Source organism: Streptomyces sp. TLI_55, from assembly GCF_900206255.1.
Classification (GTDB): Bacteria; Actinomycetota; Actinomycetes; order Streptomycetales; family Streptomycetaceae; genus Streptomyces; species Streptomyces aquilus.
Genome location: NZ_OAOJ01000001.1, coordinates 6,036,564 through 6,261,884, shown reverse-complemented (window position 1 = coordinate 6,261,884; position 225,321 = coordinate 6,036,564). Strand labels below are relative to the sequence as shown.

The 225,321-nt window shown below is 70.7% G+C and carries 214 protein-coding genes, 2 tRNA genes and 1 riboswitch (1 of these 217 cut by a window edge); of the genes, 84 read left to right on the top strand and 132 right to left on the bottom strand.

All coding sequences use genetic code 11. The annotated features are described in order from the left end of the window. Window positions 1-26 precede the first annotated feature (26 nt). Window positions 27-209: a DUF6104 family protein gene (locus tag CRP56_RS29070; protein WP_097268932.1), complete on the top strand. Its 183-nt coding sequence runs from the start codon at window positions 27-29 to the stop codon at window positions 207-209. A gap of 107 nt (window positions 210-316) precedes the next feature. Here the strand turns inward: CRP56_RS29070 and CRP56_RS29065 are convergent, their stop codons facing one another. Beyond that, entirely contained in the window at window positions 317-1,150 is an 834-nt protein-coding gene (locus CRP56_RS29065) for a hypothetical protein (protein ID WP_097268930.1), read from the bottom strand. A 201-nt stretch (window positions 1,151-1,351) separates the two neighbouring features. On the opposite strand from CRP56_RS29065, the gene CRP56_RS29060 reads away from it, so the two are divergent. Together CRP56_RS29060 and CRP56_RS29055 are read left to right on the top strand one after the other, a co-directional pair. Beyond that, entirely contained in the window at window positions 1,352-2,464 is a 1,113-nt protein-coding gene (locus tag CRP56_RS29060; RefSeq protein ID WP_097268928.1) for a DUF4097 family beta strand repeat-containing protein, read from the top strand. 1 nt (window position 2,465) lies between these two features. Beyond that, window positions 2,466-3,527, top strand: a complete 1,062-nt coding sequence (locus CRP56_RS29055) for a PadR family transcriptional regulator (protein WP_097268925.1) — start codon at window positions 2,466-2,468, stop codon at window positions 3,525-3,527. Window positions 3,528-3,616: 89 nt separating this feature from the next. Here the strand turns inward: CRP56_RS29055 and CRP56_RS29050 are convergent, their stop codons facing one another. The 4 genes from CRP56_RS29050 to CRP56_RS29035 form a co-directional block, all read right to left on the bottom strand. Continuing rightward, the gene (locus CRP56_RS29050) at window positions 3,617-4,189 is read right to left on the bottom strand and encodes a Clp protease N-terminal domain-containing protein (RefSeq protein ID WP_097268923.1); all 573 of its coding nucleotides are present in this window, start codon (window positions 4,187-4,189) and stop codon (window positions 3,617-3,619) included. Beyond that, window positions 4,189-4,398 carry an HTH domain-containing protein gene (locus tag CRP56_RS29045; protein ID WP_059192380.1) on the bottom strand — a complete coding sequence of 70 codons (210 nt, stop codon included), beginning with the start codon at window positions 4,396-4,398 and terminating at the stop codon, window positions 4,189-4,191. The genes CRP56_RS29050 and CRP56_RS29045 overlap by 1 nt, the downstream gene beginning before the upstream one ends. Before the next feature lie 108 nt (window positions 4,399-4,506). Further along, complete coding sequence (locus tag CRP56_RS29040) at window positions 4,507-5,472, bottom strand: zinc-binding dehydrogenase (RefSeq protein WP_097268921.1); 966 nt, start codon at window positions 5,470-5,472, stop codon at window positions 4,507-4,509. Between the two features lie 164 nt (window positions 5,473-5,636). Beyond that, on the bottom strand, window positions 5,637-6,860 hold the full coding sequence (locus tag CRP56_RS29035; protein WP_097268919.1) for an NAD(P)-dependent malic enzyme: 1,224 nt from the start codon (window positions 6,858-6,860) through the stop codon (window positions 5,637-5,639). A 617-nt stretch (window positions 6,861-7,477) separates the two neighbouring features. On the opposite strand from CRP56_RS29035, the gene CRP56_RS29025 reads away from it, so the two are divergent. The 4 genes from CRP56_RS29025 (at window position 7,478) to CRP56_RS29010 (ending at window position 10,739) form a co-directional block, all read left to right on the top strand. Further along, window positions 7,478-8,440 carry an ABC transporter substrate-binding protein gene (locus CRP56_RS29025; RefSeq protein ID WP_097268916.1) on the top strand — a complete coding sequence of 321 codons (963 nt, stop codon included), beginning with the start codon at window positions 7,478-7,480 and terminating at the stop codon, window positions 8,438-8,440. A 32-nt stretch (window positions 8,441-8,472) separates the two neighbouring features. Beyond that, window positions 8,473-9,417, top strand: a complete 945-nt coding sequence (locus CRP56_RS29020) for an amino acid ABC transporter permease (protein WP_097268914.1) — start codon at window positions 8,473-8,475, stop codon at window positions 9,415-9,417. After that, entirely contained in the window at window positions 9,414-10,175 is a 762-nt protein-coding gene (locus CRP56_RS29015) for an amino acid ABC transporter ATP-binding protein (RefSeq protein ID WP_097268912.1), read from the top strand. Before CRP56_RS29020 ends, CRP56_RS29015 begins: the two co-directional genes overlap by 4 nt. Window positions 10,176-10,340: 165 nt before the next feature. After that, window positions 10,341-10,739 (top strand): hypothetical protein, encoded by a 399-nt coding sequence (locus CRP56_RS29010; RefSeq protein ID WP_143664954.1) that lies wholly within the window; start codon window positions 10,341-10,343, stop codon window positions 10,737-10,739. Window positions 10,740-10,901: 162 nt separating this feature from the next. On the opposite strand, the gene CRP56_RS29005 is transcribed toward CRP56_RS29010, so the two are convergent. Further along, window positions 10,902-11,660: a class I SAM-dependent methyltransferase gene (locus CRP56_RS29005; protein ID WP_097268908.1), complete on the bottom strand. Its 759-nt coding sequence runs from the start codon at window positions 11,658-11,660 to the stop codon at window positions 10,902-10,904. Window positions 11,661-11,762: 102 nt separating this feature from the next. On the opposite strand from CRP56_RS29005, the gene CRP56_RS29000 reads away from it, so the two are divergent. Then, complete coding sequence (locus CRP56_RS29000) at window positions 11,763-12,392, top strand: CGNR zinc finger domain-containing protein (protein WP_097268906.1); 630 nt, start codon at window positions 11,763-11,765, stop codon at window positions 12,390-12,392. Here CRP56_RS29000 and sodX read toward each other — a convergent pair. Then, window positions 12,296-12,733, bottom strand: coding sequence for a nickel-type superoxide dismutase maturation protease (sodX, locus tag CRP56_RS28995; protein WP_097268904.1), 438 nt, complete (start codon window positions 12,731-12,733; stop codon window positions 12,296-12,298). The two genes, CRP56_RS29000 and sodX, sit on opposite strands and share 97 nt — an antisense overlap. Window positions 12,734-12,878: 145 nt before the next feature. On the opposite strand from sodX, the gene sodN reads away from it, so the two are divergent. Then, a complete protein-coding gene (gene sodN / locus CRP56_RS28990) occupies window positions 12,879-13,274 on the top strand; it encodes a superoxide dismutase, Ni (protein WP_004983535.1) in 396 nt (131 codons plus the stop codon). A gap of 68 nt (window positions 13,275-13,342) precedes the next feature. On the opposite strand, the gene CRP56_RS28985 is transcribed toward sodN, so the two are convergent. Further along, window positions 13,343-13,576: a hypothetical protein gene (locus tag CRP56_RS28985; RefSeq protein ID WP_097268902.1), complete on the bottom strand. Its 234-nt coding sequence runs from the start codon at window positions 13,574-13,576 to the stop codon at window positions 13,343-13,345. A gap of 14 nt (window positions 13,577-13,590) precedes the next feature. Then, entirely contained in the window at window positions 13,591-14,745 is a 1,155-nt protein-coding gene (locus CRP56_RS28980; RefSeq protein WP_097268900.1) for an inorganic phosphate transporter, read from the bottom strand. Window positions 14,746-14,835: 90 nt separating this feature from the next. Here CRP56_RS28980 and CRP56_RS28975 point away from each other — a divergent pair, with 90 nt between their 5' ends. From CRP56_RS28975 to CRP56_RS28965, 3 genes are read left to right on the top strand one after another with little or no spacing between them, the layout of a single operon-like run. Then, a complete protein-coding gene (locus CRP56_RS28975; protein ID WP_059192390.1) occupies window positions 14,836-15,228 on the top strand; it encodes a helix-turn-helix transcriptional regulator in 393 nt (130 codons plus the stop codon). Window positions 15,229-15,255: 27 nt separating this feature from the next. Next, on the top strand, window positions 15,256-15,666 hold the full coding sequence (locus CRP56_RS28970) for a VOC family protein (protein WP_097268898.1): 411 nt from the start codon (window positions 15,256-15,258) through the stop codon (window positions 15,664-15,666). A gap of 15 nt (window positions 15,667-15,681) precedes the next feature. After that, window positions 15,682-16,413, top strand: coding sequence for a VOC family protein (locus tag CRP56_RS28965; protein WP_097268895.1), 732 nt, complete (start codon window positions 15,682-15,684; stop codon window positions 16,411-16,413). On the opposite strand, the gene CRP56_RS28960 is transcribed toward CRP56_RS28965, so the two are convergent. The 5 genes from CRP56_RS28960 to CRP56_RS28940 all read right to left on the bottom strand — a co-directional run bounded on the left by CRP56_RS28960 (window position 16,400) and on the right by CRP56_RS28940 (window position 19,267). Then, window positions 16,400-16,729, bottom strand: coding sequence for a DUF952 domain-containing protein (locus tag CRP56_RS28960; RefSeq protein WP_097268893.1), 330 nt, complete (start codon window positions 16,727-16,729; stop codon window positions 16,400-16,402). The genes CRP56_RS28965 and CRP56_RS28960 overlap by 14 nt on opposite strands. Before the next feature lie 9 nt (window positions 16,730-16,738). Continuing rightward, complete coding sequence (locus CRP56_RS28955) at window positions 16,739-17,956, bottom strand: RNA polymerase sigma factor (RefSeq protein ID WP_097268890.1); 1,218 nt, start codon at window positions 17,954-17,956, stop codon at window positions 16,739-16,741. A gap of 2 nt (window positions 17,957-17,958) precedes the next feature. Next, window positions 17,959-18,372, bottom strand: coding sequence for a YciI family protein (locus CRP56_RS28950; protein ID WP_097268888.1), 414 nt, complete (start codon window positions 18,370-18,372; stop codon window positions 17,959-17,961). 86 nt (window positions 18,373-18,458) lie between these two features. Next, window positions 18,459-18,656: a hypothetical protein gene (locus tag CRP56_RS28945; RefSeq protein ID WP_097268885.1), complete on the bottom strand. Its 198-nt coding sequence runs from the start codon at window positions 18,654-18,656 to the stop codon at window positions 18,459-18,461. Between the two features lie 26 nt (window positions 18,657-18,682). After that, the gene (locus CRP56_RS28940; RefSeq protein ID WP_097268883.1) at window positions 18,683-19,267 is read right to left on the bottom strand and encodes a dihydrofolate reductase family protein; all 585 of its coding nucleotides are present in this window, start codon (window positions 19,265-19,267) and stop codon (window positions 18,683-18,685) included. 118 nt (window positions 19,268-19,385) lie between these two features. Here CRP56_RS28940 and CRP56_RS28935 point away from each other — a divergent pair, with 118 nt between their 5' ends. Next, the gene (locus tag CRP56_RS28935) at window positions 19,386-19,976 is read left to right on the top strand and encodes a TetR/AcrR family transcriptional regulator (protein ID WP_097268881.1); all 591 of its coding nucleotides are present in this window, start codon (window positions 19,386-19,388) and stop codon (window positions 19,974-19,976) included. Between the two features lie 25 nt (window positions 19,977-20,001). On the opposite strand, the gene CRP56_RS28930 is transcribed toward CRP56_RS28935, so the two are convergent. Together CRP56_RS28930 and CRP56_RS28925 are read right to left on the bottom strand one after the other, a co-directional pair. Further along, complete coding sequence (locus CRP56_RS28930; RefSeq protein WP_097268878.1) at window positions 20,002-20,619, bottom strand: GNAT family N-acetyltransferase; 618 nt, start codon at window positions 20,617-20,619, stop codon at window positions 20,002-20,004. Between the two features lie 235 nt (window positions 20,620-20,854). After that, complete coding sequence (locus CRP56_RS28925) at window positions 20,855-22,261, bottom strand: family 2B encapsulin nanocompartment shell protein (RefSeq protein WP_097268876.1); 1,407 nt, start codon at window positions 22,259-22,261, stop codon at window positions 20,855-20,857. 301 nt (window positions 22,262-22,562) lie between these two features. Here CRP56_RS28925 and CRP56_RS28920 point away from each other — a divergent pair, with 301 nt between their 5' ends. Together CRP56_RS28920 and CRP56_RS28915 are read left to right on the top strand one after the other, a co-directional pair. Continuing rightward, a complete protein-coding gene (locus CRP56_RS28920; protein ID WP_179851150.1) occupies window positions 22,563-23,153 on the top strand; it encodes an N-acetylmuramoyl-L-alanine amidase in 591 nt (196 codons plus the stop codon). A gap of 68 nt (window positions 23,154-23,221) precedes the next feature. Beyond that, window positions 23,222-24,124: a 1-aminocyclopropane-1-carboxylate deaminase/D-cysteine desulfhydrase gene (locus CRP56_RS28915; RefSeq protein ID WP_097268871.1), complete on the top strand. Its 903-nt coding sequence runs from the start codon at window positions 23,222-23,224 to the stop codon at window positions 24,122-24,124. A gap of 12 nt (window positions 24,125-24,136) precedes the next feature. On the opposite strand, the gene CRP56_RS28910 is transcribed toward CRP56_RS28915, so the two are convergent. After that, window positions 24,137-25,732: a Na+/H+ antiporter gene (locus tag CRP56_RS28910; RefSeq protein ID WP_097268869.1), complete on the bottom strand. Its 1,596-nt coding sequence runs from the start codon at window positions 25,730-25,732 to the stop codon at window positions 24,137-24,139. 88 nt (window positions 25,733-25,820) lie between these two features. On the opposite strand from CRP56_RS28910, the gene CRP56_RS28905 reads away from it, so the two are divergent. The 3 genes from CRP56_RS28905 (at window position 25,821) to CRP56_RS28895 (ending at window position 27,908) form a co-directional block, all read left to right on the top strand. Further along, window positions 25,821-26,081 carry a UBP-type zinc finger domain-containing protein gene (locus CRP56_RS28905; protein ID WP_079309610.1) on the top strand — a complete coding sequence of 87 codons (261 nt, stop codon included), beginning with the start codon at window positions 25,821-25,823 and terminating at the stop codon, window positions 26,079-26,081. Window positions 26,082-26,364: 283 nt separating this feature from the next. Continuing rightward, the gene (locus CRP56_RS28900) at window positions 26,365-26,778 is read left to right on the top strand and encodes an anti-sigma regulatory factor (RefSeq protein ID WP_004925829.1); all 414 of its coding nucleotides are present in this window, start codon (window positions 26,365-26,367) and stop codon (window positions 26,776-26,778) included. Window positions 26,779-26,795: 17 nt separating this feature from the next. Continuing rightward, window positions 26,796-27,908, top strand: coding sequence for an RNA polymerase sigma factor SigF (locus CRP56_RS28895; RefSeq protein ID WP_373559692.1), 1,113 nt, complete (start codon window positions 26,796-26,798; stop codon window positions 27,906-27,908). A 79-nt stretch (window positions 27,909-27,987) separates the two neighbouring features. Here the strand turns inward: CRP56_RS28895 and CRP56_RS28890 are convergent, their stop codons facing one another. Next, a complete protein-coding gene (locus CRP56_RS28890) occupies window positions 27,988-28,440 on the bottom strand; it encodes a hypothetical protein (protein ID WP_097268865.1) in 453 nt (150 codons plus the stop codon). Between the two features lie 169 nt (window positions 28,441-28,609). Here CRP56_RS28890 and CRP56_RS28885 point away from each other — a divergent pair, with 169 nt between their 5' ends. Together CRP56_RS28885 and CRP56_RS28880 are read left to right on the top strand one after the other, a co-directional pair. Beyond that, complete coding sequence (locus CRP56_RS28885; protein WP_097268863.1) at window positions 28,610-29,578, top strand: diacylglycerol/lipid kinase family protein; 969 nt, start codon at window positions 28,610-28,612, stop codon at window positions 29,576-29,578. 319 nt (window positions 29,579-29,897) lie between these two features. Continuing rightward, window positions 29,898-30,155 carry a WhiB family transcriptional regulator gene (locus CRP56_RS28880; protein WP_006142322.1) on the top strand — a complete coding sequence of 86 codons (258 nt, stop codon included), beginning with the start codon at window positions 29,898-29,900 and terminating at the stop codon, window positions 30,153-30,155. A 238-nt stretch (window positions 30,156-30,393) separates the two neighbouring features. Here the strand turns inward: CRP56_RS28880 and CRP56_RS28875 are convergent, their stop codons facing one another. After that, a complete protein-coding gene (locus tag CRP56_RS28875) occupies window positions 30,394-31,860 on the bottom strand; it encodes a sensor histidine kinase (protein ID WP_059192407.1) in 1,467 nt (488 codons plus the stop codon). 447 nt (window positions 31,861-32,307) lie between these two features. Next, on the bottom strand, window positions 32,308-32,937 hold the full coding sequence (locus CRP56_RS28870; protein WP_097268861.1) for a TetR/AcrR family transcriptional regulator: 630 nt from the start codon (window positions 32,935-32,937) through the stop codon (window positions 32,308-32,310). 96 nt (window positions 32,938-33,033) lie between these two features. On the opposite strand from CRP56_RS28870, the gene CRP56_RS28865 reads away from it, so the two are divergent. Then, window positions 33,034-33,786 carry an SDR family oxidoreductase gene (locus tag CRP56_RS28865; RefSeq protein WP_097268859.1) on the top strand — a complete coding sequence of 251 codons (753 nt, stop codon included), beginning with the start codon at window positions 33,034-33,036 and terminating at the stop codon, window positions 33,784-33,786. A gap of 77 nt (window positions 33,787-33,863) precedes the next feature. Here the strand turns inward: CRP56_RS28865 and CRP56_RS28860 are convergent, their stop codons facing one another. After that, window positions 33,864-34,940 carry an SIS domain-containing protein gene (locus CRP56_RS28860; protein ID WP_097268857.1) on the bottom strand — a complete coding sequence of 359 codons (1,077 nt, stop codon included), beginning with the start codon at window positions 34,938-34,940 and terminating at the stop codon, window positions 33,864-33,866. Window positions 34,941-35,339: 399 nt separating this feature from the next. Between CRP56_RS28860 and nagB the strand changes: the two genes are divergently transcribed. Continuing rightward, entirely contained in the window at window positions 35,340-36,125 is a 786-nt protein-coding gene (nagB, locus tag CRP56_RS28855) for a glucosamine-6-phosphate deaminase (RefSeq protein ID WP_097268855.1), read from the top strand. A 72-nt stretch (window positions 36,126-36,197) separates the two neighbouring features. On the opposite strand, the gene CRP56_RS28850 is transcribed toward nagB, so the two are convergent. The 4 genes from CRP56_RS28850 to CRP56_RS28835 all read right to left on the bottom strand — a co-directional run bounded on the left by CRP56_RS28850 (window position 36,198) and on the right by CRP56_RS28835 (window position 40,851). Then, window positions 36,198-37,685, bottom strand: coding sequence for a glycoside hydrolase family 3 protein (locus tag CRP56_RS28850; RefSeq protein WP_097268853.1), 1,488 nt, complete (start codon window positions 37,683-37,685; stop codon window positions 36,198-36,200). A gap of 9 nt (window positions 37,686-37,694) precedes the next feature. Next, complete coding sequence (locus tag CRP56_RS28845; RefSeq protein WP_097268851.1) at window positions 37,695-38,525, bottom strand: carbohydrate ABC transporter permease; 831 nt, start codon at window positions 38,523-38,525, stop codon at window positions 37,695-37,697. Continuing rightward, window positions 38,522-39,502: a carbohydrate ABC transporter permease gene (locus CRP56_RS28840; RefSeq protein ID WP_097268849.1), complete on the bottom strand. Its 981-nt coding sequence runs from the start codon at window positions 39,500-39,502 to the stop codon at window positions 38,522-38,524. The genes CRP56_RS28845 and CRP56_RS28840 overlap by 4 nt, the downstream gene beginning before the upstream one ends. Window positions 39,503-39,573: 71 nt before the next feature. Next, the gene (locus CRP56_RS28835) at window positions 39,574-40,851 is read right to left on the bottom strand and encodes an extracellular solute-binding protein (RefSeq protein ID WP_097268846.1); all 1,278 of its coding nucleotides are present in this window, start codon (window positions 40,849-40,851) and stop codon (window positions 39,574-39,576) included. Window positions 40,852-41,159: 308 nt separating this feature from the next. Between CRP56_RS28835 and CRP56_RS28830 the strand changes: the two genes are divergently transcribed. From CRP56_RS28830 to CRP56_RS28805, 6 genes are all read left to right on the top strand, one after another. After that, the gene (locus CRP56_RS28830) at window positions 41,160-41,924 is read left to right on the top strand and encodes a GntR family transcriptional regulator (RefSeq protein WP_079309601.1); all 765 of its coding nucleotides are present in this window, start codon (window positions 41,160-41,162) and stop codon (window positions 41,922-41,924) included. Window positions 41,925-41,998: 74 nt separating this feature from the next. Then, the gene (locus CRP56_RS28825; protein WP_097268844.1) at window positions 41,999-44,137 is read left to right on the top strand and encodes a carbon starvation CstA family protein; all 2,139 of its coding nucleotides are present in this window, start codon (window positions 41,999-42,001) and stop codon (window positions 44,135-44,137) included. Then, complete coding sequence (locus tag CRP56_RS28820; protein ID WP_097268842.1) at window positions 44,109-44,309, top strand: CstA-like transporter-associated (seleno)protein; 201 nt, start codon at window positions 44,109-44,111, stop codon at window positions 44,307-44,309. The genes CRP56_RS28825 and CRP56_RS28820 overlap by 29 nt, the downstream gene beginning before the upstream one ends. A 154-nt stretch (window positions 44,310-44,463) precedes the next feature. Then, entirely contained in the window at window positions 44,464-44,718 is a 255-nt protein-coding gene (locus CRP56_RS28815; protein WP_097268840.1) for a DUF3311 domain-containing protein, read from the top strand. Next, window positions 44,715-46,343 carry a monocarboxylate uptake permease MctP gene (gene mctP / locus CRP56_RS28810; RefSeq protein ID WP_097268838.1) on the top strand — a complete coding sequence of 543 codons (1,629 nt, stop codon included), beginning with the start codon at window positions 44,715-44,717 and terminating at the stop codon, window positions 46,341-46,343. The genes CRP56_RS28815 and mctP overlap by 4 nt, the downstream gene beginning before the upstream one ends. Window positions 46,344-46,449: 106 nt before the next feature. Continuing rightward, entirely contained in the window at window positions 46,450-46,968 is a 519-nt protein-coding gene (locus CRP56_RS28805; RefSeq protein WP_097268836.1) for a GNAT family N-acetyltransferase, read from the top strand. A gap of 95 nt (window positions 46,969-47,063) precedes the next feature. On the opposite strand, the gene CRP56_RS28800 is transcribed toward CRP56_RS28805, so the two are convergent. Continuing rightward, window positions 47,064-48,212, bottom strand: a complete 1,149-nt coding sequence (locus CRP56_RS28800) for an RNA-guided endonuclease InsQ/TnpB family protein (protein WP_097274567.1) — start codon at window positions 48,210-48,212, stop codon at window positions 47,064-47,066. A gap of 161 nt (window positions 48,213-48,373) precedes the next feature. Next, window positions 48,374-48,503, top strand: a riboswitch (cobalamin riboswitch). A gap of 123 nt (window positions 48,504-48,626) precedes the next feature. Here CRP56_RS28800 and CRP56_RS28795 point away from each other — a divergent pair. From CRP56_RS28795 to CRP56_RS28785, 3 genes are all read left to right on the top strand, one after another. After that, window positions 48,627-50,978 carry a ribonucleoside-diphosphate reductase subunit alpha gene (locus tag CRP56_RS28795; protein WP_097268834.1) on the top strand — a complete coding sequence of 784 codons (2,352 nt, stop codon included), beginning with the start codon at window positions 48,627-48,629 and terminating at the stop codon, window positions 50,976-50,978. Beyond that, window positions 50,978-51,991 carry a ribonucleotide-diphosphate reductase subunit beta gene (locus CRP56_RS28790; RefSeq protein ID WP_059192423.1) on the top strand — a complete coding sequence of 338 codons (1,014 nt, stop codon included), beginning with the start codon at window positions 50,978-50,980 and terminating at the stop codon, window positions 51,989-51,991. Before CRP56_RS28795 ends, CRP56_RS28790 begins: the two co-directional genes overlap by 1 nt. Window positions 51,992-52,060: 69 nt before the next feature. Next, window positions 52,061-52,474 carry a hypothetical protein gene (locus tag CRP56_RS28785; protein WP_097268832.1) on the top strand — a complete coding sequence of 138 codons (414 nt, stop codon included), beginning with the start codon at window positions 52,061-52,063 and terminating at the stop codon, window positions 52,472-52,474. On the opposite strand, the gene CRP56_RS28780 is transcribed toward CRP56_RS28785, so the two are convergent. Beyond that, window positions 52,441-52,656, bottom strand: a complete 216-nt coding sequence (locus CRP56_RS28780) for a hypothetical protein (protein WP_097268830.1) — start codon at window positions 52,654-52,656, stop codon at window positions 52,441-52,443. The two genes, CRP56_RS28785 and CRP56_RS28780, sit on opposite strands and share 34 nt — an antisense overlap. Window positions 52,657-52,748: 92 nt before the next feature. Here CRP56_RS28780 and CRP56_RS28775 point away from each other — a divergent pair, with 92 nt between their 5' ends. Beyond that, window positions 52,749-53,717, top strand: coding sequence for a helix-turn-helix domain-containing protein (locus CRP56_RS28775; RefSeq protein ID WP_097268827.1), 969 nt, complete (start codon window positions 52,749-52,751; stop codon window positions 53,715-53,717). Here CRP56_RS28775 and CRP56_RS28770 read toward each other — a convergent pair whose 3' ends face one another. From CRP56_RS28770 to CRP56_RS28725, 10 genes are all read right to left on the bottom strand, one after another. Beyond that, window positions 53,718-55,094, bottom strand: a complete 1,377-nt coding sequence (locus CRP56_RS28770; protein WP_097268825.1) for a bifunctional albaflavenone monooxygenase/terpene synthase — start codon at window positions 55,092-55,094, stop codon at window positions 53,718-53,720. It lies immediately after the preceding gene. Continuing rightward, on the bottom strand, window positions 55,091-56,176 hold the full coding sequence (gene cyc1, locus CRP56_RS28765) for an epi-isozizaene synthase (RefSeq protein WP_097268823.1): 1,086 nt from the start codon (window positions 56,174-56,176) through the stop codon (window positions 55,091-55,093). The genes CRP56_RS28770 and cyc1 overlap by 4 nt, the downstream gene beginning before the upstream one ends. A 290-nt stretch (window positions 56,177-56,466) precedes the next feature. Beyond that, on the bottom strand, window positions 56,467-57,117 hold the full coding sequence (gene def, locus CRP56_RS28760; protein WP_097268821.1) for a peptide deformylase: 651 nt from the start codon (window positions 57,115-57,117) through the stop codon (window positions 56,467-56,469). A gap of 126 nt (window positions 57,118-57,243) precedes the next feature. Next, entirely contained in the window at window positions 57,244-58,224 is a 981-nt protein-coding gene (locus CRP56_RS28755) for a tetratricopeptide repeat protein (protein ID WP_097268819.1), read from the bottom strand. 105 nt (window positions 58,225-58,329) lie between these two features. After that, window positions 58,330-59,628: an HD domain-containing protein gene (locus CRP56_RS28750; RefSeq protein WP_107484049.1), complete on the bottom strand. Its 1,299-nt coding sequence runs from the start codon at window positions 59,626-59,628 to the stop codon at window positions 58,330-58,332. Next, complete coding sequence (locus tag CRP56_RS28745; protein ID WP_097268817.1) at window positions 59,625-60,917, bottom strand: HD-GYP domain-containing protein; 1,293 nt, start codon at window positions 60,915-60,917, stop codon at window positions 59,625-59,627. Before CRP56_RS28745 ends, CRP56_RS28750 begins: the two co-directional genes overlap by 4 nt. Before the next feature lie 105 nt (window positions 60,918-61,022). Further along, window positions 61,023-61,334 carry a mycothiol system anti-sigma-R factor gene (gene rsrA / locus CRP56_RS28740; RefSeq protein WP_097268815.1) on the bottom strand — a complete coding sequence of 104 codons (312 nt, stop codon included), beginning with the start codon at window positions 61,332-61,334 and terminating at the stop codon, window positions 61,023-61,025. After that, window positions 61,331-62,026 (bottom strand): RNA polymerase sigma factor SigR, encoded by a 696-nt coding sequence (gene sigR, locus CRP56_RS28735; protein ID WP_218877993.1) that lies wholly within the window; start codon window positions 62,024-62,026, stop codon window positions 61,331-61,333. Before sigR ends, rsrA begins: the two co-directional genes overlap by 4 nt. A gap of 245 nt (window positions 62,027-62,271) precedes the next feature. Continuing rightward, window positions 62,272-62,910, bottom strand: coding sequence for an alpha/beta hydrolase family protein (locus tag CRP56_RS28730; protein WP_097268811.1), 639 nt, complete (start codon window positions 62,908-62,910; stop codon window positions 62,272-62,274). Window position 62,911: 1 nt separating this feature from the next. Further along, the gene (locus CRP56_RS28725; protein WP_097268809.1) at window positions 62,912-63,727 is read right to left on the bottom strand and encodes an SOS response-associated peptidase; all 816 of its coding nucleotides are present in this window, start codon (window positions 63,725-63,727) and stop codon (window positions 62,912-62,914) included. Between the two features lie 50 nt (window positions 63,728-63,777). On the opposite strand from CRP56_RS28725, the gene CRP56_RS28720 reads away from it, so the two are divergent. The 4 genes from CRP56_RS28720 to CRP56_RS28705 all read left to right on the top strand — a co-directional run bounded on the left by CRP56_RS28720 (window position 63,778) and on the right by CRP56_RS28705 (window position 67,349). After that, window positions 63,778-64,491, top strand: a complete 714-nt coding sequence (locus CRP56_RS28720; protein WP_097268807.1) for a M50 family metallopeptidase — start codon at window positions 63,778-63,780, stop codon at window positions 64,489-64,491. A 110-nt stretch (window positions 64,492-64,601) separates the two neighbouring features. After that, window positions 64,602-65,918, top strand: coding sequence for a 3-phosphoshikimate 1-carboxyvinyltransferase (aroA, locus tag CRP56_RS28715; protein WP_097268805.1), 1,317 nt, complete (start codon window positions 64,602-64,604; stop codon window positions 65,916-65,918). 11 nt (window positions 65,919-65,929) lie between these two features. After that, window positions 65,930-66,940 carry a ribosome small subunit-dependent GTPase A gene (rsgA, locus tag CRP56_RS28710; protein WP_097268803.1) on the top strand — a complete coding sequence of 337 codons (1,011 nt, stop codon included), beginning with the start codon at window positions 65,930-65,932 and terminating at the stop codon, window positions 66,938-66,940. Window positions 66,941-67,025: 85 nt separating this feature from the next. Next, window positions 67,026-67,349: a DMT family transporter gene (locus CRP56_RS28705; protein WP_097268801.1), complete on the top strand. Its 324-nt coding sequence runs from the start codon at window positions 67,026-67,028 to the stop codon at window positions 67,347-67,349. On the opposite strand, the gene CRP56_RS28700 is transcribed toward CRP56_RS28705, so the two are convergent. Then, window positions 67,350-67,958, bottom strand: coding sequence for a TetR/AcrR family transcriptional regulator (locus CRP56_RS28700; protein ID WP_179851149.1), 609 nt, complete (start codon window positions 67,956-67,958; stop codon window positions 67,350-67,352). 167 nt (window positions 67,959-68,125) lie between these two features. Here CRP56_RS28700 and hisN point away from each other — a divergent pair, with 167 nt between their 5' ends. The 3 genes from hisN (at window position 68,126) to CRP56_RS28685 (ending at window position 69,983) form a co-directional block, all read left to right on the top strand. Further along, complete coding sequence (hisN, locus tag CRP56_RS28695; RefSeq protein WP_097268799.1) at window positions 68,126-68,926, top strand: histidinol-phosphatase; 801 nt, start codon at window positions 68,126-68,128, stop codon at window positions 68,924-68,926. A gap of 172 nt (window positions 68,927-69,098) precedes the next feature. Continuing rightward, the gene (locus CRP56_RS28690; protein ID WP_097268797.1) at window positions 69,099-69,497 is read left to right on the top strand and encodes a CBS domain-containing protein; all 399 of its coding nucleotides are present in this window, start codon (window positions 69,099-69,101) and stop codon (window positions 69,495-69,497) included. A 69-nt stretch (window positions 69,498-69,566) separates the two neighbouring features. Beyond that, window positions 69,567-69,983 (top strand): Fur family transcriptional regulator, encoded by a 417-nt coding sequence (locus tag CRP56_RS28685; RefSeq protein WP_097268795.1) that lies wholly within the window; start codon window positions 69,567-69,569, stop codon window positions 69,981-69,983. 109 nt (window positions 69,984-70,092) lie between these two features. Here the strand turns inward: CRP56_RS28685 and CRP56_RS28680 are convergent. The 4 genes from CRP56_RS28680 to CRP56_RS28665 all read right to left on the bottom strand — a co-directional run bounded on the left by CRP56_RS28680 (window position 70,093) and on the right by CRP56_RS28665 (window position 75,393). Beyond that, window positions 70,093-70,166 (bottom strand) — tRNA-Met (locus tag CRP56_RS28680). 110 nt (window positions 70,167-70,276) lie between these two features. Continuing rightward, window positions 70,277-72,091: a tetratricopeptide repeat protein gene (locus tag CRP56_RS28675; RefSeq protein ID WP_097268792.1), complete on the bottom strand. Its 1,815-nt coding sequence runs from the start codon at window positions 72,089-72,091 to the stop codon at window positions 70,277-70,279. Window positions 72,092-72,308: 217 nt separating this feature from the next. Next, a tRNA-Met gene (locus CRP56_RS28670) sits at window positions 72,309-72,382 on the bottom strand. Between the two features lie 56 nt (window positions 72,383-72,438). Further along, a complete protein-coding gene (locus CRP56_RS28665) occupies window positions 72,439-75,393 on the bottom strand; it encodes a UPF0182 family membrane protein (protein ID WP_097268790.1) in 2,955 nt (984 codons plus the stop codon). Between the two features lie 163 nt (window positions 75,394-75,556). On the opposite strand from CRP56_RS28665, the gene CRP56_RS28660 reads away from it, so the two are divergent. Then, on the top strand, window positions 75,557-76,099 hold the full coding sequence (locus CRP56_RS28660) for a PPA1309 family protein (RefSeq protein ID WP_097268788.1): 543 nt from the start codon (window positions 75,557-75,559) through the stop codon (window positions 76,097-76,099). A gap of 85 nt (window positions 76,100-76,184) precedes the next feature. On the opposite strand, the gene CRP56_RS28655 is transcribed toward CRP56_RS28660, so the two are convergent. From CRP56_RS28655 to CRP56_RS28645, 4 genes are all read right to left on the bottom strand, one after another. Beyond that, entirely contained in the window at window positions 76,185-77,282 is a 1,098-nt protein-coding gene (locus CRP56_RS28655) for a YlbL family protein (protein ID WP_097268786.1), read from the bottom strand. Window positions 77,283-77,318: 36 nt separating this feature from the next. Beyond that, the gene (locus CRP56_RS47740; protein ID WP_179851148.1) at window positions 77,319-77,474 is read right to left on the bottom strand and encodes a hypothetical protein; all 156 of its coding nucleotides are present in this window, start codon (window positions 77,472-77,474) and stop codon (window positions 77,319-77,321) included. A 129-nt stretch (window positions 77,475-77,603) separates the two neighbouring features. Then, a complete protein-coding gene (locus CRP56_RS28650) occupies window positions 77,604-78,065 on the bottom strand; it encodes a molybdenum cofactor biosynthesis protein MoaE (RefSeq protein ID WP_097268784.1) in 462 nt (153 codons plus the stop codon). Window positions 78,066-78,159: 94 nt separating this feature from the next. Then, window positions 78,160-79,272 (bottom strand): SDR family oxidoreductase, encoded by a 1,113-nt coding sequence (locus CRP56_RS28645; RefSeq protein WP_097268782.1) that lies wholly within the window; start codon window positions 79,270-79,272, stop codon window positions 78,160-78,162. 190 nt (window positions 79,273-79,462) lie between these two features. On the opposite strand from CRP56_RS28645, the gene CRP56_RS28640 reads away from it, so the two are divergent. Then, window positions 79,463-80,899 (top strand): zinc-dependent metalloprotease, encoded by a 1,437-nt coding sequence (locus CRP56_RS28640; RefSeq protein ID WP_097268780.1) that lies wholly within the window; start codon window positions 79,463-79,465, stop codon window positions 80,897-80,899. After that, a complete protein-coding gene (locus CRP56_RS28635; protein ID WP_097268778.1) occupies window positions 80,896-81,411 on the top strand; it encodes an NUDIX hydrolase in 516 nt (171 codons plus the stop codon). Before CRP56_RS28640 ends, CRP56_RS28635 begins: the two co-directional genes overlap by 4 nt. A 64-nt stretch (window positions 81,412-81,475) precedes the next feature. On the opposite strand, the gene CRP56_RS28630 is transcribed toward CRP56_RS28635, so the two are convergent. From CRP56_RS28630 to CRP56_RS28615, 4 genes are all read right to left on the bottom strand, one after another. Beyond that, on the bottom strand, window positions 81,476-82,231 hold the full coding sequence (locus CRP56_RS28630; RefSeq protein WP_097268776.1) for an AIM24 family protein: 756 nt from the start codon (window positions 82,229-82,231) through the stop codon (window positions 81,476-81,478). Window positions 82,232-82,249: 18 nt separating this feature from the next. Beyond that, on the bottom strand, window positions 82,250-82,930 hold the full coding sequence (locus CRP56_RS28625) for an AIM24 family protein (protein WP_059192454.1): 681 nt from the start codon (window positions 82,928-82,930) through the stop codon (window positions 82,250-82,252). A gap of 11 nt (window positions 82,931-82,941) precedes the next feature. After that, window positions 82,942-84,672 carry a TerD family protein gene (locus CRP56_RS28620; protein WP_097268774.1) on the bottom strand — a complete coding sequence of 577 codons (1,731 nt, stop codon included), beginning with the start codon at window positions 84,670-84,672 and terminating at the stop codon, window positions 82,942-82,944. Window positions 84,673-84,799: 127 nt separating this feature from the next. Further along, on the bottom strand, window positions 84,800-85,396 hold the full coding sequence (locus CRP56_RS28615) for a M48 metallopeptidase family protein (RefSeq protein ID WP_097268772.1): 597 nt from the start codon (window positions 85,394-85,396) through the stop codon (window positions 84,800-84,802). A gap of 403 nt (window positions 85,397-85,799) precedes the next feature. On the opposite strand from CRP56_RS28615, the gene CRP56_RS28610 reads away from it, so the two are divergent. Together CRP56_RS28610 and CRP56_RS28605 are read left to right on the top strand one after the other, a co-directional pair. Continuing rightward, window positions 85,800-87,014: a TOMM precursor leader peptide-binding protein gene (locus tag CRP56_RS28610; protein ID WP_097274561.1), complete on the top strand. Its 1,215-nt coding sequence runs from the start codon at window positions 85,800-85,802 to the stop codon at window positions 87,012-87,014. Beyond that, complete coding sequence (locus CRP56_RS28605; RefSeq protein WP_097268770.1) at window positions 87,007-88,374, top strand: ABC1 kinase family protein; 1,368 nt, start codon at window positions 87,007-87,009, stop codon at window positions 88,372-88,374. The genes CRP56_RS28610 and CRP56_RS28605 overlap by 8 nt, the downstream gene beginning before the upstream one ends. Window positions 88,375-88,380: 6 nt before the next feature. Here CRP56_RS28605 and CRP56_RS28600 read toward each other — a convergent pair whose 3' ends face one another. The 5 genes from CRP56_RS28600 to CRP56_RS28580 all read right to left on the bottom strand — a co-directional run bounded on the left by CRP56_RS28600 (window position 88,381) and on the right by CRP56_RS28580 (window position 92,327). Continuing rightward, entirely contained in the window at window positions 88,381-88,590 is a 210-nt protein-coding gene (locus tag CRP56_RS28600; RefSeq protein ID WP_097268768.1) for a hypothetical protein, read from the bottom strand. A gap of 181 nt (window positions 88,591-88,771) precedes the next feature. Further along, window positions 88,772-89,095 (bottom strand): hypothetical protein, encoded by a 324-nt coding sequence (locus tag CRP56_RS28595; protein ID WP_097268766.1) that lies wholly within the window; start codon window positions 89,093-89,095, stop codon window positions 88,772-88,774. Beyond that, complete coding sequence (locus tag CRP56_RS28590; protein WP_059192459.1) at window positions 89,092-89,460, bottom strand: WhiB family transcriptional regulator; 369 nt, start codon at window positions 89,458-89,460, stop codon at window positions 89,092-89,094. Before CRP56_RS28590 ends, CRP56_RS28595 begins: the two co-directional genes overlap by 4 nt. 178 nt (window positions 89,461-89,638) lie before the next feature. After that, the gene (locus tag CRP56_RS28585) at window positions 89,639-89,959 is read right to left on the bottom strand and encodes a hypothetical protein (protein WP_179851147.1); all 321 of its coding nucleotides are present in this window, start codon (window positions 89,957-89,959) and stop codon (window positions 89,639-89,641) included. 166 nt (window positions 89,960-90,125) lie between these two features. Beyond that, on the bottom strand, window positions 90,126-92,327 hold the full coding sequence (locus tag CRP56_RS28580) for an ATP-dependent DNA helicase UvrD2 (protein ID WP_179851146.1): 2,202 nt from the start codon (window positions 92,325-92,327) through the stop codon (window positions 90,126-90,128). Between the two features lie 183 nt (window positions 92,328-92,510). Here CRP56_RS28580 and CRP56_RS28575 point away from each other — a divergent pair, with 183 nt between their 5' ends. Continuing rightward, a complete protein-coding gene (locus CRP56_RS28575; protein WP_059192461.1) occupies window positions 92,511-92,753 on the top strand; it encodes a mycoredoxin in 243 nt (80 codons plus the stop codon). Window positions 92,754-92,810: 57 nt separating this feature from the next. Here the strand turns inward: CRP56_RS28575 and nudC are convergent, their stop codons facing one another. From nudC to CRP56_RS28550, 5 genes are all read right to left on the bottom strand, one after another. Then, window positions 92,811-93,752, bottom strand: coding sequence for an NAD(+) diphosphatase (gene nudC / locus CRP56_RS28570; protein ID WP_097268761.1), 942 nt, complete (start codon window positions 93,750-93,752; stop codon window positions 92,811-92,813). 66 nt (window positions 93,753-93,818) lie between these two features. Further along, window positions 93,819-95,231, bottom strand: coding sequence for a dipeptidase (locus tag CRP56_RS28565; RefSeq protein ID WP_097274557.1), 1,413 nt, complete (start codon window positions 95,229-95,231; stop codon window positions 93,819-93,821). Window positions 95,232-95,241: 10 nt separating this feature from the next. Then, entirely contained in the window at window positions 95,242-98,754 is a 3,513-nt protein-coding gene (locus CRP56_RS28560) for an ATP-dependent helicase (RefSeq protein ID WP_097268759.1), read from the bottom strand. Between the two features lie 110 nt (window positions 98,755-98,864). Next, the gene (locus CRP56_RS28555) at window positions 98,865-102,413 is read right to left on the bottom strand and encodes an ATP-dependent helicase (RefSeq protein ID WP_097268757.1); all 3,549 of its coding nucleotides are present in this window, start codon (window positions 102,411-102,413) and stop codon (window positions 98,865-98,867) included. A 266-nt stretch (window positions 102,414-102,679) separates the two neighbouring features. After that, complete coding sequence (locus tag CRP56_RS28550) at window positions 102,680-103,057, bottom strand: MGMT family protein (protein WP_097268755.1); 378 nt, start codon at window positions 103,055-103,057, stop codon at window positions 102,680-102,682. 185 nt (window positions 103,058-103,242) lie between these two features. Here CRP56_RS28550 and CRP56_RS28545 point away from each other — a divergent pair, with 185 nt between their 5' ends. The 3 genes from CRP56_RS28545 to CRP56_RS28535 all read left to right on the top strand — a co-directional run bounded on the left by CRP56_RS28545 (window position 103,243) and on the right by CRP56_RS28535 (window position 109,311). Beyond that, window positions 103,243-105,957, top strand: coding sequence for a lysylphosphatidylglycerol synthase domain-containing protein (locus CRP56_RS28545; RefSeq protein ID WP_097268753.1), 2,715 nt, complete (start codon window positions 103,243-103,245; stop codon window positions 105,955-105,957). A 94-nt stretch (window positions 105,958-106,051) separates the two neighbouring features. Beyond that, window positions 106,052-107,596: an alpha/beta hydrolase gene (locus tag CRP56_RS28540; protein ID WP_097268751.1), complete on the top strand. Its 1,545-nt coding sequence runs from the start codon at window positions 106,052-106,054 to the stop codon at window positions 107,594-107,596. 161 nt (window positions 107,597-107,757) lie between these two features. Continuing rightward, window positions 107,758-109,311: an alpha/beta hydrolase gene (locus CRP56_RS28535; protein WP_097268749.1), complete on the top strand. Its 1,554-nt coding sequence runs from the start codon at window positions 107,758-107,760 to the stop codon at window positions 109,309-109,311. A 62-nt stretch (window positions 109,312-109,373) separates the two neighbouring features. On the opposite strand, the gene moeZ is transcribed toward CRP56_RS28535, so the two are convergent. The 12 genes from moeZ to CRP56_RS28475 all read right to left on the bottom strand — a co-directional run bounded on the left by moeZ (window position 109,374) and on the right by CRP56_RS28475 (window position 124,155). After that, window positions 109,374-110,552 (bottom strand): adenylyltransferase/sulfurtransferase MoeZ, encoded by a 1,179-nt coding sequence (gene moeZ / locus CRP56_RS28530; RefSeq protein WP_097268747.1) that lies wholly within the window; start codon window positions 110,550-110,552, stop codon window positions 109,374-109,376. A gap of 63 nt (window positions 110,553-110,615) precedes the next feature. Next, window positions 110,616-111,368 (bottom strand): spherulation-specific family 4 protein, encoded by a 753-nt coding sequence (locus CRP56_RS28525; protein WP_097268745.1) that lies wholly within the window; start codon window positions 111,366-111,368, stop codon window positions 110,616-110,618. Then, on the bottom strand, window positions 111,356-112,318 hold the full coding sequence (locus CRP56_RS28520) for an NAD-dependent epimerase/dehydratase family protein (protein ID WP_097268743.1): 963 nt from the start codon (window positions 112,316-112,318) through the stop codon (window positions 111,356-111,358). Before CRP56_RS28520 ends, CRP56_RS28525 begins: the two co-directional genes overlap by 13 nt. Before the next feature lie 449 nt (window positions 112,319-112,767). Next, window positions 112,768-114,147 (bottom strand): hypothetical protein, encoded by a 1,380-nt coding sequence (locus tag CRP56_RS28510; RefSeq protein WP_097268741.1) that lies wholly within the window; start codon window positions 114,145-114,147, stop codon window positions 112,768-112,770. After that, window positions 114,144-115,826 (bottom strand): DUF3492 domain-containing protein, encoded by a 1,683-nt coding sequence (locus CRP56_RS28505; protein ID WP_097268739.1) that lies wholly within the window; start codon window positions 115,824-115,826, stop codon window positions 114,144-114,146. The genes CRP56_RS28510 and CRP56_RS28505 overlap by 4 nt, the downstream gene beginning before the upstream one ends. A 190-nt stretch (window positions 115,827-116,016) precedes the next feature. Beyond that, on the bottom strand, window positions 116,017-117,606 hold the full coding sequence (locus tag CRP56_RS28500; RefSeq protein WP_097268737.1) for a dipeptide ABC transporter ATP-binding protein: 1,590 nt from the start codon (window positions 117,604-117,606) through the stop codon (window positions 116,017-116,019). Beyond that, entirely contained in the window at window positions 117,603-118,592 is a 990-nt protein-coding gene (locus CRP56_RS28495) for an ABC transporter permease (RefSeq protein ID WP_097268734.1), read from the bottom strand. Before CRP56_RS28495 ends, CRP56_RS28500 begins: the two co-directional genes overlap by 4 nt. Next, entirely contained in the window at window positions 118,589-119,575 is a 987-nt protein-coding gene (locus tag CRP56_RS28490) for an ABC transporter permease (RefSeq protein ID WP_097268732.1), read from the bottom strand. Before CRP56_RS28490 ends, CRP56_RS28495 begins: the two co-directional genes overlap by 4 nt. Window positions 119,576-119,579: 4 nt before the next feature. Further along, window positions 119,580-121,298 (bottom strand): ABC transporter substrate-binding protein, encoded by a 1,719-nt coding sequence (locus tag CRP56_RS28485; protein WP_097268730.1) that lies wholly within the window; start codon window positions 121,296-121,298, stop codon window positions 119,580-119,582. 173 nt (window positions 121,299-121,471) lie between these two features. Continuing rightward, complete coding sequence (locus CRP56_RS49325; RefSeq protein ID WP_341870679.1) at window positions 121,472-121,564, bottom strand: Ms4533A family Cys-rich leader peptide; 93 nt, start codon at window positions 121,562-121,564, stop codon at window positions 121,472-121,474. 57 nt (window positions 121,565-121,621) lie between these two features. Beyond that, entirely contained in the window at window positions 121,622-123,097 is a 1,476-nt protein-coding gene (locus CRP56_RS28480) for a DUF3152 domain-containing protein (protein ID WP_097268728.1), read from the bottom strand. 8 nt (window positions 123,098-123,105) lie between these two features. Beyond that, window positions 123,106-124,155: an alpha/beta fold hydrolase gene (locus tag CRP56_RS28475; RefSeq protein WP_097268726.1), complete on the bottom strand. Its 1,050-nt coding sequence runs from the start codon at window positions 124,153-124,155 to the stop codon at window positions 123,106-123,108. Window positions 124,156-124,375: 220 nt separating this feature from the next. On the opposite strand from CRP56_RS28475, the gene CRP56_RS28470 reads away from it, so the two are divergent. The 4 genes from CRP56_RS28470 to CRP56_RS28455 all read left to right on the top strand — a co-directional run bounded on the left by CRP56_RS28470 (window position 124,376) and on the right by CRP56_RS28455 (window position 126,273). Then, window positions 124,376-124,591, top strand: coding sequence for a hypothetical protein (locus CRP56_RS28470; protein ID WP_097268724.1), 216 nt, complete (start codon window positions 124,376-124,378; stop codon window positions 124,589-124,591). Window positions 124,592-124,784: 193 nt separating this feature from the next. Then, a complete protein-coding gene (locus CRP56_RS28465; RefSeq protein WP_059193157.1) occupies window positions 124,785-125,426 on the top strand; it encodes a TetR/AcrR family transcriptional regulator in 642 nt (213 codons plus the stop codon). Between the two features lie 143 nt (window positions 125,427-125,569). Further along, window positions 125,570-125,797 (top strand): DUF3107 domain-containing protein, encoded by a 228-nt coding sequence (locus tag CRP56_RS28460; protein WP_059192479.1) that lies wholly within the window; start codon window positions 125,570-125,572, stop codon window positions 125,795-125,797. 203 nt (window positions 125,798-126,000) lie between these two features. Further along, the gene (locus tag CRP56_RS28455) at window positions 126,001-126,273 is read left to right on the top strand and encodes a hypothetical protein (RefSeq protein ID WP_179851145.1); all 273 of its coding nucleotides are present in this window, start codon (window positions 126,001-126,003) and stop codon (window positions 126,271-126,273) included. A gap of 106 nt (window positions 126,274-126,379) precedes the next feature. Here CRP56_RS28455 and CRP56_RS28450 read toward each other — a convergent pair whose 3' ends face one another. Continuing rightward, entirely contained in the window at window positions 126,380-127,117 is a 738-nt protein-coding gene (locus tag CRP56_RS28450) for a ferritin-like fold-containing protein (RefSeq protein WP_179851144.1), read from the bottom strand. Window positions 127,118-127,609: 492 nt separating this feature from the next. On the opposite strand from CRP56_RS28450, the gene CRP56_RS28440 reads away from it, so the two are divergent. Both CRP56_RS28440 and CRP56_RS28435 read left to right on the top strand, forming a co-directional pair. Next, window positions 127,610-130,231: a DEAD/DEAH box helicase gene (locus tag CRP56_RS28440; protein ID WP_097268720.1), complete on the top strand. Its 2,622-nt coding sequence runs from the start codon at window positions 127,610-127,612 to the stop codon at window positions 130,229-130,231. A gap of 133 nt (window positions 130,232-130,364) precedes the next feature. Beyond that, the gene (locus CRP56_RS28435; RefSeq protein ID WP_179851143.1) at window positions 130,365-131,249 is read left to right on the top strand and encodes an alpha/beta fold hydrolase; all 885 of its coding nucleotides are present in this window, start codon (window positions 130,365-130,367) and stop codon (window positions 131,247-131,249) included. 37 nt (window positions 131,250-131,286) lie between these two features. Here CRP56_RS28435 and CRP56_RS28430 read toward each other — a convergent pair whose 3' ends face one another. Continuing rightward, on the bottom strand, window positions 131,287-132,180 hold the full coding sequence (locus CRP56_RS28430) for an NYN domain-containing protein (RefSeq protein WP_097274551.1): 894 nt from the start codon (window positions 132,178-132,180) through the stop codon (window positions 131,287-131,289). 195 nt (window positions 132,181-132,375) lie between these two features. On the opposite strand from CRP56_RS28430, the gene CRP56_RS28425 reads away from it, so the two are divergent. Then, complete coding sequence (locus tag CRP56_RS28425) at window positions 132,376-132,528, top strand: hypothetical protein (RefSeq protein ID WP_007384531.1); 153 nt, start codon at window positions 132,376-132,378, stop codon at window positions 132,526-132,528. Window positions 132,529-132,613: 85 nt separating this feature from the next. Here the strand turns inward: CRP56_RS28425 and CRP56_RS28420 are convergent, their stop codons facing one another. The 3 genes from CRP56_RS28420 to CRP56_RS28410 all read right to left on the bottom strand — a co-directional run bounded on the left by CRP56_RS28420 (window position 132,614) and on the right by CRP56_RS28410 (window position 134,897). Continuing rightward, on the bottom strand, window positions 132,614-133,219 hold the full coding sequence (locus tag CRP56_RS28420) for a MarC family protein (RefSeq protein WP_097268717.1): 606 nt from the start codon (window positions 133,217-133,219) through the stop codon (window positions 132,614-132,616). Between the two features lie 48 nt (window positions 133,220-133,267). Beyond that, window positions 133,268-134,125, bottom strand: a complete 858-nt coding sequence (locus tag CRP56_RS28415) for a PHP domain-containing protein (protein WP_097268715.1) — start codon at window positions 134,123-134,125, stop codon at window positions 133,268-133,270. A gap of 130 nt (window positions 134,126-134,255) precedes the next feature. Continuing rightward, the gene (locus CRP56_RS28410; RefSeq protein ID WP_097268713.1) at window positions 134,256-134,897 is read right to left on the bottom strand and encodes a DUF6758 family protein; all 642 of its coding nucleotides are present in this window, start codon (window positions 134,895-134,897) and stop codon (window positions 134,256-134,258) included. A 170-nt stretch (window positions 134,898-135,067) separates the two neighbouring features. Between CRP56_RS28410 and CRP56_RS28405 the strand changes: the two genes are divergently transcribed. Next, a complete protein-coding gene (locus CRP56_RS28405) occupies window positions 135,068-136,291 on the top strand; it encodes an MFS transporter (protein ID WP_097268711.1) in 1,224 nt (407 codons plus the stop codon). A 62-nt stretch (window positions 136,292-136,353) separates the two neighbouring features. On the opposite strand, the gene CRP56_RS28400 is transcribed toward CRP56_RS28405, so the two are convergent. Next, on the bottom strand, window positions 136,354-136,938 hold the full coding sequence (locus CRP56_RS28400) for a suppressor of fused domain protein (RefSeq protein WP_097268709.1): 585 nt from the start codon (window positions 136,936-136,938) through the stop codon (window positions 136,354-136,356). A 517-nt stretch (window positions 136,939-137,455) separates the two neighbouring features. Here CRP56_RS28400 and CRP56_RS28395 point away from each other — a divergent pair. Both CRP56_RS28395 and CRP56_RS28390 read left to right on the top strand, forming a co-directional pair. Then, window positions 137,456-138,583 (top strand): magnesium and cobalt transport protein CorA, encoded by a 1,128-nt coding sequence (locus CRP56_RS28395; RefSeq protein ID WP_097268707.1) that lies wholly within the window; start codon window positions 137,456-137,458, stop codon window positions 138,581-138,583. 33 nt (window positions 138,584-138,616) lie between these two features. Continuing rightward, window positions 138,617-139,129 (top strand): hypothetical protein, encoded by a 513-nt coding sequence (locus CRP56_RS28390; protein WP_097268705.1) that lies wholly within the window; start codon window positions 138,617-138,619, stop codon window positions 139,127-139,129. 5 nt (window positions 139,130-139,134) lie between these two features. Here the strand turns inward: CRP56_RS28390 and CRP56_RS28385 are convergent, their stop codons facing one another. Further along, complete coding sequence (locus tag CRP56_RS28385) at window positions 139,135-139,893, bottom strand: hypothetical protein (protein ID WP_097268703.1); 759 nt, start codon at window positions 139,891-139,893, stop codon at window positions 139,135-139,137. A 182-nt stretch (window positions 139,894-140,075) separates the two neighbouring features. Between CRP56_RS28385 and CRP56_RS28380 the strand changes: the two genes are divergently transcribed. From CRP56_RS28380 to CRP56_RS28370, 3 genes are read left to right on the top strand one after another with little or no spacing between them, the layout of a single operon-like run. Beyond that, window positions 140,076-141,368 (top strand): magnesium transporter MgtE N-terminal domain-containing protein, encoded by a 1,293-nt coding sequence (locus CRP56_RS28380; protein ID WP_097268701.1) that lies wholly within the window; start codon window positions 140,076-140,078, stop codon window positions 141,366-141,368. Then, window positions 141,358-141,942, top strand: coding sequence for a DUF1003 domain-containing protein (locus CRP56_RS28375; RefSeq protein ID WP_097268699.1), 585 nt, complete (start codon window positions 141,358-141,360; stop codon window positions 141,940-141,942). The genes CRP56_RS28380 and CRP56_RS28375 overlap by 11 nt, the downstream gene beginning before the upstream one ends. A 41-nt stretch (window positions 141,943-141,983) precedes the next feature. Then, on the top strand, window positions 141,984-143,117 hold the full coding sequence (locus CRP56_RS28370) for an Mrp/NBP35 family ATP-binding protein (protein ID WP_097274549.1): 1,134 nt from the start codon (window positions 141,984-141,986) through the stop codon (window positions 143,115-143,117). A 61-nt stretch (window positions 143,118-143,178) separates the two neighbouring features. Here CRP56_RS28370 and CRP56_RS28365 read toward each other — a convergent pair whose 3' ends face one another. The 5 genes from CRP56_RS28365 to sigE all read right to left on the bottom strand — a co-directional run bounded on the left by CRP56_RS28365 (window position 143,179) and on the right by sigE (window position 148,271). Next, window positions 143,179-143,835 carry a hypothetical protein gene (locus CRP56_RS28365; protein WP_179851142.1) on the bottom strand — a complete coding sequence of 219 codons (657 nt, stop codon included), beginning with the start codon at window positions 143,833-143,835 and terminating at the stop codon, window positions 143,179-143,181. A gap of 186 nt (window positions 143,836-144,021) precedes the next feature. Next, the gene (locus CRP56_RS28360; protein WP_097268695.1) at window positions 144,022-144,468 is read right to left on the bottom strand and encodes a sec-independent translocase; all 447 of its coding nucleotides are present in this window, start codon (window positions 144,466-144,468) and stop codon (window positions 144,022-144,024) included. A gap of 166 nt (window positions 144,469-144,634) precedes the next feature. Further along, window positions 144,635-146,452, bottom strand: a complete 1,818-nt coding sequence (locus tag CRP56_RS28355) for a trypsin-like peptidase domain-containing protein (RefSeq protein ID WP_179851141.1) — start codon at window positions 146,450-146,452, stop codon at window positions 144,635-144,637. 158 nt (window positions 146,453-146,610) lie between these two features. After that, window positions 146,611-147,576 (bottom strand): anti-sigma factor family protein, encoded by a 966-nt coding sequence (locus tag CRP56_RS28350; RefSeq protein WP_097268693.1) that lies wholly within the window; start codon window positions 147,574-147,576, stop codon window positions 146,611-146,613. Next, complete coding sequence (gene sigE, locus CRP56_RS28345) at window positions 147,573-148,271, bottom strand: RNA polymerase sigma factor SigE (protein WP_079310366.1); 699 nt, start codon at window positions 148,269-148,271, stop codon at window positions 147,573-147,575. The genes CRP56_RS28350 and sigE overlap by 4 nt, the downstream gene beginning before the upstream one ends. A 313-nt stretch (window positions 148,272-148,584) precedes the next feature. Here sigE and CRP56_RS28340 point away from each other — a divergent pair, with 313 nt between their 5' ends. Then, complete coding sequence (locus tag CRP56_RS28340; protein ID WP_097268690.1) at window positions 148,585-149,217, top strand: O-methyltransferase; 633 nt, start codon at window positions 148,585-148,587, stop codon at window positions 149,215-149,217. Window positions 149,218-149,338: 121 nt separating this feature from the next. Here the strand turns inward: CRP56_RS28340 and CRP56_RS28335 are convergent, their stop codons facing one another. Continuing rightward, window positions 149,339-149,506, bottom strand: a complete 168-nt coding sequence (locus tag CRP56_RS28335) for a DUF3117 domain-containing protein (RefSeq protein WP_003966491.1) — start codon at window positions 149,504-149,506, stop codon at window positions 149,339-149,341. Window positions 149,507-149,867: 361 nt separating this feature from the next. Here CRP56_RS28335 and CRP56_RS28330 point away from each other — a divergent pair, with 361 nt between their 5' ends. Continuing rightward, entirely contained in the window at window positions 149,868-150,659 is a 792-nt protein-coding gene (locus CRP56_RS28330; RefSeq protein WP_097268688.1) for an enoyl-CoA hydratase/isomerase family protein, read from the top strand. Window positions 150,660-150,713: 54 nt separating this feature from the next. Here the strand turns inward: CRP56_RS28330 and CRP56_RS28325 are convergent, their stop codons facing one another. After that, window positions 150,714-151,295 (bottom strand): DNA-3-methyladenine glycosylase I, encoded by a 582-nt coding sequence (locus CRP56_RS28325; RefSeq protein WP_097268686.1) that lies wholly within the window; start codon window positions 151,293-151,295, stop codon window positions 150,714-150,716. Next, complete coding sequence (locus tag CRP56_RS28320; RefSeq protein WP_097268685.1) at window positions 151,292-151,657, bottom strand: DivIVA domain-containing protein; 366 nt, start codon at window positions 151,655-151,657, stop codon at window positions 151,292-151,294. Before CRP56_RS28320 ends, CRP56_RS28325 begins: the two co-directional genes overlap by 4 nt. A 171-nt stretch (window positions 151,658-151,828) precedes the next feature. Here CRP56_RS28320 and folP point away from each other — a divergent pair, with 171 nt between their 5' ends. Continuing rightward, the gene (folP, locus tag CRP56_RS28315; RefSeq protein ID WP_097268683.1) at window positions 151,829-152,689 is read left to right on the top strand and encodes a dihydropteroate synthase; all 861 of its coding nucleotides are present in this window, start codon (window positions 151,829-151,831) and stop codon (window positions 152,687-152,689) included. 15 nt (window positions 152,690-152,704) lie between these two features. On the opposite strand, the gene CRP56_RS28310 is transcribed toward folP, so the two are convergent. Together CRP56_RS28310 and dapE are read right to left on the bottom strand one after the other, a co-directional pair. Then, window positions 152,705-153,463, bottom strand: coding sequence for a TIGR00730 family Rossman fold protein (locus tag CRP56_RS28310; protein WP_097268681.1), 759 nt, complete (start codon window positions 153,461-153,463; stop codon window positions 152,705-152,707). Between the two features lie 101 nt (window positions 153,464-153,564). Then, on the bottom strand, window positions 153,565-154,644 hold the full coding sequence (dapE, locus tag CRP56_RS28305; RefSeq protein WP_097268679.1) for a succinyl-diaminopimelate desuccinylase: 1,080 nt from the start codon (window positions 154,642-154,644) through the stop codon (window positions 153,565-153,567). Between the two features lie 83 nt (window positions 154,645-154,727). Between dapE and CRP56_RS28300 the strand changes: the two genes are divergently transcribed. Both CRP56_RS28300 and CRP56_RS28295 read left to right on the top strand, forming a co-directional pair. Next, window positions 154,728-155,705, top strand: a complete 978-nt coding sequence (locus tag CRP56_RS28300) for a heavy metal transporter (protein WP_257041129.1) — start codon at window positions 154,728-154,730, stop codon at window positions 155,703-155,705. Between the two features lie 310 nt (window positions 155,706-156,015). Next, window positions 156,016-156,468, top strand: a complete 453-nt coding sequence (locus tag CRP56_RS28295; RefSeq protein ID WP_097268676.1) for an ATP-binding protein — start codon at window positions 156,016-156,018, stop codon at window positions 156,466-156,468. Between the two features lie 67 nt (window positions 156,469-156,535). Here the strand turns inward: CRP56_RS28295 and CRP56_RS28290 are convergent, their stop codons facing one another. Continuing rightward, complete coding sequence (locus tag CRP56_RS28290; RefSeq protein ID WP_097268674.1) at window positions 156,536-157,627, bottom strand: bifunctional succinyldiaminopimelate transaminase/glutamate-prephenate aminotransferase; 1,092 nt, start codon at window positions 157,625-157,627, stop codon at window positions 156,536-156,538. 116 nt (window positions 157,628-157,743) lie between these two features. Beyond that, window positions 157,744-158,061, bottom strand: a complete 318-nt coding sequence (fdxA, locus tag CRP56_RS28285) for a ferredoxin (RefSeq protein WP_010047804.1) — start codon at window positions 158,059-158,061, stop codon at window positions 157,744-157,746. A gap of 140 nt (window positions 158,062-158,201) precedes the next feature. Between fdxA and CRP56_RS28280 the strand changes: the two genes are divergently transcribed. Then, window positions 158,202-159,212, top strand: coding sequence for a GNAT family N-acetyltransferase (locus CRP56_RS28280; RefSeq protein WP_097268672.1), 1,011 nt, complete (start codon window positions 158,202-158,204; stop codon window positions 159,210-159,212). Window positions 159,213-159,241: 29 nt separating this feature from the next. Then, on the top strand, window positions 159,242-160,102 hold the full coding sequence (locus CRP56_RS28275; RefSeq protein WP_097268670.1) for a transglutaminase-like domain-containing protein: 861 nt from the start codon (window positions 159,242-159,244) through the stop codon (window positions 160,100-160,102). A gap of 88 nt (window positions 160,103-160,190) precedes the next feature. Here CRP56_RS28275 and CRP56_RS28270 read toward each other — a convergent pair whose 3' ends face one another. The 8 genes from CRP56_RS28270 to CRP56_RS28235 form a co-directional block, all read right to left on the bottom strand. Then, on the bottom strand, window positions 160,191-160,805 hold the full coding sequence (locus CRP56_RS28270; RefSeq protein WP_097268668.1) for a response regulator transcription factor: 615 nt from the start codon (window positions 160,803-160,805) through the stop codon (window positions 160,191-160,193). Next, the gene (locus CRP56_RS28265; protein WP_097274545.1) at window positions 160,802-162,001 is read right to left on the bottom strand and encodes a sensor histidine kinase; all 1,200 of its coding nucleotides are present in this window, start codon (window positions 161,999-162,001) and stop codon (window positions 160,802-160,804) included. Before CRP56_RS28265 ends, CRP56_RS28270 begins: the two co-directional genes overlap by 4 nt. Before the next feature lie 5 nt (window positions 162,002-162,006). Next, window positions 162,007-162,747, bottom strand: a complete 741-nt coding sequence (locus CRP56_RS28260; RefSeq protein WP_097268666.1) for an ABC transporter permease — start codon at window positions 162,745-162,747, stop codon at window positions 162,007-162,009. Beyond that, window positions 162,744-163,652 carry an ABC transporter ATP-binding protein gene (locus CRP56_RS28255; protein ID WP_097268664.1) on the bottom strand — a complete coding sequence of 303 codons (909 nt, stop codon included), beginning with the start codon at window positions 163,650-163,652 and terminating at the stop codon, window positions 162,744-162,746. The genes CRP56_RS28260 and CRP56_RS28255 overlap by 4 nt, the downstream gene beginning before the upstream one ends. A 131-nt stretch (window positions 163,653-163,783) precedes the next feature. Further along, window positions 163,784-166,282, bottom strand: a complete 2,499-nt coding sequence (locus tag CRP56_RS28250) for a peptidoglycan binding domain-containing protein (protein WP_097268662.1) — start codon at window positions 166,280-166,282, stop codon at window positions 163,784-163,786. Window positions 166,283-166,442: 160 nt separating this feature from the next. Beyond that, window positions 166,443-166,853 carry a DUF6113 family protein gene (locus tag CRP56_RS28245; protein WP_097268660.1) on the bottom strand — a complete coding sequence of 137 codons (411 nt, stop codon included), beginning with the start codon at window positions 166,851-166,853 and terminating at the stop codon, window positions 166,443-166,445. Continuing rightward, window positions 166,850-167,710, bottom strand: a complete 861-nt coding sequence (mshB, locus tag CRP56_RS28240) for an N-acetyl-1-D-myo-inositol-2-amino-2-deoxy-alpha-D-glucopyranoside deacetylase (RefSeq protein ID WP_097268658.1) — start codon at window positions 167,708-167,710, stop codon at window positions 166,850-166,852. The genes CRP56_RS28245 and mshB overlap by 4 nt, the downstream gene beginning before the upstream one ends. Before the next feature lie 42 nt (window positions 167,711-167,752). Beyond that, on the bottom strand, window positions 167,753-167,947 hold the full coding sequence (locus CRP56_RS28235; RefSeq protein WP_079312001.1) for a hypothetical protein: 195 nt from the start codon (window positions 167,945-167,947) through the stop codon (window positions 167,753-167,755). Between the two features lie 178 nt (window positions 167,948-168,125). On the opposite strand from CRP56_RS28235, the gene CRP56_RS28230 reads away from it, so the two are divergent. Next, on the top strand, window positions 168,126-170,243 hold the full coding sequence (locus CRP56_RS28230; RefSeq protein WP_097268656.1) for a S9 family peptidase: 2,118 nt from the start codon (window positions 168,126-168,128) through the stop codon (window positions 170,241-170,243). Between the two features lie 159 nt (window positions 170,244-170,402). Here the strand turns inward: CRP56_RS28230 and CRP56_RS28225 are convergent, their stop codons facing one another. Genes CRP56_RS28225 through CRP56_RS28205 form a run of 6 tightly spaced genes read right to left on the bottom strand, consistent with a single transcriptional unit; the run spans window position 170,403 to window position 176,146 of the window. Next, window positions 170,403-171,488, bottom strand: coding sequence for an ABC transporter ATP-binding protein (locus CRP56_RS28225; RefSeq protein WP_097268654.1), 1,086 nt, complete (start codon window positions 171,486-171,488; stop codon window positions 170,403-170,405). Further along, a complete protein-coding gene (locus CRP56_RS28220; RefSeq protein WP_097268652.1) occupies window positions 171,481-172,455 on the bottom strand; it encodes an ABC transporter ATP-binding protein in 975 nt (324 codons plus the stop codon). The genes CRP56_RS28225 and CRP56_RS28220 overlap by 8 nt, the downstream gene beginning before the upstream one ends. 3 nt (window positions 172,456-172,458) lie before the next feature. Continuing rightward, entirely contained in the window at window positions 172,459-172,599 is a 141-nt protein-coding gene (locus tag CRP56_RS47735; RefSeq protein WP_179851139.1) for a hypothetical protein, read from the bottom strand. A gap of 6 nt (window positions 172,600-172,605) precedes the next feature. After that, window positions 172,606-173,577, bottom strand: a complete 972-nt coding sequence (locus CRP56_RS28215; protein ID WP_097268650.1) for an ABC transporter permease — start codon at window positions 173,575-173,577, stop codon at window positions 172,606-172,608. After that, the gene (locus CRP56_RS28210; protein WP_097268648.1) at window positions 173,570-174,496 is read right to left on the bottom strand and encodes an ABC transporter permease; all 927 of its coding nucleotides are present in this window, start codon (window positions 174,494-174,496) and stop codon (window positions 173,570-173,572) included. The genes CRP56_RS28215 and CRP56_RS28210 overlap by 8 nt, the downstream gene beginning before the upstream one ends. 6 nt (window positions 174,497-174,502) lie before the next feature. Further along, window positions 174,503-176,146, bottom strand: a complete 1,644-nt coding sequence (locus tag CRP56_RS28205) for a peptide ABC transporter substrate-binding protein (protein WP_097268646.1) — start codon at window positions 176,144-176,146, stop codon at window positions 174,503-174,505. 475 nt (window positions 176,147-176,621) lie between these two features. On the opposite strand from CRP56_RS28205, the gene CRP56_RS28200 reads away from it, so the two are divergent. From CRP56_RS28200 to CRP56_RS28180, 5 genes are all read left to right on the top strand, one after another. Then, the gene (locus CRP56_RS28200) at window positions 176,622-177,656 is read left to right on the top strand and encodes an ABC transporter permease (RefSeq protein WP_179851138.1); all 1,035 of its coding nucleotides are present in this window, start codon (window positions 176,622-176,624) and stop codon (window positions 177,654-177,656) included. A gap of 76 nt (window positions 177,657-177,732) precedes the next feature. Continuing rightward, entirely contained in the window at window positions 177,733-179,490 is a 1,758-nt protein-coding gene (locus tag CRP56_RS28195) for an ABC transporter substrate-binding protein (protein ID WP_097268642.1), read from the top strand. Between the two features lie 101 nt (window positions 179,491-179,591). Next, complete coding sequence (locus CRP56_RS28190) at window positions 179,592-180,572, top strand: ABC transporter permease (RefSeq protein WP_097268640.1); 981 nt, start codon at window positions 179,592-179,594, stop codon at window positions 180,570-180,572. 49 nt (window positions 180,573-180,621) lie between these two features. Next, complete coding sequence (locus tag CRP56_RS28185; RefSeq protein ID WP_097268638.1) at window positions 180,622-181,656, top strand: ABC transporter ATP-binding protein; 1,035 nt, start codon at window positions 180,622-180,624, stop codon at window positions 181,654-181,656. Between the two features lie 26 nt (window positions 181,657-181,682). Continuing rightward, window positions 181,683-182,729: an ABC transporter ATP-binding protein gene (locus CRP56_RS28180; protein WP_059192525.1), complete on the top strand. Its 1,047-nt coding sequence runs from the start codon at window positions 181,683-181,685 to the stop codon at window positions 182,727-182,729. A gap of 141 nt (window positions 182,730-182,870) precedes the next feature. Here the strand turns inward: CRP56_RS28180 and CRP56_RS28175 are convergent, their stop codons facing one another. Continuing rightward, a complete protein-coding gene (locus CRP56_RS28175; RefSeq protein ID WP_097268636.1) occupies window positions 182,871-183,374 on the bottom strand; it encodes a DinB family protein in 504 nt (167 codons plus the stop codon). 41 nt (window positions 183,375-183,415) lie between these two features. Then, a complete protein-coding gene (locus CRP56_RS28170) occupies window positions 183,416-183,796 on the bottom strand; it encodes a VOC family protein (RefSeq protein ID WP_097268634.1) in 381 nt (126 codons plus the stop codon). Window positions 183,797-183,868: 72 nt separating this feature from the next. Here CRP56_RS28170 and CRP56_RS28165 point away from each other — a divergent pair, with 72 nt between their 5' ends. Continuing rightward, complete coding sequence (locus CRP56_RS28165; RefSeq protein ID WP_097274542.1) at window positions 183,869-184,606, top strand: class I SAM-dependent methyltransferase; 738 nt, start codon at window positions 183,869-183,871, stop codon at window positions 184,604-184,606. Between the two features lie 106 nt (window positions 184,607-184,712). Continuing rightward, window positions 184,713-185,501: an AfsR/SARP family transcriptional regulator gene (locus CRP56_RS28160; RefSeq protein WP_097268631.1), complete on the top strand. Its 789-nt coding sequence runs from the start codon at window positions 184,713-184,715 to the stop codon at window positions 185,499-185,501. A 64-nt stretch (window positions 185,502-185,565) separates the two neighbouring features. Here the strand turns inward: CRP56_RS28160 and CRP56_RS28155 are convergent, their stop codons facing one another. The 12 genes from CRP56_RS28155 to CRP56_RS28105 form a co-directional block, all read right to left on the bottom strand. Beyond that, the gene (locus tag CRP56_RS28155) at window positions 185,566-188,931 is read right to left on the bottom strand and encodes an AfsR/SARP family transcriptional regulator (RefSeq protein WP_097268628.1); all 3,366 of its coding nucleotides are present in this window, start codon (window positions 188,929-188,931) and stop codon (window positions 185,566-185,568) included. A 66-nt stretch (window positions 188,932-188,997) separates the two neighbouring features. After that, window positions 188,998-190,212, bottom strand: a complete 1,215-nt coding sequence (locus tag CRP56_RS28150) for a hypothetical protein (RefSeq protein ID WP_257041120.1) — start codon at window positions 190,210-190,212, stop codon at window positions 188,998-189,000. Next, window positions 190,200-191,273 (bottom strand): HesA/MoeB/ThiF family protein, encoded by a 1,074-nt coding sequence (locus CRP56_RS28145; RefSeq protein ID WP_179851136.1) that lies wholly within the window; start codon window positions 191,271-191,273, stop codon window positions 190,200-190,202. Before CRP56_RS28145 ends, CRP56_RS28150 begins: the two co-directional genes overlap by 13 nt. A gap of 62 nt (window positions 191,274-191,335) precedes the next feature. Next, the gene (locus tag CRP56_RS47730; protein WP_179851135.1) at window positions 191,336-191,476 is read right to left on the bottom strand and encodes a hypothetical protein; all 141 of its coding nucleotides are present in this window, start codon (window positions 191,474-191,476) and stop codon (window positions 191,336-191,338) included. Window positions 191,477-191,611: 135 nt separating this feature from the next. Further along, a complete protein-coding gene (locus CRP56_RS28140) occupies window positions 191,612-192,739 on the bottom strand; it encodes an ABC transporter ATP-binding protein (protein ID WP_097268626.1) in 1,128 nt (375 codons plus the stop codon). A gap of 48 nt (window positions 192,740-192,787) precedes the next feature. Further along, the gene (locus tag CRP56_RS28135; protein ID WP_097268623.1) at window positions 192,788-193,849 is read right to left on the bottom strand and encodes an ABC transporter ATP-binding protein; all 1,062 of its coding nucleotides are present in this window, start codon (window positions 193,847-193,849) and stop codon (window positions 192,788-192,790) included. A 10-nt stretch (window positions 193,850-193,859) separates the two neighbouring features. Next, window positions 193,860-194,840 carry an ABC transporter permease gene (locus CRP56_RS28130; protein ID WP_097268620.1) on the bottom strand — a complete coding sequence of 327 codons (981 nt, stop codon included), beginning with the start codon at window positions 194,838-194,840 and terminating at the stop codon, window positions 193,860-193,862. Between the two features lie 85 nt (window positions 194,841-194,925). Beyond that, window positions 194,926-196,734 (bottom strand): ABC transporter substrate-binding protein, encoded by a 1,809-nt coding sequence (locus tag CRP56_RS28125; protein ID WP_097268618.1) that lies wholly within the window; start codon window positions 196,732-196,734, stop codon window positions 194,926-194,928. 107 nt (window positions 196,735-196,841) lie between these two features. Further along, the gene (locus CRP56_RS28120) at window positions 196,842-197,879 is read right to left on the bottom strand and encodes an ABC transporter permease (RefSeq protein WP_097268615.1); all 1,038 of its coding nucleotides are present in this window, start codon (window positions 197,877-197,879) and stop codon (window positions 196,842-196,844) included. A gap of 657 nt (window positions 197,880-198,536) precedes the next feature. Next, window positions 198,537-200,444 carry a translational GTPase TypA gene (gene typA / locus CRP56_RS28115; RefSeq protein ID WP_097268613.1) on the bottom strand — a complete coding sequence of 636 codons (1,908 nt, stop codon included), beginning with the start codon at window positions 200,442-200,444 and terminating at the stop codon, window positions 198,537-198,539. Between the two features lie 137 nt (window positions 200,445-200,581). Further along, complete coding sequence (locus tag CRP56_RS28110; RefSeq protein ID WP_143664953.1) at window positions 200,582-201,181, bottom strand: hypothetical protein; 600 nt, start codon at window positions 201,179-201,181, stop codon at window positions 200,582-200,584. A 15-nt stretch (window positions 201,182-201,196) separates the two neighbouring features. Next, window positions 201,197-203,473, bottom strand: coding sequence for an ABC transporter family substrate-binding protein (locus tag CRP56_RS28105; protein WP_097268609.1), 2,277 nt, complete (start codon window positions 203,471-203,473; stop codon window positions 201,197-201,199). A 284-nt stretch (window positions 203,474-203,757) separates the two neighbouring features. Between CRP56_RS28105 and CRP56_RS28100 the strand changes: the two genes are divergently transcribed. From CRP56_RS28100 to CRP56_RS28085, 4 genes are read left to right on the top strand one after another with little or no spacing between them, the layout of a single operon-like run. Then, on the top strand, window positions 203,758-204,048 hold the full coding sequence (locus CRP56_RS28100) for a hypothetical protein (protein ID WP_059192539.1): 291 nt from the start codon (window positions 203,758-203,760) through the stop codon (window positions 204,046-204,048). 19 nt (window positions 204,049-204,067) lie between these two features. Next, the gene (locus tag CRP56_RS28095; RefSeq protein WP_097268607.1) at window positions 204,068-204,889 is read left to right on the top strand and encodes a hypothetical protein; all 822 of its coding nucleotides are present in this window, start codon (window positions 204,068-204,070) and stop codon (window positions 204,887-204,889) included. After that, a complete protein-coding gene (locus CRP56_RS28090; RefSeq protein ID WP_097268605.1) occupies window positions 204,889-206,829 on the top strand; it encodes a fumarate reductase/succinate dehydrogenase flavoprotein subunit in 1,941 nt (646 codons plus the stop codon). The genes CRP56_RS28095 and CRP56_RS28090 overlap by 1 nt, the downstream gene beginning before the upstream one ends. After that, the gene (locus CRP56_RS28085; protein ID WP_097268603.1) at window positions 206,826-207,596 is read left to right on the top strand and encodes a succinate dehydrogenase/fumarate reductase iron-sulfur subunit; all 771 of its coding nucleotides are present in this window, start codon (window positions 206,826-206,828) and stop codon (window positions 207,594-207,596) included. Before CRP56_RS28090 ends, CRP56_RS28085 begins: the two co-directional genes overlap by 4 nt. Here CRP56_RS28085 and CRP56_RS28080 read toward each other — a convergent pair. Next, complete coding sequence (locus CRP56_RS28080) at window positions 207,577-207,879, bottom strand: hypothetical protein (protein ID WP_097268601.1); 303 nt, start codon at window positions 207,877-207,879, stop codon at window positions 207,577-207,579. The genes CRP56_RS28085 and CRP56_RS28080 overlap by 20 nt on opposite strands. Beyond that, window positions 207,876-208,838, bottom strand: a complete 963-nt coding sequence (locus CRP56_RS28075; protein WP_097268599.1) for a phosphotransferase — start codon at window positions 208,836-208,838, stop codon at window positions 207,876-207,878. Before CRP56_RS28075 ends, CRP56_RS28080 begins: the two co-directional genes overlap by 4 nt. Window positions 208,839-208,939: 101 nt before the next feature. On the opposite strand from CRP56_RS28075, the gene CRP56_RS28070 reads away from it, so the two are divergent. Further along, window positions 208,940-210,478, top strand: coding sequence for a hypothetical protein (locus tag CRP56_RS28070; protein ID WP_179851134.1), 1,539 nt, complete (start codon window positions 208,940-208,942; stop codon window positions 210,476-210,478). Window positions 210,479-210,723: 245 nt separating this feature from the next. Here the strand turns inward: CRP56_RS28070 and CRP56_RS28065 are convergent, their stop codons facing one another. The 6 genes from CRP56_RS28065 to CRP56_RS28040 form a co-directional block, all read right to left on the bottom strand. After that, window positions 210,724-213,327 (bottom strand): SpoIIE family protein phosphatase, encoded by a 2,604-nt coding sequence (locus tag CRP56_RS28065; protein ID WP_097268597.1) that lies wholly within the window; start codon window positions 213,325-213,327, stop codon window positions 210,724-210,726. 285 nt (window positions 213,328-213,612) lie between these two features. Beyond that, complete coding sequence (locus CRP56_RS28060) at window positions 213,613-214,020, bottom strand: ATP-binding protein (RefSeq protein WP_097268595.1); 408 nt, start codon at window positions 214,018-214,020, stop codon at window positions 213,613-213,615. 188 nt (window positions 214,021-214,208) lie between these two features. Further along, window positions 214,209-214,610 (bottom strand): (deoxy)nucleoside triphosphate pyrophosphohydrolase, encoded by a 402-nt coding sequence (locus CRP56_RS28055; protein ID WP_097268592.1) that lies wholly within the window; start codon window positions 214,608-214,610, stop codon window positions 214,209-214,211. 10 nt (window positions 214,611-214,620) lie between these two features. Continuing rightward, window positions 214,621-214,815, bottom strand: coding sequence for an SPOR domain-containing protein (locus CRP56_RS28050; protein WP_059192548.1), 195 nt, complete (start codon window positions 214,813-214,815; stop codon window positions 214,621-214,623). A gap of 297 nt (window positions 214,816-215,112) precedes the next feature. Beyond that, entirely contained in the window at window positions 215,113-215,865 is a 753-nt protein-coding gene (locus CRP56_RS28045) for a GntR family transcriptional regulator (protein WP_097268590.1), read from the bottom strand. Window positions 215,866-216,012: 147 nt separating this feature from the next. Further along, complete coding sequence (locus CRP56_RS28040) at window positions 216,013-217,167, bottom strand: DUF4190 domain-containing protein (RefSeq protein ID WP_097268587.1); 1,155 nt, start codon at window positions 217,165-217,167, stop codon at window positions 216,013-216,015. A gap of 69 nt (window positions 217,168-217,236) precedes the next feature. Here CRP56_RS28040 and CRP56_RS28035 point away from each other — a divergent pair, with 69 nt between their 5' ends. Next, complete coding sequence (locus CRP56_RS28035; protein ID WP_257041116.1) at window positions 217,237-218,433, top strand: serpin family protein; 1,197 nt, start codon at window positions 217,237-217,239, stop codon at window positions 218,431-218,433. A gap of 40 nt (window positions 218,434-218,473) precedes the next feature. Here CRP56_RS28035 and CRP56_RS28030 read toward each other — a convergent pair whose 3' ends face one another. Beyond that, window positions 218,474-219,304 carry an oxidoreductase gene (locus CRP56_RS28030; RefSeq protein WP_097268585.1) on the bottom strand — a complete coding sequence of 277 codons (831 nt, stop codon included), beginning with the start codon at window positions 219,302-219,304 and terminating at the stop codon, window positions 218,474-218,476. A gap of 93 nt (window positions 219,305-219,397) precedes the next feature. Here CRP56_RS28030 and CRP56_RS28025 point away from each other — a divergent pair, with 93 nt between their 5' ends. Continuing rightward, window positions 219,398-220,309: a LysR family transcriptional regulator gene (locus CRP56_RS28025; protein ID WP_097268583.1), complete on the top strand. Its 912-nt coding sequence runs from the start codon at window positions 219,398-219,400 to the stop codon at window positions 220,307-220,309. A gap of 95 nt (window positions 220,310-220,404) precedes the next feature. After that, the gene (locus tag CRP56_RS28020; protein WP_097268581.1) at window positions 220,405-222,087 is read left to right on the top strand and encodes an APC family permease; all 1,683 of its coding nucleotides are present in this window, start codon (window positions 220,405-220,407) and stop codon (window positions 222,085-222,087) included. Here CRP56_RS28020 and CRP56_RS28015 read toward each other — a convergent pair. From CRP56_RS28015 to CRP56_RS48525, 4 genes are all read right to left on the bottom strand, one after another. Then, window positions 222,068-223,759, bottom strand: a complete 1,692-nt coding sequence (locus tag CRP56_RS28015) for a hypothetical protein (protein ID WP_097268579.1) — start codon at window positions 223,757-223,759, stop codon at window positions 222,068-222,070. The two genes, CRP56_RS28020 and CRP56_RS28015, sit on opposite strands and share 20 nt — an antisense overlap. Next, window positions 223,756-224,784 carry a caspase family protein gene (locus tag CRP56_RS28010; protein WP_097268577.1) on the bottom strand — a complete coding sequence of 343 codons (1,029 nt, stop codon included), beginning with the start codon at window positions 224,782-224,784 and terminating at the stop codon, window positions 223,756-223,758. The genes CRP56_RS28015 and CRP56_RS28010 overlap by 4 nt, the downstream gene beginning before the upstream one ends. Window position 224,785: 1 nt before the next feature. Continuing rightward, window positions 224,786-225,115 (bottom strand): hypothetical protein, encoded by a 330-nt coding sequence (locus CRP56_RS28005; protein ID WP_101924596.1) that lies wholly within the window; start codon window positions 225,113-225,115, stop codon window positions 224,786-224,788. A 136-nt stretch (window positions 225,116-225,251) separates the two neighbouring features. After that, on the bottom strand, window positions 225,252-225,321 hold the 3' portion of the coding sequence (locus tag CRP56_RS48525; RefSeq protein ID WP_257042097.1) for a hypothetical protein. 65 nt of this gene lie beyond the right edge of the window; only the last 70 of its 135 coding nucleotides appear in the window; the start codon falls outside the window, past its right edge; it ends in the stop codon at window positions 225,252-225,254.

The following is a 225,321-nucleotide window of genomic DNA, read 5'->3' as shown; positions in this document are numbered from 1 at the left end:
GTTTAGGCGCACTTATCCTTGACGGCATGTACTTCACGGACCGTGGCATCGAGGAACTGGAGAAGCGGCGCGGCGAGGAGGAGGTCAGCTTCGAGTGGCTCGCCGAGCAGCTGCGTACGTTCGTCGATCTCAATCCGGACTTCGAGGTGCCGGTGGAGCGGCTGGCGACCTGGCTGGCCCGGTTGGACGACGACGAGGACGACGAGTAGGTCGTTGGGCTGGCGCGTAGGCCGTAGGGCTGTCGCGCAGTCTTAGGGCTTTCGCGAGGAGCGGGGTACCCCCTGGGGGTGCCCCGCTTTTCGTTGGGTGCCGGGTCTCAGTCGCGGGGGTGCGTCAGGTCGTACGCCAGGCCCAACACCCCGTGCGCGAGCAGCAGCGCCCCCGCCGTGATCCAGCCGCCGCTGCGGCGTCGTAGGCCGTAGGCGGTGAGGGGGAGGCCGGCGGCCACCTGGGCGAGGGCCAGGGCGCGGGCCCTGGGGTCGCCGGACCAGGGGAGCCAGGGGGCCAGGCGGGGGCCCGCGACGACTTCGAGTTCGGCGCGGACCGTCTCCTGCCAGCCCTCCCACTCGACGGGACGGGCGTCCGGCCGGGCGCGGGCGGCCTCGCGGAGGCGGTCGGCGGGTTCGCCCGGGGTGAGGCCGGCGGGGAGCGTGAGGCCCGCGCGCGTGAGCACCGCGAGCAGGCCGGTCAGGCGGGCGCGGGCGTCGGCGGCGGAGTCGGGTTTCGCCAGCTGGTCCAGGGACTGCACGTCCAGGACGGGGTCGAGGCCGAGCCGGGCGGCGAAGGTGCGCATCGCCTCGTCCTCACCGGCCGGGGTGCCGTTCGCGAGCCAGACGTAGCCGACGGGGCGGCGGAAGCCGGAGGCCAGCGTGTAGCCGCTGCGCTCGGCGTCCCACCACAGCGCGAGAACGGGCCAGGGAGCGCCGACGGCGAGGGCGGTGGCCCAGCCGGTGAGGACACGGTCGACGGGCTCGCCGGCGTCCCGCCAGGGCCTGCCCTCGGGGACGAGGACGCTCCAGTCCCGGCCCGCGCGCGTGAGCAGCATGCGCTCGCGGAGGAGCTGGGCCGCGGGGGCGACGGCCTCGGGCTCCGCGCGGCAGAGGAGCAGGGCGCCGGAGGCGGGGGCGGGAGCGGAGCGTTCCGTCGGCATGCTCACACGCTAGGGCGATATGGCCGACTTGAGCACTTTTGGTGCGCCGGGGGTCGCCAGAACGGGTGTCTTGACTTTCCGTGACCGCGATATATCGTGAATGACGGAAGACGCGATATGGCGTGTGCGGTGTGATGCCGTGCCGTGTTGTGCCGTGTCGCGTCGTGGGTCGTGTGTCCTTGTCACGGGGAGGTCAGTGCCATGTCCGAGTGGTCCGTCTCGGAGCCCGGGAAGCTGTCGTTCGACGAGCCGGTGCGCGAGCTGCATGTGCGCATCGTCAACGGAACGGTGAACGTCGTGGGCACGGACGAAGGTTCCGCCCGCCTGGAGGTCTCCGAGCTGGAGGGCCCGCCCCTGGTCGTGCACCAGGAGGGCGGCACCCTCACCGTCGCCTACGACGACCTGCCCTGGAAGGGCTTCCTCAAGTGGCTCGACCGCAAGGGCTGGCGGCGCAGTGCCGTCGTCTCCCTGGCGGTGCCGGCCGACACGCGCGTCGAGGTGGGCGTGGTGGGCGCCGGGGCCGTCGTCTCGGGCATCCGCGGGGCCTCGTCGGTGAAGGGCGTCACCGGCGACACCACCCTGGTGGCCCTCTCCGGCCCGGTCCGCGCGGACACCGTCTCCGGGAACCTGGAGGCCCAGGCCGTCACCGGCGACCTCCGCTTCAACTCCGTCTCCGGCGACCTCACCGTCGTCGAGGGCTCGGGTTCCTCCGTCAAGGCCGACTCGGTCAGCGGCTCGATGATCGTGGACCTCGATCCGAACGGCCCCACCGACGTCCGGCTGACCAGTGTCTCCGGCGAGATCGCGATCCGGCTGCCGCAGCCGGCCGACGCCGAGGTGGAGGCCAACACCGCCAGCGGCACCATCTCCAACGCCTTCGACGGCCTCCGGGTGCACGGCCAGTGGGGTGCCCACAAGGTCACCGGCCGCCTCGGCGCCGGCACCGGCAAGCTGCGCGCGACCACCGTCTCCGGCTCGATCGCCCTGTTGCACCGGCCGCCCCGGGAGGACGAGGAGACGGATGACGGCTGGGAGGACGGCGACACCTTCGGCGCACCGCACGCGGAGCACCGCGTGGAGCACCGCGTGGAGCAGGCGACGGAGGACCGGGCGGGCGATCATGCCGGTCGCCGGGCGGAGCACCTCGTGGTGGACGCCGACCCGGTGGACGACTCCGACCCGGTGGACCGACCGAAGAGCGACTCGGGGGACAATTCCGTTTCCGGCCCGGGTGACGCCGGTGAGGACGCGGACGCCCCCGCCGCCTCCGATGCCACCCCGGCCGACGGCACGACCGACAAGAAGGTGCTCTGACATGCCCCCCGTCTTCGCCCACGGCCGCCTCCGCCTCTATCTGCTGAAGCTGCTCGACGAGGCCCCGCGTCACGGCTACGAGGTGATACGGCTGCTGGAGGAGCGCTTCCAGGGGCTCTACGCGCCCTCGGCCGGCACCGTCTACCCCCGGCTGGCCAAGCTGGAGGCCGAGGGCCTGGTCACGCACACCACCGAGGGCGGCCGCAAGGTGTACGCCATCACGGACGCGGGCCGCGCCGAGCTGGCCGACCGCAGCGGCGAACTCGCCGACCTGGAACTGGAGATCCGGGAGTCGGTCGCGGAGCTCGCCGCCGAGATCCGGGCCGATGTGCGGGGCGCGGCGGGTGATCTGCGGCGCGAGATGCGCGCGGCCGCCTCCGAGGCCCGCCGCGGCGGTGGCGCCGGCCGTGCGGCCGGCTCCGAACAGGACGGCAGCCTCGGGGACTTCGCGGAGTACGCGGACAACGAGTCGTGGCGCGCGGCCAAGGAGGAGATGCGCCGCGTCAAGCAGGAGTGGAAGGAGCAGGCCCGGCGCGCCAAGGACGAGAGCAGGCGGGCCCGCGAGGAGGCCCAGCGGGCCCGGCGGCAGGCCAAGGAGGCGCAGGAGCGGGCGCGGGAACAGGCGCAGGAGGAGGTGCAGCGGATCGCCCGGCGGGTCCAGGAGCAGGTGCAGGACCACTTCGCGCGGGGCGACTGGCCGACGGGGGTGCGTGAGGGGCTGACCGAACTGGCCAAGGAGTTCGGCGAGTTCGGGAAGGACTTCGGGTTCGGGCGGGGTGGTGACGCCGGGCAGGGACGGAAGTCGGCGAAGTCGGCGTCGGCGCCCGAGTACTCCCAGCCCCCGGAGGACTTCCCCGCCGACTACGAACCGGCCTGGGCCCACGACACGGGCACCGGCGAGCCGGCCCGCGACCTGGACCGCCTCCTCGACCGCTTCCGCGACGACATCCGCGACGCGGCCCGCGACCACGGCGTCACTCAGGACCAACTCCGGGACGCCCGCCGCCACTTGTCGACGGCTGCGGCTCACATCGGGGCGCTGCTGAGGACCCGGAGGGACTGAGCACCGGCGGCGTCGAGGGGAGTGCCCTCCCAGGCGCCGCCCCGCGCCATGGAGTCCCCTTCCAGGCGCCGCCCCGCGCTCCCCCTCCCTCAGCCCGCCTTCGCCTCTCCCCCGCCGTAGAGCACGCGGCTCAGCGCCTCGTACGTGACCCCGTGAGCCGCGAGGACCTCGGCGGGGACTCCGGGTCCGGTGGTCAGGGCGAGCAGGAGGTGTTCGTCGCCGACGTGACGGTCCTTGTGGCCGACGGCGACGCGCAGCGCCCGTACGAGCACGTCCTTCGCGCCCCGGCTGAACGGACGGCGCCCCGACCACCCCGACCACCGCCCCGCGCCCGTACGGTCGCCGGACATCGCGCCGACGCCGTGCGCCTCCTCGACCCGGGCGACGACCTCCGACACGTCGATCCCGAGTCCGGCCAGCGCGTCGGTGTCGGCCTGGGACAGCCCGCCGCGCCGACGGGCCTCGCCCAGCGCCTCCCGTACCGACTCCAGCCACCCCGCGCCCCCGACCGAGGCGAGCGCGAACGACGCCCGGCTGCCCTCCCGGTCGAGCAGGGCGAGGAGCAGGTGCTCGGCGTCGACGGTCTCCGAGCCGTGCTGTTCCGCGTGCTCGACCGCACCCGTCACCACGGCCCGGGCGTCCTTCGTGAACCGCTCGAACATCAATGCCTCCCGTACTTCTTGTGCACGGCCTGCCTGGTCACACCGAGTTCCGCGGCGATCTCCTGCCACGACCAGCCCTGGTTGCGCGCGCTGCGCACCTGCACCGACTCCAGCTGTTCCAGGAGCCGGCGCAGCGCGGCGACGGCCCGCAGGCCGACCCGGGGGTCGCGGTCGCCCGCCCGTTCGGCGAGATCCGTTGCTTCGGTCATGTTGTCAACTTACGTTGACGCGAGCACAGTGTCAACCAAAGTTGACAACCGGGTGCGAGAAAGGCGGGCCCGGCACCCGGACCCGCCTCTCGACCGACCGACCGCGGATCAGGAGTTGGTCAGCACGATCTTGCCGAACTGCTCGCCCGACGCCAGCCGTTCGAAGCCCTCCCGGGCCCGGTCCAGCGGGAGCTCCTCGTCGATGACCGGGCGGACCCCGGTGGCGGCGCAGAAGGACAGCAGGTCCTCCAGCTCGTCCTTGGTGCCCATCGTCGAGCCGACGACCTTGAGCTCCAGGAAGAAGATCCGGGTCAGCTCGGCATGCGAGGGCCGGTCGCCGCTCGTCGCACCGGAGATGACGAGCGTGCCGCCCGGCTTCAGCGACTTCACCGAGTGCGACCAGGTGGCCGCGCCGACCGTCTCGATGACGGCGTCCACGCGCTGCGGCAGCCGCGCACCGGACTCCACCGCCTCCACGGCCCCCAGCTCGACCGCCCGCTTGCGCTTGGCCTCGTCCCGGCTGGTGGCGAAGACCCGCAGACCGGCGGCCTTGCCGAGCACGATCGCGGCCGTGGCGACCCCGCCGCCGGCGCCCTGGACGAGGACCGAGTCGCCGGGCCGCACCCCGGCGTTGGTGAAGAGCATGCGGTACGCCGTCAGCCACGCCGTGGGCAGACAGGCGGCCTCGGCGAAGGAGAGTTCCTTGGGCTTGGGCAGGACGTTCCAGGTCGGCACGGTGACCTGCTCGGCGAAGGTGCCCTGGTAGCGCTCGGTGAGGATGGAGCGGGGCTCCTTGGGGCCGACGCCGTGGCCGCTCTGGCCGATCACCGAGTGCAGGACGACCTCGTTGCCGTCCTCGTCGACACCGGCGGCGTCACAGCCGAGGATCATCGGCAGCAGGTCTTCCGTGATGCCGACGCCCTTGAGGGACCAGAGGTCGTGGTGGTTGAGGGAGGCGGCCTTGACGTTGATCACGCTCCAGCCGGAGCGGGCCTCGGGAGCCGGACGCTCCCCCAACTCGAGTCCGGAGAGCGGCTGGTCACGGTCGATGCGGGCGGCGTAGGCAGCGAACATGAGGGTGACGATAGGTTCCCGCGCGCCTCGGGGGAACCGGAGAGCACTGTGACACACGCCCTCTTGCCACAGCCCTCGACCACCACCCGAACAGCCCCGCCCCCGAGTAAAAAGTGGCCCCGCCCGGCACACAGCCGGACGGGGCCACCCCACGCTCACTCACCTCAGCGGCGAGCCACACCCTCCGCGCGAGCCGCCGCGGCGACCGCCGCCGTGACCGCCGGAGCGACCCGCTCGTCGAACGGGGACGGGATGACGTAGTCGGCGGCGAGGTCGTCGCCGACCACCGACGCCAGCGCCTCCGCCGCCGCGATCTTCATGCCCTCGGTGATGCGGGAGGCCCGCACCTGGAGCGCGCCGGCGAAGATGCCGGGGAACGCGAGGACGTTGTTGATCTGGTTCGGGAAGTCGGAGCGACCCGTGGCGACGACCGCCGCGTACTTGTGGGCGACGTCCGGGTGCACCTCGGGGTTCGGGTTGGCCATGGCGAAGACGAAGGCGCCCTCTGCCATCGACGCCACCGCCTCCTCGGCCACCGTGCCGCCGGAGACACCGATGAAGACGTCGGCACCGGCCAGCGCGTCCTCCAGGGAGCCGGTCAGGCCCGCCTTGTTGGTGAAGGAGGCGACCTCGCGCTTGACGTCCGTGAGGTCCGCGCGGTCCGTCGAGATGACGCCCTTGCGGTCGGCGAGGGCGACGTCCCCGATGCCCGCCTCGACGAGCATCTTGGCGATCGCGACACCGGCCGCGCCGGCGCCGGAGATGACCGCGCGGAGCTGGCCGATCTCCCGGCCGCTGAGCCGCGCCGCGTTCCGCAGGGCCGCCAGCGTCACGACGGCCGTGCCGTGCTGGTCGTCGTGGAAGATCGGGATGTCGAGGCGCTCCTGGAGGCGCTTCTCGATCTCGAAGCACCGCGGTGCCGAGATGTCCTCCAGGTTGACTCCGCCGAAGGAGGGAGCGAGGCGGACCACGGTCTCGACGATCTCGTCGACGTCCGTGCAGTCCAGCGCGATCGGCACCGCGTCCACGCCGCCGAACTGCTTGAAGAGGATGGCCTTGCCTTCCATGACCGGAAGGGAGGCCTCGGGCCCGATGTCACCGAGTCCGAGGACCGCCGTGCCGTCGGTCACGACGGCGACGACGGACGACTTCCACGTGTAGTCGTGGACGAGCTCCGGCTGCTCGGCGATGGCGCTGCACACTTTCGCCACGCCGGGTGTGTACGCGAGGGACAGGTCGTCCTTGTCGCGGATCGGCACGGTGGCCTGCACTGCCATCTTGCCGCCGCGGTGCAGCGCGAACGCGGGGTCGAAGGAATCGAGGGGCTCCGCCCCTTCGTCCTGGCCCGTATTGCTGTCGCTGCGAGGATTGACGATCTCCGCTGCCACTTGTTCTACCCCTTAGATATTCATGGTTTGAGGGTGGCCACTCCTGGTTGAGAAGTGGGCGGGCACCGCGTACGGCCCTGTGTCGGTGATGCGTACGGGCCGTGCACGACGGGCGCGCCGCACACGCGCCCTGAGCCCCGGATGAGGGGTGTAAAGAACCTTCTTACCGGACGGACGGCACCTGCGACGAGTCCAATACGTGCAAGGTCACATGACGGACCTCCCACATCACATATCGGTGACATGAATCATGAACAAATATGGGGACACGTCCTCGACACCCTCTTGACAGCGGGTCGAGCTGTCGCTCGCGCCAGGAGGTCGGCGCTCGCATCGTGAGATGCGCCGAAGATCCTCCGGCCGGAAGGAGAGATTCCTGCAAGAGGTGCGGACTTGATGTCCGACCTGATGCGGTTCGGGGGTCACCCGTTATCCGATTTTGACATGGCTGGCCCCCTGAATGGCGCCGTCCGAATGGCAAGATGCCGTAATCACACGAGGTCGCGGCACTCGAAGGCGTGTGCTCTCGTCGACCTAGGAAACCAAGGCCCCTGCCGACCCCATCGGCAGAAGCCCGCCCCATCGGCAACTCCACCCATCCGCCGGAGGAACCCACCATGACCGCAAGCTCCACCCGTCGTACGACCGCCGCTCGCTCCCGGTTCGCAGCGGTCGGCTCGATCGCGGTCGCAGGCGCCCTGCTTCTCGCCGGCTGCGGTGACCAGACGAAGGACGGCGGCTCGGACAGCTCCGACACCGCCTCGTCGTCCTCCGCCCCGCTGGCCGACAAGCTGCCCAAGGAGATCCGCGACAAGGGCGTCATCAAGGTCGGCTCGGACATCGCCTACGCGCCGGTCGAGTTCAAGGACAGCTCCGGCAAGACGGTCGGCATCGACCCCGACCTCGCCGACGCCATGGGCAAGCAGCTCGGCGTGAAGTTCGAGTTCGAGAACGGCACCTTCGACACCCTGATCACGGGTCTGCGCTCCGACCGGTACGACATCGCCATGTCGGCGATGACGGACACCAAGGACCGCCAGGAGGGCGTCGACTCCGACACCGGCAAGAAGGTCGGCGAGGGCGTCGACTTCGTGGACTACTTCACGGCCGGTGTCTCGATCTACACCCAGAAGGGCAAGAACACCGACATCAAGACGTGGTCGGACCTGTGCGGCAAGAAGATCGTCGTGCAGCGCGGCACGGTCTCCGAGGACCTCGCCAAGTCCGAGTCGAAGAAGTGTACGGGCGGCAAGAAGATCGCCCTGGAGTCCTTCGACAACGACCAGCAGGCCCAGACCCGCCTGCGCGCGGGCGGCGCGGACGCCGGTTCCTCCGACTTCCCGGTCGCCGCGTACGCCGTGAAGACCTCCGGCGGCGGCAACGACTTCCAGCTCGTCGGCGAGCAGGTCGAGGCCGCCCCGTACGGCATCGCGGTCGCCAAGAAGGACACCCAGCTGCGCGACGCGCTCCAGGCCGCCCTCGACGCCATCATCAAGAACGGCGAGTACGGCAAGGTCATCAAGAAGTGGGGCGTCGAGGCAGGCGCGGTCACCCAGGCCACCGTCAACGGCGGCAAGTGACCGCGGGCCGAGGCCGCTGAAAGGCAACACCCGTGACTGTTGACATCGACAAGACCGACGGGCCGGCGGACACCCCGCCGGCCGGCCCGGAGGCCATCAAGGCCATCCCGGTCCGTCACTACGGACGGTACGTCTCCGCCGTCATCGCCCTCGCCGCGCTCGGGGGCATCGTCTACGCGTTCTCCCAGGGACAGATCAACTGGGGGGCGATCCCGGACTACTTCTTCAACGACCGTATCCTCAGCGGCGTCGGCAAGACCCTGCTGCTCACGGTGCTGTGCATGCTCATCGGCATCGTCGGCGGCATCCTGCTCGCCGTGATGCGGCTGTCGAAGAACCCGGTGACCTCGTCCATCGCGTGGTTCTACATCTGGTTCTTCCGCGGCACCCCGGTCCTGGTCCAGCTGATCGTCTGGTTCAACCTGGGCCTGGTCTTCGAGTACATCAACCTCGGGCCGATCTACAAGGACGAGTGGTCGCAGTTCATGACCCCGTTCCTGACGGCGCTGCTGGGCCTCGGCCTCAACGAGGCGGCGTACATGGCAGAGATCTGCCGCGCCGGTCTGCTCGCGGTCGACGAGGGCCAGACCGAGGCGGCGCACGCGCTGGGCATGAGCCACAGCAAGACGCTGCGCCGGATCGTCATCCCGCAGGCGATGCGCGTGATCGTGCCGCCCACGGGCAACGAGGTCATCAACATGCTGAAGACGACCTCGCTGGTCTCGGTCGTCCAGTACTCGGAGCTGCTCCGCGTCGCCCAGGACATCGGCCAGACCTCCGGTGCCCCGGCCGAGATGCTGTTCCTCGCCGCGGCCTGGTACCTGGTGCTGACCTCGGTCTTCAGCGTCGGTCAGTACTACCTGGAGCGCTACTACGCACGCGGCTCCAGCCACAGCCTGCCGGCCACGCCGCTGCAGAAGATCAGGGCGAACCTGCTCTCCCTGTCGAACCGCAACTCGGCGGGAGGTGCCGCATGACCGCCATGGTGAAGGCGGAGGGCGTCCACAAGTCCTTCGGTCTGGTCGAGGTCCTGAAGGGCATCGACCTGGAAGTCCAGTCCGGCGAGGTGTTCTGCCTCATCGGCCCCTCCGGCTCCGGCAAGTCGACGTTCCTGCGGTGCATCAACCACCTGGAGAAGATCAACGCCGGTCGGCTGTACGTCGACGGCGAACTGGTCGGTTACCGCCAGAAGGGCGACAAGCTGTACGAGCTCAAGGACAGCGAGGTCGCGCTGAAGCGCCGGGACATCGGCATGGTGTTCCAGCGGTTCAACCTGTTCCCGCACATGACGGCCATGGAGAACGTCATGGAGGCGCCGATCCAGGTCAAGGGCTCGAGCAAGGCCCAGGCCCGGGAGCGGGCGGGCGAGCTGCTGGAGCGCGTGGGCCTCGCCGACAAGGCGAAGAACTACCCCTCGCAGCTCTCCGGCGGCCAGCAGCAGCGTGTCGCCATCGCCCGGGCCCTCGCGATGGACCCGAAGCTGATGCTGTTCGACGAGCCGACCTCGGCCCTCGACCCGGAGCTGGTCGGTGACGTCCTCGACGTCATGCGCGACCTCGCCGAGTCAGGTATGACGATGGTCGTCGTCACCCACGAGATGGGCTTCGCCCGCGAGGTCGGCGACAGCCTGGTCTTCATGGACGGCGGTGTGGTGGTCGAGTCCGGCAACCCGCGCGACGTCCTGACCAACCCACAGCACGAGCGGACGCAGGCGTTCCTGTCGAAGGTGCTCTGAACCTGAAGGCTCGATCCACGTGTGGGCTCCAGGCGCGGAGCCCACACAGCACCTCAGATGCACCTCAAATTCATTGCGGCCCGGATAACGATCAAGCTAGGGTCACGGGAAATCAAAGGTGAACTAATTCGCCATTGATATTCATCCCTGACCTAGGATGTACATATGCGGGCAGCACGAAAGATAGCCGTAGCGGCCACGACAGCGGTCGCTTCGATGGGGGCGTTGCTCGCCGTCGGCTCACCGGCCCAGGCCGGCACGATCACCGAGTTCTGCAACCACCCGGGCTCCCTCGCTCCTGGTTGCTTCTACTCGACAGGCGACGTCTTCACAGTTCAGGATCTGCGTGTCGACGGCTTGCGGGCCGTCCTCAAGTGGACGACGGACTACGGACGCAGCGGTGAGTGCCACGACGCGAACGGCGCCAACAACCCGCCCACAAGGTGCGATGTAGATCTCCGAGAAGGACGCACCCTGATTTTCACCACCGTGCTGCGGAACGGCGCCGACGGAGCGGACCAAGGCGAGTCCCTCCCCACATTGGCCTACACTTCCGGCCGCTAAAGCCGCCGGAATTTTCCGGCAGGGATAAAATCGAATGACAGGGCGGCACGTTTTCCGTGCCGCCCTGTCGCGTTTTCGCCACCGCCTATTTGAGCCCTTGCCGGTTCTTCCGACACCGAACTTCGGCAATCCGTCGGAGCGTCGCGGAATCCTCAGCCGACGTCATTTCAACGCCAGCAGCAGCGTGTCCGACGGCGAGCACCACACCGGCCGGGCCTCCCCGAAGCCCTTCTCGCGCAGCACGCGCGCGTGCCAGGCGGCGGAGGGCATGTCGCCGTCGGCGTGCTCGCCGTAGATCTCGAAGCGGCGGGCGGTCGGGCCGGCGAGGACGGGGTCCTGCGCGGCGACCTGCCACCACTCGGCCCAGTCGAGGGCGCCGTCGGCCTTGGCCTGATTCATGCGGGCGTGGCGCTGGGCGCGCTCGGCCGCGTTGATCCGGGGCGTCGTCTCGTCGATCATGTGGTCCGCGTTCATGAAGACACCGCCGTCGCGGACGAGTTCCGCGACCTGACCGTAGAGGGCCGCGAGGGGTTCGCTGTGCAGCCAGTGCAGGGCCGTGGCGGTCAGGACGGCGTCGTACGAGTCGTACGGCAGCCGCGTGGGCCAGTCCGGGTCCTTGAGGTCGGCGGTCACGAAGGTGACCCGGTCGTCGCCCGCGAAGGTGCCCTCGGCGATGGCGAGGAGCGCCGGGTCGAGGTCGACGCCGGTGCTGGTGGCCGCCGGGAACCGGGCGAGCAGCCGGGCCGTGATACTTCCCGTGCCGCACGCGAGGTCGAGCACGCGCGGCCGGGGTCCGAGGAGGGCCTCGACCATGTCCAGCATGATGCGGAAGCGTTCCTCGCGGTCGGGCATGTACCACTCCTGCTGCCGGTCCCAGCTCTCCTGCCAGGCCTGCCAGTCGGTTTCGGTACGGGTCGTCATGGGAGCCCCCTCTTCCTGCACGCACGTAATACCCTGGAAGCACGATCAGCCATTACCGACCGACCGCATCACGACCATAGAACGCCTCCGTAAGGACTACAAGTGGAACTGGCCTATTACTCGGATTACGCCGTGCGCCTCGTCAACAGCGAGGACCCGGCCCGGGGCAAGGACTCGCTGACCTCGGTCGAGGCCGTCCGCGAGCTGTTCGGCGCCAGCCAGGAGGCGGCCCGGCGGGCCACCGAGTCCGACGTCACCCGCTTCCGCTCGGTCCGGGGCCGCCTGCGCGCGGTCTTCGAGGCCGCGGACGGCGGCGACGAGACCCTGGCGGTGAACCTGCTCAACGCGCTGCTGCTGGAGTTCCCGGTCAGCCCGCAGATCTCCGGGCACGACCACCGCGACGACGACGGCCGCCCTCTGTGGCACATGCACCTGGCCGACCATCCGTCCAACGTGACGGCCGGCTACGCGGCGATCGCCGCGATGGGCCTCGCCTTCCACCTGACGGAGTACGGCGTGGACCGCCTCGGCCTGTGCGAGGCCACGCCCTGCCGCAACGCCTATCTGGACACGTCCACGAACCGCTCCCGGCGCTACTGCTCCGACCGCTGCGCCACCCGCGCCAACGTGGCCGCCTACCGCGCCCGCAAGCGCCTGGAGGCCGACCGGTCGGGGAAGACGGGCCTGGCCGCCGACAGCACCCAGCGGGCCAGCGCGAGCGGCGAGCGCTGACCGGCCTCGGGCGGGCGGAAGCGGAAGCGGACCTTGCCCAGGATCAGGTCGTCGGGCACGACACCGAAGTCGTTGCTGTCGGCGGTCGCGCCCAGCGGATTGTCGGCCAGCACCCACCAGCCGCCCGGCCGGCGCTCCGCCGCCCGCTTCACCACGAGCAGGTTCTGCTGCAGGGGATGGCGCAGGACGACGATGTCGCCGGTCCGGACCCGGCCCGTGTAGCGGACGAGGAGCTGGTCCCCGTGGTAGAGCGTGGGCACCATCGACGGTCCGGTCACCTCGACCCACCCCAAGGGCGGGACCGCGCTTCCGTGTTCGGTCTCCTGCGACAGCTCCGGCATCCCCGGCACCTCCCCGGTACGTTCATCCACCAGTCCCAGTTTGACCCCGGACTTTTGTCCTAAGCCCATGGGGGCACTCGCGAAAACCTCTCTCGCAGGGAGTAATGTCCCACCTGAGAAGACGATCACGAGGAAGGAATGCTCCATGCTTTCCCGCCTGTTTGCCCCCAAGGTCAAGGTCAGCGCCCACTGCGACCTGCCCTGCGGCGTGTACGACCCGGCCCAGGCCCGCATCGAGGCGGAGTCGGTGAAGGCCGTCCAGGAGAAGATGGCCGGCAACGACGACCCGCACTTCCAGGCTCGCGCCACCGTCATCAAGGAGCAGCGCGCCGAGCTCGCGAAGCACCACGTGTCGGTGCTCTGGAGCGACTACTTCAAGCCCCCGCACTTCGAGAAGTACCCGGAGCTGCACCAGCTGGTCAACGACACCCTGAAGGCCCTCTCGGCCGCCAAGGCGTCCACCGACCCGGCGACGGGCCAGAAGGCGCTGGACTACATCGCCCAGATCGACAAGATCTTCTGGGAGACCAAGAAGGCCTGAGGCCACTCTCAAGTCTTTTCGAAGGGGCCCGGCCGAGGACATCGGCCGGGCCCCTTCGCATGGCCTGCTCAATGGAACTGGGGCACGATCAGATAGATCCCGTACGCCACCACACCCACGCAGGCGAGGAAGCACACCCCCGCCTGTGCGAGGCCGACGGCGGACGTGCCGCCCTCCTGGGCGTGGGCGCCCTCGTAGCGGGCCAGGCCCAGGACGCCGAGGGCGAAGACGACGACCACGGCCGCGGTGACGCCGATGCTCACCGCGGCGACCTGGCCGAGTGCGGTCCAGTCGATGCTCATCCTGCGAACTCCCTTCAGGCGGCCGTGCCGACCGAGGTCGGCGCGGTGCCGCGGACGGTCACCTCATGGGCGTCGTTGACGTTGTGGGCGCTGACCGGGTTGCGGCGCGAGACGAGCACGATGCCCGCGGCGACGGCGGCGCCGACCAGCGCGACGACGACCGTGCCGAAGTCTCCGCCGTGCTTGACCGCGCTCGCGGAGAGGCCGCCGACCAGCGCGGCGGACGGCAGCGTGATCAGCCAGGCGACGACCATCCGGCCCGCGACGCCCCAGCGCACCTCCGCGAGCCGCCGGCCGAGGCCCGCGCCGAGGATGGAGCCCGAGGCGACCTGCGTGGTGGACAGCGCGAAGCCGAGGTGGGCGGAGGTGAGGATGACGGTCGTGGAGGCCGTCTCCGCGGCGAAGCCCTGCGGCGACTGGATCTCGGTCAGGCCCTTGCCCATGGTGCGGATGATCCGCCAGCCGCCGAGGTAGGTGCCGAGGCCGATGGCGAGCCCGGCCGACGCGATCACCCACACCGGCGGACCGGCGTCATGGCCGAGCGCGCCCGCGGAGATCAGGGTGAGCGTGATGACGCCCATGGTCTTCTGCGCGTCGTTGGTGCCGTGCGCGAGCGAGACCAGCGAGGCGGAGGCGATCTGCCCGAGCCGGAAGCCCTTGGTGACCGACTCCTTGCGGGATCGGGCGGTCAGTTTGTAGGCGAAGTAGGTCGCGATCAGGGCGGCGACCCCGGCCACCACCGGTGAGGCGACCGCCGGGATCAGCACCTTCTCGACCACCTTGTCGAAGTGCACTCCGGACGAGCCCGCCCCGACCCACACGGCCCCGATCAGCCCGCCGAACAGGGCATGCGAGGAACTCGACGGCAGCCCCACCAGCCACGTGAGCAAATTCCAGAGGATCGCCCCGACCAGCCCCGCGAAGATCATCCCGGGTGTGACCAGGGTGTCGTCCACGATCCCGCCGGAGATGGTCTTGGCCACCTCGGTGGACAGGAAGGCGCCGACGACATTCAGAACTCCACTGATCAATACGGCAGTTCGTGGTTTCAGGGCCCCTGTCGCGATGGACGTGGCCATCGCGTTGGCCGTGTCGTGGAACCCGTTCGTGAAGTCGAACGCGAGAGCCGTGACGATGACGACCGCCACGAGGAACGTGATGTGGTCCATTCTTGAATGCAAACAAGCCGAGGCCAATGCAGGGCGAACTGAAAGCAAAGGACTCACCAGGAATGCGGACTTCCGTGCGATGCTGACGGGGTGAATCGTGAGGATCTGGTGCGGCTGCGCAAGGCCCGGGACCGCATGGACCGCGAGTACACCGAGCCGCTCGACATGGCGGCCCTCGCGGGCACCGCCCTGATGTCCCCGGGCCACTTCCAGCGCAGCTTCAAGGAGGCGTACGGGGAGACGCCGTACGGCTATCTCATGACCCGGCGCGTGGAGCGCGCGAAGATGCTGCTGCGCCGCGGCGACCTCTCCGTCACCGAGGTCTGCATGGCGGTCGGCTGTACGTCGCTCGGCTCCTTCAGCGCCCGCTTCACCCAGCTGGTGGGCGAGTCCCCGAGCTCTTACCGGGCGCGTTCGCACGAGGAGAGCGCGGAGATCCCGCCGTGCGTGGTGCGGGCGTACACGCGGCCGAGGCGGGCGTGAGGCCGGTATCGACCGTAGGTTGACCCCATGGACCTGAAACTCCACACCTGTTTCATCGCCGTCGACGACCACGACAAGGCGATCGCCTTCTACTGCGACGTCCTGGGCCTGGAGGTCCGCAACGACGTCAAGTACGAGGGGATGCGCTGGACGACCGTCGGCTCACCGCTCCAGCCGGACGTGTCGATCGTCCTGGAGCCGCCCGCCGCCAACCCCGACCTCTCCCCCGCCGACCGGGAGGCGATGGAGCAGCTGCTGGCCAAGGGCGTGCTGCGCGGGGTCAACTTCAGCACCACCGACTGCGACGCCCTCTTCGCCCGCGTCCAGGCGTCCGGCGCCGAGGTGCTCCAGGAGCCGACGGACATGCCGTACGGGGTGCGCGACTGCGCGTTCCGGGACCCCGCCGGAAATATGCTGCGGTTCATGCAGGCCCCCTGACCTACGATCGCCCGCATGAGCATCCGCTGGACGTACGCCTTCGTCGACCGCCCCGCCGAACTCGCCGACCGGGCCCATGAGTTCTGGACGGCGGTCACGGACACGCGGCTGTCCGCGCCCCGGGGCGAGTTCGTGACCCTGGTGCCGTCCGGCGCCGACGCGTGCGTCAAGGTCCAGGGCGTCGACTCGGGCGCCGGTGGCGCGCATCTCGACTTCTCGGTGGACGACGTGGCGGAGTTCGTGAAGGCGGCGCTGCGGCTGGGCGCGACGATCGCCGCCGAGCACGAGGGATGGGCCGTACTCCGTTCCCCCGCCGGGCAGTTGTTCTGCGCGGTGCCCTGGCAGGGCGAGTCGGTCCGCCCGCCCGTCGTCGACGGCAGCCGCCTCGACCAGGTCTGCCTGGATATCGCGCCTTCGGTCTACGATGCCGAAGTCACCTTCTGGACCGCCCTGTTGGCCGACTGGGAGTCCCGGCCCGGTTCCCTCCCCGAGTTCCATGTGCTGGTGCCGCCGACCGGTCTCCCGGTCCGCGTCCTGCTCCAGCGGCTCGGCGAGGAGCGCGCCGGCTCCGCCCATCTGGACCTGGCGTGCGCCGACATCGAGGCGACCCGGGTACGGCACGAGAAGCTGGGCGCCGAGACCGTCGCCCACGGCACCCACTGGACGGTCCTGCGCGACCCGGCGGGCGGCACGTACTGCCTGACGGGCCGGGACCCGGAGACGGGCGGGCTGCCTAGCGCGGGGTGACCCCCCACTCCTCCACCTCCACCACGGCGTCCACCGCGAGCGGCCCGTAGATGTGCGGGAACTCCTCAGCGCCGGGCTTCGGGGCCTCCCACTTCAGAGGGACGCCGAGCCGGTCGGGGTCGATGACCAGGACCACCAGATCGTCGAGCCCCGCGAAGAAGCGCGCCGCCGTGCCCGGCAGCTGGGCGCGGGTCGAGCAGTGGATGAAGCCCTCCTCCTGGAGGGTCCTGCCGCGGGTCGAGATCTCGTACGTCCCCCGGGCGCGGGCTTCCTCCCAGAGGGATCGTTCGGTGAGGTGCACGATGTGGTCGGTCATACGGCCACGCTACGGCCTCAGCCGCGCCGCCCGCCTCCGCAGATACCGCTGCTCGGGCAGGCTGAGCGTCTGCGCGGCCGCCGCTTCGTAGGCGGCGCGGGCCTCGTCGTAGGACCCCGCCCGCTCCAGGAGATGTCCCCGCACCGCGTCCCGGCGGTGCCCCAAGTCCCCCTCCAGGGCGTCCAGTTCGGCGAGGCCCGCCGCCGGGCCGTGGACCATGGCGACGGCGACCGCGCGGTTGAGGCGTTCGACGGGGCCGGGGACGAGGCGGACCAGGATGTCGTAGAGGCCGAGGATCTCCCGCCAGTCGGTGGCCTGCGCGGACGGTGCCTCGTCGTGGACGGCGGCGATGGCCGCGCGCAGTTGGTAGGGCCCGGCGGGGCCGCGGGTGAGGGCCGCGGTGATCAGGGCGACGCCCTCCTCGATCGCGGCCTTGTCCCAGCGGTCGCGGTCCTGCTCGTCGAGGGACACGAGGTCGCCGTCCGGTCCGGTACGGGCCTCGCGGCGGGCGTCGGTGAGCAGCATCAGGGCGAGCAGTCCCGTCACCTCGCCGGCGTCCGGGAGCAGCCGGTGCACCGCGCGGGTCAGGCGGACGGCCTCACGGGCGAGGTCACGGCGTTGCAGGAACGGGCCCGAGGTCGCCGTGTAGCCCTCGTTGAAGATCAGGTAGAGCGTGTGCAGGACGGCCGGGAGCCGCGCCTCCCAGTTGTCGGGCCTCCCGAAGGACACCCCCCGCACCCTCTGTTTGGCGCGGCTGATCCGCTGGGCCATGGTCGCCTCGGGCACGAGGTACGCCCGGGCGATCTCGGCCGTGGTCAGACCGCCGACCGCGCGCAGGGTGAGGGCGATCTGCGCGGGCTGCGGCAGGTCGGGGTGGCAGCAGAGGAAGAGCAGGGCGAGCGTGTCGTCCTCGCGGGGCGCCCGGTCCGCCCCGGAGGCGAGGCGTTCGCCTAGCGCCACCGCCTTCTCCTCCCGGGCCCGCCGGGCGTCGTCCGCGCGCAACGCGTCCACCAGCCGCCGCGAGGCAACCCGGATCAGCCAGCCCCGCGGATTGTCCGGCACCCCGGCCACGGGCCACTGCCCGGCCGCGGCCAGCAGCGCTTCCTGTACGGCGTCCTCAGCGGCGTCGAAATGGCCGTACCGCCTGACGAGCGCGCCGAGGACCTGCGGCGCGTGCAGGCGCAGCAGGTCCTCGGTCGTGGCGGTCGTCCCGGTCGTACGGCTCATGCTCAGATGTCGCCGACGCCGTCCAGGATGGGACGGATCTCCACCGCGTAGACGGGTGCGCCCGCGGGCTGCGGGCAGCGGGTGACGCGGTCGGCGATCTCGGTGACCCGTTCCAGGCTCGGGCAGTCCAGTACCCAGTAGCCGGCCATCATCTCCTTGGTCTCGCTGTACGGCCCGTCGGTGATCACCGCCTTGCCTTCCGCGCCCAGCGTGACGTGCCGGATCCTGGCGGGCTCGGCGAGGCCCTGGGCGTCGATGAGCTCACCGGTCTCGGCGAGGTCGTCGTTGATCGCCGCCATGTGCGCGTACATCGCCTGGATCTCCGCCTCGCTCCAGGCCGGGGAGTTCCCGGAGGCCTTGCCGCGCATGGCCTCGTAGTCCTGCTGCGTGCCCTGCACCATCATCAGGTACTTCATCGGTCCGCTCCTTCGACTCCGGCCGCCTCTGCCGGGCGGCTCTCACAGGGGACGTCGGAGCCGGGCCGGGGTTCTCGACACCACGTTCAGGACTGTTTCCCGGCGGTTTTCCCGGGCGGGCCCTTCTCGCGCTCGGCGCCCGGCTCGGCGTACGCCGCGCACTCCGGGTTGCGACAGGGTCCGGCCACCCAGACCGGGACCCACGCTCCGAGCGTCTTGTGACGCTTGACGACCGTTTCGACGGGCTGTCCGCAGACGGGACAGGCGGGATCTTCGCTGTCCATGCCTTCAGGGTAGGGCGGCCGGGGCGTCAGCGCTTCCTGCTGTACGTGCGCACGAGGACGCCGTTCTTGAAGAGGCGGACCTCGTCGAGGGCGAACTCGGCGACCGAGAAGCCGGCGGCGAACATCGGCATGCCGGTGCCGAGAGCGACCGGGTAGGTCTTGATGACGAGTTCGTCGATCTCGTCGCGCAGTTGACCGGCCAGCTGTGCGCCGCCACACAGGTAGATCCCCAACTCGCCGTCCTCGGCCTTGAGTTCGCGGACCTTTCCGAGCAGGTCGGCGGCGACGATCTCGACCTGCGGGTCGGGGGACTCGGTGAGGGTGCGGGAGGCGACGTACTGGCGCAGATGGCCGTACGGGCTGGTGAAGCCCTCCTTCAGGCCGACGTCGTAGCTGCCGCGGCCCTGGATGACGGTGTCGAAGCGCCGGGGCGGCAGGTCGTGGACGCCCAGGGCCCGGCGGCCGTGGGACGCCATGGTCTCCGGGTACTCGGCGGTGAGGAACCCGATGAACTCCTCGTCCACGTACGGGTACATGAACGACGCGTCGCCGCTCTCGTCCCCGATGAAGCCGTCGATCGAGCAGGCGACGAAGTACGTGAGCTTTCGCAAGCGGGTCTCTTTTCGTAGGCTGCGTTCTGCTTTCCGAACCACGTCAGTTGTAGTACTTCACTTGTAGTGGTTGCAAGGGTTTTCCGGGAGTGGCCGGAAGTGGGAGAGGGGATTCCATATGGCCGTCAATCCGCAGCGGCGGGCGGCGCTGGTCGACGCCGGGGTCGAGGTGCTCGCGCGGGAGGGGGCGCGGGGGCTGACGTTCCGCGCGGTGGACGCCGAGGCCGGGGTGCCGGTGGGGACCGCCTCCAACTACTTCACCGGGCGCGACGACCTGCTGCGGCAGATCGACGCCCGGCTGCATGCGCGGCTGGCGCCCGACCCCGAGAAGCTCGCCGGGCTGCTGGCGAGACCGAAGGACCGGGCGCTGGTCACGGCGTTCATGCACGACCTGATCGCCCGCGCGACCGCAGACCGCACCGGCTATCTCGCCCTGCTGGAGATGCGCCTGGAGGCCACCCGCCGCCCCGAGCTCCGGGAGTCGTACACCAAGTCGGTGCGCGGCGACCTGGAGCAGGGCATGGAGTTCCACCGGGACGCCGGGCTGCCCGGCGGTGACGAGACGGTCGTCGTGCTGTATCTCGCCATGCTCGGGCTGATCCTGGAGCACCTGACGCTGCCGGGGGTGCTGGACGGGGTGCTGCCGGGGGTGGGGGTGCCGGAGGGGCTGGTGGAGCGGGTCGTGGCGATGGTGGTGCCGGAGGGGTAGGCGCGGGGGCAGCGGTAAGGGTGGGTCAGGGGCGTGGCTCGCGCCACATCGGCCACATCTGCGGGCCGTCGGGGAGGTCGAGCGGGCGGTCCAGGAGGGTGAAGCCGAGGCGTTCGTAGAGGATCCGGCTGCGGGCGCTGCTGGCCTCCAGATAGGCGGGCAGCCCCTCGCGGTCGCAGCGGTCGAGGACCGAGCCGATGAGGGCGGTGCCGAGGCCCTCGCCCTGGTGGTCGGGGCTGACGCCGATCATCCAGAGGTACTCGTGGGCGCGGCCGGCCGGGTGGACGCCCTCCGTGAGCCGGGCGACCAGTTCGATCCGCTCGTTGGCGGGGTCGATGCTCGCGCGCATCTGGGCCGGGCCGTCGTCACCCTCGCCGTCCCCGTCACCCCCGTCCTCGCCGTGCTCCTCGGCCGGCGTCGGCAGCCACAGTGCGCAGGCCGTGCCGTCCTCGGTGAGGTCGATGCGGCCGTCGGCCAGCACGATGTCGGTGAAGGCGGCCATGAGCTTGTGGTGGGTGGTTCGGCGGTATTCGTCCTCCGGGAAGATCCAACGGCTGACGGGGTCGTCCTGGAAGGCCGTGTCCAGCAGCCGTACGACCAGATCGCGGTCGCTCTCGTCCGCCGTCCGTATCGCCACACCCATGGTCCGCCCCTTGTCTGCAACTGGCCGTGATCGTCCGGCTGTTGACTCTATAGGGGGCGGTGCGACGGGGTGCCGAAGGGGCAGTGCGCCGGGGGCCATGGGGCGAAGGGGCGGGGCCCGCACGCCGTGGGGAGGTGCGGGACCCGCCCGACCGGAGCTCCCGGGGTCGCGCGGGGTCAGGAGCCGCGCGGACCGGGGGTTCCGGGGACTGGGTCTGAGTCTGCTGGGGCAGGGGTCACCGCCAGCGGCCGATCTCGACGTTCTCCAGGACGCCGAGCGCGTCCGGCACGAGGACCGCCGCGGAGTAGTAGGCGGTCACGAGGTACTTGATGATCGCCTGTTCGTTGATGCCCATGAACCTGACGGACAGGCTCGGCTCGATCTCGTCCGGGATGCCGGTCTGCTGGAGCCCGATGACACCCTGCTCGGCCTCACCGGTACGCATGGCGATGATCGAGGTCGTACGGGCCTCGGTGACCGGGATCTTGTTGCACGGGTAGATCGGCACCCCGCGCCAGGTCGGGATGCGGTTGCCGGCCACGTCGATGGTCTCGGGGACGAGCCCGCGCTTGTTGAACTCACGCCCGATCGCGGAGATCGCGCGCGGATGGGCGAGCAGCAGCTTGGTGCCGCGCCGGCGGCTGAGCAGTTCGTCCAGGTCGTCGGGGCTGGGCACCCCGTCGTGCGGCTGGAGCCGCTGGTCGTACTCGCAGTTGTGGAGCAGTCCGAACTCGCGGTTGTTGACGAGCTCGTGCTCCTGGCGCTCCTTCAGCGCCTCGACGGTCAGCCGGAGCTGGTGCTCGGTCTGGTTCATCGGCTGGTTGTAGAGGTCGGCGACGCGGGAGTGGATGCGCAGGACGGTCTGGGCGACGCTCAGTTCGTACTCGCGCGGCCGGGCCTCGTAGTCGACGAAGGTGTGCGGGATGTCGGGCTCGCCGCTGTGGCCCGCCGCGAGCGCGATCTCCTTCTCGCCGTACTTGTTGGTGCTCTGCTCGGGGATCGAGCGCTGCGCCTCAAGGTGGTCGCGCAGGGTGTCGGTGCGCTCGGCGACCTGCTCGACGTCGTTCCTCGGGAGGACGAGGACCGTGCAAGCGGTGACCGCGCGGGCGGTGAACTCCCAGATGGCGTCGGGGTCGAGCAGCGCCTGGTCGCCGAAGTAGGCGCCGTCGGCGAGGACTCCGAGCACGGCGTCGTCGCCGTACGGGCCCGTGCCGATCTTCTCCACCTTGCCGTGCGCCAGCAGATAGACCTCGTCGGCCTGGCTGCCGAAGGAGGTGATCACGTCACCGGGCGCGAACTCGCGCTGCTGGCAGCGGCGGGCCAGCTCGGTGAGCACCTCCTCGTCCTCGTAGGACCTGAGCGCCGGCAGTTCGCCCAGCTCCGCCGGGATGACCTCGACGCGGTCCCCCGTCTTGACGAAGGTGACCCGGCCGTCCCCCACGGCGTAGGTCAGTCGGCGGTTGACGCGGTACGTACCACCCTGGACGTTCACCCACGGCAGTGTGCGCAGCAGCCAGCGCGAGCTGATCTCCTGCATCTGGGGTGCGGACTTGGTCGTGGTGGCCAGGTTCCGCGCGGCTGCCGTGCCGAGACTCTGCTGCGGACGGCCCTGCTCCGAACGGACCTCTTCGCCTACCGACATATGTGAAACGCCCTCCCGAGACATGCCCGGGCGCCGGTCTGCGCCGGGGCATCTGTACGCGCAAGCCTTCCTCACGGACCGTGCTCGTGCTATTACCCGAAAGAGCGGGAATGGATCTTTCGATTGCTGGGCATGGATCGCGCCCTCGTACACGCGTGCCTCCCGGCCACCCGTCCGCCCTTTGTCCGAAACGGCTCGCACGCCGTACGAACGAGTAGTCCGGGGGGTCGGCTTTCGGTACAAGCACGGTTACGAGGCGGCCGCGAGAGGCGGCCGTCGGCGCGCACGCGAAGGAGGCGGCATGGCCCCACCCATGTCCGCGGCGGCTTTCCTGGACGCCCTGAAGGACGAGGGCGTCACGGTCGTCGAGGTCGGCGACTGGAGACACCACAACCGCAATCACAAGGGTCCCTGGGGCCCGGTGCACGGCGTGATGATCCACCACACGGTCACCAAGGGCAGCGCGCGCACGGTCGAACTCTGCCGGGACGGCTACGAGGACCTGCCGGGCCCGCTCTGCCACGGTGTCATCACCAAGGACGGCCGCGTCCACCTGGTCGGTTACGGCCGCGCCAACCACGCGGGCCTCGGCGACGACGACGTCCTGCGGGCGGTGATCGCCGAGAAGGCCCTCCCGCACGACAACGAGGCGAACACCGACGGCAACCGCCACTTCTACGGCTTCGAGTGCGAGAACCTCGGCGACGGTCACGACCCGTGGCCGGAGGCCCAGCTGGCGGCGATCGAGCGCGTGGCCGCCGCGATCTGCCGCCGTCACGGCTGGACGGAACGGTCGGTGATCGGCCACCTGGAGTGGCAGCCGGGCAAGGTGGACCCGCGCGGCTTCACCATGGCGTCGATGCGGGAGCGCGTCCGGGACCGCCTCAAGTGACCATGCGCGTCCGGGACCGCCCCACGTGACCATGCGCGTCCGAGTCCGCCTCACGTGACAATGGGGGCGTGACCAGCCTCGACCCAGCCTCCCTGCGCCCCCGACTCCCGTCGCCGTTGCAGGAGGTCGAGGACGACCGCTGGGCCCGCCGCGGCGTCCACCTGTTCCTCAAGCGCGACGACCTGATCCACCCCGACCTGGTCGGCAACAAGTGGCGCAAACTGGCCCCGAACCTCGCCGCCGCGGCCGGCCGCCCGATCCTCACCTTCGGCGGCGCCTACTCCAACCACCTCCGCGCCACGGCCGCCGCCGGGCGCCTGCTGAGTCTCCCGACGGTGGGGGTGGTGCGCGGCGAGGAACTCGCGGACCGCCCCCTGAACCCGTCCCTGGCCCGCTGTGTGGCCGACGGCATGCGCCTGCACTTCGTGGACAGGCCGACGTACCGCCGCAAGGCCGAGCCGCCGGTGCTCGGCGCGATCCTGCGGGCGGCGGGAGCGCAGGACGCGTACGTCGTACCGGAGGGCGGCAGCAACGCCCTCGCGGTACGAGGCTGCCGCGCGCTCGGCGAGGAGCTGCGGGGCCGGGCGGACGTGGTCGCGACGGCGTGCGGCACCGGGGGCACCTTCGCGGGGCTGGCGGCGGGACTGGGGCCGGAGCAGCGGGCGTTGGGGATACCCGTGCTCAAAGGAGGCTTCCTGAACGCCGAGATAGAGGCCCTCCAGGAGGCGGCCTTCGGCGCACGGCAGGGCGACTGGTGGCTCGACGACCGCTTCCATTTCGGGGGTTACGCCCGGACGACACCCGAACTCGACACCTTCGCCGAGGACTTCGAGAAGCGGCACGGGGTGGCCGTCGAACGTCTCTATGTCGCCAAGTTGCTCTACGGACTTGTCACCCTGGTCGGGGAAGGGGCCTTCCCGGCCGGCACCAGGGTGGCCGCGGTGATCACCGGGGCCCCGTTCCCGGGATGACCGCGGAAGTCCTCACTCCGCCTCCCGGTAGGCCGCCGCCTCCTCCAGGTCCAGCCGTCGCAGCAGCGTCCGCAGCATCTCGTCGTCGATGTAGCGGCCGTCCCTGAGCTTGACGAAGACCGTGCGTTCGGCGCTGATCATCTCCCGGGACAGCCTGCGGTAGGTGTCGTCGACGGTTTCGCCGGTCACCGGATTGACCGCGCCGAGGCGTTCCCAGACGGCGTTGCGGCGGCGTTCCAGGACGGTGCGGAGACGGTCGGCGAGCGGGGGCGGGAGGGAGTTGCGTTCGTCGGACAGGAGCTCGTCCAGGCGGCGTTCGGCGGCCCGGGAGGCCTGCGCCTGGGCGTTGGCCTCGGCGAGGGTCTCGGCCTGGGCGTCCCGGCCGGGGAGCTTGAGGAAGCGGATGAGCGGGGGCAGGGTGACGCCCTGGACGACGAGCGTGCCGATGACGGTCGTGAAGGTGAGGAACAGGATCAGGTTGCGGCCGGGAAAGGGCTCGCCGCCGTCCAGGTGCTCGGGGATGGAGAAGGCGATGGCAAGCGAGACCACCCCGCGCATGCCGGCCCAGGCGATCACGAACGGGGCCTTCCAGGTGGGGTTCTCCTCGCGTTCCCTGATCCGCGCGGACAGTACGCGCGGGAGGAACGTCGCCGGATACACCCAGATGAACCGGGAGGCGACCACCACGAGGAAGACGGCGAGCGCGTACCAGGCGGCGTCGACCCCCTCGTACTCCCCAAGGTCCTTGAGGACGACCGGCAGCTGGAGTCCGATCAGCGCGAACACCGACGATTCGAGGACGAAGGCAACCATTTTCCACACGGCGTCCTCCTGGAGGCGCGTCGCGAAGTCGACCTCCCACGCGCGGTGTCCGAGGAAGAGCGCCACCACGACGACCGCGAGCACACCGGAGGCGTGGAACTGCTCGGCGGCCGCGTACGCGACGAAGGGGATCAGGAGGGAGAGGGTGTTCTGGAGGAGGGGCTCCTTGAGGTGGGTGCGCAGCCAGTGGATCGGCACCATGAGGACCAGGCCGACCGTCACCCCGCCGATCGCCGCGAGCAGGAACTCGCCGATGCCGCCCGCCCAGGACGCGCCCTCGCCGACCGCCGCCGCGAGGGCGACCCGGTAGGCGGTGATCGCGGTCGCGTCGTTCACCAGGGACTCGCCCTGCAGGATCGTGGTGATCCGGGAGGGCAGACCGACCCGGCGGGCCACCGCCGTCGCCGCGACCGCGTCCGGCGGCGCCACCACCGCGCCCAGCACCAGCGCCCCGGTCAGCGACAGGCCCGGCACGATCCGGTAGGCGGCCCAGCCGACCACGAGGGTCGCGAAGAGCACGTACCCGACGGACAGCAACGCCACCGGCCGCACCTGTGCCCGCAGGTCGAGGTACGAGCTGTCGGTGGCCGCCGTGTGCAGCAGCGGCGGCAGGACCAGGGGCAGCACGACCTCCGGGTCGAGCGTGTACTCGGGGACCCCTGGGACGTACGAGAACACCAGCCCGGCGGCGACCAGCAGCAGCGGTGCCGGCACCGGGGTGCGCCGGGCCGCCGCGGCGATCGCCGCACTGCCCGCCACCAGCAACAGCAGTGGCATCACGTCCATGGCCCTCGCCCGCCCTCGTCCATCGTCGTCCCGCCCCGCCGTCGATTTTCCGCGCGGCCGTCCGCACACCCGTCGTAACCTGGCAATCATGAAACAGTGCACGCACGCCGACGCGCTGCCGCACCCGGAACCCGCGCCGCTCGACGACACCTGTCCCGAGTGCCTGCGCGACGGTACCCACCCGGTGCAACTGCGGCTCTGCCTCACCTGCGGTCATGTCGGCTGCTGCGACTCGTCGCCCGGCAGACACGCCACCACGCACTACAAGGAGTCCGGGCACCCGATCATGCGCACATTCGAGCCGGGCGAGGACTGGCGCTGGTGCTTCGAGGACCACGTCCTGGTGTGACCGCGCCCGGACCGCCGACCAGGGCCGCAGCAGACTCCGTTTCCGGACGGTTCGACGGTCTGACGTCTGGGTACGTCAACCCGGCGCGCGTTCTTCTCAATTGGAGCCGCAGACCTCTAGACACGGAGCGTGTCCACAGTTTTACTGTGAGTAACGGCAAGGGGTCGGGGTCCCGGGGACAGGAAAGTCAAGAGCGCGATAGCGTCACCGCTGAACCACACTTCGCGTTACCCCGGGGGGCGACCCTCGGCCCCGAAATGCTTGTACCACCTTGGAGGTGAGGGTGTCCCAGATCGCAGGCGAGCCCGCGACCCAGGACTTCGTGGAAGTCCGGCTGCCGGCTGCGGGTGCCTACCTGTCGGTGCTGCGTACGGCGACTGCCGGTCTCGCGGCCCGTTTGGACTTCACCCTCGACGAGATCGAGGACCTGCGCATCGCGGTGGACGAGGCCTGCGCGATCCTGCTCCAGCAGGCCGTGCCCGGCTCGGTGCTCAGTTGCGTCTTCCGCCTCGTCGACGACTCACTCGAGGTCACCGTCTCGGCGCCGACCACGGACGGTCATGCCCCTTCGCGGGACACCTTCGCCTGGACCGTCCTGTCCGCGCTCGCGGGCAAGGTCTCCTCCGCCGTGGACGAGGACAAAACCGTTTCGATCAGCCTCTACAAACAGCGCGGCGCGGGACCCGGGCCGGCGTGAGGACAGGGGACGGGCCGGTGCGTGACGAAGAGCGCGGCACACGGGAGCTGCCGGCCGAGGGCACAGGCGGGTCCCGACACTCGGGGGATTCCATCGACGGCGCTGTCGATGCGGCCGGTGTCGCCGGCATCCCCGAACAGGCCCGGCCGCATCCGGAGGACGACTCCCCGGTGGCCGGCTTCCTGGACGACGGGCAGCGGGACGAGGAAGGTGCCGTGCGGAGCACGTCTCCGGACGGACGGATCGGGGTGTCCCCTGTCCGAGCGGAGACGAGGGCTCGGGGAAGGGCGACGGGCAGGACGATGAGCGAGCACGAGCGAGACGATCAGCAGGGTGAGCAGAGCGGCCAGAGCGGACACGCCGCGCAGCACGACCCTCAGGACCGCAGCGGAGCGCGCGCGATGTTCATCGAGCTGCGCAAGCTGAAGGACGGCAGCCCGGAGTACGCGGACCTGCGCAACAAGCTGGTCCGTATGCACCTGCCGCTGGTCGAGCACCTCGCGCGCCGCTTCCGCAACCGCGGCGAGCCGCTGGACGACCTCACGCAGGTCGCCACCATCGGCCTGATCAAGTCGGTCGACCGCTTCGACCCGGAGCGCGGCGTCGAGTTCTCGACGTACGCGACCCCGACGGTCGTCGGCGAGATCAAGCGGCACTTCCGCGACAAGGGCTGGGCGGTCCGCGTCCCGCGCCGGCTGCAGGAGCTGCGGCTGGCCCTGACGACGGCCACCGCCGAGCTCTCCCAGCAGCACGGCCGCTCCCCGACCGTGCACGAGCTGGCTGAGAAGCTGGCCATCTCGGAGGAGGAGGTCCTGGAGGGCCTGGAGTCCGCCAACGCGTACTCCACGCTGTCCCTGGACGTCCCCGACACCGACGACGAGTCCCCGGCGGTCGCCGACACCCTCGGCGCCGAGGACGAGGCGCTGGAGGGCGTCGAGTACCGGGAATCGTTGAAGCCGCTGCTCGAAGACCTCCCGCCGCGCGAGAAGCGCATCCTGCTGCTGAGGTTCTTCGGCAACATGACCCAGTCGCAGATCGCGCAGGAGGTCGGCATCTCCCAGATGCACGTCTCCCGCCTGCTGGCCCGCACGCTGGCCCAGCTGCGGGAGAAGCTCCTCGTGGAGGAGTGACGGTTCGCTCGGCGGGCGGTCCTGCTTCGGGCTTACGGAGATGACGGCGCCGTACGGCCGCCTACCGCGTACGACCGCCCTACCGCTCCCCGTCGTCCTGCGCGCGGCCCGGCCCCTTGATCCCGAGGGCCTGGGTCGTCGCCGGGTTGACCAGGAGGACCAGCGCGGCCACCGCGACGACCGCGAGCGCGATGCCCGCCGGGATCGCCACGCTGTCCGCCTGGAGCAGGTTGTAGGCCACGGGCAGCGCCAGGATCTGCGTGATGACGGCGGGCCCCCGGCTCCAGCCGCGCCGCAAGAGCAGCCCGCGCGCGGCGAGCAGCGGCAGCAGGGCGAGGACCACGAGCGTGATGCCGCCGGTGACGGCGGTCTGCCGGTCGTCCGGGTCGCCCGCGAGTCCCTCGACGAGCATCCACACTCCGCCGACGACGAGGGCGAGCCCCTCCAGCGCGGCCAGGGCGGCGGCGTAGGTCAGGCGCCGCGGGCGCGGGCCGGCGGTTTCCTCGGGGGCTGGCGTCTGCTCACTGGTCACTCCTGAAGGGTATCCGTCGCCCCTTCGGCTCCCTGGGCCAGGCGGGGGCAACGCACGGCCGCTCGCAAGGGTTGCCCGGCCCGCCCGTGGCAAGATTCACGCGCCGAAGTCTTACGTGATCCCTACCTCGGCCTGTGCCCGGTACCACCCAGTAGGTACGCTGCAACTCATGCGTGCACTTCTCGTGGTCAATCCGGCGGCAACCACCACAAGCGCACGTACGCGCGATGTCCTGATCCACGCGCTCGCGAGCGAGATGAAACTCGAGGCGGTCACCACCGAGTACCGCGGCCACGCCCGCGACCTCGGACGGCAGGCGGCGGAGAGCGAGGACATCGACCTGGTCGTGGCCCTGGGCGGCGACGGCACGGTCAACGAGGTCGTGAACGGCCTGCTGCACGCCGGCCCGGACCCCGAGCACCTCCCCGGCCTCGCCGTGGTCCCCGGCGGTTCCACCAACGTCTTCGCCCGCGCGCTCGGCCTGCCCAACGACGCCGTGGAGGCGACCGGCGCCCTGCTGGACGCCCTGCGCGAGGGCAGCGAGCGCATGGTCGGACTCGGACTGACCTCCGGCACACCCGGCACCGAGGACGAGGCCGTCCCGGGCCGCTGGTTCACCTTCAACGCGGGCCTGGGCTTCGACGCCGGCGTCGTCGGCCGGGTCGAGCAGCAGCGCGAGCGCGGCAGAAAGTCGACGCACGCGCTCTACGTCCGCCAGGCCCTGCGCCAGTTCTTCGGCGAGGCCCATCGCCGGCACGGGACCATCACGCTGGAGCGCCCGGACGCGGAGCCGGTGACCGATCTGGTCCTCTCCATAGTCTCGAACACGTCTCCGTGGACGTTCCTGGGCAATCACCCGATGTACGCATCGCCTAAGGCGTCGTTCGATAAGGGACTCGACGTACTCGGCCTCAGCCGTATGACGACGGCGTCGATTGCCCGGTATGGCACTCAGTTGCTCACTTCGTCCCCCGAGCGTGGACCCCATGGCAAGCATGCGGTGTCCCTGCACGACCTGGACCAGTTCACCTTGCATTCGAAGGTGCCTCTCCCCCTTCAGATGGACGGCGACCACCTCGGGCTGCGTACGAGCGTGACGTTCACAGGCGTACGCCGTGCACTGCGTGTGATTGTGTGAGCAGAAAGGGCTGAAGTCCTTTCACTCGAACGTTTAGGCCAGCATCCACCCCATGGAAGTACGGCTGTGACCTAGTCGACACCGAGGAATCAAAAAAAACTTTCCGGAAGGGGTTGTATCCGCCGCTGAGGTTTGCGAGTCTCTACGTGGCGATCGGGACAGCCCGCAACACCGGCTCCACAGATCACCGGAACCCCTCTTCAACTCACAGGACCTCGCCAGGGAAACCTGACGGTCGGCCCTTCACTTGTTGAGGGATTCGTGAAAGCGTTCACATTCACAAGCAACCTGCACGTAATACCAAGGAGAGGTAGCAGCCATGGACTGGCGTCACAACGCCGTTTGCCGCGAGGAAGACCCCGAGCTCTTCTTCCCCATCGGCAACACCGGTCCTGCGCTGCTGCAGATCGAGGAAGCCAAGGCCGTCTGCCGTCGCTGCCCCGTTATGGATCAGTGTCTGCAGTGGGCGCTCGAGTCCGGTCAGGACTCCGGCGTCTGGGGTGGTCTCAGCGAGGACGAGCGTCGTGCGATGAAGCGCCGCGCCGCCCGCAACCGGGCCCGTCAGGCTTCTGCCTGACACACCCACCCCGCCTGAGCTTGGCGGCGCGTACAGCGAGTACGCATCTCCCGCCCCCGAGCCGCAGCGCGCAGTACCCCCGGTGCGCAGCACAAGCTGGCAACGAGCATTCGAGCCCCGGACCACTTCTGGTCCGGGGCTTCTTGCTGTGCTCGATTTCTGAACAGGGGGCGCTTGAGACTTACTTGGCGGCGTGCGTCTTATTCTGCGGCGTGGGTCTTGCTTGACGGCGTGCGTCTTACTTGTTGGCGCGCACCGGGACGTCGAGGATGACGCGGGTGCCGCCCTCCGGAGCCGGGACCATGTCGAACGTGCCGCCCAACTCCCCCTCCACCAGCGTCCGTACGATCTGCAGGCCGAGGTTGCCCGCGGTGTGCGGGTCGAAGCCCTCGGGCAGGCCGACCCCGTCGTCCTGGACCGTGACGAGCAGGCGGGCCTCCTTCGTCGTACCGCCGCGGACCGCCGAGACCTCGACCGTGCCGGTGTCCCCTTCGCGGAAGCCATGCTCCAGGGCGTTCTGCAGAATCTCGGTGAGCACCATCGACAGCGGGGTGGCGACCTCGGCGTCGAGGATGCCGAAGCGTCCGGTGCGCCGGCCGGTCACCTTGCCCGGCGAGATCTCGGCGACCATCGCGAGGACCCGGTCGGCGATCTCGTCGAACTCCACGCGCTCGTCCAGGTTCTGGGACAGCGTCTCGTGCACGATCGCGATCGACCCGACCCGGCGCACCGCCTCTTCGAGCGCCTCGCGGCCGCGGTCGGAGTCGATGCGGCGGGCCTGGAGGCGCAGGAGGGCGGCGACCGTCTGGAGGTTGTTCTTCACCCGGTGGTGGATCTCCCGGATGGTGGCGTCCTTGGTGATCAACTCGCGCTCGCGGCGCCGCAGTTCGGTGACGTCCCGGAGCAGGACCAGGGAACCGATGCGGGTGCCCTTGGGCTTGAGCGGGATGGCCCTGAACTGGATGACCCCGTCGCCGGACTCGATCTCGAACTCGCGCGGCGCCCAGCCGCTGGCGACCTTGGCGAGCGCCTCGTCCACCGGGCCGCGGGTCGGGGCGAGTTCGGCGGTGGTCTTGCCGAGGTGGTGGCCGACGAGGTCGGAGGCGAGACCGAGGCGGTGGTACGCGGACAGCGCGTTCGGCGAGGCGTACTGGACGATGCCGTCCGCGTCGAGACGGATCAGGCCGTCGCCGACGCGCGGGGCGGCGTCCATGTCCATCTGCTGGTTCGCGAACGGGAAGGCGCCGGCCGCGATCATCTGGGCGAGGTCCGAGGCGCTCTGGAGGTAGGTCAGTTCGAGGCGGCTCGGGGTGCGCACGGTGAGCAGGTTGGTGTTGCGCGCGATGACGCCGAGGACGCGGCCGTCCCGTCGTACGGGGATCGACTCGACCCGCACCGGGACCTCCTCGCGCCACTCCGGGTCGCCCTCGCGCACGATCCGGCCCTCGTCGAGGGCGGCGTCGAGGAGGGGGCGACGGCCGCGCGGGACGAGGTGGCCGACCATGTCGTCCTGGTAGGAGGTGGGGCCGGTGTTGGGCCGCATCTGGGCCACCGAGACATAGCGGGCGCCGTCGCGCGTGGGGACCCACAGGACGAGGTCGGCGAAGGAGAGGTCGGAGAGCAGCTGCCACTCCGAGACCAGCAGATGGAGCCACTCGAGGTCGGAGTCGTCGAGGGCGGTGTGCTGGCGGACCAGTTCGTTCATGGAGGGCACGGGTGCGAGCGTACCTGGCGGTACGGACAAGGCCGGAAATCAGCCGACCTGGCCCCGGGCCCGGACAGGGCGCAGGCCCCGAAAAACACCCGCGGGCCGCGGCGCCTGAGAGGGACCCTCAACCCTCTCGGCACCGCAGCCCGGAGCAATATCGGCCACGGGGTGTGCGGTCCCGGACGGCCGAAGGATGAGGATCCGGGGCAGTCAGGGCAGAGAGCACCGGTTCCTCGGTCCGCCTTCCTGTGCGGGGAGGGCGGAAGTCTGCGTGTTCTGTTGTCAACTCTCCTTACGCATTGTGGACTAGACCACTCGGTGTGTCCATGCGTTGGAGGCTGTTTGTTGTTGTCAGTTCTCCGAGGGTCCCGCGAACTCCTCGACCCGTACTGGAGAACTAATGGGACGCCCTAGCATCCACCACGCAGCCTAACCCGTGTGGGTTCATGTGCGGGGCCAGATGGCCATGGCAATTTCCGCGAGCGCCTCCAGCTCCTCCCGGCTCGCCCCATCCCGCGCCTGTTGCGACATGCCCTGGATCATCGCCCCCGCGTGCCGGGCGAGCGCCGCGGCGTCGGTGTCCGCCGGCAGCTCCCCCGCGGCGATGTCCGCCTTGATACGGCTCTCGAAGGCGGCGATGTTGGCGTTGCGCCGGTCACGCAGGGACTCCTCCACCTCTGCGCTGCTGCAGTTGGTGGCCGCGTGGATGACGAGGCAGCCGTGCGGGCGGCCCGGGGCGGTGTACTCGTGGGCCGCCTCCCGCAGCATCCGCTCGACGGCGGCCCGGGCGGTGGGTTCCTCGGCGAGCGCACGCTCGCCGAAGGAGCCGTAGCGCCTGCCGTACTCGAGGACGACCTCCTCGAACAGGGCCCGCTTGTCACCGAACGCGGCGTACAGGCTCGGGGCGCCGATGCCCATGACCCGGGTGAGGTCGGAGACGGAGGTGGCCTCGTAGCCGTGCTCCCAGAAGGCGAGGATCGCCTTCTCCAGGGCGGTGGCACGGTCGAAGGAGCGGGGGCGGCCACGGGTCTTGGCCTGCTTGACCTGCGGATTCTTCTCCTCGGTGCGCTCCATGGAGTGAATTCTATAGGGCCTGCTAGAGAAATGGCGGCGGGCTGTTGTACGGTCTTTCTGTAGCGACCACTAGGGAAATGCGAAGGGGGCGCCGACATGGGCGTGCTTGCGGGCAGGACGGCTCTCGTGACGGGGGCGAGCAGGGGCATCGGGCGGGGGATCGCCGAGCGGCTGGGCCGGGACGGGGCGCGGGTGGCCGTGCACTACGGCAGGAGCGAGGCGGCGGCGAAGGAGACGGTCGCCGCGATCGAGGCGGCGGGCGGCTCGGCCTTCGCGATCGGGGTGGAGCTGGGGCTGCCCGGGGACGCCGAGGCGTTGTGGGAGGAGTTCGACCGCCAGGCGGACGGACTGGACATCCTGGTGAACAACGCGGGGATAGGGGTGTCCCGGCCGATCGAGGAGATAGACGAGCCGGAGTACGACCGTGTCTTCGCCGTCAATGTGAAGGCGCCGTTCTTCATCGTCCGGCACGGCCTGGCCCGCCTGCGGGACGGCGGCCGCGTCATCAACATCTCCTCGGGCCTGGCCCGCACGGCCGCCATGCCGCACAACATGGCGTACGCGATGACGAAGGGCGCGCTGGACGTCTTCTCCCGGGACCTGTCCAAGGTGCTGGGCCCCCGGAACATCACGGTGAACTCGGTGGCCCCGGGCATCATCGCGACCGACAACACGTATGAGTTCCTGCACGCGAGCGAGGAGGCGTGGGCGCAGGCGGCGGCGTACTCGGCGCTGGGAAGGGTGGGCGAGACCGCGGACGTGGCGGATGTGGTGTCGTTCCTGGCCTCGGACGCGGGCCGGTGGGTCACGGGGAGCTGGGTGGACGCGACGGGAGGATCGCTGACCTAGGCCTGGAGCAGGCTGGGGTCGAGCCCCTGTCGCCGGCGTCGCTCAACCCGCGTTCGGCGCCTCACCCTGACCTTCGTTCACCGCGTCTCCGTCACCTTCGCCAGCGCGCGGGGCGCGTCCGGGTCCTGTCCGCGGGCGATGGTGACCTCGTAGGCGAGCAGTTGCAGCGGGATGATCTCCAGGACGGGCTGGAGTTCCTCCGCGACGCCCTCGGTCGGCAGGACGAAGCCGGCCGAGGCCTGCTCGACCTGGCCGCGGGGTCCGATGACGACCAGGTCGGCGCCGCGTCCCCGGAGCCGGTCGAGGACCGGCTGGAGTGCCTCGCCGCCCTTGCCGTCGGTGACGACCGCGATGACCGGGGAGACGTTGTCGACCATGGCGAGGGGGCCGTGCAGCAGGTCGGCGCCGGAGTACGAGAGGGCGGGGATGTAGCTGGTCTCCATCAGCTTGAGGGCGGCCTCCTTGGCGGTGGGATAGCCGTAGCCGCGCGAGGTGATGACCATGCGCTCGGCGAAGCGGTAGCGGGAGGCGAGGGCGCGGATCTCCCCTTGGCGGGCGAGGAGTTGTTCGGCAAGGTCGGGCAGGGCCTTGGCGGGGGCGCCGTCGCCGCCGCGCAGTCCCTCGACGAAGAGATAGAGCGCGAGGAGGGAGGCGGTGTAGGTCTTGGTCGCGGGGAGGGCCTTCTCCGGTCCGGCCATGATGTCGAGGTGGTACTCGGAGACGCCGGCCAGTGGGGAGTCGGGGTTGTTGGTGACGGCGAGGGTGATCGCGCCGGCCTCGCGGGCGGCCCGGGTCGAGGCCACGAGGTCGGGGGAGCCACCGGACTGGCTGACGGTGATGACGAGGACGTCGGTGAGATCGGGCCGGGCGCCGTACGCGGTGGTCGTGGACATGGAGGTGAGGCCGCAGGGCAGGCCTAGGCGGATCTCCAGGAGGTACTTGGCGTAGAGCGCGGCGTTGTCGGAAGTGCCGCGGGCGGTGAGCAGGACGAAGCGGGGCCGCCGGGCGGCGATCTCCTGGGCGGTCCGCCGGATGCCGGGGGCGCCCTGCTCCAGGATGCGGCGCAGTACGGCGGGCTGCTCGGCCATCTCGCGGGCCATGATCCGGCCGGGGAGGTCGTTCCGGGGAGCCTGGGGCGGGGTCGGGGCGGTCATCGCGGGGCCTCCCGGGGCCTGAGGTACGGAGGTGCATGAGGAGTCTGCAACACGCCGGCACTGCGTCGGCAGTCCCATTTCACCCCCCGGGACGGAACGGTGCCTGTCCTCCTCGTGACGCACGGTCGGCGTTCGGCTGGTGGGGAGGCGTCCGCCCTCGTCACCGGGAGGCCCGGCCGCTCTTTCCCGCCCTCGTCACCGGGAGGCCCGGCCGCTCTTTCCCGCCCTCGTCACCGGGAGCTCCGGCAGCCTTTCCCGCCCTTGTCACCGGCGGTTCCGCCCGCCCCTTCTCCCCTGGGCCCGTTGGCCCGATTCTGTTAGATTGGTCTAAACCACATGGTCCCTCTCGGGTCCAGTCGAGCCCTCTCACAGACCGTCTCTCAGATCGGCAGGCCCAGCGTGGAAGTTGTCATCGTTCCGGACGCCAAGGCGGGTGGCGAGCTCATCGCCGAGGCCATGGCGCAGCTCCTGCGGCGCAAGCCCGACGCCCTGCTCGGGGTGGCCACCGGCTCGACGCCGCTGCCCATCTACCAGGCGCTGACGGCCAAGGTGCGGTCCGGTGCCGTGGACGCCTCGCGGGCGCGGATCGCGCAGCTCGACGAGTACGTGGGGCTGCCGGCGGAGCATCCGGAGTCGTACCGTTCGGTGCTGCGCCGTGAGGTGCTGGAGCCGCTCGGGATCGGGATGGAGGCGTTCCTCGGCCCCGACGGCACGGCCGAGGACGTTCGGGCCGCCTGCGAGGCGTACGACGCGGAGCTGGCGGCGGCCGGCGGTGTGGACCTCCAGCTGCTCGGGATCGGGACCGACGGGCACATCGGGTTCAACGAGCCGTGCTCCTCGCTGGCCTCGCGGACCCGGATCAAGACGCTGACGGAGCAGACGCGGGTCGACAACGCGCGGTTCTTCGACGGGGACATCGAGCAGGTCCCGCACCACGTGATCACGCAGGGCATCGGGACGATCCTGGAGGCCCGGCACCTGGTGCTGCTGGCCACCGGTGAGGGCAAGGCGGACGCGGTGGCGGCGACGGTGGAGGGGCCGGTCGCGGCGGTCTGCCCGGCGTCGGCTCTCCAGCTCCACCCGCATGCCACGGTCGTCGTCGACGAGGGTGCCGCGTCCAAGCTGAAGCTGGCGGACTACTTCCGGCACACGTACGTCAACAAGCCGGACTGGCAGGGTATCTGAGGCTCCGGCACACAGCGCGCGGGCGCCGGTTCCCTGGTGGGGAACCGGCGCCTGTCGTCGTCGTAGGGGCCCCTACTCCCCCGCGATGACCTCCGCCGCCGCCCGCCCGCACACCCGGGCCGCGCCGTGCGTCGCGATGTGCAGGGCGCCCCGGGGCGGGGCCTGGGGGACGCCCATCTCGACCACGATCGTGTCCGGGCGGGTGCGCAGGACCGAGTCGAGGGCCGAGCCCATCCAGGGGTGGCGGTGCTCGTCACGGACCACGGCGACGATGCGGCGGCGGCCCGCCGCGGCCAGGGCCGCCATGCCGGCGCCGTCGCCGACGAAGCTGCCGGTGTCGGTGCCGGGCAGGAGGCGGGTGAGTTCCGCGGCCACGCCCCACGGGGTCTCGTCGCCGACCGCGATGTTCGCGACCGGGGTGAAGGCGGCGACGAACGGCGCCTCGGTGAGCGGGGTGAAGCCGTCGGCGCCGGTGAAGGTCAGGGCGCGGCGGGCCGCGCGCAGGCCGACGTCCGGGTCGCCGGTGGCCGGGGCGTCGGCCGCCGAGGCAGCCGCCGTCCAGCGGGCGAGGGCGCGGACGCGTGCGGCGGCGTCCGCGAGGCGTTCCTCGGCAAGGTCGCCGGCGCGGACGGCCGAGACCAGGGCGTCGCGCAGCCGTCGTACCGTCTCGTCGTCGGCCAGGCCGCCGCCCACGCAGATCGCGTCGGCGCCGGCCGCGATGGCGAGGACGCTGCCGCGTTCGATGCCGTAGGTGGCGGCGATGGCCTGCATCTCCATGCCGTCGGTGACGATGAGGCCGTCGTAGCCGAGTTCGCCGCGCAGCAGGTCGGTCAGGACCTTGCGGGAGAGGGTCGCCGGGTGGTCGGGGTCCAGGGCCGGGACCAGGATGTGGGCGCTCATCATCGCGCGGCTGCCGGCGGCGATCGCGGCGCGGAACGGGGCGAGTTCGCGCTCCGGCAGCACCGAGGCGTCCGCGTCGATGCGGGGCAGGGCGTGGTGGGAGTCGGTCGCGGTGTCGCCGTGGCCCGGGAAGTGCTTCGTGCAGGCCGCCACGCCCGCCGACTGGAGGCCGGTGACATAGGCGGCGGTGTGCCGGGCGACCAGATCGGCGGCAGCACCGAAGGAGCGGACCCCGATCACGGGATTCGACGGGTTCGAGTTCACGTCCGCCGACGGGGCCCAGTTGAGGTTGACCCCGCAGGCGGCGAGGCGGCGGCCGAGTTCGAAGGCGACCTCGCGGGTGAGGTCCACGTCGTCGACCGCGCCCAGGGCGTGGTTGCCGGGGAAGCTGGAGCCGGTGCGCACCTCGAGGCGCGTGACGTCGCCGCCCTCCTCGTCGATCGCGACCAGGACGTCGTCGCGTTCGGCGCGCAACTGGGCGGTCAGGGCGGAGAGTTGGTCCGGCGAGGCGATGTTGCGGCCGAACAGGCCCACCGAGGCCAGGCCCTCGCCCAGGCGGCGCAGCAGCCAGTCCGGGGCGGTGGTGCCGGTGAAGCCGGGCTGGAGGACCGTGAGCGCGTCACGCGTGAGGGTGTCGGTGCCCTTGGCGAAAGTCGTCATCGGGTGGCGTTATCCCTTCACCGCGCCGGCCGTCAGACCATTGACGGCCCTGCGCTGCAGGAAGACGAAGAGGATCAGGATCGGGACGGCGAAGAGCGAGGACGCCGCCATGGTCGCGCCCCAGTCGTTGCCGAAGGCGGTCTGGAAGCTGGACAGCCACAGCGGCAGGGTCTGGGCCTCCGCCTCCTTGTTCAGGACCAGGACCAGCGGGAACTCGTTCCAGGCGGTGATGAAGCCGAAGAGCGAGGTGGACATCAGGCCGGGGGCGAGCAGCGGCAGGATCACCTTGCGGAAGGCCTGTGCGCGCGTACAGCCGTCGACCATCGCCGCCTCCTCCAGTTCCTTGGGCACGGCGGCGACGAAGCCGCGCAGCGTCAGGATCGTGAAGGGCAGGATCATCATCATGTAGAAGACGGTCAGCGGGACCAGGCTGTTCAGCATGGACGCGTCCCGCACGATCATGTACATCGCGATGATCATGACCTCCCAGGGCGCCATCTGGGCCAGCATGAACCCGATGATGAAGCCCCGGCGGCCCTTGAACCGCATCCGGGCGAGCGCGAAGGCGCCGGCCAGGGCGACGGCGAGGGACAGGACGACCGCGCAGACCGTGACGATCAGCGAGTTGGTGACGTACGTCCAGAAGTGGTCGACGCCCGTGGCGGTCTTGAAGTGCTCGAAGGTGATGTGGGTCGGGAACCAGACCGGGTTCTCCGAGATGATGTCGCCGGTCGGCTTGAAGGCCGTGGCGAACATCCAGTACACGGGGAAGACGAAGCCGACGAACAGGATGACGGCCGTGGCGTTGGGCCAGATGCGGCTGAACAGCGAGCGCTTCACAGCTCGTCCTCCTCTTGCTTGACAACGATCCGCAGGTAGTACGCGGTGATGACCAGCAGGATCAGGATGGTCAGGACGGCGATCGCGGCGCCCATGCCGTAGTGCTGGTTGCCGACGCCCTCGATGTAGGCGTAGACGGGCAGGATCTCGGTGAGCCGGTCGGGGCCGCCGCCGTTGATGGTGAAGACCTGCACGAACGCCTTGAAGATCCAGATGACCTCCAGGAAGGTCGTGGCGTAGAGGAAGGGGCGCAGGAACGGCAGCGTCACGGTCGTGAAGCTCTTCCAGGCGCCCGCGCCGTCCAGGGCCGCGGCCTCGTACAGCTCGCCGGGGATGGTGGTCGTGGCGGCGTACAGGTTGATGGCGACGAACGGGATCGACTGCCAGACGATCAGCACGGTCACGACGAAGAACGTCGACAGCTGGCTGCTGGTCCAGCTGTAGTCGGCCATGGAGTGCCAACCGAGCTTGTCCAGGACCCAGTTGACGACGCCGAAGCGCTGGGCGAAGAGCCACTGGTAGACAGTGGTCGCGGCGACCACGGGCATCGCCCAGGCCAGCACGAGCCCGATCAGCAGCGTGACCCGCATCCGCTTGCCGAGGCGGGCCAGCAGCAGGCCGACCAGGGCGCCCAGGAGCATGGTCAGGACGACGTTGACGGCCGTGAACAGGATCGAGCGGCCGGTGACCCGCCAGAAGTCCTCGCCGGTCAGGGCCTGCTTGTAGTTGTCGATGCCGTTCCACTCGGTGACATGCTGGATCAGCTGTCCCATGTTGAGGTTCTGGAACGACAGCAGGAGGTCCTTCAGCAGCGGCCAGCCGAGCAGCAGCACGGTGGCCGCGCAGGCGGGCAGCAGCAGGAGGTACGGGGCGAGCGCGCCCGCGCGGGAGGCGGGCCGCTGCGCACCGGGCCCCCGCTGGTCCACTTTCGTCACGTCCACCGGACCGGAGGGCGGCCGTTCGGTCTGCACGGTCATGCTCGCGTCTCTCTACTCGACCTACCGGTAAGCGGGGCGGGGGCCGTCGGCCGGCCCCCGCCCCGTCGCCCTTACTGCTGCTGGGCGAGGCGCTTGTTGAACTCGCTCTCGACCTGCTTGGCGGCCTCGGCCGGCGACTTGCCGTTGAGGACGGCGGTCATGTACGTCTTGACCGGGTTGGGGGCGTTCTCGACCGCGGCCCACTCGGGGATCAGTGGCGTGGTGCCACCACCGGCGGCGGCCGGCGCGGCGGCCTCGGCGACGGCGTTGCCCTTCAGGTTGCTCTGGAGCGCCTCCTTGTTCGGGATGACGCCGTTGAGCTTGGCCAGCTCGCCCTCGTACTTGTCGGACAGCGCGATCTTCAGGAACTCCTTGGCGAGCGCCTGCTTCTTGCTGCCCGCGGCGACCGCGAGGTTGGAGCCGCCGAGGAAGACGCCCTCGGGCTTGTCGGCCGTGGCACCGGGGATGGTGAAGTAGCCGATGTCCGACTCGATCTTCTTGTTGGCGGCGATGGCCGTGCCGGCCTCCCAGCCCATGCCGATGAAGGCACCGACGTTGCCCTTGGCGAAGACCTCGGCCTGCTGCGGGGTGGCCTCGTCCTTGTCCTTGGGGGCCTTGGACAGGGCCTGGAACTTCTTGTAGGTCTCCATGGCGGCGGCGACCTTCGGGTCGGCCAGGTTGGAGACGTACTTGTCGCCGTCCTTCTTCACCAGTTCGGCGCCCTCACCGATGGTGAGACCGACGAAGTGGTACCAGTTCTGGCCGGGCAGGTAGATCGGCTCGGCCTTGGTCTTGTCGCCGATCTGCTTGAGGTCGGCGTAGAACTCGTCCCGGGTCTTCGGGGTGTCCTTGATGCCGGCGTCGGCCCAGACCTTCTTGTTGTAGATGACGACGCGGTTGGCGAAGTACCAGGGCGCCGCGTACTGCTTGCCGTCGTAGATCGAGGACTTGTTCAGCGACTCGGTCCAGTCGGCGCCGATCGTCGACTTGAGGTCGGCGAGGTCGGCGAGGCCGCCGGTCTTGGCGTAGGCCGGGGTCTGGGTGTTGCCGATCTCGAAGACGTCCGGCGGGTTCTCCTCGGACAGGGAGGTGGTCAGCTTCTGCTGGATGCCGTTCCACTGCTGGATCTCGAACTTGACCTTGGCCTTGGTCTTCTTCTCGAAGGCGGCCTGCACGTCCTTCTGCCACTGGTCCGGCGAGGAGCCGTCCATGACCCAGACGGTGAGGGTCTGGCCGGCGTAGCCGTCCGCCCCCGCCTTGTCACCACTGTCGCCGTCGTCGCCCCCACACGCCGCGACGGAGACCAACATGGCCGCGACACCGATCGCGGTAATCAGCTTGCGCTTCACGCCATCCTCCTCAGGATGCCCACACCCCCCGCCCACGAAGCTGGGGCCCTGGACCAATGGTGTAGACCAGTACCGGGAGCTTGGACCAGACCACGGGGCCTGTCAAGGGTGTCCGAACCGCCTCTGACCAGCCGTTATCCGACCTACATATGCAGGAACCTTTAAGTAAGAAGCCAGCGAAAACAGGGCCGCCGGAGTACTGTCTTCCACTAGACCACTTGAGGCTATGGACTAGACCAAAAAGGTCGGCGACGGTATACAGAGGGGATCACGATGCGATCCGCATCCGGAGCCGGGAAGGCAGAGGCATGAGCACCGAGGTCAGCAGCGCGGAGAACGAAGGTGGGGCGACCGTCCGAACCGCGCGCGTGCCCAAGTACTACCGCCTGAAGAAGCACCTGCTCGACATGACCGAGACCCAGGCACCCGGCACGCCCGTCCCGCCCGAGCGCACGCTCGCGGCCGAGTTCGACACCTCGCGCACCACCGTGCGCCAGGCCCTCCAGGAACTCGTCGTCGAGGGCCGCCTCGAACGCATCCAGGGCAAGGGCACGTTCGTCGCCAAGCCCAAGGTCTCGCAGGCGCTGCAACTCACCTCTTACACCGAGGACATGCGCGCCCAGGGCCTCGAACCCACCTCGCAGCTCCTCGACATCGGCTACATCACCGCCGACGACCGCCTCGCCGAACTCCTCGACATCACCGCCGGCGGCCGGGTGCTGCGCATCGAGCGGCTGCGCATGGCCAACGGCGAGCCGATGGCCATCGAGACGACCCATCTGAGCGCCAAGCGCTTCCCGGCCCTGCGCCGCTCACTCGTCAAGTACACGTCCCTCTACACGGCGTTGGCCGAGGTCTACGACGTCCATCTCGCCGAGGCCGAGGAGACCATCGAGACCTCCCTGGCCACCCCGCGCGAGGCCGGCCTGCTCGGCACCGACGTCGGCCTGCCGATGCTGATGCTGTCCCGCCACTCCTTCGACAAGGACGGGGAGCCGGTGGAGTGGGTGCGGTCGGTGTACCGGGGGGACCGGTACAAGTTCGTGGCGCGACTGAAGCGGCCTGTGGACTAGTGCCGGTGGTGTAGCGCAACCGCGCATCCTGCTCTACGGTCCTCCCGTCTCCGTATGGACGGGAGGACCTCCCTGTGCGTACCGCGAACGTCCGAACCACCGTCATCTGGACCCTCGTCGCGCTGGTCGGAGCCACCGGCTGGGCCGTGCTCGCGCTCGCCCGCGGCGAGGACGTCTCCGCCGCCTGGATGGTCGCCGCGGCCCTCGGCTCGTACGCCATCGCCTATCGCTTCTACGCGAAGTTCATCGCGTACAGGGTCCTCAAGGTCGACGGGACCAGGGCCACCCCGGCCGAGCGCCTGAACAACGGCATCGACTTCCATCCCACCGACCGGCGGGTCCTGCTCGGCCACCACTTCGCCGCGATCGCCGGCGCAGGACCGCTCGTCGGCCCCGTACTGGCCGCGCAGATGGGCTACTTGCCCGGCACGATCTGGATCATCGCGGGCGTCGTCTTCGCCGGGGCCGTGCAGGACATGGTGGTGCTGTTCTTCTCCACCCGCCGCGACGGACGCTCCCTCGGCCAGATGGCCCGCGAGGAGATCGGCCCGTTCGGCGGCGCGGCGGCCCTCATCGCCGCCTTCGCCATCATGATCATCCTGCTCGGGGTGCTGGCGCTGGTCATCGTCAACGCCCTCGCCCAGTCGCCCTGGGGCACCTTCTCCATCGCGATGACGGTCCCGATCGCCCTGCTCATGGGCTTCTATCTACGCGTCCTGCGGCCCGGCCGGGTCAGCGAGGTCTCGCTCATCGGCGTGGCCCTGCTGCTGCTCGCGCTGGTCGCCGGGCGCTGGGTGGCGGAGTCGTCCTGGGCCGACACCTTCACGCTCGCGCCCTCGACGCTGGTCGTCTGGCTGGTGGCGTACGGCTTCATCGCGTCGATCCTGCCGGTGTGGATGCTCCTTGCACCCCGCGACTACCTCTCCACCTTCATGAAGATCGGCACGATCCTCCTGCTGGCGCTGGGGGTCGTGATCGCGCTGCCCACGCTGAAGATGGACGCGGTGACGGACTTCGCCTCGCGCGGCAACGGCCCTGTCTTCGCCGGGTCGTTGTTCCCCTTCGTCTTCATCACCATCGCCTGCGGGGCGCTGTCCGGCTTCCACTCGCTGATCTCCAGCGGTACGACGCCCAAGATGATCCAGAAGGAGACGCAGGTCCGCATGATCGGCTACGGCTCCATGCTGATGGAGTCGTCGGTGGCCGTCATGGCGCTGGTCGCGGCCAGCATCATCGACCCGGGGCTGTACTTCGCGATGAACGCGCCCTCCGGTGCCATCGGCACCACCGTGCAGGAAGCGTCCCGGGTGGTGACCGGCTGGGGCTACTCCATCTCCCCGGACGACCTGGCCCGGGCCGCCGAACGCGTCGAGGAATCAAGCCTGTTGTCCCGCACCGGCGGGGCGCCCACGCTCGCCATCGGCGTCTCGGAGATCTTCTCCAAGGTCACCGGCGGGAGCCTGCGCGCCTTCTGGTATCACTTCGCGATCATGTTCGAGGCGCTGTTCATCCTGACCGCGCTGGACGCCGGTACGCGCGTGGGCCGGTTCATGCTCCAGGACATGCTGGGCAACGTCATCAAGCCCTTCAAGAACGTGAGTTGGAAGCCCGGACTCGTCATCACCAGCGCGCTCGTGTGCGGGCTGTGGGGATACTTCCTCTGGGTGGGCGTCCACGAACCGCTCGGCGGGATCAACCAGCTCTTCCCGATCTTCGGCATCTCCAACCAGCTGCTCGCCGCCGTCGCCCTGGCCGTCTGCACCACGCTGCTGGTGAAGTCCGGACGCCTCAAGTGGGCCTGGATCACCGGCGTCCCGCTCGTCTGGGACGCCACCGTCACACTGACCGCGAGCTGGCAGAAGGTGTTCTCCGACGACCCCAAGGTGGGCTTCTTCAAGCAGCGGTCCGTCTTCCAGGACGCCATCGACCGCGGTGAGGTCCTGCCGCCCGCCAAGAACATGGACGACATGCACACCGTGGTCACCAACTCCACGGTCGACGGCGTCCTCACCTCGGTCCTCGCCCTGCTGATCGTCGTGGTGATCGCCGACGCGCTGAGGGTCTGTGTACGGCATGTACGACGCCCGGCCCTCTCCACCCTGAGCGAGGCGCCGTACGTCGAGTCGAAACTCGCCGCCCCGGCCGGGCTGTTCCCGACCCGCGAGGAGAAGGAGGAGGCACGCCATGAGGTCGGCACTGCGGCGGGCCCTTGAGAACGTGCGCTGGTACGTACGGGAGCTGACCGACGAGTCGGCCTACGACCGCTATGTCGCGCACATCCGCCGGGACCACCCGCAGGCGGACGTGCCGACCCGGCGGGAGTTCGAGCGGATGCGGACGGACCGGCAGGAGGCTGACCCGCGGCAAGGCTTCCGCTGCTGCTGAAGCCCGCTGTTGAAGCCACTGTTGACACCGATGTCGGACCTTCACGGAATCGACATACCGATATACGGACGAGGTCTTCCACTCCTGTCACACCGTGACCTAGATTGCCTGCGCGTTACACGGTGATCAGTGATGAGGGGATCGGAGCCGCCGCATGTCATCAGATTCGCCCGAGGCCAGACCACCGGTGGTGACACCCGTCCGCGTGGTCATCGCCCTCTGCCTCTTCGCGCCCTTCGTGGCGATGCTGTGGGTGGGGTCGTACGCGAAGGTCGACCCGGCCTTCATCGGCATCCCGTTCTTCTACTGGTACCAGATGCTGTGGGTGCTCATCTCCACCGCGCTGACGATGACCGCGTACAAGCTCTGGCAGCGTGACCAGCGCGCCCGTCGTGGAGGTGCCAAGTGAACGACGGCGTGAACGGCGTCGCGCTCGGCGTCTTCATCTTCTTCTTCCTGGCCGTCACGGTCATGGGCTTCCTCGCCGCGCGCTGGCGCAAGGCCGAGAACGAGCACAGCCTCGACGAATGGGGGCTGGGCGGACGGTCGTTCGGCACCTGGGTCACCTGGTTCCTGCTCGGCGGCGACCTCTACACGGCGTACACCTTCGTCGCCGTCCCCGCGGCCATCTACGCGGCGGGCGCGGCCGGCTTCTTCGCCGTGCCGTACACGATCCTCGTCTACCCGCTGATCTTCACCTTCCTGCCCCGCCTCTGGTCGGTCTCGCACAAGCACGGCTATGTGACGACCTCCGACTTCGTGCGCGGACGCTTCGGCTCGAAGGGCCTGTCGCTCGCGGTCGCCGTCACCGGCATCCTCGCGACGATGCCGTACATCGCCCTCCAACTCGTCGGCATCCAGGCGGTCCTGGACGTCATGGGCGTGGGCGGCGGCGAGAACACCAACTGGTTCGTGAAGGACCTGCCGCTGCTGATCGCGTTCGGTGTGCTGGCCGCGTACACCTACTCGTCCGGTCTGCGCGCCCCCGCGCTGATCGCGTTCGTGAAGGACACGCTGATCTACATCGTCATCGCGGTGGCGATCATCTACATCCCGATCAAGCTGGGCGGGTTCGACGAGATCTTCGCCAAGGCGGGCGAGGCGTACAGCCAGACCAACCCGGCGACGGGCGCGCCGCGCGGTGCGCTGGTGCCGGGCGAGCCGGGCCAATGGACGTACGCCACGCTGGCGTTGGGCTCCGCGCTCGCGCTGTTCATGTACCCGCACTCGATCACCGCGACGCTCTCCTCCAGGAGCCGTGAGGTGATCCGCCGCAACACCACGATCCTGCCGCTGTATTCGCTGATGCTGGGGCTGCTGGCGCTGCTGGGCTTCATGGCGATCGCGGCCGGGGTCAAGGTCACCAACGGCCAGTTGGCGATCCCGCAGCTGTTCGAGGACATGTTCCCGGCGTGGTTCGCGGGCGTGGCCTTCGCCGCGATCGGCATCGGCGCGCTGGTCCCGGCGGCGATCATGTCCATCGCGGCGGCGAATCTCTTCACCCGCAACATCTACAAGGACTTCATCAAGCCGGACGCCACTCCGGAGCAGGAGACCAAGGTCTCCAAGCTGGTGTCCCTGCTGGTGAAGGTCGGCGCGCTGGTCTTCGTCCTCACCATGGACAAGACGGTCGCCATCAACTTCCAGCTGCTGGGCGGCATCTGGATCCTCCAGACCTTCCCGGCCCTGGTCGGCGGCCTGTTCACCCGCTGGTTCCACCGCTGGGCGCTGCTCGCCGGCTGGGCGGTCGGCATGATCTACGGCACGGTCGCCGCGTACGGCGTCGCCTCGCCGACGCAGAAGCACTTCGGCGGCTCCGCGAAGGAGATCCCCGGCATCGGCGAGATCGGCTACATCGGCCTGACGGCGTTCATCCTGAACGTGGTCGTGACGGTGGTCCTGACGTTCGTCCTGAAGGCCTTCAAGGCCCCCGAGGGCATCGACGAGACGAGCCCGGAGGACTACACGGCGGACGCCGGAGACCCCGGTGTCCAGGTGGAGCTTCCGCCCGCCACTGCAGGAGCCTCGCACTGACGCCCTAAGGGGCGCGGGGAACTGCGCGAGCAACCACTACGAAACCCGCAGCGGGCCGCCGACAGCAAGACCAACGGCGGCCCGCTTTTCGTGCACACTCACCTCCATGGACATACAGATCCGGGCAGCGAAACCCACCGAATACGACGAACTCGGCGAGATCACGGCCCAGGCCTACATCCAGGACGACCTCCTCGCCTTCGGCGAGAGCGACTGGTACCTCGGTGAACTGAGAGACGTCGCCAAACGGGCACGCTCCGCCGAGGTACTCGTGGCCACCCTGGGCGGCGAGCCCATCGGCACCGCCACCTACGTCCCCTCGACCGGCGGCGCCATGGCCGAACTCTCCCGCCCCGGCGAATCGGAGATCCGCATGCTGGCCGTGGCCCCGGAGGCCCGCGGCAGAGGCGCCGGGCAGGCCCTCGTACAGGCCTGTGTCGACCGCGCCAGGGCCGCCGGTGACATCGGCATGGTCCTGTCGACCCAGCCCGTCATGCGCGCGGCCCACCGCATCTACGAGCGCCTCGGCTTCGTCCGCGCCCCGCACCGCGACTGGAAGCCGATCCCGGGCGAGGAGTTCACGCTTCTCACCTATGAGTTGACGCTGTCACCGACTCGGCCGTGACGACCGAGCTGGTCGACTCGGTTCAGCACGGCTCCGCTTATCCTCCTGACTGCCCCTACGACAGGGCGGTCACAGGGCACATCGACCAGTCCCCACTAAGTGGGGACTGGTTCGGGCATGGTGACGAATACCCACGCCGAGCGTGCCCGGTTGCGCACGTTGACCCCGGCGACGTGGTCGGCCGGCCCAGCGAGGCCACACCGACGACATTGGAAAGTGGCCCGAGTACGGCGATTGCCTCTCTCGGTGTGACCACAGCGCGGGCAGCGCTGCGAGGTGTAGGCCGGGTCCACCTCGATGAATGGCACCCCGGCACGACGTGCCTTGTACTCAATGAAGGCACCGAGCTGGCGAAACGGCCAGGAGGACAGTCGTGCTCGCGGGTCGCGGGGAACCGTAACCCGCTCGCGGATGCCCCGGAGTTCCTCCAAGGCGATGCCGCGCTCGGTGCGTTGGGCGACAGCAACGACGTCCTTGGCCACCTTGTGGTTGACGTGGGTGGCGTGGCGGGCTTCCTTCCTTGCCCGCTTCCTGAGGAGCTGCTTGGCGGAGCGAGACTGCTTGGCCTGGATCTCGGCCCGCTTGCGCGCCTGCCAACGCCGGTGCCGACCGAGCCTCCGCCCTTGGTGGTTGTCTCCGTCCGAGGTGGTGGCGAGGTTGACGATGCCTCGGTCCACACCGATGAAGTCCTTCGGTTCGAACACCTCCGGATCGGGGAGATCGACAGTGGCGATCAGGAACCACTTGCCATCCCGAAACACCAGGTCGGATTCGCCCTTCCGGTGCTCGGTGAGCGTCTTGAGCGCCTCAGGGGAACTGGCGAACCGCACCTCCTTGATCCGTCCGCCCAGTGTCCAGATGCTCACCGTCTTCGCGTCGTAATTCCACGACAAGCAGCGGTCGTCGTACGTGTGCGCGGCATGCGGACGGAAGACGACCGGCTTGGCCTCCGCCTTGCGGCGCCGTTTCGACCCCTCGGGGCCGAGATTCCCTGACCGGATGTTCACGCGCAACGTCGTATAGGCGTCGGCGACGCGCTTGATGATGTGTTGCGCGGCCTGCGCTCCGAAGCCTCGCATTTTGAGTTCGCCGTAGCACAGCTTCCGCAGCTCACGGACAGACGCCTTGAGCCCGAAACCCTCGAACCCGACGGCGGAGACCCAGTTAGCTGCCTCATTGATCGCGGGCAGGGTGCGCTCAAGTGTCGGTGCCTGCACGGCATCCGGCATCAACTTGACCTGCACCACCAGCTTCACAATCACCGAAGGTATACAACTGTGCTACTTCCCACCGCGCGTTCCCCAGTCATCACTCCCACGAGTGAAGCTATCGAAGGCGCTGACTACAGGCTGAAGTCAGCGCGACACAACATCTAGGGGTGCCACTCGAACCCGGCACAAGATGTATGCTCATGCTCGCTGTCGCCGCAGGGGAATCCGGTGCGAATCCGGAACTGTCCCGCAACGGTGTACTTGTGCATGCCTTGGGTGTGTACGGGAGTCAGTCCGAGGACCTGCCGACAGCGTGCCCAGGCCGCCGTGGCCCGGGTGCCATGACGTCCGGGCCTCGCGGAGTGGGCCGGTGGACGCGACGCCCCGTGCGCTCGTGCTGCCTGCTGCCCTCCGCCGGGCCCCTGCCGAGCGAGGGAGAGCCCCCACGTGACCATCGCGCCAGCCGATCCGGCTTCAGCGGTCCAGGCGGAGAACGACGGTCCCGGTACCGCCCTGTTGCGGACCCTGACCGAGCTGACCGCCGACCTGCCCGACGCCGACCCCGGACGGGTCGCCGCCGCCGCGCTGCGGGGCCGCTCGGCCCGGGCCGACGAGGCGGAGCTGCGCGAGCTGGCGACGGAGGCCGCCGCCGGACTCATCTCCGAGGACCCCGCCTACTCCCGGCTGGCCGCCCGGCTGCTGACCATCAGCATCGCCGCCGAGGCCGCCTCCCAGGGCGTCACGTCCTTCACCGAGTCGGTCGCGGTCGGCCACCGCGAGGGCCTGGTCGCCGACCGCACGGCGGAGTTCGTCCGGGTGCACGCGGCACGGCTCGACGCCCTGATCGACCCGGCCGCCGACGACCGCTTCGGCTACTTCGGTCTGCGTACGCTCCACAGCCGTTACCTCCTGCGGCACCCGATCACCCGCCAGGTCATCGAGACGCCCCAGCACTTCATGCTGCGCGTCGCCGCCGGCCTCGCCGAGGACGACACGACCCGTGCCCTGGACGAAGTCGCCGCGCTCTACGGGCTCATGAGCCGCCTCGACTACCTGCCGTCCTCCCCCACGCTGTTCAACTCCGGCACCCGGCACCCCCAGATGTCGTCCTGCTACCTCCTCGACTCCCCGCTGGACGAGCTGGACTCCATCTACGACCGCTACCACCAGGTCGCCCGCCTCTCCAAGCACGCCGGCGGCATCGGACTGTCGTACTCCCGCATCCGCAGCCGCGGTTCGCTGATCCGGGGCACCAACGGGCACTCCAACGGCATCGTGCCGTTCCTGAAGACGCTGGACGCCTCGGTGGCCGCGGTGAACCAGGGCGGCCGGCGCAAGGGTGCCGCGGCCGTCTACCTGGAGACCTGGCACTCCGACATCGAGGAGTTCCTGGAGCTGCGCGACAACACCGGTGAGGACGCCCGGCGTACGCACAACCTGAACCTCGCGCACTGGATCCCCGACGAGTTCATGCGCCGCGTGAACGCCGACGCCGAGTGGTCGCTGTTCTCCCCGGCCGACGTGCCCGAGCTGGTCGACCTGTGGGGCGAGGAGTTCGACGCCGCGTACCGCAAGGCGGAGGCGGCCGGTCTCGCCAAGAAGACGATCCCGGCGCGTGACCTGTACGGCCGCATGATGCGCACCCTCGCGCAGACCGGCAACGGCTGGATGACCTTCAAGGACGCCGCCAACCGCACCGCCAACCAGACGGCGCTGCCCGGCCATGTCGTCCACTCCTCCAACCTCTGCACCGAGATCCTGGAGGTCACGGACGACGGCGAGACGGCGGTCTGCAACCTGGGGTCGGTGAACCTGGGCGCGTTCGTGGTCGACGGGGACATCGACTGGGAGCGCATCGACGCCACCGTCCGCACCGCCGTCACCTTCCTCGACCGCGTGGTGGACATCAACTTCTACCCGACCGAGCAGGCGGGCCGCTCCAACGCCAAGTGGCGTCCGGTGGGCCTCGGCGCGATGGGTCTCCAGGACGTCTTCTTCAAGCTGCGGCTGCCCTTCGACTCGCCCGAGGCCAAGGCCCTCTCCACGCGGATCGCCGAGCGCATCATGCTCGCCGCGTACGAGGCCTCCGCCGACCTGGCCGAGCGCAACGGCCCGCTCCCGGCGTGGGAGAAGACCCGTACCGCCCAGGGCGTCCTGCACCCCGACCACTACGACGTGGAGCTCACCTGGCCGGAGCGCTGGGAGGCGTTGCGGGCCCGGGTCGCCGCGGTCGGCATGCGCAACAGCCTGCTGCTGGCCATCGCGCCGACCGCCACCATCGCGTCGATCGCCGGCGTGTACGAGTGCATCGAGCCGCAGGTCTCCAACCTCTTCAAGCGCGAGACGCTGTCCGGCGAGTTCCTCCAGGTCAACTCCTACCTGGTGGCCGAGCTGAAGAAGCTCGGCGTGTGGGACGCGCAGACCCGGGAGGCGCTGCGCGAGTCCAACGGCTCGGTGCAGGGCTTCACCTGGGTGCCCCAGGACGTCCGCGACCTGTACCGCACGGCGTGGGAGATCCCGCAGCGCGGCCTGATCGACATGGCCGCCGCCCGTACCCCGTTCCTGGACCAGTCGCAGTCCCTGAACCTGTTCCTGGAGACGCCGACCATCGGCAAGCTCTCCTCGATGTACGCGTACGCCTGGAAGCAGGGCCTGAAGACGACGTACTACCTGCGCTCGCGCCCGGCGACGAGGATCGCCCGCGCGGCACAGGCCACTGTCCCCGTTCAGCAGGTGCCTTCGGAAGAAGCGATCGCCTGCTCCCTTGAGAACCCCGAGTCCTGCGAGGCCTGCCAGTAATGACCAGCGAAGCCAAGAACCTTCTCGACCCGGGCTTCGAGCTGACCCTCCGCCCCATGCGCTACCCGGACTTCTACGAGCGCTACCGGGACGCGATCAAGAACACCTGGACCGTCGAGGAGGTCGACCTCCACTCGGACGTCGCCGACCTGGCGAAGCTGTCCCCGGAGGAGCAGCACCTGATCGGCCGGCTGGTCGCGTTCTTCGCGACGGGTGACTCGATCGTGGCGAACAACCTCGTGCTGACCCTCTACAAGCACATCAACTCCCCCGAGGCGCGCCTGTATCTCTCCAGGCAGCTCTTCGAGGAAGCGGTCCACGTCCAGTTCTATCTGACGCTCCTGGACACCTACCTCCCCGACCCGGAGGACCGGACGGCGGCGTTCGCGGCGGTGGAGAACATCCCGTCCATCCGCGAGAAGGCCGAGTTCTGCTTCAAGTGGATCAACGAGGTCGAGAAGCTGGACCGCCTGGAGTCGCAGGCCGACCGGCGCCGCTTCCTGCTCAACCTGATCTGCTTCGCCGCGTGCATCGAGGGCCTGTTCTTCTACGGTGCCTTCGCGTACGTCTACTGGTTCCGCAGCCGGGGTCTGCTGCACGGTCTCGCCACCGGCACCAACTGGGTGTTCCGCGACGAGACCATGCACATGAGCTTCGCGTTCGACGTCGTCGACACCGTCCGCAAGGAGGAGCCGGAGCTCTTCGACGACCGGCTCCAGCAGCAGGTCACGGACATGATGCGGGAGGCGGTCGAGGCGGAGCTGCAGTTCGGCCGCGACCTGTGCGGTGACGGTCTGCCGGGCATGAACACCGACTCGATGCGCCAGTACCTGGAGTGCGTCGCCGACCAGCGCCTCACCCGCCTGGGCTTCGCCCCGGTGTACGGCTCGGAGAACCCGTTCTCCTTCATGGAGCTCCAGGGCGTCCAGGAGCTGACGAACTTCTTCGAGCGCCGCCCGTCCGCGTACCAGGTCGCCGTGGAGGGCACGGTCGACCTGGACGAGGACTTCTAGCCGCACACCCCGGACACCATGGATCCCTTCTCGCCTCCGGCACGTCAAAGAGGCGAGGAGGGATCCGTCATGCGTCGTAGTACCACGAGCTTCGTGATCGCGGCCCTGCTGCTGGCCGGGTGCGGCACCGAGTCCGGCGGCGGCAGCGGGGCGACGGTGTCGCCTTCCGACTGCGCCTCCGTGCCGGAGCTTCATGCCTCGGACAGCGGCCGCACGGTGTGCCTGGCGGTGGGCGGGACCGTCCAGGTCGGGCTGGACGGGACGAAGAGCCGCCCGTGGCGGCCCGTGAAGGCCGACGGAAGCGGGCTGGAAGCCGTCAACGGCGGCTTCGTGCTGCTGCCCGGGGACGCGAACGCCGCGTTCCGCGCGGAGTCCGAGGGCCAGGTCCGGCTCAGTTCGTCCCGCCCGCTGTGCGCCGACGACTCCGGCCGGGTCGCCTGCCAGGGGATTCAGGAGTGGTGGGTCACCGTGGTGGTGAAGTAGCGGCGCCGCGGCTCGGCCTGCGGGGCGGCGCTCTTCGGGCGGCGGCCCTGTTCGGCCTCCCTGAGCTCGCGGTCGATGCGCAGGTCGCGGACGACGCCGATCAGCGCGGGGGCGACCAGCAGGACGAGGAGTCCGAGAACGAACAGCATTCCGATCAGTCCCTCTGTCTGTGCGGTAGTCATGACACCACTCTCGCGCTGGACACTCCTTACAAACAGTGGCAGTACTGCCGCACACCCTCGAATTACTGCCACGCCTGAGGCACACTGGAAGCATGCTGAAGAACGTGGCCGCCGTCCTGCTCGACGGAGTGCACCCCTTCGAACTCGGGGTGGTCTGCGAGGTGTTCGGCATCGATCGCAGCGACGAGGGACTCCCGACGTACGACTTCGCCGTCGCCTCGGCCGAGGGGCCGACGCTCGGTACCCATGTCGGCGGACTCAGCGTCTCCACGCCCTACGGCCTGGAGCGGCTGGAGGAGGCCGACCTCATCGCCGTACCGGCGGGGGCGGACTACGTCGTACGGGACTATCCGCCCGAGCTGATCGACGCCCTGCGCCGGGCCGCCGACCGGGGCGCCCGCGTCCTCAGCGTCTGTTCCGGTGTCTTCGTGCTCGGGGCCGCCGGGCTGCTCGACGGGCGGCGGTGCAGCGTGCACTGGAAGCAGGCCCGCGAACTCGCGCTCCGCTACCCCCGAGCGGTCATCGAGCCCGACGTGCTCTACGTCGACGAGGACCCCGTGATCACCTCCGCCGGCACCGCCGCCGGCATCGACGCCTGTCTGCACATCGTGCGCAAGGAACAGGGCACCGAGGTCGCCAACAAGATCGCCCGGCGGATGGTCGTACCGCCGCACCGCGACGGCGGACAGGCGCAGTACATCGAGCGGCCGGTGCCGAAGGACACCTGCGACACCGTCGGCGAGGTCCTCGTCTGGATGGAGCGGCATCTCGACGAGGAGGTCACCGTCGAGCAGCTCGCCGAGCGCGCGCACATGTCGCCGCGCACCTTCGCCCGCCGCTTCCAGCAGGAGACCGGCACCACGCCCTACCGCTGGATCCTGCGCCAGCGCGTGCTGCTCGCCCAGCGGTTGCTGGAAGGGACGGACGAGACGGTGGACGCGGTCGCGGGCCGAACGGGGTTCGGCACCGCGGCCGCACTGCGCCACCAGTTCGTACGGGCGCTGGGAACCACCCCGAACGCCTATCGGCGGACGTTCAGGGGCCCGGAGGCAGCCGCCTGATCACCTCAGGACCGGCCGCAGCAGCAGCTTGTGCGGACGGAGCGTGATGCCCACCCGGGTCCCGTCGTTCGACCCCGGCACCTGCTCGAAGCGGTACTTCGTGGCGAGCGCCGCCGTGATCAGCGACAGCTGCGCCATCGAGAAGTGGTCGCTCGGGCACTTGCGGTTGCCGACGCTGAACGGGCTCATGGCGTATTTCGGCACCTCCTTGACCCGCTCCGGAAGCCAGCGGTCGGGGTCGAACTCAAGGCTGCCCTTGTACGACCTCGGATCGCGCTGCACCGCGTACGGGCTGTAGACGATGTCCGCACCGGCCGGAATGCGATAGCCACCGAGTTCCGTGTCGGTGACCGCGCGGCGCGTCAATATCCATACCGCGGGACGCAAACGCATCGCCTCGACGACGACATTGTTGGTGTGCCGCAACGAACGAACGTCGTCGAATGCGACAGGACGGCCGCCGGTTACGGATTCGACCTCGTCGCGCACCCTGTCCGCGTGTTCCGGATGTTCCGCGAGGACTTGGAGCAGCCACATGATCGTGGACGCCACCGTTTCGCTGCCCGGGGTGACTATGGCGACGACCTGGTCGTGGATCTCCTGTTCCCCGATGGGGTCGCCATTGTCGTCCTTCGCCTCCAGCAATGCCGTCAGCAAATCGTCCGGCTTTTGACCAGATGCGCGGCGCTCGGCGATGATCTCGTCGACGAGGAGATGCAAATCGGCCAGGGCCGCGTTGAATTTCCGGTTGGGCGGCAGCGGCAGGTTGTAGAGCGGCCCGAGCGGGACGACCATCCGCCGGTACATCCCGCGGAAGACGGTGGCGAGGGCGACACAGAGCCGCTCCGCGCGTTCGTCCATGAAGTCGCCGCGCAGCAGACAGCGGGCGGCGATACGGACGGCGACCCGGAAGGACTCGGTGGTGCAGTCGATGGTCTCGCCGGGCTGCCAGCGCTCGGTGAGCGCGTGCGCCTCCTCCTCCATGATCGGCCCGTACCCGGGGATCGCGTCGAGCCGGAAGGCGGGCTGGATGGTGCGCCGCTGACGCCGGTGCCGCGGGCCGTTGGCGGTGGCCACGCCCTCCTTGCCGAGCAGGGCCTCCAGCGACTCCCACAGCGGCCCGGCGATGACGAAGTCGGGGTTGAGCGCGAGGGCGCCGGTGAGGTCCGGCGTGGTGGGCGCGTACACCTCCTTGGGGCCCAGCTTGAGGCGTACGACGTCGCCGTGGTCGCGCAGCTGGGACATGAAGGCCAGCGGGTCGCGCAGCAGCTTCAGGCCGTGTCCCAGGAGCGGGACGCCACCGCCCGCGAGGGGCGCTTCACGCAGCCCGGACTCCGGGGTCACCGGGGCCTCGGGACGCACAGACTCGACGGTCATTGCTCACCTGCCGCTTCGTTGTTGACGTACGGGGGCGTGGACCGGTCGTCCCAGCTGTCGACCGTGTACCGGCCGGACTCGTGGTGGAACCAGTAGACGGTGCTGAACCAGTTGCGCATATTGCCGACGCAGGCCCGCACCGTGTGGCTCAGCTCTTTTCCGCGGACCGTTCCGTCGGCGAGCGAGTCCGCGAACCGTAAGGCGTTGTTCTCGGCGACAAGGAAATCGTCGATGCATTCCTCGACGCGTCGCCTGACTTCCCGGACCGCCTGTTTGAGGCTCAGCCCCTCGTGTTTGATGAGGCTTATCCCGAGATTGTGGACCTCGTCGCCCGCTATTTCCTTGGGAAGTGAGCAGAGGTCGTTGTACCAGGCGGCGAATTCCTGGCTCAGCAGTGCCGCCCGCCGATAGGCCGGGTGTTTCCTGACCCGGTCCGGGAGTTCCCGGCCGGCGCTCGGTTCCAGGAGATCCGTCCAGATCCAGTGCGCGAAGGTGAGGCGGCGCAGTGCGAGGTATTCCTCGACGGTCGGCACGACGCCTTCGGTGCGGTTGTGGAATTCGCGGTCGTACGCCTCGATCACCTCGTGGAAGTGCCGGGCGAACCGGGCGTTCCAGGTGCGGGGCAGGAACGAGTAGAGCCGGACCATGCTGTCCGCGAACCCGGCGACCAGCGGATCTTCGTGGTGCAGATGGTCCCTGGGGGTGTCGAGGGCCGCGTGCAGCCGGAACCTGAGCTGCCGCCAGGCCTCGGCCCGGCCGTGGACGATGTCGCGGTCGTGCCGGTCGTCCCAGACGAAGAACCACGCGCTGTAGTCCGCTATCGCCTGGAGGACCTCGTCGGGGGCGCCGAGGTAGTAGCCCGCCATGAGGTCCGTGTAGCAAAGACCGTCGGCATATTCCTCCACCTTGTCCGCCGGCATGAGCCGCTTTTCCAGCAGCCAGGTGCGTGTCTTCTCCTGGAGCTGCGGCCAATACGGGTGGAGTTGCCGGGGAAACGCCGCCTCGATCACCGGGAGAGAGAGCGACGGTGGGACCGCGACCGCTGTCGGTGTCGATGTGGTGCCGTGTGAGAAAGCATGCACGAACTAACCCCTCTCAGCCGCCAGTTGCGCACGCCCCTCCCGCTGAACCGGGCGTGCGCCGTTGCGTATCCCCGCACTTCCCATTCAGCACCACAACTGACCGATCTGGGAACGGATTTGCACCATTCACTACCCCACAGTGCTGAGAATCTCCCCTTGCGTGACTGGTTCTGGATCAGTACGGGAGCACAAGCGATCGAACGTGCGACGGACAGACGAACGGCGCCTGTTCAGGACGGGGTTCCTGAACAGACGCCGTGCGTACGGGACTTGTGGGGCCCTGGCGGGTCTCAGTCGTTGGCGACCACGGGGTAGCGGGGCTCGTTCTCGGCCATCTGCCGCAGCGCGTCCTTGCGTTCGCGCTTGGAGAGCCGGTCAATGTAGAGGTACCCGTACAGGTGGTCGGTCTCGTGCTGCAAACACCGAGCGAAGTACCCGGTGCCGCGCACCTTGATCGGGTTGCCCTTCTCGTCCTGCCCGGTCACCTCGGCGTAGTCGGGGCGCGCGAGCGGCGCGTACGCGGTCGGCACCGACAGGCAGCCCTCGTTGCTGTCGTCCAGGCGGCGCTGCTCGGCGGGCAGGTCGACGAGCTTGGGGTTGCAGACGACACCGACGTGCCGGGTGCCCTCGTCGTCCATGCAGTCGTAGACGAAGACCTTCAGGTCGACGCCGATCTGGTTGGCGGCCAGGCCCACGCCCTCGGCGGTGCGCTGCGAGGCGAACATGTCCGCGACCAGCTGGTCCAGCTCGGCGCCGAACTCGGTGACGTCCTTGCACTCCTTGTGCAGGACGGGGTTCCCGACGACGGTGATGGGCCGCGAGGTGCCGCGCTCACGCCAGCCGTTCTCGCGCTCCTCGGCGTCCTGGGTGTCGATGACGAAACCCTCGTCGTCCACGGGAAGCACGCCCGCGTGCTGCTGATCGGTGTCCTGCTGCGCCATGACCGACGATGCCTTCCTCAAACCAAAACAGGGGGTAGATGCTGATACAGGGTAAGGGGGGCGCGCCCCACAGGGGCGCGGGGAACTGCGCGACCAGCCACAACGAGCCCGCAGCCGAACAACGACCTAGCAGACCTCTTCCAAATCCCGCCAGTCACGAGAGTCAGGGCTGTCGGCGACCCACCCGTCCAACAACCCCCGAACCAGCGAAGCCGGCGCGGCCACCCCGCACTCCCGCTCCGGCACCCACAGCTGCCCATCCGTCCGATGCCCCAGCGGCCCAGGATGCCCCGGCTCACTGTGATCGTGCGGATCGAGATGCTCACCGTCGCCCTCGTCGGACGGCATCCGGGACTCCGAGCACATCCGGCACAGCAACCGCACCGAGGACGACCAGTCCTCCGCCGCGAACCCGGCGTCGGCCGCCAGCTGCTCCAGCGCGTCCCGGTCCGCCTCGGTGGCCGCCTCCAGCAGCACCACCCACGTCGGCACCGGCGAAGGCGCCCACAGCTCGATCTCGTCGAAGACGGGGTAGGAGTGCCCGGCGGCAGTGGTCCGCTCGCCGTGCGGCACCCCGTCGTGCAGCACGACCTCACCCCAGCGCCGCCCGGACGACGGCAGCGGGATCGACAGCACCTCGACGCGCGCGGGGTCGAGACGGCGGCCCCAGACCACTTCCGCCTCACCCTCCGGCGACAGCCGTACGGCCGCACTGCCCAGGTCCATGCCGACCGGCTCACCGGAGTCGGCCGCCCCGCCCGGCACCCGCAGCCCGTACGCCTGCCAGGCCCGCCGGGCCAGCGGCCAGTCCTGCAGCGCGGTCGCCGCGATGCCGACGTTCCACCAGTCGGGTGCGCCCGCCTCCCGGTCGAGGAGCGCGACCGCACGCAGCCCCGCCGCCCGCGCCTGCTCCCAGTCGTGCCGGAACTTGTGCAGCAGGGCGAGATTGAACCAGGACTCGGACAGCCACGGTTCCAGATCGGCGGCGCGCGTCAGCAGCGCGCCCGCGTCCTCGTACCGACCGTCGCCGATCAGCGTGAACGCGCGGTCGGTGGCCTGCCGCCAGGAGGCGGAGGGCCGGTGCCGTCCTTTGCCGAAGATCCTCACGATTCCCGCCTGCCAGTTGCCCTCAGTGACCTCGCCACTGCCCCCGGAATCCCTCTCCTTCGCATCCAACCACGTGTGGCTGGAAGGGCGCTCATTACCCATGGGTTACCCAGCCCGGGGCAGGGTCAGACAGTCTCGCGCCAGCACTCTGGCCAGCGCCTCCACCACGTCCGGCGCATGCTCCCCCGCGGTCGCCAGCCGCAGTTCCTCCAGTGCGGTGAGCGGCCCGCCGGGCCCGGCGTCCCGCGCCTTCTCCTCGTAGGCGTTCACCGTCCGTACGATCCGGGCGGCGACCGGCTGCTGCCGGTAGGGGTCGGCCTGCCGCTCCACGACCACGGCGACCGCCCCGTCCACCCCGGTCTGCCGTACGACGGCGCCGCCGAGCAGCGCGATGCGCCGCTGCTCCTCGGCGGGCAGCGTGGCGGTGGCCCCGGCCGGTACCGGGTCGACGAGGCTGAGCTGTCCGATGTCGTGCATCAGGGCGGCGTACTCCAGGACGGTGAGGTCACGCCCGGACAGCCCCAGGTCCCGGCCGACGGCCCGGCTGAGGGCGGCGACGCGGCGGGCGTGTCCGGCGGGGGTGTATCCGGCGATCTCGGTGGCGCGGGCGAGGGAGGCGATGGTCTGCCGGTAGGTGGCGCGGACGGCGGCGTACCGCCGGAAGGACAGCTGGGTGAGCAGCAGCGGCACGCAGAACACCGGCAGCGCCCACAGCCCGACGACGGCGACCGCGAGCGCCATGACGGCGCCGGTCGCGCAGACCGCGGAGCCGATGCCGAGCAGCGCCCGCAGCTCGTCGCGGAGCAGCGGGCCGAAGGGCCAGCGGGTGCGGGAGTGCCGCAGGGCCGCGGCGAGCACGGCGTCGCACAGCGCGGTGAGAGCCAGGAGGGCGAGCAGCAGCAGCGCGTACGCCGGTCCGCCCCAGGCGGTGAACACGCCCTGGTTGTAGAGGGGTTGGAAGCAGACGGCGGCGAAGCCGGTGCTGAGCACGCGCCGCGCGAGATGGTCCGGCGTGCGTCCGTCACCCCGCCAGATGTGCGGCACGCTGCCCAGCAGCCCGGCCGCGACGACGACGGCGACCACCTGGGCGACCCCGTGCTGCGTGGCCCGCCCGGCGTCCGCCCCGAGCAGCGCGTACGACAGCGCCCCCGCGGCCCCGAGCGGCGCGGCCTCCCTGACCTGGGCGCCGGTCCACCGGGTCAGCTCCCCCACGGTGATCAGCACCCCGAAGGCGACCGCGACGCCCCGGTCCTCCAGGCCGGTCCAGAAGGTGGCGGCGAGGGAGGCGGAGACGACGAGGGCGGCACAGCCGTGGACGAGGGTCAGCAGAACCGGTGGGCGCCCCGCTGTCCTGGCCGTACCTCGGACCGTGGCCAGTGGAACCGGTGAGCGCCCCGGCGTCATGGCCGTACCCCGGACCGGTTCCCCACCGGCCGCCGCGGCCCCGGCAGCCGGGTCGCCTCGTCGGCGGTCACCGCGGGACGCCAGCCGTGCCGGCCCAGCGCCCGGACGAGCGCGGTCACCATCCGTGGGTCGAACTGCGTCCCCGCGCACCGCTCCAGCTCCTCCAGCGCCGTGCCCACGGGCCGGGCCCTGCTGTAGGACCGGGTGGACGTCATCGCGTCGAAGGCGTCGGCGACCGCCACCACCCGCGCCGACTCCGGGATCTGCGCCCCGACCAGCCCGTACGGGTACCCGCTGCCGTCCAGCCGTTCGTGATGGTGCAGTACGGCGGCCCGTGCCTCGCCCAGGAAGGAGATGCCCCGCACCATCTCGTGCCCGTACTCGGGGTGCAGCTCGATGACCCGGCGCTCCTCGGGCGTCAGCGGCCCGTCCTTGCGCAGCAGCCGGGTCGGGACGCCCAGCTTGCCCACGTCGTGCAGGATGCCGGCGAAGCGGAGGACCTCGATGCGGCCCTCGTCCATGCCGAGCTCGCGGGCGATCATCATCGAGGCCTGGCCGACGCGTTCGCTGTGCCCGCGCGTGTACTCGTCCTTGATGTCGACGGCCTGGACCAGCGCCCGGATGGTGGCCTGATGGGCGGCCCGCTCCCGGTGGTACTGCGCGAACGCCCACCAGGACACGCACATCGGCAGCAGCACGAGCAGCGCGGCGACGGGCCCGTACGGGCTGCGCCACAGGACGGCCATCATGAGCCCGGCGAGCCCGTGGACGGCGATCGGCGCGAGGGACCGTACGAACAGCCCCTGCCAGGCCAGCCGGGCCGGCACGCCTTCGGCGAGCGTCAGGATGCCGCCGTCCAGGACGGTCAGCAGCAAGCAGAAGACGACGACGGCCGCCCCCGCCGGGACGAGCGCGTAGGGAAAGTCTGAGTCGACGACGGCGTCACGGCCGCCCAGCGCCCAGTGCACGCGGGACGCGGCCCAGGCGGCGACGGCGAGTTGGGACGCCCGCCAGATCCGCCGCGGGAGGCGGGGCCGGCGCGCGACCGGGGCCAGCAGCGCCCCCGGCACCGCGACGAGCGCGGCGGCGGGCGGCGGCAGCAGGAAGGCCCCGGCGAGCAGCACGGGATAGAACGAGCCGGTCAGCCGCTCGCCGCCGGCGTAGAGGACGGCGAGCAGCGCCACGACCCACCATGGGGCGCGTACCGACGGCAGCAGATGCAGGCAGTACAGCGCGGCGAGGGCCACGCCTCCGACGTACACACGTGCCCGTCCGGGTACCGCCTCCATACACCCCTCCCCGGGCACGCGCTTCCAGCAGGCGAGCCTAGGGCGGTGAGGGGGAGGTCCGCGGGCTTATGACCCGCGGATTAGCACGTTCGAGTGACCGTGCGTTCAGGATTCCTGCTGGGCGGCCGGTGCCGCGGCGATGTCGTGGTCCGGCACGGCCTGCCCGGTGCGGATCAGGTCGAGGCGTCCGAGCACCTTGGCGCGCAGGTCCGTGGGGACGTCGTCATGGCCGCAGCAGCGCTTGACCAGCTTCTTCACGGCCTCTTCGAGCCCGTACTTCTCCAGGCACGGAGAGCACTCCGTGAAGTGCTGCTTGAACTTGTCGCGGTCGACGTCCGGCATCTCGCTGTCGAGGAACTCGTAGAGATGGTCGAGTACCTCACTGCAGTCCGTCTCGTGCGGCTCTCCGCAGCTCATGAGCCCGAACCTTTCGCTTCGTTCGACTCTCCGGCGCCGGCCGGGACCAGTCCGCGCTCACGCGCGTAGTCCTCGAGCATGCCGCGCAGTTGGCGACGGCCCCGGTGCAGCCGGGACATCACCGTACCGATGGGTGTCCCCATGATGTCCGCGATCTCCTTGTAGGCAAAGCCCTCGACGTCCGCCAGATAGACGGCGATGCGGAATTCCTCGGGGATCGCCTGGAGTGCTTCCTTCACGTCCGAGTCGGGCAGGTGGTCCAGCGCCTGCGACTCGGCGGAGCGCAGACCGGTCGACATGTGCGACTCGGCGCGCGCCAGCTGCCAGTCCTCGATCTCCTCGGCCGCGGAGCGCTGGGGTTCACGCTGCTTCTTGCGGTACGAGTTGATGAACGTGTTGGTCAGGATCCGGTACAGCCAGGCCTTCAGGTTGGTGCCCTCGCGGAACTGGTGGAAGGACGCGTACGCCTTGGCGTAGGTCTCCTGCACCAGGTCCTCGGCGTCGGCCGGGTTGCGCGTCATGCGCAGGGCGGCCGAGTACATCTGGTCGAGGAATTCGAGCGCGTCCCGCTCGAAGCGCGCGCTGCGCTCCGCGGTGGATTCCTTGCCGGTCTCCACGCTCGTGCCCTGGCCCTCGGGCTGCTCCGCCTGGCCGTGTTCGGTCCCTGCGTCGGTACCGGGAACCGGACCCACCTCCTCAAGTGTCCGGGCAGCACCGAAGCCGATGCCACCAGAATCGGAGGATAGACGACTACCCGTGCCCGCCGCGCCTCCAATGGGCGTGGTCTTGCCCGCGTGCAGCACCGTCCAGTCCAGGTCAGCGCGGCTGCTGCGGGTCGGGCAGAAGGTCGAACCCATGCGGCGGACTTCCTCTCCTCAGACGTGTGAGCACTTCTGTCCGGCTCAACAGAGGTCCGCCGCGCAACATTCCCGGCTCTTTACCCGAGTGACTGGGCCCACTTCAAGACCGCGTCCGTGATGACCGTCACGGCCTCGTCCTGACCGATCTCCGCCCGCTTCGGCACGGCGAACCCGTGATCGCCGTACGGCACCTCGACCAGCTCGTAAGTGCCACCGGCCGGGAACTCGTCCGGCTTACCGAAGGGGTCGTTGCCTCCTTGTACGACGAGCGTGGGCACCCCGGCCCCGAGCAGCTCCTCGGCGCGCGACTTCTCCGGCTTGCCCGGCGGATGCAACGGGAAGCTGAGGGCGAGCACCGCGGCGGCGCCCAGCTCCACGGCCGTACGACAGGCGACCCGGGCCCCGGCACTGCGTCCGCCGGAGATGACCGGGAGCCCCGGCTTCGCGACCGCGGGCCAGATCCCGCGCCACCCGACGTCGAGGGTCTTGGGCGCGGGCGCCAGCTTCTTCCCGGCGACCCGCCAGGGCTGCTCGACGAGGGCGACGGTCACGCCGTGGCCGGGCAGGGTGTGCGCGAGGGCCTGAAGGTCCCGCGCCTCGATGCCACCGCCCGCCCCATGGCTGACGGCGAGCACGAGCCGCGCCTTCTTCGGAGCCTTGTGCCAGGTGATGCGGGCGTCCCCGGCGTCGGTGCTGACGATCTCAGTGGTGGTCACGTCAGAAGAGTGTGCCCTCCTCGGGCCCGTCCAGCTCCTTCAGCAGCTCCGGCCCGTTGTTGCGGACGTTGCTGACGGCGGTGGAGACGGGGTAGGCGCGCATGAGGCCGGGCGGGGGCGGGGCGAGGAGGGACCGCAGGTCCTCGACGTCCGTACGGGACGGGTCCAGCCAGGAGGCCCAGCGGTCCGGGGTGAGCATCAGCGGCATCCGGGGGTGGATGTCGGCGAGGGCGCGCGGTCCGTCGGCCGGGGCCACGGCGAGCGGGCCGGCCTCCGCCTCGGTCGTGATCACCGAGCAGGTCACCCACCAGGCCTGCGGATGGTCGTCCGGCAGGGTCTTGTCCCGCCAGAACTCGTACAGCCCGGCCATCGCGAACACCGACCCGTCGGCCGGCAGCACGAAGTACGGCTGCTTGCGCGGCCGCTTCTTCTTCCCCTCGACCTCCAACTCCCGCTCGGCGGCGGCGGTGACCCACTCGTAGTAGCCGTCGGCGGGGATGATGCAGCGGCGCGAGGAGAAGGCCCGCTTGTACGAGGGCTTCTCATGGACGGTCTCGGCGCGCGCGTTGATCATCCGGGCGGCGCCCTCGGGGGTCTTCGACCAGCTCGGCACCAGTCCCCACTTCAGCTTGCGGAGCTGCCGAACCGGCTTCGGATCGTCGGCGTCCTTAAGAGGACGGTCGAGGACGGCGTAGACCTCCTTGGTCGGGGCCACGTTGTAGTCGGGGACCAAGGTCTCCTCGGGTTCCCACTGCTCGATCTCAAAGATTCCTGCGAGATCCTCGGGCCTACGACTCGCTGCATACCGTCCGCACATACGTGCCACACTGCCAGACTCCGTACGAGGAGAGGGAGCCACCGCCGAACATGGACACCAGTACCGCGTCCTCTCTCTGGGACGAGCTCGTCGGCACCCAGCCCGACCCCGATCTGTGGGTGGTTCTGGCCACCATGGTCGCGGCGCTCGCCCTAGTCGTCCCGCACGCCCTGTGGCGTATCTCCCGCAACGCCATCACCATCGCCCACGAGGGCGGCCACGGCCTGGTCGCCCTGCTCACCGGCCGCACGCTGACCGGCATACGGCTGCACTCCGACACCAGCGGCCTGACCGTCAGCAAGGGCAAGCCGTACGGCATCGGCATGATCCTCACCGCCTCCGCCGGCTACACCGCGCCCCCGCTGCTGGGCCTCGGCGGCGCCGCCCTCCTCGCCGCGGGCCGCATCACCCTCCTCCTGTGGGTGGCCACGGCCCTCCTGGTGGCGATGCTGGTGATGATCCGCAACGCGTACGGCGCCCTGACGGTGCTCCTCACGGGCGGCACGTTCGTGGTGGTGTCGTGGCTGGCGGGCCCTCAGGTGCAGGCGGCGTTCGCGTACGCGGTGGTGTGGTTCCTGCTGCTGGGCGGGGTCCGTCCCGCTTTCGAGTTGCAGGCGAAGCGGGCGAGGGGCGGCGCCGGGGACTCCGATGCGGATCAGTTGTCTCGCCTGACGCACGTACCGGCAGGCCTGTGGCTGTTCCTGTTCCACGCGGTTTCGCTGTGCTCGTTGATAGGTGGGGGTCGCTGGATGTTGGCGGTATGACCAGCCGACCAAAGGGGCGCGGGGCTGTATCCATCAGCGGCTCCGCCGCGGGGCGCGACCAGCCCCAACGGCGTCGCACCCGAAACTCAACCCCCTACTAAAGTGAACCCATGGCTTTGAACCCCGCAGAAACCGCCCTCTGGCCCGCCCCCCACGCAAGCGGAGCCGTCGACGCAACGGTCCACGTCCCGGGGTCGAAGTCCGTCACCAACCGCGCCCTGGTCCTCGCGGCCCTCGCCTCAGAACCCGGCTGGCTCCGCCGCCCCCTCCGCTCCCGAGACACCCTCCTCATGGCAGCCGCCCTCCGAGAAATGGGCGTAGGCATCGAGGAAGGGGTCGGCCCCGACGGCACCGGTGAGACCTGGCGCGTCCTGCCGGCAGGCCTCCGCGGCCCGGCCACCGTGAACGTCGGCAACGCCGGCACCGTCATGCGCTTCCTGCCCCCCGTCGCCGCCCTCGCCGACGGCCCCGTCCGCTTCGACGGCGACCCCCGGTCGTACGAGCGCCCCCTGAACGGCGTCATCGACGCCCTCCGCGTCCTCGGCGCCCGGATCGACGACGACGGCCGGGGCGCGCTGCCGCTGACGGTCCACGGCGGAGGAGCGCTGGACGGCGGCCTGGTGGAGATCGACGCGTCGAGCTCGTCCCAGTTCGTGAGCGCGCTGCTGCTGTCCGGCCCGCGCTTCAACCAGGGCGTCGAGGTCCGCCACATCGGCGCCAGCCTCCCCTCCCTCCCCCACATCCGCATGACCGTCGACATGCTGCGCGCGGTCGGCGCCCAGGTGGACACCCCGGAGTCGGGCGGCGAGCCGAACGTCTGGCGGGTGACGCCGGGCGCGCTGCTCGGCCGGGACCTGACCATCGAGCCGGACCTCTCCAACGCCCAGCCGTTCCTGGCGGCGGCCCTGGTGACCGGCGGCAAGGTGGTGATCCCGGACTGGCCGGCCCGCACCACGCAGCCGGGTGACAAGCTGCGGGAGATCTTCACCGAGATGGGCGGTTCCTGCGAACTCACCGAGTACGGGCTGGTGTTCACCGGTTCGGGTGCGATCCACGGCATCGATGTCGACCTGAGCGAGGTCGGCGAGCTGACCCCGGGCATCGCGGCGGTCGCCGCCCTCGCCGACTCCCCCTCGACCCTGCGCGGCGTGGCCCATCTGCGCCTGCACGAGACGGACCGGCTGGCCGCGCTCACCAAGGAGATCAACGAGCTCGGCGGTGACGTCACCGAGACCGCCGACGGCCTCCACATCCGCCCGCGCGCCCTGCACGGCGGCATCTTCCACACCTACGAGGACCACCGCATGGCGACGGCCGGCGCGATCATCGGCCTCGCGGTCGAGGGCGTCCAGATCGAGAACGTGGCGACGACGGCCAAGACGCTGCCGGACTTCCCCGAGTTGTGGACCGGGATGCTCGGGGCTTAGGGACCACCGCCATGCGCCGCTACGGCAAGCACACCGACGAGGACGACATCCGCTCCCGGCCCAACCGCAAGGGCAACCGGCCGCGTACCAACATCCGCCCCAAGCACGAGGAAGCGGTCGAGGGCATGGTCCTCACCGTCGACCGGGGCCGGCTGACCTGTCTGGTCGAGGACCGGATCGTGATGGCGATGAAGGCCCGCGAACTGGGCCGCAAGGCCGCGATCGTCGGTGACCGGGTCGCCATCGTCGGTGATCTCTCCGGGCAGAAGGACACCCTGGCCCGGATCGTCCGCATCGAGCCGCGCACCTCGGTGCTGCGCCGCACGGCGGACGACGACGACCCGTACGAGCGGGTGGTCGTCGCCAACGCCGACCAACTCGCCATCGTCACCGCCCTCGCCGACCCCGAGCCGCGCCCCCGGCTCATCGACCGCTGCCTGGTCGCCGCGTACGACGGCGGCCTGGAACCGCTCCTGGTCCTGACGAAGTCGGACCTCGCCCCGCCCGACAAACTGCTGGAGCTGTACGGCGACCTCGACATCCCCTACGTCGTCACCAGCCGCGAGGAGCTGGAGAACGGCGACGCGGCGGACCGGGTGCGCGAGCAGCTCGACGGCAAGATCACGGCGTTCGTCGGCCATTCCGGCGTCGGCAAGACGACGCTGGTGAACGCGCTGGTGCCGGTGGAGCGGCGGCGCCTGACCGGCCATGTGAACGCGGTGACGGGCCGCGGTCGGCACACCACGACCTCGGCGCTGGCGCTGCCCCTGGACGGCGACGACGGCTGGGTGATCGACACCCCGGGCGTCCGGTCGTTCGGCCTGCACCACGTCGACCCGTCCCGGGTGATCCACGCGTTCCCGGACCTGGAACCGGGAACCGAGGGCTGCCCGCGCGCGTGCAGTCATGACGAGCCGGACTGCGCGCTCGACCAGTGGGTGGCGGACGGCCACGCGGACCCCGCCCGTCTCTACTCGCTGCGCCGGCTGCTGGCCACGCGTGAGCGGAAGGAAGGCGACTGACCTCCGCGTTGTTTGTGAGCCCACGAGTCCGGTAAGTGCATAATCGCACCGAGCCGGACCGGCCGGACATACGGGAGGACAGCACATGGCGTGGCTGCTGGTGGTGGTGGCCGGGTTGCTCGAGACCGGATTCGCCGTGTGTCTGAAACTCTCCCACGGCTTCACGCGGCTCTGGCCCACGATCGCGTTCTGCATCTTCGCCCTCGGCAGCTTCGGTCTGCTGACGCTGTCCCTGAGGAAGCTCGACGTGGGCCCGGCGTACGCGGTGTGGACGGGCATCGGCGCGGCGGGCACCGCCATCTACGGCATGATCTTCCTCGGCGACCTGGTCTCGACCCTGAAGCTCGTCTCGATCAGCTTCGTCATCGTCGGCGTGATCGGCCTCCAGCTGTCGGGCTCGGCGCACTAGCTATACCGACTGCCGGTGAAGGGCAGCGCGCACGAGATCCGTGACGCCGCCCTCCCCCGGCGGAGCCGACACGCAGGAGATCGCGAGCCGTACGGCGAGTTCACAGGAGCGGGCCAGCTCGGCGGTGTCCGGCTTGGCCGCGCCGGGTCCGCCCAGCACCGCCACGGCACGGTCGCGCACGAGCGCCACGAAGTCGCCGGGCGAGGGCAGCGGGCCGTCGGCCCGGCGCTGTGCCGGTACCGCGGAGGAGGACGGGACCGCGGTGAGCGTCGGGGTGGGCAGCCGCTCGCTCCAGCAGCCGGTGAGCATGGCCCGTACGAGCGCGTTCTCGCGGGCCGTGGCGGCCGTCCACTCGGCGGTGGCGGTCAACCGCTCGCGGGGGTCGCTGTGGGCGGCGAGGGCGCGTTCGACACCGGCGAGGTAGCCGTCGGCCTCCCTCCTGACGAGCGCGCGGGCCAGGCCTTCCTTGCTGCCGAACTCGTTGTACAGCGTCTGCCGGGACACTCCGGCCGCCGCGGCGACGTCCACCATCCGCACGGCGGACCACGGCCGGCGCGCCAGCGCCGTGTAAGCGGCGTCCAGAAGGGATTCCCTCGCTGCAGGCATCATCGCCTCCTAGGGGCGAGCGGCTCTGCGCCCAGATTTGACGCGCGTGAGGGCACTGTCAAGGGTTCGCGGACGCGCCCGGGGGCGCGCACCCGGTGTTGTGCCCACCCGGCTGTCCACACTCCGGCCCCTGTAGCCCCGTAGCACCCCCGGCAGATACCGTTCGTCGCATGCCGGACTACCTCGATGACCTCCGCTTCGCCCACGTCCTCGCCGACGCGGCCGACGCGGCCACCATGGACCGCTTCAAGGCCCTCGACCTCAAGGTCGAGACGAAGCCGGACATGACCCCGGTGAGCGAGGCGGACAAAGCCGCGGAGGACCTGATCCGCACCCATCTGCAACGCGCCCGCCCGCGTGACGCGGTCCTGGGCGAGGAGTACGGCATCCAGGGCACCGGCCCCCGGCGCTGGGTCGTCGACCCGATCGACGGCACCAAGAACTACGTCCGCGGCGTGCCCGTCTGGGCCACGCTGATCTCCCTGATGGAGGCGGGCGAGGGCGGCTTCCAGCCGGTCGTCGGCGTCGTCTCCGCGCCCGCGCTGGGCCGCCGCTGGTGGGCCGCGAAGGGCCACGGCGCCTTCACCGGCCGCAGCCTCTCCTCCGCCTCCCGGCTGCGCGTCTCCCAGGTCGGCAAGCTCTCCGACGCCTCCTTCGCGTACTCCTCGCTGAGCGGCTGGGAGGAGCAGGGCCGGCTGGACGGCTTCCTGGACCTGACCCGCGAGGTGTGGCGCACGCGCGCGTACGGCGACTTCTGGCCCTACATGCTGGTCGCCGAGGGCGCCGTCGACATCTGCGCCGAGCCCGAGCTCTCCCTGTGGGACATGGCCGCCAACGCGATCATCGTCACCGAGGCCGGCGGCAGCTTCACCGGTCTGGACGGCCGCCCGGGCCCGCACAGCGGCAACGCGGCCGCGTCGAACGGGCTGCTCCACGACGAGCTGCTGGGATATCTGAACGAGCGGTACTGATCGTTCCCAACTGCCGCACCCAAAAGCGCAGATGAGCGCGTGCGCCCTCAATTGACCGCGCACGCCCCCTTGTTGACCCGCGCTTTACCTGCAACTCTGAGAGCACCCTCATTTGTGAACTTGTGAACCACTGAACAATCCATGTGGTTCCTCAGGAGGTGACTCCGCACCCATGCTCGTCCGCGACGCCATGAGCACCGTCGTCCTCACCATCGGCCCGACCCACACCCTGCGCCAGGCGGCCGCCCTGATGTCCGCCCGCCGCGTCGGCGCGGCCGTGGTCCTCGACCCCGACGGCACCGGAATCGGCATCCTCACCGAACGCGACATCCTCAACGCCGTGGGCCTGGGCCAGAACCCGGACACCGAGCCCAGCCACGCCCACACCACCACCGACGTCGTCTTCGCGGCGCCGTCCTGGACCCTGGAGGAGGCGGCGCGGGCGATGGCCCACGGCGGCTTCCGCCACCTCATCGTCCTGGACCGGGGCGAGCCCGCCGGCATCGTCTCGGTGCGCGACATCATCCGCTGCTGGGCACCGGCGCGACAGCGGATGACCTTGTCCCACTGAGGTCAGATTAGACAAAGTCTAAAATCACACCCATTCGCGACCTGGTCCCCTTCTGTTAGGCTGGCGCGTATGAGTGACCTTCTGGAACGGCTGCGCGGACGTGGATGGCGGATGACCGCGCAGCGGCGCGTCGTGGCCGAGGTCCTCGACGGCGAACACGTCCACCTGACGGCCGACGAGGTCCACTCCCGGGCCGTCGCCAAGCTGCCCGAGATCTCCCGGGCCACCGTCTACAACACGCTGGGCGAGCTGGTCTCGCTCGGCGAGGTCCTCGAGGTCGCCACCGACAAGCGCGCCAAGCGCTACGACCCCAACGCGCACCGTCCGCACCACCACCTGGTCTGCGCCCAGTGCGGCGCGATCAAGGACGTCCACCCCAGCGGCAACCCGCTGGCCGACCTCCCCGACTCCGAGCGCTTCGGCTTCCAGGTCTCGGACGTCGAGGTGACGTACCGCGGCATCTGCCCCAACTGCGCGACGGCGTAACCAAGCCCACCCGAAGCCCCGGCGCCCCTGCGGCACCGGGGCTTTGTGCGTGAAACGCGAAACGCACCGAGGGCCGGAACCCTTTCGGATTCCGGCCCTCGGCCTTCAGTAGCGGGGACAGGATTTGAACCTGCGACCTCTGGGTTATGAGCCCAGCGAGCTACCGAGCTGCTCCACCCCGCGTCGATGAACTGAACATTACGTCAAGGATCAGAGCAGAAGCAAATCGATACCTCCGCCACCCCAGCTGCACCCACCCGTGCCGCCTCAGCTGCGCCCAGCTCAGCGCCCCGTCACGCCGACAGCTCCTCCCGCAGAGCGTCCCGCAATTTGGCCGCCCGCTCGGCGACCTCCCCCGGCCCCAGCGACACGGCCCGGTCAGCCCACCGCTGTCCCTCCGCCAGCTCGCCCCGACGCGCGTAGACCAGGGCCAGCCGCAACGCCGCCCGCCCGTGCCCGGCGTCAGCGGCCCGCGTCCACCACACCGCCGCCTCCGGCTCGCTCCCCTCCCGGGCCAGCAGCAGCCCCAGATTGAACGCCCCGTTGCGCGACCCGGCCTCCGCCGCCTCCCGGTACCACCGAGCCGCCTCCACGACATCGCCCCGGGCCGCCGCGAGCATCCCCACCCGCACCTGCGCCCGCCGATGCCCCTGAGAGGCCGCCCGCTCGTACCACTCCTCGCACTCGCTCTTGGTCAGATGCACGGACTCGCCCAGCTCGTGCGCCGGCGCGGGCGGCCGCCGCGCGTCCAGCACGGTCGCCAGCCGGTACGCCGCCTCCGCGCTGCCCCCGCCCGCGGCGCAGCGCAGATGCCGTTCGGCCTCCGGCTCGTCCCCGTCCCTGAGGCGCGCGATCCCGACCTGGAGCGCGGCCTCGGTGTGCCCGGCGGCGGCGGCACGCTCGTACCACCGCAGCGCCACCGCCTCCTCGCCCCGCCCGGCGAAGAGGATGCCGAGGTTGAACGCGGCGTCCACGCTCCCGGCCTCTGCCGCCTTGGAGAACCACGGCTCGGCGCCGGTCGCGTCCCCGACCTGGAGCAGCAGGATCGCCAGCGCGTTCGCCGCCTCTCGGTGCCCGGCGTACGCGGCCCGCCGGTACCACTGCTCGGCCTGCGCGGTCCGCCCCTGTTCGGCGCAGAGCAGCCCGAGGTTGTACGCGCCGTTCACGTCCCCGGCGTCCATCGCGGCCCGGTACCAGCGCTCGGCGGTCTGGGTCTCGCCCCGCTCGGCGTGCAGCGCACCGAGCGCGTTGGCGGCGTTGCCGTCGCCGTCCTGCGCGGCCCGCAGCCACCACACGGCGGCGCTCTCGGTGTCCCCGGCGTCGCGCAGCAGGAACCCGAGCGCGCAGGCGGCCCGGGCGTCGCCGTCCTTGGCGGAGGTCAGGTACCAGCGCCCGGCCTCCTTGAGCTCGCCGCGCTTCTCCAGGATCGCGCCGAGGTACAGCGCGGCCCGCTGATGTCCGCGCGCGGCGGCCTGCCGGTACCACTGCTCGGCCTCCGCGGCCTGCTGGACACCGTTGTCAGCCCCGTCGTCCCCCTCGTCCGCCGCCTGTCGGTCGAGCGCGCGCGCGAGCCGGTACGCCGCCTCGCGGTGCCCCCGCTCGGCCGCGGCCCGCATCCATCGGCCGGCCCCGGCGTCCCCGCGGTGCTCCAGCAGGTCGGCGAGCGCGTAAGCGCCCAGCGCGTGGCCCTGTTCGGCGGACTGCCGGAGCCAGTACTCGGCGGCGGGTTCGTCGCCCCGCTCGCGGTGGTGGCGGCCGAGCGCGTGCGCGGCCGCGGCGGAGCCGGCGACGGCGGCGATCCGCCACCAGCCGGCCGCTTCGTCGGCGTAACCGCGCTGGTGGAGAAGGACACCCAGGTTGTTGGCGGCGGCGCGGTCGCCGGCGGCGGTGGCGGCACGCAGTTGGGGTTCGGCTCCGTCGAGATCACCGCGGCGCAGCAGCATGGCCCCGAGGACGCTCATCGCCTCGACGTCGCCGGCTTCGGCGGCGAGTCGCTGACGTACTTCCTCAGCAGCCTCTTCAGCGCCCTCGCCCGCCCCGTCGCGGTCGGAGGGCTGCACAAATCGCCCTGTCTCGTACAGAGTTGCCTTGTCCCCCATAACATCCATCGTCGCACCACCTGCAACCTGGGTACACCTGGTATACCGCAGCCAGTGAGGTCACTTCAGCGTTTTGTCGACATGCCCACAGAGAGACAAGTCAAACACAGTTCCCCCAACTCCCCACGGCGGCACGTCCATCACTTCCTCCGGCACACGCGTTCGTAGACCGTTCGCACATCACGAAGGCCCGGATCCTTGATCAGGATCCGGGCCTTCGTTTCAGTAGCGGGGACAGGATTTGAACCTGCGACCTCTGGGTTATGAGCCCAGCGAGCTACCGAGCTGCTCCACCCCGCGCCGTTGTGCTGCAACCGTATCACGGCGCGGGGGGCGGTCATTCGATCAGCTGTTGATCAGCCGCTGGGACTGCTGCTCGGACTCGGACTGGAGCTCGGCTTGGAGCTCGGACCGGAACTCGGACTCGCGCTGGGCTTCGGGCTGGTCTTGTCCGCCTTGGCCTGCGCGTCCTCGGCCCGCTGGAGCGCGTCCTCCAGATCCTTCTGCGCCACGCCGTACGCCTCCCAGTCGCCCTTCTTCAGGGCTTCCTGGCCGTCCTCGAAGGCCTTCTGGGCGTCGTCCAGGGCCTGTTGGACCGTCGGGTTGCCGGACGTGGGCGGCTTCGTGGTGCCCCCGCCGTCGTCCTCCGGTGGCGTGGTGGTCCCGCCCTCGGCTCCGAAGACCTTGTTGAGCGCCTGGTCGAGGGTGTCCTCGAAGGCGGTGTTGCCTCCGTAGGTCACCAACACCTTGCGCAGCAGCGGGTACTTCAGTCCACCACCGCGTACGTAGACCGGCTCCACATAGAGCAGTCCTCCGTCGAGCGGCACCGTCAGCAGGTTGCCGTACTCCACCTTGGAGTCACCTCTGTTGAGGAGGCTGATGGTCTCGGCGATGTTCTGCTCGGAGTTGAACTGGCTCTGTACCTGTTTGGGTCCCTGGACGGTGGTGTTCGTCGGCAGTTTCAGGATTCTGATCTTGCCGTAGTCGCTGGTGCCCGCCTCGGCGTCGACCGCCATGAACGCACTGAGGTTGTCCCGGCCGTTGGGCGTGAACGTCGTCGTGAGCGAGAACGCCTGGGCCTTCTGGTCGGGCATCTTCATGCTCAGGTAGTACGGCGGCACCGCGTCGCCCGAGGTGTTGGTCGGGTCGTCCGGCACCTGCCAGACCTCGGAGCCGGACAGGAACGTCGTCGCGTCCTTCACGTGGTACCGGCTGAGCAGCTCGCGCTGGACCTTGAACAGGTCCTGCGGGTAGCGCAGATGGGCCATGAGCGACTGCGAGATCTCGCTCTTGTCCTTCACCGTGCCCGGGAACGCCTTCATCCAGGTCTTCAGGACCGGGTCCTCGGTGTCCCACTGGTAGAGCTTGACCTGACCGGTGTACGCGTCGACGGTCGCCTTCACCGAGTTGCGGATGTAGTTGACCTGGTTCTGCTGGGCCACCACCGCGCGCGAGTTGTTCGTCGCCGTCAGCGAGTCGGCCGTGGTGTCACCGAGGGTCGTACGCGAGGAGTACGGGTAGCCGTTCGTCGTCGTGTACGCGTCGACGATCCACTGGATCCTGCCGTCGACGACCGCCGGATAGGCGTCGCCGTCGATGGTCAGCCAGGGGGCGACCGCCTCGACGCGCTCCTTGGGCGTGCGGTTGTACAGGATCCGCGAACCCTCGCCGATCGCGCCGGAGTAGAGGATCTGCGGCTCGCTGAACGCCACCGCGTACGCGGCCCGGTTGATCGGGTTGGAGAGGTTGACCCCGCTCTTGCCGGTGTAGCTGAAGGTCTTCTCGCCGTTGTCGTCGGAGTAGTCGATCTCCTTCTGGGGACCGCCGACGATCGAGTACTCCGTGGTCTTCTCGCCGTAGTACACGCGCTGCTCGTACGTGCCGAGGTCGCCCTGCGAGGGCAGGTTGGACTCGGTGAACACCGGACGGCCCTCGGAGTCGGCGTCGGTGCCCTTGGCGGCGACCACGCCGTAGCCGTGGGTGTAGCGGAAGTGGTCGTTGATCCAGTTGTTCTTCGGAATGCCGTTGAGGTTCAGCTCACGCAGACCGATGACCGTGTCCTGGTCCTTGCCGTCCTTGCTGTAGCGGTCGACGTCCAGGTTGGTCGGGAACGCGTAGTAGTTCCGGATCTGCTGGAGCTGCTGGAACGTCGGGGAGACGACGTTCGGGTCGATGACGCGGATGCTGGCCGCGTCGCCGACGTCGTCGCGCAGCTTGGTCTTGTCCTGCGTCTTCGACGTGCCCTCGTACTCGTTGACCTGGGCGTCGTCGATGCCGTACGCCTCACGGGTCGCCTTGAGGTTCTTCGTGACGTACGGCGCTTCCTTGGCCTGCTCGTTCGGCTGGACCTGGAACTTCTGGACGATGGCCGGGTACAGGCCGCCGATGAGGATCGCGGAGAGCACCATCAGGCCGAAGCCGATGACCGGCAGCTGCCAGGTGCGCCGCCACAGCGTGGCGAAGAACAGCAGGGCGCAGATGACGGCGATGCAGAACAGGATCGTCTTGGCCGGCAGATAGGCGTTGGCGTCGACGTACCGCAGGCCGGTCCAGTTGTCGGTGGCCTTGAAGTCGCTGGACTTCACCGCGAGGCCGTACCGGTCCAGCCAGTAGGCCACCGCCTTGAGGGCGACGAAGATGCCCAGCAGCACCGACAGGTGACCGGTCGCGGCGGCCGTGGCGCGCGCGCCCGGGGAGGTGATCCGCAGCCCGCCGTACAGGTAGTGGGTCAGCGCGGCGGCGATCACGGACAGGATCGCGGCGGCGAAGCCGAAGCCCAGCAGGAACCGGTACCAGGGCAGGTCGAAGGTGTAGAAGGAGATGTCGAGCTTGAACTGCGGGTCCTTCTCGTGGAAGGACACGCCGTTGACCCACATCAGCCACGTCCGCCACTGGCTGGACGCCGAGGCGCCGGCGATGAGACCGACCAGGGCCGTGATCCCCAGCAGCAGCCACCTCTTGTACGGCGCGATGCCCATGCGGTAGCGGTCGAGGTTCTGCTGCTCCATCGACATGGCGCTCAGCGGCGGCCGCAGCCGGTGCGCCAGCCAGATGTTGAACCCGACCGCCAGGGCCATGAGCAGACCGAAGACGAAGAACAGCCCGATCTTGGTCCACAGGGTGGTCGTGAACACGGACGAGTAGTGCACCGACCGGTACCAGAGCCAGTCGGTCCAGAACCCGGCGAACATGGTGAACGCCATGCCGAGCACGGCAAGCACGCCCAGCGTCATGAGCAGGGTCCGGACACGCCGGGACGGGCGGCCCACTCTCATCCGCGGCCCCGTGGGGCCTCCGCCGCGGTCCGGCATCTGGAAAGCCAAGGTGCGCACCTCGAAGTTCGCTGTTGGTCCGTCAGGCCCGCGTGTTCACGGGCCGCACGTGGGCCACGTGATCGTAGGCCCTCACCTATGCAACTTACTCACGCTTTACTCGGTTCCCGATTCCGGCCATGAACGAGGCAGGATTGTGACCATGTCCAACACCCCCATGGCAGCGAGCCCCCTGACCCGGGCCGTGCTCGAGATCGACGAGTACGTCTCCGGCCTCGGCTGGGACCAGCCCGCTCGCCTCTTCGCCCTCGTAGACACCGCGCGACTGCGAGCCCAGGAACCCGCCCTCGCGGCCCAGCTCGGCCTGGAGGACGAGCAGGAGTCCTCCGGTCTCACCCCGATCGAGCAGGAGGAGATCCCGGCGGGCAAGCCGCTCGACGAGTTCCTCGGCACCATCGCCTGGCCCGACGCGGTGGCCGGCTGCGCCCTGACGGTGGAGCGCCTGATGCTGCCGCCGTCCGCCGAGGCTCAGGTCCCGGAGGGCCTCAGCGACAAGAAGCTCTCCCAGTGGGTCGCGAACCACCCCGACCGCCAGGAGGTCCGGATGACGGTCGCGGTCCTGCGTGACGGCACCCGCGACTCGGCCCTGCGCCTGCGCGAGAAGGACTCCCCGACGGAGGTCCTCACCGGCGGCGCCCTGGTACCGGGGCTGGCGGAGGCACTGTCGGCGACGTTCGAGGACTGAGGTCCTCTGTTCCTCCGGTACGTGAACGAGGGCGCCCCCAGCTTCGGGGGCGCCCTCGTTCACGTACGCGCGCGTGCCGGTGCCGTCAGCCCTTGGTGGTGCACTTGGGGAGGTCGGCGGTGTCTCCGCTGCGGATGTCCTTGAGGGCGCCGAGGGCGTCCTCGATGGTGTGCACCTTCACCAGGGTGAGCCCGCCGGGGGTGTCCTTGGCGGCGGAGGCGCAGTTCTCGGCGGGCGTCAGGAAGTACTGCGCGCCCTTGTCGCGGGCGCCGACGGTCTTCATCTCGATGCCGCCGATGGGACCGACCTTGCCGTCGTCGTCGATGGTCCCGGTGCCGGCCACGAACTTGCCGCCGGTGAGGCTGCCCGGGGTGAGCTTGTCGTAGATGCCGAGGGAGAACATCAGACCGGCGCTCGGGCCGCCGACGTCGGCGAGCTTGATGTCGATGGTGAACGGGAAGGTGTGGTCGGTCCCGGCGGTGATGCCGACGATGGCGCGCTTCGGGAGCTCGTCGTGGGACTCCTTGGTCGTGATGGTCACGTCCTGGGTCTGCGTCGCCGTCTTGTTCTCCTTCTCCGCGGCGGCCTGCTCCTTGGCGGGCACGATGGTGAAGGTGACCTTCTCGCCGGGCTTGTGCTTGGTGACCAGGTCGGCGACGTCCGTGGGCTGCTTGACGGCGGTTCCGTCGACGGCCTTGATGACGTCACCGGCGTGCAGCACGCCCTCGGACGGGGAGTCCTTGGCGACCGTGGCGACGATCACGAAGGACTTCACCGGGATGTCCAGCTCCTTCAGGGCGGCGACCTTGGCGCTCTCCTGGGACTGGCTGAACTCCTCGGCGTTCTCCTGGGTGGACTGCTCCTCGGTCTTGCCGTCCGGGTAGAGGGTGTCGTGCGGCACGACCTTGTTGTCGTGGGCCAGCCAGCCGTAGACGGCCTCGACGAGGTTCATCTTGTAGTCGGCGCTGGTGACCCGGACGGTGGTCATGTTGAGGTGCCCGCTCGTGGCGTACGTCTTGCGCCCGGAGATCTGCAGCACCGGCTCGCCGTCGTGCTCGCCCAGGGTGTTCACCGTCGGCCCCGGGGACATCTCCGAGTAGGGGACGGGAATGAAGACTCCCGCGCAGAGAAGCGCGATCAGCATCAAGGTGGAGGCGAGCATCGTCGCGGTGCGGCGTGGCATGGAACGACAGTACGGGACGCCTCTGTCAGCGTCCCGTCAGGGCTGCTTCTCCATGGCCTTGCGGAACCGGGCGTACCCGTCCAGCTCGGGCCCGTCGCCGCGCACGCTGCGGGTGCGGTTGGCCCAGCTTCCCCACAGACCGGCACCGATGGCAGCCACAAGCGGAATCAGCAACCAGGCGAGCGCCGCCATGCCGACCTCCAACCCCAGATGAGCGACCGCAACTGACTGATCAGCAGATTAACCATCCGCACTGACAACGCTCACGTGCGGGGGGCGGTTACGCAACTGGAGGGAGTGGCAGGTGGGATGAGCGGGGGATCAGCAGGCGCCGACCCATTCCTCGGTGCCGTCGGAGAACTTCTGGTGCTTCCAGATCGGCACCTCGTGCTTGAGGTCGTCGATCAGCTTCCGGCAGGCCTCGAAGGCCTCACCCCGGTGCGGGCAGGAGACCGCGACGACGACGGCGAGGTCCCCGACGGCCAGGTCTCCGATCCGGTGCACCGCCGCCAGGGCCCGCACCGGATACTCCGCGACGACCTTCTCCGCGATCCGCCGCATCTCGGCCTCGGCACTGGGGTGGCACGAATACCCGAGCTGATCGACGTCCGCTCCCCCGTCGTGGTTGCGCACGGTCCCCACGAACAGCGCCGTGCCCCCGGCCGCGTCGTCCCCGACGGCCTTGAAGACCTCGTCCAGGGAGAGCAGGGTCTCACGGATGGCGATGAGCTTGATCGGCTCGTCGGCGGCCTGCTCACCGGGGTGGTCGTAGGTGGTTCCCATGAGCCCATCGTGCCTCACGGGCGGGAACAGGGGGAATAGCGCTATCGCCCGGCACACGCGTGTGCGGCTTTGGAGCCTTCTACAGGGCCCGCCCTCAGATCCGCCGCCGAGCCTTCCGGGCCCGCCGCACCACGGCCGCCGCACCCAGCAGCGCCACCGTCGCGCCCGCCGCGCCCGCGGCCGTCGCGTCCTTCCGGCCCAGCCGGCGCCCGGCCACCGTGTGCCGCCCGGAGACCTCCTCCAGCAGCTCCGCGAGAACCTCCTCGTTGGTCCACTGCGGCCGCCACCCGGCGTCGTGCAACCGGCTCCCGCTGACCACCCACGGGTACATCGTGTACGCGAGATCGCCCGCCGGGGACGGCGTCAGCCCGATCCGGTGCAGCCGGGCCGCCGCGCCCAGCGCGACCGCCGACGGCAGTTCCATCCGCCGGATCCCGCTGAGCTCCTCGACCTCCTCCTGCTCCAGCCACCCGTCACAGCCGACGGCGAGCTCGCCCTCGACCTTCTCCAGAACGGCGTACTCCAGAGCGCTGCACAGATCCTCGACATGGCAGAACTGCCAGGCCGGCCGCGACCCCGCCACGACAAGCAGCCGAGGCGATTCGAAATACCTGGTCAGCGCGGTGTCGGTGCCTCCCACCAGCACAGCGGGCCGCACCACGGTGACATTGAGCCCGGGGTGCGCCCGGGGCGCCCTGCGCGCGAGCCGCTCGATCTCCAGCAGGTCCCCGACACCGGTCGCCTCCGCGGTCGCCCGCAGTTCCGCGTCCTCCGACAGGGGCAGCTCGTTGTCGTCCAGCGCCCCGTAGACCATGGCGGACGTGCACAGCACGACCCGGTGCACCCCGGCCGCCGCGGCGGCGGTCAGCACGGTCTGCGTCCCCCGCACGTTGTACGCCGTACGGGCGGACGCGTCCGTCTCCAGGTCCAGGTCCAGCGCCAGATGCACGACCACGTCCGCGCCACGCAGCTTGTCCGCGATCGCCGGGTCCCGCACGTCGAGGATGTGCCACTGCGCCGCGGCGCACTCGCCGCGCCGCTCGTCGATGGCGATGACCTGCTTGATCTCGTCCGAGGCGGCGAGCCGCTCGGTGAGCAGCGCGCCGATGCCGGCCGCGGCGCCGGTCACGGCGACGACCGGCCCGCGCACACCGGGATTGGTTGACTGGTTTCGCGCTGCGCGAACCTGTGGATCGGGGGAACTCACCGGGCGTCTCCAGCGGTTGTCTTCAGTACGAGCGCGAGTGACGCGTACGTACCAGGTGGCATCCATCCTGCCGCAGGCCGCGAGTCGGCGGAGCACCGAGGCCCGAACCGCCGGCGGTGTCTACGCTGGGTGGTGTTATCGGGCAGTCGCGCCGCCGGGACACCGGTGGCCTTACCAGCCGAGGAATCCCGTGAGTGACACCCCATTCGGATTCGGCCTTCCGCCGGAGGAGCCGGAAGACGGCGACGAGGGCAAGAAGAAGGACCAGCAGAGCGGTGGTGGTCAGGGCCCGGCCAACCCGTTCGGTTTCGGCGGGCTGCCCGGAGCCGGTGGCTTCGGTGGCCCCGGCGGTCCTGGTGCCGACAATCCCTTCGCTGCCATGTTCGGTTCGCTGAACCCCAACGACCTGGGCGCCGCGTTCCAGCAGCTGGGCCAGATGCTCTCGTACGAGGGCGGCCCGGTGAACTGGGACATGGCCAAGCAGATCGCCCGCCAGACGGTCGCCCAGGGCACCGCTGACGGCACCAAGGACGCGAGCGTCGGCCCCGCCGAGCGCACCGCGGTCCAGGAGGCCGTCCGCCTGGCCGACCTGTGGCTCGACGACGCCACGTCCCTGCCGTCCGGCGCGGGCTCCGCCGTGGCCTGGTCCCGCGCGGAGTGGGTCGAGGCGACCCTGCCCGCCTGGAAGGAGCTCGTCGACCCGGTCGCCGAGCGCGTCGGCACCGCCATGGGCGACGTCCTGCCGGAGGAGATGCAGGCCATGGCCGGCCCGCTGATCGGCATGATGCGCTCGATGGGCGGCGCCATGTTCGGCACGCAGATCGGGCAGGCCGTCGGCGTGCTCGCGGGCGAGGTCATCGGTTCGACCGACATCGGCCTGCCGCTCGGCCCGGCCGGCAAGGCCGCGCTGCTGCCGGTGAACGTGGAGGCGTTCGGCAAGGACCTGGGCGTCCCGAAGGACGAGGTGCGGCTGTATCTCGCCCTGCGCGAGGCCGCCCACCAGCGCCTCTTCGCGCATGTGCCGTGGCTGCGCTCGCATCTGTTCGGCGCGGTCGACGGCTACGCCCGCGGGATCAAGGTCGACACCGCCAAGCTGGAGGACGTGGTCGGCCAGTTCGACCCGCAGAACCCCGAGCAGCTGCAGGACGCGTTGCAGCAGGGCATGTTCCAGCCGGAGGACACCCCGGAGCAGAAGGCGGCCCTGGCCCGCCTGGAAACGGCTCTGGCGCTCGTGGAGGGCTGGGTCGACGCGGTGGTCCACGCGGCCGCGAAGCCCCGTCTGTCGTCCGCGGACGCGCTGCGCGAGACGCTGCGTCGCCGTCGCGCCTCGGGCGGCCCGGCCGAGCAGACGTTCGCCACGCTGATCGGCCTGGAGCTGCGCCCGCGCCGGCTGCGGGACGCCTCCCGCCTGTGGGCCTCGCTCACGGACGCGCGCGGTGTCGACGGCCGGGACGGCCTGTGGGCCCACCCGGACATGTTGCCGACCGCCTCCGACCTGGACGACCCGGACGGCTTCGTGCACCGCGAGCAGCTGGACTTCTCCGAGCTGGACAAGATGCTCGGCGAGGCGGCGGACAAGCCCGACCTGAAGAAGAAGGACGAGGACAAGGGCGACGACACCGAGTGAGCCTGTACGACGACGCGGTCCTCGTGCTGAAGGGCTACGAGGACCAGCCCGACCTGCGCCAGACGTACCTCGACCACTTGGCGGCCCAACCGGACGGCATGTGGAAGGCCTGCGGGGACGGGCACATCACGGCGAGCGCGCTGGTGATCGACCCGTCACGCGGGCGCGTGCTGCTCACCCTTCACAAGAAGTTGCGGATGTGGCTCCAGATGGGCGGCCACTGCGAGCCGGCCGACGACACGCTGGAGGCGGCGGCCCTTCGCGAGGGCACCGAGGAGTCCGGCATCCCGGGGCTGGCCCTGCTGCCGGGCGGCCCGGTCCGCCTGGACCGCCACCACACGCCGTGCGCCTGGCACCTCGACGTCCAGTACGCGGCCCTGGCCCCGGCAGACGCCGTGGAGGCGATCAGCGACGAGTCCCTGGACCTGCGCTGGTTCGCCTACGACGAGGTCGCGGACGTGGCGGACGAGTCGGTCGTACGCCTGCTGGAAGCGACGCGCGCGAGACTGTGACGCCGTGACATGCGTAAGGGGCGCCCGCAATGGCGGGCGCCCCTTACGTCTGCTGTCCGGGCGGTCAGCTCCAGACGTTGCCCTGGTTCTGGCCGCGTGCCCCCTGCTGCCCCATCCCGTACTGGGCGGCGAGGCCGGACCCGATCTGGGCGTTCTGCGGCGGCAGCAGCTCGCTGGGCTGGACGATCGCGTAACCGCTGCCCATGAAGCTGAGCTCCCAGCCCTCACCGGTGTTGCCGCGGCGCCGGAACACCCCGGTGGAGTGCGTCTGGGCCTGCATCTGGACGCGCAGCGAGGTCGACCAGGCGACGATCGCGTCGGCGTCGCAGTTGACGTACTTGTCCGGGGTGACCTGCATCATCAGCGGCATGCCGGAGGTCATGAGGGCGACCTTGCCGCGGCCGGTGATGTTGAGCTGGTACTTCCCGGAGCCGGAGATGCCGTAGAGGCTGTCGACGGCGATGACCTCGTGGTGCAGCGAGGAGTCCATGGCGAGGACGTAGGAGCTGTCGACGGTGAGGCCGTCCTGCTCCACGTCCACCAGGTGCACGTGCTGCTTGAGGTTGGCGAGGTAGACCGTGCCCTGCCCGTGGCAGCGCATGAGGTCCAGGCCCTCGCCGGTGTACGCACGCGCGCGTCCCTGCTGGTTGGACTGGTACTCGGCGTCGAACTCCATCAGCCCCTGGTAGGCGACCATCGTGCCCTTGCGGGCGAGGATGTCGTCGTGGCCCTCCAGGGTGACGCGGAGCATCTGCTTGTTCTGCAGGCTCCAGCGGTCCTGGGTCTGCTGGTCGTTGTAGGCGAAAATCGGGCTCTGCATGGCGTTTCTGGCTCCCCCTCAGCCCCGGACCCGGAGACGGTCGGTGCTGTCCTCGCTGGGCTGGACGACGACGATGCCCTGGCCGGAGAAGGCCATCTGGTAGGCCTCGCCGCTGCCCCGGCCGATGAGCGACTGCGCCTTGAAGCTGCGCTTGCCCTTGACCTTGAGGTTCGGCGACCAGGCGACGAGCGCGTCCGGGTCGACGTACGTCTCGTCCTCGCCACCGCCGCAGTCGACGACGATCGGCTTGCCCCGGGAGGTCAGCGCGACCCAGCCCTGCCCGGAGATCTTGGTGTTCCACAGGCCCTGACCGGCGAACTTGGCCAGCCCCTTGACCCGCTCCACGCCCCACTGGAGGTGCGCGTCGAAGGCGAGCAGGTTGGTGGCGTTGACGGAGATGCCGTCGCCGTTGAGGTTGATGACGACGACGTTGGCGCCGTAGTCGGCGAGGTAGAGCAGTCCGTCGCCGGAGCACTTCATCAGGGGCGCGCCCTCGCCGGTCAGCCAGTCCTTGGCGATCTGGCGGACGGCGGGCGGGTTGGGCTCGTACTGGACGAAGCCCTCGTAGGCGACCATCGAGCCCACGCGCGCGAAGAGGTCGTTGCCGGTCTGCATGGCGACCTTCAGCATGTGGTTGCCGTGGTTCTCCATGCGGGCGGTGACGGGTGCCGGGGCGTAGCCCGCGAGCGGCTGGTTCATGACGGGCTCCCTCAGATCTCGTACGGCTGGACGACGATGAAGTTGCCGGGAGCGGCCCGGAACTGGAGGTTGACGCTCTCTCCGGTGTCGCCGGGGTAGGCGTTGCGGCGCATCCGCACCTGGCTGGAGACGACCACCTGCGCGGCGGACGACCAGGCGACCACGGCGTTGGCGTCGGCGAACGTCGTGGGCGTGACCGGGAGGACCACGGGCGTGCCGTGGGTCTTCACGACGATCGTGCCGGTGCCGGTGAACTGCATCGTGAACAGCGCGCCGCCGGGGATGCCGTGGCCCTCGATGCGGCGGACCTCGTACTGGAGGCCCTCGTCGAAGGCGAGGACGTTCTCGGCGGAGACGCAGATGCCGTCGCCCTGGAGTTCGATCGGGTGGAGCATCGTGGAGTTCTCGGCGAGGAACACCTGGCCCTGGCCGGTGCAGCGCATCAGCTGCATCTCCTGGCCGGTCGCGTTGCCCACGATCCGGCCGGCGAAGCCGGCGCCCTTGTAGCTGAAGTCGACCTTGCCCTGGTAGAGCACCATGCTGCCCTGCCGGGCGAGCACCGGCTGGCCGCCGATGCCGAGGTCGACGCGGACCATCTTCTTGTTCTGCTGCGTCCAGCGCTGCCCGGTCGGCGTCTCCTTGAACTGCTGGAGCGCGGCGGCGACTCCGGGTCCCTGGGGCGCACCCTGAGGGGCGCCGTAGGGGGCCTGCTGGCCCGGGACCTGGCCGTACGGGGGCTGCTGACCGTAGCCGGGAGGCGGAGTCGGCTGGCCATAGCCGGGCGGCGGGGCCGGGGCGTGCGGGGCCGCCGGGGCCTGGGGCTGGCCGCCGTAGCCGGGGGGCAGGGGGGCGCCCTGGCCGTACGGCTGCTGCGGCTGGCCGTAGGGAGCGGCGGGCGCGGGTGCCGGGGGCGGCACCGGGGCGCCGCCGGGCGGGGCCATGGGCGCGACGATGGTGGGTTGGGCGTGCACGTTCGGTGCGGGCGCCGGGGGCGGGGTGGCACCGGGCGGCGGCGCGTATCCGTGCGCCGGCTGCGGGGCCGGGGCGGGTGCCGGGGGCGGGGTCGCTCCGGGCGGCGGCGCGAAGGCCTGTGCGGGCTGCGGGGCCGGGGCTCCGAACGCGGGCGGGGCGGCGGCCTGGGGCGGCGGGGCGAATCCGGGCGCGGCACCGGGCTGCGGCTGCTGCGGGGCGGGAGCGGGGGCCGCGGGGGTCTCCTCCAGCACCTCGCCGCCGAAGTTCTTCAGCAGCGCTTCCAGACCGCCGTCGAAGCCCTGTCCGACCGCGGCGAAGCGCCAGACGTCCTTCAGGTAGAGGTCGCCCAGCATCACGGCGCGTTCGGTGGAGAACTCCGAGCCGTTGAAGGAGTAGCGGGCCACCTCCTCGCCGCCCGCCACGATCCGCAGGTAGCCGGGGGCGACCTGCGACATCTGCCCGGCGCCGTCGATCGTCGCGGTGAACGACAGCTTCTGGATCTGCGCCGGGATCCGGTCAAGGGTGACCCGGAAGGACTCCGTGTCGCCCGCCTGGGCGCCCAGGAGCTGAATGGACTCCTCGGGGGACTTCGGTTGGTTGAAGAAGACGAAGTACCGGTCGTCCGAGAGCCGTTCCTCGGCGTCGAGGCCGAAGCAGCTGATGTCGAAGCTCAGTCCGGGGCCGGTGATCTGCACGCCTACGTACAGATCGGTGCCCGCGGTGAGGTCACTGACCTTGGCCTTGTGGCCGCGTTGGAATTCCCTGGCCATGCGTAACGACCGTCCCCCATCCAAATGCGAGTGCGTCGCGTCAGGCTAACGGCAAACGCCAGGAGTGGACGAAGTCGGTACAGACCCGGTACACAATCCCCCGCCCGGGCACGCTCAGGGACGCGGATCACTCATCGCGCGCGCCCGGCACATGCGGCAACCGCTCGGCGGCCACCACCCCTTCGAGGTAACCCCGGGCCCGCTCGGTCCGCGGGTACGCCTCCAGCAGCCGCCAGAAACGCGGTCCGTGCCCCGGCACGAGCAGATGCGCCAGCTCGTGGAGCAGGACGTAGTCGACGACGTACTCGGGCATGCCCTGGAGCCGGTGCGAGAGACGGATGCTGCCCTCGGAGGGGGTGCACGAGCCCCAGCGCGTGTTCTGGTTGGTGACCCAGCGCACCGACTTGGGCCTGGCGCGGCCGCCGAAGTACTGCGCCGACAGCCGCTCGGCGCGCTCGGCCAGCTCGGCGTCGCCGAGCACCCGCTTGCTCTCCTGGGCGGCGAGTTTGTCGAGCATGACGCTCACCCAGCGTTGCTCCTCCGCCTCGGACATCCGGGCAGGGATCAGCACGATGGTGCGATCGCCCTCGCGGTACGCGGAGACCGTCCGGCGTCGACGGGCGCTCCTGCGCACCTCGATCGCGGTCGCCCCGGAGCCGCTCGGCGGCTGGCTCGTCGTGCTGCGCTGTGGTGTACCGGCACGGTGCAGTGGGTCGGCGGACACGCCCCGACGTTACCCGCTGTACACGGCGGAAGTCCCGACTCCGGGACGGTTCGGTGCCGATCCCCCACCATGCGTTTGATTTGTACGACGAATACACCCCGCCTGTGGACAACTTTCGGCACGGTCCGTCGCGTCCGGGCATGCTGGCACTCGCCGCCGGATCCACGACCGGCCACCGGGAGGGCTCGCAGCGGCGTACGGGGTTGTTCCACGAGGGCTACGGGGGCCTGCCATGCGGTCGAAGACTTCGCCGGTTGCGGCGACGGATGGTGCGTCGGTTCCGGCGCCGGGCGGTGCGCCGACTGCGGGGTCGGGCGGTGCGTCGGCTCCGGCGTCGAAGGAAGCGGGGGCGGTGGAGGTTCCGCCGGTGCCGGAGGCCGGGCCTCCGCCGGTGCGGATCCCGTTGGTGCCGCTCCTGAAGCCCGCGCTGCGACGCGGCTGGCGTGACCTCAACACCGTGCAGTTCGGCATGACTCCGGCGCACGCGATGACCCTGGGCCCGATGGACACGGCGACGGGCAGCTTCCTCGAACTGCTCAAGGGCACCCGCGGCCCGGCGCTGCTGCGCGAGGAGGGGCGGCAACTCGATCTGCCGGAGAGTCATGTCGACGGGCTGCTGGAGCGGCTGTCCCGCGCCGGGCTCCTCGACGACGCGCGCGGCGGCAGCCCGGCCGTCGAGACCCTGCGGCGGAAGAAGAAGCTCCTCGACCGGCTCCGCCCCGACCTGGCCTCGCTGTCCCTCACCACGTCCGAACCGGGCGAGGCGATGGAACTCCTGGCCACCCGCCGCACCCTGCGTGTCCAGGTACGGGGCGCCGGCCGCGTCGGCGCGGTGCTGGCCTCCCTGTTGTCGGCCGCCGGCATCGGCGAGGTCGACGTGCGTGACGGCGGCCATGTCGAACCATGGGACGTCGCACCGGGCGGACTGCCCGCCGAATCCGTCGGCGCCCGCAGGGACGAGGCGGGCCGACGGGCCGTACGCCACTGCGCACCGGACAACCCGCTGCGCCGCGGCCCGCAGTCACCGCCCGAGGACGGCGACCCCGGCTTCTCGCTGGTGATCCTCGCCCCGCGCGACGACGTCTCCGTCCACGCGCCGCCGTCGGCCGACACCTTCGTCAGCTCTGGTACACCCCATCTGTACGCCGGTGTCGTGGAGGGAACCGGTGTGGTGGGTCCGCTCGTCCTGCCGGGCGAGACGAGTTGCGCGGGCTGTCTCCACGAGTGGCGCACCGACCGGGACCCGGCCTGGCCCCGGCTGGTCGCCCAGTGGCGGTCGGGTGCGCGACGGGTGCGTAGGGTACCGGCGTGCGACCTGGCGCTGGCCACGACGGTCGCCGGGCTGGCGGCGGCGCACGCACTCGCCTTCCTCGACGGCAGGGTGCCGTCCAGTGCCGGTGCCCGGTGGGAGGTCTCGCTGCCCGCTCTCAACTGGCATGCGCGGCCGGTCTGGGCCCATCCGGCATGCCCGTGCGGGGCCGCGGAGAAAGGTAAGGGAGAACTCACCTCCACTGCCGGGGAGTCGCACGAGACAATGGCGGAACAAGGGCCGTCGATGGAGTCACGCCGCAAGGCAGCCGCCGCACGGCCGGCTGGGACTTGGAGGGCGCATGTCTGATCTTCCCCGGAAGGCGGTCACCCGGACCGCCAAGCTCGCCGCGCTCCCGCTCGGCTTCGCCGGCCGGGCGACCTGGGGGCTCGGCAAGAGAATCGTCGGGGAGTCCGCGGAGATCGTCGGCCGTGAGCTTCAGCAGCGCACCGCCGAGCAGCTGTTCAAGGTGCTCGGCGAGCTCAAGGGCGGCGCGATGAAGTTCGGCCAGGCCCTGTCCGTCTTCGAGTCGGCGCTGCCCGAGGAGGTCGCCGGTCCCTACCGGGCGGCCCTGACGAAGCTCCAGGAGGCCGCGCCTCCGATGCCGACGCGCACCGTGCACAGGGTGCTGGAGGAGCGCCTCGGCAAGGACTGGCAAGGGCTGTTCCTGGAGTTCGAGGACAAGCCGTCCGCGGCGGCGTCGATCGGCCAGGTGCACCGGGGCGTGTGGCACGACGGCCGGGAGGTCGCGGTCAAGGTGCAGTACCCGGGCGCCGGCGAGGCACTGCTGTCCGACCTGAACCAATTGAGCCGTTTCGCCCGTCTGCTGGGTCCGCTGATTCCCGGCATGGACATCAAGCCGCTCATCGCGGAGCTCAGGGACCGGGTCTCGGAGGAACTGGACTACGGCCTGGAGGCACAGGCCCAGCAGGTGCACGCCGAGGAGTTCGCGGACGACCCGGACGTGGTGGTGCTGGCGGTGGTCCACCAGTGCGACCAGGTCCTGGTCACCGAGTGGATCGAGGGTGTCCCGCTGTCCGAGGTCATCTCGGACGGCACCCAGGAGCAGCGCGACCGCGCCGGCCAGCTGCTGGCCCGGTTCCTGTTCTCCGGCCCGGCCCGCACCGGCCTGCTCCACGCCGACCCGCACCCCGGCAACTTCCGTCTGCTGCCCGGCGGTCCGGACGGCGAGGAGGACTGGCGGCTCGGTGTGCTGGACTTCGGCACCGTCGACCGTCTGCCGGGCGGTCTGCCCACCCCCATCGGGGACTCGCTGCGCATGACGCTCGACGAGGAGGCGGAGGCCGTCTACGAGCTGCTGCGCGAGGAGGGTTTCGTCAAGGACTCCATAGAGCTGGACCCCGACGCCGTCCTCGACTACCTCCGACCGATCATCGAGCCGGCCCTGGTGGACGAGTTCACCTTCACCCGTGGCTGGATGCGCAGCCAGGCGGCCCGCATCGCCGACATCCGCTCCCCCGCCTACCAGTTGGGCAAGCAGCTCAACCTGCCGCCGGCGTATCTGCTGATCCACCGTGTGACGCTCAGCACGATCGGTGTCCTGTGCCAGCTGGGCGCGACGGTCCGGCTGCGCGAGGAACTGGAGGCGTGGCTGCCGGGATTCGTGCCGGAGGAGGACGCGGTCGAGGAGCCGGCGGCGGAGGCCTGAGCGGGGCTACCACCAGGCCGAGTCCAGCCGCCCCTCGATCGCTCTGAGGTTCTCCCGCGAGCAGGTGTCGCAGAAGTACTGGCGGACGCCGTTCTCCACGGAACAGGTCCAAGTGGGCCGGGGACCCTCGGCGGTGGTGCCGCAGCGGGCACACACCAGGGTCTCGGGCTCCGGGGCGGAGCCGCCCTGGTCACTTCCGCCGGGATGACTCGTCACGCGGCGACGATATCGCCGTGCCGGTGGGACGCCGGGCGCAACGCACCGTTCCGTACGCAGCGTTCCCGTCGGAACCCGGGCGCAACGCGCCGCGGGGGCCGGCCCGTTCGGACGGACCGGCCCCCGCGGGGAGCTTTCGCCTCCCGGAGTCGGGGGAGGCCACCGCTTCAGGTGGTGCTGGTTACTGCATGACCGCGATGGCCAGCGCACGGCGGGCACGCATCGAGGCGCGCTCGGCCTTGCGCTGCATCCGGCGCGCGGCCGCCAGGCTCACGGCCCGGCGCTCCTGCTGCGCGGCGTGCAGTCGCTCGTGCATATGCGCACGTGCCAGGGCTTCTGGTTGGAGTTGCATCTCTCGGGTCCTGTTCTGGCGCAAGTCGGTGGCGCCAACGGTGGTGAAGTCTGGAATCGCGGAGCCGGCGGGCTCGGTGGTGGACGGCTTCATCGGGGCCTGCTTCTTGGGGTCGTGCGTGAGGGGGCGGTCGATCGTTCCTGCGGTGTTCATGCTGTGACCGGGTTCTTGCGCGGGCGACCACGGGGCCGCTTCCGGGCGACGACGACACCCTGGACGAACAGCTCGCCACCCCAGACGCCCCAGGGCTCACGCCGCTCCTTGGCGCCGGCGAGGCAGGCCTCCATGAGCGGGCAGGTGCGGCAGAGGGACTTGGCGTACTCGACGTCGGCCGGCGACTCGGCGAAGAAGACCTCCGGGTCGTAGGAGCGGCAGGGGACGGGTACGCCGAGGTTCTCGATGGCGTCGTCGAGCGCGGTGAGCGCGGTGAGCGGGGTCAAGGTGGAGTCCTCCGTGAGGCCGGGCTTGGGGATCGCTTCTGAGGGCGGTACGGACGGGGCGTGCGCTTCGAGTTGCACGGTTGGTCTTCCTCGTCTGGTCGGTCCGGCCCTGTTGGGGCCGGTGGTCGGCTTGGTACCGGGTTCTTTTCTTGTCCCGAGGCCCCTTCGCTCCGTCATCCCCGTTGGAGGACAAACAGAAGGGCCGCGGATCCCGGATGGGGTTCCGCGGCCCTGAAGGCGCCGGCCTGATCGTCGATCAGGCTGGATCACTCCAGGGTTCTGGCCCACGGAAGGCCCACATCAGGTGGTGCTGCGTTGCCTGCTTCCGGCTTCCGGCACCGGCGGCCGTAAAGGCATAGGCGTGCGCCTGTCCCTCTACTGCTTCCAGTGCCTTGGTCGGTCGCTCATTGCGCTCACGAACGGGGAGACCCGCGAGAGACACGGAGGAGGACGCCGGGCCGGCGACACGAATGCCGGACAGACCGGTGCCCTGGTTCGAGACGGCGAGCATGCACAGGGAGGCGACGACCGAGCGATCGGTCATTTTCGCGGTGAAGCTGGCGTTGATGCTGGTCACTGGACTCGCCTCCTCTCGGCGTCTCGGGGGAACTGGGGTGAGCCAGTCCTTCGGGTATGTAAGTACAGCACGGAATCAGGGCCTCCGAGAAGGCCTCTGTTCCCGTGGCTAAGAACCTATGGGGATTGCTGGGGCATGCGCAAACTATTTTTTCGACGAGTTCGCTTCAGTCCCCAACTTCTTCCGCCCCGGGGTCGTGGCCTGCGCAGATGGCCAGAACATCGGCTCCGTAACGCTCGAGCTTGCGCTTGAGGACGCCGGGAATGCGCGACAGCTCGACCGGACTGCTCGGCTCCGTCTCGGCGATGGCCATCAGGGTCCGGTCCGTGAAGACACAGAAGTCCGGCTGGCCGCTGAGCCGCGCCTGGATCCCGCGCCACTCGCGCAACCGCTCGTAGAGGCCCTCGTCCATGTCGGAGGGGCAGTCCTCGCAGCGCATCAGCTTCATCTCGCCGGCGTCGGTGAGCGTGCGTCCGCAGACCCGGCAGCGGGCGGGGGTGCGCTGGGTCCGGCGGGGCACGGCGTCCGCCGCCGCGCCGCCCGTGAAGCCCCGCTCGACGCCCCCGGAGCCCGCGGTGGCGGTCCGTCCCGCCGTCATGACCGAGCCGGGGCGCAGTCCGTCGAGGAAGCGGCTGGGGCGGCGGTTGGGGCGGCCGCCGGGCGACCGGGAGAGCGCCCAGGAGACATGGAGGTGTTCGCGGGCGCGAGTGACTCCTACGTAGAGGAGGCGACGTTCCTCCTCGATCTGCTCGTCGGTCTTTGCGTAGGTGATCGGCATCATGCCCTCGGCGACGCCGACCAGGAAGACGACGTCCCATTCCAGGCCCTTGGCCGAGTGCAGGGAGGCGAGGGTGACGCCCTGGACGGTCGGGGCGTGCTGGGCGCCCGCGCGCTCGTCGAGTTCGGCGACGAGGTCGGCGAGCGTGGCGTCGGATCGCGCGGCGGTGAAGTCCTGCGCCAGGTTCACCAGGGCGGCGAGCGATTCCCAGCGTTCCCTCACCGCGCCGGAGCCCGCGGGGGGCTCGGACGTCCAGCCTTCGCCGGAGAGGACGGCACGGACCTGGGAGGGCAGGTCGGGGGCGTCGTCCAGCCGCGCGTCGTTGCCGCCGAAGCGGGCCGCGCCGCGCAGGTTGACGATGGCTCTGCGCACCTCAGGGCGGTCGAAGAACCTCTCGGCGCCGCGCAGCTGGTAGGGGACGCCGGCGTCGGCGAGGGCCTGTTCGTAGGTCTCGGACTGGGCGTTGGTGCGGAACAGCACGGCGATCTCGGCGGCCTGGACACCGGCGGCCAGCAGCTCGCGGATGCGGCGGGCGGCTCCCTCGGCCTCGGTGGGCTCGTCGGTGTACTCCGTGTAGACGGGCTCGGGGCCGGGGGCACGCTGGGAGATGAGTTCCAGCCGGTGGTCGGCGGCGCGGCCGCTGGCCTGAGCGAGCAGGCCGTTGGCGAGATGGACGACCTGGGGGGTGGAGCGGTAGTCGCGGACCAGCTTGACGACGGTCGCGCCGGGGTGGCGGGTGCGAAAGTCGAGTAGATGGTCGGGAGTTGCTCCTGTGAACGAGTAGATCGTCTGACTGGCGTCGCCGACCACGCAGAGGCTGTCGCGGTCGCCGAGCCACAGTTCCAGCAGCCGCTGCTGGAGGGGGCTGACGTCCTGGTACTCGTCGACGACGAAGTGCTGGTACTGGGCGCGGACCTGGTCGGCGATGTCGTGCCGGTCCTGCAGGACGGCGACCGTGAGCAGCAGGACGTCCTCGAAGTCGATCACGGCGCGCTCGCGCTTGAGGTCCTCGTAGGCGGCGTAGAGCTGGGCGATCTCGGCGGGGTTGCGGGGGGCCTCGCGGCCGGCCTTGGCGGCGGCCAGGGCGTAGTCACCGGGGACGGTCTGGGTGACCTTGGACCACTCGATCTCCGCGGTGACGTCCCGCAGCTCTCCGCGGTCGAGGCGGATGCGGCAGGCGGCGGCCGCGTCGGCGACGAGCTGGATCTTGCGGTCGACGAGCCGGGGCATGGAACCACCGACGGCTTTCGGCCAGAAGTACTGGAGCTGGCGCAGGGCGGCCGAGTGGAAGGTGCGGGCCTGGACCCCGGCGGCGCCGAGCTGGCGCAGCCGGCCGCGCATCTCTCCGGCGGCGCGGTTGGTGAAGGTGACGGCCAGCACGCTGGAGGGCTGGAGGATGCCGGCCCGCACTCCGTAGGCGATGCGGTGGGTGATCGCCCGGGTCTTGCCCGTCCCCGCGCCGGCCAGCACGCACACCGGGCCGTGCAGGGCGGTGGCCACCTCGCGCTGCTCGGGGTCGAGCCCTTCGAGCACCGCGTCGGCCGAGTCCGGTACCTGCGGGAAGAGGGTGGAGTGCGTTGCTGCTGTCACACCGCCATGCTGCCAGGTCGGCGGAGACGGCTGTGCCGGTTGTCCACAGGGAGGGGCCCGCAGTCGTACTAATGCGGCAGGCGTCACGTGCGGGCATACCCCGGGTGGGAATGGTGACCCGGTCGCGTACGTTCCCCCACTGGACGACCTCTTCCCCCGAGCCATCAGAGGAGCGCGCGAGACATGCAGGGCACTGTGACGATGTACAGCACCACGTGGTGCGGTTACTGCCAGCGGCTGAAGAAGCAGCTGGACCGCGAAGGCATCGCGTACACCGAGATCAACATCGAGCAGGACCCGGCGTCCGCCGCTTTCGTGGAGAAGGCGAATGGCGGAAACCAGACGGTCCCGACCGTGCTGTTCGCCGACGGTTCGACGCTCACGAACCCGTCGCTGGCCCAGGTGAAGCAGAAGATCGCCGCCTGAGCGGGCGGATGAGCCGAAGGGGCCGCTCCCCGACTGGGAGCGGCCCCTTTCGCATGCTCAGACGCTGCGCGTCGGCAGCGGCTTGCCGTACCAGAGCTCGATCAGGCGGGCCGCGATCGAGATGCCGTACGGCGGCAGGACCTCGCCCGACTCGAAGGCGGCGCCCAGTTCGTCGCGGGAGAACCAGCGGGCCTCGCTGATCTCGTCGCCGTCGACGTTGATCTCGGTGGAGGTGGCACGGGCCAGGAAGCCCAGCATGAGGCTGGACGGGAACGGCCAGGGCTGGCTGGCGACGTACTCGACCTGGCCGACGGTGATGCCGGCCTCCTCGAAGACCTCCCGGCGCACGGCCTGCTCGATGGACTCGCCGGGTTCGACGAAGCCGGCGAGCGTCGAGAAGCGACCCTCGGGCCAGTGGACCTGGCGGCCGAGCAGGATGCGGTCGTCCTCGTCGGTGACGGCCATGATCACGGCGGGGTCCGTGCGCGGGTAGTGCTCGGCGCCGCAGGCCTGGCAGCGGCGGATGTGCCCGGCGGCGGCGATGACCGTGCGCTCGCCGCAGCGGGAGCAGAAGCGGTGGGTGCGCTGCCAGTTCTCCAGGCCGACCGCGTGCACCATGAGGCCCGCCTCGCGCGGCGACAGCAGCAGGCCCGCCTCCCGCAGGCCCGCCGGGCGGGCGGACTGGTCGATACGGCCGGGCAGGGCGTCCTTCTGGAGGGCGAAGTAGCGGACGCCGTCCTCGTCGATGCCGAGGAAGTAGCGGTGGGCCTCGGTGAGGGGGGCCTCGAAGGCGGGCGTCATGACGAGTTCGGTGCGGCCGTCGGCCGTCTCGTCGATGAGGACCTGACCGCCGGAGACCACGAAGCAGCGCGTCGTGGGGTGGCTCCAGGCCGCCGCGAGCCAGGCCTCGTCGAGCCGGTGGTGGGCGGCCCGGTCGATGCCGCTCGGGGCGGTGAGCGAGATGGGTCGGTCGGCGGTGTGGTCGGTCCAGGTGGTCACGGGTGCTTCCAACTCCCCCGGTGGAACGGATTGTTTCGGCGGGCGGTTCGGCGGGACGGACGAGGTTCAGGGCTCATGGCGCCAGTGCTCCGCCAGGTCGCCCCACAGGTACGCGGTGGTCTCGACGCCCTTGAGGAGGAGGTCCAGCTCGACCTTCTCGTCGGGTGCGTGCCAGCCGTCGGACGGGACGGAGATGCCGAGGAAGAGCACGGGCGTGCCGAGGACCTCCTGGAGGTCGGCGGCCGGCCCCGAGCCTCCCTCGCGGGTGAAGCGGACGGGCTTGTCGAAGGCGCGGCCCATGGCGCGGACGACGGACTGCAGGGCCGGGTGGTCGAGCGGGGTCAGACACGGGCGGGTGCCCCCGCTGAACGTGATCTCGCACCGGATTCCGGCGGGCACCTGCTGGGCCGCCCACGCGCGGACGATCTTCTCGATGTGGTCCGGCTCCTGCCCGGCGACCAGCCGGAAGGACAGCTTCACCAGGGCGGAGGACGGGATGACCGTCTTGCTGCCGGCGCCCTGGTAGCCGCCGCCGATGCCGTTGACTTCGGCGGTGGGGCGGGCCCAGATGCGCTCCAGCGTGGTGTGCCCGCCCTCGCCGTGGGTGGCGTACGACTTGGCGGTGCGCAGCCACTGCTCCTCGTCGAAGGGCAGCTCGGCGAAGAGGGCGCGCTCGCGGTCGGTGAGTTCGACGATGCCGTCGTAGAAGCCGGGGACGGCCACGCGTGCGTGCTCGTCGTGGAGTGCGGCGACCAGGCGGGCGGCGGCGGTCGCCGGGTTGGGCACGGCGCCGCCGAAGGAACCGGAGTGGATGTCCTGGTCGGGGCCGTGCAGCTGGATCTCGCACTCGGCGAGGCCGCGCATGCCGGTGCAGACGGTGGGGGTGTCCTCGGACCACATGCCGGTGTCGGAGACGATCACGGCGTCGGCGGCGAGCCGGTCCGCGCGCTCCTCGACGAGGGCGCGGAAGTGCGGGGAGCCGGACTCCTCCTCGCCCTCGATCAGCAGCTTGAGGTGGACCGCGGGGGCCGTGCGGCCGGTGGCGGCGAGGTGGGCGCGGACACCGAGTGTGTGGAAGAACACCTGGCCCTTGTCGTCGGCGGCCCCGCGCGCGTAGAGGCGGTTGTCACGGACGACGGGCTCGAAGGGTTCGCTGTGCCAGCCGTCGGCCAGGGCGGCCGGCTGCACGTCGTGGTGGCCGTAGACGAGGACCGTGGGCGCTCCGGGGACGTCGGAGGGCCACTCCGCGAAGACGGCGGGGGCGCCCGGGGTCTCCCAGACCTCGGCGGTCGGGAAGCCGGTCTCGGTCAGCTTGGCGGCGAGCCAGTCGGCGCTGCGGCGCACGTCCGGGGCGTGGTCGGGCTGGGCCGACACGGAAGGGATGCGCAGCCACTCGGCGAGGTCGTCGAGGAAGACGGCGCGGTGCTGCTCGATGTACGCACGGACGGCGCTGACGACGCTGTCAACGGGATGGCTCATGGTCACGAGCCTATCGGCCCGCACCGACATCCTCGGTGGGCGGTTCCTCACAGTTTGCTGGCGGGGAGGGCTCGTCCAGCAACAGTCGCTCGAGCGTTCCCCGCGCGGGAAGGTCGTCAAGCCGTACGACCTCGCCGCTGCGGACGTACACGAACGCGGCCGTGACCGACTCCAGGGGCACGTCCTGCTGCTCAGCCCAGGCGAGCCGGTACAGGGCGAGCTGGAGGGGGTCGCCGGTGCGGTCGCGGCCGGTCTTCCAGTCGACGATCTCGTACGTCGTCCGTCCGCCGTCGTCCGTCTTGTAGACGGCGTCGATCCGGCCGCGCACCACGCGTCCGGCGATGGCGAGCTGGAAGGGGGCCTCCACGCGGTGGGGGGTGCGGTGGGCGTACTCGGTGCGTTCGAAGGCGTCCTTGAGGGCTTCCAGGTCGCGTTCGTCGGCGATGTCGGTCTCGTCGCCGCCCGGCAGCTCCTCCGGTCCCAGCAGGGGCAGCGTCAGCTCCTCGAAGCGGGCTTCCACCCAGGCGTGGAACCGGGTGCCCCGGCGCGCGGCCGGTTGCGGGGGGCGCGGCATGGGGCGCGCGAGTTCCTGCGCGAACCCGTCCGGGTCCTCCGCCAGCCGCAGGAGCTGCGAGACGGTGAGCGACGCGGGCAGGGGAACCTCGGTGACGGCCTCCCGCGCGCGCAGGAGCTCGCCGGTGAGGGCGTCGAGGTCGCGGTCCCATGAGGCTAGGGTGCGGGCCTCTTCCAGCGTGAAGGGTTCCTCCGGGGCGAAGGGGCGCTCCCGCTCGGGTTCCGGCTGCGCGGGATGCGGGAGCGCCTGCGGGGCCTCGGCCTGGGGTCCCGGGGCGGTCGCCTGGTGCGGGACCGAGGGGCGGTCCGTGGTCCAGGAGTCCCAGTCGTCCGGGTCGTCCGCCGCCGAGGGGTCCTCTTCGTAGGGGACGTCGTCGTCCTCGGGTGGTGGCGGCCAGTCCGGGTCCTCGTAGTCGTCCGGGTCGGGTGCGTGTCCGTCCGCGCGGGAGGCCAGGCGCTCCAGGTGGGCGAGGACCGTCTCGGCGGCGGCGCGGCGGCGGGCCAGGGACGTGTCGTCCAGGGGCAGCGGCCACACCTGGTCGACGGTGGCCTGGCTCAGGGCCGGGTTCTCCTCGTCCTCGGCGGGTTCGTCGGCCCATGCCTCGATCTCGCCGAACCCGGCCTCGCAGTGGTCTCGCAGCGCCTGGAGGAAGTCCGACGGGCCACGGGGCTTCTTCTGCGCCGGCCCCCACCAGTGGCCGGAGCCGAGGAGGAGGGAGCGGGGGCGGGTGAAGGTGACGTAGCCGAGGCGGAGCTCCTCGGTGTGCTGGTGGTCCTTCATGGCCTCCTGGAAGGCCTTCAGGCCGCGCGAGTCCCAGGCCTCGACGTCGGGCAGGGTGGCGGCGTCGCCGCGCAGGTCGTGCGGCAGCACCTTGCCCTGGGCGGTCCACTTCTCGCGGCCCTGGGTGCTGGGGAAGGTGCCCGTGACCAGGCCGGGGACGGCGACGACGTCCCATTCGAGGCCCTTGGACTTGTGGGCGGTGAGCACCTTGACGGTGTTCTCGCCGCCGGGGAGGGCGTTGTCGAGGCCTTTCTCGTACTGGGCGGCGGTGCGCAGGAATCCTAGGAAGGCCAGCAGGGTGGCCTCGCCGTCGCCGGCGGCGAAGGAGGCGGCCACGTCCAGGAAGTTGGAGAGGGTCTCGCGGCGGCGGGCCGCCAGGGCGTGCGGGGACGCCGACAGCTCGACTTCCAGGCCGGTGACGGCGAGGACGCGGTGCAGGACGTCCATCAGCGGGTCCGCGAGCGAGCGGCGCAGTTCGCGCAGCTCGGTGGCGAGCCGCGCGAACCGCACGCGCGCGTCCGGCGAGAACGGCAGGCCGTCGTCCTCGTGCTCGGTGTCGAACGGCAGCTCCAGGAAGGTGTCCAGAGCGTCCGCGAGCGATATCACCTCGGACGGGTCGACCCCCTCGACGGCCTCCGCGAGCCGCCGGTCCCGGTCGTCGCCCGCGTCCACGCGCGCGTGGGACACGAGCAGGCGGGCGCGGCGCCCCAGGAGGGCGAGGTCGCGCGGGCCGATGCGCCAGCGCGGGCCGGTCAGCAGGCGGACCAGGGAGGCGTTGGCGCCGGGGTCCTGGAGGACTTCGCAGACGGCGACGAGGTCGGCGACCTCCGGTAGGTGCAGCAGGCCCGAGAGGCCCACCACCTCCACCGGCACGTCCCTCGCGACCAACGTGCCCTGGATCTCGGCGAAGTCGGTCGCCGTGCGGCACAGGACGGCGATCTCGCCGGGTGCCTTGCCGGTGTTCACCAGATGGGCGATGGAGTCGGCGATCCAGTCGATCTCCTCGGCGTGGGTGCGCAGCAGGGCGCAGCGCACCAGGCCGTCGCGCTCGGCGCCGGGGGCCGGGCGGAGGGCCTCCACGCCCGCGTGCATGGCGCGCAGGGGCTCGGCGAGGCCGTTGGCGAGGTCGAGGAGGCGGCCGCCGCTGCGGCGGTTCTCGCTGAGCGCCTGGCGGGTGGCGGGGCGGCCGTCGGCGTGGGCGAAGTGCTCGGGGAAGTCGTCGAGGTTGGCGACGGAGGCGCCGCGCCAGCCGTAGATCGCCTGGCAGGGGTCGCCGACGGCGGTCACGGGGTGGCCGGTGCCGCCGCCGAAGAGGCCCGCCAGGAGGATGCGCTGGGCGACCGAGGTGTCCTGGTACTCGTCGAGCAGCACGACCCGGAACTCGTCGCGCAGGACGCGTCCCACTTCGGGGATCTGGGCGAGTTCGGCGGACAGGGCGATCTGGTCGCCGAAGTCGAGCAGGTCGCGCTCGCGTTTCGCGGCCCGGTAGCGGACCACCAGTTCGGCCAGTTCGCGGCGGGCGGCGGCCGCTTCGGGGACCTTGCGCAGGTCGGCGTTGGTGAGCTTGGCGCCCTGGAGGGCGAGCAGCAGCTCGGCGTCGTACGCGCGCAGGGCCTCCGGCCGTACGAGGTGCTCGGCGAGCTCGGCGTCGAGGGTGAGGAGGTCGCCGACGAGGTCCGGGAAGGAGCGGGTCAGCGCCGGGTAGGGGCCGGGGGCTTCGCGCAGCACGCGCGCGGCGAGCTGGTAGCGGGTGGCGTCCGCGAGGAGCCGGGAGGTCGGTTCGAGGCCGATGCGCAGGCCATGGTCGGTCAGGAGGCGGCCGGCGAAGGCGTGGTACGTCGAGATCACCGGCTCGCCCGCGGGGTTGTCCGGGTCGATGACGTCGGGGTCGGTGACGCCCGCCTTGACGAGCGCCTTGCGGACGCGCTCGGCGAGTTCACCGGCGGCCTTGTTGGTGAACGTGAGGCCGAGGACTTGTTCGGGGGCCACCTGGCCGGTGCCCACCAGCCACACCACGCGGGCCGCCATCACCGTCGTCTTGCCCGAGCCGGCACCGGCCACGATCACCTGCGGGGCGGGCGGTGCGATGATGCAGGCCGTCTGCTCCGGGGTGAACGGGATGCCGAGGAGCTCCTTGAGCTGATCGGGATCGGTGATACGGGCGGGCATGTCGGAGAGGCTAGCGGCGGCCACTGACAGTCGAGGACGAATCGCCTCTCGGTTCGGAAGAAGCGCAGGTCAGCACGTGTGGTGCGACTGGTCACAACCGGGACGCGGGCTCACTCCACCACGTGGCGGCCCTCGGGGCGTGCGCTGCACGACGCCCGGAAGGCGCAGTGGGTGCAGTGCTGGCCGGCGGTCGGGGTGAACCGCTCGTCGAGCACCTTCCCGGCCGCCGTGGCGAGCAGGTCGCCGACCCACTCCCCCTGAAGGGGTTCCTGTGCCTGCACCTTGGGCAGGGTCTCGCCGCCGTCCCGCTTGGCGGCACCTTGGCGCAGCTGGACGAGTTCGGCGCCGCCCGGCTCGGGATGCACGCCGTCGAAGGCCTCGTCGACGGCGCCCTCGCGGACGGCGAGCTGATAGACGGCCAGCTGCGGGTGGTGCTCCACCTCGCGCGCGGTCGGGGCCTGTTTGCCGGTCTTGAAGTCGACGACATAGGCGCGGCCCTCGCCGTCCGCCTCGACGCGGTCCATCTGACCGCGGATGCGCACCTCGTAGTCGCCGGCTTCGAGGGTGACGTCGAAGTCGTGCTCGCTGGCGACCGGGGTGCGGCCGGTGCGGTCCATGACGTGCCACATGAGGAAGCGTTCGAGCGCCACGCGCGCGTTCTCCTTCTCCTGGGCCGACTTCCAGGGCGCGTCGAAGGCGAGGGCGTTCCACACGGAGTCGAGGCGCTCCATGAGGACGGCGAGGTCGGCCGGGGTGTGTCCGGAGGCGACCTCGTCGGCGAGGACGTGCACCACGTTGCCGAAGCCCTGGGCGACGGTCGCGGGCGCGTCGGCCTTCACCTCGCGGCCCAGGAACCATTGCAGGGCACAGGTGTTGGCGAGTTGGTCGAGGGCGCTGCCGGAGAGCACGACGGGCTCGTCGCGGTTGCGCAGCGGCACCTTCGACTCGGTCGGCTCGAACATGCCCCACCAGCGGTAGGGATGGGCGGACGGGACGAGCGGGCGGCCGTCCTCGTCGGTGAGGGCGGCGAGCCGGGCCAGGCGACGGGCGGCGGCCTCCCTGAGGGCGTCCGACACGCGCGGGTCGACGGTCGTGGCGCGCAGTTCGGCGACGAGCGCGGCGACCGACAGGGGGCGGCGGGGGCGGCCGGTGACGTCACTGGGTTCGACGCCGAGCTCGGTCAGGAAGCGGGAGGGCTGGTCGCCGTCGTCGGCCGGGGCCTTCACCGCGGTGACGACGAGGCGCTCACGCGCACGTGTGGCGGCGACGTAGAACAGGCGGCGCTCCTCCGCCAGCAGCGCGCCCGGAGTGAGTGGTTCGGCGAGGCCGTCGCGGCCGATGCGGTCGGCCTCCAGGAGGGAGCCGCGACGCCGCAGGTCGGGCCACAGGCCCTCCTGGACGCCCGCGACGACCACCAGGCGCCACTCCAGGCCCTTGGAGCGGTGCGCGGTCATCAGGCGGACGGCGTCGGGACGTACGGCACGCCGCGTGAGGGTGTCGGCGGCGATGTCCTCGGCGTCGATCTCCTCCAGGAAGTTCAGCGCGCCCCGGCCCCCGCTGCGCTCCTCCGCGCGGGCGGCGGTGGCGAACAGCGCGCACACGGCGTCCAGGTCGCGGTCGGCGTTGCGGCCGGCCGCGCCGCCGCGCCGGGCGGCCCGCTCCAGGCGGCTGGGCCAGGGGGTGCCGTTCCACAGGTCCCAGAGCGCCTCCTCGGCGCTGCCGCCGCCCGCGAGACGCTCCCGGGCCTTGCGCAGCAGCGCGCCCAGGCGCTGGGCGCCGCGCGCGTAGGCGGGGTCCTGCACGGCCAGCCGCTCCGGCTCCGCCAGCGCCCGCGCGAGCAGCTCGTCGGAGGGCGGCGGAAGGGGGTTGCCGGCGGCACGCTCCTCGTCACGCAGGGCCCGACCGAGACGGCGCAGGTCGGCGGCGTCCATGCCGGCGAGGGGGGAGGTGAGAAGGGCGAGGGCGGTCTCGGTGTCGAGCCAGCAGGGGGCGGGGGGCGGGGCGTCGGTGTCCGCGGAGGCGGGGGCCAGGGCATCGGTGTCCGGGGCGGCGGGGGCCGGGGCGTCGGTGTCCGCGGGGGTGGGCTCTGAGGCGGACGGTTCGGGGGCGGCCTCTTCGGAAACGGCGCCTTCAGAGGTGGCCTCGCCTTCAGCGGTGGCCTCGCCTACAGCGGTCCCCTCAGGAGCCGACTCCGCATGAGCCGCTGCCGCATGAGCCGCCGCCTCGCCAGGGGCGCCCGCGCTCTCCTCCGCGCCCGTCGCCGAGGCCTCCGCCATGGCCACGGCCCGCAGTGCCGTCAGCAGCGGTGCCACCGCCGGTTCGTGGCGCAGGGGCAGGTCGTCGCCGTCGATGTCCAGGGGCACCCCGGCCGCCGTGAGCGCCCGGCGCACCGTGGGGATCGTGCGCGATCCGGCGCGTACCAGGACGGCCATCTCGCCCCAGGGCACGCCGTCCTCCAGGTGCGCCCTGCGCAGGATGTCGGCGATGTTGTCCAGCTCCGTGCCGGGCGTCGGGTACGTGAAGACCTCGACGCGGCCGCCCTCCCGGACCGGGGCGAGGTCGCGGTGGGCGCGGACCTTCTCCGCGGGCAGCCGCGTCAGCGGCATGCGCTGGGTCAGCAGCCGCGTGGCGGCCAGCAGGTCGGCGCCGGAGCGGCGGGAGGTGCGCAGCACCTCGACGGGCGCCGGGCGGCCGTCCGCGCGCGGGAAGGCATGCGGGAAGTCCAGGATGCCGTTCACGTCGGCGCCCCGGAAGGCGTAGATCGACTGGTCGGGGTCGCCGAGGGCGACCAGGGTGCGGCCGCCGCCGGCGAGGGCGTGCAGGAGCCGCACCTGGGCCGGGTCGGTGTCCTGGTACTCGTCGACGTACACGGCGTCGTACTGCGCGGCGAGCCGCCCGGCGACCTCGGGGCTGTGGGCGAGGAGCACCGCGCGGTGGACGAGTTCGGCGTAGTCGAGGACGCCCTGGAGGTCGAGGACGTCGAGGTACTCGGCGAGGAAGGCCGCGGCGGCCCGCCAGTCGGGGCGGCCGATGCGGCGGGCGAAGGCGTCCAGGGCGCCCGGGCCCAGGCCCAGCTCACGGCTGCGGGCGAGGACCGCGCGGACCTCGTCGGCGAAGCCGCGGGTGGTCAGACAGGCGCGCAGTTCGTCGGGCCAGCGCACGTGCGCGAGGCCGAGGCGCTCCAGGTCGGGCTGGCCCGCCAGGAGTCCGCGTACGGCGACGTCCTGCTCGGGGCCGGACAGCAGCCGCAGCGGCTCCACGAACAGGTCGCTGTCCTGGTGGGCGCGGACCAGCGCGTAGCAGAACGAGTGGAACGTCGTCGCCTGGGGCGCACGGGCGGCTCCTATGCGCAGCGCCATGCGGTCGCGCAGCTCGACGGCCGCCTTGCGGCTGAACGTCAGCACCAGCACGCGCGCGGGATCACCGCCACGGGCGATCCTCGCGGCCACGGACTCGACGAGCGTGGTGGTCTTGCCGGTGCCCGGACCTGCGAGGACGAGCAGCGGACCGCCCTTGTGCTCAACCACGGAGCGCTGTGCGGCGTCCAGAGGAGGGGGATCCACTCGGGCCGGCGGGGTACGCACCAGTCGGTAAGCGCCACGGTTCCCCTGGCGCACCTGGGGGTGCGGCAGGCGCCTGGTGGAGGAAGAGGAGCTCACGTGGTTCGCCGGTCCTGGTGGGTGTGCTGGTTGGCTGTCCGCCATGCGTGCAGGGCGGTGATCGCGGGGTGAGCGGGGCGCGTGCAGCCGACGCTACGCCGACGAACGGATCGGAAGCAGGGCTTCCGCTTCTTCCCTCGGGGCACTCCCGGCACTCGCGACACGTACGTCCCTCGCCCCTCGAACGTACGTCATGCCACGGACGTGCCCCTGTTCCCCCGTACGGATCACAGGCTCCCCTTGGGCCCGTCCGATGGCGGAAGCTGTCAGGTGTGACCCTCCGCGCGTTCGCCGCCGTCCCACCGCGCCCGTTTCATGTCCAGGCGCGGTATGTGGCCCTCGGCGGCCCTGCTCGCCGTCTTCAGGGGCGTGCCCTCGTCGCGGTAGTGGCCGAGGGCCCGCAGCTCGTGGCCGGGCAGCAGCACGCCGTCCGAGCGGACGACACGCCACCACGGCACGGCTCCTCCGTAGAGCGCCATCACACGGCCGACCTGGCGCGGGCCGCCCTCCTCCAGCCACTCCGCGACATCGCCGTACGTCATGACGCGCCCGGGCGGGATCAGTTCGGCGACCTCCAGGACCCGCTCGGCGTACTCCGGCAGCGCGTCCGGCGGGACGTCCTGCGGCAGGCTCTCGTCACTCATCCGCCCCATCCTGCCCCACCCCACCGACAATGTGACGCGCTGACCACCGCGGGTGACCCTCGCCCTGGGGCGGCGCTTCCGGCAGACTGTGCGCCCCGCGTTTGCACCCTGATGCCCCCGTGTGTCGGTGGAGCATGCCACCATCGTGCGGGCGGTGACCGGTGATACGAGATCAAGAAGAGACGATGAAGCAACAGGGTGTGCACCCGGAGGGCGCGGAGAGCACCTCTGACGCTTCGTCGCGTCCGGGCACCAGCGACGCGGACGACGCGTCCGCGACCAGGGACGGTTTCGACGACGAGGTCCACGCCGACGAGGTCGAGGGCGACGAACCCCTCCTCCCCGCGCGCGTGCACCGCCCCTCGGACCTCATGCGGCTGCTGGTGGGCGTGCTCGCGATCGCCGTGCTGCTGGCGATCGCCGCGTTCGCACACGGCACGACCTCGGGCCTCGAACAGGACATCAACAAGGGCACCGGACAGGCGCCCGACCTGCTCATCAAGATCGCCGGGCTGGCCTCCAGCATCGCCATCCTGCTGGTGCCGGTCGCCTTCGCGATCGAACGGCTGATCAAACGCGACGGACTGCGCATCGCCGACGGCGTGCTCGCGGCGGTCCTCGCCCACGGTGTGACACTCGCCACCGACCTCTGGGTCGCCAAGGCCGCCCCCGACTCGATCCAGGAGGCGCTCACCCAGCCCTCCCCCGGCGACATCCACGCCCTCACCGACCCGGTGCACGGCTATCTCGCGCCGGTCATCGCGTACATGACGGCGGTCGGCATGTCGCGCAGGCCGCGCTGGCGCGCGGTGCTCTGGATCGTGCTGATGCTCGACGCCTTCTCGATGCTCGTCACCGGCTACACGACGCCGTTCTCGATCATCCTGACGGTGCTGATCGGCTGGACCGTCGCGTACGGCACGCTCTACGCGGTCGGCTCGCCCAACGTCCGGCCCACCGGGCGCACGCTGATGGCGGGCCTCAGGCACGTCGGCTTCCACCCGGTGAGCGCGGCCCGGGAGGAGGTCGCGGAGACGCCGGAGACCGGTGACCGCGGCCGGCGCTACTTCGTCACGCTGGAGGACGGCCCGCCGCTGGACGTCACGGTGGTCGACCGGGAGCAGCAGGCGCAGGGGTTCTTCTACCGCGCGTGGCGCAATCTGACGCTGCGCGGCTTCGCCACCCGCAGCAGCCTGCCCTCCCTGCGCCAGGCCCTGGAGCAGGAGGCGCTGCTCGCCTACGCGGCGATCGCGGCCGGCGCCAACGCGCCCAAGCTGATCGCCACCTCCGAACTCGGCCCCGACGCCGTGATGCTGGTCTACGAGCACACCGGCGGGCGCACCCTCGACTCGCTGGCGGACGAGGAGATCACCGACGACCTGCTGCGGGACACCTGGCACCAGGTGCGCGCCCTGCAGTCCCGGCGGATCGCGCACCGCAGGCTGGTGGGCGACGCGATTCTGGTGGATCGTTCCGGCACGGTGATCCTCACCGATCTGCGCGTCGGCGAGATCGCCGCCGGGGACCTGCTGCTGCGCATGGACATCTCCCAGCTACTGGTGACGCTCGGCCTGCGCGTGGGCGCCGAACGCGCGGTGTCGGCCGCGGTGAGCGTGCTCGGCCCGGACGCCGTCGCCGACTGTCTGCCGATGCTCCAGCCCATCGCGCTCAGCCGCTCCACGCGCGCGACGCTGCGCGCCCTGGCCCGGGAACGCGCCCAGCGCGAGCGCGACGCGATCCTGGAGGCCTCCCGGCAGGCCAAGCAGGCCAGGCTCGACGAGGCCCACGAGGACGCCGAGCCGGTCCTCGACAAGCCCGACAAGAAGGCCGTACGCGCGGAGGCGCGGGCCGAGAAGCGGGCCATCGACGAGGCCCTGGAGGAGGCCCGTGAGGACGACCTGCTCACGCTGATCCGCCAGCAGGTGCTGCTGATCAGGCCGCAGGCGCCCGTCGAGCCGGCCCGTCTGGAGCGGGTGCGGCCGCGCACGCTCATCAGTGTCATCGCCGGTGCCATCGGCGCGTACTTCCTGCTGACGCAGCTCACCCACATCGAGTTCGGCCCGCTCATCAAGAACGCCGAGTGGGGCTGGGTCGCCGCGGCCGTGCTGTTCTCGGCGGCCAGTTACTTCGCGGCGGCGATGTCGCTGCTGGGGTTCGTGCCGGAGCGGGTGCCGTTCCTGCGGACCGTGGGGGCGCAGGTCGCCGGGTCGTTCGTGAAGATCGTCGCGCCGGCCGCGGTGGGCGGTGTCGCCCTCAACACGCGCTTCCTGCAACGCCAGGGGGTGCGGCCCGGGCTCGCGGTGGCCAGCGTCGGCGCCTCGCAGCTCTTCGGGCTCGGCTGCCACATCCTGATGCTGCTGTCCTTCGGCTATCTGACCGGCACCGAGAAGACGCCGTCGCTGTCGCCGTCCCGGACGGTCATCGCGGGTCTGCTGACGGTGGCAGTGCTCGTCCTGGTCGTCACCTCGGTGCCCTTCCTGCGGAAGTTCGTCGTCACGCGCGTGCGCTCGCTCTTCGCGGGCGTCGTGCCGCGCATGCTCGACGTGCTGCAGCGGCCGCAGAAGCTCTTCACCGGCATCGGCGGCATGCTCCTGCTGACCGCCTGCTTCGTGATGTGTCTCGACGCCTCGATCCGGGCCTTCGGCACCGAGGGCTCCTCGATCAGCATCGCCAGCGTCGCCGTCGTCTTCCTCGCCGGCAACGCGCTCGGTTCCGCGGCTCCGACGCCGGGCGGCGTGGGCGCGGTGGAGGCGACCCTGACGGTCGGTCTGATCGCCGTGGGCCTGCCCAGCGAGGTGGCCGCACCCGCCGTACTCCTCTACCGGTTGCTGACGCTGTGGCTGCCGGTGCTGCCGGGCTGGCTGGCCTTCAACCACCTCTCCCGCAAGGGAGCGCTGTAGGCACGCGCGCGTGTCCCGTACAAGGGGCACGCGCGCGTACCTCGTACGGCCCGTGCCCCGAGCGAGCCGCCCTGCCCGACCGCAGGATGGGACCATGCCGAACCCTCCCCGTCTGCGGGCCGCTGCCCTGACCGCCTCCGCCGTCCTGCTGTCCGCCGTGCTGGCGGGCTGCGGCGACGACTCCAAGGATCAGGATCCGACGGCCCAGAAGCTGAGCTGGAAGGACTGCCCGGCCCCGTCCACGGCGGAAGGCGGCGGTGATGCCCCGTCACCCCTGCCCAACGGCACCGCATGGCAGTGCGCCACCCTCAAGGCGCCCCGTGACTGGGCCGACCCCAAGGGCGACACGATCGATCTGGCGCTGATCCGGGCCAAGGCGAGCGGCGACGAGAGCAGGCGGATCGGCTCCCTGATCTTCAACTTCGGTGGCCCCGGCGGCTCCGGCGTGACCACGCTGCCCGCCTTCGGTGAGGACTACGCGAAACTGCGCACCCGCTACGACCTGGTGAGCTTCGACCCGCGCGGGGTGGGCCGCAGCGCCCCCGTGGAGTGCCTCGACGACCTCCAGCTCGACGCGTACTTCCAGCAGGACGCCACCCCCGACGACGCGGCCGAGCGCACCAAGCTCCTGGACAACACCAAGGAGTTCAACGCGGCCTGCGAGGACAACTCCAAGAAGGTGCTGCCGCATGTGCGCACCACGGACGCGGCCCGCGACATGGACCTGATGCGCCAGGTCCTGGGCGACGACAAGCTGCACTACTTCGGCATCTCGTACGGCACCGAACTCGGCGGCGTGTACGCCCACTTGTTCCCCCAGCGGGTGGGCCGGGCCGTCTTCGACGCCGTCGTCGACCCGACCGAGGACTCCGAGCAGGGCTCGCTCGGGCAGGCGAAGGGCTTCCAGCTCGCGCTCGACAACTTCGCCGAGGACTGTGTGTCGAAGACCGAGGACTGCCCGATCGGTGACACCGCCCAGGACGTCAAGAACCGGATCGCCAAACTGCTGAAGGACCTCGACCGCACGCCGATCCCCGGCGTCGGCCTGCGCAAGCTGACCCAGACCGCGGCGACCAGCGGCATCGCGCAGTCGCTGTACTCGCAGGACTTCTGGGAGTACCTCACCGAGGGCCTGGACCAGGCGTACGACGGTGACGGCAGGGTCCTGATGCTGCTGGCCGACTCCATGAACGGCCGCAACGAGGACGGTACGTACAGCAACCTCACCGCGGCGAACATCGCCATCAACTGCGCCGACGACAAGGCCCGGTACACGGACGACTACGTCGAGCAGAAGCTCCCCGAGTTCCGGTCCGCCTCCCCGATCTTCGGCGACTATCTGGCCTGGGGCATGGTCAGCTGCACCGACTGGGCCGTGCCGGGCGCCGCCGCCCACCCCGACGTGAGCGCGGCCGGTTCGGCGCCGATCCTCGTCGTCGGCAACACCGGCGACCCGGCCACGCCGTACGCGGGAGCGCAGCGGATGGTGGAGGCGCTGGGCAAGGGCGTCGGCGTCGAGCTGACGTACAAGGGCCAGGGGCACGGCGCGTACGACAGCAAGAACAAGTGCGTGCAGGGCGCGGTGAACGGCTATCTGCTGGACGGGAAGGTGCCGGCGGCGGGGACCGTGTGCTCCTGAAGCTCGTGCGCCCCGCTCTCTGGTGTCGCACCTCTCAGACGCCGAGAAAAGTGCAGGTCAGAACGTTATCCACAGGCCTCGGCGGGCGTCGCGTGATCCGCCTACCATGGCATGACCGCCATCCGCGGCACGGTGCGGACGGCCTGCATGGGGGGACCGCGATGACGCGTTTCGTACGGTGGACGGCTCTGGCCGCCGCCGCGGCACTGCTGGTGGGGGGCTGTAGCGGGGGCTCGTCCGACGACGGGAAGGGCGACGGGGGGACCGGCGCGGCCACACCGTCGTCGAGCCCCTCCGACACCGCGGCTGCCGCAGCGCTGCCCTCCTCGCTGACCTCGCAGAAGCTCGACTGGGCAGGCTGCAAGGGCACCTCCGACTCCCCCGCGCCGAGCAGCGAATGGCGGTGCGCGACGCTCAAGGTGCCGTTGGACTGGGCGAAGCCGCAGGGGAAGACGATCGGCCTCGCGCTCATCCGCGCCAAGGCCCGCGGCGGCGACCGGATCGGCTCGCTGCTGTTCAACTTCGGCGGCCCCGGCGGCTCCGGCGTGTCGATGATGCCGCTGTACGGCGCGACGGTGTCCGCGCTGCGCGAGCGGTACGACCTGGTGAGCTGGGACCCGCGCGGGGTCGGCGGCAGCGAGGGCGTGCGCTGCCGCAGCGACAGGGACATCGAGTCCGCCGAGTCGATCGACGCCACCCCCGACACCGCGGCCGAGGAGACGGTCTACTTCCAGGACGCCACCGCCTTCGGCAAGGGCTGCCGGCGGGCGGCCGGCGAGCTGATGGCGCACGTGTCCACCACGGACACGGCTCGCGACATGGACCTGATGCGCCAGGTGCTGGGCGACCGGAAGATGCACTACTTCGGCATCTCGTACGGCACCGAACTCGGCGGCGTCTACGCCCATCTGTTCCCGAAGAACGTGGGGCGGCTGATCCTCGACGCGGTCGTCGACCCCAGCGCCGACACGATCGGCCACGCCGAGAACCAGACCCGGGGCTTCCAGCGCGCGCTGGACGACTACCTCAAGTCGACCGGCCAGGACCCCGCGCAGGGCACGCGGAAGATCGCCGCGCTGCTGAAGGACCTGGACGCGAACCCCCTGCCGACGGGGACCTCGCGCAAGCTGACCCAGACGCTCGCGGTCACCGGCATCGTGCTGCCGCTGTACAGCAAGGCCAGCTGGCCGACCCTGACCAGCGCGTTGGAGGCGGCGGAGAACGGCGACGGCTCGGAGCTGCTGACGCTCGCCGACGACTACAACGAGCGGGACGCCTCGGGCCGCTACGGCACGACCACCCATTCCCAGCGGGTCATATCGTGCTTGGACGACAAGCAGCGGCCGACCGCCGCGGAGACGAAGAAGCTGCTGCCGAGGTTCGAGAAGCTCTCGCCGGTCTTCGGGGCGTTCCTGGGCTGGGACACGGCCGGCTGGTGCCACGACTGGCCGGTGGCCGGGCAGTGGGACACCCCCGAGGTGAGCGCGCCCGGCGCGGCGCCGGTCCTCGTGGTCGGCAACACCGGCGACCCGGCGACGCCCTACGAGGGCGCCCGCAGGATGGCGGACGAGCTGGGCAAGGGCGTCGGAGTGGAGCTCACCTGGAAGGGCGAAGGGCACGGGGCGTACGGCAGCGGGAGCGACTGCGTCGACTCGACCGTGAACGCGTATCTGCTCAAGGGCACGGTGCCGAAGGACGGCAAGGTCTGCTCATGACGACGGCGGGGGCCGCGCGCACCCGTGGTGCGAGCGGCCCCCGCCGTACGGCAGACCTTCGGTCAGTAGACCGGCTTGTCCGGCTCGATCTGGTTGACCCAGCCGATCACGCCGCCGCCGACGTGCACGGCGTCCGCGAAGCCCGCGGACTTCAGCACGGCGAGGACTTCCGCACTGCGGACACCCGTCTTGCAGTGCAGGACGATCTTCTTGTCCTGCGGGAGGCCCTCCAGGGCGGTGCCCATGAGGAACTCGTTCTTCGGGATCAGCTTGGCGCCGGGGATCGAGACGATCTCGTACTCGTTGATCTCGCGGACGTCGATGATCTCGATGTTCTCGCCGTCGTCGATCCACTCCTTGAGCTGCTTGGGAGTGATCGTCGAGCCGGCGGCCGCCTCCTGGGCCTCCTCGGAGACGACGCCGCAGAAGGCCTCGTAGTCGATGAGCTCGGTGACGGTCGGGTTCTCGCCGCAGACCGCGCAGTTCGGGTCCTTGCGGACCTTGACCTGGCGGTACTGCATCTCCAGGGCGTCGTAGATCATGAGGCGGCCGACGAGGGGCTCGCCGGTGCCGGTGAGGACCTTGATGGCCTCGGTGACCTGGATGGAGCCGATGGACGCGCACAGCACGCCCAGCACGCCGCCCTCGGCGCAGGAGGGGACCATGCCCGGCGGCGGGGGCTCCGGGTAGAGGCAGCGGTAGCAGGGGCCGTGCTCGGACCAGAAGACCGAGGCCTGGCCGTCGAAGCGGTAGATCGAGCCCCAGACGTACGGCTTGTTCAGCAGCACGCAGGCGTCGTTGACCAGGTAGCGGGTCGCGAAGTTGTCCGTGCCGTCGACGATCAGGTCGTACTGGCTGAAGATGTCCATCACGTTCTCGGCCTCGAGCCGCTCTTCGTGAAGGATCACGTTCACGTACGGGTTGATGCCGAGGACGGAGTCGCGCGCGGACTCGGCCTTGGAGCGGCCGATGTCGGCCTGGCTGTGGATGATCTGCCGCTGCAGGTTGGACTCGTCGACCTCGTCGAACTCCACGATGCCGAGCGTGCCGACGCCCGCCGCGGCCAGGTACATCAGCGCCGGCGAGCCCAGGCCGCCGGCGCCCACACAGAGCACCTTGGCGTTCTTCAGCCGCTTCTGCCCGTCCATCCCGACGTCGGGGATGATCAGGTGGCGGGAGTACCTGCGGACCTCGTCTACGGTGAGCTCGGCAGCGGGCTCGACCAGGGGTGGCAGCGACACGGGGACTCCGTTGGTCGGTCAATCATTACGGTTGTTCTCCCCGTAACACTGCCATGGCCTTTTTCATTCCGAGACACCCGTCCCGATCCGCGAGACGATGTCGTCCCAGTAGCCGGGCATGGTCTCCCAGGGGTCGGTGCGGCCGCCGCGATCCGTGCGGTCGGTGAAGTAGATCGTGGCGGCGCCCTGCCAGCGGGCGATGCGCAGGGCCTCGTCGAGATGCGGTCCCGGCAGGCCGTGGACGAAGTGGCAGAAGCGGTCGGGCGGATAGTCGGCGGTCCACTCCGCGACCTGCGACCAGCGGTAGTCGCTCCAGGGGCCGGAGAAGGTGACGAGTTGGTCCGCGCTCTCGGCATAGCCCGGGTAGGGGTGGGTGCCGTGACCGAGGACGACATGGGCGTCGTCGCGGAGCGCGCGGAGCGTGGTGACCGTGCGGCGGACCTCCGGGAGCGCGGTGCGTTCGGTCGGGCAGCGGTCCAGGAGGAAGCCGTCGGCCTTGTACCAGTCGAGGTAGCGCTGCGCGTCGGAGACCATCTCGCCGAACGACCGGGCTCCGTACGTGGCGTCGATGTGACCGAGTACGCGGATGCCCGCGTTGCGCAGCCGTCCGGCCGCCTCCAGACAGTGCGGGTCGGGGCGGCTGCCCGGGCCGTCGGCGACGTTGAGGACGACCCAGTGCAGGGGCGCGGTGCGGGGGCGGGTGAGTTCGGCCCACTCGGCCGGGGCGACGAGGGGGTGGGCGAAGCCCGGAATGCCGAAGCCGGTGTGCAGACCGGCGCCCTGTTTCCTGGTGTTGGTGCTGGTCAGATGCGGCATGCCGCCTCCATCCAGATGTCCGCGAGGGATTCTTCGAGGTTGATACGGGGGCGCCAGCCGAGGCGGTCGCGGGCGGTGCGCACGTCGGCCTGCTGCCAGCTGCCGCAGCCGTCGGGGTACGGGTAGGCGACCGGGGCCGCGTGATCCGGTTCCGAGCGGGGATGGCCGATCGTGGCCCGCAGGGGCGGACCGGGCGGGCCGTCGAGTTCGTGGAGGGCACCGCCGTAGCCGGCCACGCGCGCGAGGATCGCGGCGGCGTCGCGGAGGCGGACGGCGCGGCCGGAGCCGATGTTGATGACGCCCTGCGCGGCGGACAGGCTCGCGGCGTGCACGGCGCGGGCGACATCCCGGACGTCGATGAAGTCGCGCTGGGCGCCGAGGCCGCCGAGCTTCAGCTCGCCGTCGCCGGACTGCATGGCGCGGCGCATGGCCTCGGCGAGGCGGCCGAGGGGGGAGCCGGCGGGGGTGCCGGGGCCCGCCGGGGAGAAGACGCGGAGGACCACCGCGTCCAGGCCGGAGCCGAGGACGAGTTCCGTGGCGGCGAGTTTGCTGACGCCGTAGGGGCCGCCGGGGCGGGGGACGGCGTCCTCGGCGGTGGAGCTGCCGGGCTGGCTGGGGCCGTACTCCGCGCCGCAGCCGATCTGGACGAGCCGCGCGCCGCAGCCGCTGCGACGCAGTGCCTCGCAGACGGTGGCCACGGCGACCGTGTTGTGGCGGGTGAGTTCGCGGGCGCCGCCCCTTGTGGCGCCGGCGCAGTTGACGACGACGCCGGGGTGGACCGCGTCGAGGAAGCGGGTGAGGGCGCCGGGGCTGCCGGACGCCAGGTCGAAGCGGACGTCCGCGTCGTCGCCGCGGCCGAGTGCGGTGAGCTGGACGGCCGGGTCGGCGAGGAGGCGGTCGGCCACGAAGCGGCCGAGGTAGCCGTTGGCTCCGATCAGCAGGACCCTCATCGTGCTGCTCCCGGGGCCTCGTGGTCGGGTCGGGAGGTGATCATCTGGTGCTCTCCTTCAGCGAGGGGGCCTCCGGGCTCCGGTGGGGGCGGGGGTGCCTGCGGGGGCTTGGGTGGATGGGTGGGGGTGGGGGTGGGGGGTGCGTTCTGGGGTGGGGGGCCTCGCGGGGTCGCGTTGTGCGGTGCGGGGCCGCCTCGCGGGGTCGCGTTGTGCGGTGCGGGGCCGCCTCGCGGGGTCGCGTTGTGCGGTGCGGGTTGGGTGTGGGGCGGGGCCGCGCCGGGGGGTGTCCGTCCTCGGAACGGCGCGGAATCGGTCGCCTGTCAAGGGCGGCCGTGTTGACGCGCCAACCGCTGCGGGCGGACACCCCCCGATACGTCCCCTTCCCGCCGTGCCCGGGTACCGCGCCGCGGGGGTACGCGTTCGATCACCGCTCTGTGTGCGCGGCCGGCTCAGCACTGGACGTCCGTGGTGGCGTGGGCCGAGGCTCGTGTGAGTCTGCGGGTGGCGTGGAGGAGGAGGGTTGCCGCTCCGATGCCGCAGGCGAGCGCCGGGACGGTGCCTGGGCCCCAGGTGTCCACCAGGGTGGTCACCGGGGTGCCCAGGAAAGCGCAGCCGGGGAGGCGGGACGCGAACGTCGTGGCCAGGGCTGTTGCTTGGGTCGTCGCGGTGGCCGTGAGCACCAGGGCGGGGGCGTGGATGAAGCCGTGGGTCGTGAGGAGGCGGGAGAGGTAGAGGAGGGCGCCGAGGGTCATCGTCTGGGCGTACGGGGCCGGTTCGTCCAGGGCCGTCGCGGTCAGGGCCAGGAGGGCCGCCAGGGTGGACAGGTAGAGGGCGAACGCGCCCAGGAGGAGCGGGTGCACGGCTGCGGCGAAGTCCTCCAGGCCTCGGCTCGCCGTCAGTTTGCGGCGGGCCCGGGTGGTGAGGAGGTGGGCGGTCCAGGCCGCGGGTGCCAGGGACAGGGCGAGGGCCAGGACGGGGGCGCTCGCCGTGGGCCACGTGGCGTCCGTGGTGCCGGTCGGGAGGGTGTCGGGGCCGCCGGTGATGGCTACTCCGAGCAGCCCGTCGCCCAGGAGGGCGTAGGTGATCAGCCAGCAGGTGAGGGTGCGGGTTCGGGGATGGGTGGGGTGGGTGGTGCTCAAGGGGCCTCTGGTCAGGGCCGCACGTAAGGCCAGGGCCACGGCGAGGGTGCCGACGGCCGCTGCGAGGAGGCGAGGTCGGCCGTTGGTGAGGTGGATGCCGGTGAGTGTCGCCGCGCAGAGCGCGCCCGGCAGGAGCGTGAGCAGCGCCCAGTCGGCGCGAGTGCGGGGCGGCTCCGGGGGTGCGGTCGGCGCCGGGGTATCGCCGTCCCGGGAGGCGCGTGCGTACATCTCCTCGGCGAGGGAGAAGACGTCCCGGTGGCGGAAGCGGGTCGCGGTGCGGTCGGTGACGCCGTGGGCCTCCAGGCCCGCCGCGATCTCCAAAGGGTCGACCGCTCGTTCGCACAGTTCGCGGTGACGATGCATCAGGGCCTTGACCGGGTCCGCGGCCGTTCGGCGTGGGGTGGGGGCCGTCTGCGGACCGCGGGACGGTGTGGTCGGGGGTGGGGTGGCGGGCGCGGTGCGGTGGGTGGCCTCAGGCGCCGACCGGTCGGTCCGCCGCGCTTCGCCGTCGCCCTCGCCCTCGCCCTCGCCCCCGCCCTCGCCCTCGCCCCCGCCCTCGCCCCCGCCCTCAGCCGTACGGTCCCCGTCCGTCAGCCACTCTTCCGACCGGGCGTCCCACGCCCCCGGGCTGACCGGCGTGCCCGGCTGGTCCGGTTCGCCAGGGCGGCGCCGTTCGTCCAGCTCGCTCATCGCGCCACCTCCGGCGTGTTCGCGCGGACCGGCGGGCCCGCCGCCCAGCCGGGGCCGCCGCGGGCCACCACGCGGGCGCCGGGGCCGGTCCAGCGGCCGGGCATGTGGGCCTCGGCGGGGACGGCGAACGGGCGGGGTTCTCCCGTGGTGTTGTCGAGGGCGTCCCGGCGGACCGGGTGGCGCGAGAGGATCTCCAAGTAAATGCCGTGAAATGCCGTGATGTTCTGTTCGACGGTGAACAGCTCAAGGGCGCGGGCGCGGGCGGCGGCGCCCAGGCGCGCGCGGCGCTCGGGGTCGCGCAGCAGCGCCACGCACGCCTCCGCGAGCGCCCGTGGATTGCGCGGCGGTACGACGAGTCCGGTGCCGCCGATCACCTCGACCACCGCGCCGACGTCCGTGGACACCGTCGCGCGGCCGCAGAACATGGACTCGACCAGGCTGATCGGAAAGCCCTCGACCACGCTCGACAGCACGGTCACCGCGCCGGACGCGTACGCCTCGGCCGGGCTCGGGATGTCCGGGCCGCCGATCTCCTCGAAGGACACCGGGTTGTCGCCGACGGAGTGCAGCCCGTCCGCCTCGTCGGGGAAGAGCTGCACGGCGAGCGCCTTGCAGTGGCCGAGGTAGGCCGCGCCCTCGTTGCCCGCGGGGACGCCGATGATGCGTAGCCGCGTCTTCGGCTCGTCCTTGCGGATCTCCGCGAAGGCGTGGAGGAGGGAGATCAGGTCCTTCGTCGGTTCCACGCGGCCGACCCAGACGAGGGTGTCCGGGTTCGCGCACTCCGGGGACTCGCCGATCTCCGCGAAGCGGGTGGCGTCCATGCCGGGGTAGACCGTACGGATCTTGTCGCGGTCGGCGCCGCAGCGTTCCTGCCAGCGGCGGGCGTGCGCGTTGCCGGGGGTGATGGCGGCGGCCCGGGCGTAGACCTCCGCGGCGAGCCTGCCGTGGAAGGCGGCGAGCAGGGCGCGTACGGAAGGGGAGGCATCGGTGGCGGACAGGTGGTGGGTGCGCAGTTGGACGCCGTACTCCGTCACCAGGAGCGGTACGCCGGAGAAGTGGCGGGCGAGCAGGCCGGGGAGCGCCGCCGGGCCGCCGGCGGTGGCGTGGCAGAGGTCGACCGAGCCGAGGCCGTCGTCCTCGTACCAGTCGAGGGTCAGGGGGCGCAGGGCGCGCTCCAGATGTGCGGTGACGGCGAGCAGATCGGGGACGCGCGCCGCGCGGGCCGCGCGAGGGGCGCCCGGCGTACGACAGGCGCGTTCCAGGGCGCGTACGGCGGTCTCGGAGCGGAGCGCCCGGCTCAGGCCGCCCTCGTCGCGGGCGAGGTCGGCGAGGCCGTACAGCGCGCTGCCGAAACGGTCCGCCTCAGCGGTGGACGCCTCCTCGGAGGGGCCCGCGCACAAGGCGGCCGCCAACTCGCCGTAGTGCTCGGCGAACCGTCGGCGCGCGCGGCGCCCGAGCACCGTCCCGTCGTCCTCCGCGGTCCACAGCGGTGCCGTGCGGACGCGGCTGACCTGCGGCGGCAGGGTGACCCAGCCCTCGTCCTCCTGCCGCCGGCTGCGGCTGAGCGCGTAGATGTCGAACTCGTGTTGATCGAGCCCGCGCACGAGCCGGTCGCACCACAGCCTGGCGTCACCGCTCACATACGGATAGCCACCCTCCGTAAGCAGTCCGATGCGCACGAGTGCACCCCCGATCTCCCGTATGGGGAGCCGCCGTTGACCCGGCGGCTCGCAGCGGGACGAACGTATGCGGACAAGGTGGTGGCGCGACGGACGGTTGTCCGTCGCACCACCAAAAGGGGTGAACGCTCGTAACTTTCCCGTGCGGGTCGCGTTCGCTCGCGCTAAGAGATCAAGCAGTTACGTTACGTCAGGCAGCGGCCAGTTCCCGACGGGCGGCTCTGCGCCGGGCGGCCACCTCGGGGTCGAGTGCCGGTACGGCGGCCAGGAGCTGCTGGGTGTACGGGTCCTGGGGGTTGTCGTACACCTCGTCGGCCGGGCCGGACTCGACGATCCGGCCGTTCCGCATCACCGCGACCCGGTCGCTGACCTGCCGTACGACGGCCAGGTCGTGCGCGACGAAGACGAGCGCGAGTCCGAGTTCGCGCTGCAACTCGCCGAGCAGGGCGACCACTTGGGCCTGCGTGGTGACGTCGAGCGCGGAGACCGGCTCGTCGCAGACGATGACGCGCGGGTCGGCGGCCAGCGCCCGGGCGATGCCCACGCGCTGGCGCTGTCCGCCGCTGAACTCGTGCGGGTAGCGGTCGTAGTGCGCCCCTTCGAGCCCCACGCGCTCCAGCAGTTCCGTCACGCGCCCCCTGATGCGCGTCTCGTCGCGCTCGCCCCGCGCGCGGAGCGGGTCGGCTATGGACTCGCCCACGCTGCGGCGGGGATTGAGGGAGGAGACGGGGTCCTGGAAGACCATCTGGACGTCAGGACGCACTCCGCCGCCGGGCTTGATCTCCCCGGCCGTCGGCTCCAGCAGCCCGACCAGCATCCGGCCGAGGGTGGTCTTGCCGCTGCCGCTCTCCCCGACGACGCCGAGGGTCTCGCCCCGCCGGATGGTCAGCGAGACGCCGTCGACGGCCGTGAAGGCCTTCTTGCCCCGCCCGAACTCGCGCCGCAGGCCCGTGGCCTCCAGAACGACCTCACCGACCTCACCGGCCTCACCGGTGGCTGCCCTGCGCGCGTCCACGCGCGGGACCGCCGCGAGCAGGTCGCGCGTGTACGTCTCCCCCGGCGCCCCGAGCACCGTGCCGACCGGCCCGTGCTCGACCGCCCGGCCGTGCCGCATCACCAGCACCTCGTCGACGCTCTCCGCCGCCACCCCCACGTCGTGCGTGACGAGGAGCAGTCCCATGCCGGTCTCCTCGCGCAGCGTGTGCAGCAGGTCGAGGATCTGGGCCTGGACGGTGACGTCGAGCGCGGTGGTGGGCTCGTCGGCGATCAGCAGGGCCGGTTCGCAGGCGAGCGCCATGGCGATGAGCGCGCGCTGGCGCATGCCGCCGCTGAACTCGTGCGGGCGCGAACGGGACCGCCGTGGCGCGTCCGGAATTCCCACCCGCTCCAGCACCTCCACCGCACGCGCGCGTGCGGCTCGTCGTGACACGCGCGCGTGCACGCGGTACACCTCGGCGATCTGGTCGCCGATCGCGTAGTAGGGGTCAAGGGACGACAGCGGGTCCTGGAAGACCATCGCGGCCTTCCCGCCGCGCAGCCGCCGCAACTCCTCGTCCGACGCCTGTTCCACGTCGGTGCCGGCGACCTCGACCGAGCCGCCGACCCGCGCGCCGGTCCCCCGGTGCAGCCCCAGCAGGGCCGAGGCGACCGTGGACTTGCCGGAGCCGGACTCGCCGACCAGGGCGAGGGCGCCGCCCTGCTCCAGCCGGAAGGAGAGCCCGTCGACGGCCCGGAGCGAGCCGAACTCGACCGTCAGGTCCTTGACGTCCACGAGGCTCATGCGAGCACCACCCGTCGGTCGGCCACCGCGTACAGCACGTCCGCGACGGCGTTGGCGAGGACCACGAAGAATCCGATGACCAGGACCATGCCGACCACGACCGGAAGGTCGACCACATTGACGGCGTGGACCAGTTCCTGACCGATGCCGGGCAGGCCGAACAGCGTCTCGGTGAGCACCGCGCCGCCGACCGCGCTGCCGAAGTTGTTGGCGTTGAGCGCGATGACGGGCGCGATCGCCCCGCGCAGCGCGTGCCGTCCGATCACCGACCGCTCCCCCACGCCGTACGCGCGGAAGGTGCGGATGTGGTCCTCAGCGAGCGTCTCCAGCATCGACGCGCGCGTGAGGCGGGCGAACGCGGCGGCCTCGATGAGGGCGAGCGACAGCCAGGGCAGCAGCAGGTTCCAGGCCCACTGCTCGGGGTCGTCGGTGAACTTCACGTACTGCGGGAACGGCAGCAGTTGGAGCTGGCCGCAGACGACGATCATCAGGACCAGGCCGATGACGAAGACCGGCGTGGCCACGCCCGCGAGCGTGACGCCGGTCAGCAGCCGCTCGCTGAGCCGGCCGCGCCGCCAGGCGGACAGGACGCCGGTGCCGACACCGAGGATGAGCCACAGCACCATCGCGCCGAACACCAGCGACAGGCTGACCGGCAGCTTGGTGAGGATCAGCTGGGTGACCTGCTGGTCGCTCTGGTACGACAGCCCGAGGCAGGGCGCCGAGCAGTGCTCCACAGAGGTGCCGGTCGAGTAGTCCTGACCGGCGACGAGGCCCTCCAGGAAGTGCCAGTAGCGCAGGTACAGGGGGTCGTCGAGCCGGAGCTGCTGGGAGACCTGGTGCACCTGTTCCGGCGAGCAGCGCGGACCGCAGGTGATCTGGGCGACGTTGCCGGGGGTGACGTAGAAGACGACGTAGACGATCACCGAGATGGCGAGCAGGGTGACGACGGCGCCGAGCGCTCGGCGCAGGAGAAAGCCCGTCATGCCTTGGCCTCCCTCTTGCGGCCCGTGCCGACACGCAGCCGGGACGCCGCGCGCGGGTCCAGGGCGGTGCGTACGCCGTCGCCGAGGACGGTCAGGGCGAGGACGGTGACGAAGAGCGCGCCGGCGGGCAGCAGCAGGTACTGCGGGGCGGCCTGGTACCAGACGTCGGCGGCGGTGAGCATCTGTCCCCAGGACGGCGTCGGCGGCTTCACACCGACGCCGAGGAAGGACAGGGCGGCTTCGGCCGAGATGTTGGACGGCACCAGCAGCGCGGCGTAGGTGATGATCGGCGCGGCGATGCCGGGCAGCAGTTCGCGGCGGGCGATGCGCCAGGTGCCCCAGCCGCTGAGCCGGGCCGCGGCGACATGGTCGAGCTGCTTGAGCGTGAGGGTCTGGGCCCGCACGATCTTGGCGATGGTGCCCCATCCGATCAACCCGATGACCAGCGCGACCAGTACGGGTCGCGGGAAGCTCGACGGGACGATCGCGAGCAGCGCCAACGACATGATCATGAGCGGCAGGGCGACGATGACGTCCGTGAACCTGCTCAACAGTTGATCAACCCATCGATTGCCCAGTGCGGCCGATACACCCACGACCACACCGATCAACACCTGGACGATCGTGGCGGCCAGCGCGACGCCCAGCGAGACCCGGGCGCCGTACACAAGACGGGCGAACAGGTCGCGGCCCGTCTGCGGTTCGACACCGAGCCAGTGGTCCCCGCTGATGCCGCCGAGCGAACCGATCGGCACGCCACCGCGCGCGGAGTCCACCAGGGACGAGTGGTACGTGTTCGGGTCCTGGCCCTCCAGCGCGGTGAGCAGCGGCGCCGCGAGGGCGACCAGGACGAGCAGCGCGACGACGCCCGCCGCGACCATGGCGGCCCGCTGCGCCCGCAGCCGCCGCCAGAACTGACGAGCCCCCGAGACCCCCGGGACGACTGCCCCGGGGGTCTCGACGGCGACAAGTGCCTCGCTCATCGGGTTACTTGACCGCGACCTGCGAGATGTCCAGCACACCGGTCCAGTCGCTGATCACGACGTTCTTGATGTCCTTGCCGACCAACCGCTTGTAGACCGGGTGGAACAGCGGCACGGTCAGTGCCTGCTCACCGATCTTCTTGTCCAGCGCACCCCACCTCTTGGCGGCAGCGTCAAGATCGGTCAACTTGTTGATCGCGTCAATCTCGGCATTGACCGACTTGTCATTGAGCAGGCCCGAGTTGAAGTTCGCGCCGTCCTTGACGATCTGGCGGCCGTCGAAGATCGGGGCGAGGAAGGGACCGCCGGAGGGCCAGTCGGCACCCCACGCGGAGAGGAAGAAGCCCGGCTCGGTCTTCACGCTGTGGACGGTGTCCGAGTAGTTGTTGTCCTCCAGACCCTGGAGCTTGACCGTGATGCCCGCCTTCTTGAGCGCGTCCTGGATCGCGGTCGCGATCTCGGGGCTGGTCTTGAAGTTCTGGGCGTTGTTGTGGGTCAGCGTGACGGTGAGCCCGTTGGGGTAACCGGCCTCCTTCAGCAGCTCCTTGGCCTTGGCCGCGTTGCCGGTCGCGCCCGCCGGGAAAAGGTCGTAGGGCTCGTACCCGAAGGACTTCTGGTTGGGCAGGAAGGTGGTGGCGGCCTCGGCTAGCGACGACCCGCCGGCGGCGTTCACGACCGACGAACGGTCGACGGCGTACGAGATCGCCTGTCGCACCTTGACGTTGTTGAACGGCTTGACGGTCGGGTTGAACGCTATGTAGTTCGTGTAGCCGAAGTGGCCGGTGCCGACGCGCGCGGCGAGTTCCTTGTCGCCGGTCACCTTGGCGAGTTCGGCGGGGCCGAGGTTGGTGTCCGTGGTGACCGCCGCCGCGTCCGCTCCCTGGGACGCGGACAGCCGCTGGTTGATCACCGAGGCGTCGAGCCCGGACCTGACGTCGATCTTGTCCGGGTACGCCTTGCGCTCGGCGTCCGTCGCGGCGGACCAGTGCGTGTTGCGCTCCAGGAGGACGGTCTCGCCGTCGTTCTCGTTCTTGACGACCTTGTAGGGGCCGGACGAGATCGGGTGCTCCTCGTACTTCGTGCCGGTGTCCTTGGCCTTCGGCACGGGCGCGAACTGCGTCTGCGTGGCCAGGAAGGGGAACTCGCCCTCGGGCTTGTTCAGATGGAAGACGATGGTCCGGTCGTCCGGCGTCTCGATCGCGTCGAGCCCGCCCTTGTCCTTGTACGGCCCCTGGTAGTCGGCCGCGCCGACCAGCCAGTCCCGCAGATAGGGCGCCCCGCCGGACAGCTCGGGCGCGAAGGAGCGCTCGATGCCGTACTTGATGTCGGCCGAGGTGATCGCGGTGCCGTCCTCGTACTTGAGGCCCTTCTTCAAGGTGTACGTCCACACGGTCGCGTCCTTGTTGGGGCGCCCGGTGTCGGTGGCGAGGTCGGGGACGACCTTGGCGCCGGCCGCGCCGCTCTCGCGGTTGCGGGTGGTGAGCGTACGGAAGACGAGCGAGGGCACGTTGCCGCCGCCGGAGGTGTACAGCCGGGCCGGGTCGAAGTCGGTCTGCGGCTCGGAGTTCAGGACCGTGAGGGTGCCGCCCTTGTGGGGCGTGGAGTCGCCACCGGAGCCCTTGGCATCGTTGTCCTCAGGGCCGCAGGCGGCGGCGCCCGCTGCCAGAACCAGGCTTACGGATGCCGCGGCCACGCGGCGCGCGATGACGGACGGTTGACGCATCGGAGACGACCTCTCGGAAGATGATTCGTCCTGTCCCGGATTTCGAGACAGATGGACGAAGGGTGAGACGAAAGTGAACAGACGTCTGCCCGGGCGTCAGGCCGTCGAAAACCCGCGAGCGACAGCTCACGGGAGGAGAAAGAGATCGCGACGCGAACGCCAGGGGGCGGACGTCAGCGACAGTGAATGTCGGCCACGCACAACGCGGTCACGCCGATGAGCGCCAGCTCGATGGCGGCGCAGACGGAGGCGTGAGAGGACGACATGCGCAGAAAATTAGTACGACTTTTCTGCGCATGTCAACGTGACCTGTGGGGCGTCCGTCAACTCCCGGGGTACGGCCAGGGGTTGGGCAGACAGTGGATTCCGTCGTGGTCCAGGAACTTGGTCTGCTGCTGCATGACCGGGGCGAGCTCGCCGTCCTTGTCGCAGGTCACATGGTGGTTGCCCAGCCGGTGGCCGACCTCGTGATTGATCAGCATCTGCCGGTAGGCGTGGATCTGATCGCCATAGGTCTTCGACCCCTGGGCCCACCGGTACGCGTTGATCATCACGCGCTCGGTGGCGGCCGAATCGCAGGACACGTTGTCCACGGTCGTGTCCAGACCGGACTTGGCGCACCACTTCGCGGTCGTCCCCGGACTGGCGAGCGTGATCACGAAGTCGGGCTTGCCGGAGTAGATGCGCTCGAAGGTACGGGCACCGTGGTGGGCCCAGCTCCGGTCGTCGTTGAGCGTCTTCTGCACCGCCTCGGCGAACAGCTCCGCGTCGAGCCCGAGCCCCTGCTCGACATCGACCCGGTAGGTGTACTTCTGCCCCTTGCCGGGCGCCTTGGCGACGCCCTTGACCGCGTCGAACTTCCCCGACCCGGCCAGTCCCGCGGCGAGCGCGTACTTCTTGCCCATCTTCTGCTCGTACGTCAGCGGCGCCTCGCGCGGCGTCGGCCGCCCGTCCCCGCGCGAGGCCGAGTCGCGGGCGTCCCGCGCCTGGTCGGTGGCCGACTGCGACCGTACGTCGCTGTCGTCCTGCCGGTCGGCGACCTGACCGGCGACGACGATGGCCAGCACGGTGGTGACCGCGGCGGCCGCGATCCCGGTGAACGTCCGCCCCTTGCTCCCCTTGCCGCGCACGGGTTCGCCGGTGGGCTCAGCGCCCTCGTCGCCGGTACGCGGTTGCGGGACGGTCCGCCACTCGCCGGCCGCGGGGGGACGAGCCGTACGGCGCGGGAACGCGGGGTCCTGATCGGTACGCGGCGAGAACAGATCGACGTCCTCGTCCCCGAAGGCGTCGACATAGTCCTGCCGGGGACCGGCCTGCCGAGGCCCACCCGGAGGCGCCTGCCGCTGCCGAGGCAGCGTGACACGGGGCCCGGCGCTCACATTGCGCGCCCCCAACTCACCCCATCCGCCCCCGGCTTCCCGCTGCTCCGGGTGCCCGCCCCGAACCCGGGGGGTGCCGTGCGCGGGAGTACCACCACCGGGGAACCGGGGCACGCCATGGGCGGGAGTGCCATCGGGAAGCCGCGGAACCCCATGAGCCGGCGTCCCGTCGGCGAACCGTGGCACACCACGCGCGGGCGTCCCCTCCGGAAGCCGTGGAACCCCGCGCGCAGGCGTCCCCTCCGGCGGCCGTGCGCCCTGCACGACCCGGTAGACCGGGTCCCCGTACACCCCGGGCCCGCCCGTCGCGGGCGTCCCCTGCTGTCGGCCGTCCTCAGGCTGCTGCCCCGCCGCACCCTGTCCCCGTATGTCCGCGGAGTCACCCTTGGGTGCGGGCCCGCGGCGGCTGTGGCGTCCCACCTCGCGCCTCAGCTCCCCGCGCTCGAAGATTCGACAGCACTCTCACCGGAGCCGTCACCGGCCACGACGGCAGCCCCCTGGGAGGCATCCGCAGAACCCGCCAACTCCCCCCGACTCGCAAGGAGTTCACAGAACGCCCGAGCCACCGTCTCCGGGTACTCCATCATCGCCACATGCCCCGCGTCCGGCAGGCTGAGGAGTCGGGAGTCGCGGAAGGCGCGCGCCGCCTTCCGGGCCATGCGGTAGCCGACGAGCTGGTCGCGGCCGCCGTAGACGAGGAGCGTGGGCGCGAGGACCCGCTCGGCCTGGCGCCACAGTGCGTGCTGCCCGCCCAGTGTGTACGCGTTGACGATCCCGCGCGCGGAACGCGTCATCGCGTCCCAGAAGTACGGCAGTTGCTGCCGCCGCTCCATCTCCTCGACGGCGTGCCGGAAGCCTTCCGGCGACACGCGCGTGGGATCGCCGTAACAGAGCGCCGTGACCCCGCGGACGCGCTGCTCGGCCGTCCAGTCCCGGCTGAGCCGCGCGAAGAGCGCCGTCATGCCGGGCAGGGCCATCAGCGCCGTCGGCACGGCGGTCCGCTGCACGCGGATCTCCGGGAGCGCCGGCGAGACCAGGGTGAGCGTACGGACGAGGTCCGGGCGCACCGCGGCGACCCGGGTCGAGACCGCGCCGCCCAGGGAGTTGCCGAACAGGTGGACCGGCCCGCGGCCGGAGGCGTCGAGATAGCGGATCACCGCACGCGCGTGTGCGGTGATCGAGTAGTCGCCGTCGTCCGGTGGCGGCGAGTCCCCGAAGCCGGGCAGGTCGACGGCCTCACCGTCGACCACGGCCTCCAGCTCCTGCATCAGCGCCGACCAGTTCTGCGAGGAACCGCCGAGGCCGTGGACGAAGAGCGCGGGCGGCAGCCCCTCGCGCGCGGGCGGCCTCGACCGCACCGTCAGCGTGATCCCCGGCAGCCCGACCGACCGCAGTCGCTCGCCCTCCGCGACCCTGACGGCCGCCACCTTCGGCAGAACGTTGGTGGCCGGCACGATCGGCAGCTCGGTCGAAGACATGCGGCAATGTTACGAGACGATCACGCCCTGGTTCATGTGTTCGCCGTCACAAAGGGGCACTCGTATCCCAGCTCACCCCCGGGGAAAGGCACGCACAGAGCACGCACAGAGCATGCGCGCATCGCATAGCGCCCGAATCGGGTGTCTCCTAGGCTCGTACGCAGGGCACCCGCATGTGGCCCCCTGCTGACCCAGGGACGTTCTAGGAAGGGAGCCCACCATGGCCTACGACCCCAGCGACCCCGACACCTTCGAGAACGGCGAGCCGATCGAGCTCGACGTCGAGGCCCCGGAGGACGACGCCGCCGAACAGCAGACGGACATCACCGCCGACCGCGACGATCCACTGACCGGCGTGGACCCCGCGCGGGCGAACGAGGCCGACCTCATCGAACAGGCCCGGGTCGTCCGGACCGACGAGGACGACTACCGCTGACCCGCCCGCCGACCCGCGGTGAGCAGGAAAGGTGCGTACGCTGCCCGCTCGATCCCTCTTTGAAACCTTTGCACGGCTATCGCCATCGTCCGGTACGTGAAATTCTGCGCTCGCACCGCGCACACCACGGTTACCGAAAAGTACGATGGCGGGCGCGGCGCACACCGCAAGTGGACGACTTTTGGGAGGCGGCGTGACAGCCATCGAGCAGACAGAGGCGGCACGCCCGCGAGGCACGCGCCTGCCGCGCCGTGCCCGACGGAATCAGCTGCTGGGCGCCGCACAGGAAGTCTTCGTGGCGCAGGGCTACCACTCGGCCGCGATGGACGACATCGCCGAGCGCGCCGGCGTCAGCAAGCCGGTGCTCTACCAGCACTTCCCGGGCAAGCTCGACCTCTACCTCGCGCTGCTGGACCAGCACTGCGAGGCGCTGATCGGTTCGGTACGGCAGGCGCTGGCGTCGACGACCGACAACAAGCAGCGCGTACGGGCGACCATGGACGCCTATTTCGCGTACGTCGAGGACGACGGCGGCGCCTTCCGGCTGGTCTTCGAGTCGGACCTGACGAACGAGCCCGCGGTCCGCGAGCGCGTCGACAAGGTCACGAACGAGTGCGCCGAGGCGATCACCGATGTCATCGCCGAGGACACCGGCCTCTCGCGCGCGGAGTCGATGCTGCTGGCCTCGGGCCTGGGCGGCCTCGCCCAGGTGGTGGCCCGCGCGTGGCTGCACAGCGACCGCAGCGTCCCGCGCGAGCAGGCGGTCCAGCTGCTGACCTCGCTCGCCTGGCGAGGTATCGCCGGTTTCCCGCTGCACGGCACCGAGCACCACTGACCCGTCCCGGGGACGTTTGTTCCCGCCCGCTGTTCGCTGTTGGCGTTCTTGCGCGGAGCGTGTACGTCCCCTCACCGGGCTAATGTGTGCTGGGTACAGCGCGGAAGGTCGCGCACTTCACTGACCGTCGGAGGGACATAGCCGTGGAGGTCAAGATCGGCGTGCAGCACGCGCCCCGCGAGATCGTTCTGGAGAGCGGTCAGAGTGCCGAGGAGGTCGAGCGCGTGGTGGCCGAGGCGCTCGCCGGAAAGTCGCAGCTGCTGAGCCTCACGGACGAGCACGGCCGCAAGGTCCTGGTCCCGGCCGACCGCCTGGCCTACGTGGAGCTCGGCGAGCCGGCCCCGCGCAAGGTGGGCTTCGGCGCGCTCTAGGCAACGCATGAGGAAGGGCCCGGCGACATGAAGTCGCCGGGCCCTTCGTCGTTGTACGAACAGAAGCCGCACGAGCCTCCGCAAGATTTTCTTCTCCACATATGGAGCACAAGTCCCGCACAGAGGAGGATTGCATTCCGCAGGTCACGGGTATGACGGGCTACGACCGTGATACGCAGAGTGGCCGCGTGGGAGGGACCCCAATGATCTTGCTGGAAGCGCTCGGTTCCGCACTGCTCGGTCTCGCCCTGGCAGCCGCCGCCGCGCACCGCCTGGCCCACCGCCTGCCCGCCCGCTCCCTGGTCCTCGCGACGGGAGTGGCCGGCGCCCTCTTCGGCGCCTTCATCACCCACAGCGCCCTGGGCGCGGGCAACGTCCTGCTGACCCTGATCGGCGCGACGGTGGTCTCGATCGCGTCCGTCTCGCTACTGCTCCGCCCGGCACGCAGACTCCGCCGCCGATCAGTAGCGGCATAAATCCTGACGCCGCCCAGGGCAACACCCCAAGGGGCGCGGGGAACTGCGCGACCAGCCCCCACCGCCCCGCAGCCGCGCAACAACCCGAGCCGCCCCCCACAGAGCGCTACGCCGCCAACCCCAGCGCAGCCATCCGCTTGGTGTGCGCCTCAGTGATCCGCGAGAACATCCGCCCCACCTCGGCAAGATCGAACCCGTCGGCAACCCCACCGACAAGCATCGTCGACAGCGCATCCCTGTCAGCGACAACCCGCTGCGACTGCGACAGCGCCTCCCCCATGAGACGCCGCGCCCACAGAGCGAGACGCCCACCCACACGCGGATCGGCGTCGATCGCGGCCCGCACCTTCTCGACGGCGAACCCGGCATGCCCCGTGTCGTCGAGCACGGCGAGCACCAGCTCGCGCGTGTCCGAGTCCAGCCGCGCCGCGACCTCGCGGTAGAAGTCACTGGCGATGGAGTCGCCGACGTACGCCTTGACGAGCCCCTCCAGCCAGTCCGACGGCGCCGTCTGCCGGTGGAAGCCGTCGAGCGCGGCGACGAACGGCTCCATGGCCTCCGTCGGCTCGGCGCCGATCTCGGTCAGCCGGTCGCGCAGCTTCTCGTAGTGGTGGAACTCCGCCGACGCCATCTTCGCCAGCTCCGCCTTGTCCGCCAGCGTCGGCGCCAGCTTGGCGTCCTCCGCGAGCCGCTCGAACGCCGCGAGTTCGCCGTAGGCGAGTGCGCCGAGGAGGTCGACGACCGCGGCCCGGTACTGGGGCTCCGCGGAGGCCTGGGCCCAGTCCTGGGCGGCCACTCCGGTGGGCTCGGCGGGTGCGTCAGAGGTGTTGTCAGGCGTCGTCATGAAGCGCACAATAGTCCGCTCGCCGAGACTCGGAAGTCCCTGGTCAATCAGTGTGACGACGACTACGTGACCAAATCGGCCATCACATGTGCGCGTTTCCGGGGTATGGTGGTAATGCGCCTGCTGAGTATGTGCGTCTATGACGATGCCGTATTCGACGGGCCGCGCGTATGAGGATGCCCGGTCGGTGGCCCGATCGGCTCCGACCTGACAGCTCTCCTCGCCCGTACGGCACTGTGCGTACGGCATCCGGAGGGACCCTCAGCGGTTCGAGCGCTAGAGCGTCGGCAGAGGTCCCGTGCCATTACGGCTGGTCCGTAAGGCAGTCGACGTCCCCAGCACGGTCTTTAAGAGACCCCCGAGCTCGCCTCGCACCGCATACACAGAAGAGGCAGCACCCTGACTACGACGTTCAGAGATCTCGGAATCCTTCCCGAGACCGCCGAGGCCCTTGAGGCCGTCGGCATCATCAACCCCTTCCCCATCCAGGAGATGACGCTCCCCGTCGCCCTTTCCGGCACGGACGTCATCGGCCAGGCCAAGACCGGCACCGGCAAGACGCTGGGCTTCGGCCTCCCGCTCCTCGAGCGCGTGACCGTCCCCGCCGACGTCGAGGCCGGCCGCGCCGCCCCCGAAGCGCTCACCGACGCCCCGCAGGCCCTCGTCGTCGTCCCCACGCGCGAGCTGTGCACCCAGGTCACCAACGACCTGCTGACCGCGGGCAAGGTCCGTAACGTCCGCGTGCTCGCCATCTACGGCGGCCGCGCCTACGAGCCCCAGGTCGAGGCCCTCAAGAAGGGCGTCGACGTCATCGTCGGCACCCCCGGCCGGCTCCTGGACCTCGCGGGCCAGAAGAAGCTCAACCTCCAGCACATCAAGGCGCTCGTCCTCGACGAGGCCGACGAGATGCTCGACCTGGGCTTCCTGCCCGACGTCGAGAAGATCATCGACATGCTGCCGGCCCGCCGCCAGACCATGCTGTTCTCGGCGACCATGCCGGGTGCGGTCATCGGTCTCGCGCGCCGCTACATGTCGCGGCCCACGCACATCCGCGCCACCGCGCCGGACGACGAGGGCGTGACGGTCGCGAACATCTCGCAGCACGTGTACCGCGCGCACAACATGGACAAGCCCGAGATGGTCGCGCGCATCCTGCAGTCCGAGGGCCGCGGACTGGCCATGATCTTCTGCCGTACGAAGCGCACCGCCGCCGACCTCGCCGACCAGCTCAAGCAGCGCGGCTTCGCCTCCGGCGCGGTCCACGGCGACCTCGGCCAGGGCGCCCGCGAGCAGGCGCTGCGCGCCTTCCGCAACGGCAAGGTGGACGTCCTCGTCTGCACCGACGTCGCCGCGCGCGGCATCGACGTCGAGGGCGTCACGCACGTCATCAACTACCAGTCCCCCGAGGACGAGAAGACGTACCTGCACCGGGTCGGCCGTACCGGCCGCGCGGGCGCCAAGGGCATCGCGATCACCCTCGTCGACTGGGACGACATCCCGCGCTGGCAGCTGATCAACAAGGCGCTGGAGCTCAACTTCAACGACCCGCCGGAGACGTACTCCAGCTCCCCGCACTTCTACGAGGAGATGAACATCCCCGCGGGCACCAAGGGCGTCCTGCCGCGTGCCGAGCGCACGCGCGCGGGCCTCGACGCGGAGGAGCTCGAGGACCTCGGCGAGACCGGCGGCCGTGGTGGCCGCGGTCGCGGTGACCGGACCGGCCGTGACAGCCGGGGCGGTCGTGGCGGCCGGGACGAGTCCCGTCCCGCCGACGACGAGCGTTCGTCGCGTACGCCGCGTCGTCGCCGCCGTACGCGCGGCGGTTCCGCGCTGGACGGTGCCTCGGCGCCCGCCGCCGAGGCGACCGCGCCTTCCGCGGACAGCGCGGTGGCCGAGGACGCCTCCGCGACCCGCACCCCGCGCCGTCGTCGCCGCACCCGCAACGGTGGTGTGGCGGAGCAGGCGCCGGCCGTGACCGCGACGCCGGAGGCCGCTGAGGCAGCCGTCGACACGGCCGAGGCCGTCGAGACGAAGCCGCGTCGCCGCCGCACCCGCAAGGCCGCGGAGACGGTGCCGGCGACCGAGCCGGTCGCCACCGAGGCCGTCACCAGCGAGGCCGTCGAGGCCGCCCCGGTCGTCGCGGAGCCCGAGCCCGAGGCTCCCGCCGCCGCGCCGCGCCGCCGCACCCGTAAGGCCACGCCGGCCGCCGAGACCGCGGTCGACACCGCCGAGGCCGTCGAGGCCAAGCCGCGTCGCCGCACCCGTAAGGCCGCGGAGCCGGTGGCCGCCGCTGAGGTCGCCGAGGTCGTCGAGGCCGCCCCGGCGGTCGTCGCCGAGCCCGAGGCTCCGGCCGCCGCGCCGCGTCGCCGTACGCGCAAGACGGCGGCCCCCGCGGAGGCCGCGGTCGACACGGCCGAGGGCACGGAGGCGAAGCCGGCGGTACGCCGTACGCGCAAGGCCGCCGCCGCGACGGAGACCACCGCCGAGGCCACCGAGCCGAAGCCGCGCCGGACCCGCAAGACCGCCGCTGCCGCTGCCGAGGCGGCTGTGGACACGGCCGAGGCCGCCGAGGCCAAGCCGCGTCGCACGCGGAAGACCGCCGCCGCTGCCGAGACCCCGGCCGAGGCCGTGGAAGCCAAGCCGCGTCGGACCCGCAAGACCGCCGCTGCCGCTGCCGAAGCCGCCGTCGACACCGCCGAGGCAGTCGAGGCCAAGCCGCGTCGCACTCGCAGGACGGCCGCTTCCGCCGCCGAGATCCCGGCCCAGGCCGTGGAGGAGGCGGAGGCCAAGCCGCGTCGTACGCGCAAGACGGCCGCCGCCGCTGCCGAAGCCGCCGTCGACACGGCCGAAGGCGCGGAGGCCAAGCCCAAGGCGCGGCGTACCCGCAAGGTCGCCGCTGCCGCCGTCGAGACGGCCGAGGCCGCCGAAGCCGTGGAAGCCAAGCCGCGTCGGACCCGTAAGACGGCCGCCGCCGCGGAGACGACCGAGGCGAAGCCGCGTCGGACCCGTAAGGCCGCGGCTTCCGCCGAGATCCCGGCGCAGGCCGCCGAGGACGCGGAGGCCAAGCCGAGGGTGCGGCGTACGCGTAAGGCTGCTGCTGCCTCGGAAGGCTGAGCGCGCGTTTGTCGCTGACGGCCCGGTCCACCGACAGGTGGGCCGGGCCGCCGGCATTTCCGGGCAGGCGCTCCCCAGCCCAGGTGGTCCACCTCACGCCGCGTACTGAACCCCCGCCGGATAGCCTCGAGCCATGAGCCGTCCCCCCACCTTCGCTCCGCCCCCCGGCGCCCGCGCCTACTCCCTGCGCACGTCACGCGGTGAGTTCGCCGTGGTCGACGCTCCGGTGGCGGACGGCGTCACACCGCGCGGAACCGCCCTGCTGGTGCCCGGGTTCACCGGCAGCAAGGAGGACTTCAACCCGCTGCACGAACCGCTCGCGGCGCGTGGGTACCGCACGGTCGCCGTGGACGGGCGCGGCCAGTACGAGTCGGACGGGCCGGACGCCGACGAATCCGCTTACGCGCAGGACGAGTTGGCGAAGGACGTGCTCGCGCAGGCGGCCGCGATCGGCGCGCCCGTGCATCTCGTGGGGCACTCGCTCGGCGGGCAGATCGCCCGGGCCGCCGTGCTCCTCGACCCCACGCCCTTCCGCTCCCTGACCCTCATGTCGTCGGGCCCCGCCCAGATCTCCGGCTCCCAGCAGCAGCGCGTCAAGCTGCTCCGGGACGCGCTGGCCGTGATGAGCATGACGGAGGTGTGGGACGCGATCCAGGCCATGGAGCCCCCCGAGGAGACCGACACCGGCGAGCTCGACGAGGGGCTCGACGACCGGGACGATCTGCGGCGGCGCTGGCTGGGCAACAAGCCCGCCCAACTCATCGCCACCGGACGCCAGTTGTGCACCGAGCCGGACCGGGTCGGCGAACTGACCGCCGTGGCAATGCCGTTCCATGTGCTGTCGGGGGCGCACGACGACACCTGGCCGGTGCCCCTCCTGGACGACATGGCCGTACGACTCCACGCGCACCGCACGGTCATCGCCGGCGCCGAGCACTCCCCCAACACCGACCGCCCCCTCGAAACGGCCCGCGCCTTCGCCGACTTCTGGGACAGCACCCTGAAGACCGGTTCCTGAGAGGGCGCCTGCGAGCCAAGCGCCACCACAAGACCGGCTAGTACTGCTTCTGCAAGTGCTCCCAGAACCCGTCCCGCAGCGCCCGCCGCAGGTCCGCCTGGCCGCGCAGCGAGTACTGGAGCAGCCCCTCCGCCTCCACCAGCAGGTCCTGGTCGACCGACCCGGGCAGGTAGGGGTGGCCCGGCAGCAGCTCCACCAGGGCGTCCCGGCCTCGTGCCGCCAGCCACTTCGCCGCGATCTGGGCGCCGACGAAGCGGACGTCCTCGCGGGCGGGCCGGTTCACCGAGCCCTCGTACGCGGCGGACGTGCGGCGGGCGACGTACGGCTTGAAGAAGTCGAGGTCGAAGACGCGCTGGCTGTCGACCTCCCAGAGCAGCGGCTCGGCCTGGTTGCGGCCCTCGGGCGCCTCGATGCCCCAGAGGTGGACACGGGCGCCGTAGCCCTGCGCCGCCTCCACCGCCGACACCAGGTCCTCGTCGCCGCCGAGCAGGGCCGCGTCACTGATCGCGCGGTGCCGGGCGAGGGACTCCAGGTCGGAGCGGATCAGTGAGTCGACGCCCTTCTGCTGGTTGTTGGCGTTGAGGTTGCCCAACCGCACCTTGACGTCCGGGAGTTCGGCGATCGCCTGCTGCTCGGCGGTGTGGATGCGGCGTCGGGCCCCGTCGTACCAGTAGACCCGGAGCAGTCTGCTGTCCGCGAAGATCGTCCGGGCCCGGTCGATGAGCGCCTCGATGAGTCCCTCGGTGTCGATGTCGAAGGCGCGGCGGTCCTCCGTCCCGGCGACCAGGCGCCCCGCGGCCGCGTAGAGATACCCCGCGTCGACGAAGATCGCGTGGGTCGAGGGCGTCTTCGCCACCTCGGCGAGCATGCGCTGCAGCAGCTCGTTGGTGTGGTCGATGCGGGCGCCCAGCGCCTGGAGGTCGTCGTTCATCGCCACCATTGTCCCGGCGGTCACGCTGCGAACACAACTGGTCCCGGTCAGTCTCATACGGACCACTTACCGGTCAGTAGTTAGTCGTTCGAAAAATTTCTTTAGCGTAGGGAATGTTTGTAACACGCAGCCCGTTAGATACAGACGTACGCAGATGTTCTCCTCAGGAGGATGACCAGACGAAGGGAGAAGCCCATGCGCTTCGAAATCATGCGACTCGACGACGTCGACGGTACCCCCGTGGACAGCACCGTCGTGGACGCCGCCTCCGTCAACCGGATCGTTCAGCAGGCCGCCGCCATCGGACAGCGCCTCTGGATTCGCCCGGCCGACACCTCGGCCTCATAACAACAAGCTTCAGAGCCCCCGCACGGCATCGATGCCGTGCGGGGGCTCTGTGCTTTCCGAAGCGTCTCCCGAAGCCGTACGGGCTTCAGCTCCCCCGGATCACCTGCGTGACCCCGTTGATGATCTGCTGCACGGCGATCGCGGACAGCATCATCCCCGCGAGCCGTGTCACCAGGACGACCCCGCCGTCCTTGATGACCCGGATGATCAGCAGCGAGTACCGCATGACCAGCCACAGCACGACATGGATGGCGAGGATCGCCGCCCACACCGACACCTGCGTGGCGACACTGTCGGCCTTCTGCACGGCCAGGATCACGGACACGATCGCACCGGGCCCGGCCAGCAGCGGCATGCCCAGCGGCACCAGGGCGACGTTGACGTCCTTGGTCTGCTTGGGCTCGTCGGTCTTGCCGGTGAGCAGGTCCAGGGCGATCAGCAGGAGCAGCAGCCCGCCCGCGATCATCAGCGCGGGCACGGAGACGTGCAGGTAGTCGAGGATCTGGTGGCCGAGGAGGCCGAAGACCGCGATCACCCCGCCCGCCACACAGACGGCCTGGAAGGCCATCCGCTTCTGCACCTTGCCGGGCCGGCCGGCGGTCAGGGCCAGGAAGATCGGGGTGATCCCGGGGGGATCCATGATGACGAACAGGGTCAGGAAGAGAGAGCCGAAAACGGCAGCGTCGAACACAGGTGAGCCTTGCGGAAGTGAAACGTACAGGTGAGCGCGAGGAGGGGCTCAGGCCCCGCCGGTCCCCGGCACCGGGAACGCGCCCGTCGCCCGCCGGGTGATCTCCCCGTACACCTCGGGGTCGGTCCGGAACTCGCCGAGCGTCACCGTCTTGCGGCTGCCGTGGTAGTCCGAGGAGCCGGTGACGAGCAGCCCCAGGTCGGCGGCGAGCCCGCGCAGCCGGTCCCGGGTCTCCGGGTCGTGGTCCATGTGGTCGACCTCGATGCCGTCGAGCCCGGCCGCGGCCATCTTCGCGATGGCGGACTCGGGGACGGTACGGCCGCGCTTGTCGGCGCCGGGGTGGGCGAAGACGGTGACCCCGCCCGCGCCCTTGACCAGCCGGATCGCCTCGAAGGGGTCGGTCTCGTGCTTCTCCACGTAGGCCCGGCCGCCGTCGGCCAGCCAGTCCTCGGTGAAGGCGTCGCTGACGGTCGGCACGACACCGAGCTCGACGAGCGCGGTCGCGACATGCGGCCGGCCGACCGAGCCGTCGCCGGCGATCCGTGCGACCTGCTCCCAGGTGACGGGCACGCCCAGCGCCTGGAGCTTCTTGACCATCCCGCGCGCCCGCGGCACCCGGTCGTCCCGCACCAGCTCACGCTCGGCGAGCAGCTCCGGCTCCTCGGGGTCGAAGAGGTAGGCCAGCAGGTGCATGGAGACGCCGTCGATACGGCAGGACAGCTCGGCCCCGGTGACGAGCGTGAGCCCCTCGGGCAGCGCGGCGATGGCCTCGGCGTACCCGCGCGTGGTGTCGTGGTCGGTCAGGGCGACGACGTCCAGCCCGGCGGCGGCAGCGTTGCGCACCAGCTCGGCCGGGGTGTCCGTACCGTCGGACGCGGTGGAGTGGGTGTGCAGGTCGATACGCACGACGCGAACTCCAGGCGGTGAGGGTACGGAGGGAACGCTCAAGGATAACCGGATTTTCGCGCCCTCATGTCACACCCGAAAGTGCGTAGCGCCCCCTACACAGCCCCCCGCACAGTCCCTATACAGACGCTCAGGGTTTCAACAGCCGCGGCGACAACGCCCCGCAGGGGACCAGCTCCACCTCGGCCCCGGCGTCCCGCAGATCCGTCAGCACCAGCTCGTCGTACATCAGCAGCCCCGACTGCTCGGGCCACACGACCGCCCACAGCCACAGCCCGAGCGCCTCGCCCGCGAACACGGCCCGGTCGTCCGGCGTACCGGAGACATGCCACAGCGGGGTGGGGCGGCCGGCCGCCAGCACCTTGGCCTGGGCCGGCTTCTCGACGCTCATGTACGGCCCCGGGTCCGGCCCGTCGATGCCCGCGTAGCGCGCGCCGAGGCCGACGCCGAGTTCCTCCGCGACGAGGATCAGCTCACCGAAACCGCCGAGCGGTCCGGGCCCCGAGCAGGCCACGGCCGTCGCACGTCCGCCACTGCGATCGTCACCGGCACTGCCGACGCCCGTGAAGAGCCAGCCGACCGGCAGCGGCCACGGCATCCACACCGGCACCTGCGTGCGATGCACCACGACGTCGAGGGCCTCGACGCTGGGCGGGATCACCGGCTGCAGCGGGTGCACGGTCCCGTGCACGTCGCACTGCCAGGAATCGGCGAAGAGTCCGGGAGCCCTGACCCGGCCACCACACTTCGGGCAACTGGGTTCGCCCCTCATAGGGCCCCACGGTCCTACCCCCGCCCCGCCACGTCAAGGACGATCACCCGTCCGGGCGGAACCGTTCACCGTACGGAAGTAGATGTAGCTTGCATTAATTAGCTGCCCTAACTTACTATGTGCATACAGCAACCATCTCGACAGCCGTTCTCACCGGAAAGAGAGAAACCATGGACGCCCTCGACGCGGGAGCGGGCAGCCTCCTGCGACAGCCAAAGGCGGTCTGGGCCACGGCCGGCGCCTCCGTCGTCGCCTTCATGGGCATCGGACTCGTCGACCCGATCCTGCCGTCCATCACCCAGGGCCTCGACGCCACCGCAGGCCAGGTCTCGCTGCTCTTCACGTCGTACTTCCTGATCACCGCGTTCGCGATGCTGGTCACCGGCTGGGTCTCCAGCCGGATCGGCGGCCGCAAGACGCTGCTGCTCGGCCTCGCCTTCGTGGTCGTCTTCGCGGGTCTCGCCGGTACGTCGGGCTCGGTCGCCGAGCTCGTCGGGTTCCGGGCGGGCTGGGGGCTCGGCAACGCCCTGTTCGTCTCCACGGCACTCGCGGTCATCGTCGGCGCGGCGGCGGGCGGCAGCGCCGCGGCGATCCTGCTGTACGAGTCCGCGCTCGGCCTCGGCATGGCCTGCGGCCCGCTGCTGGGCGCACTGCTCGGCGACGCCAGCTGGCGCTACCCGTTCTTCGGCACGGCCTTCCTGATGGCGGTCGGCTTCCTGTGCATCACGGTGTTCCTCAAGGAACAGCCGAAGCCGGCCCGCAAGACCTCGCTGCTCGACCCGGTGAAGGCGCTCGGCCACGGCGGCCTGGCCTCCGCCGCCGCCTCGGCGTTCTTCTACAACTACACGTTCTTCACGGTGCTGGCCTTCACCCCGTTCGTGCTGGACATGACCCCGTACAAGTCGGGTGCCGTGTTCTTCGCCTGGGGTGTGCTGCTCGCCGTCTTCTCGGTGATCGTGGCCCCGCGGTTGCAGGCGCGCTTCGGTTCGCTGAAGGTGCTCGGCGGCTCGCTGGTGCTGCTCGCGGCGGACGTGCTGATCCTCGGCTACGGCAGTCACACCACCGCGATCGTCTGCACGATCCTGTCCGGCGCGTTCATCGGCGTGAACAACACCGTCTACACCGAGTTGGCCCTGGGCGTGTCGGACGCCCCGCGTCCGGTCGCCAGCGCCGGCTACAACTTCGTGCGCTGGTTCGCGGCCGCCGCGGCGCCCTTCTTCGCCCCGCGGATCGAGGAGTGGACCGACATCCACGTGCCGTTCGTGGTGGCGGCGGTGACCGCGCTCGCGGGCGCTGCCGTGGTCGTCGTACGACGCAAGGCGCTGACCCGTGAGGCCGAGGAGCTGGAGTCGAAGCACGCCGCCGAGGACGGTGTGGCGGTCTTCGTCAACTGACGATTTCCGGCCACCACTTGGTGAGCTTGCTCACCCCGGGATCACCCGCGCTCACCCCACGCTCAGTCCAGCGGGACGGACTTCCGGGACGGGTCCCTGAGGTCCGTCCCGTTCGTCAGCCAGCGCTCCTGGAGGGCCTGGGCGCCGTGCACCCGCTTCCAGGCGGCCTCGTTCGGGGTCATGGGCAGGAGGGGCAGGAACTGGACCGGGTCCATGGGCTCGTCCAGCTCCAGGTCCTCGACCAGGCCGCCCGGCTCGGCCACCAGGACCGAGGTGAACGGGGCGCCGGGCCACAGCGGCTCACCCACGTCGAGGGACGCTCCAGGAGCCACGATCACGCCCTCGACCTGCGGAGACGCGGCGAGGACGGCGAGCGCGCGGAGCACCTTGTCGGTGTCGGCGAGGCCCGCGCGGACCGACAGGAACAGCTCGGCGCGGGGGCCGTTGACCGGGTCGGCGAGCATCGCGGTGGGGTCGCCCATCGGCGCCGCCGACATGCCGAGCGTGGCGTAGCGGACGATGTCGCCCTCGTGGAAGCGGAGCACCTCGATGCGGTCCGTGCCCAGGAAGGTGACCGCCGCGCGGGCGTCCGGCTCGCCCAGCGCGGTACGCAACCGGGCCTCGACCAGAGGAAGAACATCAGCCATGACGCGAGCATAGAACTCGTCAGTACCGGGCAAAGCAGCGCCTTGACACTTCGGTCGGCTGATACTCTGGCCCGGTCGTTCGGGGCAGCACGCAGAAGCGTCGCGGTCGAGTCCCGACGCCATCAAAATCCCCTGCGAGGGGAACTCCCCTACGGGGAATGGACGTCCCTTACGAGGGACCGGCCGGAGGAGGTGGGGCTGTCATGGATCGAAGTCACCCGTGCAGTACCACTCGCTCTTCCGCCCGCTGATGTAGCTGATCCGGGTCCCGGCTGACCGCCGCCTCTCGTCGCGCTCGCGTCTTCATCGGAAGAGCACTTCGCCTAGATCTGCTTGATCTGTCTGATCTTGTCTGATTCGAAATCAGCATCTGTATCAGCAACGAAGCCTGCTACCGCAATGGTGCGGTGCTCCCCGCTTTGTGGACGTGCCAAACATCCGCCGTTCGGACGTCCCCATTCCGGGCAGTTCCATCCGTTGAAGCGGCCTTTCGTTGCCTGTCGCGAAGGAGCCTGCCATGTCGATGATCCGCGACCTGCGCGCCGTCGTCCGCCCGTCCCGTCCCTCGCTCCGCAAGGGCGTGCGCATGGACAGCGGGGCGTACGACACCACCCGCGACCCCGGCACCCCCTCGGCCGTCGTCGACTGCGCCGTCTACCGCGACGGGGCCCGCGTCGAGACGCCCCTGCCGCTGACGCCGCACGAGGCGATGCGTCAGGTGCGCCGCGACGGCGGCTTCGTCTGGATCGGTCTGCACGAGCCGACCGAGGCCGAATTCGCCGGTATCGCGGGCGAGTTCGGGCTGCACCCGCTGGCCGTCGAGGACGCCGTCCAGGCGCACCAGCGGCCGAAGCTGGAGCGCTACGACGACTCCCTGTTCACCGTCTTCAAGACCATCCACTACGTCGAGCACGACCGCCTCACCGCCAACAGCGAGGTCGTCGAGACCGGCGAGGTCATGTGCTTCACCGGACGGGACTTCTTCATCACCGTCCGGCACGGCGGCCAGGGTTCGCTCCGGGCGCTGCGCCACCGCCTCCAGGACGACCCGGAGCTGCTCGCCAAGGGCCCCTCGGCGGTGCTGCACGCGATCGCCGACCACGTCGTCGACGGCTACATCGCGGTCGCCGACGCCGTGCAGGACGACATCGACGAGGTCGAGACGGAGGTGTTCTCGCCGGGCCGCAAGGGCTCCCCGCGCGGTTCGGACGCCGGCCGGATCTACCAGCTCAAGCGTGAGGTGCTGGAGTTCAAGCGGGCGGTGTCGCCGCTGCTGCGGCCCATGCAGCTGCTGAGCGAGCGGCCGATGCGGCTGATCGACCCCGACATCCAGAAGTACTTCCGGGACGTCGCCGACCACCTCGCCCGTGTGCAGGAGCAGGTCATCGGCTTCGACGAGCTCCTCAACTCGATCCTCCAGGCCAACCTCGCGCAGGCGTCCGTCGCGCAGAACGAGGACATGCGGAAGATCACCTCGTGGGCAGCCATCATCGCCGTACCGACGATGGTGTGTGGCGTGTACGGCATGAACTTCGACTACATGCCCGAGACGCACTGGAAGTACGGCTACCCCGTGATCATGATGATCACCGGTGTCATCTGCCTCGGCATCCACCGCACCCTGAAGCGCAACGGCTGGCTGTGAAAGCCCGATAAAGGGCCTCGATAGGCTGCCCTCATGACAAGCGAGCTGCTCGACCAGGCCCTCGTCGAGGAGGCCACGAAGAAGTCCGGCCTCATCTGGGTCAGGGGTCCCGAGGGTCCCGCCCGGGCGCTGTGGCACGTGTGGCACGAGGGTGCCGCGTGTCTGGTCGGCGACGGGCCGGGCGAGCAGCCGCTGCCGGGGCTGACGGACGGCGGTACGGCCGAGGTCACGGTCCGCAGCAAGGACAAGGGCGGGCGGCTGGTCTCCTGGACGGCGAAGGTCGTGGAGCTGCCGTCCGGGTCGGAGGCCTGGGAGGCGGCCGTCGCCGAGCTCAAGGGCAAGCGGCTCAACGCGCCCGACGGGGAGGCGATGCCGGAGCGCTGGGGGCGGGAGTGCCGGGTGCTGCGCCTGGAGCCGACCGGGGCGACCGCGCCGCTGCCCGACGGTGACCTGGCCGGGCCGCCGGTGCCGACGTCCGCGACGACCCGCCGGCCGATCCCGGCGGGGCTGCCGAAGCTGCTGCTGAAGCGGCGCCGCCGGAAGTAGCCGCGTCAGGACGTCGGCAGCTGCTTGCCGTAGTCCACCGTCTCGTCCTTCGCCGGCGCCGCCAGCTCGAAGGGCTTGCCCCAGCCGGAGAAGGTCAGGGTCCCGGCACCGCCCGCGCGTTCCAGGCGGAGCGGGTACGGCTTGCCCTCCAGGGAGACGTCCAGGGTGCCGCCGGCGCCGTCGCCGCCCGTGACGCGGATCGTGCGGGTGCCCGACTGCTCGTGGTGGCCGTCGGTCGCGAGGTCGCCGTGGAGCGTCAGCAGGCTCTCCAGCAGGACGTCCTTGTCGGTGAAGCCGATGAACTTCTTGTACGACGGGTCGCCCTGAGGCACCTTCACGAACTTGCCGTCGAGCTTGTCCGCGGCGGCCGTGTCCGAGCCCTTGTCGTCGCCCTTGCCGTCCTCATGGCTCCAGAAGCCGGCGTCGGCCTTGAGGAAGAGCTTCTCCCCGATCCGCAGCAGCTTGAAAGTGGCGCCCTCGGCGGTGACCGACCCGGTGCCGCCGTCCGCCTTCAGCTGCATGTCGAGTTTGTAAGTGCGCCCGCTGGTAACCACGGTTCCGGAGAGACGCACCGTGTCCGCGGACTCGGCGGCGGCCTTGGTCTTCGTCTGGATCTGCTCGGCCGGCAGCTTGCCGACCCCGTTGGTGCCCGCGTCGGGGTCGTCACTGCCGCACCCCGTCAGGACCGTGCCCGTCACGACCAGGGCGCACACCGCGCCCCTGAGTCCCGTCCGGCGGGTACGGACCTGGGGAATCGCAGTCACAGGTGGGCGCCTTTCCGAAGAGGGGCCATCAAGCGGCGTACCGCAGAGTACCGGGGCCCCGCGGTCCGAGCGGAGCCAGTCCGTCCGGACCGCCCACCAGGGCGTCCCTCATCGGGACGGGCTAGCCTGAAGCCCACTTGGACGGACAAAACGCTGGGAACACAAGGAAAGGAGGCACGGCGATGGCAGGGGGCGCCCCCAGGATCTTCGTCTCGCATCTCTCCGGCGTCGCCGTGTTCGACCCCAACGGCGACCAGGTCGGCCGGGTGCGCGACCTCGTCGTCATGCTGCGCGTGGGCCGCAAGCCGCCGCGCGTGCTCGGCCTGGTCGTGGAACTGTCCACGCGGCGCCGCAGCTTCCTCCCCATGACCCGGGTGACCAGCATCGAGTCCGGCCAGGTCATCACCACCGGCGTGCTCAACGTCCGCCGCTTCGAGCAGCGCCCCACCGAGCGCCTGGTCTTCGGCGAGCTCCTCGACCGGCGCGTCACCCTCGTCGAGACCAGCGAGGAGGTGACCGTCCTGGACGTGTCCGTGCAGCAGCTGCCGGCCCGCCGGGACTGGGAGATCGACAAGGTCTTCGTCCGCAAGGGCGGCAAGGGCGGCGCGTTCCGGCGCAAGGGCGAGTCGCTGACCGTCGAGTGGTCCGCCGTCACCGGCTTCTCCCTGGAGGAGCACGGACAGGGCGCCGAGAGTCTGCTGGCCACCTTCGAGCAGCTGCGCGCCGCCGACCTCGCCAACGTCCTGCACCACCTCTCCCCCAAGCGGCGCGCCGAGGTCGCCGCCGCCCTCGACGACGACCGGCTGGCCGACGTGCTCGAAGAGCTGCCGGAGGACGACCAGATCGAGATCCTCGGCAAGTTGAAGGAGGAGCGGGCGGCCGACGTGCTGGAGGCCATGGACCCGGACGACGCGGCCGACCTGCTGAGCGAGCTGCCGACGGAGGACCAGGAGCGGCTGCTGAGCCTGATGCAGCCCGCCGACGCGGCCGACATGCGGCGCCTGATGTCGTACGAGGAGCACACCGCGGGCGGTCTGATGACGACCGAGCCGATCGTGCTGCGACCCGACGCCACCGTCGCCGACGCCCTCGCGCGCGTGCGCAACGCCGACCTCTCCCCCGCGCTCGCCGCCCAGGTCTACGTCTGCCGCCCGCCCGACGAGACGCCGACCGGCAAGTACCTGGGCACGGTCCACTTCCAGCGGCTGCTGCGGGACCCGCCGTACACCCTGGTCAGCGCGATCATCGACGACGACCTCCAGCCGCTGGACCCGGACGCGGCGCTGCCGGTCGTCGCCGGGTTCTTCGCGACGTACGACATGGTCGCGGCGCCCGTGGTGGACGAGGCCGGGTCGCTGCTGGGGGCGGTCACCGTGGACGACGTACTGGACCACATGCTCCCCGAGGACTGGCGGGAGACGGAGTTCCATCTGGACGAAACCGAAGAGGGCGGGGTGGCCGCTCATGACTCCTGAGCGCGACACCGCCCGCGAGCGCACCCCCAGCGGCGCCACCGCCAGCACCCGCCCGCGCACCCGCCTGGACCAGCCCCGGCCGCCGCGGCGCCGACTGCTGCCCGAGTGGGACCCGGAGGCGTTCGGGCGGCTGTCGGAGCGCATCGCGCGCTTCCTCGGCACGGGCCGGTTCATCGTCTGGATGACGGTCGTCATCATCGCGTGGGTGCTGTGGAACGTGTTCGCCCCCGGCGACCTGCGCTTCGACAACTACCCCTTCATCTTCCTCACCCTGATGCTGTCGCTACAGGCTTCCTATGCGGCGCCTCTGATCCTGCTCGCGCAGAACCGGCAGGACGACCGCGACCGCGTCAACCTCGAACAGGACCGCAAGCAGAACGAGCGGTCCATCGCCGACACCGAGTACCTGACCCGGGAGATCGCCGCCCTGCGCATCGGCCTCGGCGAGGTCGCGACCCGCGACTGGATCCGCTCCGAACTCCAGGACCTGGTGAAGGAACTGGAGGAGAGACAGGACGGGCACGGCGTATTCCCGGCAGAACGGTCAGCGGGACGTGACGCAGACGACCGCTGAGGCTTTCCAGGGCCCCCGTGTTCAGCCGTACCATCGTCCTTATGGCTAGCGAAGACGCGGTGCGCGAGGCACTGGCGACGGTGAACGACCCCGAGATCAACCGCCCCATCACGGAACTCGGGATGGTCAAGTCGGTCGACATCGGCGCGGACGGGGCGGTCGCGGTCACCGTGTACCTGACGGTCTCCGGCTGCCCGATGCGCGAGACGATCACGCAGCGCGTGACGGACGCGGTCGCGGCCGTCGACGGCGTCACCCGCGTCGACGTCACGCTCGACGTGATGAGCGACGAGCAGCGCAAGGAGCTGGCGACGGCCCTGCGCGGCGGCCAGACCGAGCGCGAGGTCCCCTTCGCGAAGCCGGGCTCGCTCACGCGCGTGTACGCGGTCGCCTCCGGCAAGGGCGGCGTCGGCAAGTCCTCGGTGACGGTGAACCTGGCGGCGGCGATGGCGGCCGACGGTCTGAAGGTCGGTGTCGTCGACGCCGACATCTACGGCCACTCCGTACCGCGCATGCTGGGCGCCGACGGGCGTCCCACCCAGGTCGAGAACATGATCATGCCGCCGTCGGCGAACGGCGTGAAGGTCATCTCCATCGGCATGTTCACCCCGGGCAACGCCCCGGTCGTGTGGCGCGGCCCGATGCTGCACCGCGCGCTCCAGCAGTTCCTCGCGGACGTGTACTGGGGCGACCTGGACGTCCTCCTCCTCGACCTCCCGCCGGGCACCGGTGACATCGCGATCTCCGTGGCCCAGCTGGTCCCGAACGCCGAGATCCTGGTCGTGACGACCCCTCAGCAGGCCGCGGCCGAGGTCGCCGAGCGGGCCGGCTCCATCGCCGTCCAGACCCACCAGAAGATCGTCGGCGTGGTCGAGAACATGTCGGGCCTGCCGTGCCCGCACTGCGACGAGATGGTCGACGTCTTCGGCACCGGCGGCGGCCAGACGGTCGCCGACGGCCTGACCCGCACCACGGGTGCCACGGTCCCGGTCCTCGGCGCCATCCCGATCGACGTCCGCCTGCGCGAGGGCGGCGACGAGGGCAAGCCGGTCGTCCTGAGCGACCCGGACTCCCCGGCGGGCAAGGCCCTGCGCGACATCGCGGGCAAGCTCGGCGGCCGCCAGCGCGGCCTCGCCGGCCTGTCCCTGGGAATCACCCCGCGCAACAAGTTCTAGCTCTTCGCCTATGACGACGGGGGCGCCCTTCCAGCAGGAGGGCGCCCCCGTCGTCGTACCGCTACGCGTACTCGCCGATGTCCTTGATCATGGCGAAGCCGAGCCCGTACGCGCTCATGCCTCTTCCGTACGCCCCGACGTGCACGCCCTCCGGGGTGGAGCCGGCGAGCACCCAGCCGAACTCGGACTCCCGGTAGTGGAAGGGCGTGGGCACGCCGTCCACGGGGAGCGACAGTGTCGACCAGGCGGAGCCGTCGAGGTCGTCGGCCAGCGCCCACGCCGTCTCGGTCTGCTGGTCCAGCCAGTCGTCGCGCAGGGAGTGGTCCATCGAGCCGGGCCAGGTGAAGGACAGCAGCCCCACGCCCGCGAGCCACGCCGCGGAGGAGACCGACGTGGCCTCCAGCAGCCCCGTGCCGTCGGCGCTCCGCCGGGACGGATTGGCCGCGACGGTGACCACCACCGCGAACTTCTCCTTGTCCTCCGAGGCCTCGTTGCGTACCGAGGGCTCGTCACCGTGCCCGATCGAACCGTGCTCGACGGCACCGTCGGCCGCCGTTCCCACCTGCATCAGCCAGCGCGGCCCCGTGAAGGCCTCGTCGAGGCCGTACCACGGGAAGGGCGCCTGCAGGTAGCCGTCGACCGTGCGCCGGGCGGAGGGGACCTGTTGTCCGCCCTCCGTGGCCGGCGCCTGCGCGACTGCCTGACTCGTCGTCTCCATGTGCCCGGACGCCTCCTCGTTCCTCGTCGGACCGGGACGGCCCGCCCCCCTTCGGGCGACTCGTCCGGTCCGCACAACAACTCGGCAGCATAGCCACCCCACCGGGAAACGCATTACATACGCCTCACACATGACAGAGCCGCACATCACTGACGTGCGGCTCCGGGAGATGCGGGGTGGCGTCGCTCAGGTGGCGTCCGCGTCGAAGACCGGCCGGTCGTCCTTGCCGTCGTCGTCCTTCTTGGTCATGTCGATGCGCCCGCCGGAGGACCCGGAGGACGAGGACGACGCCGATGAGGAGGAGTCCGACTCGCGCCCGTGGACCGCGTCCGTGACCTCGGCCATCTCCTTCTTCAGGTCGAAGCCGTTGCGGATCTCCTTGAGCCCCAGCTCGTCGTTGTCCAGCTGCTTGCGGATGAACGTCTTGGGGTTCAGGTCCTCGAACTCGAAGTCCTTGAACTCGGGACCGAGCTCCGAGCGGATGTCCTGCTTGGCGCTCTCCGAGAACTCGCGGATCTTGCGAATGGTCCGCGTGACGTCCTGGATGAGCTTCGGGAGCTTGTCCGGACCGAAGACGAGCACGGCGAGGACAACGAGCGTCACCAGCTCGAGCGGTCCTATGTCATTGAACACCTGAAGCTCCTTGCGATGTCCGGGCCGGGTCCACGGTACCCGGCGATCCGGTACGACCGGTACTGTCCCGAGCCCCCCGAGTGCACGCGCATGAGCGGTTTTGTGGGTTGTTTGCCATGTGGGACGGGGTGGACGGGGTTTCCGGGGCGCGACTATGACGTTTCTGTCAATCGCCGTCCGAGGAGCCGAGCACCAGGGAAATGGTCCGTTCTTTGCCGCCGCGCTCCACGGTGAGCTCCAGCCGGTCGCCCGGGCGGTGGGCGCGGGTCTTGACGATGAGTTCCTCGCCGGAGTGGATGCGCTGGCCGTCGACCGCGGTGATGACGTCGCCCGCCTCGATGCCGGCCTTGTCGCCGGGGCCGCCCGCGGTGACCGCGGCGCCGCCGTCGTTGCCCTTGGTGCCGACGCGGGCGCCGTCGCCGGAGTAGTCCATGTCGAGCGTGACGCCGATCACCGGGTGGGTGGCCTTGCCCGTGTTGATCAGTTCCTCGGCGACGCGCTTGGCCTGGTTGACCGGGATGGCGAAGCCCAGGCCGATGGAGCCGGCCTGGCCGCCGCTCTCGTCGGAGCCGCTGTCGGCGGAGCGGATGGCGGAGTTGATGCCGATCACCCGGGCCTTGGAGTCGAGCAGCGGCCCGCCGGAGTTGCCGGGGTTGATGGGCGCGTCGGTCTGCAACGCGTCGACGTAGGACACGTCGCTGCCGTCGCCGCTCTCGCCGCCGGCCGTGATGGGCCGCTCCTTGGCGCTGATGATGCCGGAGGTGACGGTGCCCTCCAGGTCGTAGGGGGCGCCGATGGCCACGACGGGGTCGCCGACCTGGACGTTGTCGGAGTTGCCGAGCGTCAGGGGGGTGAGCCCGCTGACGCCGCTGACCTTGACCACGGCGAGGTCGTAGCCGCTGTCCCGGCCGACGACGGTGGCCTTGGCGGTGTCCCCGCTGTGGAAGGTCACCGATATCTCGCCGTCGCCGCCGGCGGGTTCGACGACGTGGTTGTTGGTGAGGATGTGACCCCGGTCGTCGAGCACGAAGCCGGTCCCGGTGCCGGACTCCTCGGTGCCGGTCACATGCAGCGTGACCACGCTGGGCAGCGCCCGCGCCGCGATCCCGGCCACGCTGTCCGGAGCCCGCCCGGCAGGCTCCGGCGCGGCCTGCGGCAGCTCTACGTCCCCCACGCCGCCGTTGCGCTCCAGATACGCCCCCACGACCCCGCCGACGCCCCCTGACACGAGCGCGAGCAGCACCGCGGCCCCGACGAGCGCCTTCCTGGCCCGCTTGCGTCGCTGCTCCTTGGAGGGGACGGCTGCACCGTTCTGCTGGAAGGGGGTCTGGAGGTGGTGCCGAAGGGGCGTCTGAAGGGGGCTGCCGGGGGCGGCGGCCCAGGGGTCGTAGTTCTGCCAGGGGTTGGTGGGAGGTGGGGTGGGAGCCGGGGCCGGGGCCGGGGCGCCGCTGTGGTGCGGGGCGGGGGCCGGGGCCGGGGCGCCGCTGTGGTGCGGGGCAGGGGCCGAGGTGGCGCTGTGGTGCGGGGCGGGGGTGCCGTGGGGCTGGGTAGGTGCCGGGGACGCCATGGGCGTTCCGTGGGACGGGGTCGTCGCCGGGTGCTGGACCGGCGGGGCGGGGGCCCAGGGGCCGGGTTCGCCGTAGGGCGGGGTGCTGTAGGGGTCGGGGTCGTGCAGGGGCTTGGGGCGCTCTGCCGCGGCTGCGTCTGTCGCCGACGCCTCGGCGGGGCGGTGCAGTGCGAAGTCGCCGGAGATGTCGGAGGCATCGGACGCGTCGTCGCTCGGCGGCTCATGCCGGTCCGGCGTGTCCGGTGCGTCCTGCGGTGAGCGCAGCTCGAAGTCCCCGTCGGGGAGACCGCGTTCGGGGTCGGCCACGGGCGAGGCGTCCTCAGGTCGCCTCAACTCGTAGTCACCTTCCGGCAGGGCCGCGTCACCGCCACCCGCACGGCTCCACCACTTCGCCTTCGTGGGCTTCCCCTCGTTCATGCTCTCCCCACAGCCGGGGCCCGTCCGGCACGGCGGACCCCACTCACCCACACCTCTCAGGCACAGCGCCTCGACGACACGGCCTGAGTTGCCGGACAGGACACGGCACGGCTCTGACTGGATTCAACCAGGTTCACCGGCCGACGCGCAGACGCCGGTCAGCCGGTGGGGCCGGAGAAGGTGGAAGGAGAAGAGGTCGCGTCGGGGACGGGGGCGGCGAGAAGGGCGGGCGGGGTGAGGTCCGTGGCGGTGGACCACGAGGTCAGCGTCAGCTGGGGAGTGGTGCTGAGCGGACGTATCAGCGGGGACATGACGGCCGCGCCGGCCACGACGGGGGTCGCGAGCGTGCGCGAGACCGGCTGGGCCGGTACGCCGGGTACGAGCGGGGCGGAGGCCTCGGTCGGGGCGGACCCGGTGTCGTCGAGCCGGGACTGACCGGCGGCGAGCAGCGGGCCCACCGCACGGCGGCGCTGGCCGTCCGGCGTGGCCGCGGCTCCGGCGCCCTGGGTGCGGGCCGGGGTCACATTGCTGCCACCTGAGCCACCGCGCGCGTCGGTGTCCGCCGGGACGCCGGTCGTGACACCGCCCAGCGCGATCGCGGCCAGCGACACGGCGCCGGCGGCGACGAACGCGAAGCGCATGCCGCGCGACGCCGTCCGCTCGGCCTCGTGCCGGCTGACGTCGTGGATGCGGAAGCCGCCGCGGTCGATGCCGGCCGGGAGGACCGAGCCGTGCGGACGGGCGGGGACGTAGCCGAACTCGAAGCGCTCGCCGCGTTTCACCCCGAAGACCCCGGCGGTCCCGGGTCGTTCGGCGAAGGCGTCGGGGAAGCCTCCCCCGAACGGCGAGCCACCGCCGTCGTCCGTGTCCCCTCCTGCGGGCAGCCCTTGCAGTCGGGCCAGGAAACTCTCGGACGGGGGCGGCGGGGCCGCCTCCGCGAACACGTTCTTCAGTCGGCGCTGGGCGTCGGCCTCGGCCTTGCACTTGGCGCAGGTGGCCAGGTGGGCGAGGACGCGCTCGCGCGTCTCATGACCGAGCTCGCCGTCGACCAGCGCGGCGAGTCGGTCTCCCAGATGCTGCTCCGCGAGATGCCCTTTGGCGGGGTTGGGCCGGGATCCACTCACGCGGTCGCGCCCCCTCCCCCCAGTGCGGCGACGCGGGGCACGAAGGAGCGGCGCTCCTTGCGGGCCTCCGGAGAGCGGTGCGCGAGGGCCTTGCGCAGCTGGGAACGGCCACGGTGGATCCGGGAGCGGACGGTGCCGAGCTTGACGCCGAGGGTCGCGGCGATCTCCTCGTACGACAGTCCTTCGATGTCGCACAGCACGACCGCGGCGCGGAACTCGGGCGCCAGGGTGTCGAGGGCCTGCTGGACGTCCGCGTCGAAGTGGGCGTCGTTGAAGACCTGCTGGGGTGAGGGTTCGCGGCTGGGCAGGCGCTCGGCCGCGTCCTCGCCGAGGGCGTCGAAGCGGATGCGCTGCTTGCGGCGCACCATGTCCAGGAAGAGGTTGGTGGTGATGCGGTGCAGCCAGCCCTCGAAGGTGCCGGGCGTGTAGGTCGACAAGGAGCGGAAGACGCGGACGAAGACCTCCTGGGTGAGGTCCTCCGCGTCGTGCTGGTTGCCCGTCAGGCGGTAGGCGAGCCGGTAGACCCGGCCGCTGTGCGTGCTGACGATCTCCTCCCACGTCGGAGGAGTCCACGCCTGCCCGTCCGCGTCGGTGGAGAAGGTCGCGGTCTGGCTGTACTCGTCGTGGCTGGGGTCAGCAGCGGTGTCGTTCACGGATTTCGGCCTACCCGCCGATCCGAGGAAGCGCCGCAGCACTCCTCCGCGATCCACAGGCGCAGCCGCACCTCCCCTGTCGGCTCTGGTGGTGTCCAGTGGAGCCCCTACCATAGCCACCTCGCCCGTTAGCTCCGGATAAGCGGTTTTACGAGAATTTGATCTGGGCTGATACCGCTCGTACGGCTGCGTCACCGCCCGCTCGGGGCGCTGTCCGAGCCCCTGCTCTTCGTCGTGATCCAACTGTGTCCCCCCGGGTGCGTCTCCACCCCTCTAAACGCCCGGTCCCATCAGCAGGTTCCCGCCCCCAACGGATACAGTCACGCCCAGGCAACCACGGGGACAGGAGAGGGTCATTACCGGCAACCGGCAGACGAGCTGGGCGTTCGCCGACGCCTACGTCGCCGAGGACGAAGTGCTGCTCTGGGCCCGCGACCGGGCCCGTGAGGCAGGGCTGCGCTCGGTGTCGCCCGGCGCGGGTGCGGCACTGCGGTTGCTGGCGGCCTCGGTGGACGCCAAGGCGGTCGCCGAGATCGGCACCGGTACGGGAGTCTCCGGCATCCATCTGCTGCACGGCATGCGCCCCGACGGCGTCCTGACGACCGTCGACCCCGAGCCGGAGCACCAGCAGTTCGCCCGTCAGGCCTTCCGGGCCTCCGGCTTCGCCAGCAACCGGGCCCGCTTCATCCCGGGCCGCGCGCTCGACGTCCTGCCCCGGCTCGCGGACGCCGGCTACGACCTCGTCTTCTGCGACGGTGACCGTCAGGAGGTCATGGACTACCTCGCTGAATCGTTGCGCCTGCTGCGACCGGGGGGCCTCGTGGTGTTCGAGGGGGTCTTCGCGCACGGCCGGACGGTGGACTCGGGTCCGCAGCCGACCGAGGTGCTGCGGCTGCGCGAGCTGCTGCGGGCGGTACGGGAGACTCCGGAACTGGTGCCGTCGTTGCTGCCGGTGGGTGACGGGCTGCTGTGCGCGGTCAAGCGGTAGTGCCGGCACTGAGGCCGTAGACGCGGTGAACGAGGCCGTAAACGCGGTGAACGCGGTGAAACAGCGACCCCGGCACCGCACGCGATGCCGGGGTCACCGAAAGGGTATGGTCGCTTCCGCGTCAGCCGACGACCTTCTTGAGGGCGTCGCCGAGCGCGTCGGCCTCGTCAGGGGTCAGCTCGACGACGAGCCGACCGCCGCCTTCGAGCGGAACGCGCATGACGATGCCCCGCCCCTCCTTGGTCACCTCGAGCGGGCCATCGCCCGTCCGCGGCTTCATGGCCGCCATGCTCGTTCCCCTTCCTGAAACCAGCTCATCGTCAAAGCCGACGGCCCTGGAGGGCACGCGTGTCGTGCGTGAGCACGCGACACCGGCATCGAACACATTGCTTCCAAGCCATTATCCCGCATCTCAGGACCCGATGACCAACATCAGTCGGCATCGCTTGGGCAACGCGCGCGAGCAAAACCACTCAATTCGGCGATGTGACTGCGATACTGCGCGGCCGCGCACATGTTCGGCGACAAAATTCGGCCGCGGAATCTTTGACGCAGGTCACACGTCCGTTCCGGTCCCTGGGCGGTGATCTCCGCCATGCTGTCCTACTGAACCCGCAAGTAACCCGCAAGGACGCAGGAGGGGACGCATCATGGCCGACACCGTGCTCTACGAGGTGAGCGACGGACTCGCGACGATCACCATCAACCGGCCCGAGGCGATGAACGCGCTGAACATCGCGACGAAGGTCGCGCTGCGGGACGCGGTCCAGGCCGCGGCCGGTGACGACGCCGTACGGGCCGTGCTGCTGACCTCCGCCGGGGAGCGGGCGTTCTGTGTGGGGCAGGACCTCAAGGAGCACATCGGGCTGCTCGCGGAGGGCTCGACCTCTGTCATGAGCACGGTCAAGGAGCACTACAACCCGGTCGTGCGCGCCCTGACGGAGATGCCCAAGCCGGTGGTGGCCGGGGTGAACGGCGTCGCGGCCGGGGCCGGGTTCGGTCTCGCGCTCGCGGCGGACTACCGGGTGGTGGCGGACACGGCCGGGTTCAACACGTCGTTCGCCGGGGTCGCGCTGACGGCGGACTCCGGGATCTCGTGGACCCTGCCGCGGGTGGTGGGCCCCGGGCGCGCCGCCGACCTGCTGCTCTTCCCTCGGACGATCAAGGCCCAGGAGGCGTACGAGCTGGGCATCGCGAACCGGCTGGTCCCGGCGGATGCGCTGCACGCCGAGGCCGAGAAGGTGGCGCGGGCGCTGGCCGAGGGGCCGACCGTGGCGTACGCGGCGATCAAGGAGTCCGTCGCCTACGGATTCTCGCACTCTCTGGCGGAGACGTTGGAGAAGGAGGACGAGTTGCAGACGCGGGCGGGGGCGTCTGAGGACCATGCGATTGCTGTGCGGGCGTTTGTGGACAAAGAGCAGCCGAAGTATCTGGGGCGCTGAGCACCATCGGGGACTGCGGGTCCGTTGTGGCTGGTCGCGCAGTTCCCCGCGCCCCTAAGGGCGTCTGACCACGCATGCTTCCAAGTGGTCGTTCACCAGACCACACGCTTGCATCAACGCGTACGCCGTCGTCGGCCCTACGAAGCGCAAGCCCCTCTTCTTCAATGCCTTCGACAGGGCCGTCGACTCCGGAGTGATCGCCGGGACGTCTCCGACCGTCCGGGGAGCCGGGCCCGGTGTCTTCGGGGCGCGGGACCAGATGAACTCGTCGAGCTCGCCCGGGGCCCACTCGGCCAGTACGCGCGCGTTCGCCAGGGTCGCGTCGATCTTGGCGCGGTTGCGGATGATGCCCTCGTCCAGGAGGAGGCGGTCGCGGTCGGCGTCCGTGAACGTGGCCACCTTGGCGATCTCGAAGCCCGCGAAGGCCGCGCGGAAGCCCTCCCGGCGACGCAGGATCGTGATCCAGGAGAGGCCGGACTGGAAGGCCTCCAGGCAGAGCCGCTCGTAGAGGGCGTCGTCGCCGTGGACCGGGCGGCCCCACTCCTCGTCGTGGTACGCGATGTAGTCCTCGGTGGACACGCCCCAGGGGCAGCGCAGCCGGCCGTCCGGGCCGGCGACGGCGGCTGAGTCGCTCACTGGTCCTCCTGAGCGGGCTTCTCCATCGAGACGTGCGAGGTGTGCGTGCCGTGGGCGGCGGCCTGGGCGCCGGCCAGGGCCGACTCCAGGTCGGCGATGCGCGCGTCGCGCTCCGCGAGCTCGGCACCGAGGCGGCCGAGGGCGTCGTCCACGTCGGCCATGCGGTAGCCGCGCGCGGCGAGCGGGAAGCGAAGGGCCTCCACGTCGGCACGGTGGACCGGGCGGTCGTACGGCAGGGGGTCCTGGAGGCGCTCCGGGGCGGCCTCCGGGAGCGGGCCCGTCTCGCCGCCGCCCACCACGGCGAGCGTCACCGCGGCGACCACGACGGCGAGCGCGACGACGAGGAACAAGAACATAACCATCGCTGTGGGCCCCCACGCTCGGTGAAAGTGTCGGACTCGGATGTCCCCGACGCGAAAGTGTCGGAGACGAATGTGTCAGAGTCCGATCGTGCCATGCGAGTCTGACAGTCAGGGTCGCAGGCGGCCGCAGGCCGCCGACTTGCCAGGACGTACTAGGAGAGGTCACAGGGGATGCTCAGGCTGGGCAGGCGGGAATTCGAGCCGCACGAGCCGGTGATCATGGCGATCGTGAACCGGACCCCGGACTCCTTCTACGACCAGGGCGCGACGTTCCTCGACGAGCCGGCCCTCGCGCGCGTGGAGCAGGCGGTGGCCGAGGGTGCCGCGATCATCGACATCGGCGGGGTCAAGGCCGGGCCGGGCGAAGAGGTGTCCGCCGAGGAGGAGGCGCGCCGGACGGTCGGCTTCGTCGCCGAGGTGCGGCGACGGTTCCCCGACGTCGTCATCAGCGTGGACACCTGGCGGGCGTCGGTCGGTGAGGCCGTGTGCGAGGCGGGGGCCGATGTGCTGAACGACGCGTGGGGCGGGGTCGATCCGGGGCTCGCGGAGGTGGCCGCGCGGTACGGGGTGGGGCTGGTGTGCACCCACGCGGGCGGGGCCGAGCCTCGTACGCGGCCGCATCGGGTGACGTACGACGACGTCATGGCCGACATTCTGCGGGTGACCGTGGGGCTGGCCGAGCGGGCCGTGGCGCTGGGGGTGCCTCGGGAGTCGGTGATGATCGACCCGGGGCACGACTTCGGGAAGAACACGCGGCACAGTCTCGAGGCGACGCGGCGGCTCGGGGAGATGGTCGAGACGGGGTGGCCGGTGCTGGTGTCCCTGTCGAACAAGGACTTCGTCGGCGAGACGCTGGACAAGCCGGTGAAGGAGCGGGTCGTCGGGACGCTCGCGACGACGGCGGTCTCGGCGTGGCTCGGGGCGCAGGTCTACCGCGTGCACGAGGTCGCCGAGACCCGTCAGGTGCTGGACATGGTGGCGTCGATCGCGGGCCACCGGCCCCCGGCGGTCGCCCGCCGGGGACTCGCCTGATCCGCCGGACCGGCCCTAGCGGCCCGCCTCCTTCGACACCAGCGCCACCGCCTCGTCCACGTCGTCCGTGACGTGGAACAGGAGGAGGTCCTTCTCGGAGGCCTTGCCCTGGGCGATCAGGGTGTTCTTCAGCCAGTCCACGAGGCCGCCCCAGTAGGCGCTGCCGAACAGGACGATCGGGAAGCGGGTGACCTTCTGGGTCTGCACGAGGGTGAGGGCCTCGAAGAGCTCGTCGAGGGTGCCGAGGCCGCCGGGCAGGACCACGAAGCCCTGCGCGTACTTCACGAACATCATCTTGCGGACGAAGAAGTACCGGAAGTTCAGGCCGATGTCGACGTACGGGTTCAGCCCCTGCTCGAAGGGCAGCTCGATGCCGAGGCCCACCGAGATGCCCTTCGCCTCGCAGGCGCCCTTGTTGGCCGCCTCCATCGCCCCTGGACCGCCGCCCGTGATCACCGCGAAGCCGGCCTCGACCAGGCCTCGGCCGAGCTGCACGCCCGCCTCGTACTCCGGGGAGTCCGCCGGTGTCCGCGCGGAGCCGAACACGCTGATCGCGGGCGGGAGTTCGGCGAGCGTGCCGAAGCCCTCGATGAACTCCGACTGGATGCGCAGGACCCGCCAGGGGTCGGTGTGGACCCAGTCGGAGGGGCCGCCCGCGTCCAGGAGCCGCTGGTCGGTGGTGCTCGCCGTGACCTGTTCGCGCCTTCGGAGGACGGGTCCCAGGCGCTGCTCCGACGGTGGCTGCTTCTTCCCCTCGGGGTTGCCGGTAGCCATGTGCGCTCCCTCCATTAGCGGGTGGTTCCGCTTCAGCCTAGATCTACGCGGGTTACGGAGGGGGGACGTGTGCGTGTCCGCCGTGCAGCAGACTTATCGCCTCATGCCGTCAGCCACGCCCTCAACCGCTCCTCCGCGACCGGGATCAGCGACGCCTTCACCCGCTCGTCGACCTTGTGGGCGAGCAGCGGGTTGCCGGGGCTGTAGTTGACGGCCGGGATGCCCAGTCGGCTGAAGCGGGACACGTCGGTCCAGCCGTACTTGGGGTGGACCTCGCCGCCCACGGCCTGCACGAAGGCGGCCGCGGACGGGTCGTTCAGGCCCGGTCGGGCCCCGCCGGTGTGGTCGTCGACGATGAACTCGTCCACCCCGCAGTCGGCGAAGTAGTCGCGGACGAAGGCCTCGGCCTCCTCCTCGCTGCGGTCGGGCGCGTAGCGGAAGTTGACGGTGACCGTGCAGGCGTCCGGGATGACGTTGGTGGCCACTCCGCCCTCGATGCCGACGGCGTTGAGGCCCTCGTGGTAGCGCAGGCCGTCCACCACCGGCCGGCGCGACTCGTACGCGGCGAGCTTGGCCAGCACGCGCGCGGAGCCGTGGATCGCGTTGGAGCCCATCCACGCGCGCGCGGAGTGCGCCCGCTCCCCCTTGAACCTGAGCAGCACCCTGAGCGTGCCCTGGCAGCCGCCCTCCACCTGGCCGTCGGTGGGTTCGAGGAGCACCGCGAAGTCGCCCGCCAGCCACTCGGGGTGGGCGTCGGCGACGTGGCCGAGGCCGTTGAGGTGGGCGGCGACCTCTTCGTTGTCGTAGAAGACGAAGGTGAGGTCGCGGTTGGGGGCCGGGACGGTGGCCGCGATGCGCAGCTGGACGGCGACGCCGGACTTCATGTCGCAGGTGCCGCAGCCCCAGAGGTAGCCGTCCTCGTCGAGGCGGGAGGGGACGTTGTCGGCGATGGGGACGGTGTCGATGTGGCCGGCGAGGATGACCCGCTCCGCGCGGCCCAGGTGCGTGCGGGCCACGACGTTGTTGCCGTACCGGTCGACCGTGAGGTGCGGCAGGGCGCGCAGCGCGGTCTCGATGGCATCGGCGAGGGGCTTCTCGGTGCCGCTCACGGAGGGGAAGTCGACGAGCTGCGCGGTCAGCTCCGCAGCGTCCAGCGTGAGGTCAAGCGGGGTATCGGCCATGGCCCCGACCCTAGCGCCCGGCCCTCACCGCCGTTGTCCACACCCGGCTCGGGCACCACAGGCCACTCCAGTATTTTGTACGGATGCCACAGCCGTCACCCGCTCCCCGACGCCGTCGTCGTGGCCGCCTCCTGCGTTTCGGGGCGGCCCTCGTGGTCCTGTGTGCCGTCGCGGGCTATCTCGTGGTGCAGTACGTCACCGGGGGCGCGGACGCGCCCGGCTGCAAGGTCGTCTCGGGCAAGGGTGACGGGGCGGCGTACGAGTTCACGCCGGAGCAGGCGGTGAACGCGGCGACCATCACGGCCGTCGGGACCGGGCGCGGGCTGCCCGAGCGGGCGGTGGCGATCGCGCTGGCGACCTCGATCCAGGAGTCGGGGCTGCGCAACATCACCCACGGCGACCGGGACTCCCTCGGCCTGTTCCAGCAGCGGCCGTCGCAGGGCTGGGGCACGGAGCGGCAGATCATGGACCCGGCGTACGCGGCGGGGAAGTTCTACGAGCATCTGGTCAAGGTCTCCGGCTACACGAAGATGCCGCTCACCGAGGCCGCCCAGCGGGTGCAGCGCAGCGGCTATCCGGAGGCGTACGCCAAGCACGAGCCGGACGCGGTGCTGCTCGCCGCCGCGCTCACCGGGGCCTCTCCGGCGACGCTGACCTGCGACGGGCGGCAGGCCGCCACTGAGGCCGCCGGTCCGGACGGGGTGCGGGACGCGCTGGTGAAGGACTTCGGGCGGGACGCGCTCGACACGGCCGCCGAGGACGTGGCGAAGGACGCGAAGTCGTCGCCCGCCGCCACCGAGGACGCGGCCGCGGAGCGGACGCTGATCGTGCCGGTCACCGCCGACGACTCGGCCGCCAGGCGCACGGCACGGCAGCGGGGCTGGCAGCTCGCGCACTGGGCGGTGGCCAACGCCTCCGCCCTCCACATCCAGAGCGTCGCCTACGCGGGGCGGCAGTGGACCGCGGGGAACACCCAGAGCGAGTGGCGGGCCGTGGAGAGCTCGGGTGCGGGCGGGGCGGAGAAGGGCGCCGGGTCCGTGCGGATCGTGACTGCTCAGTAGTACGGGCCGTCACTCGCAGGGGTTACGGGGGCCCGTCTCGGACGCGGGTGTGCGCAGGTTTTCGTCACCTCACCCTCGTATCCGAGAAATCCCTTGAGAACACAGGGCTGTAAGGATTCGGCGGACTTTCGGATCGGGCGCCTTTTGCCCGTTTTTATCCGCAGCCGATAATGCGACGCATTGCCAACTCTTTACGTTGGCCGTCCGCAACCTTCGCGGGCTTCGAGCGGTAGTCACTGCGTCCGAGCCCGGTGATCAACTGCCGGGAGCGGTTGCACACTTCCTCGTTCTCTCCCGTCAAAGGAGCATCATGTCCCTCCCCCTGACCCGCAGGATCGCCCGTGCCGCGCTGCTCGTCGCTGCGGGAGCGGCAGCCGGGGTCGGTGCGGCCGGCTCCGCCAGTGCGGCCCCCGCCGAGCTGCCCGCCACTCCGAACCTGAGCGGTCTGACCGCTCTGGACGGGGCGAGCGTCGGCAACAGCGTCGACGGTGCCACGCAGAACGTCACCAAGATCGCGGGCAACACCGGCGGCAACGCGCTCAAGAAGGCGGTGCCGACGGCGGGCAAGACCGGCGGCAAGGTCGCGAAGAAGGCGGCCCCGGCCGCGCAGCAGACGGCCGGTGACGCGGCGGGTTCCGCCGGGGACATCCTCGGTGACACCACGTCCACCGCGACGAAGGGCGGTCTGCCGACGGACTCCCTCACCAAGGGCGGGCTGCCCGCGGCTGACTCGCTGCCGGTGAAGTCGCTGCCGCTCGGCTGAACAGCCGTCTGAAACGCCGATGGGGCCCGGGAGATCATCTCCCGGGCCCCATCCCGCTGTCCCGGGGCTACAGGCGCTCGACCGCCGCCCGCACCCGTTCGTCCGTCGCCGTGAACGCCACGCGTACGTACGTCGCGCCGGCCTCCCCGTAGAAGTCGCCCGGCGCCACCAGGATGCCCAGCTCGGCCAGGTGGGCGACGGTGTCCCAGCAGGACTCGTCGCGGGTGGCCCAGAGGTAGAGGCTGGCCTCGCTGTGCTCGATGCGGAAGCCGTGCTTCACCAGCGCCCCGCGCAGCGCCTCGCGGCGGGCCGCGTACCGCTCGCGCTGCTCCTGGACGTGGGCGTCGTCGCCCAGCGCCGCGACGACCGCCGCCTGGGTCGGGGCCGACGTCATCATGCCGCCGTGCTTGCGGATCTCCAGCAGGGGGCCGAGGACGGCCGGGTCGCCGGCCAGGAAGGCCGCGCGGTAGCCGGCCAGGTTGGAGCGCTTGGAGAGGGAGTGGACGGCCACGATGCCGTCGTACGAGCCGCCGTTGACGTCCGGGTGCAGGACGGAGACCGGGTCGGCCTCCCAGCCGAGCTCCAGGTAGCACTCGTCGGAGAAGAGCAGCACGCCGTGCTCACGGGCCCAGGCGACGATCCGGGTCAGCTCCGCCTTCGACAGGACCTTGCCGGTCGGGTTCGACGGGGAGTTGAGCCACAGGAGCTTCAACCCCTCGGGGTCCAGCTCGGTCGGGTCGTCGTAGACCTCGTACTCGGCGCGGGCCAGGCGGGCGCCCACCTCGTACGTCGGGTAGGCCAGGCGCGGGTACGCGACCTTGTCGCCGGGGCCCAGGCCCAGCTGGGTCGGCAGCCAGGCGACCAGTTCCTTGGAGCCGACGATCGGCAGGACGTGCCGGTGGGTGACCTCACGGGCGCCCAGGCGGCGCTCCAGCCAGCCGGTGATCGCGTCGCGCAGTGCCGGGGTGCCCCAGACCGTCGGGTAGCCCGGGGAGTCCGCCGCGTCGATCAGGGCCTTCTGGATCAGCTCGGGGACCGGGTCGACCGGGGTGCCGACGGAGAGGTCGACGATGCCGTCCGGGTGGGCTGCGGCCGTCTTCTTGTACGGCTCCAGCTTGTCCCAAGGGAAGGTGGGGAGGCGGTCGGAGACTGCGGACACGGGGACTGGCTCACTTTCTGGTACGTACGGCAAACGCCTCGGTCCCGTACGGCGATCAGAGGTGATCTGGCCGTACGGGACCGAGGCGGCACGAAGACTGCGGGCCGCTTACGCGCTTACGCCTGGGGCGGCAGCGCGGCGATGAAGGGGTGGTCCCGCTCGATCAGACCCAGCTTGCTGGCCCCGCCGGGGGAGCCGAGCTCGTCGAAGAACTCGACGTTCGCCTTGTAGTAGTCCTTCCACTCCTCCGGAGTGTCGTCCTCGTAGAAGATCGCCTCGACCGGGCAGACCGGCTCACAGGCACCACAGTCGACGCATTCGTCCGGATGGATGTACAAGGACCGGGAGCCCTCGTAGATGCAGTCGACCGGGCACTCCTCGATGCACGCCTTGTCCTTCACGTCGACACAAGGCTGCGCGATGACGTAGGTCACGCTGTCGTTCCTCCTCGATAGGGCGCTGGCGGGCCTCCTCAGGCCCTGCCGCCTGGCGCGCGGGAGCGCGGCGTCGTCGATGCCCGCCCCTAGTATCTCCGTTCTTGGGCATGATCCGAACAGGAGGGGTGAACTGACCTGTGGAAATCTCTGCGACGGGGCGCCTTGAGGTCCGTATCACCACTGCTGACGTGGGTAAACGGGTCTCTGTACGCCGCTTGAACGATCCTGCGGTTCCGGGTGAGAAGTTCACCGACACGGTGGGTGTTCTCGCATCATGGGACGCCGGTGTGCTTCGGATCACACGCAAGGACGGCGAGACCGTCCGCATCGCGGAATCCTCGCTGGTGGCGGGCAAGGTGGTGCCGAGCGCCCCGGCCCGCCGCCGGGGGCCCTCCGCCTCGTACGCGGAACTCGCTCATGTCTGCACGCGCGCGTGGCGGCCGGTGGAGAGCGAGCGGCTCGGCGAGTGGGAGCTGCGGGCCGCGTCCGGCTTCACCCGGCGGGCCAACTCCGTGCTGCCGATCGGCGACCCCGGCATACCGCTGGACGACGCGCTGGAGGCCGTACGGCGCTGGTACGGCGCTCGCGGGCTGCCCGCGTACGTCCAGACCGCGACCGGCGCAGAGGGCACGCAGGAGCTGCTGTGCGCGGAGCTGGAGCGGCGCGGATGGGGGCGCGAGGTGACGGCCGAGCTGTGGATCGGGGCGCTGGCGCCGCTCGCCGACCGGGCCGGGGGCGTCGCGGTGGAGCTGTCCCGGGATGTGGACGAGGCGTGGCTCGCGCGCTACCAGCGCAAGGGCGTGAGCGAGGTGGCCCTGAAGGTGCTGTCGAGCGGGCCCTCGGTGTGGTTCGCGCAGGTCCCGGGGAGCGGTGGCGTGCCTGCCGCCATCGGGCGGTGTGTCGTGGACGGGCGGTGGGCGTCCTTCGCCGCGGTGGAGGTCGATCCCGAGCAGCGGCGGCGCGGGCTGGCCACCGAGGTGATGGCCGAGCTGGCCCGGCGGGCGCTCGACGAGGGCGCGTCGGCGGCCTGGCTCCAGGTCGAGACGGAGAACGCGGGGGCGCGGGCGCTGTACGCCGGGATGGGCTTCGCGGCGCATCACGCGTACCACCACTACCGGGAACCCGCGCCTTCCGGCGACGGCCGGTAGCGATCATCGTGAGAGGGCACGAGCCAGCTATGCGTCTGCCGCATCCACCACCCCCGGAACGCTCCGCCGAACTGCGCCGGCGGTTCGCCGAAGAGGCCCGCTCCGAGCGGCCCGACCTGTCCGCGCTGTGCCTGCTGATCGGCGCGGAGGCGGACGGCGGCCTGGACGAGGCGGGCATCGACGCGGCCCAGATCGAACTGGACGAACTGGCCGGGCGGCTGCCGTTCCGGCCGGGTGGGCCGCGGTCCTGGGCGGTGGCGCTGCGGGAGCTGCTCGGGGAGCGGTACGGGTTCCGCGGCTTCGCCGCGGACTATCAGCGGCTGGAGTCGTCGTTGCTGCACGAGGTGCTTCGACGGCGGCGGGGGTTGCCGATCCTGCTGTCCGTGGTGTGGATGGAGGTGGCCCGGCGGGCCGGGGCGCCGGTGTACGGGGTCGCTCTGCCGGGGCACTTCGTGGTCGGGTTCGGGGCCGCGGAGGAGGCGGCGGGGCAGGTGCTGGCCGATCCGTTCGACGGAGGGCGGGTGCTGGCCGGGGCGGACGCGGAGTTGCTGGTCGCGGGGGCGACGGGCGCTTCGCTTGATCCGTCCATGTTGGCGCCGGCCGATCCGCTGGATGTGGTGCTGCGGATTCTCAACAACGTGCGGGCCTGGGCGGCGGCTCGGCCGGAGCGGTCGGATGTGGCGCTGTGGGCTGTTGAGTTGTCGTTGCTGTTGCCCTCGCATCCGGCTCGGTTGCGGTATGAGCGGGCGCAGTTGCTTGTCGAACGGGGGGATTTCCTGGCCGGGGCCTCGGAGTTGGAGGCCTATGCGGAGGTGGTGGGCGCTGTGGATGAGGGGGCTGCCGAGCGGGTGCGGGGGCAGGCTCGGGCGGCTCGGGCGTTGTTGAACTGACATCGCCGTAGGGGCTTTTGCCGGTGGATGAGTGCAGGCGTGTCGTGGCCGGTCGCGCAGTTCCCCGCACCCCTGAAAGCAAAAGCCTTTACAGCCAGCCCTTCTCCCTTGCCAGGCGCGCTGCCTCTGCCCTGTTTCGTACCGCCAACTTCTGGATCGCCGTCGACAAGTAGTTGCGGACCGTCCCCTGCGACAGGTGCAGCTTCGCTGCCAACTCCGCGTTCGTCGAGCCGTCCTCCGCTGCCCGCAAAACCTCGCGCTCCCTGTCCGTCAACGGGTTCGCGCCCTCTGCGAGGGCCGCCGCCGCCAAGGTCGGGTCGATGACCCGCTCCCCCGCCAGTACCTTGCGTACCGCCTCCGCCAGTTGGGCGGCCGGGGCGTCCTTGACCAGGAACGCGTCGGCGCCCGCCTCCATGGCGCTGCGGAGGTAGCCGGGGCGGCCGAAGGTGGTCAGGACGACCAGCTTCACGTCCGGCAGGGCCTGGTGGACCTGGGCCGCCGCCTCGATGCCGGTCATGCCGGGCATCTCGATGTCCAGCAGGGCCACGTCGACGCCGTGGGCCTGTGCCGCGGCCAACACCTCGTCGCCCCGGGCCACTTGGGCGACGACCTCGATGTCGTCCTCCAGACCCAGGAGGGCGGCGAGGGCCTCGCGGACCATCGACTGGTCCTCGGCGAGGAGGACCTTGATCGTGTGGCTCATGCCCCGGATCCTACGGGCGTCGCCGCGCCGGCGGGCACGCGGGCGAGCAGCCGGAAACCGTGCTTGGTGCGGCCCGCCTCCAGGGTGCCGCCCGCCTTCCCCAGGCGCTCGGTCAGGCCGGTGAGGCCGTTGCCCGGGCCCTGGCCGGAGCCGCCCGAGCCGTTGTCCTCGACGGCGAGTTCCAGGACCGGGCCGTCGAGGGTCTGGCGGTGCAGGACCTCGATCGTGCAGCGGGTCGCGCCGCTGTGCCGTACGACGTTGGTGACCGCCTCGCGCAGGGCCCAGGCGAGGGCGCTCTCGCTCTCCTCGGGCACACCGGTGAGGTCGGGTTCGGCGGGTACGTCGGCGGTGACCGCGGCGGCCGTCAACGCGACCTGGGCACCCGCGAGTTCCTCGGACAGCCGGGGCCTGCGGTAACCGGAGACCGCCTCGCGGACGTCCACCAGGGCCTGGCGGCTGACCTGTTCGATGTCGGCGACCTGCTGGGCCGCCTTGTCGGGGTGGTCCGGGAGCATCCGGCCGGCCAGTTCGCTCTTCAGCGTGATCAGGGAGAGCGAGTGACCGAGGAGGTCGTGCAGGTCGCGGGCGAGACGCAGGCGCTCCTCGTTGGCGGCGAGCTGGGCGACGGTGGCGCGGGCCTTGCGCAACTCGACGGTGGTGGCGACGAGTTGCCGGATGCCGGTCATGGAGTAGCCGACCAGGAGCACCACCAGGAACAGTCCCCAGGCATCGTCGAGGTCGTGGGCGTGCCAGCCCGCCAGCATCATCGCTGCGGTGGTGAGCGGGATCGCCCAGTAGGCGATCCGCAGCGGGAAGGCGACCCCGCAGGTGACCGAGACGTAGACGAACAGGCCGAGCCATTCGCTGCCGAAGCAGAAGGCCAGGGCGAGTCCGATCGCCCAGAGGGTGGCGGCGAGGACGTGGATGATCCCGCCGCGGAAGGGCCGGCCCATGGTGCGGAAGACCAGGGTCAGATAGATCCCGACGAAGGCCACGAGCCCCGTCCAGCCGGCCACCGTGGCCGCGGTGGTGTGGTCGCCAGAGTTCAGGTCCCGCACCGGGGAGGCGAGAAAGACCAGCCAGGGCAGGACCCACACCAGCTTCCGGATCGCCTCGCTCCGGTTGCGGGGTGGCCGGCCGATCCGGAGCAGCCGTTCCGTCCGCGCTTCCTCGTCGGGCCGCAGATCGTCCGTCATCACACTCACGCCTTCAGCGTGTCCTTCCGGTACAGCCAGGCCGCGCCGCCGGTGAACAGGGCGAAGAAGACGGCGAGGACGGCGATGTCCTTGGCATGCGGGGCCTGGCTCTGTTCGATCGCCTGCCCGAGGGCAGCGTACGCGTGTGTGGGCACCCACTTGGCGATGTCCTGGAGCCAGGTCGGGAAGGTCGTCGTCGGCATCCACAGGCCGCCGAGGATGGACAGCCCGAAGTAGGTGATCATCGTGATCGGCCGGACCGCGTCCCCGCTCGCCAGGTACCCGATGGCCACGCCGAGCGCGGCGAAGACGAGGCTGCCGGCCCAGATCGCGGCGGTGAGCGCGAGCCACTGCCAGGCGTCCAGCCGTACGTCCTTCACAGCCGCGGCGACGACGAAGACGACGACTATGGACGGCAGGCTGACCACGGCCGCGCTCGCGGTCTTCGCGAGGACGTAGCCGCGGCCGGGCAGGGTCGTCAGCCGCAGCTGCCGTACCCAGCCGCTCTCCCGCTCCTTGGCGATGCGCTCGCTGTTGCCCATCAGGACGGCCGTCAGGGCGCCGAATGAGGCCATGGAGACCATCATGTAGGTCGGCAGGGTCAGGCCCGTGCCGTCGACCTTGTCCGTGCCGTCGGCGCTGCCCGCGATGAGCAGGAAGAGCAGGGACGGGTAGAGGACCGAGAAGAACAGGAACTTGCGGTTGCGCAGGGCGCGGTTGAGTTCCAGCTTGATCAGGCTGTTCATGAGGTACGGGCCTCCTCGGCCTCGGTGATGGCGACGAAGGCCTGCTCCAGGCCCAGCCCGGCGACCTCCAGGTTGCGGGGGTAGAGGCCGAGGCCGTAGACGGCGTGGACGGTGGCGTCGGCGTCGGAGGACTGGATGCGGACGGTGGTGCCGGAGACGTCGAGGCGGACCAGGAAGGGCAGGGCGCGCAGGGCGGCCTCGTCGATGTCGGTGTCGTACAGGTCGAAGGAGATCCGCCGGGCCCCCGCCTTCGCCTTGATCTCGGCGGCCGTGCCGTCGGCGAGCAGCCGGCCCCGGTGCAGGACGAGCACGCGGTCGGCGACGGCGTCGGCCTCTTCGAGGTAGTGGGTGGCGAACAGGACCGTGCGTCCCTGGTCGGCCTGTTCGCGCATGGTGGCCCAGAAGGCCTGGCGGGTGGTGACGTCCATGCCGGTGGTCGGCTCGTCCAGGACGATCAGATCGCTGTCGCCCGCGGTCGCGAGCGCGAAGCGGACGCGCTGGGCCTGGCCGCCGGAGAGCTTGTTGACCTTGCGGTCGGCGATCTGGGTGACGCCGGCCCGGGCGAGGACGTCGCTGGGCCGGTACGGCCTCGGGTGCAGGTCGCAGGCGAGCCGTACCAGCTCGGCGACCGTCACGTCGTCCATCAGCCCGCCGCTCTGCAGCATCGCGCCGACCCGCCCTGCGACGATCGCCTCACGCGGGCTGGTGCCGAAGAGCCGGACGCTGCCGCTGTCCGGCTGCTTGAGCCCGAGCAGCAGGTCGAGCGTGGTCGACTTGCCGGCGCCGTTGGGGCCCAGCAGCGCCACGGTCTGTCCGGGGTGGAGGCTCAGTGTCAGGCCGTCGACGGCCCGGACCTCGCCGTACGCCTTGCTCACCTGGTCGAATGCGACCGCTGTCGTCGTCATGTGATCCAGAGTGGCCTTCGGGGGCCGGCGGGCGGCAGTGTCGGTGATCCTGAGTGCCGGATGACAGATGTCATACGACGAGCAGGGGCACCCGGCGCGTGCCGGGTGCCCCCTGGGGCCGAGCGGTCGGGCTAGCTCGGGTTGGTGTCGATGGTGGCGATGCGCTGGGCCGGCGTCTTGCCGCGCAGGGCCTTGCGCAGGGCGGAGGCGACGTCCTCGGGCAGGACGTCCCGCTTGCCGCTCGCGCCGTTGATCTGCACGCCGACGAAGGTGGTGCCGTACGCCGTCTTGAGCGCCTTGAGGTCGTAGTAGTCGACGAGCTTGCCGTCGACCGCCTTGAAGCTCAGGATGTCCGGCAACGACCGCTGGCCGAAGTCGATGAAGTGCGCCGGGTCGGTCTGCACCCGGACGGTCTGGGCCATCGCGGGCTCCGCGATCGACTTCATCACCGAGTCGACCTCGGCGTTCGAGATCGTCGGCTGCTTGGTCGTGGTCGGGAGCGTGACCGCGCCCGCCGAGCCGTTCTCCACCTGGGTGCGGTACGCCTGCTCGACCGCCGCCATGGACTTGGCGACGTCGATGCCCTTGCCGGGCTTGCCGTAGACGGCGACGGCCTTGCCGTTCTTGAACTTGACCGTGCCGTCGGTCGCCGAACCGGAGCTGCCGGAGGCGTCCTCCAGGGCGGCGGTCAGCTTCTCCTCGTCGACCGGCATCTCCGGATCGATCACCCGCTGGCCGCCGAAGAGCGAGCCGATCACCGAGACCGGGTTGTAGTCGCTGGTCGCGGCCTTGCTGACGGTGGCCTGCATGTCGAACTGGAGGCCGGCCTGGTCGGGCTGGAGCGTGACCGTCTTACCGTCCACCGACAGCTTGAGCGGCTGGTTCACCTTCTTGTCGAAGGCCGCGTCGAGCTTCTTGACCGCGTCGTCGCGGGTGCCGCCGCCGATGTCGACGCCGAGGACCGTGGTGCCCTTGGGCACGTCGGAGTGGTTCATCAGCAGCCCGACGCCGTACGCGCCGCCCGCGATGACGACCACGCCCACGGCGAGCAGGGTCAGCTTGCTGCGGCCCTTCTTCTTCGCCTTCTTCTTCGACGACGACGCCGGCACGTTCTGCGCGACCGGCTCGGGCAGCTTCGGCGGTGTGTGCGGCAGCGGTCCGTCGGTGGCTGCGCCCGGCCCGAACGGGGAGTTCTGGGTGGTGGACGGCACGACCGGGATACCGCTGGTGACGGTGTGCCCGGAGACGTTGTCCGGCGGGGTGCCGTAGCCGGGGGCGCCCGGTTCGGGGGCCGGCTTCTGCGGGGTGAGGATCGCGGTGTCGTCACTCAGGCCGCCACCGGGGCCGCGGCCGGGGGCGGTCTGCGGGCCGCCGTGGGGGGCGCCGCCGGGGCCGCCGGGGCCGACACCGGGGCCGGTTCCGGGGGGCGCGCCGACTCCGGGGCCGGCGAGACCGGCGGAGGCGTTGGGCATACCGGGAGCGCCGGGACCGCCCGGGCCGCCCGCGCGGCGGTGACCGCCGGGGCCTGCCGGACCGCCCGGGACACCCTGCGGGCCGCCGACCGGCGGTACGACAGGACCGTCGCCGGTGACCGGGCCGCCGGTCGGGCCCGTGGGGCCCTGCGGGCCGCCGTAGCCGCCCGTTCCGCCGAAGTCGTTGGGCCCGTTGAAGTCGTTGGCGGGCGTGAAGCGGTGCGAGCCGGTGGAGCTGTTGAGGTCGTCGTGGCCGCCGCCGGGGAGGCCGCCCTGGGCTCCGTAACCGTTCTGACCACTCTGGGGGCCCTGGCCGTTCTGACCGTTCTGGCCGTTCTGCGCGCCGCCGTTGTCCGAGAAGTACGGCAGGTCGTCGCGGCGCGGCTCGGCGCCGGGGCGTGTGCCGCCGCCCAGCGGGCCCGCCGCCAGCGCCTCGGTCACGTCGAAGGAACCCGTGCCGCCGCCATGGCCGGGCGCGACGGGACCGCCGGTCGCGCCGGGCAGGCCCGCGCCGTTGGTGGAGCCGGAGCGGGAGCCGCCGGGCACGCTCATGGAGCCGACCACGCCACCGGGACGCCCGGCACCGGGCCGCGCCCCACCGGAAGCACCGCCCGGAGCACCGCCGGGAGCGCCACCGGCCGGAGCACCCGGCGCGGCACCGGAACCGTTCGGCGCGGGCGCCGAACCTCCGGGCAGACCGGCCCCGTTGGTCCCGCCGCCGCCCTGACCGCCCTTGGCGGGGCCGGACTTGCGCGGGGCGAACCAGTCGCTGGTCTTCTCCTCGCCGGACGGAGCCGGCTCGGCGGGAGCCTCGGCCATGCCGTTGCCGGCCGCCATGCCGTTGCCCGCCGCGCCGTTGGCGGCGGGCGCGCTCGGCGCCGGGGTCTCGGCCGTGGTGTCGCCCGCGGTGCCCTCGGCGTCCGCGACGGGCGTCCGGACGACGACCGGCGGGATCGGCCGCGACCCGGGGATGTTGATCCGGATCCGGGTCGTCAGCGTGGTCTCGGTCTTGCGCTCATCGGACTGCGTGCCCGAACGGCCCGCGTCCGCACCGTCGTCGGAAGCCATGGGCGTCCCGTAGGGCGGCGTGCCCGAGGGGTAGGCGGCTCCGCCGTGCCCGTTGGGCCCGGAGGACGGAGTGTCAGTTTCACGACTCAAGGCAGGTTCTCCCGGTTGGCTCCACCGCCCGTGTCGACCTCATCGCTTCGGACGGCTCGGCGGCGCGCACCACCATACTGGCCACTTCTGGCCCGTATCCCACGACCGCTGGGGAAACCCACACCGGACTCGCACGTCCCTGTCGTGGCGAAGTGGTACGTCACTTGCCAAGTCGGACGGCGTCGCCGTCCGGTTGCCGCTCCACGCCGAGCGTGGCGCAGATCACAGCTGTGGCCATGCCGCCGAGCAGGAAGAGGTACGAGCCGGCGCCCGCGCCGAAGAGGAAGTCGCCTTCGGGGCGGCTGGCGGTGAGCAGGATGACGGCGAGCACCCAGCCGGCGGCCGGTGCGACGGCCCCGCCCCGGCTGCCGGCGGCGCGCGCACCGCCGAGACAGAGCCCGGCCTCGCCCGCGAGCGCGAGCAGCAGGCCGCCCGGGAACCAGCCGGACTGCACGAGCGATCCGGCGGCGCCGACGACCGCGCCGAGCACGAAGAGGCCCAGGTAGAGAAGGGCTCGTCCGGCGGAGGGGGCCTTGAGGGGCTGGGCGAGCATGGATCCGCGGTCGGTCATGAGATGTCTCCGGTGCCGGCGAAGAGGTCGGTCTCCCGGTCCCCGGACCCCTGTTCCCCTCGTACCAACTCGTAGTACTCGGTGGTGAAGAGGGGCTGGGCGAGGTCGTTGGAGAGCACGAAGTAGGGTGCGGCGACCGTGATCTGGGTGGCGTGCGCGGCCATCGCGGCGGCCTTGGCGGCGGCGTACGCGGTGCCGTCGATCTCGGTCGTCACCCGCTCGTCGGCCACGACACCGGGGACGTCGTCGAGGACGCCCTCCTTGGTGAAGGGCAGGCCGGGCAGGTCGTCGTGGAGACGGGCGAAGGCCTGTTCGCCGACCGAGCGCGGGACGCGGTTCCAGTAGACCTTGGGGATCGTCCAGCCCGCTTCGGCCGCCAGATCCGCGGCGCGCATGGCGACGCGGTGGGCCTGGATGTGGTCGGGGTGGCCGTAGCCGCCGTTCTCGTCGTAGGTGACGAGGACGTGCGGACGTACCTCGAGGATCACCCGCACGAGATGCGCGGCGGCCTCGTCGACGTCCGCCTGCCAGAAGCAGGCGGGGTCGTCGTTGTCGGCGAGGCCCATCATCCCGGAGTCGTGGTAGCGGCCCTCACCGCCGAGGAGACGGAAGTCCTCGACGCCGAGTGCGCGCATCGCGGCGGTGAGCTCGCCGAGGCGGTGCTCCCCGAGGGCGGCGCCGGAGAGGTGCCGGAGCTCCGGGGGGATGACCTCGCCGTGCTCACCGAGCGTGCAGGTGACCAGGGTCACCCGGGCACCCTCGGCCGCATAGCGGGCCATCGTCGCGCCGTTGTTGATCGACTCGTCGTCCGGGTGCGCGTGCACCAGGAGCAGGCGCCGGGCGGGTGGTTCCGTCATGGGACCACCCTAAAGGCGACCTGCGACCTGCCCCGGGAAGGGTCAGAACTTGATGCTGCCGATCATCCCCGCGATGTTCGTCGTCAGCTCGCTGATCGTCGGCGCCATGGTCGAGGAGGCCAGGTAGAAGCCGAGCAACATGCAGACGATCGCGTGTCCGGCCTTCAGTCCGGACTTCCTGATCAGCAGGAAGACGATGATCGCCAGCAGCACCACCGCCGAAATCGAGAGTGCCACGGCGGCTCACCTCCAAAGATCCCAAGAGCGCGGGGGGTTCGGACCAGGGGGGCAGATAAATCCATACGACAGCCAGCGGGTTCATACCCACTATGCGCTAGTGATCATAACTATCCGTACTCGCGCATCGGTCGGCGCACGGACGCACAAGGGGGCGTATGGCCAATATGGTCGGGGCATGACGACGACGTCCGACTCCTTCCCTCGCCGGCACGCCCGCACCCAGCGCTTCACGCTCGGCGCGCCGCGCGCGTTCACCGTGGCCCCCGACGGTTCCCGTGTCGTGTTCCTGCGCTCGTCCTCCGGTACGGACCGGGCGAATTCGCTGTGGGTGCTCGACCCCGCGGACGGCGGGGAGCGCGTGGCGGCCGACCCGCGCGCCCTGCTCGGCGGGGCCACGGAGGACCTGTCGCCCGAGGAGCGGGCGCGCCGCGAACGCAGCCGTGAGGGCGGCGCCGGGATCGTCGGCTACGCCACCGACTCGGCGGTGGAGTTGGCGTCTTTTGCCTTGTCAGGGCGGCTGTTCGCGGCGGAGCTACGGGCCGGGACGGCGACCGAACTCCGCGTCCCGGGACCGGTGATCGACCCGCGCCCCTCCCCCGACGGCCGGCTCGTCGCGTACGTCGCCCAGGGCGCCCTGCGGGTCGTCGGGGCCGCGGGCGAGGGTGACGTGGCGCTGGCCGAGCCGGAGTCGGAACACGTCACCTACGGTCTCGCCGAGTTCATCGCGGCCGAGGAGATGGGCCGGTCACGGGGGTTCTGGTGGTCGCCGGAGTCGGACAGGCTGCTGGTGGCGCGCGTGGACGACACGCCGGTACGGCGCTGGTGGATCTCCGACCCGGCCCATCCGGAACGTGATCCACAGCACGTCCCCTATCCGGCGGCGGGGACGGAGAACGCGGACGTACGGCTGTACGTCATCGGCCTCGACGGGGCGCGCACGGAGGTGACGTGGGACCGTGCCCGCTACCCGTATCTGGCGCATGTGCACTGGTCAGCGGCCGGTGCGCCACTGTTGCTGGTCCAGGCGCGTGACCAGCGCAGTCAGCTGTTCCTGGCCGTGGACACCGACTCCGGGGCGACCCGGATGGTGCACGCGGACGAAGATCCAGTTTGGCTTGATCTTTTCCCAGGGGTGCCCTGCTGGAGCCCCTCCGGGCGGCTCGTACGGATCGCGGACGAGGGCGGCGCGCGGGTCCTCGCGGTGGGCGAACGCCCGCTGACCGGCCCGCAGTTGCACGTCCGTGCGGTGCTCGACGTGTCCGACGACGACGTCCTGGTCTCGGCCTCGGCCGGGGAGCGGGCGGCTGCGCCGGAGACCGGCGAGGTGCATGTGTACCGGGTCAACGAACTCGGCGTGGAGCGGATCTCGCAGGAGCCGGGGGTGCACTCGGCGGTGCGGTCCGGGAGCGTGACCGTGCTGGTCTCGGCGACGCCGGGGCGGGCCGGGTCGCCGGCACAGGTGCTGCGGGACGGGAAGCAGACGGCGACGATCACCTCGTACGCCGAAGATCCCGGTATGTCCCCGCGCGTGACGCTGACCGAGGGGGGCGCACGGCGCATCCCGTGCGCCGTCCTGTTGCCCCAGAACCACCAAGGGGATGGTCGTCTTCCGGTTTTGCTGGATCCCTACGGGGGACCGCACGGGCCGCGCGTTCTCGCGGCCCACAACGCGCACCTCACCAGCCAGTGGTTCGCCGACCAGGGTTTCGCGGTCGTGGTCGCGGACGGCCGGGGCACGCCGGGCCGCTCGCCGGCCTGGGAGAAGGCGATCCGCGACGACTTCACGGTGTCCCTGGACGACCAGGTGGAGGCGCTCCAGGACCTGGCGGAGCGGTACCCGCTGGACCTGGACCGGGTGGCGATCCGCGGCTGGTCGTACGGCGGCTGGCTGGCGGGGCTGGCGGTCCTGCGCCGCCCCGACGTCTTCCACGCGGGCATCGCCGGCGCCCCGGTGACGGACTGGCGGCTGTACGACACCCACTACACGGAGCGGTACCTGGGCGACCCGCGGACGTCACCGGAGTCGTACGCGAAGAGCTCCCTGGTGACGGACGAGGGTCTGTCCTCCCCCGCCGAGCCGCACCGGCCGCTGATGATCGTGCACGGCACCGCCGACGACAACGTGGTCTTCGCCCACGCCCTGCGCCTCTCCTCGGCCCTGCTGTCGGCGGGCCGCCCGCACGAGGTGCTCCCCCTGTCGGGCGTGACCCACATGACCCCGCAGGAACAGGTCGCGGAGAACCTGCTGCTGCTCCAGGTGGACTTCCTGAAGCGGTCGCTGGGGCTGCGGTAGCGGGCCGGGGTACGGCAACGGGCCGGGACGACATGGCGCGTCCCGGCCCGTTTACGGCACCCGCACGGCCGTACGCTGTTCAGCCTGACGCGTCCGTATATCGGGACCGGGTCGGCTAAGTTGCCTGCGTGTTAACGCAGTTGGTGAGCATTTGTGCGGTTATTCCCGGCCATTTGCAAGATCATCCGGCGGCGTCTCCGGCGGCTCCCCCGGGGACCCCTCGGTGGGTACGACCTGCATCTCCTCCGCGAAATGACAGGCGGAGTCATGGGCCGCGGGGCCGGAGGTGAGGCGGAACTCGCTCGGGACCGCCAGGGCCGGGACCTCCAGGGCGCAGCGCTCCTGGGCCTTCCAGCAGCGGGTGCGGAAGCGGCAGCCGGAGGGGATGTTGGTGGGTGAGGGGACGTCGCCGGCCAGGATGATGCGTTCGCGGTGTTCGCGGGCCTCGGGGTCGGGGACCGGGACCGCGGAGAGCAGGGCCTGGGTGTAGGGGTGGGTGGGGTGGTCGTAGATCTCCTCGTCCCGGCCGATCTCCACGATGCGGCCCAGATACATCACCCCCACCCGGTCGGAGATGTGGCGGACGATCGACAGGTCGTGGGCGATGAAGACGTAGGAGAGGTCGAACTCGTTCTGGAGGCGGTCCATCAGGTTGATGACCTGGGCCTGGACGGAGACGTCGAGCGCGGAGACCGGTTCGTCGGCGACGATCACCTCCGGGCGCAGGGCCAACCCCCGGGCGATGCCGATGCGTTGGCGCTGGCCGCCGGAGAACTGGTGCGGATAGCGGTTGATGTACTCGGGGTTGAGGCCGACCACGTCCAGGAGGTCCTGAACCTTGCGTCTGCGGTCGCCCTTGGGGGCCACCTCGGGGTGGATGTCGTAGGGCTCCCCGATGATGTCGCCGACCGTCATACGGGGGTTGAGCGAGGTGTACGGGTCCTGGAACACCATCTGGATGTTGCGGCGGACGGATTTGAGGGCCTTGCCGGACAACTGGGTGATGTCCTCGCCCTTGTACTTGATCGACCCGGCGGTCGGCTGCTCGAGATTGACGAGCATCTTGGCAACAGTTGACTTGCCGCAGCCCGATTCCCCGACGATCCCGAGGGTCTCCCCCTTGTTGAGCGTGAAGTCCACACCGTCAACGGCCTTGACCGCACCGACCTGCTTCTTGAACAGAATGCCCTGGGTCAACGGGTAGTGCTTGACCAGTCCGGTCACTTCAATGATCGGCTCAACCATTGAGGCACTCCCTCCAGAAGTGGCAGGCGCTCGTGCGGTCCTGCGACACCTCGTACAGCGGGGGTTCGTCCGTCCTGCACACGTCCTGGGCCATCGGACAGCGGGGGTTGAACGCGCAACCCGGCGGGATGGCCATCAAGTTGGGCGGCAACCCCTTGATCGCGTACAGCTCCTGACCCTTCTGATCAAGACGGGGGATGGAGTCGAGGAGACCGCGCGTGTACGGATGCGCCGGGGCCTTGTAGATGTCGTGCACCGGGGCCTGCTCGACGATGCGGCCCGCGTACATCACCGCGATCCGGTCCGCCACGTCGGCCACCACACCCAGATCGTGGGTGATGAGGATGAGCCCCATGTTGTACTCGCGCTGCAACTCCGCGAGCAGGTCCATCACCTGGGCCTGGACGGTGACGTCGAGGGCGGTGGTGGGTTCGTCGGCGATGATGAGAGCCGGCTCCAGGGCCAGCGCCATCGCGATCATGATGCGCTGGCGCATGCCGCCGGAGAACTGGTGCGGGTACTGCTTGACCCGCTCCTTGGCTCCCGGGATGCGTACCCGGTCCATCAGCTCGACGGCCTTGGCCCGCGCGTCCTTCTTCGACATGCCGCGGTGGACCACGAACATCTCACCGAGCTGGTCGCCCACGCTCAGCACGGGGTTGAGGGACGACAGGGCATCCTGGAAGATCATCGCCATCTCGGCGCCGCGGACCTTGCGCCGCTCCTCCTCCTTGAGCTTGAGCAGGTCCTTGCCCTGGAAGAGGATCTCACCGCCCGCGATCCGCCCCGGCGGCATGTCGAGGATGCCCATGATCGCCTGGGCGGTGACGGACTTCCCGGACCCGGACTCCCCCAGCACGGCGAGGGTCTCCCCCGCGTCGACCGCGTAGTCGACCCCGTTGACGGCCTTGGCGACCCCGTCCCGGGTCTTGAACTCCACGTGCAGATCACGCACTTCCAGGAGCACGACTCACCTCAGCTTCGGGTCGGGGGCGTCGCGGACGAGGTCCTCGCGGACCGTGAACGCCGATACGGTGACCGGCCGGGCGACGACGTCGACGCCGGGCCGGCCGGGGAGAGCGGGCGAGCCGCCGCCTTCCTGCACGTTCACACCCCGTCACCTCAGCTTCGGGTCGAGGGCGTCGCGGACCGCGTCGCCGAGCATGATGAACGCGAGGACCGTGAGGGCGAGGGCGCCGGCGGGCCAGAGGAGCATGTGGGGGGCCTGGCGGATGTAGGCGGAGGCCGCGGAGATGTCGATGCCCCAGCTGACGGTGGGGGGCTTCAGGCCCACGCCGAGGTAGGAGAGCGTCGCCTCCAGGGCGATGTACGTGCCGAGCGCGATGGTCGCGACCACGATCACCGGGGCCACCGCGTTGGGGGCGATGTGGCGCAGCAGCTGGCGGGAGTTCGAGGCGCCCAGTGCCTTCGCCGCGTGCACGTAGTCGTTCTGTTTGGCCGTGATGACCGAGCCTCGCGCGATGCGGGAGATCTGCGGCCAGCCCAGCAGCACCATGAAGCCGATGACCGGCCAGACCGTGTTGCTGGTGACGACCGAGAGCAGGACCAGGCCGCCCAGGACCACCGGGATCGCGAAGAACACATCCGTGATCCGGGACAGGATCGAGTCCGAGAAGCCGCCGAAGAAGCCGGCGAGGCCGCCGAGGACCGAGCCCAGGATGGCGACCCCGAGCGTGGCGCAGACGCCGACCGTGACGGACGTACGGGCGCCGTAGACGGTGCGGGTGTAGACGTCGCAGCCCTGGCCGTCGAAGCCGAAGGGATGGCCTGGTTGCGAACCCTCCTGGGCCTTGGCGAGGTCGCACTTGAGGGGGTTGCCCGACGCGATCAGGGAGGGCCACAGGGAGATCACGACCAGGAAGAGGATCACCAGGCCCGAGATGATGAAGACGGGGTTGCGGCGCAGGTCGCGCCAGGCGTCGGACCAGAGCGAGCGGGGCTTCCCCTGGGGGCCGCCCGCCTGGCCGGGCCCCTTCTCCAGCGTGGTCGCCTCGCTCACCGCGAGGTCCATGGCACCGCCCATGCCGGTCCCGGCGATCGCGCCCTCGGGCTCTCGGGGTTCAGGCATAGCGGATCCTCGGGTCGAGTACGGCGTACAGGAGGTCGACGAGCAGGTTGGCGACCAGGAAGACCAGCACCAGGACGGTGACGAAACCGACCACCGTCTGGGTGTTCTGGCGCAGGATGCCCTGGTAGAGCTGGTATCCCACGCCGTGGATGTTGAAGATCCGCTCGGTGACGATCGCGCCGCCCATCAGGGCGCCGATGTCGGTGCCGATGAAGGTGACGACGGGGATCAGGGAGTTGCGCAGGAGGTGGCGGGTGATGACCCGTCTCCTCGGCAGGCCCTTCGCCACCGCCGTACGGACGTAGTCGCTGCGGCGGTTCTCCGCGATGGACGTCCGGGTCAGCCGGGTCACGTACGCCAGCGACACCGACGCCAGCACCAGGCCCGGCACGATCAGCTCGCCGAACGTGGCCTCCGTGGACACCGACGGTTTGATCCAGCCCCACTCGACGCCGAGCAGTAGCTGGAGCACCAGGCCGGTGACGAAGGTCGGGATCGAGATCACGACGAGCGTGAGCATCAGGACCGAGGTGTCTTCGGGCTTGCCGCGGCGCAGGCCCGTGACGACTCCCAGGGTGATGCCGATGATGATCTCGAACAGGATCGCGACGATCGTCAGGCGGATCGTCACGGGGAACGCCGTCGACATCAGCTCGGTGACCTTCTGCCCGTTGAACGCGGTGCCGAAGTCGCCGGTGAAGACGTTCCCCATGTAGGTGAGGTACTGCTGCGGGAAGACGGGCTTGTCGAGTCCGTACTCCTTCTTCAGCTGGGCGGCCGTGGCGGGGTCGCACTGCCGGTCGCCGCACAGGCCCGCGATGGGGTCGCCCATGACGTTGACCATGAGGAAGATGAGGAGCGTGGCGCCGATGAACACCGGGATCATCTGGAGCAGACGCCGGACGACGTAGCGTCCCATGGCGGGTCAGCTGACCTTGATCTCGTTGTAGACCGGGACGCTGAACGGGTTGAGCTTGACGTTGGACAGCCGCTCCGAGTAGCCCGCGCTGCCGTTCTGGTACCAGAGCGGGATCGCGCCCATGTTGTCCCGCAGCACCTTCTCCGCGTCCTGGAACGTGGAGACGGCCTTGGCCGTGTCGGTCTCGGCGTTGGCCTCGTCGACGAGCTTGTCGAAGTCCTTGTTGGACCACTTGCCGTCGTTGGAGGAGGCGTTGGTGTAGTACAGCGGCTGGAGGAAGTTCTGGATGAGCGGGTAGTCCATCTGCCAGCCGGCCCGGAAGGGGCCGCTCATCTTCTTCTCGGTGATCTGGTTGCGGTAGTCGGCGAAGGTGCCGACCGGGTTGCCGACGCAGGCCTTGTCGTTGCCGAGCGCGTTGTTGATGGAGTTGCAGACCGCGTCGACCCACTGCTTGTGGGAGCCGGTGTCCGCGTTGTACGTGATCTTGACCTGGCCGCCGGGGAGGCCGCCGCCCTCCTCGATCAGCTTCTTGGCCGCGGCGGCGTCGTATTCACAGGCGTCGCCGCACAAACCTTCCTTGAAGCCGCCGGCCTCGCCGAGGACCGGGGAGGTCCAGTCGCTGGCGGGGGTGCGGGTGTCGTTGAAGATGGTCTTGGTGATCTGGTCCCGGTTGATGGCCCGGGACAGCCCCGTGCGCACCTTCTCCATCCCGGGCTTGTTCCAGTTCTTGTCGTAGAACGGGAAGGCGAGGGTCTGGATGATGCCGGCCGGGGTGTTGAGGTAGCGGTCGCCGAGGTCGGCCTTGACGTTCTTGAGCTGGGCGGCGGGCACGTCGTCGACGAGGTCGAGGTTGCCGGCCATGAGGTCGGTGTAGGCGGTGTTGTTGTCGGTGTAGACCTTGAGGGTCACGCCGCCGTTCTGCGCCTTGTCGGCCCCGTGGTAGCCGTCCCACTTCTTCAGGCTCATCTGCGAGCCCTTGGTGTACGAGTCGATGACGTACGGGCCGTTGCCGACCGGCTTCTTCAGCCAGCCGGCGTGGTCGGTGAAGAAGGCCTGCGGGAGCGGGGCGTAGGCCGGGTAGCCGAGGGTGTCGGGGAAGGTCGAGAACTTCTGGCTGAGCTTGACGGTGAAGGTCAGGTCGCCGGTGACCTTCAGCCCGGAGAGGGTCTGGGCGGTCTGCTTGCTGCCGTCCTCGGGGTGGACCTTGTCGTAGCCGTCGATGTAGCCGAAGAAGTACGCGTTCTTCTGGTTGTTCTTGAGGCTGGCGCCGTAGTTCCAGGCGTCCACGAACGACTTCGCGGTGACCTTCTCGCCGTTGGAGAAGGTCCAGCCGTCCTTGACGGTGACGGTGAAGTTCTGCGAGTCGCTCGTCTCGATCTTGTCGGCGAGCATGTCCTCGGCCTTGCCGGTCTCCGGGTTGTACCTCTTCAGGGACCGGAAGATCATGTCGAGCACCTTGCCGCCCTGCACCTCGTTGGTGTTGGCCGGCTCCAGCGGGTTCTGCGGGTCGCCCCAGGAAGCGCTGAGCGTCGCGCTGCCGTCGCCACTGCCACTGCCGCCGCTGTCGCTGTCCCCACCTCCGCAGGCCGTCGCCGCGAGGGCTACCGCCGCCGCGCATGCGGCCCACTTGGCGTGCGTGGCTCCACGCATGGAGTGCCTCCTGATTGACTGCGCTGATCCGTTAACGGCAAATATCGACGTAAATCAGGCAAACCGCACACGTATTGAGCCCTTTAGGGGAACGGGTGGAGACCTCCCGGGTGGCTCCGGGGAACGTCCGACCTCTGCGACAGTGGATCTTGCGTGTAGGACGCAATGGATCTTCACCATCCGATGCAGAACCGTTGGATTGCGACCCTCCTATGTACGGATTTCGGCACGCCGCCGTCCGTATATCGAACTCATTGCCCGATTGGGGAAGTTGGTCCGATGTAAAACACGGATCGATCACGAGGCGCTACACGCGTAGCTACAGAATGGTCAAGCGAAGGCAAAGAAAGTAAAGAGAAACCCAAGTCGACCGAGAATTTATTGACCTTGAATGAATTGCGTTGAAAAAGTCCGGCGTAGCCCGTAGGGGAGTGCCCTGCGGAGTCATCAGACCCTCCCTTGGGCCAGGAGCACCATGACCCCCCCAACTCCATCGGCGGCTGCCCCGCTCGAGGTGACCGAAGAGAGCGCCGAGAAGTCGATCACTTCTCCCTCTCCGAAGGCCAACGAAAGCCGGTCTCCCGGGCAGCTTGCCTGGCGCCGGTTCAAGCGCGACCGTACGGGCGTCATATCGGCGTACATCGTGATCTTCTTCTTCGCGATCGCCGTCGCCGCTCCGCTCATAGCCAAGCTGTACGGGAAGAACCCGTACGACCAGTACGGGCAGGACGCCCCGGTCGGGACCCTCTTCAACGAGGCCGGCTACCCCGTCAAGCCCAACGGCGGCATCGACGCCAACTTCTGGTTCGGCCTGGAGCCGCAGATGGGCCGCGACGTCTTCACGTTCCTGCTCTACGGCATCCGCACCTCGCTGATGATCGCCACGATCACCACGATTCTGGTCACGGTCATCGGCGTGATCGTCGGCATCTCCGCCGGCTACCTGGGCGGCAAGACGGACTACCTCGTCAGCCGGATCATCGACATCGTGCTGTCGTTCCCCTCCACGCTCTTCTTCATCGCCTTCACCCCCGTCGTGTACGGCCTTTTCTGGGCCGCCGACGAGGAGATCCCCGCCTGGGGGCGCGGCGTCTGCCTCGTCATCGCGCTGACGGCCTTCGGCTGGGCCTCCATCGCACGACTGCTGCGCGGCCAGGTGCTGGCCCTGCGCGAGCGCGAGTTCGTCGAGGCGGCCAAGGTCACCGGTGCCTCCCCGGGCCGGATCATCTTCAAGGAACTGCTCCCCAACCTGTGGACGCCGATCCTCATCCAGTCCACGCTCGCCCTCCCGGCGTTCGTGACCGCTGAGGCCGGCCTCGCCTTCCTCGGCGTCGGCATCCAGGACCCGACCCCGGACTGGGGCGTGATGATCCAGCGCGGTGCGCAGTTCTACACGGACGACATCACCTTCATGATCTTCCCGGGCGTCTCGATGATCATCTTCGTCCTGGCGTTCAACCTTCTCGGCGATTCGGTGCGCGACGCACTCGACCCGAAGTCCAAGCGCTGAGTCCCCCGGCCCGGTCATCGTCGTCCGGCTGCTGGCAGCACGTCTCTCTCATTCATCTCAACCAGGCAGGTAGGCCATGTCCTTTTCCCGCAGAAACTTCCTGATCGCCACCGGTGTGGCGGCGGGTGCCTCCACCGTTCTGAGCGCTTGCAGCAGCGGCAACGCCGGCGGCGCCGGCAGCAAGGCTCCCTCGGTCGAGAAGGGCAAGGCCGCCAAGATCGCCGTCGGCACCGCCACCGACTCCAAGGGCCCCGCCCCGGAGATGCCGGGCGCTCGTAAGGGCGGCACGATCTACACCCTCGACCAGATCGACTACGACCACCTGGACCCGGCGCAGATCTACTCGTCGTACACGGGCGCCGGTTCGGTCCTGTTCCTGCGTGGTCTGACCGGCTACCGCGTCGACTCCAAGGGCAACACCACCCTGGTCGGCGACCTCGCCACCGACGCCGGCACCGTCAAGGACGGCGGCAAGACCTGGTCCTTCACGCTGAAGGACGGCGTGAAGTGGGAGGACGGCTCGACCGTCTCGATCGACGACGTCCGCCACACCTTCGAGCGTCTCTTCGCCGACTTCGTCACCGAGGGCCCCCGCTACCCGCAGAACTGGCTCGCCGGCGCCGACAAGTACAAGGGCCCCTACGAGGGCAAGCACCTCTCCTCCATCGAGACGGACGGCAACACCGTCACCTTCCGTCTGAAGGAGGCGCACGCCGACTTCCCGTTCATGCTCGCCATGCGCGGCTACTCGATCGTGCCCAAGGCCAAGGACACGAAGAAGAAGTACGACCAGCGTCCGTTCTCCTGCGGCCCGTACAAGATCGAGTCCCGCAGCATCGACAAGTCCCTCACGCTCGTGCGCAACGAGCACTGGGACGCCAGCCTGGACCCGTGCCGCAACGGCTACCCGGACAAGGTCGTCATGCAGTTCGGCTTCCAGTCCCTGGCCTCCACGGACCGCTACATCGCCGACTCGGGCAACGACCAGTACGCGCTGTCCCTGCTGAACGAGGTCGCCCCCGAGCGTGTCACCAAGGTGCTCGGTGACGCCACGCTGAAGCAGCGGGTGCTGACCCAGGTCGACACGACGTGCTACTACTTCCCGATCAACATGACCCGGATCAAGGACGTCAAGGTCCGTCAGGCGATCAACTGGGCGTGGCCGGCGCAGCAGCTGAAGCAGCAGCGTGGTGGCTCGCAGGTCACCGCGACCGCGACCACGATCATCTCCCCGCTGACCCCGGGTCACGAGGACTTCGACCTGTACGGCAAGAAGACCAAGCCGACCGGTGACCCGGAGAAGGCCAAGGCGCTGCTGAAGGAAGCCGGCAAGGAGGGCCAGAAGCTGGTCATCGCCTTCCAGCAGTCCGACCGCGCCGTCAAGGAGGCCGTCACCATCAAGAACGCCCTCACCAAGGCGGGCTTCGACGTGGTGACCAAGCAGGTCGACAAGACCACCTTCTACTCCGAGATCGGTCAGCTGGACAACGGCTTCGACCTGTTCGCCGCGGGCTGGGGCCCGGACTGGCCGGCCGGTTACGCCGTCATCCAGCCCTGCTGGGACGGCAGCCAGATCGCCGACGGTGGCGTCAACTGGTCGCAGCTGAACGACACCAGCGTCAACAAGGCGATCGCCGCGGCCACCGCCATCACCGACGCGGACAAGGCCAACGCGGCCTGGGGCGCGATCGACAAGCAGATCATGACGCTCGCGGCCTGCGTGCCCGACTACAACCCGATCCGTAACTACTTCTACGGTTCCAAGGTCGGCGGCGTGGTCTACAACGCCGGTGACACCTGCGTCGCCATCGGCAAGGTCTTCGCGAAGGCCTGACGCTTTCCCGGGGCGGCGGTCCGACCGACCGCCGCCCCGGCCCCGTCCTAGCCCGCTCCCCACACCCCGGCGACGGCGCCCCGTCCGGAAAGTCTCACCCCATGTTCCGTTTCCTGGTCCGCCGAGTGCTCGGCGCACTCGTGATTCTGCTGATCATCAGCGCCGTCACCTTCTTCCTCTTCTACGCCATCCCCCGCGACCCGGCGCGTATGGCGTGCGGCAAGGTCTGCCCCGACTCCCTGCTGGCACAGGTGCGGCAGAACCTCGGGATCGCCGACCCCATGCCGGTGCAGTACTGGCACTGGCTCCAGGCCATCTTCGTGGGCCGGGACTACGTGGGCATCGGGCACTGTGACGCGCCCTGCTTCGGCTACTCGTTCAGCAACAACGTGAACGTGTACGACACGATCATGGGGCGGATGCCCACCACCATCTCGCTCGCCATCGGCGGCGCCTTCTTCTTCCTGATCATCGGTGTCGGCACCGGCATGCTGGCCGCGGTCAAGCAGGGCAAGTTCCTCGACAAGGCCGCGAGCTCCTTCTCGCTCATCGGCTCGTCGATGCAGATCTACTTCGTCGGCTACATCGCGATGTTCTTCTTCGTGACCCAGCTGCACCTCCTGGACCAGCCGTCGTACACGCCGTTCAGTGAGAACCCCGGCGCCTGGTTCTCGGGTCTGCTGCTGCCGTGGCTGGTGCTGTCGATCATCTTCACGGCCAACTACACGCGTATGACCCGCTCGCAGCTGGTGGAACAGCTCAGCGAGGACTACGTGCGTACGGCACGGGCGAAGGGCCTGTCCCGCTCCTCGGTCTTCTTCCGCTTCGCCTGGCGCGGCGCGATGGGCCCGATCGTCACCATCTTCGGCATCGACCTGGGCACCCTGATCGGCGGCGCGATCATCACCGAGCAGACGTTCAGCATCCAGGGTCTCGGCGCGCTCGCCGTCCGTTCGGTGGACAACAGCGACCTGCCCATGCTGCTCGGCGTCACCATCATCGCGGCGGCCGGCATCGTCTTCGCCAACATCATCGTGGACGCCGTCTACGCCCTCATCGACCCGCGTATCCGGCTCGCCTGATCCGGTCCCCCTCCAGCTACCCCCCGGCATGACCCCCAGGAGCGTCCCCGTGACGAGCACCGATCAGCAGGCCTTCCTCTCCGTCAGGGACCTGAAAGTCCACTTCTCCACCGAGGACGGCATCGTCAAGGCCGTCGACGGTCTCTCCTTCGACCTCGAAAAGGGCAAGACCCTCGGCATCGTGGGCGAGTCCGGCTCCGGCAAGTCCGTCACCAACCTGACGATCCTGGGCCTGCACGACCGGCACCGCACCGCGATCGACGGCGAGATCCTGCTCGACGGCAAGGAGCTCACCACGGCTCGCGAGTCCGAGCTGGAGAAGCTGCGCGGCAACAAGATGGCGATGATCTTCCAGGACGCCCTGGCCTCGCTGTCGCCGTACCACACCATCGGCAAGCAGATCGGTGAGACGTACCGCAAGCACACCGGTGCCTCCAAGTCGGAGGCCCGCAAGCGGGCGATCGAGATGCTGCGGCGCGTCGGCATCCCGCAGCCGGACATGCGGGTGGACGACTACCCGCACCAGTTCTCCGGCGGTATGCGCCAGCGCGCGATGATCGCCATGGCGCTGGTCTGCGACCCCGAGCTGCTGATCGCCGACGAGCCGACCACCGCGCTCGACGTGACGGTCCAGGCCCAGATCATGGACCTGCTCAAGGACCTCCAGCAGGAGTTCGGCACCGCGATCATCTTCATCACCCACGACCTCGGTGTCATCGCCGACATCGCGGACGACGTGCTGGTGATGTACGGCGGCCGGTGTGTGGAGCGGGGCACGAAGGAGGAGGTGCTGCGTACGCCGCAGCACCCCTACACGGTCGGCCTGCTGAGCTCGATGCCGAGCCTGGACGGCCCGGTCGACGTACCGCTGTCGCCGATCCCCGGCTCGCCGCCCTCGCTCCTCAACCCGCCCTCCGGCTGCCGCTTCCACCCGCGCTGCACCTTCGCCGAGAAGGTCCCCGGCGGGCTGTGCTCCACCGAGCGCCCGCTGCTGAAGGTCGAGGCCGGCCGGGGTTCCGCCTGCCACCTCACGCTGGACCAGCGCCAGGAATTCTTCGCCGACCTCGCCGCGACCCGGCACTGACGTAACTGAGACGGGACTTCACCATCATGAGCAACACGAACCCCCTCCTGGACGTCACCGGCCTGACGAAGCACTTCCCGGTCAAGGGCGGTTTCCCGATCCGGCGTACGGTCGGCGCGGTGCAGGCCGTCGACGGCCTCGACTTCCAGGTGAACGAGGGCGAGGCCCTCGGCCTGGTCGGCGAGTCCGGCTGCGGCAAGTCCACGACCGGCCGCCTGATCACGCGCCTCCTGGAGCCCACCGGCGGCAAGATCTCCTACCGCGGGCAGGACATCACGCACGCGGGCCGCAAGGAGCTGGCGCCGGTCCGCTCCGAGATCCAGATGATCTTCCAGGACCCGTACGCGTCCCTGAACCCCCGCCAGACGGTCGGCAAGATCATCTCGGGTCCGATGGAGATCAACGACATCAACCCGGAGGGCGGCCGCGAGAAGCGGGTCCGCGAACTCCTGGAGATCGTCGGCCTCAACCCCGAGCACTACAACCGCTTCCCGCACGAGTTCTCCGGCGGCCAGCGCCAGCGCATCGGCGTGGCAAGGGCGTTGGCCCTGGAGCCGAAGCTGATCGTGGCGGACGAGCCGGTGTCGGCCCTGGACGTCTCGATCCAGGCGCAGGTGGTCAACCTGCTCCAGAAGGTCCAGCAGGAACTGGGCATCGCGTTCGTCTTCATCGCCCACGACCTGGCGGTGGTACGGCACTTCTCGCAGCGCGTCGCGGTCATGTACCTCGGCAAGATCGTGGAGATCGCCGACCGCGACGACCTCTACGGCAACCCGCGCCACCCCTACACCAAGGCGCTGCTGTCGGCGGTGCCCGAGGCGACGGTGGACGAGACCCCGGCCCGCGAGCGCATCCGCCTCCAGGGCGACGTCCCCTCCCCGCTGAACCCGCCGTCGGGCTGCCGCTTCCGCACCCGCTGCTGGAAGGCGACGGAGAAGTGCGCGACCGAGGCGCCCCCGCTGGTCCAGGTCGAGGGCAACAAGCCGGGCCACCTGACGGCGTGCCACTACCCGGAGACGGAGGGAACCATTCCGGCCCCTCGTCTCTCCAAGGACCCCCAGGCGGCGGCCTGACACACCCCTTTACCGTCAGCCGCCCCCTACCGGGACCGGACTTTCAGGCCCATTGACCCGAGCCCGCGAACGTCCGCTTCCAGGGGAGACGAAGGCCCGCGCCCACCCAGGCGCGGGCCTTTGTGCTGCTGTCCCGGAGCTTCACACCCCGGTCGTCCCGTCCACCAGCTCCCGCACGATGTCCAAGTGCCCGTTGTGCCGCGCCGTTTCCTCGATCAGGTGGAGGAGGATCCAGCGGAGGTCGGGGTGGCGGCCGTCGCGGATCGGGCGTTTCGCCTGGGTGTCGAGGTCGTGGGTCGCGACCAACTCGCGGTAGCGGGCGGACTGTTCCTCGTAGTCGCGCAGGACGTCCGCCAGCGGCATGTCGACCGCGATCCGCATCTCGCGGTCCGGGTCCTCGTCCGTCCAGGGGCCCTCGTCCTCCTCGCCGAGGAACACGACCTGGAACCACCAGTACTCCACCCAGCGGAGATGGTTGATCAGGCCGGACAGGGTCATGAGCGGGGAGCCCGGCAGCGGGGCCTTCACGGCGTTCTCCGCGGAGACGTCCTCGCACTTGGCCAGCGCCGTGGCCCGGGTGTAGTCGAGGAAGGTGGTGAGCTGGGTGCGTTCGTCCCAGGCGGCAGGTGTATCGGTTCGAGTCATCGGGAGCATGATTCCCGGCCGAGATTCCGCTGTCGAATGCTTTAGCGAGCGACCAGCTCGACCTCGAATCCGTCCCCGTCCTCCAGATACGCCGCGTAGTGCTCCGCCCCGCCCGCGTACGGATGCCGGTCCGGGAAGAGGAGGGTCCAGCCGTGCCCCGGCGCCTCTGTCACCAGCGCGTCCAACTCCGTACGGCTCGGCACATGGAACGCCAAGTGGTTCAGGCCGGGGCGCATGCGGTCGTGGTGGTCGCCCGTCAGCGCCGGGGACTGTTCCACGACGACGTACGTCTCCCCCGTGCGCCAACTGCGTCCCGCCGACCAGTTCTGGTACGGCTCCCAGCCCAGCCGCTCCAGCAGCCAGCCCCAGGACGTCACCGCCCGCTCCAGGTCCGGCACCCACAGCTCGACGTGGTGCAACAACTCCCGCTCCCTCCAAGGTGATGGAGGCCTGATCCTGTCACGCCGTTCAGTAAGGTGTGGGACACTGCCGCGATGGTCGATCGCTCGTTCGCGGATCTCTCGCTCGCCGCGCTGTACGACTCCCTGCACCCATGGGGCCCGGGCGACGACTTCTACGCCCACCTCGTCCGGGACGCCGGCGCCGTCCTCGACGTCGGCTGCGGCACCGGGCGGCTGCTCGCCCGGGCACGGGCCGTGGGGCATCGCGGGCGGCTCGTGGGGGTCGATCCGGCCGCCGCCATGCTCGTACAGGCGCGGCGGCGGGAGCCGCGGGTGGAGTGGGTGCTCGGAGATCTGCGTTCGCACTTCTGGCACGGGGAGTTCGACCTCGTCGTCATGACCGGGCACGCTTTTCAGGCTCTCGTCACGGACGACGACGTACGACAGGCCCTGCACGCCGTCCGGGACGCGCTGCGCGCCGGCGGACGGTTCGTGTTCGACGCGATGAATCCTGCCGCCCGGGTGTGGGAGGGCTGGGGCCCCGAGCAGATCCGCGAGGGCGCCGACGCCGAAGGGTCGGTCGCGTGGATGTGGCGGGAGGTCCCCTACCCCGTCGTCGGCGACCGGGTCACCTTCACCGAGACCTATGAGGGCGTCCGCTGGGACCGTCCCCAGATCAGCACCACCACGCTCCGGCTCCTCGACCCGTACGGCATCGAGCGCCTCCTGGCCGAAGCCGGCCTGACGGTCGTGGAGCGGTACGGCGACTGGGGGCGGGGGCCGGTCAGCGCCGCGAGCCCCGAGATCGTCACCGTCGCCGGACACCGCTGACGCCCCGGCGCCGGGCCGCTGTTCGGCGGCCGTGCGGGATCCGTGCGGGAGCCGAACAGCGGCCCGGCACAGTGGTGGCCTCAGTGGTTCCGGATACGGGGGCACCATGGACATACAACTGCTCGGATGCGTGGAGGCACGTGTCCGCACCGGCGAACGGGTGCCGCTCGCGCACGGCACGAAACTTCTGCTGGCCGCCCTGGCCTGGTCTCCGGGCACCTTCGTGGCCGACGAGGTCCTGGCGGAGCGCGTGTGGCCCGAACGGCTGCCCCAGCATCCGCGCGAGGCGCTCTACATCCAGGCCACGCGGCTGCGCAAGGCGCTGGGCGGCGTCGGCCAGGGCGACGAGGCCTTCGAGCTGTCCCGCAGGCGGGGCGGATACGTCCTCGTCATCGACGAGCAGAGCGTGGACACCATGCGGTTCCGCAACCTCGTACGGGAGGCCCGGCTCAGCGCCAGGGACGGAGGCATCGAACGCGCGCTTGATCTGTTCACCCAGGCCCTGGAGCTGTGGCGGGGCGAGCCGCTGTCCGATGTGCGCACACCCTGGGCGGAGACGGCCCGGGTGGCGTTGCGGCGCGAGCACCGGGAGGCGCTCGTCGGCAGCGCCGAACTCGGTCTGCGGTCCGGGCGGGTCGAGGAGTGCCTGCGGCGGTTGAGCCGGCTGGCGGACATGCACCCCTTCGACGAGAAGGTCACCGGTCTGCTCATGCTCGCTCTCCATCAGGTCGGCCGGCAGGCGGACGCGCTGGACTGCTTCGACCTGCTGCGCCTGCGGATGGTCGATCTGCTGGGGTGCGAGCCGGGTCCCGAACTGCGTGCGCTGCGCGAGCGGATCCTGGCCCGGGACCCGGAACTCGTCCCGGCCGCCGCCCCTACGGCGGCACCTCACTGACATCCGCACCCCTGACATCCGCACCGACAGCCGCCTCGACCGGGACAGCCCCGTCGATGCCGCATCAGCCGACCTCCGTGAAGTGCTCGTGCAGGTACAGGTCGAGCCGGGACTCCGCGTCCAGGGGCAGCTCTCGGTGCGGGGCCGCGGGCCGGGGTCGTACGGGACCGGGGGGTGGTCCGTGCAGCGCCGCGCGGACTGGTTCCGGGGTGCCGATCGCGTCGAACAGGGCGGCGGCCCGCGCCCGCGTCGCCGCGGTCGGCTCGCCGTCGCCCCGGGCCTCCTGCGCGGCGGCCAGTGCCAGCGCCGCTCGGGCGTGGATCAGGCGCTGGCCGGAGTCGCGGGCCAGCGCGACCGCCGCCTCGGCCATGTCCAGCGCGCCGGCCAGGTCGCCGTTCCCCAGCCGGATCACCGCGGCGGCCACCTGGACCCGGGGAAGCGTGAGCGGGCTGCCGTCGACGGCCAGGCGGGCGGCGCTGTCCAGATGGTCCAGGGCCACGCCCGGGAGGCCGGCCGCGCGGGCGACGGCGGCGCGTTCCACCAGGATCTCGATGTGGCCCGTACGATGCCCGGTCCGTTCGGCGATCTCGAACGCGGCGTCGAGATGGCCGGCCGCCTCGTCCGCCCAGCCGGCCCGTAGCTTCAGTGCCGCCAGCCCCACCAGGGAGTCGACCTGGCAGTTGCGGTTCTCCGCCCGCAGCGAGATGGCGAGCGCGTCCTCGTAGGCCGACCGCGCGCGTTCGTCCTGGCCCGCGTCGGCCCGTACCCGGCCCAGGGTCTCCAGGGCGACCGCCTCGGCGTAGGTGGACCCGGAGTCACGGCAGACGAGGAAGCAGGTGCGCAGCGCGGCCTCCGCCTCGGCGAACCGGGCCTGCTTCTGCCGGGTCAGGGCGAGGTTGACCAGGGCCAACGCCCGGTGGTGGTCCGCGGTGTCGCCGATCAGGGCGAGTGCGGCGCCGGCCGCCTCCTCGGCCGCGTCGGTGCGGCCCAGGGCCAGGTTCAGCGAGGCCATGTTGATCAGCATGACCTCCTCGCTCCTGACCTCTCCCAGTGTGCGGTACAGGGCAAGGGCGCGCCGGTAGCGGGGCAGGGCCCGCAGGGGTTCGCCGAGCAGTTTCAGGGTGACGGCCGCGCCCTGGAGCGCGACGGCCTCGCCGTGGGTCCAGTCGGCCCTGCGCGCGCGTTCCTCGGCCTGTTCGTACTCGGCCAGGGCACCGCGCAGATCCCCGTTGCGCCAGCGGGCGTGGCCCACCGACACATGCATCGCGACCTGGCCGCGCAGATCTCCGTCGCGTTCGGCGGCCGCCCGGGCCAGCAGGGCCAGCCGCATCCAGTCGGCGAGCGGGCGCCGGTGGTGGAACAGGTCCTGCAAGGCGTCGACCAGGGCCCACGCGAACCGGGCGGGGCCGTGCTCGGCGGCATGGCCGATGGCCGCCGCGATGTCGTCCCACTCGGCGTCGAACCAGTCGTACGCCTCCTCCGTCGTGCGGAACTCCCGCGGCAGCGAGCCGTCGAGGGCGTCGGGGCGGTCCCGCATGACGTACAGGCCCGCCGTCCTGGCCGCGCTGACGACGCTCTGCAGGTAGTGGTCGAGGAGCCGCTCGACGGCCGCGGCGCGTTCGGCGGCCATGTCCTCGGCGGCCGTGCGGTCGCGGGCGTATTCGTGGACGAGGTCGTGCCAGGCGGTGCGGCCGGGACCGGCGTCGTGCAGCAGGTGCACCCGCTGGGCCAGCCGCAGCAGGTCGGTCGCCGCGGCCTCGTCGGTGTGCGCGGCCGCGGCGGCCGCGCGGAGCGAGCGCCCGGTGCCGGGGAGCACACCCAGCCGCCGGAAGGCGCGCCGGGCGGCGTCCGGGAGAGCGCCGTACGACATGTCGAGGGCGGCGCGTACGGCGATGCTCTCCTCGCCCTCGACATGCAGCCGGGCCAGCCGGCCCCGGTCGGCGAGGTCGCGGACGTAGCTGCGGATGCCGCCGGGGCTGCCGCCGATCCATGAACCGGCCACGCACAGGGCCAGCGGCAGGCGGTCGCAGAGCTCGACCAGTTCGGCGGCGGCCGCCGGATCGGCGTCGACAGCCTCGGCGCCGACCACGGCGCTGATCAGCTCCAGGGCGCCGGTGCGGTCCAGGACGTCGCACGCCACCCGGTACGCGCCGTCGAGGGTGACCAGTCCGCTGAGCTTGTCGCGGCTGGTCACCAGGGTCAGGGACCCGGCGGACGCGGGCCGCAGCAGCCGTACCGTCGCGGGGTCCGCCGCGTCGTCCAGGACGACGAGGACCCGGCGGTCCGCCAGCAGGGTCCGGTACAGGGCGGTCTGCGCCTCGGTGCCGAGCGGGATGTCCCGCGGGCCGCAGCCGAGGCCCTGCAACAGCAGGGGCAGCGCTTCCTCGGGGCCCATGGGTTCGGCGTCGTCGAAGCCCCGCAGGTCGAGGAAGAGCTGTCCGTCGGGGAACCGGTCGGCGACCCGGTGGGCCCAGTGCAGGGCGAGGGCGCTCTTGCCGACGCCGGCCGGGCCGACGATCAGGGCGAGCGGTTCGGCGGTACGAAGAACGGAGTCCAGGAGCCGCAGTTCGGCTTCGCGGCCGATGAATCGCCGGGGCACGGGCGGGAGTTGGCGTGGCACCCGGCGCTTGGGCCGTTCCGGGGCGGCGGGCGGACGGCGCACGTCCGGCACGGTGGGCGGGGAACCGCCGGCCAGCAGCTGCCGGTGCAGGGTGCGCAGGTCGTCCGAGGGTTCCAGAGCGAGCTCGTCGACCATGCGGCGGCGCAGCTCGGCGTACACCTGGAGCGCCTCGGCGGGCCGCCCGTCGGCCTGGAGCGCCCGCATCAGCAGGGCGTGCGGGCGTTCGCGCAGGGGGTGGGCGGTGGTGAGGCGGAGGAGTTCGGCGACGGCCTGCCGGTGACGGCCGGTCTCCAGGTCCGCCTCGGCCGCGCTCTCCCGGGCGACGAGATGCAGTTCGCCGAGCCGTCGTCGTTCCGCCTCGCTGACGGGGGCCTCCGGCAGGTCGGTCAGCGGCTCGCCCCGCCACAGGCCGAGGGCCTGCTCGGCGTGGTGGCGCACGGTGTCCCAGTCGCCGTTCGCCGCGGCACGCGAGCCGTCCTCGACGAGCTGCTCGAAGGTGAGCAGGTCGAGTTCGCCGGGGCGGGCGTGCATGACGTAGCCGGGCCGGCGCGTGGTCAGCAGGCTGGGGCCGAGCGGGCCGAGGACCCGGCGGACCTCGGCGACGAGGGCGCGCACCCGCGCGGCGCCCGCTCCGGGTGGGCGGCTGTCCCACAGGAAGTCGATCAGGCGGTCGACGGAGACCACGTGGTTGGCGTGGAGCAGGAGCGCGGTGCACAGCGCGCGTTGCCGTCCGGTGAGTGCGGCGGGCTGCCCTTCGATCTCGACTTCCAGCGGGCCGAGTACTCGAAAGCAAAGCCGGGGGGTGTGCATTCACAGAACGTAATCCAGGGCTGTCGGGCAAGCAACGCCCGCCCGGCCCCCCGGAATTGACCGGCTTCATCGCCGTACGGCACGCACCGCCCCACGCACCCGCGGCCCGTGCCGACGCCACCACAACCGGGCCCACAGCAGCTGAAGCCCCGTCAGCAGCAGCACCGTGACGAGGGCGTCGAGCCGCAGCAGAGGGTCGGTGTCGGTCAGCAGTCGGTGGCCGGAGCGGGCCAGCAGCGGCCAGGTGACGTCCAGCAGCAGCCGCAGCCCGACGAAGACACAGGCGATCGAGCCCGCCACCGCGCCCGCCGCGTACGCCTTCAGCATCCGCCGTTCACCGGGTCGCCGCCCGGCCAGCGGGTCGCGGCTCGCCCGGCCCAGGAGCCTGGCCCCGAGGTGGCGGAGCCAGGCGCCGGCGTCGCCGTAGAGGTTGCGGCACCCGGTCAGGTCCTGGGCGACGAAGTAGAGGTCGGTGCGCATGAAGACCAGGCACTGGTTGGCGAAGGAGGTGACCAGGGTCATCGCGACGACCGGCAGCAGGGGCGAGTCGGCACCGGCCGCGAGGGCGAGCAGACAGCCGCCCCATACCGCGGCGTCCACGGCGAGCCCGGACAGATACACGGTGAGCCGCGCGCGGCGGCCCTTGAGCCAGATCCCGGACACCTCGGTCTGCGCCACCAGGAACTGCAGACGGGTGCCGAGCCGCACCCGTCCGGCCACTCCGGCGGCCCGCGCGGTCACCAGGTGCGCCAGTTCGTGCAGGCCGATCAGACACCAGGCGGCGAGCGACTGCACGAGAAGGTTGACGGTGCCCAGGCGCGCCCACACCAGGTCGTCCCAGGAAGGCATGCCGCGCCCGCGCAGCACGACGGCCACGAGTCCGGCCACGGGGACGGCGAGGACGGCGAAGTGCAGAACGGGAGAGAGCACCCAGCGGACGTGGTGTTGCCGCAGCCGGGGCAGGGAGACCGGGACCGGCGCGGTCTCGAAGCGCCGGGTGCCGATCGCGGCGACCAGACCGGCGGCGGCCAGCGACTCGGCGAACGCCTCGACATCGAGGTCACGGCCGGTGTCCTGGCGCAGCGTGCCGCGGGTCTGGCCCACGGTGCGTCCCTCGGCGAGCAGCCGGAGCGCGGCGACGCCGATCTCGGGCAGGGCGATGACCTGGTCGTTGCCCTGCCGTCCGACGATCCACTCGTCCCGGTCCTGCCGCATCTCCAGCGGATACAGGACGACCGTGGGGTCCGGCTCCGGCGGCGCGGCGGCCGTCACGGCCCGCACAACGGGCACTCGGGCCGGGCCGGGTGCCGTACGAAGACATGCTGGTCGGGCGCGATCAGGTTCACCCCGCGCACATAGCCGGGCGGGGTGGCACCGGTGCCGGTGAGCAGAGCGATGGCCTCGTGGGCGATGAGCTGTCCCGAGATCCCGGCGGCCGGGGCGAACGCACCGGCGGTGCCCAGGTGCGGGGTCCACCCGGGTTTGAGCTTGGCCTCCTCGCCGGCGCCGACGCACTCGAAGCAGGGGCCCTCGGGTGCGTACACCCCGACCGTCGCCAGGGGGCCGCTGTAGCCGGCGGACACCCACGGCACGCCCAGGGTCGCGCAGACCCGGTTCGTCATCTTCCGGATGAGGTCGCCGCGGGGCTCGTCCGCGCACAGCACGAAGACGTCCCGGTCCCGCACGAGTTCGGTGAGCGCGGCCTCGGTGTCGGCGCGCAGACTCTCGTGGGTGAAGCGGCCCGCCGAGTTCACGGCGGCGAGGCGGCGGGCCGCCGTCTCCGCCTTGGGGCGGCCGAGGTCGGCCTCGGTGTAGAGCACCTGCCGGCTGAGGTTGGACTCCTCCACCACGTCGGGGTCCACCAGATGCAGGTCGCCCACCCCGGCGGCGGCCAGCGCCCACGCGGCGTGGCTGCCCGAGCCACCGACGCCCAGCACGGTCACGCGGGCCTGTTTGAGGCGCAGTTGGGAGGACCAGGCGTCGACACCGGGGCGCAGGTCGATGTACCGGAAGTAGGTGTGGTTCCTGCTGTACCGCTCGCGCTCGCGATCGGTGAGGCCGTCCGGAGGAGGGGCGGCGGCGTCCTCGACATAGCCGGTGTCCAGCAGTTCGGCGAGCAGCCGCCGGGCGCCTTCGGGACCCAGCGCGGGGTGGCTGTCCGCGAGGGTGCGCTCGATCCGGTCCGGCGGTGTGGCGCCGTCGAGCAGGGTGAGCGCGTCCCAGACCCAGCCGTGCGGATCGGTGATCTCCGCCGCGACTCCGTAGACCCCGCCGCCGAGCCGGAGGGTTCCGTCGTCGAAGCGATGCGGGGTGTGCTCCGCCTTGATCCGTGGCAGCTGCACGATCGTCTCCTTCGAAAAACGACCCCGGCGGCGGTGCGAGCCGCCGCCGGGGTCTGCCGTTGTCAGGTGTCGATCTGCTTGTTCTGGATCGTCTCGATCTTGTCCAGCAGCCGGACCTCGATGAACTCGGGCTGCTGCGGCGCCTCGGAGTTGCCGAGCGTGCCCTGGTCGCCGAGTGTCTCGGCGTGGGTGGTGTGCTCCACGGTGCTCTCCCCTTCCAATGGATCGGATGCGGCGGCCGGCCGTCGGTGACGGCCGTCCCCCTTCTGCGACCCAGCCTCGGACAGGGGTCTTTCTCCGGTCTTTCGCCGGTCTTTCACCGGCCTTTCGCACGGCGCCTAGTCGTCGTTCAGCCCCTCCTCCAGCGCCGCCAGCGCCGGATCCAGCACGATGTCCTCGTCCCGCGCCTCGATCGTCGGGTCCTCCGGGAAGTGGCAGGCCGTCAGATGGCCCTCGCGGTTGCCGGAGATCCGGATCAACGGAGGTTCCTCCGTCGCGCACTTGTCCTGCGCCTTCCAGCACCGCGTACGGAACCGGCAGCCGGACGGCGGCGAGATCGGCGACGGCACGTCACCGGCCAGCCGGATCCGCTCCCGCCCGCCCGTCTCCGTCTCCTCCGCGAGGTTCACCTCGGGCACCGCGGACAGCAGGGCGTGGGTGTAGGGGTGCCGGGGGCGGGTGTAGATGGAGTCGCGGTCGCCGACCTCGATCACCTTGCCGAGGTACATGACCGCGACGCGCTGCGAGAAGTGCCGTACCACCGCCAGGTCGTGGGCGATGAACAGGAACGCGATGCCCAGCTCGTCCTGGACCTTCTGGAGCAGGTTGACCACCTGCGCCTGGATGGAGACGTCGAGGGCGGAGACCGGCTCGTCCGCCACGATCAGCTTGGGTTCGAGGGCCAACGCCCTTGCCACGCCGATGCGCTGGCGCTGGCCGCCGGAGAACTCGTGCGGGAAGCGGTTGTAGTGCTCGGGGTTGAGGCCGACGATCTCCAGGAGTTCGCGCACCCGCTTCTCGCGGCCGCCCTCCGGGTTGATGTCGTTGATCTCCATCGGACCCGAGATGATCTTGCCGACCGTCTGCCGCGGGTTCAGCGACGAGTACGGGTCCTGGAAGATCATCTGGATCTCGGAGCGGATCGGCGCCAGTTCCTTGCGGCTGGCATGGGTGATGTCCTTGCCGCGGTACGAGATCTTCCCCGCCGTCGGCTCCAGCAGCCGGGTGATCAGGCGGCCGGTCGTCGACTTGCCGCAGCCGGACTCACCGACCAGGCCGAAGCTCTCGCCGACGTGGACGGTCAGGTCGATGCCGTCGACGGCCTGCACCGCGCCGACCGTACGCCGGATCGGGAAACCGCCCTTGACCGGGAAGTGCTTGGTGAGCCCCTCCACGACCAGCAGCGGGTCGCCGGACGTGTCGGCGGCTGCCTCGCGCGGGGCCGGGAGGACGAGGTCCTCTTTCATTGACGTGTCCTCCTAGGACTGGGGCGACGAATGGCCCGGGCAGGGCTACTAGCCCAGGCTGGGCTTGATCTCTTCGATGAAGATGGTCCGCTTCTGGTCCGCCGTGAGATGGCAGGCGGAGGCGCGGTCCGGGGCCAGCAAGGGGCGTTCGTCGGTGCAGCGCGTGCCGCCGACCCGGTCCTGGAAGGTGCAGCGCGGGTGGAACCGGCAGCCGGACGGGGGGTTGAGCAGCGAGGGCGGGGCGCCCGGGATGGGGGCCAGCGGGGCCGCGAGGTCCGAGTCCAGGCGCGGCATCGAGTTCAACAGGCCCCAGGTGTACGGGTGTTGGGGCGAGCGCAGGACCTCGTTGGTCGTACCCCGTTCGATCGCGCCGCCCGCGTACATCACCATGATGTCGTCGGCCATGTCGGCGATGACGCCGAGGTCATGGGTGATGAAGATGATCGCGGAGCCGAACTCCTGCTGGAGGTCCTTGAGGAGATCGAGGATCTGGGCCTGGACCGTCACGTCCAGTGCGGTGGTCGGCTCGTCGGCGATCAGCAGGTCCGGGTCGCAGACCAGCGCCATGGCGATCATCGCGCGCTGGCGCATACCGCCGGAGAACTGGTGCGGGTAGTCCTGCGCGCGTTCCTTGGGGTTGGGGATGCCGACCTTGCCGAGCATCTCCACCGCACGGTCCCAGGCGGCCTTCTTGGAGGCGCCGGTGTGCTTCATGAACGGCTCGGCGATCTGCCGGCCCACCGTGTAGTACGGCGACAGCGCGGTGAGCGGGTCCTGGAAGATCATGGCGACCTTGTTGCCGCGCAGCTTCTCCAGCTCGGACTCGCGGGCCGTGGTCAACTCCTGGCCCTCCAGGAGGATCTCGCCCTCGACGGTGGTGAACTTCGGGTTGTGCAGCCCGAGGATCGTCAGGTTGGTCACGGACTTGCCCGAGCCGGACTCGCCGACGATGCCGAGGGTCTTGCCGCGCTCCAGGTCGAAGGAGAGTCCGTCGACGGCGCGCACCATGCCGTCCTCGGTGCGGAAGCTCACGTGCAGGTCGCGCACCGAGAGGAAGGTGCCCGCGTCGGACGGGACGGGTGCCCCGGTCTCCTTGGTCAGAGTGGTCACGACAGAGCTCCTAGGACAGCCGCACGCGCGGGTCGATGAAGGCGTAGCAGGCGTCGACGACGATGTTGCACAGCAGGATCACGGCGGCCGAGAACAGCATCACGCCGAGCAGCAGCGGCAGATCGCTGAACTGGACCGACTCCACCGCGAGCCGTCCGAGGCCGGGCAGTCCGAAGGTGTACTCGGTGATGATCGCGCCGCCGAGCAGCGAGCTGAGGTCGATGCCGAGGATGGTGATGATGGGGATCAGCGAACCACGCCAGGCGTAACGGAAGAAGACGTAGCGGCCGCTCATGCCCTTGGCCCGGGCGGTGCGGACGTGTTCCTCCTGGAGCTGCTCGATCATCGAGGAGCGCGCCATACGGGTGTACTGCGCGGCGAAGATCGTGGACAGCACGGCCCAGGGGATGATCAGCCCGGTGAACCAGGCGGCGGGGTTGTCGGTGATCGGCGTGTAGTCCGGTTCCTCGAAGATGTGGGTCTGGTAGACGAGGATCGCCAGCGCCAGCGGGCCCAGGAAGTAGATCTGCATCGAACTGAGCACCATGGACCCGGCGGTGAAGGACTTGTCCACGAAGGAGCCGCGCTTCCAGGCGGCGAGCAGTCCGGTGCCGAGTCCGACGAACAGGAAGGCGACGGTGGCGCCGGCCGCGAGCGAGAGGGTGAGCGGCAGTCGGTCCATCAGGGTCGACCAGACCAGCTCGTTGGTGTGGTACGAGTACCCGAAGCACGGGGCGGGGCAGGGGCCCTGCTCGAAGTCGTTGCGTCCGCTGACCAGCCCGGACAGGAAGATCCAGAACTGTTCCGGGATCGACTTGTCGAGCCCGAGCGTGTGGTGGATGTTCGCCAGCGCGTCGGGCGTGCAGGTCTTGCCGCACATCAGCAGCGCCGGGTCGCGGGGCATGCCGAAGAAGAGCAGGAAGGCGACCACGGTCAGCAGGACCAGGATCACGAATGAGCCGAGGATCCGGCGGAGGAGGAAGCGCAGCATCTCAGTGGCAGCTTTCGGGCGAAGCCTGGGCGGACGCGGTGCGCCCCGTCACGGGACGGGGCGCACCTGACGCCGCTTGGACGGGTTACTTCACGAAGAGCCTGCGCGGGTCGACGCCGCCGATGACGTCGTCGTACGCGAGGCCACCGATCTTGGACCCGGCGATCTGGGTCTGCTTGTAGTACGCCGTCGGGATGTTGGAGACGACGTCCTTCACGATGTACTCGTTGATCTTGTTCCAGGCCTCGGCGGCCTTGATCGGGTCGGTGATGGTGTTCGCCTTGTCGATGTCGGCGTTCACCTTCGGGTCGTTGATGTGCGAGTAGTTCGAGGAGCCGTCCTGGATCTGGCGGCCGTCGTACAGCGGCGGGATGACGGTCGAGGCGCTCGGCCAGTCGGCACCCCACGCGGTGTGGAAGATGTCGTAGTTGTTCTTGACCTTGCTGACCTGGTCGTAGTAGGTCTCGGCCGGGATCTCCTGGCGCTGCACGTCGAAGCCGGCCTTCTCCAGGCCCGCCGCCATGGCGGTGGAGTACTGCTGGCCCTCGGGGGTGTTGATGTAGCCGAAGGTGAGCTTCAGACCGGTCTTGCCGGCCTTCTTCAGCAGCTCCTTGGCCTTGGCCGGGTCACCCGCGGGCTTGGCCTTCTTGCCGAACGGGTCGAACTTCGGGTCGTAGCCGGAGACGGTCGGGCTGATCAGACCGCCGGCGACCTCCATCGCGTCGGTGCCGCCGAAGGCACGGACGAACGGCGTGATCGGCAGGGCGTAGGCGATGGCCTCGCGGACCGTCTTGTCCTGCATCTCCGGCTGGGACAGGTTGATGTTCATCTGGCCCACGTACGGCTGGTAGCCGGAGACCGTGCGGTTCTTCAGCGCGGCGTCGGCGAGGACCTTGGTCAGGTTGCCCGCGTCGACCTGGTTGCTGAAGCTGATCGCCGTCGCGTTGGCGCCGGTGTCGTCCAGGATGGCCTTGGTCGAGTCCTCGAACTGCTTGTTGAACTCGATGTTGAACTGGTCGACGTACTGGTGCCGGACCGCGTCGGTCTTCGGGTCCCAGTTGGTGTTCTTGACCAGCGTCATCGTCTTGCCGGACTTGAACTCCGAGATCTTGTAAGGACCGGAGGTCATCGGCGACTTGTCGTACTTGACCTTGGTGTCCTTCGCGGCGGACACGACGGAGTAGCCCGCCATGGCGAGCGCGTACGGCAGGTCGGGCTTGGCCGACTTGAACTTGAAGACGATGGTTTTGTCATCCGGCGTCTCCAGGACGCTGTCCGGGAGGTGCTTGCCCTTGTAGGGGCCGTCCGGGAGGAGCTTGCGGTACTCCGTGCCCGGGGTGTTGGCGAGCCACTGCTGGATGTACGTCGGGCCGTTGGAGATGAACGGCGCGAAGAGACGCTCGAAGGTCTGCCGGACGTCCTTGGCGGTGATCGGGGAGCCGTCGGCCCACTTGATCCCGTCCTTCAGCGTGTACTTCCAGGTCTTGCCGCCGTCGGTGGTGGTACCGCTGTCGGTGGCCAGGTCGCCGACGATCTCGTGCTTCTTGCCGTCGTCGCTGGTCGCCTTGTACGCGGTCAGTCCACGGTGGATCAGCTGCGAGAGCGCCATCTCGTCGGAGACGTAGATCTGGCCCGGGTCGAGGTGCGCGAAGCTGTCGCGCTGGAGCACCGTGACGGTACCGCCGGGCTTGGCGCCGGGGAGCTCGGCGGCCGGACCCGTGGAGTCCTTGGCGTCGCCGAAGGAGATGCCGGCCTGCTGACGCTGCGCGTTCTCCTTGTCCTGCTTGTTGTTGTCGCTGCCTTTGCTGCCACCCTCGCTGCAGCCGGTGAGCACGAGAGCCCCCGCCGCCAGCAGTGAGAGCGCGGCGTACGCGTGGCGTCCACCCTTACCCATCACTCAGATTCCACCCATCTTGTGTCACCGTTGCGAATTGAACTGCGAACCGGGCCCGGTGGGAGCCGTCCGGTCACTGTCGGGCGGAGACGCCCACAACTGGTCGGTCAGCGCGCTGTCTTGGGATCGAAGGCGTCCCTGACCGAGTCCCCGAGCAGGTTGAACGCCACGATGAAGATGATCATCGAGATGCCCGGGAAGAACATGTAGGTGATGTCGTTCTGCATCACGAGTTCGGTCGACGCCTTGGAGAACATCTGCCCCCAGTCCGGCGTCGGTTCGACGATCCCGACCCCGAGGAAGCTCAGACCGGCCTCCGCGGTCACGAAGTTGGGCAGCATGTACGTCGACTGCACCAGGATCGGGGTGACCACGTTGGGCAGGATCTCCCTGCGGATGATCCGGGTCGGCGACGCCCCGCTGACCTTGGCGGCCTCGATGAACTCCCGTTCTCGCAGGGCGAGTGTGGTGCCGCGCAGGATGCGGGCGAGGCTCATCCAGCCCAGCACCCACTGCACCGCGATGAGGGCGACGACCCGGACGTACACCGGCGTCTCGTCGCGCGGGCTCACGAACAGCGAGACCACGACCGGCATGCTCGCGATGAAGAACAGCTGGGACGGGAAGGCGAGGAGGAAGTCGATGACGCGGCTGATCAACTGGTCGGGCTTGCCGCCGAGATAGCCGGCCGCGACGCCCAGGACGATGCCGGTCAGCACGGTCGCGACGGTGACCGCGAGCGAGATCATCAGGGAGTTGCGGATGCCGTAGAGCAGCTTGGTGAAGACGTCGTAGCCGTTGCCGGGCTCCAGGCCGAACCAGAACTCGCCGCTGATACCGCCGTTGGGCTGCAGGGGCACACCCGCGCTGTCGAAGAGCTCGGGGCGTTCGTCGGCGAACACCGTGTACGGGTCTTTGCCGTAGAGCTTCGCGATCAGGGGGGCCGCGAGGCCGACCACGAAGAAGAAGATCACGACGTAGGCCGAGATCACTCCGGTGCGGTCGCGCTTGAAGCGGATCCACATCAACTGCCCGGGAGAGCGGCCTTCGAGCTGCTTGGCCTCCTCGGGCTTGCTCTTCGGCTGCTGGTCGCCGTCGACGACGACCGAGGTCCCGCCGCCTTCGATGTCGATAGGACTGGTCACAGTTCGCCCATTTCACAGGTGTGGGTGTGCCGAACCGGCGACCGGCACGAGGGTGTGCGCGATCGCGGATCGGATCATGAAGAAGCGTCAGCGGCGTGTCACGGCAGCGGAAGAAGCCGCAGCCTGACGCGCGTAGGGGCGGAAGCGGAGCTCCTCAGCGCCGATCGCCGCACGCCGGCGCGGAGTTGACGCGACTTGCGGACGCTGTGACCCACCTGGTGCTTGTGACACCGCGCATGGGACTCCTCCTCATGACTCCACGTGTTCACCAACAGGAGGGGGTACACACCTGTCCTCCGACACCCCTGACGGAGGGTCAGGCACCCCCTGGTGCTCGTGAGTCGGCGCCGTCCCCACGGCGCGAGACCCATTGACCCGAGCGCTACGCGGCTAACTATCTGCCATGAGCCATGGACCGACCACTGTTCTTAAATCTCAATTCAGTCACAGCTGGCCCGTACATCTTCCAAAATCTGGACAAACTGTCTGGTGAAAGAAGGCCACGAAACGGACGTGTTACATGGCTATCGGGCGAGGATCTCCGCATTACGGACATCCTTCACCGGTCCTCTACAGCCACCTGACCGAAAAAATGAGTTGCAAAAAGCCCGGGCGCCCCCAAGATGGGGGCGCCCGGGCTCAGGAACCGACCGTCGGTCAGCCGTGCTTGGCGCGGCTCGCGGCGCGGGCGCGCTCGCGGGCGTCCAGGTTCACCTTGCGGATGCGAACCGCCTCCGGGGTGACCTCCACGCACTCGTCGTCGCGGCAGAACTCCAGCGACTGCTCCAGGGAGAGCTTGCGCGGCGGGACGATCGCCTCGAACGAGTCGGCCGAGGACGACCGCATGTTCGTGAGCTTCTTCTCCTTGGTGATGTTGACATCCATGTCGTCGGAGCGCGAGTTCTCGCCGACGATCATGCCCTCGTACACCTCGGTGCCCGGCTCGGTGAAGAGCACGCCGCGCTCCTGGAGGTTCGTCATCGCGAAGGCGGTGACGGCACCGGCGCGGTCGGCGACCAGGGAGCCGTTGTTACGGGTCTGGAGGTTGCCGAACCAGGGCTCGAAGCCCTCGTGGATGGAGTGCCCGATGCCCGTACCGCGGGTCTGGGTCAGGAACTCGGTCCGGAAGCCGATGAGACCGCGGGACGGCACGACGAACTCCATGCGCACCCAGCCCGAGCCGTGGTTGGACATGTTGTCCATCCGGCCCTTGCGGACGCCCATGAGCTGCGTGACCGCGCCCATGTGCTCCTCGGGCACGTCGATCGTCATGCGCTCGACGGGCTCGTACGTCTTGCCGTCGACCTCCTTGGTGACGACCTGCGGCTTGCCGATGGTCAGCTCGAAGCCCTCGCGGCGCATCTGCTCGACCAGGATGGCGAGCGCGAGCTCACCACGGCCCTGGACCTCCCAGGCGTCGGGACGCTCGGTGTCGAGGACGCGCAGCGAGACGTTACCGATCAGCTCGCGGTCGAGACGGTCCTTGACCTGGCGGGCGGTGACCTTGCGGTCCTTGACGGCCGCCTTGTTGTCGGCGCCCTTGCCGGTGCCGCCCCGGCCGACCAGCGGCGAGGTGTTGGTGCCGATGGTCATGGAGATCGCGGGCTCGTCGACCGTGATCAGCGGGAGCGGGATCGGGTTCTCGGGGTCTGCGAGGGTCTCGCCGATCATGATGTCCGCGATACCGGCGACGGCGCAGATGTCACCGGGTCCTGCCACCTCGGCCGGCTTGCGGGTGAGCGCCTCGGTCATCAGCAGCTCGGTGATGCGCACGTTGGACATGGAGCCGTCGCGCTTGATCCACGTGACGGTCTGGCCCTTGCGCAGCTCGCCCTGCTCGACGCGGAGCAGCGCGATACGGCCGAGGAAGTTGTCGGCGTCCAGGTTGGTGACGTGCGCCTGGAGCGGCGCGTCCTCGTCGTAGGTCGGGGCCGGGATGTGCTGGAGGATCGTCGAGAAGAACGGCTCCAGGCTGTTGGAGTCGGCCGGGACCGTGCCGTTCTCCGGCTTGGTCAGCGACGCGATGCCGTCACGGCCGCAGGCGTAGACGATCGGGAACTCGATCTGCTCCTCGTCCGCGTCCAGGTCGAGGAAGAGGTCGTACGTCTCGTTGACGACCTCGTCGATACGGGAGTCCGGGCGGTCCGTCTTGTTGATGCACAGGATGACGGGCAGCCGCTGCTGGAGCGCCTTGCGCAGCACGAAGCGGGTCTGCGGCAGCGGGCCCTCGGAGGCGTCGACGAGGAGGACGACACCGTCGACCATCGACAGACCGCGCTCGACCTCGCCGCCGAAGTCGGCGTGGCCGGGGGTGTCGATGATGTTGATCGTGATGACGTCACCCCCGTCCTTGGGGTGGTACTTCACCGCCGTGTTCTTGGCGAGGATCGTGATGCCCTTCTCACGCTCCAGGTCGTTCGAGTCCATCATGCGGTCGTCGACACCTTCGAGCTGGTGCGCGGCGAAGGCGCCGGCCTGCTTCAGCATGCCGTCGACGATGGTGGTCTTGCCGTGGTCGACGTGGGCGACGATGGCGACATTGCGGATGTCGTGGCGCGTGGCCATAGTGCGGCGTACTCCCGGAGTGGTGTGGAAGGGGCCTGCGCGTACGTCTGTGTTACGCGGACCCTGCCGGGCTGTACATGCCACGGCCTCACCCCATGGTACGTGGGATTGACAGAGGCGGCCTCCGGGGGCCGATTTCAGGCCTCCCGCGCGGCCTTCGAGCCGGTCGGACAGCGGCGGGCGGCGGCCTCCCGGCCACTGTCGCTCGGCGCGGTCTCGGCGCAGGACCGGAGGTCGGAGCCGATCTCGTCCCAGGTGCGCACATGTCCCTTCACCGGGTCGACGTCCTCGCAGGTGTAGGTGAAGTCGGCGTCGACGAGATCGACGTAGCTCCAGGCGTAGTAGGCGCCCTTGTGCAGCGCCGTCCCCTCCACGTACGTGCCCCCGTGCCGGGTGTCCACCATCGCGCCGGCCTTCGACTCGTCGACGTCCAGGTGCTCGTCCAGCGCCGCGAGTACTCCCGATCTCCCCGCGCCGGGCGGCACGGGGGTGACCGCCCGGCTGTAGACGACGGTGTCGATGACCTCGAGCGGGGCCTTGTAGGACGCCGTCGGCCTCGCGATCGTTATGGGGGCGGCGAGCTTGGTCACCTTCTGCGTGCGCTCGACGCCCGACCAGGTGTACTTCCCGTCCGTGCAGGATCCCGCCCGCGTGTCCGAGTCACTGCACGCCGTCAGCCCTGCCGCGAGGGCGACCAGCGCCGCCCCCGCCACCCACGTCCGTCTCCGCATGTACATGCGGAGAATGATCCCCTACTTCTCTGTGGGGCTCGCCGCGGGGTGCGAGGCGCCCTTCCGCAGGAAGCCCATGTCCTCGTACACCGGGGTCTGGAAGCCGAAGGCGCCGGCGTTGGCGATGTTCTTGCGTGCGGCGGTCAGTTGGGGCCGCTGGTACAGCGGGATCGAGCCGGCGGCGGCCCAGATCCGGGAGTCGGCCTTGCGGATCAGGCCCCGGCTCTCGTCCTCGTCCAGCGTGGAGACGGCCTGGTCGAAGAGCTGGTCCACCTGGTCGGTGCCGACCCGGGTGTAGTTCTGCTCGACGTTCAGGGAGCCGTCGGCGGCCGGGACCGGCTTGGCGTAGATGGGCCGGGCGTCGGTGGCGGGGAAGGCGGACGCGGGCCAGGAGTACAGGGCCAGGTCGAACTGGCCGGACGCGATGTGGTCCTTGAAGTAGCTCTCGTCCGCGACCTTGGTGATCTCGGTGCGGATGCCGACCTTCTGGAGCATCCCGGAGATCCGGTCGGCCACCGTGCGCAGGGTCTGCGAGCCGGGCCCGGACGGCAGCACGAAGCGGAGCGTGAGCGGCTTGCCGTCCTTGGCGAGCGCCCCGGCCGCGGCGCCCGCCGGCGCGGCGGTGCCCCGGGGGGCGTAGGCGCCGGGGGCACCGCCCTGCTGGAACTTGTTCGTGTACTGCTTGCCGTCCTGGGCGAGGTGCTGGGAGCCGTCCCCGTTCTCCTGGTGCTTCTTGGGGTCCTGCTTCTTCTCCCGGTCGGCCTCGCGCAGGACCTTGTCGGCCTCGCGCGGCGCCTTGTCGTCCTCGCCGACGATGTACGTCCCGTCCTCGGACTCCTCTTCGTCCGAGGCCGAGCCCGAGGAGGAGCCGGAGGAGGGGCCAGAAGAGGTCTTCTCGCCCTTGGACCCGGCGGCCTTCTCCCCCTTCTTCTTCTCCTTCTTCAGCGGGCCGCCCGGCACCCAGCCGGCGTCCGCGAGGAGGGCCTGCGCCTCGGCGGTGTCCTGGTCGCCGAGAGCGCCGCTGTTGTCGGCGTAGGCGGCCTGGCCGGAGAGCGCGAGGTGGCTGCCGACCGGCTCGGCGGGCAGACCCAGCGGGGTGAGCACGGCCGAGGCGAGGGCCTCCCGGTCGATCGCGCGGGCCACGGCACGGCGGACCCGCTCGTCGGCGAGCGGACCCTCGGCGCCGTTGAGGGCGAGCTGGGTGTAGGCGGGTTCCAGGGAACGGCGCACCTCGAAGCCGCGCAGGGCCTGCTGCTGGCGGGCGTACGCGGCGACTTCCTTGCGCTGCTTCTCGCGGGCGCTGATCTCCTCGTCGGCGGCCTCCTCGTCGGTGCCCTTGGCGACGGCCCAGGAGCGCAGGGCGTCGGCGGCGTCGAGGTTGCTGCCGGGGCCCATCAGCGGGGTGGCGCTCCGGGTGCCCTTCGCCGCCACGGTGATCCGCTTGACGGACTCGGGGTCGATCTCGGCGAGGTCCAGTTCACCGGCGGCGAGCGCGGCGGCCCGCTTGTCGCGGGGTACGGCGCGCAGCACGATCTCGTTGAGCTTGGCGGGGTGGCCCCACCAGCGCGGGTTGCGGGCGAGGGTGACCTCGTCGTCCTTGCGGTCGACCTTCTGCAGCGCGAAGGGCCCCGCGGTGACCTTGAGCTTCTTGCGGGCGCTGTCGTTGAAGGAGTCCGGGGTGCCCATGACGTCCTTCGGGTACAGCGGGGAGAACAGCGACTTCCAGTCGGCGTACGGCCGCGCGAAGGTGACCTTGACCTCGAGGTCGTTCTTGCCGCGCTCGATCTTCTCGATGCGGTCGTACCCGGCGTTGCGGGCCGTCCAGTAGGCGGTGTCCTTGCCGGACAGGGCGCGCCACTGGGCGGCGAAGTCGGCGGCGCCGATCTCGCGGCCGTCGCTCCAGACGGCCTGCTGGTTCAGCTTGTACAGCACGACCTGGCGGGGTTCGGTCTCGACGACCTCGGCCTTCTCCAGGTAGTCGGCGTCGAGCTGCGGGCGTCCGTTCGCGTCGAGCCGGTACATGGCCGGCAGGACGGCCTGGGCGACGCGGGTGGTGGTGGCGTCGGCGTCCGACTGGAACGTGTTGAGGGTGTCCGGCACGGAGTCCACGGCCCAGCGCAGGGTGCCGCCGTCGGCGACCAGGGAGCGGTCGGCGAACCCGATGTCGGACGCCGCGAGCGGCTTGCCGGCCGGGTCCTCGGAGCTGCACCCGGAGAGCAGCGGGACCGCGAGCGCGCCGGCGCTCAGGAAGGCGACCGAGCGCATCACCGCGCGCAGTGCGACGCCGTGTTCGGACATGCCGTCTACCTCCGGGGGTGCGCCGCCTGGTTTGGATCACGTTTGGCGGTATATGGAGCTGATCAGATGTATGCGGCCACTGAAGAGGAAAGGGTTCGGCAGGCGGTGGCGACACGGCGCAGGCGGCCCCGAAGCCCACCCGTGCGGCGCAATGGACGGCACAGAGGGGGCGCGCACGGAGGCACACGATCCGCCAATCCGTGCACGTCCCTTCACATGGGCCGGTGTGACGCGCAACACTCGCAGGCGCACATGAACGTTGCCGCCCTAAGTGAGGTCACGTCATGGCCCTGCACGACGAACTGGCGTCCGCCCAGCGCTGCCTCGACGAACTGCACCGGTATGTGAAGCGCCTGGAGCAGCAACTGGGCAGCGGTGGTCTGGAGATGCGCCGCGTCCGCGTCGACACCGACCGCCTGCGCGAGAGCCTCGCCCTGCTCAGGGACGCGGATCCCGCGCTGGCCCAGTCGAAGCGGCCCGATCTCGTCTCCATCCCCGACACCCCGTACGACAACACCCTGTGGACGGACTCGGACGACGAGGGTCTCGGCGCCCGCGACCGCCACGCCCCCTGAACCCGACCGGAGTCATGAATTGGCCACTGGTACGGAACCCCATCCGAAGAGCGGCGGCGTACGGTCCGGTACGCGCGCCGCGATCGCCGCCCCTCATCTGCGGACCGACCGCTGGTGGCTGGCGCCCGCGGCCACCGCCGCCGGGCTGCTGGCCTTCGTCGTCTACTCGACCTGGCGGGCCTTCGCCGACACGGACTACTACGCGGCGCCGTACGTCTCGCCGTTCTACTCGCCCTGTCTTGCCGAGCGGTGCGAGACGATGCGCTCCGGGCCCAACTGGGAGATCTTCGGCGGCTGGTGGGGCATCTCCCCCGCGATCCTCATCCTGATCTTCCCGCTCGGCTTCCGCCTGACCTGCTACTACTACCGCAAGGCGTACTACCGGGGCTTCTGGGCGTCCCCGCCGGCCTGCGCGGTGGCCGAGCCGCACAAGAAGTACACCGGCGAGACCCGCTTCCCGCTGATCCTGCAGAACATCCACCGGTACTTCTTCTACGCCGCGCTCGTCGTCGCCGGGATCCTGACCTACGACACCGTGCTCTCCTTCCGCGACGAGCACTACGCGTGGGGCCACATGGGCCTCGGCACCCTCGTGTTCCTGGTCAACATCACCCTGATCTGGGCGTACACCCTCTCCTGCCACTCCTGCCGGCACATCGTCGGCGGGCAGCTCAGGCACTTCTCCCAGCATCCCGTGCGCTACAGGGCCTGGCAGTGGGTCGGGAAGCTGAACGCCCGTCACATGCTGTTGGCCTGGGCGTCGTTGGTGAGCGTGGCGCTCGCCGACTTCTACGTGTACCTGGTCGCCTCCGGCGCCTTCGACGATCCGAGGTTGTTCTGATGTCCGTGGTCGACCGCCAGGAGTGGGACGTCGTCGTGGTCGGTGCCGGGGGCGCCGGCCTGCGCGCCGCCATCGAGGCGCGCGAGCGTGGCGCCCGTACGGCAGTCATCTGCAAGTCGCTGTTCGGCAAGGCGCACACGGTGATGGCCGAGGGCGGCATCGCGGCGGCGATGGCGAACGCCAACGAGCACGACTCCTGGCAGGTGCACTTCCGCGACACCATGCGCGGCGGGAAGTTCCTCAACCAGTGGCGGATGGCCGAGCTGCACGCCCAGGAGGCCCCGCAGCGGGTGTGGGAGCTGGAGACCTGGGGCGCGCTGTTCGACCGTACGAAGGACGGCCGGATCTCCCAGCGCAACTTCGGCGGCCACGAGTACCCGCGCCTCGCGCACGTCGGCGACCGCACGGGCCTGGAACTCATCCGGACCCTCCAGCAGAAGATCGTCTCCCTGCAACAGCAGGACCATCGCGAGACGGGCGACTACGAGTCGCGGCTGAAGGTCTTCCAGGAGTGCACGGTCACCCGCGTCCTCAAGGACGGCAACCGGGTCTCCGGCGTCTTCGCCTACGAGCGCGAGTCCGGCCGCTTCTTCGTCCTGGAGGCGCCTTCCGTCGTCATCGCGACCGGCGGCATCGGCAAGTCGTTCAAGGTGACGTCGAACTCGTGGGAGTACACCGGCGACGGCCACGCGCTGGCCCTGCTCGCGGGCGCGCCGCTGCTGAACATGGAGTTCGTGCAGTTCCACCCGACGGGCATGGTCTGGCCGCCGTCGGTGAAGGGCATCCTCGTCACGGAGTCGGTGCGCGGCGACGGCGGGGTGCTCAGGAACTCCGAGGGCAAGCGGTTCATGTTCGACTACGTCCCGGACGTCTTCAAGGAGAAGTACGCCGAGTCGGAGGAGGAGGGCGACCGCTGGTACGAGGACCCGGACCACAACCGGCGTCCGCCCGAGCTGCTCCCCCGCGACGAGGTGGCCCGCGCCATCAACTCCGAGGTGAAGGCGGGCCGCGGCTCCCCGCACGGCGGCGTGTTCCTGGACGTGTCGACGCGCATGCCCGCCGAGGTCATCAAGCGCCGACTGCCGTCCATGTACCACCAGTTCAAGGAGCTGGCGGACGTCGACATCACCGCGGAGGCGATGGAGGTCGGGCCGACCTGTCACTACGTGATGGGCGGCATCGCGGTCGACTCGGACACCGCGGTGGCCCGCGGGGTGCCGGGGCTGTACGCGGCCGGTGAGGTCGCGGGCGGCATGCACGGCTCCAACCGCCTCGGCGGCAACTCCCTGTCCGACCTGCTGGTGTTCGGCCGCAGGGCGGGCCTGCACGCCGCCGAGCACGCGGCCGCCCTCGCCTTCGAGCGGCCCGCGGTGGACGACGACCAGATCGACTCGGCGGCGGCGGAGGCGCTGCGGCCGTTCTCGGCGGAGGGTCCGGCGCCGGGCGAGGAGGACGGCCGCCCGCCGGAGAACCCGTACACCCTCCACCAGGAGCTCCAGCAGGCCATGAACGACCTCGTCGGCATCATCCGCCGCGAGGCCGAGATGGCGCAGGCCCTGGAGAAACTGGCGGACCTGCGGGTACGGGCCCGGCGCGCCGGGGTCGAGGGCCACCGCCAGTTCAACCCGGGCTGGCACCTCGCGCTCGACCTGCGCAACATGCTGCTGGTCAGCGAGTGCGTGGCGCGGGCGGCGCTGGAGCGCACCGAGTCGCGCGGCGGCCACACCCGCGAGGACCACCCGGCGATGGAACGCACGTGGCGCAACATCAACCTGCTGTGCCGACTGACCGACCCCACGGGCGGGTTGGCCACGGACCCGGTCCGCGGTCAGATCGCCCTCACCCGGGAGACCACCGACCCCATCCGCGCCGACCTGCTCGCCCTCTTCGACAAGGAGGAGCTGGTCAAGTACCTCGCCGAAGAGGAGCTGTACGAGTGAGCAGCTACAAGGCCCAGTTCAAGGTGTGGCGGGGCGATGTGCAGGGCGGCGATCTGGAGGACTTCACGGTCGAGGTGAACGACGGTGAGGTGGTCCTCGACATCATCCACCGCCTCCAGGCCACCCAGGCCCCCGATCTCGCCGTCCGCTGGAACTGCAAGGCGGGCAAGTGCGGTTCGTGCTCGGCGGAGGTCAACGGGCGGCCCCGGCTGATGTGCATGACCCGTATGTCGGTGTTCACCCGCGAGGAGACGATCACCGTCACCCCGCTGCGGGCCTTCCCCGTCGTCCGCGACCTGGTGACCGACGTCGGCTTCAACTACGAGAAGGCGCGCGAGGTCCCGGCGTTCGTGCCGCCGCAGGACCTGGGTCCCGGGGAGTACCGGATGATGCAGGAGGACGTGGACCGCTCGCAGGAGTTCCGCAAGTGCATCGAGTGCTTCCTGTGCCAGGACACCTGCCATGTGGTCCGCGACCACGAGGAGAACAAGCGGGCGTTCGCGGGCCCGCGCTTCCTGATGCGGGTGGCCGAACTGGACATGCACCCGCTGGACGCGGCACAGGAGTCGGGCCTCGACCGCAAGACCACCGCCCAGGACGAACACGGCCTCGGCTACTGCAACATCACCAAGTGCTGCACGGAGGTCTGCCCCGAGGGCATCAAGATCACGGACAACGCGCTGATCCCCCTGAAGGAACGGGCGGTGGACCGCAAGTACGACCCGCTGGTGTGGCTGGGGTCGAAGATCAGGCGGCGGCCCTCGTAGCGAGCCGCTGCACGTAGAGCCCGAACGCGAACACCGCCATGCCGGCCATCGCGTACGGAACGTGCTCCATGCTCGGCCCGTGGAGCGGTCCGACGAACAGGAAGGTGCCGATCCCGGCCTGCCCGATCAGCGTGCCGTACCCCCACATCCGGGGCCGGGCCACCTTGGCGCGCCCCGGCCCAGGCAGCAGCCATCCGGTGATGACGGCGGCAAGCCCGGTCACCAGCCCGGCCGTCAGCACCACGACGGCCACGATCACCAATATCTCGTGCACGTCGATCATCGTCGCACCAGGTCGAGGACGTGCACCAGGTTGTGCTCGGCAATACCGCGCATGAATTCCGTAAAGGGAAAGTCCCCGTCCAGCAGCCGCAACGGCCCGGCGACCAGGGACAGCCGCATGGCGAGCCGGTAGAACCGGAGCCGGTCCTCGTCGAGGCCCGGGACGCGGAGGGCCCCGTAGGCGTCCCCGAACCGGATCTCCAGGAAGACGTGCTCCCACTCCACATCGAAGTAGAGCAGCCCTTCGATGTCGATGAGGGCGAGATCCCCGTCCGGGGTCACCAGGACGTGATCGGGCCCGAGTTCACCGTGGATGAGGGTGTGGCGGTCACGCGGCCGGACCCGTGCCGCCAGCTCCCCCGCCCGCTCCACCAGACGCTCCCGTACGGCGGCGGCGCGCGGCTCCCGTCCGGCGACCTCCTCGATGTCGCGCAGGGCGCCCTCCAGGACCCGCTGTGGGCAGGACGTGCCGTACGACGTACCGCCGTTGTCGACTAGGGCGACCTTGCCGAAGCGGGGGCCGGTGTGGGTGTGCAGGGTGTCGAGGAGGGCCGCCAGCCGGTCCAGGAGGGCCGGGTCGCGGGGCAGGGCCGCTTCCAGACTGCCCCCGGGGAGGTCCTCGACGACCGCCTGCCGGGCCTCGGCGTCGACGTGCAGCAGGCGGGGCGTGCGCACGCCCGCGGCGGCCAGGCGGTCGTGGGCAGCGGTGAAGAGGTCGAGGCCGGTGCCGTGGGAGAACGGGTCGCGGGGGTCGGAGGGGCCCGCGTCCCAGTAGTCCTCGTCCGCCGACCAGACGTACGCGATCGCGCTGAAGCCGTCGTCGAAGGCGAGCCGGTAGACGCCCTTCTTGCTGCCGCCGCGCAGCCGGCCGGCGTCGACGAGGGTGCGGTTGCCGCCGACGGCGGCGCGGGCGAGGGGGGCGAGGTCGGCACGGGTGAGAGTCCGGCGGGTGGCGGTCATCCGCCCGATCCTGGCATCCGGCCCACGCGGCCGCAGCGGAATTTCGCCCTGCCCCGGCTTCCCGGTCGCGCCCCCGCATTCCTGCTCATACGCTCCGAAATGTGACGTCATCCTTGATACGGGGCCGGCCGCGGCGGGCGGCCTCGCACATATCCGCGCGGGTCGCGCACGCCCTGCTGGGTGTGCTGATCGGTGTGCTGTGGCTGGTGCTGCCGGGGATGACGATCGAGCACCGGGCTCCGGCGGCGGACGGCCGCGTGCAGGCGGCCGCGCCGTCCCTCGCGCAGGAGGAGGACGAGTCGTCGGCCGCCGACCTGGTGCTGCCGCTGGTGGTCGCCGGCGCCGCGGCGGTGGTGGCCGGCTACGCGTACGTACGGCGGACCCGGCGCGCCCGGACCCGGACCACCCCCGGCGGCACCCCGGCCCCGCTCGCCGCGTCGCCGCCCCTCGCCGAACTGGACGAGCGGGCGAGGGTGTTGCTGGTGGCCGCCGACGACAGTGTCCGCACCAGCCGTGAGGAGCTGGACTTCGTCGAGGCCCGGTTCGGGGCAAGCGCGGTGGCGTCCACGGTCCTCGCCCTGCGGGGCGCGGAGGGCGAGCTGCGGGCCGCTTTCCGGATGCGGCAGCAGTACGACGACGGCGTACCGGAGGAGGCCGCGGCCCGGCAGCACGCGCTCGCCGGGATCGTGGGCCGCTGCGAGGAGGCCGGGCGGCGCCTTGACGAGGCCGCGGCCGGCGTCGACCAGCTGCGCGGCCTGGAGCAGGGGGCGGGTGAGGCGCTGGGGCTGGCCGAGACCCGGTTCCGGGCGCTCACCGGCCGTACCCAGGCCGTCGACGCGCTGCTCGCCGACCTGGCCGCCCGGTACGGCCCCGCCGCCGTCGCCGAGGTCACCGGATACGGGGAGCAGGCCAAGGACCGGCTCGTCTTCGCCACCCTCCGCCTCAACCAGGCCCGTCAGGCCGGCGATCTCGCCGCCCACGACCGGGCCGCCGTGCATCTGCGTGCCGCGGAGGGTGCGATCGCCCAGGCCGCCGTCTTCCTCCACGGCGTCGAACGCCTCGCCGCGGACCTCTCCGGGGCCTCGGCCCTGCTACCGGCCGCGCTGACGGGCGCGGAGGCGGAGATCGCGCGGGCGCAGCGGTCGGCAAAGGCGCAGGTGCCCGTCGGCGAGCTGCGGGCGCGGATCGTGCACGCCGACAACGTCCTGGCCTTCGTACGGGACGAGGTGGTGAGCCGGGCTCCGTACGACCCGCTCGACGCCCTGCGCCGGATCGTGCGGGCGGTCGCGCCGCTCGCCACGGAGCCGACGGCCGGGGTGCTGGGGGCCGCCGCCGCGCTGGTGGGGAGGGCCGCCGTGGCGGGCGCGGACGACTTCGTGGCGACGCACCGGGGTGCGGTGGGCGCCACGGCCCGCACCCGGCTGGCGGAGGCGGTGCGGCTGCTGGACGAGGACCCGGTGGCCGCCGACGCGCTCGCCGTCGCGGCCCGCGACCTCGCCGAGCAGGACGTCCGCGTGCACGGCAACCCCGCCGCCGAGCACGAGAGCGGGAGCGCCGGGGCGGTGCTCGGCGGCATCCTGCTGGCCGACGGGGCAGCGGCAAGCTTCGGCGGTCCGCACGGCCGGGGACGCCGCGCCTGACCCCGAGTACCTGAAAGCGCCCCCGCGGCCGAGGGCGCCGCGCCTGACCCCGAGCGCCTGAACCCAGCCCCCGCGTCCGAGGGCGCCACGCCTGACCCCGAGCGCCTGAACCCAGCCCCCGCGTCCGAGGGCGCCGCGCCTGACCCCGAGTACCTGAAAGCGCCCCCGCGCCGGGCACGCCGCGTCTGACCCCGAGCGCCTAGAAGCAGCCCACGCGGCCGGAGACCCGCGTCTGGCCCAAGTGCCTAAAACAGGCTCAGCAACGCCTCCGCCGGGTCCGTCAGGCCCGTCTCGCCGTCCGGGAGTGGCAGTTCGAACCACACCGTCTTCCCGCGCGGCGTCCGGCGTGAGCCCCAGGCCGCGCTGAGCAGGCCGACCAGTTGCAGGCCCCGGCCGCCCTCGTCGGTGTCGCGGGCGCGGCGGCGGCGCGGCTGGACCAGGCCGGAGTCCCAGACCTCGCAGACCAGGGTGCGGTCGAGGAGGAGTCTCAGCCGGATCTCGCCCTCGCCGTACCGCAGGGCGTTGGTCACCAGCTCGCTGACCAGCAGTTCCGTGGTGTCGACCAGCGGCTCCAGGTCCCAGCTGAGCAGCTGCCCGCGCGCGTACTCCCGGGCCCGGCCCACGCTGCGCGGCTCGCGCGGCAGGGTCCAGTCGCCGACGGAGTCGGTGGGCAGGCCCTGGACGCGGGCCATCAGCAGGGCGATGTCGTCCTCGCCGTGGTGGGTGTCGAGGGTGTTGAGGACGTGGTCGCAGACGTCCTCCAGCGGGCGGCTCGGGTCGGTCAGCGCGCCCACGAAGGCCTGGAGGCCCTCATCGAGGGGGTGATCGCGGCTTTCGACCAGTCCATCCGTGTAGAGCGCGAGCAGAGCGCCCTCGGGAAGGTCGACCTCGACCTCCTCGAAGGGCTCCCCGCCGACGCCGAGCGGCATGCCCGGCGGGACGTCCAGCATCAGCGCCGCCTCGCCGGGTTCGACGAGGACGGGCGGCAGATGACCGGCGTTGGCGAAGGTGCAGCGGCGGGTGACGGAGTCGTAGACGGCGTACACGCACGTCGCCAGATACACCTCGGACAGGTCGGCCTCACGGGGCCGGCGGGCGGCCCGGGTGGCCTGCTGGACCCCGCCGGGCGCTCCCAGCCCGCGCGCGATCTCGTCCAACGCGCTGAGCACTTCCGCCGGTTCGAGGTCGAGCAGGGCCAGGGTGCGGACGGCGGAGCGGAGTTCACCCATCGCCACGGCCGCGCGCAGCCCGCGCCCCATGACGTCCCCGACCACCAACGCCGTACGGTGCCCGGGCAGTTCGATGACGTCGAACCAGTCGCCGCCGACCTCGCTGGGCCGGTCGGAGGAGGAGTTGCCGGGCCGGTAGCGGCAGGCGATGTCGAGGCCGGAGGCGACCGGGTCACCCGGCGGCAGCAGGGACCGCTGCAGCATCAGCGCCCGCTCGTGCTCTCTCCGGTACAGCCGCGCGTTGTCGATACAGACCGCGGCCCGCGCCGCCAGCTCGACGGCCAGTTCCCGGTCCCGGTCCCCGAACGGCTCACTGCCCTTGGTCCGCGCGAACTGCGCCAGGCCTACGACGGTGTCGTGGGCGACCATCGGCACGGCGAGCGTGGACTGCACGAGGCCGCCCTCCTCGGCCGGGATGTACTGCGGGCGGGCGGTGCGCAGGGCGTCCGCGCAGGGCGAGTTGAAGGGGTAGTGGTGGACGGCGCCGACCGCTATGGGCGGGCCCGAGCCGGCGAAGGGGGCGTCGGAGACGGCGCTGGCGAAGGCCACCCGGCGCAGTTCGGCGCTGCCGTCGGCGAGGCCGGGCGGGGTCTCGTCGCCGGCCAGCAGGCCCTGGTAGAGGTCGACGGTCGCCAGGTCGCAGAAGCCGGGGACGACGACGTCGAGGAGTTCGCGGGCGGTGGTCTCCAGGTCGAGGGAGTTGCCGATGCGGGCGCCGGCCTCGTTGAGAAGGGCGAGATTGCGCCGCGCGGCGGCGGCTTCCCGGGCGGCCTGGCGGCGGGCGGTGATGTCGATGGCGAGCCAGGCGATGCCGATGGGGCGTCCGGAGCCGCTGTGCACCCGGTAGAGGTTGACCGACCAGTGCCGACGGTCCTCGGAGCCCGGCACGAAGCCGGTGACGTGCATGTCCGTGATGGAGTCGCCGGTGTCCAGGACCCGGCGCAGGGTGGCCGCCACCCGCTCGGCCTCGGGGCGCGGCAGGTAGTCGTGGACCCCCTTGCCCCGGTGCTCGTCCGGCGTCCCGCCGAACACGGTGGCGAACCGCTGGTTGGCGCGGCGGACCCGCAGGTCGGGGTCGATCAGCAGGAAGCCGAAGGGAGATTGACCGAAAATCGACTGCGAGGCGGCGAGATCGGTCTCGATGCTGCGCAGGGTGCGGACGTCGACGACGATGCAGACGGCGGCCTTCGCGCCGTCCTCGGTCCGCGTCGGCATGACATAGACCTCGGCGAGGCCCTCCGCGCCGGGGGTGCCGTCCTCGCCGTCCGGGGCGCGGAAGGGGACGACGCCGGTCCACTCGCGGCCGTCGAGGATCTCGGCCATCTTGCGCTGACCGATCTCGCGCCGGTCCGGGTCGATGAACGCCTCGATGGGGTCCATGCCGACCGCCTGCTCGGCGGAGATCCCGAAGACCTGCTCGGCGCGCAGGCTCCACTGGTCGACGAGACCGTCGGGGCCGATGGAGAAGGACGCGACCTTGATGTAGTCGTAGATCGAGCCGGGCGGACTGCTCTGCCACATGGCGTCACCCTGTGGGGCCACGGCCCCATATGCGGCCTGTGACCTCGCGCCGCCCGACGGGTCCTCGGACTCCGTGGCCTTCGCTGGTATCTCGCTCACGCGAACCGTCCCCTCCAGCTCACCGCGCCCGGCACCGGTCACCGGCAACGGCTGCCCGCAGTATCCAGCACTACGGCGCCGCACAACACGGTGTTCACGATCACAGCACGGTCCCAGCGTTTTTTGGACCGCACCGCGACAACACTTCCAGTCTTCTAACCAGCCAACACGCAGTCGAACCACGCCCTCCGACAACCGTCAGTGGCCTGAACCAGCCGGTGGACAGTGCGGGCGCACGCGTACAGCCCGTACGCCCCCGGTGCGCCGCAGCGTTCACCGCCACCTTCACTGTGGCACCGCGAGCTCGAACCACACCGTCTTCCCGGCCGCGCCGGGGCGGGTACCCCAACGGCGCGAGGAATGGGCGACCAGCTGAAGACCCCGGCCGCTCTCGTCCTCCGGCTGCGCGACGCGCTCGCGGGGCGGGTCCGGGAGCGGGTCGGAGACCTCCACCCGGAGCACGGCGTCGAGGCTGGTGGGACGGACGAGGCGGACGCCGATCGGGCCGGTGGCGTGCCGCAGGGAGTTGGTGACCAGTTCGCTCACCAGCAGGGCGGTGATGTCAGCCATGCTGTCGAGGCCCCAGTCGCGCAGGCGCCCGCGGACGGCTCCGCGGGCGGCGCGCACGGCGCCGGGGTCCGCGGGGAACGACCACTCGGCGCAGTCGCCTTCGGTGTCGATCACGCCGATCACTTCCCAGGCACACCCATGTCCATTTTCGTGGGGTTAATGGGCACATACCCGATATCCGGTGAGGATTACCGTAGGGCGGGGCGCACTGTGGTGCGAACGGGGGTATGCCGGGCGCCTAGGAGCTCGGGGGGTGCGGTGGTTGTGCGGGTGCGGGTGCGTCGTGGCTGGTCGCGCAGTTCCCCGCGCCCCTAGGGTGTCCACCCAGCCGCCAGCTGCTGAACAGCAGGGACATCTTGGTCCAGCCACTCCACGTCCCAGAGCTCATCCCTGGTCAGCCAGCGGAGTTCGTCGTGGTCCTGCAGGGGCTTGGGGTCCGGGGAACCCGGGAGCAGGCGAGCCGTCCAGACCTGGAGAACGTACGGGGACCTCAGGGGCCACTCCCCCGGCACCCGCTCCCCCGCCTCCGTCTCGACCCCCAGCTCCTCGCGGAGTTCTCGCACCAGGGCCGCCTCGGGGGTCTCGCCCGGCTCCACCTTGCCGCCCGGGAGTTCCCAGCGGCCCGCCAACTCGGGCGGGGCGCTGCGGCGGGCGGCCAGGAGGCGGTCTGCGTCGAGGAGGGCGGCTCCCACCACCACGGTGCGTCGGGTCATGCGGCGGAGCCTACGCGTTGCGGGTGGCCTCGCCGTTCTGGCCGATGCGTTCGACCCAGTACAGCTGCTTGTGGCCGCGGTCGTCGAGGCTGTCGGCGATCTTCTGTGCCTCGGCGCGGGTGGCGTAGCGGCCCACGCGGTAGCGGTTGCCGTTGTCGTCCTGTCGTATGACGAGCCAGGGAAGAGTGATCGTGCTGTCGTTCATCGCCCCCCACTGCTCCTTCCCGACAACGCCCCGCCCGCTAAGGAAACCGCAATCCGCATATGCCCGAGCCTACGCCTAACCTTTACGCAGCGAATACGCATTTTCACAAAGAGGTACGCAACCGGCCAGAACGCGGGGGGCGCGCGGAGGCGAACGCGCCGTGCGCGGGCGTCGATGCGTCCGGTCAGAGGCGTATCCGCGCGTAGGGGGTCACCTGCGAGAACGGCCAGAATGCAACGCCGTTGGAGAGGGCGGCCGTTGACCCGGTGGCGGGGGCAACAGCCGTGAAGGTGTGCGCTACTTCACCGGAAGGTGGTACGCGACTCGGTAGCGGTCGGCCGGGATGACCACGTCGGCCGTCTCCACGGGGCGGCCGGAGGCGTAGAACGTGCGGTGGACGACCACGACGACATGGCCGGGGACACCGCCCAGGGCGAGGAGTTCCTCGGCGAGGCCGGGGCGGGCGCCGACCTCCTCGGTGACGTTGTCCACGATCACGTCGATGGCCGCCATGCGCTCGACGACGCCCATGCCGCCGAGCGGTCCCTCCTCGGGGAGCATCACGGGGGTGCGGCCGGTGACCGCGAGGGGTTCCCAGGAGGTGGAGAGCATCATCGGCTCGCCGTTGTCCCGGTAGACGTACTTGGTGCACATCACGCGGTCGCCGGGGCGGATCGCGAGCCGCTCGGCGACGGCGACACTGGCCTCGACCTGGCGGCTGCTGGACTCCCAGGTGCCGCGCGCGTCGGCATCCGCCTGCTCCTGGCGGAAGGGCGTGGCCCCGCCGTCCGGGCGGAAGCCGGAGCGGGCGACCCTGCGGGGCACGGGCCGCTCACGGACGTAGGTCCCGGAGCCGGAGCGGCCCTCCACCAGGCCCTCGGCCATCAGCACCTTGCGGGCCTCCAGGGCGACGGTGTCCGAGACGCCGTACTCCTCGCGGATTCTGGCCTGGGAGGGCAGCCGGGTGTGCGGTGGCAGCGAACCGTCGACGATCTTCTTGCGGAGATCACCCGCGACACGCAGATACGCCGGCTGCTCACCGAAAGTCACTGGCCGCTCCCATCAGGTTGTACAGACAGCAACAGCGTGGCAACCGTGGGTTGAGCCATGCAAGCAAAGGCCAGAGAATCACTCGATGTAGTGACATGTGGCCCCGGCGGGCTTTACGCAGGCACTTTCTCCCCGCTATAGCGGAGATCACACATCGAGCTCCCCCGCGTCCCCGTCACCGGCCCCGCCGTCGTAGTCCTTGTCGTACGACGGCACCGTGGTGGCCAGGCCCAGAGCCTCGCGGGCGGTGACGGTGCTGTCGCCGTCGATGTACTCGTACCCGGCGTCGTAGTGCTCGTAGTACGCGTCGACGTCCTTCGCCACGGCGGCCTTCGCCCACTCCTCGCGGGCCGCCTCCAGGTCGGCGGCGAGGGCGGCGACGGCCTTCTTGCTGCCTGTGGGCCAGGAGCGGGCGCGCAGCGCCTCGGCCTGCTCACCCAGGGTGGTGCCGACCTCGCCCGCCCACTTCCGGTTCGCCGGCAGGTCGTCCTCGGCGTAGTCCCCGGGCTCCTCGAACAGGACCCGGTCCAGCGCGTTGGCCGACTTCAGGAAGGCGATCTGGTCCGCGTCGAGGTCGGTGGCGTCGTTGCGCAGCGAGCCGGTCAGGCTCTTCTTCTCGTCGACGTTCCCGAAGACGCAGGTGATCTCGCGGTCGCCGAAGGTCCAGCTCTCCTTGGACGGCACCAGGTAGTAGACGTCCACGGTGTCCGGTACGGCCCACGCGTCCATCGCGTAGTCCTGCTGGAGCGCGTAGCACTTGTCGTCGGCCAGGTCGGTGACCGCGTCGTCGCCGGGGAAGGAGCCCGACGGCAGGGTGACGACGGCGAACACCTCACCGTGATGGGCGTCGGTGCAGGGCACCTCGTCCACGTCGTAGGCGTCGCCGTGGAGGGAGCCGGTGCCCGAGTCGAAGCAGTCGCCCTTGGCGAGCGCGAAGGCGGTGCCGTCGCCGCGCGCGGCGTCCTTGAAGCCGTCCACGGCGTCGGACACCAGCCCGGTCGACAGCGACACCGTCCACAGCACGATCCCGACGACCGACAGCACGGACCCGGCGATCGCCATGCCCTTGCCGCGTTCGCCCCTCTTCTTGATCTGCGCGAGCGCGATCAGCCCCAGGACCAGCCCGACGGCCGGCAGGAAGCAGAGGATGCCGAGCACCAGGGCGGCGATGGCGACGCCGTTGACGGGCACGGGCCGCGCGTATCCGCCGTAGCCGTAGCCCCAGGGCCCTGGCGGGGTGAAAGGACCCGGCGGGTACGGCCCCTGGGGCTGGTGGGGGCCGGGAGGCGGAGGTATGGACACGGGTACCGTGCTCCTGGTTCGGACTGGGGTGGCGAACTGTCGTACGACTGGGCGCATGGTAAGCGCAGGGTGAGCGGGGGCGGAACGGTGGTCGCGAACGCCACGATTCAGGCGGTCAACGGGCTGACCGCGCGCTGGGCGGGGTCTTCGGAGGGCGGGACGGTCTTCTCGGCGGCCGGTGTCTGGCCGCTGCTGGCCTTTCTGGCGGACGGGGCGGCCGGGGCCGCCCGGGCGGAGCTGGCCGAGGCGGTCGGGATGCCGGCCGACCGATCGGCGTCCGCCGCGCGGGAGTTGCTGGCCGCCATGGGGCGGATGCAGGGGCTGGAGTCGGCCCTCGGGCTGTGGACGAAGCGGACGCTGGAGCTGCGGGAGCGGTGGGCTGCGGGGCTGCCGGCGGAGGCGCACGGGGTGCTGACGGGGGACGTGGCCGCCGACGGGGCGGCGCTGGACGCGTGGGCGGCGAAGCGGACGGGTGGGCTCATTGAGGTGATGCCCGTACGGGTGATGCCGGACACCGAGATGGTGCTGGCGAGTGCGCTGGCGGTGCGGACGGAGTGGGAGGTGCCGTTCAAGGGCGACCTCATGCCGTGGCGGGACCGGGATCGGGCCGGGTTGTCGCGTACGACGTCCGATCCGGACGACGTGGCGGTGGCGCGGGCGGGGGCGGGTGCCGTCACGGAGGTCCGAGTGCGCGGCACGAACGGGATCGACGTCCATCTGCTCCTCGGGGAGAAGCGGTTGACGCCCGGGCAGGTGCTCGGCGCCGGGGTGGACGTCCTGGGCGGGGCGCTGACGGCCGTACCCGGCAGCGGGCTGCCGTTCGGGGCGGCGGGGCCCGGACTGAGGGTCGAGACGGTCCGTACCGAACGGCCGGAGCCGCCGAGCCTCACCCTCAACACCCCCGAGTTCACCGTCACCGCTCACCATGACCTGCTGGCGGAAAGGGAGTTGTTCGGGCTGGCGACCGCCAGTGACCGCTCCCCCGGGCACTTCCCCGGCATCAGCGCGGCCCCGCTCGGACTTGCGGCCGGGCGGCAGTCGGTGACGGCGGCGTTCAGCGGTGAGGGGTTCCGGGCGGCCGCCGTGACCGCGATGGACATGGTGTGGCTGAGCTGGGAGCCCGAGCCGGAGCACGAGTCGAAGCGGCTCTACGCCACCTTCGACCGCCCCTTCGGGTTTCTCGCCGTCCACCGCGCGTCACGGCTCGCCCTCGCGGCGGGCTGGGTCACCGACCCGGCGCCTTACCGCGAGGCCGACCTGTACTGACGTACTGGAACTTCTCAGTCGTACTTCTCAGTCGTACTTCTCAGTCGTCGAACGCCGTCGCCCTCGCGTCCTTCTCCCAGGGCGTGATGTCCTCCCTGACCTGGTCGAGGTGGCCGAGGACCGCCGTGACGCCGTCGTCGCCGAGGGGGAGGCGGAGCGGGGTGCGGTCGGAGCGGAGCGCGGCCAGGATGACCGCGGCGGCCTTGGCCGGATCGCCCGGCTGGGTGCCGTCACCGCCGGCGACGAAGCCGCGGGTGGTGCTCACCTTGGAGTAGACGCCGCTGTCCGTGCTGACGCCCGCCCGGTCCTTCTCGAACAGCCCGGTCCGGAAGGCGCCCGGCTCGACGATCAGCACCTTGATGCCGAACTCCGCGACCTCGTCCGCCAGCGCCTCGGACATGCCCTCCAGCGCGAACTTCGTGCCGCTGTACGCCGAGAAGCCCGCGAAGGACATCTGGCCGCCCATGCTGCTCATCTGGACGATCGCGCCCGAGCGGCGCTCCCGCATCGAGGGCAGGACCGCGCGCACCAGCGCCGCCGGCCCGAAGACATGCACGTCGAACAGGGCCCGCAGCTCGTCCTCGCCGGTCTCCTCGAAAGCGCCGACATGCGTACGGCCCGCGTTGTTGACCAGGACGTCGATCCGGCCGTGCCGGGCCACCACGTCCCGTACCGCCGCCTCGGCCGCGGCCGTGTCGGCGACGTCCAGGCGCAGCGCCTCCACCTGGTCGGGGTGCGCGGCGACGAGGTCGTCCAGCGCCTCGGGGCGGCGGGCCGCGCCCACGACCACGTCACCGTCGGCGAGGGCCGCCTCCGCGACGGCCCGCCCGAAGCCGCTGCTCGCGCCGGTGATGAGCCACACCTTGTTCATGACTGCTCCTGCTCGCTCACGTTCGGTTGATCCTTCTGTGAACCAGCTTGCGGGCGCGGCTGGTTGCCCGTCCAAGACCCGTGGTGATAACCGATGGCTATGACGACCGACGTTCATCTGCGGGACCTGCGCTACTTCCTCACGGTGGCCGAGGAACTGCACTTCACCCGCGCCGCCGAGCGGCTGTACGTGTCCCAGCCCGCGTTGAGCAAGCAAGTACGGGCGCTGGAGCGGCAGTTGGGCGTCGAACTGTTCCGGCGCGACCGGCACGGCGTGGTGCTCACCGGGGCGGGCGAGGCGCTGCTGCCGTACGCCCGGCGGGTGGTGGACGACTGGGCGGCGGGGGCGGCGGCGCTGGACGCGGTCCGGGCGCAGGGGCGCAGCACCCTCACCGTGGGGATGAGCACCAGTCCCGGGCGGGGTGGGCTGCTGCCGGCGATCCGCTCCCGCTTCACCGCCGCCCATCCGGAGGCGACGGTACGGCTGCGCCAGGTGAGCTGGGAGGACCCGACCGCGGGGCTGGCCGACGGGGACGTCGACGTGGCCTTCGTCTGGCTGCCGCTGCCGGACGCCGAGCGTTACGCGTGGACCGTGGTCGCCGAGGAGGCGCGGCTGGTCGCGCTGCCGGAGAGCCATCCGCTGGCGGCCCGCGCGGAGATCGACTTCGCCGACCTCGCCGACGAGCCGTTCCTCGCCCTGCCCGAGAGCGCCGGTCCGCTGCGCGACCACTGGCTCGCCCTGGACTCCCGCGCCGGCCGCCCGCCCCGCATCGGCGCGGAGATCGCCGGCACGGAGGAGACGTACGAGGCCCTGGCCGCGGGCCTCGGCATCTGCCTGGTGGCCGCGGGCAACGCCCCGCTGATCACACTGGGCGGGGTGGTGACGCGGCCGGTGCGCGGGGTGTCGCCGAGCCGCTTCGTCCTCGCCTGGCGCAAGGGCGACCGCAGTCCGCTGGTGCGCGGGTACGTGGCGGCCTGCGCCGCCGTCCACCCCAACCCCGGCTGAGGGCACCGTACTTCAGGCGCAACAGGAAGCGCTCGCTGTACCCTGTCGCCACTGTGTGTCAGGAGCCGCCGACGCAACACGGGGGGACAGGGCGGATGGTCCAGACGGTGCGGCCCCGCAGCAGCCGGCCCGGTGACTTCGAGGACGAGGACGAACAGCGGCGGCTGTCGGTGTTCCATCTCGTCGGTCTCGCGGCCGGCGGAGTGATCGGTTCGGGCTGGATCCTGGGCACCCACGAGGCCTACGAGAAGGCCGGTTCGGACGCCTATCTGGCCTGGGTCTTCGGCGGCCTGCTCATGCTCCTCGTCGCCGCGGTGATGGTCGAACTCGGCACCGCCGCGCCCAAGACCGGCGGACTGGTCTTCCTGCCCCTGCAGAGCAGCGGCGCGCTGGTGGCGACGGTGGTCGCGACCGGGCTGTGGATCTTCTACGCGATCAACCTGGCCAGTGAGGCCGTCGCGATGACCAGGGGTCTCGACCCGGGGATGGAGGGCCTGCTGGACAGTTCCGACACCTTGACCCTCAAGGGCTGGGTGTGGGCGCTGTTCTTCATGGCGGTGATCGCCGCGGTCAATCTGTTCGCGCCGCGCTTCTTCTTCACCATCAACTCCTGGCTGACCGTGGTGAAGATCGCCGTACCCGTGCTGGCCGTCGTCGTGCTCATCGTGGCCGCCGTCCACGGCGACGCGACCCCGGCGCACCACGACACCAAGGGCGGCCTCGGCACCGACGCCGCGATGCGCGCGGTGGTCACCAGCGGGGTGATATACGCCTATGTGGGCTTCCAGGGGCCGCTCGACCTGGCCGGCAACATCAAGCGGCGCGGCATAGGGGAGGCGGCCCGGCTGCGGCGCGCGGTGTTCGGGACGATCATCGGCTCGATGATCCTGTACATAGCGCTCCAGGTGGTCTTCACCGAGTACTGGGTGACAGGCGCCGACGAGTCCAACCCGTACGCCCATTTCGCCAAGATCGCCGGGCTGATCTGGCTCGGCTGGCTGCTCAGGGTCGTCGCCGTGGTCTCCCCCATGGGCGCGGGGCTCGTCTTCGCCCATGCGGCGACCCGTGAGGTCGCCGCGCTCAGCCGGGCCCATCTCACCCACCGGGGCCTGCAGACCGCCCGCAAGGCCACGCTGAACCGGCGCTACGACGTCTACTGGCTGGTGCTGCTCGTCGACTTCTTCGTCGCCGGGACCGTGCTGGTGACCGTCGGCGGCAGCTGGCAGACCCTGGTGGAGATCACCGGGGTCCTGACCCTGGTCGTCTACGCCGTGCCGGGCGTGGTCCTCGTGTCCCTGCGCGACCATCTGCCGGTCCGCTCCCTGGCCCGGCAGCGCCTCCACGAGGTCCTGGCGCGGACCAGCTTCGCCCTCATCGCGCTGATCCTGCACCGGGCGGGCTGGGGGTCCATGTGGCGGGGCATGCTGACCCTCGCGGTGGGCTGCGCCCTGCTGCTGTGGCTGCCCATCCTGGCCCGCCGGCTGCCCGCCTTCGGACGGGTCTACGACGCCAAGGTGCACGTCACGCTGTTCCGGGAATGGCGCACCAGCCCCGCGGCCCAGGCGGCGCTCTGGCTGATCGGCCATCTCGCGGTGCTGACACTGCTCACCCTGGTGAGCGACACGTCGTTCGGCAAGGACTACGCGGTGCACCTCGGTGTCCTGGCCGTCGTCACGGCGCTGGTGTCCTTCCAGGGGCTGGTCACCGCATCCCGCAGACACATGGCCCGGGTGCCGCCCATGCTGCCTAAGCCGGGGGCTACCGCAGTGAGCGAATGACCTGCTTGGCCTCGTCGTCGAAGCCCCCGTTGCGCAACACGTGGACCGCCTCCTCCCGGCGGTGTGTGTCGGACCAGCGGCCCACCGTGGCGCGGAGCAGGAAGTGCCGGTCCTCCTCGGAGAGCCGGCTGTCGCACAGCCTTCTGACGATCGCCACCACGTCCTCGGGGGTCACCCGCTGCTCGTTCTCCAGGCAGCGTTCGAGCAGGTCCCAGCCGTCCTTGTGCAGCGCGTCGCGCAGCTCCCGGTCCGTCTCGTCGTACAGCTGGGCGGCGATCTCGGCGATGAGCGCGCCCGAGCCCGCGGACTGCCGTACGGAGTCCGGCGGGTCCGCCAGTTCCTTGCAGGCCCGGTAGACGGCGTCACCGCTCCTCGCGGCGCGCAGCCCCCGGACGTACTCGACGAACAGCCCGGCGCCCGCGCCCTGTTCGAGGATGTGCACGGCGAGCCGCTGGGCGATGGTCTGGGCCGCGCGGTTGCGGTCCCGGGTGCCCTCGATCCTGCCGAGCAGGACGACCAGGTCGGCGCCGGTGCGGCCCTCGGTGTGCACGGCGGCGGCGATCCGCAGCAGCCTGCGGCACTCCGGGGAGGCGTTGACGTTGCCCAGGACCGTGTCCAGCCGGTCGAGTTCGTGCGGGGAGCGCGCCGTCCTCCTGTCCCCGCCGGCCACGATGTCGGCGAGCAGGTCCCTGGTCGTACGGGTGAGGAGCTCGGACTCGTGCCAGAACCGTACGATCTCGGCGAGTTCCACCAGGTTCTCGCGGGACGCGGCGTGCCGCCGGATCCCCTCGCACTTGTCGGTGAGCGACTCCTTCGCCAACTGGCCGCAGATCTCCACGATGTCGTACTGCGAGCGCCACCGGCCGACGTGCATCATGAGGCTGTCGGCGCGGTCCGTGCCGGTCGCGATCAGCTGGGCGACGATCCGGCGGGTGTCGTGCACACGGTCCAGGAGCCGCAGCTGATCGTCGATCCACTCCTCCAAGATCCGCTCGGAGGGGCTGAGTTCATGGAGTGCTCCGGCGAGGTCCTGGAACTCCCTCGGGACGGTCTCCGACGCCTCCAGGGAGTTGTCGCCGGTGATCGAGAAGAGCGCCTGGCGGAGCAGTTCGGCCGCCTCCTCCGCGCAGCCCTCGTCGCGCAGCGCGATGTGGAGCAGCGCCTTGTCGAGGTTGGTGCGTCCCGAACCCGGGGCGGTGAAGACGCTCACCGTGCGGTCGACCATCTCCTGTTTGCCGGCCCGGCGGCACTGCCGGATGAACACGGCGACGTCGAGGACGGTCCGCTGGCAGGCGATGTCGTGGATGACGCCGTAGGTCAGCCGCAGGCTGTCGTCGTCGATGTCCTGCTCGGCGTCCCACTGTTTGATCGCGAGTTCCGCGGCCTGCAGGATGTTGCGGCTCAACGCGGCGGTGGCGAGCAGGGTGATGGCATCCCTGGTGTCGAACTCCCGCGCGGAGGCGATGAGTTCGTCGACGGAGCGTCTCAGGGCGAAGGCGTACAGGGCCCGGATCGCGGTCGCGGGCTGCGGCTGGGTGCCCCCTTCCTCCCCCTCCCGTATCGCCTTCACACGGCCCTGGAAGGTCTCCACCGGGCAGCTGGTCACCCAGTCGTAGCCGACACTCCACGTCTCCGCGTCCGCGCCGCCTCTGGCCTCCTGGCCGTCTTTCATACGCGCAGTGCCCTGTCCACCTGGTTCCAGTAGCGGGCGAAGGCCCGGGGCTCGGTGAACGCGCTGTTGGCGCGGTCGTCTATGTAGCCCGCGAGATGACGGCTGGCCTCGTCCGGCGCGCCGTTGAGGAGGGCGACGACGGCACCGGTCTTCTGGGCGTCCTTCAGCAGTTCCTCCAGCCGGTCGTCCCGGTCCAGCAACAGGGTCCTGACCCAGTCCTCGGGGGCGACCGGCAGTCGCGGGGCGAGGTCGCGGCGGGCGGGCTCCATGTGGTTGGTGAACAGCGGCGTGCCGTCCCGGGCGTCGTTGAGGGACATGCGCGGCACCTGATGGCGGGCGGTGGGGCAGCGCTCCATCTCCTGCTTCACGGCCTCCCTGAGCAGGCCGATGGTGAGCTGGTGGTTGTGGTCCTTCGTACCGTTCTGCAGGATGCGCAGCAGATGTCCGCTGAACGGTGTGCACTGCGCGAGGTCGCCGGGCAGCGAGGGGCAGCCGGCCGCGTCGGCGAAGTTCAGGTTCTTGACGGCCGTGAAGACACAGGTGCCCTCGTCCAGTTCACCGAGCACGCCCGGGAGCAGGGGCTCCTCCCCCAGCTGCGGCAGCAGATTGGAGTAGCAGCAGTCGGCGATGAGCACCTTCAGCCGGGCCCTGGCCTTGCGCATGACCCGGTAGACGTACCAACTGGACAGCCAGGTCCAGGGTTTGTCCCGGAAGGAGCGGCCCACGGAGAAATGCACCTGGGCGCCGGGAAGGTCGCTCCAGTACTGGCCGTGGCCGACATAGACGACCAGGAATATGTCCTGCGGTGTGGTCTCGTCGGCGGCCTGCTGCAGGGCCCGCATCACCCCGTCGGTCGTCTGCACCTCGTCCTCGCCGAGCACCCGGCAGCTGTCCGGCCCCCACATCCCGTCGGCGGCCAGCGTCTCGCCGTACATCTGCGCACTCGCGCCGATCGACGGGTGACTGTCGATCCCCGAGTCCTCGGCGTAGCGCGCCGGACCGATCACGACCGCCCGGAAGGCCATGTCAGTCACCCCGCTCGGGGTCGGGCACGGGCGCGGGGTCCGGCACGGGCTCGGTGTCGATCCTCGCCTCCGGCGGTTCGAGCCGCTCCCGGCGCCACCGTGCGACGACCCCCTTGACCGCGGCCACCGTGGCCTCCAGGGTCATCTCGGCGCCCTTCACAGCCACCGCCACAAGGATGACCTCCACGATCCCGCCCGACAGGACGCGCCCCTCGGCGACCGGTTCCGGCCGCCACGGCATGCTGGTCGCCGCCTCCAGCTCCGCGATCATCCGGTCCGGGTCGTCCAGTCCGGTCAGCCCCTTGACCGAAACCGAGATCCTCGTCGCCATGCACAAGCCTCCCCCGCGCCAACACCCGTATCAGCGTACCCACTTGGGCAAGCCCCATCCGGAGGACGGAAAGGGTCGCGGCAGCTTTGCCGGGGCGTGGAGGCAGCTCAGCCGGGGCGTACAAGCGGAACTCGCCTCACGCGGGCGCCGTGCGCGCCCCGTCCGTCATGCCCGGCCAGGCCTGTTCCTCCTCGACGATCGGGTGG

Bases quoted from the DNA above. Each gene is read 5' to 3' on its own strand.
- CRP56_RS29070 (WP_097268932.1), top strand. From the start codon at position 27: ATGTACTTCACGGACCGTGGCATCGAGGAACTGGAGAAGCGGCGCGGC.
- CRP56_RS29065 (WP_097268930.1), bottom strand. From the start codon at position 1,150: ATGCCGACGGAACGCTCCGCTCCCGCCCCCGCCTCCGGCGCCCTGCTC.
- CRP56_RS29060 (WP_097268928.1), top strand. From the start codon at position 1,352: ATGTCCGAGTGGTCCGTCTCGGAGCCCGGGAAGCTGTCGTTCGACGAG.
- CRP56_RS29055 (WP_097268925.1), top strand. From the start codon at position 2,466: ATGCCCCCCGTCTTCGCCCACGGCCGCCTCCGCCTCTATCTGCTGAAG.
- CRP56_RS29050 (WP_097268923.1), bottom strand. From the start codon at position 4,189: ATGTTCGAGCGGTTCACGAAGGACGCCCGGGCCGTGGTGACGGGTGCG.
- CRP56_RS29045 (WP_059192380.1), bottom strand. From the start codon at position 4,398: ATGACCGAAGCAACGGATCTCGCCGAACGGGCGGGCGACCGCGACCCC.
- CRP56_RS29040 (WP_097268921.1), bottom strand. From the start codon at position 5,472: ATGTTCGCTGCCTACGCCGCCCGCATCGACCGTGACCAGCCGCTCTCC.
- CRP56_RS29025 (WP_097268916.1), top strand. From the start codon at position 7,478: ATGACCGCAAGCTCCACCCGTCGTACGACCGCCGCTCGCTCCCGGTTC.
- CRP56_RS29015 (WP_097268912.1), top strand. From the start codon at position 9,414: ATGACCGCCATGGTGAAGGCGGAGGGCGTCCACAAGTCCTTCGGTCTG.
- CRP56_RS29010 (WP_143664954.1), top strand. From the start codon at position 10,341: ATGCGGGCAGCACGAAAGATAGCCGTAGCGGCCACGACAGCGGTCGCT.
- CRP56_RS29005 (WP_097268908.1), bottom strand. From the start codon at position 11,660: ATGACGACCCGTACCGAAACCGACTGGCAGGCCTGGCAGGAGAGCTGG.
- sodX (WP_097268904.1), bottom strand. From the start codon at position 12,733: ATGCCGGAGCTGTCGCAGGAGACCGAACACGGAAGCGCGGTCCCGCCC.
- sodN (WP_004983535.1), top strand. From the start codon at position 12,879: ATGCTTTCCCGCCTGTTTGCCCCCAAGGTCAAGGTCAGCGCCCACTGC.
- CRP56_RS28985 (WP_097268902.1), bottom strand. From the start codon at position 13,576: ATGAGCATCGACTGGACCGCACTCGGCCAGGTCGCCGCGGTGAGCATC.
- CRP56_RS28980 (WP_097268900.1), bottom strand. From the start codon at position 14,745: ATGGACCACATCACGTTCCTCGTGGCGGTCGTCATCGTCACGGCTCTC.
- CRP56_RS28970 (WP_097268898.1), top strand. From the start codon at position 15,256: ATGGACCTGAAACTCCACACCTGTTTCATCGCCGTCGACGACCACGAC.
- CRP56_RS28965 (WP_097268895.1), top strand. From the start codon at position 15,682: ATGAGCATCCGCTGGACGTACGCCTTCGTCGACCGCCCCGCCGAACTC.
- CRP56_RS28960 (WP_097268893.1), bottom strand. From the start codon at position 16,729: ATGACCGACCACATCGTGCACCTCACCGAACGATCCCTCTGGGAGGAA.
- CRP56_RS28955 (WP_097268890.1), bottom strand. From the start codon at position 17,956: ATGAGCCGTACGACCGGGACGACCGCCACGACCGAGGACCTGCTGCGC.
- CRP56_RS28950 (WP_097268888.1), bottom strand. From the start codon at position 18,372: ATGAAGTACCTGATGATGGTGCAGGGCACGCAGCAGGACTACGAGGCC.
- CRP56_RS28945 (WP_097268885.1), bottom strand. From the start codon at position 18,656: ATGGACAGCGAAGATCCCGCCTGTCCCGTCTGCGGACAGCCCGTCGAA.
- CRP56_RS28935 (WP_097268881.1), top strand. From the start codon at position 19,386: ATGGCCGTCAATCCGCAGCGGCGGGCGGCGCTGGTCGACGCCGGGGTC.
- CRP56_RS28930 (WP_097268878.1), bottom strand. From the start codon at position 20,619: ATGGGTGTGGCGATACGGACGGCGGACGAGAGCGACCGCGATCTGGTC.
- CRP56_RS28925 (WP_097268876.1), bottom strand. From the start codon at position 22,261: ATGTCGGTAGGCGAAGAGGTCCGTTCGGAGCAGGGCCGTCCGCAGCAG.
- CRP56_RS28920 (WP_179851150.1), top strand. From the start codon at position 22,563: ATGGCCCCACCCATGTCCGCGGCGGCTTTCCTGGACGCCCTGAAGGAC.
- CRP56_RS28910 (WP_097268869.1), bottom strand. From the start codon at position 25,732: ATGGACGTGATGCCACTGCTGTTGCTGGTGGCGGGCAGTGCGGCGATC.
- CRP56_RS28905 (WP_079309610.1), top strand. From the start codon at position 25,821: ATGAAACAGTGCACGCACGCCGACGCGCTGCCGCACCCGGAACCCGCG.
- CRP56_RS28885 (WP_097268863.1), top strand. From the start codon at position 28,610: ATGCGTGCACTTCTCGTGGTCAATCCGGCGGCAACCACCACAAGCGCA.
- CRP56_RS28880 (WP_006142322.1), top strand. From the start codon at position 29,898: ATGGACTGGCGTCACAACGCCGTTTGCCGCGAGGAAGACCCCGAGCTC.
- CRP56_RS28875 (WP_059192407.1), bottom strand. From the start codon at position 31,860: ATGAACGAACTGGTCCGCCAGCACACCGCCCTCGACGACTCCGACCTC.
- CRP56_RS28870 (WP_097268861.1), bottom strand. From the start codon at position 32,937: ATGGAGCGCACCGAGGAGAAGAATCCGCAGGTCAAGCAGGCCAAGACC.
- CRP56_RS28865 (WP_097268859.1), top strand. From the start codon at position 33,034: ATGGGCGTGCTTGCGGGCAGGACGGCTCTCGTGACGGGGGCGAGCAGG.
- CRP56_RS28860 (WP_097268857.1), bottom strand. From the start codon at position 34,940: ATGACCGCCCCGACCCCGCCCCAGGCTCCCCGGAACGACCTCCCCGGC.
- CRP56_RS28850 (WP_097268853.1), bottom strand. From the start codon at position 37,685: ATGACGACTTTCGCCAAGGGCACCGACACCCTCACGCGTGACGCGCTC.
- CRP56_RS28840 (WP_097268849.1), bottom strand. From the start codon at position 39,502: ATGACCGTGCAGACCGAACGGCCGCCCTCCGGTCCGGTGGACGTGACG.
- CRP56_RS28830 (WP_079309601.1), top strand. From the start codon at position 41,160: ATGAGCACCGAGGTCAGCAGCGCGGAGAACGAAGGTGGGGCGACCGTC.
- CRP56_RS28820 (WP_097268842.1), top strand. From the start codon at position 44,109: ATGAGGTCGGCACTGCGGCGGGCCCTTGAGAACGTGCGCTGGTACGTA.
- CRP56_RS28815 (WP_097268840.1), top strand. From the start codon at position 44,464: ATGTCATCAGATTCGCCCGAGGCCAGACCACCGGTGGTGACACCCGTC.
- CRP56_RS28805 (WP_097268836.1), top strand. From the start codon at position 46,450: ATGGACATACAGATCCGGGCAGCGAAACCCACCGAATACGACGAACTC.
- CRP56_RS28790 (WP_059192423.1), top strand. From the start codon at position 50,978: ATGACCAGCGAAGCCAAGAACCTTCTCGACCCGGGCTTCGAGCTGACC.
- CRP56_RS28785 (WP_097268832.1), top strand. From the start codon at position 52,061: ATGCGTCGTAGTACCACGAGCTTCGTGATCGCGGCCCTGCTGCTGGCC.
- CRP56_RS28780 (WP_097268830.1), bottom strand. From the start codon at position 52,656: ATGACTACCGCACAGACAGAGGGACTGATCGGAATGCTGTTCGTTCTC.
- CRP56_RS28775 (WP_097268827.1), top strand. From the start codon at position 52,749: ATGCTGAAGAACGTGGCCGCCGTCCTGCTCGACGGAGTGCACCCCTTC.
- CRP56_RS28770 (WP_097268825.1), bottom strand. From the start codon at position 55,094: ATGACCGTCGAGTCTGTGCGTCCCGAGGCCCCGGTGACCCCGGAGTCC.
- def (WP_097268821.1), bottom strand. From the start codon at position 57,117: ATGGCGCAGCAGGACACCGATCAGCAGCACGCGGGCGTGCTTCCCGTG.
- CRP56_RS28750 (WP_107484049.1), bottom strand. From the start codon at position 59,628: ATGACGCCGGGGCGCTCACCGGTTCCACTGGCCACGGTCCGAGGTACG.
- CRP56_RS28745 (WP_097268817.1), bottom strand. From the start codon at position 60,917: ATGGAGGCGGTACCCGGACGGGCACGTGTGTACGTCGGAGGCGTGGCC.
- rsrA (WP_097268815.1), bottom strand. From the start codon at position 61,334: ATGAGCTGCGGAGAGCCGCACGAGACGGACTGCAGTGAGGTACTCGAC.
- CRP56_RS28725 (WP_097268809.1), bottom strand. From the start codon at position 63,727: ATGTGCGGACGGTATGCAGCGAGTCGTAGGCCCGAGGATCTCGCAGGA.
- CRP56_RS28720 (WP_097268807.1), top strand. From the start codon at position 63,778: ATGGACACCAGTACCGCGTCCTCTCTCTGGGACGAGCTCGTCGGCACC.
- aroA (WP_097268805.1), top strand. From the start codon at position 64,602: ATGGCTTTGAACCCCGCAGAAACCGCCCTCTGGCCCGCCCCCCACGCA.
- rsgA (WP_097268803.1), top strand. From the start codon at position 65,930: ATGCGCCGCTACGGCAAGCACACCGACGAGGACGACATCCGCTCCCGG.
- CRP56_RS28705 (WP_097268801.1), top strand. From the start codon at position 67,026: ATGGCGTGGCTGCTGGTGGTGGTGGCCGGGTTGCTCGAGACCGGATTC.
- CRP56_RS28700 (WP_179851149.1), bottom strand. From the start codon at position 67,958: ATGATGCCTGCAGCGAGGGAATCCCTTCTGGACGCCGCTTACACGGCG.
- hisN (WP_097268799.1), top strand. From the start codon at position 68,126: ATGCCGGACTACCTCGATGACCTCCGCTTCGCCCACGTCCTCGCCGAC.
- CRP56_RS28690 (WP_097268797.1), top strand. From the start codon at position 69,099: ATGCTCGTCCGCGACGCCATGAGCACCGTCGTCCTCACCATCGGCCCG.
- CRP56_RS28685 (WP_097268795.1), top strand. From the start codon at position 69,567: ATGAGTGACCTTCTGGAACGGCTGCGCGGACGTGGATGGCGGATGACC.
- CRP56_RS28675 (WP_097268792.1), bottom strand. From the start codon at position 72,091: ATGGATGTTATGGGGGACAAGGCAACTCTGTACGAGACAGGGCGATTT.
- CRP56_RS28665 (WP_097268790.1), bottom strand. From the start codon at position 75,393: ATGCCGGACCGCGGCGGAGGCCCCACGGGGCCGCGGATGAGAGTGGGC.
- CRP56_RS28660 (WP_097268788.1), top strand. From the start codon at position 75,557: ATGTCCAACACCCCCATGGCAGCGAGCCCCCTGACCCGGGCCGTGCTC.
- CRP56_RS28655 (WP_097268786.1), bottom strand. From the start codon at position 77,282: ATGCCACGCCGCACCGCGACGATGCTCGCCTCCACCTTGATGCTGATC.
- CRP56_RS47740 (WP_179851148.1), bottom strand. From the start codon at position 77,474: ATGGCGGCGCTCGCCTGGTTGCTGATTCCGCTTGTGGCTGCCATCGGT.
- CRP56_RS28650 (WP_097268784.1), bottom strand. From the start codon at position 78,065: ATGGGAACCACCTACGACCACCCCGGTGAGCAGGCCGCCGACGAGCCG.
- CRP56_RS28630 (WP_097268776.1), bottom strand. From the start codon at position 82,231: ATGCAGAGCCCGATTTTCGCCTACAACGACCAGCAGACCCAGGACCGC.
- CRP56_RS28625 (WP_059192454.1), bottom strand. From the start codon at position 82,930: ATGAACCAGCCGCTCGCGGGCTACGCCCCGGCACCCGTCACCGCCCGC.
- CRP56_RS28620 (WP_097268774.1), bottom strand. From the start codon at position 84,672: ATGGCCAGGGAATTCCAACGCGGCCACAAGGCCAAGGTCAGTGACCTC.
- CRP56_RS28605 (WP_097268770.1), top strand. From the start codon at position 87,007: ATGTCTGATCTTCCCCGGAAGGCGGTCACCCGGACCGCCAAGCTCGCC.
- CRP56_RS28595 (WP_097268766.1), bottom strand. From the start codon at position 89,095: ATGAACACCGCAGGAACGATCGACCGCCCCCTCACGCACGACCCCAAG.
- CRP56_RS28575 (WP_059192461.1), top strand. From the start codon at position 92,511: ATGCAGGGCACTGTGACGATGTACAGCACCACGTGGTGCGGTTACTGC.
- CRP56_RS28565 (WP_097274557.1), bottom strand. From the start codon at position 95,231: ATGAGCCATCCCGTTGACAGCGTCGTCAGCGCCGTCCGTGCGTACATC.
- CRP56_RS28560 (WP_097268759.1), bottom strand. From the start codon at position 98,754: ATGCCCGCCCGTATCACCGATCCCGATCAGCTCAAGGAGCTCCTCGGC.
- CRP56_RS28550 (WP_097268755.1), bottom strand. From the start codon at position 103,057: ATGAGTGACGAGAGCCTGCCGCAGGACGTCCCGCCGGACGCGCTGCCG.
- CRP56_RS28545 (WP_097268753.1), top strand. From the start codon at position 103,243: ATGAAGCAACAGGGTGTGCACCCGGAGGGCGCGGAGAGCACCTCTGAC.
- CRP56_RS28540 (WP_097268751.1), top strand. From the start codon at position 106,052: ATGCCGAACCCTCCCCGTCTGCGGGCCGCTGCCCTGACCGCCTCCGCC.
- CRP56_RS28535 (WP_097268749.1), top strand. From the start codon at position 107,758: ATGACGCGTTTCGTACGGTGGACGGCTCTGGCCGCCGCCGCGGCACTG.
- CRP56_RS28525 (WP_097268745.1), bottom strand. From the start codon at position 111,368: ATGCCGCATCTGACCAGCACCAACACCAGGAAACAGGGCGCCGGTCTG.
- CRP56_RS28520 (WP_097268743.1), bottom strand. From the start codon at position 112,318: ATGAGGGTCCTGCTGATCGGAGCCAACGGCTACCTCGGCCGCTTCGTG.
- CRP56_RS28510 (WP_097268741.1), bottom strand. From the start codon at position 114,147: ATGAGCGAGCTGGACGAACGGCGCCGCCCTGGCGAACCGGACCAGCCG.
- CRP56_RS28500 (WP_097268737.1), bottom strand. From the start codon at position 117,606: ATGAGCCTCGTGGACGTCAAGGACCTGACGGTCGAGTTCGGCTCGCTC.
- CRP56_RS28495 (WP_097268734.1), bottom strand. From the start codon at position 118,592: ATGACGGGCTTTCTCCTGCGCCGAGCGCTCGGCGCCGTCGTCACCCTG.
- CRP56_RS28490 (WP_097268732.1), bottom strand. From the start codon at position 119,575: ATGAGCGAGGCACTTGTCGCCGTCGAGACCCCCGGGGCAGTCGTCCCG.
- CRP56_RS28485 (WP_097268730.1), bottom strand. From the start codon at position 121,298: ATGCGTCAACCGTCCGTCATCGCGCGCCGCGTGGCCGCGGCATCCGTA.
- CRP56_RS49325 (WP_341870679.1), bottom strand. From the start codon at position 121,564: ATGTCGTCCTCTCACGCCTCCGTCTGCGCCGCCATCGAGCTGGCGCTC.
- CRP56_RS28475 (WP_097268726.1), bottom strand. From the start codon at position 124,155: ATGTCTTCGACCGAGCTGCCGATCGTGCCGGCCACCAACGTTCTGCCG.
- CRP56_RS28470 (WP_097268724.1), top strand. From the start codon at position 124,376: ATGGCCTACGACCCCAGCGACCCCGACACCTTCGAGAACGGCGAGCCG.
- CRP56_RS28455 (WP_179851145.1), top strand. From the start codon at position 126,001: ATGATCTTGCTGGAAGCGCTCGGTTCCGCACTGCTCGGTCTCGCCCTG.
- CRP56_RS28450 (WP_179851144.1), bottom strand. From the start codon at position 127,117: ATGACGACGCCTGACAACACCTCTGACGCACCCGCCGAGCCCACCGGA.
- CRP56_RS28440 (WP_097268720.1), top strand. From the start codon at position 127,610: ATGACGCTCCCCGTCGCCCTTTCCGGCACGGACGTCATCGGCCAGGCC.
- CRP56_RS28435 (WP_179851143.1), top strand. From the start codon at position 130,365: ATGAGCCGTCCCCCCACCTTCGCTCCGCCCCCCGGCGCCCGCGCCTAC.
- CRP56_RS28430 (WP_097274551.1), bottom strand. From the start codon at position 132,180: ATGAACGACGACCTCCAGGCGCTGGGCGCCCGCATCGACCACACCAAC.
- CRP56_RS28425 (WP_007384531.1), top strand. From the start codon at position 132,376: ATGCGCTTCGAAATCATGCGACTCGACGACGTCGACGGTACCCCCGTG.
- CRP56_RS28410 (WP_097268713.1), bottom strand. From the start codon at position 134,897: ATGAGGGGCGAACCCAGTTGCCCGAAGTGTGGTGGCCGGGTCAGGGCT.
- CRP56_RS28405 (WP_097268711.1), top strand. From the start codon at position 135,068: ATGGACGCCCTCGACGCGGGAGCGGGCAGCCTCCTGCGACAGCCAAAG.
- CRP56_RS28400 (WP_097268709.1), bottom strand. From the start codon at position 136,938: ATGGCTGATGTTCTTCCTCTGGTCGAGGCCCGGTTGCGTACCGCGCTG.
- CRP56_RS28395 (WP_097268707.1), top strand. From the start codon at position 137,456: ATGTCGATGATCCGCGACCTGCGCGCCGTCGTCCGCCCGTCCCGTCCC.
- CRP56_RS28390 (WP_097268705.1), top strand. From the start codon at position 138,617: ATGACAAGCGAGCTGCTCGACCAGGCCCTCGTCGAGGAGGCCACGAAG.
- CRP56_RS28380 (WP_097268701.1), top strand. From the start codon at position 140,076: ATGGCAGGGGGCGCCCCCAGGATCTTCGTCTCGCATCTCTCCGGCGTC.
- CRP56_RS28375 (WP_097268699.1), top strand. From the start codon at position 141,358: ATGACTCCTGAGCGCGACACCGCCCGCGAGCGCACCCCCAGCGGCGCC.
- CRP56_RS28370 (WP_097274549.1), top strand. From the start codon at position 141,984: ATGGCTAGCGAAGACGCGGTGCGCGAGGCACTGGCGACGGTGAACGAC.
- CRP56_RS28365 (WP_179851142.1), bottom strand. From the start codon at position 143,835: ATGGAGACGACGAGTCAGGCAGTCGCGCAGGCGCCGGCCACGGAGGGC.
- CRP56_RS28355 (WP_179851141.1), bottom strand. From the start codon at position 146,452: ATGAACGAGGGGAAGCCCACGAAGGCGAAGTGGTGGAGCCGTGCGGGT.
- CRP56_RS28335 (WP_003966491.1), bottom strand. From the start codon at position 149,506: ATGGCGGCCATGAAGCCGCGGACGGGCGATGGCCCGCTCGAGGTGACC.
- CRP56_RS28330 (WP_097268688.1), top strand. From the start codon at position 149,868: ATGGCCGACACCGTGCTCTACGAGGTGAGCGACGGACTCGCGACGATC.
- CRP56_RS28320 (WP_097268685.1), bottom strand. From the start codon at position 151,657: ATGGTTATGTTCTTGTTCCTCGTCGTCGCGCTCGCCGTCGTGGTCGCC.
- folP (WP_097268683.1), top strand. From the start codon at position 151,829: ATGCTCAGGCTGGGCAGGCGGGAATTCGAGCCGCACGAGCCGGTGATC.
- CRP56_RS28310 (WP_097268681.1), bottom strand. From the start codon at position 153,463: ATGGCTACCGGCAACCCCGAGGGGAAGAAGCAGCCACCGTCGGAGCAG.
- dapE (WP_097268679.1), bottom strand. From the start codon at position 154,644: ATGGCCGATACCCCGCTTGACCTCACGCTGGACGCTGCGGAGCTGACC.
- CRP56_RS28300 (WP_257041129.1), top strand. From the start codon at position 154,728: ATGCCACAGCCGTCACCCGCTCCCCGACGCCGTCGTCGTGGCCGCCTC.
- CRP56_RS28295 (WP_097268676.1), top strand. From the start codon at position 156,016: ATGTCCCTCCCCCTGACCCGCAGGATCGCCCGTGCCGCGCTGCTCGTC.
- CRP56_RS28275 (WP_097268670.1), top strand. From the start codon at position 159,242: ATGCGTCTGCCGCATCCACCACCCCCGGAACGCTCCGCCGAACTGCGC.
- CRP56_RS28270 (WP_097268668.1), bottom strand. From the start codon at position 160,805: ATGAGCCACACGATCAAGGTCCTCCTCGCCGAGGACCAGTCGATGGTC.
- CRP56_RS28265 (WP_097274545.1), bottom strand. From the start codon at position 162,001: ATGACGGACGATCTGCGGCCCGACGAGGAAGCGCGGACGGAACGGCTG.
- CRP56_RS28260 (WP_097268666.1), bottom strand. From the start codon at position 162,747: ATGAACAGCCTGATCAAGCTGGAACTCAACCGCGCCCTGCGCAACCGC.
- CRP56_RS28255 (WP_097268664.1), bottom strand. From the start codon at position 163,652: ATGACGACGACAGCGGTCGCATTCGACCAGGTGAGCAAGGCGTACGGC.
- CRP56_RS28245 (WP_097268660.1), bottom strand. From the start codon at position 166,853: ATGACCGACCGCGGATCCATGCTCGCCCAGCCCCTCAAGGCCCCCTCC.
- mshB (WP_097268658.1), bottom strand. From the start codon at position 167,710: ATGACGGAACCACCCGCCCGGCGCCTGCTCCTGGTGCACGCGCACCCG.
- CRP56_RS28230 (WP_097268656.1), top strand. From the start codon at position 168,126: ATGACGACGACGTCCGACTCCTTCCCTCGCCGGCACGCCCGCACCCAG.
- CRP56_RS28225 (WP_097268654.1), bottom strand. From the start codon at position 171,488: ATGGTTGAGCCGATCATTGAAGTGACCGGACTGGTCAAGCACTACCCG.
- CRP56_RS28215 (WP_097268650.1), bottom strand. From the start codon at position 173,577: ATGCCTGAACCCCGAGAGCCCGAGGGCGCGATCGCCGGGACCGGCATG.
- CRP56_RS28210 (WP_097268648.1), bottom strand. From the start codon at position 174,496: ATGGGACGCTACGTCGTCCGGCGTCTGCTCCAGATGATCCCGGTGTTC.
- CRP56_RS28205 (WP_097268646.1), bottom strand. From the start codon at position 176,146: ATGCGTGGAGCCACGCACGCCAAGTGGGCCGCATGCGCGGCGGCGGTA.
- CRP56_RS28200 (WP_179851138.1), top strand. From the start codon at position 176,622: ATGACCCCCCCAACTCCATCGGCGGCTGCCCCGCTCGAGGTGACCGAA.
- CRP56_RS28195 (WP_097268642.1), top strand. From the start codon at position 177,733: ATGTCCTTTTCCCGCAGAAACTTCCTGATCGCCACCGGTGTGGCGGCG.
- CRP56_RS28190 (WP_097268640.1), top strand. From the start codon at position 179,592: ATGTTCCGTTTCCTGGTCCGCCGAGTGCTCGGCGCACTCGTGATTCTG.
- CRP56_RS28180 (WP_059192525.1), top strand. From the start codon at position 181,683: ATGAGCAACACGAACCCCCTCCTGGACGTCACCGGCCTGACGAAGCAC.
- CRP56_RS28175 (WP_097268636.1), bottom strand. From the start codon at position 183,374: ATGACTCGAACCGATACACCTGCCGCCTGGGACGAACGCACCCAGCTC.
- CRP56_RS28165 (WP_097274542.1), top strand. From the start codon at position 183,869: ATGGTCGATCGCTCGTTCGCGGATCTCTCGCTCGCCGCGCTGTACGAC.
- CRP56_RS28160 (WP_097268631.1), top strand. From the start codon at position 184,713: ATGGACATACAACTGCTCGGATGCGTGGAGGCACGTGTCCGCACCGGC.
- CRP56_RS28155 (WP_097268628.1), bottom strand. From the start codon at position 188,931: ATGCACACCCCCCGGCTTTGCTTTCGAGTACTCGGCCCGCTGGAAGTC.
- CRP56_RS28140 (WP_097268626.1), bottom strand. From the start codon at position 192,739: ATGAAAGAGGACCTCGTCCTCCCGGCCCCGCGCGAGGCAGCCGCCGAC.
- CRP56_RS28130 (WP_097268620.1), bottom strand. From the start codon at position 194,840: ATGCTGCGCTTCCTCCTCCGCCGGATCCTCGGCTCATTCGTGATCCTG.
- CRP56_RS28125 (WP_097268618.1), bottom strand. From the start codon at position 196,734: ATGGGTAAGGGTGGACGCCACGCGTACGCCGCGCTCTCACTGCTGGCG.
- typA (WP_097268613.1), bottom strand. From the start codon at position 200,444: ATGGCCACGCGCCACGACATCCGCAATGTCGCCATCGTCGCCCACGTC.
- CRP56_RS28110 (WP_143664953.1), bottom strand. From the start codon at position 201,181: ATGTACATGCGGAGACGGACGTGGGTGGCGGGGGCGGCGCTGGTCGCC.
- CRP56_RS28105 (WP_097268609.1), bottom strand. From the start codon at position 203,473: ATGTCCGAACACGGCGTCGCACTGCGCGCGGTGATGCGCTCGGTCGCC.
- CRP56_RS28100 (WP_059192539.1), top strand. From the start codon at position 203,758: ATGGCCCTGCACGACGAACTGGCGTCCGCCCAGCGCTGCCTCGACGAA.
- CRP56_RS28090 (WP_097268605.1), top strand. From the start codon at position 204,889: ATGTCCGTGGTCGACCGCCAGGAGTGGGACGTCGTCGTGGTCGGTGCC.
- CRP56_RS28080 (WP_097268601.1), bottom strand. From the start codon at position 207,879: ATGATCGACGTGCACGAGATATTGGTGATCGTGGCCGTCGTGGTGCTG.
- CRP56_RS28075 (WP_097268599.1), bottom strand. From the start codon at position 208,838: ATGACCGCCACCCGCCGGACTCTCACCCGTGCCGACCTCGCCCCCCTC.
- CRP56_RS28055 (WP_097268592.1), bottom strand. From the start codon at position 214,610: ATGACCCGACGCACCGTGGTGGTGGGAGCCGCCCTCCTCGACGCAGAC.
- CRP56_RS28050 (WP_059192548.1), bottom strand. From the start codon at position 214,815: ATGAACGACAGCACGATCACTCTTCCCTGGCTCGTCATACGACAGGAC.
- CRP56_RS28030 (WP_097268585.1), bottom strand. From the start codon at position 219,304: ATGAACAAGGTGTGGCTCATCACCGGCGCGAGCAGCGGCTTCGGGCGG.
- CRP56_RS28025 (WP_097268583.1), top strand. From the start codon at position 219,398: ATGGCTATGACGACCGACGTTCATCTGCGGGACCTGCGCTACTTCCTC.
- CRP56_RS28020 (WP_097268581.1), top strand. From the start codon at position 220,405: ATGGTCCAGACGGTGCGGCCCCGCAGCAGCCGGCCCGGTGACTTCGAG.
- CRP56_RS28015 (WP_097268579.1), bottom strand. From the start codon at position 223,759: ATGAAAGACGGCCAGGAGGCCAGAGGCGGCGCGGACGCGGAGACGTGG.
- CRP56_RS28010 (WP_097268577.1), bottom strand. From the start codon at position 224,784: ATGGCCTTCCGGGCGGTCGTGATCGGTCCGGCGCGCTACGCCGAGGAC.
- CRP56_RS28005 (WP_101924596.1), bottom strand. From the start codon at position 225,115: ATGGCGACGAGGATCTCGGTTTCGGTCAAGGGGCTGACCGGACTGGAC.